The organism is Pokkaliibacter sp. MBI-7 (assembly GCF_029846635.1).
Taxonomy (GTDB): Bacteria; Pseudomonadota; Gammaproteobacteria; order Pseudomonadales; family Balneatricaceae; genus Pokkaliibacter.
In genome coordinates this window covers 3,745,001-3,975,686 of record NZ_JARVTG010000001.1, presented here as the reverse complement: position 1 = coordinate 3,975,686, position 230,686 = coordinate 3,745,001, and the positions used below count along the sequence as shown (strand labels likewise).

182 protein-coding genes, 1 tRNA gene, 2 rRNA genes, 1 CRISPR repeat array and 2 riboswitches (2 of these 188 cut by a window edge) are annotated in these 230,686 nt (G+C 52.7%); of the genes, 103 read left to right on the top strand and 82 right to left on the bottom strand.

Annotated features, from left to right (window positions below):
• On the bottom strand, nt 1–190 hold the 5' portion of the coding sequence (locus QCD60_RS17505; RefSeq protein WP_279787513.1) for a hypothetical protein. 221 nt of this gene lie to the left of the window's left edge; only the first 190 of its 411 coding nucleotides appear in the window; its start codon is at nt 188–190; its stop codon lies off the left edge, out of view.
• A 358-nt stretch (nt 191–548) separates the two neighbouring features.
• Entirely contained in the window at nt 549–761 is a 213-nt protein-coding gene (locus QCD60_RS17500; protein WP_279787511.1) for a polymorphic toxin type 44 domain-containing protein, read from the bottom strand.
• A gap of 268 nt (nt 762–1,029) precedes the next feature.
• Between QCD60_RS17500 and cas1f the strand changes: the two genes are divergently transcribed.
• From cas1f to cas6f, 6 genes are all read left to right on the top strand, one after another.
• Nucleotides 1,030–2,022, top strand: a complete 993-nt coding sequence (gene cas1f, locus QCD60_RS17495) for a type I-F CRISPR-associated endonuclease Cas1f (RefSeq protein ID WP_279787509.1) — start codon at nt 1,030–1,032, stop codon at nt 2,020–2,022.
• Nucleotides 2,019–5,318: a type I-F CRISPR-associated helicase Cas3f gene (gene cas3f / locus QCD60_RS17490; RefSeq protein WP_279787506.1), complete on the top strand. Its 3,300-nt coding sequence runs from the start codon at nt 2,019–2,021 to the stop codon at nt 5,316–5,318. The genes cas1f and cas3f overlap by 4 nt, the downstream gene beginning before the upstream one ends.
• A gap of 183 nt (nt 5,319–5,501) precedes the next feature.
• Nucleotides 5,502–6,866, top strand: a complete 1,365-nt coding sequence (gene csy1, locus QCD60_RS17485) for a type I-F CRISPR-associated protein Csy1 (RefSeq protein ID WP_279787504.1) — start codon at nt 5,502–5,504, stop codon at nt 6,864–6,866.
• Nucleotides 6,867–7,829 carry a type I-F CRISPR-associated protein Csy2 gene (csy2, locus tag QCD60_RS17480; RefSeq protein ID WP_279787502.1) on the top strand — a complete coding sequence of 321 codons (963 nt, stop codon included), beginning with the start codon at nt 6,867–6,869 and terminating at the stop codon, nt 7,827–7,829.
• Between the two features lie 2 nt (nt 7,830–7,831).
• The gene (gene csy3 / locus QCD60_RS17475) at nt 7,832–8,857 is read left to right on the top strand and encodes a type I-F CRISPR-associated protein Csy3 (RefSeq protein ID WP_279787500.1); all 1,026 of its coding nucleotides are present in this window, start codon (nt 7,832–7,834) and stop codon (nt 8,855–8,857) included.
• Between the two features lie 3 nt (nt 8,858–8,860).
• The gene (gene cas6f, locus QCD60_RS17470) at nt 8,861–9,424 is read left to right on the top strand and encodes a type I-F CRISPR-associated endoribonuclease Cas6/Csy4 (RefSeq protein WP_279787498.1); all 564 of its coding nucleotides are present in this window, start codon (nt 8,861–8,863) and stop codon (nt 9,422–9,424) included.
• 130 nt (nt 9,425–9,554) lie between these two features.
• Nucleotides 9,555–11,023: a CRISPR direct-repeat array (repeat unit 28 nt; unit sequence GTTCACTGCCGAATAGGCAGCTCAGAAA).
• 100 nt (nt 11,024–11,123) lie between these two features.
• Here the strand turns inward: cas6f and QCD60_RS17465 are convergent.
• From QCD60_RS17465 to QCD60_RS17455, 3 genes are all read right to left on the bottom strand, one after another.
• Nucleotides 11,124–12,350 carry an MFS transporter gene (locus QCD60_RS17465; RefSeq protein WP_279787496.1) on the bottom strand — a complete coding sequence of 409 codons (1,227 nt, stop codon included), beginning with the start codon at nt 12,348–12,350 and terminating at the stop codon, nt 11,124–11,126.
• A gap of 11 nt (nt 12,351–12,361) precedes the next feature.
• A complete protein-coding gene (locus tag QCD60_RS17460) occupies nt 12,362–13,282 on the bottom strand; it encodes a transporter (RefSeq protein ID WP_279787494.1) in 921 nt (306 codons plus the stop codon).
• A 124-nt stretch (nt 13,283–13,406) separates the two neighbouring features.
• On the bottom strand, nt 13,407–14,396 hold the full coding sequence (locus tag QCD60_RS17455; RefSeq protein ID WP_279787492.1) for a helix-turn-helix domain-containing protein: 990 nt from the start codon (nt 14,394–14,396) through the stop codon (nt 13,407–13,409).
• Nucleotides 14,397–14,632: 236 nt separating this feature from the next.
• Between QCD60_RS17455 and QCD60_RS17450 the strand changes: the two genes are divergently transcribed.
• Nucleotides 14,633–15,484 (top strand): molybdenum cofactor biosynthesis F family protein, encoded by an 852-nt coding sequence (locus QCD60_RS17450; protein WP_279787490.1) that lies wholly within the window; start codon nt 14,633–14,635, stop codon nt 15,482–15,484.
• 63 nt (nt 15,485–15,547) lie between these two features.
• Here the strand turns inward: QCD60_RS17450 and QCD60_RS17445 are convergent, their stop codons facing one another.
• From QCD60_RS17445 to QCD60_RS17365, 17 genes are all read right to left on the bottom strand, one after another.
• Nucleotides 15,548–16,603, bottom strand: coding sequence for a GTP-binding protein (locus tag QCD60_RS17445; RefSeq protein WP_279787488.1), 1,056 nt, complete (start codon nt 16,601–16,603; stop codon nt 15,548–15,550).
• Entirely contained in the window at nt 16,600–18,321 is a 1,722-nt protein-coding gene (locus QCD60_RS17440; protein ID WP_279787486.1) for an amidohydrolase, read from the bottom strand. The genes QCD60_RS17445 and QCD60_RS17440 overlap by 4 nt, the downstream gene beginning before the upstream one ends.
• Before the next feature lie 130 nt (nt 18,322–18,451).
• Entirely contained in the window at nt 18,452–19,690 is a 1,239-nt protein-coding gene (locus tag QCD60_RS17435; protein ID WP_279787484.1) for a leucine-rich repeat-containing protein kinase family protein, read from the bottom strand.
• 29 nt (nt 19,691–19,719) lie between these two features.
• A complete protein-coding gene (locus tag QCD60_RS17430; protein WP_104156589.1) occupies nt 19,720–20,214 on the bottom strand; it encodes a TIGR00645 family protein in 495 nt (164 codons plus the stop codon).
• Nucleotides 20,215–20,467: 253 nt separating this feature from the next.
• Complete coding sequence (locus tag QCD60_RS17425; RefSeq protein WP_279787481.1) at nt 20,468–22,387, bottom strand: sodium:proton antiporter; 1,920 nt, start codon at nt 22,385–22,387, stop codon at nt 20,468–20,470.
• A gap of 99 nt (nt 22,388–22,486) precedes the next feature.
• On the bottom strand, nt 22,487–23,095 hold the full coding sequence (locus QCD60_RS17420) for a CDP-alcohol phosphatidyltransferase family protein (protein ID WP_279787479.1): 609 nt from the start codon (nt 23,093–23,095) through the stop codon (nt 22,487–22,489).
• Nucleotides 23,088–23,768, bottom strand: coding sequence for an ATP-binding cassette domain-containing protein (locus QCD60_RS17415; RefSeq protein WP_279787477.1), 681 nt, complete (start codon nt 23,766–23,768; stop codon nt 23,088–23,090). Before QCD60_RS17415 ends, QCD60_RS17420 begins: the two co-directional genes overlap by 8 nt.
• Nucleotides 23,765–25,546 (bottom strand): ABC transporter permease subunit, encoded by a 1,782-nt coding sequence (locus tag QCD60_RS17410; protein ID WP_279787475.1) that lies wholly within the window; start codon nt 25,544–25,546, stop codon nt 23,765–23,767. The genes QCD60_RS17415 and QCD60_RS17410 overlap by 4 nt, the downstream gene beginning before the upstream one ends.
• Complete coding sequence (locus QCD60_RS17405) at nt 25,522–26,727, bottom strand: ABC transporter substrate-binding protein (RefSeq protein WP_279787474.1); 1,206 nt, start codon at nt 26,725–26,727, stop codon at nt 25,522–25,524. The genes QCD60_RS17410 and QCD60_RS17405 overlap by 25 nt, the downstream gene beginning before the upstream one ends.
• Complete coding sequence (locus QCD60_RS17400; RefSeq protein ID WP_279787471.1) at nt 26,724–28,871, bottom strand: bifunctional TVP38/TMEM64 family protein/FAD-dependent oxidoreductase; 2,148 nt, start codon at nt 28,869–28,871, stop codon at nt 26,724–26,726. Before QCD60_RS17400 ends, QCD60_RS17405 begins: the two co-directional genes overlap by 4 nt.
• A 131-nt stretch (nt 28,872–29,002) precedes the next feature.
• Entirely contained in the window at nt 29,003–29,482 is a 480-nt protein-coding gene (locus QCD60_RS17395; protein WP_279787469.1) for a DoxX family protein, read from the bottom strand.
• 75 nt (nt 29,483–29,557) lie between these two features.
• Entirely contained in the window at nt 29,558–30,343 is a 786-nt protein-coding gene (locus tag QCD60_RS17390) for a DNA-binding domain-containing protein (protein WP_279787468.1), read from the bottom strand.
• Nucleotides 30,333–31,199 (bottom strand): DUF692 domain-containing protein, encoded by an 867-nt coding sequence (locus QCD60_RS17385; RefSeq protein ID WP_279787466.1) that lies wholly within the window; start codon nt 31,197–31,199, stop codon nt 30,333–30,335. The genes QCD60_RS17390 and QCD60_RS17385 overlap by 11 nt, the downstream gene beginning before the upstream one ends.
• An 11-nt stretch (nt 31,200–31,210) precedes the next feature.
• On the bottom strand, nt 31,211–31,450 hold the full coding sequence (locus QCD60_RS17380) for a DUF2282 domain-containing protein (protein WP_279787464.1): 240 nt from the start codon (nt 31,448–31,450) through the stop codon (nt 31,211–31,213).
• 142 nt (nt 31,451–31,592) lie between these two features.
• Nucleotides 31,593–31,841, bottom strand: a complete 249-nt coding sequence (locus QCD60_RS17375; RefSeq protein WP_104156599.1) for a DUF2282 domain-containing protein — start codon at nt 31,839–31,841, stop codon at nt 31,593–31,595.
• A gap of 364 nt (nt 31,842–32,205) precedes the next feature.
• Nucleotides 32,206–32,403: a zf-HC2 domain-containing protein gene (locus QCD60_RS17370; RefSeq protein WP_279787461.1), complete on the bottom strand. Its 198-nt coding sequence runs from the start codon at nt 32,401–32,403 to the stop codon at nt 32,206–32,208.
• A complete protein-coding gene (locus QCD60_RS17365) occupies nt 32,400–33,023 on the bottom strand; it encodes a sigma-70 family RNA polymerase sigma factor (RefSeq protein WP_279787458.1) in 624 nt (207 codons plus the stop codon). Before QCD60_RS17365 ends, QCD60_RS17370 begins: the two co-directional genes overlap by 4 nt.
• A gap of 330 nt (nt 33,024–33,353) precedes the next feature.
• On the opposite strand from QCD60_RS17365, the gene putP reads away from it, so the two are divergent.
• Both putP and QCD60_RS17355 read left to right on the top strand, forming a co-directional pair.
• Nucleotides 33,354–34,850, top strand: coding sequence for a sodium/proline symporter PutP (putP, locus tag QCD60_RS17360; protein ID WP_279787456.1), 1,497 nt, complete (start codon nt 33,354–33,356; stop codon nt 34,848–34,850).
• Between the two features lie 479 nt (nt 34,851–35,329).
• On the top strand, nt 35,330–36,646 hold the full coding sequence (locus QCD60_RS17355) for an NAD(P)/FAD-dependent oxidoreductase (RefSeq protein ID WP_279787454.1): 1,317 nt from the start codon (nt 35,330–35,332) through the stop codon (nt 36,644–36,646).
• 232 nt (nt 36,647–36,878) lie between these two features.
• Here the strand turns inward: QCD60_RS17355 and QCD60_RS17350 are convergent, their stop codons facing one another.
• The 6 genes from QCD60_RS17350 to QCD60_RS17325 form a co-directional block, all read right to left on the bottom strand.
• Nucleotides 36,879–38,381 carry a CoA-acylating methylmalonate-semialdehyde dehydrogenase gene (locus tag QCD60_RS17350; protein ID WP_279787452.1) on the bottom strand — a complete coding sequence of 501 codons (1,503 nt, stop codon included), beginning with the start codon at nt 38,379–38,381 and terminating at the stop codon, nt 36,879–36,881.
• Between the two features lie 167 nt (nt 38,382–38,548).
• Nucleotides 38,549–39,439: a myo-inosose-2 dehydratase gene (gene iolE / locus QCD60_RS17345; RefSeq protein WP_104156604.1), complete on the bottom strand. Its 891-nt coding sequence runs from the start codon at nt 39,437–39,439 to the stop codon at nt 38,549–38,551.
• 144 nt (nt 39,440–39,583) lie between these two features.
• Nucleotides 39,584–41,434 carry a 3D-(3,5/4)-trihydroxycyclohexane-1,2-dione acylhydrolase (decyclizing) gene (iolD, locus tag QCD60_RS17340; protein WP_279787448.1) on the bottom strand — a complete coding sequence of 617 codons (1,851 nt, stop codon included), beginning with the start codon at nt 41,432–41,434 and terminating at the stop codon, nt 39,584–39,586.
• Nucleotides 41,435–41,455: 21 nt separating this feature from the next.
• Nucleotides 41,456–43,414 (bottom strand): 5-dehydro-2-deoxygluconokinase, encoded by a 1,959-nt coding sequence (gene iolC, locus QCD60_RS17335; RefSeq protein WP_279787446.1) that lies wholly within the window; start codon nt 43,412–43,414, stop codon nt 41,456–41,458.
• A 13-nt stretch (nt 43,415–43,427) separates the two neighbouring features.
• Nucleotides 43,428–44,573: a Gfo/Idh/MocA family oxidoreductase gene (locus QCD60_RS17330; protein WP_279787444.1), complete on the bottom strand. Its 1,146-nt coding sequence runs from the start codon at nt 44,571–44,573 to the stop codon at nt 43,428–43,430.
• 4 nt (nt 44,574–44,577) lie between these two features.
• Nucleotides 44,578–44,745, bottom strand: a complete 168-nt coding sequence (locus QCD60_RS17325; protein ID WP_279787442.1) for a hypothetical protein — start codon at nt 44,743–44,745, stop codon at nt 44,578–44,580.
• Between the two features lie 1,021 nt (nt 44,746–45,766).
• On the opposite strand from QCD60_RS17325, the gene QCD60_RS17320 reads away from it, so the two are divergent.
• From QCD60_RS17320 to QCD60_RS17310, 3 genes are all read left to right on the top strand, one after another.
• Nucleotides 45,767–46,654, top strand: a complete 888-nt coding sequence (locus QCD60_RS17320; protein WP_279787440.1) for a MurR/RpiR family transcriptional regulator — start codon at nt 45,767–45,769, stop codon at nt 46,652–46,654.
• A gap of 192 nt (nt 46,655–46,846) precedes the next feature.
• The gene (iolG, locus tag QCD60_RS17315; RefSeq protein WP_104156608.1) at nt 46,847–47,833 is read left to right on the top strand and encodes an inositol 2-dehydrogenase; all 987 of its coding nucleotides are present in this window, start codon (nt 46,847–46,849) and stop codon (nt 47,831–47,833) included.
• A gap of 480 nt (nt 47,834–48,313) precedes the next feature.
• Nucleotides 48,314–50,302, top strand: coding sequence for a methyl-accepting chemotaxis protein (locus QCD60_RS17310; RefSeq protein WP_279787438.1), 1,989 nt, complete (start codon nt 48,314–48,316; stop codon nt 50,300–50,302).
• 91 nt (nt 50,303–50,393) lie between these two features.
• Here QCD60_RS17310 and QCD60_RS17305 read toward each other — a convergent pair whose 3' ends face one another.
• From QCD60_RS17305 to QCD60_RS17295, 3 genes are all read right to left on the bottom strand, one after another.
• Nucleotides 50,394–51,506 carry a GlxA family transcriptional regulator gene (locus tag QCD60_RS17305; RefSeq protein WP_279787436.1) on the bottom strand — a complete coding sequence of 371 codons (1,113 nt, stop codon included), beginning with the start codon at nt 51,504–51,506 and terminating at the stop codon, nt 50,394–50,396.
• 292 nt (nt 51,507–51,798) lie between these two features.
• Complete coding sequence (gene purU / locus QCD60_RS17300; protein WP_279787435.1) at nt 51,799–52,665, bottom strand: formyltetrahydrofolate deformylase; 867 nt, start codon at nt 52,663–52,665, stop codon at nt 51,799–51,801.
• Between the two features lie 100 nt (nt 52,666–52,765).
• The gene (locus QCD60_RS17295) at nt 52,766–54,145 is read right to left on the bottom strand and encodes an L-serine ammonia-lyase (protein WP_279787432.1); all 1,380 of its coding nucleotides are present in this window, start codon (nt 54,143–54,145) and stop codon (nt 52,766–52,768) included.
• A 323-nt stretch (nt 54,146–54,468) separates the two neighbouring features.
• Between QCD60_RS17295 and fdhA the strand changes: the two genes are divergently transcribed.
• The 6 genes from fdhA (at nt 54,469) to QCD60_RS17265 (ending at nt 62,453) form a co-directional block, all read left to right on the top strand.
• A complete protein-coding gene (gene fdhA / locus QCD60_RS17290; RefSeq protein WP_104156613.1) occupies nt 54,469–55,665 on the top strand; it encodes a formaldehyde dehydrogenase, glutathione-independent in 1,197 nt (398 codons plus the stop codon).
• Between the two features lie 287 nt (nt 55,666–55,952).
• Nucleotides 55,953–56,630, top strand: coding sequence for a hypothetical protein (locus tag QCD60_RS17285; protein WP_279787429.1), 678 nt, complete (start codon nt 55,953–55,955; stop codon nt 56,628–56,630).
• Nucleotides 56,631–56,679: 49 nt separating this feature from the next.
• On the top strand, nt 56,680–57,468 hold the full coding sequence (locus QCD60_RS17280; protein WP_279787427.1) for a fumarylacetoacetate hydrolase family protein: 789 nt from the start codon (nt 56,680–56,682) through the stop codon (nt 57,466–57,468).
• A gap of 134 nt (nt 57,469–57,602) precedes the next feature.
• The gene (locus QCD60_RS17275; RefSeq protein WP_279787424.1) at nt 57,603–59,852 is read left to right on the top strand and encodes a sodium:proton antiporter; all 2,250 of its coding nucleotides are present in this window, start codon (nt 57,603–57,605) and stop codon (nt 59,850–59,852) included.
• A 146-nt stretch (nt 59,853–59,998) separates the two neighbouring features.
• The gene (locus QCD60_RS17270) at nt 59,999–61,282 is read left to right on the top strand and encodes an FAD-binding oxidoreductase (RefSeq protein WP_279787422.1); all 1,284 of its coding nucleotides are present in this window, start codon (nt 59,999–60,001) and stop codon (nt 61,280–61,282) included.
• Between the two features lie 253 nt (nt 61,283–61,535).
• A complete protein-coding gene (locus QCD60_RS17265) occupies nt 61,536–62,453 on the top strand; it encodes a LuxR C-terminal-related transcriptional regulator (protein WP_279787420.1) in 918 nt (305 codons plus the stop codon).
• Between the two features lie 227 nt (nt 62,454–62,680).
• Here QCD60_RS17265 and QCD60_RS17260 read toward each other — a convergent pair whose 3' ends face one another.
• The 3 genes from QCD60_RS17260 to guaB all read right to left on the bottom strand — a co-directional run bounded on the left by QCD60_RS17260 (nt 62,681) and on the right by guaB (nt 70,043).
• A complete protein-coding gene (locus QCD60_RS17260; protein WP_279787418.1) occupies nt 62,681–66,535 on the bottom strand; it encodes a hypothetical protein in 3,855 nt (1,284 codons plus the stop codon).
• Between the two features lie 275 nt (nt 66,536–66,810).
• Complete coding sequence (guaA, locus tag QCD60_RS17255; RefSeq protein ID WP_279787416.1) at nt 66,811–68,391, bottom strand: glutamine-hydrolyzing GMP synthase; 1,581 nt, start codon at nt 68,389–68,391, stop codon at nt 66,811–66,813.
• A gap of 179 nt (nt 68,392–68,570) precedes the next feature.
• The gene (guaB, locus tag QCD60_RS17250) at nt 68,571–70,043 is read right to left on the bottom strand and encodes an IMP dehydrogenase (RefSeq protein WP_279787414.1); all 1,473 of its coding nucleotides are present in this window, start codon (nt 70,041–70,043) and stop codon (nt 68,571–68,573) included.
• Between the two features lie 216 nt (nt 70,044–70,259).
• On the opposite strand from guaB, the gene xseA reads away from it, so the two are divergent.
• From xseA to QCD60_RS17225, 5 genes are all read left to right on the top strand, one after another.
• Entirely contained in the window at nt 70,260–71,663 is a 1,404-nt protein-coding gene (gene xseA / locus QCD60_RS17245; RefSeq protein ID WP_279787936.1) for an exodeoxyribonuclease VII large subunit, read from the top strand.
• 382 nt (nt 71,664–72,045) lie between these two features.
• Nucleotides 72,046–72,354 (top strand): helix-turn-helix transcriptional regulator, encoded by a 309-nt coding sequence (locus tag QCD60_RS17240; protein ID WP_104156622.1) that lies wholly within the window; start codon nt 72,046–72,048, stop codon nt 72,352–72,354.
• A 109-nt stretch (nt 72,355–72,463) separates the two neighbouring features.
• Complete coding sequence (locus QCD60_RS17235; protein ID WP_279787411.1) at nt 72,464–73,522, top strand: alkene reductase; 1,059 nt, start codon at nt 72,464–72,466, stop codon at nt 73,520–73,522.
• Between the two features lie 566 nt (nt 73,523–74,088).
• Complete coding sequence (locus QCD60_RS17230; RefSeq protein WP_279787409.1) at nt 74,089–75,525, top strand: ATP-binding protein; 1,437 nt, start codon at nt 74,089–74,091, stop codon at nt 75,523–75,525.
• A 46-nt stretch (nt 75,526–75,571) separates the two neighbouring features.
• Complete coding sequence (locus QCD60_RS17225) at nt 75,572–76,261, top strand: response regulator (protein WP_104156625.1); 690 nt, start codon at nt 75,572–75,574, stop codon at nt 76,259–76,261.
• 75 nt (nt 76,262–76,336) lie between these two features.
• On the opposite strand, the gene QCD60_RS17220 is transcribed toward QCD60_RS17225, so the two are convergent.
• On the bottom strand, nt 76,337–77,101 hold the full coding sequence (locus tag QCD60_RS17220; protein ID WP_279787407.1) for a DeoR/GlpR family DNA-binding transcription regulator: 765 nt from the start codon (nt 77,099–77,101) through the stop codon (nt 76,337–76,339).
• A gap of 183 nt (nt 77,102–77,284) precedes the next feature.
• Between QCD60_RS17220 and QCD60_RS17215 the strand changes: the two genes are divergently transcribed.
• The 8 genes from QCD60_RS17215 to QCD60_RS17180 all read left to right on the top strand — a co-directional run bounded on the left by QCD60_RS17215 (nt 77,285) and on the right by QCD60_RS17180 (nt 89,964).
• On the top strand, nt 77,285–78,268 hold the full coding sequence (locus QCD60_RS17215; RefSeq protein ID WP_279787405.1) for an ABC transporter substrate-binding protein: 984 nt from the start codon (nt 77,285–77,287) through the stop codon (nt 78,266–78,268).
• Nucleotides 78,268–80,046: an iron ABC transporter permease gene (locus tag QCD60_RS17210; RefSeq protein ID WP_279787403.1), complete on the top strand. Its 1,779-nt coding sequence runs from the start codon at nt 78,268–78,270 to the stop codon at nt 80,044–80,046. The genes QCD60_RS17215 and QCD60_RS17210 overlap by 1 nt, the downstream gene beginning before the upstream one ends.
• The gene (locus QCD60_RS17205; protein ID WP_279787400.1) at nt 80,034–81,140 is read left to right on the top strand and encodes an ABC transporter ATP-binding protein; all 1,107 of its coding nucleotides are present in this window, start codon (nt 80,034–80,036) and stop codon (nt 81,138–81,140) included. Before QCD60_RS17210 ends, QCD60_RS17205 begins: the two co-directional genes overlap by 13 nt.
• A gap of 13 nt (nt 81,141–81,153) precedes the next feature.
• Nucleotides 81,154–82,206 (top strand): MBL fold metallo-hydrolase, encoded by a 1,053-nt coding sequence (locus tag QCD60_RS17200; RefSeq protein ID WP_279787398.1) that lies wholly within the window; start codon nt 81,154–81,156, stop codon nt 82,204–82,206.
• 87 nt (nt 82,207–82,293) lie between these two features.
• Complete coding sequence (locus tag QCD60_RS17195) at nt 82,294–82,866, top strand: histidine phosphatase family protein (RefSeq protein ID WP_279787396.1); 573 nt, start codon at nt 82,294–82,296, stop codon at nt 82,864–82,866.
• Between the two features lie 67 nt (nt 82,867–82,933).
• Nucleotides 82,934–83,431 (top strand): HAD family acid phosphatase, encoded by a 498-nt coding sequence (locus tag QCD60_RS17190; RefSeq protein WP_347950210.1) that lies wholly within the window; start codon nt 82,934–82,936, stop codon nt 83,429–83,431.
• Between the two features lie 485 nt (nt 83,432–83,916).
• Nucleotides 83,917–88,743, top strand: a complete 4,827-nt coding sequence (locus QCD60_RS17185; protein ID WP_279787392.1) for a response regulator — start codon at nt 83,917–83,919, stop codon at nt 88,741–88,743.
• A 120-nt stretch (nt 88,744–88,863) separates the two neighbouring features.
• Nucleotides 88,864–89,964, top strand: coding sequence for a two-component system response regulator (locus QCD60_RS17180; RefSeq protein ID WP_279787390.1), 1,101 nt, complete (start codon nt 88,864–88,866; stop codon nt 89,962–89,964).
• Nucleotides 89,965–90,157: 193 nt separating this feature from the next.
• Here QCD60_RS17180 and QCD60_RS17175 read toward each other — a convergent pair whose 3' ends face one another.
• On the bottom strand, nt 90,158–90,586 hold the full coding sequence (locus QCD60_RS17175; RefSeq protein WP_279787388.1) for a hypothetical protein: 429 nt from the start codon (nt 90,584–90,586) through the stop codon (nt 90,158–90,160).
• A gap of 144 nt (nt 90,587–90,730) precedes the next feature.
• On the opposite strand from QCD60_RS17175, the gene QCD60_RS17170 reads away from it, so the two are divergent.
• Nucleotides 90,731–91,168, top strand: coding sequence for a GNAT family N-acetyltransferase (locus tag QCD60_RS17170; protein WP_279787386.1), 438 nt, complete (start codon nt 90,731–90,733; stop codon nt 91,166–91,168).
• Between the two features lie 213 nt (nt 91,169–91,381).
• Here the strand turns inward: QCD60_RS17170 and QCD60_RS17165 are convergent, their stop codons facing one another.
• The 3 genes from QCD60_RS17165 to QCD60_RS17155 are packed head-to-tail and all read right to left on the bottom strand — an operon-like array spanning nt 91,382 to nt 92,519.
• Nucleotides 91,382–91,693 (bottom strand): NGG1p interacting factor NIF3, encoded by a 312-nt coding sequence (locus QCD60_RS17165; RefSeq protein ID WP_279787384.1) that lies wholly within the window; start codon nt 91,691–91,693, stop codon nt 91,382–91,384.
• A gap of 29 nt (nt 91,694–91,722) precedes the next feature.
• A complete protein-coding gene (locus tag QCD60_RS17160; protein WP_279787382.1) occupies nt 91,723–91,860 on the bottom strand; it encodes a hypothetical protein in 138 nt (45 codons plus the stop codon).
• Entirely contained in the window at nt 91,857–92,519 is a 663-nt protein-coding gene (locus tag QCD60_RS17155) for a gamma-glutamylcyclotransferase (RefSeq protein WP_279787380.1), read from the bottom strand. Before QCD60_RS17155 ends, QCD60_RS17160 begins: the two co-directional genes overlap by 4 nt.
• A gap of 384 nt (nt 92,520–92,903) precedes the next feature.
• On the opposite strand from QCD60_RS17155, the gene QCD60_RS17150 reads away from it, so the two are divergent.
• On the top strand, nt 92,904–93,212 hold the full coding sequence (locus QCD60_RS17150) for a hypothetical protein (RefSeq protein WP_279787378.1): 309 nt from the start codon (nt 92,904–92,906) through the stop codon (nt 93,210–93,212).
• 4 nt (nt 93,213–93,216) lie between these two features.
• Here the strand turns inward: QCD60_RS17150 and QCD60_RS17145 are convergent, their stop codons facing one another.
• Entirely contained in the window at nt 93,217–93,693 is a 477-nt protein-coding gene (locus QCD60_RS17145) for a hypothetical protein (protein ID WP_279787376.1), read from the bottom strand.
• A gap of 181 nt (nt 93,694–93,874) precedes the next feature.
• On the opposite strand from QCD60_RS17145, the gene QCD60_RS17140 reads away from it, so the two are divergent.
• Nucleotides 93,875–94,381, top strand: a complete 507-nt coding sequence (locus QCD60_RS17140) for a M48 family metallopeptidase (RefSeq protein ID WP_279787374.1) — start codon at nt 93,875–93,877, stop codon at nt 94,379–94,381.
• A gap of 7 nt (nt 94,382–94,388) precedes the next feature.
• Here the strand turns inward: QCD60_RS17140 and QCD60_RS17135 are convergent, their stop codons facing one another.
• The 5 genes from QCD60_RS17135 to QCD60_RS17115 all read right to left on the bottom strand — a co-directional run bounded on the left by QCD60_RS17135 (nt 94,389) and on the right by QCD60_RS17115 (nt 98,623).
• Complete coding sequence (locus tag QCD60_RS17135; protein WP_279787372.1) at nt 94,389–94,787, bottom strand: hypothetical protein; 399 nt, start codon at nt 94,785–94,787, stop codon at nt 94,389–94,391.
• Between the two features lie 35 nt (nt 94,788–94,822).
• Entirely contained in the window at nt 94,823–95,746 is a 924-nt protein-coding gene (locus QCD60_RS17130; protein ID WP_279787370.1) for a DMT family transporter, read from the bottom strand.
• A 276-nt stretch (nt 95,747–96,022) separates the two neighbouring features.
• The gene (gene djlA, locus QCD60_RS17125; RefSeq protein ID WP_104156641.1) at nt 96,023–96,889 is read right to left on the bottom strand and encodes a co-chaperone DjlA; all 867 of its coding nucleotides are present in this window, start codon (nt 96,887–96,889) and stop codon (nt 96,023–96,025) included.
• Nucleotides 96,882–97,571, bottom strand: a complete 690-nt coding sequence (murU, locus tag QCD60_RS17120) for an N-acetylmuramate alpha-1-phosphate uridylyltransferase MurU (protein WP_279787368.1) — start codon at nt 97,569–97,571, stop codon at nt 96,882–96,884. The genes djlA and murU overlap by 8 nt, the downstream gene beginning before the upstream one ends.
• Nucleotides 97,568–98,623, bottom strand: coding sequence for a phosphotransferase (locus QCD60_RS17115; RefSeq protein WP_279787366.1), 1,056 nt, complete (start codon nt 98,621–98,623; stop codon nt 97,568–97,570). The genes murU and QCD60_RS17115 overlap by 4 nt, the downstream gene beginning before the upstream one ends.
• Before the next feature lie 307 nt (nt 98,624–98,930).
• Here QCD60_RS17115 and lptD point away from each other — a divergent pair, with 307 nt between their 5' ends.
• The 8 genes from lptD to QCD60_RS17075 all read left to right on the top strand — a co-directional run bounded on the left by lptD (nt 98,931) and on the right by QCD60_RS17075 (nt 107,857).
• Nucleotides 98,931–101,792, top strand: coding sequence for an LPS-assembly protein LptD (gene lptD, locus QCD60_RS17110; RefSeq protein WP_279787364.1), 2,862 nt, complete (start codon nt 98,931–98,933; stop codon nt 101,790–101,792).
• Nucleotides 101,773–103,107 carry a peptidylprolyl isomerase gene (locus tag QCD60_RS17105; protein ID WP_279787361.1) on the top strand — a complete coding sequence of 445 codons (1,335 nt, stop codon included), beginning with the start codon at nt 101,773–101,775 and terminating at the stop codon, nt 103,105–103,107. Before lptD ends, QCD60_RS17105 begins: the two co-directional genes overlap by 20 nt.
• 13 nt (nt 103,108–103,120) lie before the next feature.
• Nucleotides 103,121–104,119: a 4-hydroxythreonine-4-phosphate dehydrogenase PdxA gene (gene pdxA, locus QCD60_RS17100; protein WP_347950229.1), complete on the top strand. Its 999-nt coding sequence runs from the start codon at nt 103,121–103,123 to the stop codon at nt 104,117–104,119.
• Nucleotides 104,116–104,985: a 16S rRNA (adenine(1518)-N(6)/adenine(1519)-N(6))-dimethyltransferase RsmA gene (rsmA, locus tag QCD60_RS17095; protein WP_104156647.1), complete on the top strand. Its 870-nt coding sequence runs from the start codon at nt 104,116–104,118 to the stop codon at nt 104,983–104,985. The genes pdxA and rsmA overlap by 4 nt, the downstream gene beginning before the upstream one ends.
• Nucleotides 104,982–105,362: a Co2+/Mg2+ efflux protein ApaG gene (gene apaG / locus QCD60_RS17090; RefSeq protein ID WP_279787358.1), complete on the top strand. Its 381-nt coding sequence runs from the start codon at nt 104,982–104,984 to the stop codon at nt 105,360–105,362. The genes rsmA and apaG overlap by 4 nt, the downstream gene beginning before the upstream one ends.
• Nucleotides 105,363–105,540: 178 nt before the next feature.
• A complete protein-coding gene (locus QCD60_RS17085) occupies nt 105,541–106,362 on the top strand; it encodes a symmetrical bis(5'-nucleosyl)-tetraphosphatase (RefSeq protein ID WP_279787356.1) in 822 nt (273 codons plus the stop codon).
• 77 nt (nt 106,363–106,439) lie between these two features.
• The gene (gene glpE / locus QCD60_RS17080; RefSeq protein WP_279787354.1) at nt 106,440–106,763 is read left to right on the top strand and encodes a thiosulfate sulfurtransferase GlpE; all 324 of its coding nucleotides are present in this window, start codon (nt 106,440–106,442) and stop codon (nt 106,761–106,763) included.
• Nucleotides 106,763–107,857: a hypothetical protein gene (locus tag QCD60_RS17075; protein WP_279787352.1), complete on the top strand. Its 1,095-nt coding sequence runs from the start codon at nt 106,763–106,765 to the stop codon at nt 107,855–107,857. Before glpE ends, QCD60_RS17075 begins: the two co-directional genes overlap by 1 nt.
• A 13-nt stretch (nt 107,858–107,870) precedes the next feature.
• Here QCD60_RS17075 and folK read toward each other — a convergent pair whose 3' ends face one another.
• Together folK and folB are read right to left on the bottom strand one after the other, a co-directional pair.
• Nucleotides 107,871–108,476 carry a 2-amino-4-hydroxy-6-hydroxymethyldihydropteridine diphosphokinase gene (gene folK / locus QCD60_RS17070; RefSeq protein WP_279787350.1) on the bottom strand — a complete coding sequence of 202 codons (606 nt, stop codon included), beginning with the start codon at nt 108,474–108,476 and terminating at the stop codon, nt 107,871–107,873.
• Complete coding sequence (gene folB, locus QCD60_RS17065; protein WP_279787349.1) at nt 108,467–108,823, bottom strand: dihydroneopterin aldolase; 357 nt, start codon at nt 108,821–108,823, stop codon at nt 108,467–108,469. The genes folK and folB overlap by 10 nt, the downstream gene beginning before the upstream one ends.
• A 176-nt stretch (nt 108,824–108,999) precedes the next feature.
• On the opposite strand from folB, the gene plsY reads away from it, so the two are divergent.
• Nucleotides 109,000–109,575: a glycerol-3-phosphate 1-O-acyltransferase PlsY gene (gene plsY, locus QCD60_RS17060; protein ID WP_279787347.1), complete on the top strand. Its 576-nt coding sequence runs from the start codon at nt 109,000–109,002 to the stop codon at nt 109,573–109,575.
• 4 nt (nt 109,576–109,579) lie between these two features.
• On the opposite strand, the gene tsaD is transcribed toward plsY, so the two are convergent.
• Nucleotides 109,580–110,614, bottom strand: coding sequence for a tRNA (adenosine(37)-N6)-threonylcarbamoyltransferase complex transferase subunit TsaD (gene tsaD / locus QCD60_RS17055; RefSeq protein ID WP_279787345.1), 1,035 nt, complete (start codon nt 110,612–110,614; stop codon nt 109,580–109,582).
• A gap of 329 nt (nt 110,615–110,943) precedes the next feature.
• On the opposite strand from tsaD, the gene rpsU reads away from it, so the two are divergent.
• The 7 genes from rpsU to QCD60_RS17020 all read left to right on the top strand — a co-directional run bounded on the left by rpsU (nt 110,944) and on the right by QCD60_RS17020 (nt 117,799).
• On the top strand, nt 110,944–111,159 hold the full coding sequence (gene rpsU, locus QCD60_RS17050) for a 30S ribosomal protein S21 (RefSeq protein ID WP_104156654.1): 216 nt from the start codon (nt 110,944–110,946) through the stop codon (nt 111,157–111,159).
• Between the two features lie 175 nt (nt 111,160–111,334).
• Nucleotides 111,335–111,787, top strand: a complete 453-nt coding sequence (locus tag QCD60_RS17045; protein WP_279787342.1) for a GatB/YqeY domain-containing protein — start codon at nt 111,335–111,337, stop codon at nt 111,785–111,787.
• A 231-nt stretch (nt 111,788–112,018) separates the two neighbouring features.
• A complete protein-coding gene (gene dnaG, locus QCD60_RS17040; RefSeq protein WP_279787340.1) occupies nt 112,019–114,040 on the top strand; it encodes a DNA primase in 2,022 nt (673 codons plus the stop codon).
• Nucleotides 114,041–114,239: 199 nt separating this feature from the next.
• Nucleotides 114,240–116,099, top strand: a complete 1,860-nt coding sequence (rpoD, locus tag QCD60_RS17035; RefSeq protein WP_104156657.1) for an RNA polymerase sigma factor RpoD — start codon at nt 114,240–114,242, stop codon at nt 116,097–116,099.
• A 140-nt stretch (nt 116,100–116,239) separates the two neighbouring features.
• A tRNA-Ile gene (locus QCD60_RS17030) sits at nt 116,240–116,315 on the top strand.
• 317 nt (nt 116,316–116,632) lie between these two features.
• Nucleotides 116,633–117,346 carry a hypothetical protein gene (locus QCD60_RS17025; RefSeq protein ID WP_279787337.1) on the top strand — a complete coding sequence of 238 codons (714 nt, stop codon included), beginning with the start codon at nt 116,633–116,635 and terminating at the stop codon, nt 117,344–117,346.
• 6 nt (nt 117,347–117,352) lie between these two features.
• Complete coding sequence (locus tag QCD60_RS17020) at nt 117,353–117,799, top strand: hypothetical protein (protein WP_279787335.1); 447 nt, start codon at nt 117,353–117,355, stop codon at nt 117,797–117,799.
• A gap of 246 nt (nt 117,800–118,045) precedes the next feature.
• Here QCD60_RS17020 and motB read toward each other — a convergent pair whose 3' ends face one another.
• The 7 genes from motB to glyA form a co-directional block, all read right to left on the bottom strand.
• Nucleotides 118,046–119,113: a flagellar motor protein MotB gene (gene motB / locus QCD60_RS17015; protein ID WP_279787333.1), complete on the bottom strand. Its 1,068-nt coding sequence runs from the start codon at nt 119,111–119,113 to the stop codon at nt 118,046–118,048.
• A 12-nt stretch (nt 119,114–119,125) separates the two neighbouring features.
• Entirely contained in the window at nt 119,126–119,986 is an 861-nt protein-coding gene (gene motA / locus QCD60_RS17010) for a flagellar motor stator protein MotA (protein ID WP_104156660.1), read from the bottom strand.
• A gap of 364 nt (nt 119,987–120,350) precedes the next feature.
• On the bottom strand, nt 120,351–121,031 hold the full coding sequence (gene soxG / locus QCD60_RS17005; RefSeq protein ID WP_279787330.1) for a sarcosine oxidase subunit gamma family protein: 681 nt from the start codon (nt 121,029–121,031) through the stop codon (nt 120,351–120,353).
• On the bottom strand, nt 121,024–124,083 hold the full coding sequence (locus QCD60_RS17000; RefSeq protein ID WP_279787327.1) for a sarcosine oxidase subunit alpha: 3,060 nt from the start codon (nt 124,081–124,083) through the stop codon (nt 121,024–121,026). The genes soxG and QCD60_RS17000 overlap by 8 nt, the downstream gene beginning before the upstream one ends.
• Nucleotides 124,080–124,385, bottom strand: coding sequence for a sarcosine oxidase subunit delta (locus QCD60_RS16995; protein ID WP_104156662.1), 306 nt, complete (start codon nt 124,383–124,385; stop codon nt 124,080–124,082). The genes QCD60_RS17000 and QCD60_RS16995 overlap by 4 nt, the downstream gene beginning before the upstream one ends.
• A gap of 17 nt (nt 124,386–124,402) precedes the next feature.
• Complete coding sequence (locus QCD60_RS16990; RefSeq protein ID WP_279787324.1) at nt 124,403–125,653, bottom strand: sarcosine oxidase subunit beta family protein; 1,251 nt, start codon at nt 125,651–125,653, stop codon at nt 124,403–124,405.
• A gap of 207 nt (nt 125,654–125,860) precedes the next feature.
• Nucleotides 125,861–127,117, bottom strand: coding sequence for a serine hydroxymethyltransferase (glyA, locus tag QCD60_RS16985; RefSeq protein ID WP_110186675.1), 1,257 nt, complete (start codon nt 127,115–127,117; stop codon nt 125,861–125,863).
• A 400-nt stretch (nt 127,118–127,517) separates the two neighbouring features.
• Nucleotides 127,518–127,703, top strand: a riboswitch (FMN riboswitch).
• A gap of 183 nt (nt 127,704–127,886) precedes the next feature.
• Here glyA and ribB point away from each other — a divergent pair.
• Together ribB and QCD60_RS16975 are read left to right on the top strand one after the other, a co-directional pair.
• Entirely contained in the window at nt 127,887–128,561 is a 675-nt protein-coding gene (ribB, locus tag QCD60_RS16980) for a 3,4-dihydroxy-2-butanone-4-phosphate synthase (protein WP_104156665.1), read from the top strand.
• 293 nt (nt 128,562–128,854) lie between these two features.
• The gene (locus QCD60_RS16975; protein WP_279787320.1) at nt 128,855–129,781 is read left to right on the top strand and encodes a metallophosphoesterase; all 927 of its coding nucleotides are present in this window, start codon (nt 128,855–128,857) and stop codon (nt 129,779–129,781) included.
• Nucleotides 129,782–129,872: 91 nt separating this feature from the next.
• Here QCD60_RS16975 and QCD60_RS16970 read toward each other — a convergent pair whose 3' ends face one another.
• Complete coding sequence (locus QCD60_RS16970) at nt 129,873–131,417, bottom strand: aldehyde dehydrogenase family protein (RefSeq protein WP_279787318.1); 1,545 nt, start codon at nt 131,415–131,417, stop codon at nt 129,873–129,875.
• A 208-nt stretch (nt 131,418–131,625) separates the two neighbouring features.
• Here QCD60_RS16970 and QCD60_RS16965 point away from each other — a divergent pair, with 208 nt between their 5' ends.
• Complete coding sequence (locus QCD60_RS16965; protein WP_104156668.1) at nt 131,626–132,459, top strand: LysR family transcriptional regulator; 834 nt, start codon at nt 131,626–131,628, stop codon at nt 132,457–132,459.
• 36 nt (nt 132,460–132,495) lie between these two features.
• Here QCD60_RS16965 and QCD60_RS16960 read toward each other — a convergent pair whose 3' ends face one another.
• Nucleotides 132,496–133,728 (bottom strand): EAL domain-containing protein, encoded by a 1,233-nt coding sequence (locus QCD60_RS16960; protein WP_279787316.1) that lies wholly within the window; start codon nt 133,726–133,728, stop codon nt 132,496–132,498.
• 469 nt (nt 133,729–134,197) lie between these two features.
• Between QCD60_RS16960 and QCD60_RS16955 the strand changes: the two genes are divergently transcribed.
• Nucleotides 134,198–134,758, top strand: a complete 561-nt coding sequence (locus tag QCD60_RS16955; RefSeq protein ID WP_279787314.1) for an SIS domain-containing protein — start codon at nt 134,198–134,200, stop codon at nt 134,756–134,758.
• A 237-nt stretch (nt 134,759–134,995) separates the two neighbouring features.
• Here the strand turns inward: QCD60_RS16955 and QCD60_RS16950 are convergent, their stop codons facing one another.
• The 4 genes from QCD60_RS16950 to thiB form a co-directional block, all read right to left on the bottom strand.
• Complete coding sequence (locus QCD60_RS16950; RefSeq protein WP_279787312.1) at nt 134,996–135,397, bottom strand: hypothetical protein; 402 nt, start codon at nt 135,395–135,397, stop codon at nt 134,996–134,998.
• 137 nt (nt 135,398–135,534) lie between these two features.
• On the bottom strand, nt 135,535–136,122 hold the full coding sequence (locus tag QCD60_RS16945) for an ATP-binding cassette domain-containing protein (protein ID WP_279787310.1): 588 nt from the start codon (nt 136,120–136,122) through the stop codon (nt 135,535–135,537).
• 118 nt (nt 136,123–136,240) lie between these two features.
• Entirely contained in the window at nt 136,241–137,872 is a 1,632-nt protein-coding gene (gene thiP, locus QCD60_RS16940) for a thiamine/thiamine pyrophosphate ABC transporter permease (protein ID WP_279787307.1), read from the bottom strand.
• Nucleotides 137,873–137,894: 22 nt separating this feature from the next.
• Nucleotides 137,895–138,896: a thiamine ABC transporter substrate binding subunit gene (thiB, locus tag QCD60_RS16935; protein ID WP_279787305.1), complete on the bottom strand. Its 1,002-nt coding sequence runs from the start codon at nt 138,894–138,896 to the stop codon at nt 137,895–137,897.
• Between the two features lie 47 nt (nt 138,897–138,943).
• Nucleotides 138,944–139,058: riboswitch (TPP riboswitch) on the bottom strand.
• A gap of 130 nt (nt 139,059–139,188) precedes the next feature.
• Here thiB and QCD60_RS16930 point away from each other — a divergent pair.
• The 29 genes from QCD60_RS16930 to QCD60_RS16790 all read left to right on the top strand — a co-directional run bounded on the left by QCD60_RS16930 (nt 139,189) and on the right by QCD60_RS16790 (nt 179,647).
• Nucleotides 139,189–140,319, top strand: coding sequence for a PilT/PilU family type 4a pilus ATPase (locus tag QCD60_RS16930; RefSeq protein WP_279787304.1), 1,131 nt, complete (start codon nt 139,189–139,191; stop codon nt 140,317–140,319).
• A gap of 774 nt (nt 140,320–141,093) precedes the next feature.
• Nucleotides 141,094–141,600 carry a transcription/translation regulatory transformer protein RfaH gene (gene rfaH / locus QCD60_RS16925; protein ID WP_279787302.1) on the top strand — a complete coding sequence of 169 codons (507 nt, stop codon included), beginning with the start codon at nt 141,094–141,096 and terminating at the stop codon, nt 141,598–141,600.
• A gap of 150 nt (nt 141,601–141,750) precedes the next feature.
• Nucleotides 141,751–142,815: a UDP-N-acetylglucosamine--undecaprenyl-phosphate N-acetylglucosaminephosphotransferase gene (wecA, locus tag QCD60_RS16920; RefSeq protein ID WP_279787300.1), complete on the top strand. Its 1,065-nt coding sequence runs from the start codon at nt 141,751–141,753 to the stop codon at nt 142,813–142,815.
• A gap of 78 nt (nt 142,816–142,893) precedes the next feature.
• Complete coding sequence (locus tag QCD60_RS16915) at nt 142,894–143,325, top strand: hypothetical protein (protein ID WP_279787298.1); 432 nt, start codon at nt 142,894–142,896, stop codon at nt 143,323–143,325.
• A 23-nt stretch (nt 143,326–143,348) separates the two neighbouring features.
• Complete coding sequence (locus QCD60_RS16910) at nt 143,349–144,998, top strand: polysaccharide export protein (protein WP_279787296.1); 1,650 nt, start codon at nt 143,349–143,351, stop codon at nt 144,996–144,998.
• 64 nt (nt 144,999–145,062) lie between these two features.
• Nucleotides 145,063–146,130: a glycosyltransferase family 2 protein gene (locus tag QCD60_RS16905; RefSeq protein WP_279787294.1), complete on the top strand. Its 1,068-nt coding sequence runs from the start codon at nt 145,063–145,065 to the stop codon at nt 146,128–146,130.
• Nucleotides 146,127–147,278, top strand: coding sequence for a glycosyltransferase (locus tag QCD60_RS16900; protein WP_279787292.1), 1,152 nt, complete (start codon nt 146,127–146,129; stop codon nt 147,276–147,278). Before QCD60_RS16905 ends, QCD60_RS16900 begins: the two co-directional genes overlap by 4 nt.
• On the top strand, nt 147,262–148,338 hold the full coding sequence (locus QCD60_RS16895; protein WP_279787290.1) for a glycosyltransferase family 4 protein: 1,077 nt from the start codon (nt 147,262–147,264) through the stop codon (nt 148,336–148,338). The genes QCD60_RS16900 and QCD60_RS16895 overlap by 17 nt, the downstream gene beginning before the upstream one ends.
• Entirely contained in the window at nt 148,335–149,123 is a 789-nt protein-coding gene (locus tag QCD60_RS16890; protein WP_279787288.1) for an ABC transporter permease, read from the top strand. The genes QCD60_RS16895 and QCD60_RS16890 overlap by 4 nt, the downstream gene beginning before the upstream one ends.
• A complete protein-coding gene (locus QCD60_RS16885) occupies nt 149,120–149,770 on the top strand; it encodes an ABC transporter ATP-binding protein (RefSeq protein WP_279787285.1) in 651 nt (216 codons plus the stop codon). The genes QCD60_RS16890 and QCD60_RS16885 overlap by 4 nt, the downstream gene beginning before the upstream one ends.
• A 57-nt stretch (nt 149,771–149,827) precedes the next feature.
• Nucleotides 149,828–151,306, top strand: coding sequence for a hypothetical protein (locus QCD60_RS16880; protein WP_279787283.1), 1,479 nt, complete (start codon nt 149,828–149,830; stop codon nt 151,304–151,306).
• Nucleotides 151,307–151,365: 59 nt separating this feature from the next.
• On the top strand, nt 151,366–152,286 hold the full coding sequence (rfbA, locus tag QCD60_RS16875) for a glucose-1-phosphate thymidylyltransferase RfbA (protein ID WP_279787281.1): 921 nt from the start codon (nt 151,366–151,368) through the stop codon (nt 152,284–152,286).
• Nucleotides 152,287–152,340: 54 nt separating this feature from the next.
• Nucleotides 152,341–152,889 carry a dTDP-4-dehydrorhamnose 3,5-epimerase gene (rfbC, locus tag QCD60_RS16870; protein ID WP_279787279.1) on the top strand — a complete coding sequence of 183 codons (549 nt, stop codon included), beginning with the start codon at nt 152,341–152,343 and terminating at the stop codon, nt 152,887–152,889.
• Between the two features lie 20 nt (nt 152,890–152,909).
• Nucleotides 152,910–153,800 carry a dTDP-4-dehydrorhamnose reductase gene (gene rfbD / locus QCD60_RS16865; protein ID WP_279787277.1) on the top strand — a complete coding sequence of 297 codons (891 nt, stop codon included), beginning with the start codon at nt 152,910–152,912 and terminating at the stop codon, nt 153,798–153,800.
• A gap of 41 nt (nt 153,801–153,841) precedes the next feature.
• Nucleotides 153,842–154,921, top strand: a complete 1,080-nt coding sequence (gene rfbB, locus QCD60_RS16860; RefSeq protein ID WP_279787275.1) for a dTDP-glucose 4,6-dehydratase — start codon at nt 153,842–153,844, stop codon at nt 154,919–154,921.
• A gap of 72 nt (nt 154,922–154,993) precedes the next feature.
• Nucleotides 154,994–159,304 (top strand): glycosyltransferase, encoded by a 4,311-nt coding sequence (locus tag QCD60_RS16855; RefSeq protein WP_279787273.1) that lies wholly within the window; start codon nt 154,994–154,996, stop codon nt 159,302–159,304.
• Entirely contained in the window at nt 159,288–160,820 is a 1,533-nt protein-coding gene (locus tag QCD60_RS16850; RefSeq protein ID WP_279787271.1) for a sulfotransferase, read from the top strand. The genes QCD60_RS16855 and QCD60_RS16850 overlap by 17 nt, the downstream gene beginning before the upstream one ends.
• Before the next feature lie 81 nt (nt 160,821–160,901).
• Nucleotides 160,902–162,158 carry a hypothetical protein gene (locus tag QCD60_RS16845; protein WP_279787269.1) on the top strand — a complete coding sequence of 419 codons (1,257 nt, stop codon included), beginning with the start codon at nt 160,902–160,904 and terminating at the stop codon, nt 162,156–162,158.
• A gap of 20 nt (nt 162,159–162,178) precedes the next feature.
• Nucleotides 162,179–163,291 (top strand): DegT/DnrJ/EryC1/StrS family aminotransferase, encoded by a 1,113-nt coding sequence (locus QCD60_RS16840; RefSeq protein ID WP_279787267.1) that lies wholly within the window; start codon nt 162,179–162,181, stop codon nt 163,289–163,291.
• Nucleotides 163,291–163,863, top strand: coding sequence for an acyltransferase (locus QCD60_RS16835; protein WP_279787265.1), 573 nt, complete (start codon nt 163,291–163,293; stop codon nt 163,861–163,863). Before QCD60_RS16840 ends, QCD60_RS16835 begins: the two co-directional genes overlap by 1 nt.
• 282 nt (nt 163,864–164,145) lie before the next feature.
• Nucleotides 164,146–164,826, top strand: a complete 681-nt coding sequence (locus tag QCD60_RS16830) for a class I SAM-dependent methyltransferase (RefSeq protein WP_279787263.1) — start codon at nt 164,146–164,148, stop codon at nt 164,824–164,826.
• A 233-nt stretch (nt 164,827–165,059) separates the two neighbouring features.
• Nucleotides 165,060–166,106, top strand: a complete 1,047-nt coding sequence (locus tag QCD60_RS16825) for a hypothetical protein (protein ID WP_279787261.1) — start codon at nt 165,060–165,062, stop codon at nt 166,104–166,106.
• A gap of 24 nt (nt 166,107–166,130) precedes the next feature.
• Nucleotides 166,131–168,071 (top strand): rhamnan synthesis F family protein, encoded by a 1,941-nt coding sequence (locus tag QCD60_RS16820; protein WP_279787259.1) that lies wholly within the window; start codon nt 166,131–166,133, stop codon nt 168,069–168,071.
• Between the two features lie 25 nt (nt 168,072–168,096).
• Nucleotides 168,097–169,038 carry a hypothetical protein gene (locus tag QCD60_RS16815; protein WP_279787258.1) on the top strand — a complete coding sequence of 314 codons (942 nt, stop codon included), beginning with the start codon at nt 168,097–168,099 and terminating at the stop codon, nt 169,036–169,038.
• Complete coding sequence (locus QCD60_RS16810) at nt 169,035–170,579, top strand: glycosyltransferase (RefSeq protein WP_279787256.1); 1,545 nt, start codon at nt 169,035–169,037, stop codon at nt 170,577–170,579. The genes QCD60_RS16815 and QCD60_RS16810 overlap by 4 nt, the downstream gene beginning before the upstream one ends.
• 370 nt (nt 170,580–170,949) lie before the next feature.
• Nucleotides 170,950–173,148, top strand: a complete 2,199-nt coding sequence (locus QCD60_RS16805; RefSeq protein ID WP_279787254.1) for a type I secretion system permease/ATPase — start codon at nt 170,950–170,952, stop codon at nt 173,146–173,148.
• Nucleotides 173,141–174,502, top strand: a complete 1,362-nt coding sequence (locus tag QCD60_RS16800; protein WP_279787253.1) for an HlyD family type I secretion periplasmic adaptor subunit — start codon at nt 173,141–173,143, stop codon at nt 174,500–174,502. Before QCD60_RS16805 ends, QCD60_RS16800 begins: the two co-directional genes overlap by 8 nt.
• Nucleotides 174,503–175,348: 846 nt before the next feature.
• Nucleotides 175,349–176,887 (top strand): calcium-binding protein, encoded by a 1,539-nt coding sequence (locus QCD60_RS16795; protein ID WP_279787251.1) that lies wholly within the window; start codon nt 175,349–175,351, stop codon nt 176,885–176,887.
• Nucleotides 176,888–177,274: 387 nt separating this feature from the next.
• Nucleotides 177,275–179,647 (top strand): M10 family metallopeptidase, encoded by a 2,373-nt coding sequence (locus tag QCD60_RS16790; RefSeq protein ID WP_279787249.1) that lies wholly within the window; start codon nt 177,275–177,277, stop codon nt 179,645–179,647.
• Between the two features lie 81 nt (nt 179,648–179,728).
• Here the strand turns inward: QCD60_RS16790 and QCD60_RS16785 are convergent, their stop codons facing one another.
• Both QCD60_RS16785 and QCD60_RS16780 read right to left on the bottom strand, forming a co-directional pair.
• Nucleotides 179,729–181,741: a rhamnan synthesis F family protein gene (locus QCD60_RS16785; RefSeq protein WP_279787246.1), complete on the bottom strand. Its 2,013-nt coding sequence runs from the start codon at nt 181,739–181,741 to the stop codon at nt 179,729–179,731.
• A 70-nt stretch (nt 181,742–181,811) separates the two neighbouring features.
• Nucleotides 181,812–182,852: a hypothetical protein gene (locus QCD60_RS16780; protein ID WP_279787244.1), complete on the bottom strand. Its 1,041-nt coding sequence runs from the start codon at nt 182,850–182,852 to the stop codon at nt 181,812–181,814.
• Nucleotides 182,853–183,188: 336 nt separating this feature from the next.
• Here QCD60_RS16780 and QCD60_RS16775 point away from each other — a divergent pair, with 336 nt between their 5' ends.
• From QCD60_RS16775 to QCD60_RS16750, 6 genes are all read left to right on the top strand, one after another.
• Entirely contained in the window at nt 183,189–184,322 is a 1,134-nt protein-coding gene (locus QCD60_RS16775) for a glycosyltransferase family 4 protein (protein ID WP_279787242.1), read from the top strand.
• A gap of 83 nt (nt 184,323–184,405) precedes the next feature.
• The gene (pgi, locus tag QCD60_RS16770; RefSeq protein WP_279787240.1) at nt 184,406–186,061 is read left to right on the top strand and encodes a glucose-6-phosphate isomerase; all 1,656 of its coding nucleotides are present in this window, start codon (nt 184,406–184,408) and stop codon (nt 186,059–186,061) included.
• Between the two features lie 160 nt (nt 186,062–186,221).
• Nucleotides 186,222–186,443: a hypothetical protein gene (locus QCD60_RS16765; protein ID WP_279787239.1), complete on the top strand. Its 222-nt coding sequence runs from the start codon at nt 186,222–186,224 to the stop codon at nt 186,441–186,443.
• 18 nt (nt 186,444–186,461) lie between these two features.
• Nucleotides 186,462–187,160 carry a YjbF family lipoprotein gene (locus QCD60_RS16760; protein ID WP_279787237.1) on the top strand — a complete coding sequence of 233 codons (699 nt, stop codon included), beginning with the start codon at nt 186,462–186,464 and terminating at the stop codon, nt 187,158–187,160.
• A gap of 44 nt (nt 187,161–187,204) precedes the next feature.
• Nucleotides 187,205–187,927 (top strand): capsule biosynthesis GfcC family protein, encoded by a 723-nt coding sequence (locus QCD60_RS16755; RefSeq protein ID WP_279787235.1) that lies wholly within the window; start codon nt 187,205–187,207, stop codon nt 187,925–187,927.
• Nucleotides 187,924–190,029: a YjbH domain-containing protein gene (locus QCD60_RS16750; RefSeq protein WP_347950228.1), complete on the top strand. Its 2,106-nt coding sequence runs from the start codon at nt 187,924–187,926 to the stop codon at nt 190,027–190,029. Before QCD60_RS16755 ends, QCD60_RS16750 begins: the two co-directional genes overlap by 4 nt.
• Before the next feature lie 80 nt (nt 190,030–190,109).
• Here QCD60_RS16750 and cysQ read toward each other — a convergent pair whose 3' ends face one another.
• The 3 genes from cysQ to cysD form a co-directional block, all read right to left on the bottom strand.
• Nucleotides 190,110–190,916 (bottom strand): 3'(2'),5'-bisphosphate nucleotidase CysQ, encoded by an 807-nt coding sequence (gene cysQ / locus QCD60_RS16745; RefSeq protein WP_279787231.1) that lies wholly within the window; start codon nt 190,914–190,916, stop codon nt 190,110–190,112.
• Nucleotides 190,917–190,981: 65 nt separating this feature from the next.
• Nucleotides 190,982–192,889, bottom strand: a complete 1,908-nt coding sequence (cysN, locus tag QCD60_RS16740) for a sulfate adenylyltransferase subunit CysN (protein ID WP_279787229.1) — start codon at nt 192,887–192,889, stop codon at nt 190,982–190,984.
• Nucleotides 192,889–193,788 carry a sulfate adenylyltransferase subunit CysD gene (cysD, locus tag QCD60_RS16735; RefSeq protein WP_279787934.1) on the bottom strand — a complete coding sequence of 300 codons (900 nt, stop codon included), beginning with the start codon at nt 193,786–193,788 and terminating at the stop codon, nt 192,889–192,891. Before cysD ends, cysN begins: the two co-directional genes overlap by 1 nt.
• Before the next feature lie 981 nt (nt 193,789–194,769).
• On the opposite strand from cysD, the gene QCD60_RS16730 reads away from it, so the two are divergent.
• The 3 genes from QCD60_RS16730 (at nt 194,770) to QCD60_RS16720 (ending at nt 198,570) form a co-directional block, all read left to right on the top strand.
• Nucleotides 194,770–196,500, top strand: coding sequence for an SLC13 family permease (locus QCD60_RS16730; protein WP_279787227.1), 1,731 nt, complete (start codon nt 194,770–194,772; stop codon nt 196,498–196,500).
• 21 nt (nt 196,501–196,521) lie between these two features.
• Nucleotides 196,522–197,496 (top strand): NAD-dependent epimerase/dehydratase family protein, encoded by a 975-nt coding sequence (locus tag QCD60_RS16725; RefSeq protein WP_279787225.1) that lies wholly within the window; start codon nt 196,522–196,524, stop codon nt 197,494–197,496.
• A 66-nt stretch (nt 197,497–197,562) separates the two neighbouring features.
• Complete coding sequence (locus QCD60_RS16720) at nt 197,563–198,570, top strand: glycosyltransferase family 4 protein (RefSeq protein ID WP_279787223.1); 1,008 nt, start codon at nt 197,563–197,565, stop codon at nt 198,568–198,570.
• Between the two features lie 24 nt (nt 198,571–198,594).
• On the opposite strand, the gene QCD60_RS16715 is transcribed toward QCD60_RS16720, so the two are convergent.
• The 5 genes from QCD60_RS16715 to QCD60_RS16695 all read right to left on the bottom strand — a co-directional run bounded on the left by QCD60_RS16715 (nt 198,595) and on the right by QCD60_RS16695 (nt 205,806).
• Nucleotides 198,595–199,737, bottom strand: coding sequence for a glycosyltransferase (locus tag QCD60_RS16715; RefSeq protein ID WP_279787221.1), 1,143 nt, complete (start codon nt 199,735–199,737; stop codon nt 198,595–198,597).
• Between the two features lie 45 nt (nt 199,738–199,782).
• Nucleotides 199,783–201,762, bottom strand: coding sequence for an FkbM family methyltransferase (locus tag QCD60_RS16710; protein ID WP_279787219.1), 1,980 nt, complete (start codon nt 201,760–201,762; stop codon nt 199,783–199,785).
• Entirely contained in the window at nt 201,759–202,982 is a 1,224-nt protein-coding gene (locus QCD60_RS16705; RefSeq protein WP_279787217.1) for an ABC transporter ATP-binding protein, read from the bottom strand. Before QCD60_RS16705 ends, QCD60_RS16710 begins: the two co-directional genes overlap by 4 nt.
• Nucleotides 202,982–203,755 (bottom strand): ABC transporter permease, encoded by a 774-nt coding sequence (locus tag QCD60_RS16700; protein ID WP_279787933.1) that lies wholly within the window; start codon nt 203,753–203,755, stop codon nt 202,982–202,984. The genes QCD60_RS16705 and QCD60_RS16700 overlap by 1 nt, the downstream gene beginning before the upstream one ends.
• A 143-nt stretch (nt 203,756–203,898) precedes the next feature.
• A complete protein-coding gene (locus QCD60_RS16695; RefSeq protein WP_279787215.1) occupies nt 203,899–205,806 on the bottom strand; it encodes a nucleoside-diphosphate sugar epimerase/dehydratase in 1,908 nt (635 codons plus the stop codon).
• 379 nt (nt 205,807–206,185) lie between these two features.
• On the opposite strand from QCD60_RS16695, the gene galE reads away from it, so the two are divergent.
• Nucleotides 206,186–207,214: a UDP-glucose 4-epimerase GalE gene (galE, locus tag QCD60_RS16690; protein ID WP_279787213.1), complete on the top strand. Its 1,029-nt coding sequence runs from the start codon at nt 206,186–206,188 to the stop codon at nt 207,212–207,214.
• 95 nt (nt 207,215–207,309) lie between these two features.
• Here the strand turns inward: galE and QCD60_RS16685 are convergent, their stop codons facing one another.
• Nucleotides 207,310–208,257: a D-2-hydroxyacid dehydrogenase family protein gene (locus QCD60_RS16685; RefSeq protein ID WP_279787211.1), complete on the bottom strand. Its 948-nt coding sequence runs from the start codon at nt 208,255–208,257 to the stop codon at nt 207,310–207,312.
• Between the two features lie 135 nt (nt 208,258–208,392).
• Complete coding sequence (locus QCD60_RS16680) at nt 208,393–209,730, bottom strand: glutamine synthetase family protein (protein WP_104156722.1); 1,338 nt, start codon at nt 209,728–209,730, stop codon at nt 208,393–208,395.
• Between the two features lie 377 nt (nt 209,731–210,107).
• On the opposite strand from QCD60_RS16680, the gene QCD60_RS16675 reads away from it, so the two are divergent.
• Entirely contained in the window at nt 210,108–211,409 is a 1,302-nt protein-coding gene (locus tag QCD60_RS16675; RefSeq protein ID WP_279787209.1) for an FAD-binding oxidoreductase, read from the top strand.
• A 142-nt stretch (nt 211,410–211,551) separates the two neighbouring features.
• On the opposite strand, the gene QCD60_RS16670 is transcribed toward QCD60_RS16675, so the two are convergent.
• Together QCD60_RS16670 and QCD60_RS16665 are read right to left on the bottom strand one after the other, a co-directional pair.
• Nucleotides 211,552–212,277, bottom strand: a complete 726-nt coding sequence (locus QCD60_RS16670; protein WP_110188862.1) for an amino acid ABC transporter ATP-binding protein — start codon at nt 212,275–212,277, stop codon at nt 211,552–211,554.
• 39 nt (nt 212,278–212,316) lie between these two features.
• The gene (locus QCD60_RS16665) at nt 212,317–213,267 is read right to left on the bottom strand and encodes an amino acid ABC transporter permease (protein ID WP_279787208.1); all 951 of its coding nucleotides are present in this window, start codon (nt 213,265–213,267) and stop codon (nt 212,317–212,319) included.
• A 467-nt stretch (nt 213,268–213,734) separates the two neighbouring features.
• On the opposite strand from QCD60_RS16665, the gene QCD60_RS16660 reads away from it, so the two are divergent.
• From QCD60_RS16660 to QCD60_RS16650, 3 genes are all read left to right on the top strand, one after another.
• The gene (locus tag QCD60_RS16660; RefSeq protein ID WP_279787206.1) at nt 213,735–214,562 is read left to right on the top strand and encodes an MBL fold metallo-hydrolase; all 828 of its coding nucleotides are present in this window, start codon (nt 213,735–213,737) and stop codon (nt 214,560–214,562) included.
• Nucleotides 214,553–216,772 carry an adenylate/guanylate cyclase domain-containing protein gene (locus tag QCD60_RS16655; RefSeq protein ID WP_279787204.1) on the top strand — a complete coding sequence of 740 codons (2,220 nt, stop codon included), beginning with the start codon at nt 214,553–214,555 and terminating at the stop codon, nt 216,770–216,772. The genes QCD60_RS16660 and QCD60_RS16655 overlap by 10 nt, the downstream gene beginning before the upstream one ends.
• A 152-nt stretch (nt 216,773–216,924) precedes the next feature.
• The gene (locus QCD60_RS16650; RefSeq protein WP_279787202.1) at nt 216,925–218,562 is read left to right on the top strand and encodes an HD family phosphohydrolase; all 1,638 of its coding nucleotides are present in this window, start codon (nt 216,925–216,927) and stop codon (nt 218,560–218,562) included.
• Nucleotides 218,563–218,676: 114 nt separating this feature from the next.
• Here QCD60_RS16650 and QCD60_RS16645 read toward each other — a convergent pair whose 3' ends face one another.
• On the bottom strand, nt 218,677–219,048 hold the full coding sequence (locus QCD60_RS16645) for a hypothetical protein (protein ID WP_279787200.1): 372 nt from the start codon (nt 219,046–219,048) through the stop codon (nt 218,677–218,679).
• Nucleotides 219,049–219,199: 151 nt separating this feature from the next.
• Between QCD60_RS16645 and QCD60_RS16640 the strand changes: the two genes are divergently transcribed.
• The 3 genes from QCD60_RS16640 to QCD60_RS16630 all read left to right on the top strand — a co-directional run bounded on the left by QCD60_RS16640 (nt 219,200) and on the right by QCD60_RS16630 (nt 221,437).
• Nucleotides 219,200–219,790, top strand: a complete 591-nt coding sequence (locus tag QCD60_RS16640) for a sigma-70 family RNA polymerase sigma factor (RefSeq protein ID WP_279787198.1) — start codon at nt 219,200–219,202, stop codon at nt 219,788–219,790.
• Complete coding sequence (locus QCD60_RS16635; RefSeq protein ID WP_279787196.1) at nt 219,775–220,497, top strand: hypothetical protein; 723 nt, start codon at nt 219,775–219,777, stop codon at nt 220,495–220,497. Before QCD60_RS16640 ends, QCD60_RS16635 begins: the two co-directional genes overlap by 16 nt.
• Before the next feature lie 172 nt (nt 220,498–220,669).
• Complete coding sequence (locus QCD60_RS16630; protein WP_279787194.1) at nt 220,670–221,437, top strand: FAD-binding oxidoreductase; 768 nt, start codon at nt 220,670–220,672, stop codon at nt 221,435–221,437.
• Between the two features lie 10 nt (nt 221,438–221,447).
• On the opposite strand, the gene QCD60_RS16625 is transcribed toward QCD60_RS16630, so the two are convergent.
• The 3 genes from QCD60_RS16625 to QCD60_RS16615 form a co-directional block, all read right to left on the bottom strand.
• On the bottom strand, nt 221,448–222,353 hold the full coding sequence (locus QCD60_RS16625) for a GlxA family transcriptional regulator (protein ID WP_243410032.1): 906 nt from the start codon (nt 222,351–222,353) through the stop codon (nt 221,448–221,450).
• 238 nt (nt 222,354–222,591) lie between these two features.
• Nucleotides 222,592–224,043 (bottom strand): HAMP domain-containing sensor histidine kinase, encoded by a 1,452-nt coding sequence (locus QCD60_RS16620; RefSeq protein WP_279787191.1) that lies wholly within the window; start codon nt 224,041–224,043, stop codon nt 222,592–222,594.
• A gap of 72 nt (nt 224,044–224,115) precedes the next feature.
• Entirely contained in the window at nt 224,116–224,838 is a 723-nt protein-coding gene (locus tag QCD60_RS16615; protein ID WP_104155351.1) for a response regulator, read from the bottom strand.
• 210 nt (nt 224,839–225,048) lie between these two features.
• Between QCD60_RS16615 and QCD60_RS16610 the strand changes: the two genes are divergently transcribed.
• The 3 genes from QCD60_RS16610 (at nt 225,049) to QCD60_RS16600 (ending at nt 228,536) form a co-directional block, all read left to right on the top strand.
• Nucleotides 225,049–225,453 (top strand): hypothetical protein, encoded by a 405-nt coding sequence (locus QCD60_RS16610; RefSeq protein ID WP_279787188.1) that lies wholly within the window; start codon nt 225,049–225,051, stop codon nt 225,451–225,453.
• 149 nt (nt 225,454–225,602) lie between these two features.
• Nucleotides 225,603–227,390: an SLC13 family permease gene (locus QCD60_RS16605; protein WP_279787186.1), complete on the top strand. Its 1,788-nt coding sequence runs from the start codon at nt 225,603–225,605 to the stop codon at nt 227,388–227,390.
• 93 nt (nt 227,391–227,483) lie between these two features.
• On the top strand, nt 227,484–228,536 hold the full coding sequence (locus QCD60_RS16600; RefSeq protein WP_279787184.1) for a type I asparaginase: 1,053 nt from the start codon (nt 227,484–227,486) through the stop codon (nt 228,534–228,536).
• 49 nt (nt 228,537–228,585) lie between these two features.
• On the opposite strand, the gene QCD60_RS16595 is transcribed toward QCD60_RS16600, so the two are convergent.
• The 3 genes from QCD60_RS16595 to QCD60_RS16585 form a co-directional block, all read right to left on the bottom strand.
• Complete coding sequence (locus tag QCD60_RS16595) at nt 228,586–229,374, bottom strand: lipopolysaccharide kinase InaA family protein (protein ID WP_279787182.1); 789 nt, start codon at nt 229,372–229,374, stop codon at nt 228,586–228,588.
• Between the two features lie 168 nt (nt 229,375–229,542).
• Nucleotides 229,543–229,658 (bottom strand): 5S ribosomal RNA (rrf, locus tag QCD60_RS16590).
• Between the two features lie 178 nt (nt 229,659–229,836).
• Nucleotides 229,837–230,686, bottom strand: a 23S ribosomal RNA gene (locus QCD60_RS16585); it runs 2,028 nt beyond the window's last position.

Below are 230,686 nucleotides of genomic sequence, written 5' to 3'. Positions count from 1 at the left end.
GTACTTCGCCCGGAGCGATATTCACTAGCGAGGCTTTATCCTCACCTGCCATAAACTCCACCACTGACAGAGGCTCAACCCCTTTGGGGGCGATAAACTCCACTTCAACATAACTCGCCGGGCCGGGCGGCCCAAGATACCACCACACTGCGGCTAAGGCGGCAATCACTATCCCTATAACGTATTTCATCACTCTTCCCTGACAACGACTTGAGTGGACTATTCAAAATGCTGTTTACCAGAACGCCTGCGGTCGGCCCGGCAGGAAACCTGCGATACAGGCTAGTCCCCAACTGAATGGCAATACGGTCATTGCCATCATCAAAATCGCGTAAGGTGCCTGTCAGTGGCGCTTTTCTTTAAGGCAGTCTGCGCCGGAGAGTATCACTGCCTATTTGTTCCAGCCCTGCCCCATCTAACAGGCTGTTGAAAAACGTTATCGAGGCAGCCGAGACAAGGAAAAAACAGGCGAAAAAGCGGAGTTTAGTGGACTAAATGAGCATTTTGAGCCTGTTTTTGACGCGGTATTCGGCAACGCAGATAGATTTTCAACAGCCTGCTAAAAGGGCAGAAGCGCTAAAACCGGCTGCTGTGCCAATAAAGCCATCATGTATGTTTGACCAAACATCGTAGAAATATCTGCGTTCTTTCCACCCGTGAAACGCCTGACTGACGGGATCACGCGGGTGGAAGCAGCGACTGATCACCGGCTTGTGATCCCAGCAGCTATCCTGCGCTACCATTTTGGTCCAGATCATCATGGTGGCTTCCCACGCGGTGACGCCCTTGGCTTTGTCTTTACTCCACGCCAGCAGCCGCAGCCATAGCACTCACTTCAGGCCCAATACCTCACTGGCTGCGCCGCCATCGCACGGATTGCCCGCTAACGCTGAACCACTTCAACACCCTACTCTTGAGCCAGCTACTGATCTGCGTCGTGACTCACTCATTTCGGTATTTACAAACGTTGCCCTTATGCGCCCACTGGGCTATAGATTTCAGCTCATCCAGCAGACGGCAGCTCGTATCATGGAAGACTTCAGCCCCTCCGACCTCAAGACCATCCTGCACTCCAAACGCGCCAACCTGTATTACCTGCAACACTGCCGGGTGCTTGTGAACGGTGGCCGGGTGGAGTACGTCACCGATGAGGGGAAACGTCAGCTGTACTGGAATATCCCCATTGCTAATACCACCACCGTGCTGCTCGGCACGGGCACCTCCGTCACTCAGGCGGCCATGCGTGAACTGGCCAAAGCAGGTGTGATGGTTGGCTTCTGCGGGGGCGGTGGTACGCCGCTGTTCAGCGCCAATGAGATGGATATCGAAGTGGCGTGGTTCTCCCCGCAGAGCGAATACCGCCCGACTGAATACCTGCAACACTGGGTGCGGTTCTGGTTCTCTGATGAATTACGCCTGCAAGCGGCTAAGGCTTTTCAGCTCGCCCGCCTTGAGCGTATCCGCCAGCAATGGCTGCATGACAAAGCCCTCAAGGACGCCGGCTTTTCTCCTGATCAACAACAGCTTGAGGCCGCGCTGGAGAAATCCGCCCACGCCATTGCGGCGGCACCAGACCATACCTTTTTGCTCACTGAAGAAGCCCGCCTGAGCAAGCGCCTGTTCAGGCTGGCCGCCACGACTACACAATACGGTGATTTTGTGCGCGCCAAACGCGGTGGAGGCACCGACCCGGCCAACCGTTTTCTCGATCACGGTAATTATCTGGCCTATGGTCTGGGTGCCACCGCCTGCTGGGTACTGGGCCTGCCGCACGGGCTGGCCGTGTTACATGGCAAAACCCGCCGTGGCGGGCTGGTGTTTGATGTCGCCGATCTGGTCAAAGACGCCATCATCCTGCCGCTGGCGTTTATCTGCGCCATGAACGGTGACGAGGAGCAAACCTTCCGCCAGCAGTGCATTGAAGGGCTGACCCGCAGTGAAGCCCTCGACTTTATGATTGACACCCTTAAGGCCACCGCTGAACAGCTCGGCCAGCAGGCACAGGCGGAGCCGCAGGGATGAACATTCTGCTGATCTCCCAGTGCGACAAACGCGCCCTCACCCAAACCCGCCGCATTCTTGATCAGTTTGCTGAACGCCGTGGTGATCGCACCTGGCAAACCGCCATCACTCAGGCGGGGCTTGCGACCTTGCGCAAACTGCTGCGTCAATCTGCCCGCCGCAATACCGCCGTGGCGTGCCACTGGATACGCGGGCGTGATCACAGCGAATTGCTTTGGGTGGTGGGCAACTCAAGCCGGTTTAATGAGCAAGGTGCAGTGCCCACCAATACCACGGAGCGAGATATTCTCGATAGTCAGCGCGAAAACTCCTGGCACACTCTGGAGGATATCAGCCTGTTGAGCAGTATAGCGGCGCTATTCCATGACTTTGGCAAAGCTAACCTCTTATTCCAGAACAAGCTACGCGGGAAGGGAAAACTACAGGAGCCTCTTCGTCATGAATGGGTGTCTTTGTGTATGTTTTGTGCCTTCGTCGGTAATAATGATGATCACGAATGGCTAACAAAATTAGGCCAGGTGTCTGAAATCGCTGAACAGCTTAATCAAGAGGTGTTAGACAAAATCCAGCAAGGGGCTGGACAATTTATTGGCTCATCGCCTTTTCAGAAGTTGCCACCTCTGGCGCAAACCATTGGATGGTTAATTCTGACTCATCATAGGATGCCAAAAACGCTGGAAGACAAACCTCAGTCACTCAAGCATATAGACCACTATCTCCATCGCTTACTAGCGGCTTATTGGAACTCACCGCAATACAGTCAAAAAGAGTGGTCAGAAAAAGAACTCCTCCATGTGTGGCAATGCCCTAAAGGTACGCCCTTCCTCAGCCGAACGTGGCAGCTCAAAGCATCGCTAATCGCCAAGCGTGCGTTAGGCAGAGCAAACCTACAGACCACGACATGGCTGCAAGACCGTTTTAGTCTTCATCTCTCACGGTTGGCCTTAATGCTGGCTGATCATACTTACTCTTCTCAGGCTGCCGCTAAGCAATATTGGGATAAATCCTATTCGGTCTATGCCAATACCCGTGACGAAGCGCTGAACCAACGGCTTGATGAGCATTTGGTTGGGGTTTACCGCAGCGCTCATCAATTTGTGCGACTCTTGCCTGCATTGCGTCAATCATTGGCTGCCATTACACGTCATCCACTTCTAAAAAAACGTACGCCGCGCCGAGATTTTGTATGGCAAAACACAGCCTATGACCTTGCTTGTGGCGTACGCACGCAAGCAACTGAGAATGGATTTTTTGGCATCAATATGGCGTCAACCGGCAAAGGGAAAACGCTCGCCAATGCTCGCATTATGTATGGTTTATCCGATGAAAAGCTGGGGTGCCGCTTCACCGTTGCCTTGGGCCTTCGGACGTTGACCTTACAGACAGGCAGTGCCTTCCGGGAACAATTACAACTGGAGCATGATGACTTAGCAGTATTGGTAGGGTCGCAAGCCGTCAGCCAGCTATACCGTTTAAGACAAGAACAAAACGCTGAAGAGGAGGAAGCGAAAGCTGATCGTGTTAAAGGGTCAGAATCCGCTAACAACCTACTCGACCCGAGCCATTATGTGAGCTTTCAAGGAAGTACTGACAGTCCGCTGAACAAGTGGTTAGCACGCGATTCGCGGCTAAACCGGCTGGTCAATGCTCCGGTACTCGTCAGCACGATTGATCATCTTGTTCCCGCCACTGAAAGCGAGCGAGGCGGTAAGCAAATCGCCCCCATGCTTCGGCTGCTCACGTCAGATCTTATATTGGATGAGCCTGACGATTTCGACATGGCTGATCTGCCAGCGCTTTGTCGTCTGGTGAACTGGGCTGGAATGCTCGGCAGTAAAGTGCTGCTCTCTTCAGCCACTCTACCGCCCAGTTTAGTAGAAGCGCTATTCCGTGCTTATTATCATGGACGCATTATCTATGAACAAAGCTGCGGCCAACCTGGTAAATCAACTAACATTTGCTGCGCCTGGTTTGATGAGCACGGTGCCTCTCATGGCGCGCATGCCGATATAGAATTTTTTACCCAACAGCATCAGCAATTCGTCTCGCAGCGAGTACAAAGCCTGTCACAGATTCGACCCAAACGTATTGCTGACTATATCGTTATTGATCCTCCTGGCACCTCTGTTCATGACGTACTCGATGCGCTGACTGAACAGATTTATACGCATATTCACGCCTTGCACGATGCTCACGCAGAATGCACGCCCGCTGAACAAAGTTCTGCTTCAGGCAGTGTCAGTCTCGGAATCGTAAGGGTCGCTAATATTCGACCTTTAGTCTCACTGGCTCAGCGCCTGCTGGCAAAACCAGCCAAGCCTGGTTATCAGATCCATTACTGTATTTATCACAGCCAGTTGACGTTAATTCAGCGCAGTCACATTGAATCGGTGCTGGATCAGGTCTTTGACCGGCGCAACTATTTATCCCTGTGGGAATGCCCTAGCATTCAAGAAGCTATTGCCAAACACCCAACGGATAAGCATGTCTTTGTTGTGCTCGCCAGTCCTGTTTGCGAGGTTGGCAGAGATTGGTCAGCTCATTGGGCCATCAGTGAGCCATCCTCCGTCCGAGCATTAATACAGCTGGCAGGACGAGTGCTCCGTCATCAGGATCAGGAGCAATACCCTTCCGCTCCCAACATATTGCTGTTTAACAAAAACATTAATGCCCTGCTTGGCCGTTCTCCGGCGTACTCTCGCCCCGGCTTCGAATCTAATGACGTGCGATTACAGCATCAGGATCTTCGGGAAGTGTTGCCACTTGAGCAAATTACCCCCTTAACGGCAAACCCACGCATTCAGGAGCGTGTAGCGCTGCATCCGCAGACATCACTGACCGATCTTGAGCATGCACAACTACGCTCTCGTCTGCTGGCGGATACTCAAACACTGACACAAGAGCTGATACACCCTGTGGCCGCCCGTTGGTGGGCACAACACGCCGACTGGACCTACGAGCTGCAACGGCGCACCCCTTTCAGAAAGAGCGCGCCTCAGACCGACTATTATCATTGGCTAGAGGATGAAGATAGCGAACCACGCTTTTATCGCTGGCATTTAGGGGTGACAGGAGAAGCACAATACATGTTTGAGATCACTCCTGTTCCGATCTGTGCAACAGGTAATCATCTGTGGGCGCATGCCGACTATGCAATGCTCCTACGGGAACTGGCAGATCATCTGGAGAAGTCAGTCGATGAAGTAAGTCGCACCTTTGGCACGATCACACTGCGAGATATGGCAACGCCGTGGTCTTACAACTCAGTACTAGGAGGCTACAGGCCTCTGGAGTAGAGACCTGTAGCTAAAGAGCTGCCTATTCGGCAGAAAATTCTTGCAGTGCTAACACTCAAAACCCTGTGGCTTGTTGCCTTTCTGAACACCGGAGTTGTCGAGATGCCTGCAACCGAAGAAAGCCACACCACCCCGATAAATATTTCCGTCAATATTTCCATTTAACAATGCAGGAGGCAGGAGTTGGAAAACCTATCAACACAAGCGCTTAGCCAGCAAATTGCTGACTATATTCATAGCCGCGCTAACGACCGGCTGGAAAAGTACGATAAAGAAACCGCTAGTCTGCTCAAGGCTAGCGCTCCTGAATCCCAAGCACTCTTTCAGCAAGAGCGTCTCTCACAGCGCAAGGAAGTGGAAGAGAAGTTTATTCCCCACCTTTGGTTAACCGATGCGGCACAACGCGCAGGTCAATTGCAGCTAGTTACCCATGCACTGAAATACATTCATTCCGATGCCAAGGGCACGAGCATTTATGCAACCATGTCTTTGCAAGCAAATGCCGGTTATATCAGTAGCAACGTTCTGTCTGATTATTCCATTGACGTCGTGGGTAATGCAGCCGCATTGGATGTCGGAAAGCTTCTGCAACTACCGAGCTACAATGCGCCAACCACCGCTGACAACCCTTTGCTGATCGACTTTATCCGCCAGGATGACTGCTCTCCGCTTCTGCCTTTTGCCCAGACTGACGCCCAGGCGCAGGAGTGGTTAGCCCTGTTTAAACAAGCCATTACCGCGACAGCACCTAGCTCCCACAAACTGGCCAAACAGGTCTATTGGCCTGTCGAAGACGGCTACCACTTACTTTCACCACTCTTTGCCACATCGTTAGCTCAGGCAATGTTTACCCGAATACAGGATGCACGCTTTAGTGACCATAGTAAGACGTTGCGCGATATGCGGCGAAAGTCACTGTATGCTGAAGGCGAAATTGTCGACTACCCCGACTTGGCTATTCAAAATTTTGGGGGGACAAAACCGCAGAATATTAGCCAGCTCAACTCCAGCCGTGGTGGCAAAGCCTATCTGTTAAATTCCGCACCTCCTCATTGGCAACCCCAGGAAAAACTGCCTTACCACCTCGATTCAGTGTTCGAGGGGCCTTTTAGTCGCTTGGTGTACCAGCGTATTGAGTCACTCCGTTATTTTCTGGAGCACAACGTTAAGAAACCATCGAACCGATACTTACGTTTGGAGCGTGCGCGTCGTGTTGAGGAAATTGTCGATGAGCTGGTCAGCTTCAGCGCTCGCTATAACACCGGTCAATTTGCACCTGACTGGAGCCGTCATCCTGACTGCAAGCTCCCACTGCATCAGCAACTGTGGTTAAACCCACAACGCTATAGCCTGGACGAAACCTTCGCTTACCAACACGACCGCAAGGAATGGCAAAAAAAAGTAGCCGCTGACTTTTCTCGTTTCCTCAATAAAAGATTGGAAGCAGGAAACAAACTACATCTAAAACAGCCTGACTATGCCCAATGGCTGGTACTGACGGCGCAAGAGTTAAGACTGATAAATCAAGAAATTGAGGAGGCGCTATAAATGGACTCGCTACTTATACTGCGCCGGATAAAGGTTGAAAATGCCAATGCCATTGCCGGGTTAACATGGGGATTTCCCGCGCTTAGTCATTTTTTAGGCTTTACTCATGCGCTTCAGCGCCGCTGGCAACGTGACGATGCTTTAGCGCCAGCACTCAGCCAGTGCGCAATAATTTGCCACCAACATCAGGTGCATAGCCACCAAGCCAGCTCAGTGGCTGATCATGTATTTGCTCTTACACGTAACCCACTGACCAAAGAAGAAAAAACAGCGCCGTTCAACGAAGAGGGACGGATGCACATGGAAGTAACATTAGTCATCGGTATGCAGGATCTACCGCCCATAAGTGACGATGAGCTGTCGACTCTTCGCACACAGCTTAGCCATTGGGCCAGCTGCCAGCGTCTGGCGGGTGGGAATATTCTTTCGATAGGACAGGTCGATCTCATTAGCGACGTCGATCATCTTCGTCAGCCAAGTGCACTAAAGAAACTACTTCGCAGCTTTTTGCCCGGATACTTACTCGTCAACCGCGCCGATATCTTAGCTGACCATCAAACCCAGACGGGCAAAACACCGCTAGATGCCTGGATGGACTTCAGTTCATTGGCCTCACGCGCTGTACAGGATAGCGATACCCCTACAAAAGCTACATGGCCAAAAAGTCGCCCGCCTTATGGTGGTTGGCTCAGACCAATCAACGTGGGTTATCAGGCCATCTCTGGCCTTTATGCTCCCGGAACAGTGAATAAAAGTCGCGACACCACCACACCGGTCTGTTTCGTTGAATCTGTTTATTCACTGGGTGAATGGCTAAGCCCACATCGAATTACCTCACTAGAGTCCATCTTCTGGCGTTATCAGTTTGATGCGCAACAAGGACTGTATTACTGCGCTAACGATTATCAGGCTCCATCCTCATCTGAACCCACCATCACTGCACTGGCACAATTAGGAGAATAACCATGGCTGCAATCAAGACTGCAAACGTGCTCGCCTTCGAGCGCAAACTGTCCCCGTCGGATGCATTGATGTTTTCAGGAAACTGGTCGGAACAATCAAGCGGCCTTCCTTGGCAACCGATTAACGTGACTGAAAAAGCCGTACGAGGCGTAATGTCCAACAGGCAGAAAAAGGCCATTATGGACGATCCGGCCAAACTCGATCAGGAGACGCAAAAAGCCAACCTGCAACGTGTCGACATTGCAGCCCTTCCTTTTGAGCATGACACGCTAAAAGTAGAGTTTACCCTGCGCGTTCTGGGCAATTTATCCACTCCTTCTGCCTGCGACAGCCAAGTCTATCAACAAGCCTTACAGCAGACTGTCCAAGGCTATATTGATGAGCATCAGTTCTCTGAACTGGCTCTACGTTATGCCAGCAATATCGCCAATGGCCGATTCCTTTGGCGTAACCGCTTAGGCGCAGAATCGGTGGTGGTGAGAGTTACAGCGCAGGAGCAAGATGCCCATCAATCATGGAGCTTTGACGCTTTTGCTTTTGACTTGCGTCGCTTTGACCAAGCCACAGAAGACGTCGCCGCACTGGCAAAAGTCATCCAGCAAGGGCTATTGGGAGTGCAGTACGTTCTACTTAAGGTAGAAGCTTTTGCCAAATTAGGCTCAGGACAAGAAGTATTCCCCTCTCAAGAATTGGTACTTGATAGCACTGGCAACAGCAAGGGTAAGAAAAGCAAGTTACTTTACAACATTGGTGAGCAGCAGATTGCGGCTATGCACTCTCAAAAAATTGGTAATGCATTGCGCACTATTGATGACTGGTATGAATCCGCGGCAGAAAACGGCCCTATATCCGTCGAACCTTTCGGCTCGGTAACTAACCGCGGCCGCGCTTATCGCCAAAATAAAATGGACTTTTACAGCCTCTTTGATAAGTGGGTCACGAAAGGTGAAGCGCCCGATACTAACCAGCAACATTACGCCATGGCAATTTTGATCAGAGGCGGTGTATTTGGTGAAAAGTCGGAGTAAACCATGACCCACTACCTTGATATCCGCTTGCGGCCTGACCCGGACTTTACCGCCTCGCAACTGATGAGCGCCCTTTACAGCAAACTTCATCGGGCACTGGCGGCAGGTGAGCACCAGCATATCGGCGTAAGCTTCCCGCGCCTTGAGCAGCAACGCGAAGCGCTCGGCAGTTTACTGCGCTTGCATGGCAAAGCAGCCGACCTTGACCAGCTGATGGGGCAACCCTGGTTAACCGGCATGCTGGACCATGTTGAGCGCAGCGACATTAACCCTGTACCCGCCGGAGTAAGCTACCGGGCATTGCGTCGTGTACAGGCCAAAAGTAACCCTGAGCGCCTGCGGCGTCGTTATATGCGCCGCCACGGCGTCACAGAAACCGAGGCAGCCCGGCATCTGCCGGATAGCGCCGCGAAAACGCTTGAGTTGCCCTTTATCCAGATGCGAAGCAACAGCAGTGGCCAGCACTTTCGGCTATTTCTCGCGCTGGGTGAACCGCAGCCCCAACCGACAGAGGGTAGCTTTAACAGCTACGGGTTAAGCCAGAGCGCCACCCTGCCCTGGTTCTGACCCTTTTTATAGGGCCATTATTTAGCCCTATAAAAATCAATGGTTTACGGCGCCTCCTCAAAAAAGGGGTGAGCGCCGTATTTCGGTGATTGCTCTTTAATAATCAGACAGTTAGGATTCAGACGCTCTAGTTCACTGCCGAATAGGCAGCTCAGAAAGCCCGGGCGCCACCCCTCGCCCGGGCGCATCAGTTCACTGCCGAATAGGCAGCTCAGAAACGCAGCAGTACTCCCGGTGACAGTGCCACTCAGTTCACTGCCGAATAGGCAGCTCAGAAATTAGCAATCTGGATTTTTTCGCCTGTGCTGGAGTTCACTGCCGAATAGGCAGCTCAGAAAATGGTTGACCGGGTTCATGGTCGCGCCGAGGGGTTCACTGCCGAATAGGCAGCTCAGAAAAATAATAGTTCTGCTGTAACCGATAGCGGTAAGTTCACTGCCGAATAGGCAGCTCAGAAAGTTTCTGTCATGATGTCAAAACCGCATTTCTGGTTCACTGCCGAATAGGCAGCTCAGAAATGAGGAAATTCTTTATGTTTATGGCTGGGCTTGTTCACTGCCGAATAGGCAGCTCAGAAATGACTGGGAAATTGCTACTCCCTTTGGTAATTGTTCACTGCCGAATAGGCAGCTCAGAAAATTGAAAGACAGCGAGCTAATACACGAGATATGTTCACTGCCGAATAGGCAGCTCAGAAAGTCAGGGTGCGCTTACTGGTGTCACTTACCACGTTCACTGCCGAATAGGCAGCTCAGAAAGTCCTGAAAGCACTGTGCAGTGTCATAAGCGCGTTCACTGCCGAATAGGCAGCTCAGAAAGTTATCACTGGTCAGGCGGGTGTTGACGTTGCGTTCACTGCCGAATAGGCAGCTCAGAAAAGCGGGCTTGCAGCCAACTAGAAACTCGCGATGTTCACTGCCGAATAGGCAGCTCAGAAATGCGCATGGCTCATGCCCTTGTGATCGAATGCGTTCACTGCCGAATAGGCAGCTCAGAAAAGTCTGGCACGTCAACTAGTACGACTACTGTTGTTCACTGCCGAATAGGCAGCTCAGAAAAGATCGGAAACTAAATTCAAATAACTAACCCAGTTCACTGCCGAATAGGCAGCTCAGAAATTAGCGAAGGCTATAACAAAATTGAGTCATACGTTCACTGCCGAATAGGCAGCTCAGAAAAAGAAACGTTAAGAAATATGTAGGTAATCCGAGTTCACTGCCGAATAGGCAGCTCAGAAATCCAATCAGAGAAGATACATCAACATCATCATGTTCACTGCCGAATAGGCAGCTCAGAAAAGCTGGCTCAGGCTGACGTGTACGAACAAAACGTTCACTGCCGAATAGGCAGCTCAGAAAAGCGCAGATAACGAACTGCGCAGGCTGGTCAGGTTCACTGCCGAATAGGCAGCTCAGAAAGAGCGCGCCAGATTTCTCCTTGCGCCCCTAGTGTTCACTGCCGAATAGGCAGCTCAGAAAGCGCCTAAATGGGGGCATGCCCCCATCCCCCCGTTCACTGCCGAATAGGCAGCTCAGAAAAAATTGCTAAGCCCATCGTTGGCTGCGCTTATTGTTCACTGCCGAACAGGCAGCTCAGCAACACTGGCTATCACCCGGAGCCGATAACGTCTGTGTAAAAAAGCCCCGGTTATCCGGGGCAAGTGGGCAAAGGGGAAATAAACGCTAAAGCCGTCGGCTGTTCAGGAGTGAGATGCGCTCCCTGCCGGTTGTGGGGTGGCTGGCATCAGCCACTGTGCCAGCAGCCAGAGCACGGCCCCCAGCAGGCTGGCAGCGGCCATGGTGGTTATTGCGGCGGGCAATGTGCCGGTAATACTGACCACAGCCCCCACCAGCAGCGGGCTGACAAACTGACCAAGGTAGAGGCTGGCGGTGAAGCCACCGAGACCACGACCGCGGGTGCGTGCTGTCAGGGCATTCATCACCGGTGCCATGGCATTGGGCACCAGCAGACCGGCCCCCGCACCGTGAATAAACACTGCCAGCAATACCGCCTGATAGCTTTGTGCATGTGCCAGCAGCCATAGCCCCAGTGCCAGCAACGCAAGCAGCAGCGCATTGCAGCCATACACCCCCAGACGACGCCGGCACAGTGGCCACAGTAATGAGCCGGCCAGTGTTGCCAGCAGCCCCAGCCCTGCCGATGCACCGATCAGAGTGCTGGAGGTGACGCCCATGGCGACCAGCAACGCCGGGGTCTGTACCGGCACAATAAAGTTCAGCACCATACCAACCAGTACCAGCAGATAGCCGATCAGCACAGGCACACAGGCCACCTTCCCCGCTCCCGTGTGCGGGTCAGGCTGGGTATTCCCACTGTGCTGCGGCTCCCACAGCACTTTCAGCATCACCGGCACCAGCAGCACCGGCAGCAGATAGAGCAGGAACGGCGTACGCCATGAATGCTCCCCCAGCGCCCCGCCGATCACAAAGAAGATGGCACCGACCAGCCCGATACTGACCACCTGCAGGTTGATGTAACGCAGTCGCTCCTCGCCGTGCCAGTAGTCGGCGATCAGAGTGGCACAGCAGGTCATCACGGCGGCTTCGGCGCAGCCAAATAGCAGCCTGACAATAACGATGCTCTGCAAGTCATGCAGCAGGGCTGGAACGGCACCCAGCAGGGCATAGATCAGGGTGGCCAGCATCAGCAGGTTTTTACGCCCGAGACGATCAGCCAGCCAGCCGGCCAGTGGCGCAAACAGGGCGATGGCCAGTGCCGGCCCGGTAATCGCAACGGGCACCAGCATATCGGCATGAGGTTCAAGCGGGCCAAACTCTGCACCCAGTTTGGGCAGGATGGGCGCCACCATAACGGCGCCCATGATGGTCAGGCTGCTGCCCAGCATCAGCACGATGCCTTCGCGGCTGCCTCTGGCTTTGCGGCTGTGGAGGTGAGTATCAGTCATCACAGCGCTCCTCAGAAACTCTGCGCAACGCGCAGGGCCAGGGTGTAGCCTTCGGCGCGATTTCGCACATCAAACTCCTTATAGGCATGCAGCCACACAGCAGGCATACCCGGTTTGAAATAGCTCGCCGCCGGGCCCAGCGCCAGTGCTCTGGCGCGGTTGCCTTCGGTCAGGCCGGGGGCATCGTCATCGCTGATCTGCTGGTAGTAATAGCCACCGAGGCCCAGCGTCCAGTTATCCACATGCTGGCCCAGTGCAAACTCATGGCGGTACTCGATGCCGCTGCGGTAGTCGGTATCGTGATTGCGGGTATTGATATCCAGCTCAAAACTGGAAGAGGCTTCCAGCCCCCGCTCGCTGATGTAGGTGGCGTTGAGGACAGGCGAGAAGGTCCAGTGATTCAGCCCCGGAGACACAAAGCGGTTCTTGTCGTAGTCACCGGTGGGGGCCTGGATCTGGAACTGGGCATTGATACCGATGTTGGGGGCAGGTGTCCATTGCAGAATCAGCGGCAATACCTGCAGATCAGCCTGACGGAACACCTCGGCACCGGTGGCAAAGGTGCCGACCGGGGTAGGCACACGGATCGAGCCATTCATACGGAAAAACGGCAGCACCGCACCGAAGCCATACCGGGCACCGAACAGCTCATGGTTTGTCATGCGCATGTAAGCCACGCTGGTGGACTGCACATCGAGGGAGAAGTCGCCGGGCTGATCGTGACCCTGGTTGTCCTTACGGACGGTAGTGGAGTAATAGGCGACGCGGCTGCCAAAGGTGCCTATGTCACTGGCGGGGGGCATAAAGCCTGCGCCAAAGTCGTATACACCGGCTGCCGTTGTCGGTGAGCCGCTTTCGGTGGCATAACTGCCAATACTGATAAAAAGCGCTATGGTGCCGCCAACAGCACGAATATGGCGCGGATAATTCATGATGTGCTCCCAACTTTGTGAATGCTGTCTGTGTTGTTATTGCTCAGACACAGTACAAAGGGAGCCTTTACCCGGGTTATCCAATTTCAGCACAACCGGCTGACAGGGGGTGATCGCTGCGGCCTCAGTGGCGGTCAGACTGACGGCGACGACGCAGGGTCTCCGATGGCTTTTCGCCAAACAGCTGCCGGTAGTCGGTGGCAAAGCGGCTGAGATGCCAGAACCCCCAGCACGCCGCAACATCCTGCACCGTTGTGGTGGCACCGGCCTGCAGCAGGGCACGATGCGCCTCATTAAGTCGCAGCGTACGCAGATAGGCGACCGGATTAATGCCCAGGGTTTCGTGAAAGCAGTACTGCAGCTTGCGGCGGCTGGCACCAACCCTGTTGCAGAGGTCGACAATAGAGGGGGGATCATCCCGGCGGGAAAGTACGTAGTCGCAGGCCCGGTCAACGATCCGCTTGCGCGCATTGGGACTGATGGCCATCGCCTCGTCGTTATCCAGCAGATCAAGCAGCTGCATCAGTATCGTATCGCGCACCCCGGTGCGGATGGGATCGTGGCTGAGCAGTGCCAGCCCCTGCTGCAGCTGGACATCCATCAGGCTGGTGATAAGCATCGCCAGCTCACGCTGTACTTCGGCCGGAAAGTCATAGCACTGCGTTATCTGGCGCAGACTGATTGAGCGTTGTTGCTGCTCCAGCACCTGCTCCAGCTGATCCTGATCCATGGCCACACAAAGCAGGTCAACTCCCGCCGGCACGCGCAGCTCAGGCAGCCGCGCCCCGTGGGCCACCAGCATGCCCTGCATGTCGATGGCATGTCCGGCGCAATAGAGGCTGGGCTCACGGTACGCCAGAGGCAGGCTGAAGGTGATGGCGCCGTCCCAGGCTGCACCATTTTTGATCATTCCCTGATTGGCCCGGTCGCGTATCAGCTGCATTCCATCCAGCCGCAGCTCGGTAATACTGCCGGCAAACCGCCCCAGGGTAAGCTGGTTGTAGCGCACGTCCCAGCCGTTCAGCCCACCGGCATGCTCCTCGATATCCCCCGTCTGCAGGTGATGCAGACCCGCCGCCTGACAGGTATAGGGTTCGGTAACGTCAGTGAGCATATTGGTAACCTTTCTGGCAACAAAAGCGCATGTCGACAGTGCGCTGCAAGGGCCATTCCGCTCTCAGCGACGAGACTGCAACTGTGCCGATTTCGGATAGTGGCTCTGCACGCCCTGCTCATCGGCAGGCAGGCTTTCCCGCTCGCAGGTTCAGCGGCTCAACCCTTCGGTTGATAGGCAGGGTGCGTGCAGATGTTCATGCTGGGGAAACCATTCATCCATCAGGAGCAACCTGTATGAGCGCGACATCCCAACCACGGCAAGAGACGGCATCCAACGACTGGATCACCGTGGGCGCACTGGCCGAAGGCTTCGCCGCAGAGGCTTTTATTCTGCCCAGACTGGCAGCGCTGGCAGGCCGGGAAATCACCCTGCATTTTGCTGACGGCACGGTCATTCCTCACCGCTTCGAGCAGCAGCAACTGCACTGGCATATAGCCAGTACCGACACCGCAGGCGCCGCTGAGTACCGGGCGACGTCACTGCGTCAGGATATGGTGCTGGTGGACTTCATCAAGCAGGAGGAAGGCCGTGACTACTCCGTCAGTCTGGTGCTGGACTTTTCTACTGCGTCCTTTACTGCCGTGATTGGCCAGTTGCCAGAGGAACGTGCAACTGCAGTGGGGTTGTATCAGCGGGCACTGGCAGGCAAGCCTCTGACCGGTGTCGAGGTGCAGTTTCTGCATGGCAGTCTTGATCGGCCATGGACGCCGGGAGCCTGTCCGCATGGGCCCACAGCGGAGCTGGTCGGTATTCGCAACCGCTATCGCTACAGCCCGACCGAAGTGTACGAACACATCTATCTGAATGAACAGTTCTACACCTGGCAATGCCTGCAGGGTGTGGAACAGGGTCTGTGTGATACCGATCGCTGCTATTACTACAAGATAGCGGCTGACCTGTACCTGTTCGTCTGGTGCGAGAAAATCGTCCCGACACTCGGGCTGGTGATGATTGATCTGCAGCAACACCGTAGCGACGGCAAGATCTTTGGCTACGCCGGTGGCAGCTTTGATCAGCTCTCCAACTTCCCGGTGGCCTCTTACTGCGATCTGCTCAACACCACGGTGTACGCCGCAACGGAGTGACGCTGCAGCATCGCAAGCGGTTGCAGCCAGCCATCGCCAGCACGGCGATGGCTCACCACCGCCTCAGCGCAGTGGTGAAGACATTGCCGTTGAAGATGACGCCGCCGGTGCAGGCTGAAAGCGCGGTACAGCGACCCCGACATAGCGCTCAAACGTCCGCGCTATCTCGCTGAAGCTTATCCCATCGACGATCAGCACCAGACGCGAGCAGTGCGCCGCATCTGGCCATTCCGGCAGCTGGGTGAAGGGATGCAGCAGCTGTTGCACACCATGAATCACCGTGGGCTGGTGTGGGTGTTCGGCCAGCTGCACCAGCCCTTTTACCCGCAACAGCTGCTCCCCCCGCATCGCCACCAGTCGCTCCAGCCAGTCAGCCAGCCCCTGCTGCGGCAACGGCTGAGTCCACTGCAGACAGTAGGTTTGTAGCCGGCTGCTGTGATGAGAAGGCATCGCCTCTTCACCCTGCCCCGCCTGCGTCGCCCAGTGTGCGGCAGCAAACAGCGCCTGATCGGATGTGGTCTGCAGCAAAGGCGCGCCCGCGCCCTCGCCAAGAACGGTGATGGCAGCCAGCGGGTTGAGCTGCCGCAGTGTGTCCTGCAGCTGTTGCACCATTGCGGGCGCAGCCAGCTGCTCCTTGCTGATCAGCAGTTGCTGGGCCAGTGCCACCTGACGCCGCGCTTCCTCGTGGCGGCTCAGGGTGGCGGCACCGTTGACGGCATCCACCAGCGTCACTATCTGACTGAGCTGAAAGCGGCTGCGCACATCAGCATCTGCCAGAAAGGTCTGCAGCACCGGTGTCGGGTCAGCCAGCCCGGTGGTTTCGATGATCACCCGCGCGAACGGCGCAATCTGCCCATCCTCCCGGCGCCGGGCCAGATCCTGCAGGGTGTCGAGCAGATCGCCGCGTACGGTGCAGCACAGGCAGCCGCTTTGCAGCAGGCGCAGATGCTCACTGACCTGTTCCACCAGCAGATGATCGACCGCAACCGCACCGAACTCATTGATGATGACCGCGCTGTCGGCCAGCTCAGGCAGCTGTAGCAGGCTGTTGAGCAACGTAGTCTTACCGCTGCCCAGGAAGCCGGTCAGCAGCGTTACCGGAATCAGGGGCGCTGTCATACTTCAGCCTCAAACACGACCTGGCCCGCAAAGTACGTCGTCAATACACGGGTGTGTACCAGCTCATTGACCGGCGTAGTAAAGAGGTTGCGATCAAGCACGATCAGATCAGCGGACTTGCCGACCTCCAGCGAACCGGTTTCCTGTGCCAGCCCCATGGCTTCGGCAGGCCCCAGCGTGTAGGCACGCAGGGCGGTCGCCAGATCCAGCCGCTCTTCTTCCGCAAGCGCACCAGGGAACTGCCCCGTCGGGTCTTGCCGGGTGATCATGCCCTGCAGCCCGATCCACGGGCTCGGGTCAGGCAGTACCGGCCAGTCAGAGCCGGCGGCCAGCAGCACGCCTGCCTCCGCCATCGTGCGGTGCGGATAGGAACGGTTAACCTGCTCTTCCGCCAGCACCGTCTTCAGCTGCTCAACGATCACCCCCGGGAACCACAGCATCGGTGACAGATCAGCCACCACCCCCAGCTCCCGGAAGCGTGGAATGTCATCGGCATGCACGTACCCGGCATGGGCAATCTGATGGCGGTGCTGGCCGCCATTGAAACTGCGCACGACGTCAATGGCATCCAGGGTGGCACGCACCGAGCCATCGCCGGTGCAGTGAATCTTCAGGCTGATCCCTGCCTGCTCGCAGTCCGCAATCACCCTCGCCAACTGCGGCACGGTCATAAAGTTACTGCCACGAAAGCAGCAGCCATAGGTGTCGGTGGGCAGATAGGGGTCGAGCATGGCGGCAGTGTGCGTGGTTGGCACCCCGTCCATAAACAGCTTGCCAAAATCCGGCCGGAAGTAGCGGCTGCGGTAGCTGTCGCGCAGGGCAAACAGCTCAGCGCCCCACTGATCACTGGCAAACGGCCCCTGCACCACCGGCATCGACGCCACCACCCAGGCACTGAGCTGCTCGCGCTCGGCCACGGTCTTCAGGGTATCCAGCACCATGCGGGTACTCAGTGGCTCCTGCAGACAGGTGATGCCATAGGCGTTAAGCCGCTGCAGCGCATGCCGTGCAGCCGCGATGTTAGCCTCGGGTTCCGCCATAATGGCTGCGTTAACCACCGACTCCACCAGTGCCGATGCCGCCTCCAGCAGCAGGCCAGTGGCCTCACCGCTGTCGGCATGCCGGACAATGGTGCCGTTGACCGGGTCAGGCGTATCCGCGTCAATACCGCAGGCCTGCAGTGCAGCGGCATTGAGCCAGCGGTTGTGGTGGGAATCATCACGCAGCATGACCGGCCGGCCCGCTGCCGCTTCATCCAGACGTAAACGTGCCTCGTAGGTCAGCTCACCCAGCAATGTGCTGCCCCAGATACCACCGATGATCCAGCGCTCCGCCGGACGTTGCCGGGCCGCCTCACGTACCCGTTCAATGATCTGATCAAGACGGCAGTAAGGCGGGAAATTAACCTCATACAACTCAGCCCGCCCGGCAAAAACAAAATGGTTATGCACATCCGCCATGCCGGGCATCACCATCCGTCCCAGGGCATCAATACGTTCCGCGGAGACGTCGGCAGCGGCCTCCACTTCTGCCCGGCTGCCTACCGCCACAATCCGTCCGTCACAGACCGCCAGCGCCTCGGCCCAGGGTTGAGCGCTGTTCATGGTGCAGATCACCGCATTGAACAGTACAAAAGAGTGGCTCTTGTCAGTCATGGTTCCCCCTGTCAGAGCAACCTGCCCGGCACGGCTGGCCAGCAGGCGAAATAAGGTCTGCATCCGCCATGCGGATCGCTTGCTGGCAGGGTAGAACCGGGGAATGAGGGATCGTTAGCCGGAATTGGCAAGATTGGCTGACTGACAGGAAACATGGGAGGCACGGCGACCTCCCGGCGGGAACATAACGTGTCTAGAGCAGTCGCCGTGCCAGTTGCTGATAACACGCTGAATTTCGATCCTGCTCCACACACAGGCCGAGCATATCTTCGATAAAGCAGTGCAACGCCCGTTGCTCCATGCGCTCAATACCCTGACGCTGATAGTCCGCCAGATGCTGATAGTGCGACGCTGCGCCGAAGTCACCGAACAGCAGATGGCCTGCAGGGTTGACCAGCACATTGTGGGCGTACAGATCACCGTGGCTGATGCCACGCTGGCGCAGGTGTGCCACCACGCTTTCCATCTGTTCGACAAACCCGCTGATGGTCGCGATGTCGAAGGACTGACCCGCCGTGAAGACATCACGGGTACAGCTGGCAAGGCTCGGTGGCTGGCCAAGATTGCGGTAGTCGGCAGGGATCAGCTCCATCACCAGCGCTTCCTGCAGTTCACCCGTTACCCGTGCCAGCGGTGTGACCATATTCGGATGCTGGCCGATAGACAGGCAGGCTTCCAGCTCATCCAGCGGGTAACCATCACTGGTAACGTCGCCCTTGAATACCTTGATCGCCATCTGCTCGCTGCAGCCATGGGGATTATGGCGCCATGAGGCACGGCGGATCACCCCTGAGGCGCCCTGCCCCAGCACTTCGTGATGATACAGATCGTCTGCGGCCACCTGCGGAAATACGTCGTGCGGCTGGCGCTCGGCACAGAACGGGTTGCCGGCAAACGCCAGCCAGCTCAGCTGTGGCAGATCCAGCAGCACATCGGGAAACGCTGGCAGCCGGTTGGCCGAAATGCGCAGCAACTGCAGGTTATGACACTGGCTGAGGCTGGCTGGCAGCGCGGTCAGGCAGTTACCGGCCAGCATCAGCTTCTGCAGCCGCGGGAGCTGGCCGAGCCGTTCTGGCAGTGCCGCAATCAGGTTATCAGTCAGAATCAGCCAGCGGGTCTGCTCCGGCAGGGCCGCGGCAGGCACCTCGCTGATACGATTGCTTTTAAAGCCGATCATCTCCAGCTGAGAGCACTGACCGAGGCATTCAGGCAGACGCTCGAAGCGATTGCTGGAGCAGAAGATCACCCTGAGCTTATGCAGACGATGCAGATCGTCCGGCAGCTCGCTCAGGGCGTTATTACTCAGATCAAGGATTTCCAGACTGTCAGCCAGCGAAAAAATCTCCGCCGGGAAGTGCGTCAGCCCTTCTGCCAGTTGCAGCCGGGTCACGCCGTGAAGCGCACCGGCCTGTAATTGCGCCAGGGTATGCATGGGCAAATCCTTGTTATGCAGCAGATCAATCAGTGGCTGTCGCGGGTCAGTTTATCCAGATAACCCATGGCAAAGGCGGAAGCAACAAAGGTCATGTGGATAATGACGTACCACTTGAGATGCTCAGTATCGTAGGTACTGGCATTCATAAAGATTTTCAGCAGATGAATGGAGGAAATAGCGACGATGGACGCAGCCACCTTAGACTTGAGGGTGGAGGAATCCAGCTTGCCCAGCCAGCCCAGCTTCTCCTCGCCTTCGGGAATATCCAGACGCGAGACGAAGTTTTCATAGCCGCTGAACATCACCATCACCAGCAGGCCACCAACCAGTGACAGGTCGACCAGTGACAGCACCAGCAGCACCAGATCAGTCTCGGATGTATCGAGTATATGCGGCAGGACGTGAAAGATTTCCTGAAAGAACTTAATCGTCAGTGCCAGCAACGCCAGACTCAGGCCCATATAAATCGGGGCCAACAGCCAGCGTGCGGCATACATGGTGCGTTCCAGATACTTTTCCATTGGGTTTCACTCTACCAAACCAGTTATCGATACTGCTTGTTGATCAACTGAACTCAGAGCCTGTTGCTGATCCGCAGCGCTGAAAAGACCTGCGCCCGCCGGATCACGAACATGCTCTCAGGCTATCCAGCCTGCCTGCCATCTTGGCGGCCGCCTATGATAGCGGCTGCCCTGTGACCGGCAAGCTACGATTGGCTTCAACTGTTATCTGCCGTTTGTGCCCGGCATGGACGCTCCGAAAACATTCATGAACTCAGGAAGTTGCCGGGCTGGAGCTGAGCACCTCATCACCACTGCGCTCGGCTTTCTCAGCACTGGCCTGACTTTTCTCCTGCGCCTTGATCTGCACCTTCTCTTTTTCCTTTTCCACATCCATATCGAACGACAACAGCAACCAGCCTGATTTGGGCTGAGGGCTGGCTTCATTGCTGAATATCTGCACCTCGCCCTTCGGCGTAATGGCAAACAGCGGGCAGCGATCACTGCCGTGCTGGGCCTTCCAGGCATCAAAGGTAAAGTCATCCGACAGACGGGTGGTGCGCAGGCGGGCGCCCTGACGAATCAGGCTGGCAAACTTGCTGTAGGTCAGCCCTTCACTGCCACCCGTGGCCCCGAGATAACGGCCCTGATACTCCTCGGAAATCAGCTGTCTGGCCGAGGTCTGGGTATCCTTGCTGGTTTGCAGAGCAAAAATATTGCGGCGCCCGAATTCAGGGCGATAGCGCAGACTGGCCAGCACGTTCACTTCCCGCTGTGGGGACAGGGCGAGCATACGACCATACCCGACCAGATCGAGATAGGTATCGGCATGGCGTGATAGTGGATTGCCATGGAAGGTACGCAGCCCGGCCATGCGCGCCTCGCGGATATTTTCCCAGCTGGGGTCCACCATCAGTACCGGCACCTGATTCTGCTCCAGCAGCTTGGCCAGCTCCCGGGCGACGGTATTGGCCCCGATAAAGATAAAGCCGCGGGGTTCAGGCTCGGCCACCCCCAGGCGCTTGGCCAGTGGCCGGGCAGTGGCGCTCTGGAACAGCACGGTACCGATGATGACAGCGAAGGACAGCGCAGACAGCACCTGCGCATCGGCCACACCGTTCTGTTCCAGCCGCAGGGCAAACAGGGCTGACACCGCTGCGGCGACGATCCCCCGCGGGCCAATCCAGGCAATCATGGCCTTGTCTTTCCAGCTCAGCTCCGAACCCCAGCTGCACAGCCAGACGGACACCGGCCGGACGATAAAGTGAATCACCAGCAGCAGCGCAATCGCTGGCGCGCCCAGCATCCACAGATCATGCAGATCCATGCGCGCGGCCAGCAGAATAAACAGCCCGGAGATCAGCATCACCGTGAGGTTTTCCTTGAAGGACAGGATGCCCTCGATTTCCACCCCTTTCATATTGGCCAGCAGCATGCCCATAACGGTCACTGTCAGCAGACCGGACTCATGGGCCAGATGATTGGCGAAGGTAAAAGAGCCCAGCACCAGTGCCAGCGTTGCCAGCGCCTGCAGGTAGTCAGGCAGCCAGTGGCGACGCAGGGCCTGACCAAGGGCATAGCCTGTTACCAGCCCGGTCAGCCCACCGACGCCCACCACCTCGGCAAACAGCAGCGCGGTGTGCCCCAGCGGGCCCCCTTCCGCACTGCGGGAAATAATCCACTCGAAGACCAGTACCGCCAGCAGCGCACCGATAGGGTCAATGATGATACCTTCCCAGCGCAGGATATTACCGATGCGGGCGTTGACGCGGATGGTGCGCAGCATCGGTACAATTACCGTCGGCCCGGTCACCACTACCAGCGCACCGAACAGCCACGCCATATCCCAGTTGAGACCGGTCAGCCAGCGTGAGGCAAGGGCAATCATTGCCCAGGTCACCAGAGCTCCGAGCGTGACGAGCTTGCGCACGACTTTGCCGACGTCTTTGATTTGTGCCAGATGCAGGGTCAGGCTGCCTTCAAACAGAATGATGGCGACCGACAGTGACACCAGCGGGAACAGCAGCTCCTTGAACAGATAATCAGGCTGAATCCAGCCCAGCCCCGGGCCAAGCAGCACACCAGAGAGCAGCAAAAACAGGATCGCTGGCAGCTTTACCCGCCACGCCAGCCACTGGCATCCCAGCCCCACCACGGCAATCAGCGCCAGTGCGCCAGCCACACTCATCGGCATATCCGAAATCCTATGTCTTTTGAGTCGAGGGTCATCATTCCACGGCAAACCGCCCTTGCCAAGCCAGCATGCTGCTTTGCAGCAGATGGTGAGCAGGCGCTATGGCTGCCGCAGTGTCCGGTAACCACCAACAATACGAGTTGCCGTGGTAATGGCGCAGAGCCCGGCAAAGCCATAGGCCAGTGGCACAAAAGCACCGGGGAACAGGCAGAGCAGCACAAAGAACAGGATAGTTTCTGTACCCTCGGTCAAGCCGCCCAGATAGTACAGCGACTTATGCACGGCCTGTGGCTGCACCAGCGAACGCCGGGCTGCCACCGCCGCAAAGGCCAGAAAGCTGCTGCCGGTGCCGACAAAAGCAAAAATCAGCGTCGCCGCTGCCGTCGCATTGGCAGGCTCCGCCAGAGCGAAGGCCCAGATCACGCCCGAGTAAATCAGAAAGTCGAGACAGATATCGAGATAGCCCCCGGCATCCGATGGCTGGGTCTGGCGCGCTACGGCCCCATCGAGGCCGTCAAGAAAGCGGTTGATCAACAGTAAGACCAGCGCCAGCTCAAAGTGCCCCAGGGTGATAGCCGCCATCGCCATCAGACCGAAAACGAAACCCAGCACCGTCAGCTGATCAGCACTGATTTCTTCCCGCCGGGCATGGTACGCCAGCACCTTCAGCGACGGCTGTACCCAGCGGCTGGTGTAACGATCAAGCATGATAAGGCGCTCCTTCTGTTGGGGAGACCATGGGCCAGTGCAGCACCGTCGCACCGGCAGGAATATCCTGCGGATCATGGGTCACCAGCAGGGTGGGCAGACCGCTGTCGCGGAGGTGGCCATAGACAAACTGGCGCATCTGCTCGCGCAGTGCCTGATCCAGCCGGTTGAAAGGTTCATCCAGCAACAAGGCCAGCGGCTCAGCCAGCAGGGTGCGCATCAGGCTCACTCGTGCCCGTTGCCCTCCAGAAAGCGTCAGCGGGTCACGCCCTGCCATGTCGGCCAGCTCCGCCTGCTGCAGTGCCTGCCCGACTCGCCGGTGCCGCTCACTCTGTGCATAGTGCCGCGGCACTGCCAGCAAAAGGTTGTCGTGCACATTGAGGTGAGGGAACAGCAGGTCATCCTGTTGCAGCAGGCCGATACGCCGCCGCTCAGGAGGGAGATGATGTACCTCGGCACCGCCCAGCCGCAGTATCCCCCTCGCACTGAACGACCGGTTCAGGGTGCCGGTGATCCAGGCCAGCAGCGTGGATTTACCGCAGCCGCTGGGGCCCATCAGGGCAAGTAACTCCCCTCCCCCGATCTGCAGCGACAGCTCAAGGCACAGCAGGTGCTCTGCCACACTGAGGGTGACGCCCTGCAGCTGGAGTCCGCTGGTCAACGCTGAGGTCACGGTTCGCTTCTCCCTTTTACTACGTCTGGCTGCATCCCCTGTAATCCGGCGTAACGCCACTTCGGCCAGTACAGCGCCAGCGCAAATCCCAGCAGTGGCAGACTGAGCTGGGCAAAAGCATAGACGCCGATGACCCGCATGTCCCAGCTGCTGGCCAGACTGACCGCCTCCGTTGTCAGCGTCGGGAAGCGCCCGCCACCGATATACAGGGTCAGCAGATACTGACCATTACTGACGGCAAAACCCACCGCCAGCGCGGTCACCAGTGCGGGGCTGAGGATCGGCCATTTCACCCGCCACAACGCCTGCCAGTAATTCATGCCCAGAAGACGGGCCTGTTGCTGATAGCGCGGGTCAAGGCCACGATAACTGTCCGCCAGACTCAGATACATGTAAGGCAAGACCACCAGCAGATGCGCCCAGAGGAGTGCCAGCGCGTTACCATCCCAGCCCAGTCGCAACAGCAGCCACTGCAAGCCAAAGGCATAGACCAGTTGCGGCAACAGCAGCGGCAACCATAGCCAGAGCCCCAGATGCAGCGGGCGCTGCTGATGAGCACTCCACTCCAGCCACAGCACACACAGTAACAGACCACACAACGCACTGCTCAGCCCCAGCAGCAGACTGTTGCCCAGTAGCTCCGAACCCGCCTGCCACAGGCTGAACCAGTGCTGTGTCGTCCAGCTTTGCGGCCAGAGTGCGGGATACGGCCAGCGCCAGCTGAACGACCAGCACAGCAACAGCAATACCGCCAGCACCGTGCTCACCATCAGCAGCCCGATCAGCAGTGAGGCCATGCCACGGCCCAGAGCATGCCACCGGGCTGGCCATTGCCAGCGCCAGCCACTGCGGGTCAGCCTCAGCAACAGCCAGCGCCCACTCTGCTCAAGGCCCAGCCATACCAGCAGGCTTAACAGCATCATCGCCAACAGCAATAACGCTGCCGCACTGGCAGGCAGCCACTGCTGCACATCCGCATCCGCCAGCCAGCGCCAGATAAGCACGGCCAGTGTAGGCGGATTGCCCGGACCGATGATGGCCGCCATATCCACATTGCTCAGGCCATAGGCCAGCACCGCCAGAAGCGGTAAGCGTAATGCCGGATAGAGTGCGGGCCAGACCAGCAACAGCAATGCCTGGCCGGGGGGATAGCCCAGCGTCGCCGCCAGCTGGCTGCGTTTCTCCGCATCGGTGCGGGCCAGCGCACTGAGGGTCATCAGCAGCAGGAAGGGGGTTTCTTTCAATACCAGCGCCAGTATCAGGCTCATTCCTGAACTTCCCTGCACGCACGACCAGTCAGGTGGCAATCCGTTACTGCGACCACCCACCAGCAGGCGCAGCAGCCAGCCCGAAGGCGCCAGCAACGCCATCAGCCCGAAAGCCATGGCGGCATGAGGGATGGCCAGAATGGGTGCCAGCCAGCGCTGCAACCAGTGCAACTGACGCGGGCTGCGCAGCACCATCAGGATCAGCAGGGTCAGGGACAGACTGAGCAAGGTCGCCGCCCAGCCAGTCGTCAGGCTGAGCAGTATGGCGTGTGGCAGGGCGGGCAGTTGCAGGAGTGGCTGCCAGAGAGAAAGAGGGGGGGATGAGGCTGCTGAGCTAATAGCAGAGGAACTAATAAAGGGCTGCCAGCTGCCCAGCGACAGCAGAACAGTACCCGTCAGCCCCAGTAACAGGGGTACGCCGAGCAGCAAGACGGCCAGGCTGTGCAGCCCGGCAGACTGCCAGTACTGGCGCCATTGTCGCCGCGTCAATGGCCGTAACGCCGTTGCCACTCCTGCTCCAGCGCAGGCACCCAGCTGGCATGAGGTTCAGCCAGCACATGGCCCATTTCCTCTGCGGTCAGCGTCGCAGACCCATGCTGGATGGCCTGAAAACGCGCCTGATCTTCCGCCGACAACAGCTTCAGATCCAGCACCGTCGGATCGCCCCAGAAACTAGGGTCTTCCTTACGCGCCTGCGCTTCGGGCGACAGCAGGAAGTTGGCCACTACCTGTGCAGCTGCCTTATGGTTACTGTTGAACGGGATCGCCAGGAAGTGCGTGTTTGCCAGCGTGCCCTTGTCGTGCACATAAGTGCGCACACTGCCTGGCAACTGCCCCGCCAGAATGGCGGCACTGGCCTCGTTAGGGTTAAAGCTGATGGACAGCAACAGCTCACCACTGTCGAGCATATGGTTCATCACTTCTGCAGAAGCGGGGAAATCTTTGCCCTGATGCCAGAGATAGGGGTGCAGCTGATCCAGATAGTCCCACAGCGGCGCCGTTACTTCGGAAAAATCGGCCTCATCATAAGGCTGCAGCAGACGCATGGGGCGCTTCATGGTCTCCAGCAGAGCCTGCTTGAGAAAGGTGGTGCCCAGAAACGCCGGTGGCAGCGGGTAACTAACCCGCCCCGGATGCTCTCTGGCAAAGGCCAGCAGGGCTTCCATCGAATGAGGAGGCTGCTCAACCCGGGCACTGTCATAGAGGAACACCAGCTGCGCCATGCCCCAGGGCGACTCCATGCCTTCTACCGGGATGGCAAAGTCGTGGCTGACGCTGGGCTTGCTGCGATCCACCCACTCATAGTTGGGCAAACTGGTGCTGAAAGGGCCGAACAGCAGGCCATTCTGCTTGAGGGTGCGGAAGTTCTCACCGTTGACCCACAGCAGATCAACACTGCCCTGTTTCTCCCGCCCGGCGGCCTTTTCTGCCAGAATGCGGCCGACCACCGCGGAAGTGTCCGCCACCTTGACCAGTTTCAGGTTGATGCCGTAACGGCTTTTCACTTCCGCTGCCGCCCAGCCAATGTAGTCATTGACGCGAGGGCTGCCGCCCCAGGCATTGAAGTACACTGTTTCACCGCGGGCATGCTTAAGCAGGGTGTTCCAGTCTTCGGCCTGAACGCTGATAGCAGCGCACAGGGTGACCAGCATCACCAGCAGACTCAGGCAGCGACGCCACATCCCTCTCATTGACCTCTCCTCCATGCGTGATAGCGCTCCAGCCACTGCAAGATCCACTGCGGTGTATGCTGACGCTTCCACACCCCGGCGACGTATTTGTTGGCCTCAGCCAGAGTAGGATAGATGTGAATGGTGCTGAGCACCTTGTTCAGGCCGATATTGTGCTTCATGGCCAGCACAAACTCGGCCATCAGCTCCGCGGCCTGATCACCTACGATGGTGACACCGAGAATGCGATCCTTGCCTGTCGCGGTCAGCACCTTGATCCAGCCATTACGACGCCCCTCAATGATGGCCCGGTCCAGCTCTCCCAGATCAAAGCGGCTGACCTCAAAGGCCACGCCCTGCTGCCGCGCCTGCTGCTCGGTCAGCCCCACCCGGGCAATCTGCGGATCGGTAAAGACCGCCATGGGCAGGTGCCGGTAGTCAACGCGATAACGTTTGACCAGACCAAACAGGGCGTTGACGCTGGCGTACCAAGCCTGATGGGCAGCCGCGTGTGTGTACTGATAAGGGCCTGCCACATCACCACAGGCCAAAATATGACTGAAGCGGGTACGCAGGAAGTCATCCACCTGCAAGGTGCCATCCGCGTTGCGCTCGATCCCCAGCGCCTCCAGTCCCATCCCTTCGGTATTGGCCTGCCGCCCGGAAGCCACCAGCACCCGATCAAACTCCAGCGACACAGTATCTTCACTGGTTCCGTGCTGACGCAGCCAGGCACGGCGGGTGCCCTGTTCCTCACTGAAATGGGTGATCTCCGCTGCCAGATGCAGGCTGATGCCAAGGTCACGGCAGCGGCTCTGCAGGGCGACCGCCACTTCTTCATCTTCACGGGGTAACAGGCGCCCGGCGCGTTCAACGATCATCACTTCACTGCCAAAGCAGGCCATGGCCTGCCCCAGCTCGCACCCCACCGCACCGCCACCGAGAATCAGCAGGCGCTGAGGCAGTTCTCGCAGTTGCCAGAACGTCTCCGACGTCAGCGGAGCCATCTCCGTCAGCCCCGGAATCGGCGGCAGCGCCGGACGCGCACCCGTGGCAATCACAATATTGCGGCTGGTCAGCTGTCGGTCTCCGACCTGCAGCTGCCAGGGCGACAACAGTCTTGCCTCACCGGCAATGCAGTCCACACCAAGGGCGGTGTAGCGCTCCACCCCATCATGAGGTGCCACCTGCTGAATGGTTTGCTGCACCCGCTCCATCACCTCGGCGAAGTCAAACTCCACCTGCGCGGAACGCAGGCCCAGGTTCCTGGCCTCTGTGGTCGCGGCCACATAATGCGCTGCGCGCAGCAGTGCTTTTGATGGCACGCAGCCGGTATGCAGGCAATCGCCCCCCATCCCGGCTTTTTCCACCAGCGCCACCCGGGCTCTGACCGCCGCAGCGATATAGCTGGTCACCAGACCCGCCGCACCGGCACCAATCACGACCAGGTTGTAATCATAATGAGCAGGTTTGGGCCACTGCCGCCGGTGGCGATAATCACGCAGCCAGGACAGTGACCAGCGCGTCAGCAGTGGCAGCAACCCCACTACCGCCAGCCCACTCAGCAACGGCAGCGACAGCACATCTGCCGGTGTATTCAGCTCGGTCAGGCGGGCGCCGGTATAGACGTAAGCCACCGTGCCCAGCAACATGCCAATCTGACTCACCCAGGCAAAGGTCCAGACCCGCATGGAGGTCAGGCCCATCAGCAGGTTGATCAGGAAGAAGGGAAAGACCGGCACCATGCGCAGGCCAAAGAGATAGAAAACACCATCGCGCTGGATGCCTTTATTGATGACCGCCATCTGCCGCTCGCAATGATGGCTGATCCAGTCACGCGCCAGATAGCGTGCCACCAGCATGGCCAGCACCGCACCGACAGTACTGGCGAACGACACCAGTACCGTGCCCCACAGCAGACCAAACATGGTCCCGGCAAACAGCGTCAGCAGTGTCGCACCGGGCACCGACAGCGCCGTCGCCAGTACATAGCCGAGGAAGAAAATAATACTGCTGCGCAGCGGATACTGACTGATCAGCGCCGACCAGGAGTCACGTTTCTGCCGCAGGAACTCCAGATCCAGATAAGACGACAGATCAAAATGCCAGGCCAGCACCAGCAACACCATGACGAGAAGTACTAAACCAGCACGTCCCAGCTTCATTGATTCCCCTTAATCACTGTCTCACTCACAAAACACACCTTGGCAGGCCACCGAAAGTGCCAATTGTGGCGGCAATACCTGACTGCCGCCAGCCCGATAAGTTCATAAGTGAGACCGCAACAGGGAAATATTTATCCCCGATGAGGGAAATTGTCCTGATACCGGCGGGAAATAATACGCAGCAGAACCGCATCCAGTGCCAGCCGGCCCGGTCCGCTAACGGCCAGCACTGCCAGCATCAGCCCCCAATGGGTATGTGAAGCCAGCAGCGCTGCATCTTCGCGAACGGCCGGATAGGAAATGACTGCCACAATGTTGAGGATAAACAATCCACAGGCACTGAAGCGCCCTGCCAGCCCCAGCACCAGTAATGCCGACAAGCCCAGTTCACCCGCCGTGCCCATGACCGCGGCCAGCGCCGGTGGCAGCAGGGGGACGTGGTACTCCTCGGTAAACAGAAACAGCGTGGTACTCCAGTCATCAATCTTGGTCAGACCGGATTTGAAGAACACGTTGGCGACATAGAGGCGCACAATCAGCCAGACTACGTCACGCAGCGGCGGTGAGTGACGCTCCAGCCAGCGACTGAGGCTCAGTAACAGATCGGACATGGTGTATTCCTGTTGTTTTTGTCGGCCGGGTGAGGCGTTGCACCTGCTGTTTACTTCCCGGAAGCGGTGAATACGTTAGTCAGCAAGGCTGATATCCACCAGCATCCGCTGCTGTAGCAGCCAGCCCAGCGTGGCCTGCACATCCACCTCTGTATCGCCGTCCGTCAGGCCGTCCAGCGACTCCACCGCCTGCTGTAAGGAGGCCCCCTGCTGCAGCGTCAGCAGCAACTGGTATTCCCCCCGGCTCAAGGGACGAATCTGCACCTGACCATAAGGGCGCCACAGTGCAACACACTGCCCACCCTGGCCCAGATCCACCTGTACCACTTCTGAGTCAGGCTGATGGCGCTGCCAGATGGTGTACAACGGATAGTCCGAGCGCACTAGCTGCAGAGCGGGCGACAGCACAAAGCGCAGCTGCGCAAACGCATCGGGCGCCACCGCTGCCAGTTTGGCCATATCAAAATCGGCGCTGTCGGCGGCGTAGTAACACTCGTGCCATGCCCACTCCAGCTCAGCGACATCGCCCAGATAGGGCAGTCCGTCCGCCTCAGGCATCGCACGCAGCATCGCCGCCATTTCACCACCGTAGAGATGCAAATTACCGCTCAGGGAGGGCAGCGTCTGGACATAACGATGAATCAGTGCCTGAAAGAAGTCGTCACCGACAATCTGTGCCACCATCCGGTAGACCGAACTCAGCATGGACTTCAGCACTACCCGGCGGTTGTTGCGATAGACATCCATACCGCGCTCGCTGCTGCAGCCCGGCCCTGACTGTAAGCACTCCTGCACAGCGGTCGAGGTGCCAGTGACAGCATTAAGCATCTGCTGCTGAATCTGCGCCAGTTCAGAGGACATCACCATGCTCCTTCTGCTCTCGATTCTTAGGCAGGAAAGCAGCCGTCTGCTGCAGAATCTGCTGCGCTTTGTCGGCCTCCTGCAGCAACACGGTGAGTGGCGGAATATCGATGTCCCACTCCAGCAGGGTAGGCAGCGCACCAAAACGCTGCAGAGCCTCCACGTACAGCAGCCACACTTCGGCGCAGACCGGCTGGCTGTGACTGTCCACCAGACAATCCTCCAGCGTGGAAAAGCCCGCCAGATGAATCTCTGCCACCTGCCCGACCGGCAACGTCTGCATGAAATGCCGGGCATCAATCCCGAGATTGACCTGATTGACGTAGATATTGTTGACATCGAGCAGAATCTTGCAGCCTGTACGCTCGACCAGCGCGGCAAGAAATTCGGCCTCGCTCATCGCCGTCTGCCGGAAGCGCACATAGCTGGACAGGTTTTCCACGGCAATGGCACGCCCCAGTGCCTGCTGTACCTGATCCACGTTACGCACCACCAGATCCAGTGCCTCGGCGGTGTAGGGGAAAGGCAACAGATCATTGATGACCTGCCCGCCACTGCGATTCCAACTTAGATGTTCGGAGACGGCAGCAGGCTGCACGGTCGCCACCAGTTGCTGCAGTTCGCGCAGATGAGCAGCATCCAGCCCGTCGGCTGATGCCAGCCCCATACCCACGCCATGCAGGCTGATGGGATAACGTTCACGAATACGCATCAGGGTATGGAGCGCAGCCCCACCACCGAAATAGTTCTCACTGTGGGCTTCCAGCCAGGGGACGGCCGGTGCCTGATCAGCGAGAAAATCCCGGTAATGGGTGCCGCGTAACCCGACGCCAACCGCAATCGGTAATTGCGTCATAACAACCTCAGTTATTTGAGCATGCCACCCATGCTTTCACAGGTGCCTTTGGCGACCAGTTTGAAATCCATCGGGTCTTTGTCTTTGGTGGAGTGACCGGCACAGGCGTGCTGAGCAGTAGCGCAGTCGTTCTTGCCAGCCATCGCCACACCGAAGCATTTATCCTGCTCGGCAGCACTCACTGTAGCAGCAGCGCTCATCGCCAGCAGACCTGCAACCGCACTCATAGCCAACAGATTAGAAGCTTTCATCACGTTGATCTCCATGCTGTCCGTCGTCTGAACAGACAGCTTAGTCGTTGAATCAGAATAGTTGTTTTATTGCGTACTGCTTACTGAGGAAGAGAACATCACCTGACCGGCGGGCAGATGACATCGCTCACTTTGACCGGAATTACTTATTCAGCATGCCACCCATGTTTTCACAGGTGCCCTTGGCAACATATTTCCAGTCGCCTGGATCCTTGTCCTTGGTGGCCTGACCGGCACAGGCGTGGCCATTGGAGGCACAGTCATTCTGACCAGCCATCGCCACGCCGTAACATTTTTCCTTGTCAGCCGCAGCCATAGCGGACTGCCCCATTACACCCATGGTCAGCAAACCTGATACGGCAGCGATGGCCAGTAGTTTGGAATTATTCATTGTCTGCACCTCTGATGTAGTGAAATAGAAATCTGAAGTATTGGAATAAAAGACTGCTAGTCCCGACGCCGTCAGCGTGGAGCCAGGCGAATTGCTTTGGCTGTAGGTTTAGTCGCCACCCCGCGGGCTTTCTTACACAAAAATTTTAATTTTTTTCCAAAAAAATTCGGCAGAAAGAAAAATTCAATAAAAACAAAGAGTAAAAGGATGGCGAAAGAGATAACAGGGCATGGGACACCCTGAAAAGCATGACAGGTGACAGGTGACAGGTGACAGGTGACAGGTGACAGGTGACAGGTGACAGGTGACAGGTGACAGGTGACAGGTGACAGACAATGATCAGCTCAGGGAGTCCGACGGCAAATCATTTGCCGTCGTCATTGTTATCCGCCGCCTTGCTGAAATGGCGGGCCATGGTCCGCAGCACCTTCATATGCTGGGAGAAGTTCCGACAGCCGCGGCAAATCATGGTATGCACAGACAGTGCAGCCTTTTCCGACGTGGTCAGCTTGCGCTCCTGCCCTTCCGACATCAGACGGGTTGCCTCTTTGCAGTTCATCATTTGCTGCTACCTCCGACAAACCAGTGATTTTCCAGACACTCCCTCAACCTGACCCGGGCACGATAGAGCGACACATTGAGGCTGTTCTGATTGATCTCTTCACTCTGGCAGATTTCTTCCGTCTCCAGCTCCAGAAACTCACGCATCATGAACAGTCTGGCAAGACGCTCCGGCAGGGCATTCAGACACATATCAAAGGTCTGCCAGAACTGGCTGTTTTCCATATCCTCATCGGGATCCTGCCACTTGCTGGGGCGAACATCCTTGTGCCAGTGGCCATTGTCACGAAACAGAATATCAATCACTTCGTCGTCACTCTGCTCATCGGCTTTGGGTAATGGCACCAAACGCATACGAGCACGCAGAATATCGGTGATCTTGTTCTTTAATATCGCGAAAACCCAGGTTTTCAACGCAGCCCGCCGGCCGAACGCTGCGGCATTCTTCAAAGCGCCGACAAAGGCTTCCTGCACCGCATCCTCAGCCAGCTGCTCGTCACGCAACTGCATTCTGGCAAACTTCAGCATCTGCCCGCGCAGATCATCAAGGAAGGCGTTGTCCGCCAGCAGAGCCTGAGAGCGCTCCGCCATTCCCGCTGTCACATCCATGGCTCTGTCCATTCACACCCCACTCGTCTCAATGGTTATTGCTGAACTGCGCCTCACTGATCACGACAGCTATCCTAACGCGCAAACTGAGCACAGCATATTTCCGCGCAGCACTCAGCAGATCTGCTACACATTAATAGTCAGCCCGTTAGAGCACAGACCGGTCTGGCAGTTCCCTGATTCCATGGATGTCTGCACAACTGAGTAAATCAGCTGACTTCCGCGGTAAATCTGCAGGGAATACAAAAGTCTGCATATATACTTCAGCAGCATGTGCCCTTCTGGCACCCTTTTGACCTGCAACTGATTCTGCTACCACTCTGGACTGGGGACTATTGACGGATGATCGACGGAAACCTGGCAACAGCGCTGGCTTTTGTCACCTATCTCGCCATCATGCTGTTCATTGGCTTTTGGGCCTACAGCCGTACCACTAACCTGTCGGACTACGCACTGGGAGGCCGCCGACTTGGCCCCTTCCCGATTGCCCTGTCTGCTGGCGCCTCCGACATGAGCGGCTGGCTAATGCTGGGCCTGCCCGGATACGCACTGGTAGCAGGGTACGAGGCAGAATGGATCGTTATCGGTCTGGTCGCCGGTACCTGGCTGAACTGGCGGTTTGTGGCCCGCCGCCTGCGGGTCTATTCCTCCCTCACCGATGATTCGCTCACCCTGCCCTCCTACTTTGCCAATCGCTTTCGCGATCATTCGCAGATTATTCGCATCGTTTCGGCGCTGTTTATCCTGTTTTTCTTTATTTTCTATATCAGCGCCGGTCTCGTGGCGCAGGGCAAACTGTTTGAAGCCGTGTTCAGCATGGATTACGACTACGCCGTGGTGCTGGGTGCGGTATTTATCGTTTGCTACGTCTTCTTCGGCGGCTTTATTGCTGTGTCCTGGACCGATGTGGTGCAGGCCCTGCTGATCATTTTCGCCCTCGCCTGCGTTTCACTCTATGGTCTCGGTGAGGCCGGTGGCTGGTTTGCCGTGCGCTCGGCCATGGCCGAAAAATCGCCGGCGCTGCTGGATATGTGGACCGACAACAGCGGCCAGCCACTGAGCTGGATCAGCATTGTCTCGCTACTGGCGTGGGGTCTGGGCTATTTCGGTCAGCCGCATATTCTCGCCCGCTTCAAGGCCATTCGCGACGACCAGCAAATCGGTCTGGCGCGGTTTATCGCCGTATCCTGGAGCTTTGCTGTGCTGGCCTGCGCACTGCTGACGGGCTGGGTCGCCCAGCACTATCTGCATCGTGATCTGGCCGATGAGGAAACCGTCTATATCGCCCTAACCCATATGCTGTTCCACCCGGCCATTGCCGGTGTGCTGCTGACCGCCGTGCTGGCCGCCATCATGTCCACCGCCGATTCGCAGCTGCTGATCTGTTCATCCATCCTCGCAGAGGACTTCTATCGCAGCCTGTATCGCAAGCATGCCAGCGCCAGAGAACTGGTAACCGCTGGCCGGATTGGCGTACTGGGGGTTGCGGCACTGGCAGTCTGGCTATCACTGAACTCACAGGACAACGTACTGGAGCTGGTGGCCTACGCCTGGGCAGGCTTTGGTGCGGCGTTCGGGCCAGTGATCCTGCTATCGCTGTACTGGCGTCGTATGACCCGCAACGGTGCGCTGGCCGGGATCATCGTTGGTGGTATCACGGTCGTGATCTGGAAGCATCTGCAGGGCGGGCTGTTCGATCTGTACGAGATTATCCCCGGCTTCCTGCTGGCGCTGATCGCCGTGGTGCTGGTCAGTCTGGTATCCACACCGCCGCGACCACGCAGCGTCGCATCAGACAAACTGATCGCTCCAGACAAACCAAAGACAACGCCTGAATAATGCGTTGCTTTACTACATTGGCACATCGCAAAGGGTATTTTCAGAATCGGCCGAAGAACACTGCCAGACGCCCATTCAGCGCCGCTTGTAATGTTTGACTGCTGAGCATGGTCTGTTGGCCAGGGAAGAGACAGACCGCATCATAGGTGGGGATGCTGGAAGACAGAAAAGAAAAAAGGCGCTTCCATCCAGAAGCGCCTTTCGTCATTTACTGCATCAGACTCGAACGACACCATTGTATTAAACATTACGCAATAATCAACACTGAAACAGCTTAAAAATCACTTTTGTGAGTAAAATAACCACAAAGTCTAATAAGAGCACCATTCAGCTGAAAGGGTTATAGCCACTTCAGCACGGGTACACCTTGAACGCCGATCGGGAGTAAGACGCATGCGCCTCTGATAGCTCGGCCAGTACCCCGGAGCCTCACGGCTCTCTGCCCCCGGGCCGGATTTATTACCTTTGGAGAATGACGTATGTCACACACTGTCCCCCATATCGTGGTTATTGGCGGAGGTGCAGGCGGTCTGGAGCTGGTTACCCGCCTTGGTCATCAATTCGGCAAACGAGGCAAAGCCCGAGTGACGCTGGTTGACCGCAGCCCTACACATATCTGGAAGCCGCTGCTGCATGAAGTCGCCACGGGCTCGCTGGACTCCGGCATCGACGAAGTCAGTTATCGCGGCCACGCCCGAGCCCATCATTTCCACTTTCAGCTGGGTACCCTGACCGGTATCGACCGCACTGAGCGTCAGCTGACCCTGGCACCGATCAATGATGACAGCGGAACCCAGGTCGTCCCCGGCCGCACCTTGCAGTACGACTATCTGGTGCTGGCACTGGGCAGCCAGAGCAATGATTTCGGTACGCCGGGCGTCGCCCAGCACTGTAACTTTCTCGACAGCCGTGAACAGGCGGAGCGCTTCCGCCAGAAGCTGCTGAACCAGTTTCTGCGCCTGTCAGTGCAGAATCGTGATCAGGCCGATCACCCGGCGCGGCTCACCATTGCCATCGTCGGTGCCGGTGCAACAGGCGTTGAACTCTCCGCCGAACTGCACAACGCCGCACGGATGATCGGCAGTTTTGGTTTTGAAGGCATGGATAAAGGCCAGCTCGATGTCCACCTGATCGAGGCCGGCCCCCGCATTCTGCCCGCCCTGTCGGAGCGCATCAGTGCTTCAGCCCATCTGGAACTGACCAAGATTGGCGTCAAGGTACGAACAGGCACCCGCATTGTCGAAGCCACTGAGCAGGGTCTGCATACGGCCGAAGGGGAAACCATATCGGCAGATCTGATGGTCTGGGCGGCAGGCATCAAAGCGCCGGCCTTTCTGGCGCAACTGGATGGGCTGGAAACCAATAGGATCAATCAGGTCATGGTTCACCCCAGCCTGCAGAGCCTGACGGATGAGCGCATCTTTGCCATTGGCGACTGTGCAGGTTGCCCTATCGATGACAACCGCTGGGTACCACCCCGGGCTCAGGCAGCTCATCAGATGGCCAGCCATCTGATCAAAAACCTCAAGCGTCTGTTCAATCAGCAACCTATGCAGCCGTTTGTCTACAAGGACCACGGCTCACTGGTATCCCTCAGCCGCTTCTCTACCGTTGGCAGCCTGATGGGCAATCTGACCTCGGGCAGCTTCTTTATCGAAGGCCATCTGGCACGCATGTTCTACGTCTCGCTCTATCGCATGCACCAGCTGGCTTTACACGGCCCGCTAGCCACACTGCTCATGGCCTTTGTGGAGCATATCAACAAGGTGCTACGCCCACGCCTGAAGCTGCATTAAACCTGTTGTGTCTGTCTGACTGAGCAAAAAAAACCGCACTCCGGAGAGTGCGGTTGCTTAATTACTGAGTCTTACAAGCACAAGGGCACAAACGATCCAACAAGACCAGTCAGATGAACAGCAGCACCGCTGTCAGGGGAGCCTGACTGGCCTGGAAATCATCTGACGAATCCGCACACCAGATGACTTCAGGGAACCCACCGGGAACACGTTCCAGGAACGTGAGATCCCATTACTTCATCGTGGGCATTACGAACTCCGCACCAGCGCGGATGCCAGTTGGCCAGCGGCTGGTAACGGTTTTCATCCGGGTGTAGAAGCGCACACCGTCCGGACCGTGCATATGCAGAGGGCCAAACAGCGAACGTTTCCAGCCACCAAAGGAATGGAAAGCCATAGGTACAGGGATAGGCACGTTCACGCCGACCATACCCACCTGGATATGCTGGGCAAACTGACGGGCGGAATCACCGTCACGGGTGAAAATCGCGGTGCCGTTGCCATACTCGTGGGCGTTGATGAGCGCGACAGCCTCATCGAAGGTTTTCACCCGCACCATGGCCAGCACCGGGCCGAAAATCTCTTCCTTGTAGATGGTCATGTCAGGAGTGACATGGTCAAACAGGCAGCCACCGATAAAGTAGCCGTCTTCACAACCTTCCACCTGCAGACCACGACCATCGATCACCAGTCTGGCGCCTTCTTCCACACCTTTGTTGACATAGCCAGTGACCTTGGCCAGATGCTCCCTGGAAACCAGCGGGCCCATTTCAGGCTCGGGTGAAGACATGCCATCGCCGACACGCAGGGCTTCGATACGTGGTACCAGCTCTTCCAGAATCCGTTCAGCAGTGCCTTCACCGACAGGTACTGCAACCGAGATCGCCATGCAGCGCTCGCCTGCCGAACCGTAAGCGGCCCCCATCAGTGCATCCGCCACCTGCTTCATGTCAGCATCGGGCATGACCACCATATGGTTCTTGGCACCACCCAGTGCCTGCACACGCTTGCCGTGTGCCGAGGCGGTGGAATAGATGTACTGAGCAATGGGTGTTGAGCCTACAAAGCTGACAGCTTCGATATCAGGGTGAGTCAGCAGCACATCAACCGCTTCCTTGTCACCGTTGACGACGTTGAAGACGCCATCGGGCAGGCCCGCTTCTTTCAGCAGCTCAGCCAGACGCATCCCCATGCTAGGGTCTTTTTCCGAAGGCTTGAGGATAAAGCAGTTACCGCACGCCAGTGCCACCGGGAACATCCACATGGGCACCATGGCTGGGAAATTGAACGGCGTAATACCGGCCACCACACCCAGTGGCTGCATCATTGACCAGGAGTCAACATTAGAGCCGACGTTGACCGAGTGTTCACCTTTCTGCAGGTGAGGAATGCCACAGGCAAACTCGACCACTTCCAGACCACGGATCAGCTCACCCTTGGCATCGGAAAAGACTTTGCCATGCTCAACAGTAATGATTTCCGCCAGCTCATCGAAGTGTTGCTCGATCAGTTCCTTGAATTTGAACAGCACTCGTGAGCGACGCAGTGGGGGTGTTGCCGCCCAGGCGGGGAATGCCTCTCTGGCAACAGCGACCACATGGGCCACTTCTTCGGCAGACGACAATACGACCTGCTTGCTCACCCGACCGGTCGCCGGGTTATGAACCGCTGCAGTTCGACCACTGTGGCTGGCTGTTTCAGCACCCGCTACGAAATTTCCAAGAATCTGAGTCATTACTTTCACCTCATAATGTCCGCTGACGAGATGCCTCCCGATCAGCTGGCGCGAGCAGTCACTGCTGACCTTCACGTCAGTCAGTGACGCCTTTTACCGATGAATTAGTCGCTGCGTCGTGCCTGCCATCAGACAGCCAAGCCACACAGCGGATCATAAACAGGCGGTTACAGACCGGCCTTGGCCACACACTCCGCCAGGTGCTCGTAACCCATTTTGGCGTAGGTCAGAGGATGGGCAACGGCAGGATCCTGCTCGGCCTCAACCACAATCCAGCCGCTGTAATCAATCGCCTTCAACGCATGCATCACGGCCTGATAATCGAGGAAACCATCACCGGGTACGGTGTAGACGCCGTCCAGTACCGCCCGCAGGAAAGGCTGATCGGTATTCTTGGCGTGAGCCATGATCTGCGGACGAATGTCTTTGCAGTGCACATGACTGACACGAGGGCCGTACTTCTTGATCAGGCTCAGGGGGCTGCCGCCTGCCCAGGTGATGTGACCGGTATCGACCAGCAGACCAACGGAATCACCGGTGTGCTGCATCAGCAGATCCACTTCATCTTCGGTTTCCACCACGGTGCCCATGTGATGGTGATAGGCCAGCTTGACGCCCTGCGACAGCAGATAGTCACCGACCTGAGTCATCCGCTTGCCAAACTCTTCCCACTGATCAGCACGCAGCACGGGGCGCTTGGACAGGGGGGTATCGATTTCACCGTGGATGCAACCACTGACTTCGGCATAGACCATGACCTTGGAACCACAGCCTTTGAGCAGCTTCAGGTGATCCTGCAGAGCGGCAATTTCTTCCTCAGCAGTACGCTCCAGCAGACGGGAGCTGTACCAGCCAGACACCAGCTGACGGTCAAACTGCGCCAGAATCGGCTTCAGCACTTCAGGATCGCGAGGAAACTTGTTACCCAGCTCAACCCCGGCATAACCCGCCAGACGCGACTCTTCCAGACACACTTCCAGAGGAGTATCAGCGCCCAGTGAGGGCATATCATCGTTGCTCCAGGTGAGCGGGTTGATACCGATCTGTACCTTGCTCATAGCCTTCTACTCTTAAGTTGCAATGTGGACACTGTCCGACAGCCTGATGTGCAGGTGCCGGTATCTCTGTTGTTATCAGAACGTACTGGCTGAACGCGTTCACGATGCTGCAGCGGCTGGCCACGGCAGCTCGTGAACAGATTGTCAGTAGGGCTGTTTGGTTTTTTGCGTCTTGTAGCCTGTAAAAGCAGTTCGCACCTGCTCACGCACCGACACCTCTGGAACGGCTACATCCCACCAGTGGCCACCCTCTTCGGTGGAAGGCTGGGGATCCGTATCGATAGCAATGACATAGGTGATCGGGCTGGCTTTGGCACGGGCCATGGCCTGCTCCAGCTCAGCGATAGTGGTGACCTGCTCACTGGCAGCCCCCATCGCTCTGGCGTGAGCGGCAAAATCCGTCTTCGGTGCGCCACCTTCAACGGTCAGGCAGTCTTCCAGCAGGTTATTGAAAGGTGCGCCACCGCATACCTGTTGCAGACGGTTGATACAGGCATAACCGCGGTTATCCAGCACCACGATAATGAGCTTGTAACCCAGCATCACCGACGTGGCGATTTCGGAGTTGAGCATCAGATAGGAGCCATCGCCCACCATCACCACGACTTCACGCTCAGGCGTCGCCATCTTGGCACCCAACGCACCGGCAATTTCGTAGCCCATGCAGGAGAAGCCGTATTCCAGGTGATAGCCCTGACTGTCATGGGGACGCCACAGTTTGTGCAGCTCGCCAGGCAGGCCACCGGCCGCACAGACAACGGTGCTGGCAGGCTCAAGATTGCGCCAGACGGCACCGATCACATTGGCATCGGTCGGCAGATAATGGCTGGTAGGAGCGGCAAGGATGGCATCCGACACACGAATCCAGTCAGCGATCCAGCCTGCCACGCTGTCCTGCCAGGCCCCCTCACTCTGCCAGTCACCCAGCTTCTGACTGATGACAGGCAGTGTGGTTTTGGCATCAGCCACCAGCGGCAGTGATTCATGCTTATAGGCATCAAAGGCAGCAACGTTGAGACCGATAATGCAGACATCGGGGTTGCCAAATACGGTACGTGAGCCGGTGGTGAAGTCCTGCAGGCGTGTGCCGATGGCCAGCACAACGTCTGCTTCCTGTGCGGCATGGTTGGCCGCGGAGGTGCCGGTCACGCCAATGGAGCCGAGCAGCTGCGGGTGATCCCAGGGCAGCACGCCCTTGCCTGCCTGGCTTTCCGCCACGGGAATATGGTGCTTCTCGACGAAAGCACGCAGGGTATCGACGGCACCGGCGTAATGCACGCCACCACCGGCAATGATCATGGGTTTGCGCGCACTGCGCAGCACCGCCAGCGCTTCGCTGAGCTGATCCACATCCGCCTGAGGGCGACGCAGGCGATGTACCCGTTTGCGGAAGAAGCTCTCTGGATAATCATAGGCTTCTGCCTGAATGTCCTGTGGCAGCGCGATGGTGGCCGGGCCACAGTCCACCGGATCAGTCAGTACCCGCATGGCCGCTGGCAGGCTGGTGATCAGCTGCTCAGGGCGATGAATGCGGTCAAAGTAACGGGACACCGGTCGGAAACAGTCATTCACGGTGACACCCGGGTTGGCACTGTCTTCCACCTGCTGCAGCACCGGGTCGGGAGTGCGGGTGGAGAACGTATCACCGGGCAGCAACAGCAATGGCAGGCGATTGACGTGTGCTACACCGGCAGCGGTGAGCATATTCATCGCACCGGGGCCAATGGAGGTGGTACAGGCCAGAATCTGCGTACGGCGATTCTGCTTGGCGAAAGCGGTAGCCGCCAGCGCCATGCCCTGCTCGTTGTGAGCGCGATAAGTAGGGAACTCGTTGCGTACAGCATGGAGCGCCTCGCCAATACCGGCCACGTTGCCGTGACCGAAGATGGCAAACATACCGGCGAACAGCGGGATTTCCTTGCCATCCACTTCGTGATACTGCGCTTGCAGGAACTTCACCAGCGCCTGCGCCATGGTCAAACGAATAGTGCTCATTGTCTTACTCCAAAATGCAGGTCAGGCGACAGACTGGGCAGTGACCGGCGCCTTGCGCTCGCGCCAGTAACGAATCATGCGTACGTAGTTGCCAGCGATCACATCCACCAGCTGCTGGTCATTCAGCTCACCTGCCAGCCACTGCCGCGAAGGCTTGCCGAAGATGGTGCGGCCCACTGCGAAGCCCTTGCACACCTCGATACCTGCCGCCTGATTGAAGCCATCACGCAGCTCTTCTTCCGGTGCATCCAGCCCCAGCAACACCACTCCACGACAGTGCGGCGCACGCTGGTTGATGACACTTTCAATGTGCTGCCAGGCCGCACGGCTGGGCGAGGGCAACTTCCACCAGTCGGGGTAGATGCCGATGTTGTAGAAACGGGTCAGCGCACGGGCCAGCGTCTGGTCATCGACGGTTGAGCCCGCAGGCGGAATCACTTCCAGCAGGAACTCATGGCCTGAGTTGACGCAGGCTTCGTACATGTCTGCGACCTTGCGCTCCTGATCCAGACGCAGGTCAATGCTGTCATCGGGATGGTAGAACACCAGACACTTGACCACATGTTCACGCGGCCAGCTGGTCAGTTGCTGACCGATGTTGTTGCCATACTCAAAACGCAGTGGCCGTGAACCGGGTAACTCGACCGGACGACCGATCCACCAGCCACGCCCGGTCAGCTCATTCAGGGTCGCCTGTCCGTAGGTGGTGTCGGCCAGAATACCGGCGTTACCATTCAGCCCCATTTCTGCAGCCCCTTTGAAAGCGCCCTGCAGAATCAGTTGCTTCAGCTCTTCAATGCGCTCTTCTGATGCACCCACATCGCGGGCCATATTGGCCAGCTGGATACGGTGATCAAAGGCCAGCACACACAGCTCAGGCCATTCCACATCGCGGGTGGTGACCCGATGCAGATAGCTCAGGTGGGTGTCCTTGTCAGGACGCGGGATCTGCTCGGCATTGGCAATGTAGTAGTCCAGCTCTTCCGCTGTAGGCATGGCGGGAGCACAGCCGTGGCGAGATACCACCAGCGCACCGCAGGCATTACCGTAGCGGCAGCACTGCTCGTAGGATTCACCGCGAATCCAGCCACGCAGGAAGCCGCTCATGAAGGCATCGCCAGCGCCCAGTACATTCAGTACATCCACCCGCACACCCTTGACGGTGATACCCTCGTCCAGGTCATCCGGGATGCTGCCGGTGAAGACCGAGCAGCCCAGCGGGCCACGCTTGCATACCAGCACGGCGTCCGACACCCGGCGTACATTGCGCAGCGCTTCGAGGGTGTCGGTGCTGCCACCGGCAATATGAAACTCTTCTTCAGTGCCGACGATCAGATCGAACAGCGGCACGATGCTCTGCAAGTGGGCAGTGACCGACTCACTGGAAATAAAGCGGGTTTCACCATCACCGCGCGTGGTCAGACCCCACAGCACCGGGCGGTAGTCGATATCCAGCACCGTTCTGACGCCACCGGCACGGGCATACTCAATCGCCTGACGGCTGACCCGATTGACCTGTTCGGTGGAGAAATGGGTTCCGGTAATCACCAGCGCCCTGGCAGACTGAATAAAGTCAGCATCGAAATCCTCGGTGCTGATGGCCATGTCGGCACAATTCTCACGGTAAAAAATCAGCGGGAAGGTTTCCTGATCCTTGATCCCCAGGATCACCAGTGCGGTCAGCCGCTCGGGATCTGTCACCACATGGGAGACATCCACACCAGCACGGCTGAGGGTCTCGCGGACACTGCGGCCCATATGCTCGTTACCGACACGGGTCAGCATGGCGGACTTCAGCCCCTGCCGCGCAGTACCAAAGGCGATGTTGCCCGAGGAGCCGCCGAGGTATTTGGCCATGGAGGTTTCATCCTCCAGCCGGGCACCGACCTGCTGACCATAGAAATCCACGGCAGCGCGGCCAAGAACGATCAGATCAAGGGCGCGGGACTGAACGTCGCTATGAGGTGATTTGTCAGGCATGGCAATGCTCCACTCAGAATTCGTTGATGTTCACCCAGCGCCCTTGCGCGTGGGACAGTTCGACAGCGTCCAGTACCCGGTTGACCTCATAGGCAGCGCGAAAATCCGGCCACATGGGACGATCTGCCAGGATGCCATCCACCAGATCACGCACTTCAACGATCTTCATGTCGTTGTAGCCCAGGCCATGGCCGCCGGCGACGCAGAAGTTGACGTAATCAGGATGCTGGGGGCCAACCAGAATGGTACGGAAGCCCTGCCGGTGACTGGCATCACCACTGGTATAAAGCTGCAGTTCGGACAGACGCTCCTGATCAAACAGGATGGTGCCCTTGGTGCCCGTGACTTCAAAAGTCAGGCCGTTCTTGCGGCCACAGGCGATACGGCTGGACTCCAGCGTGCCGATGGCACCGCCGGTAAAGCGCACCATGCAATGCACCTGATCATCGTTTTCCACTTCGCCGTATTCACCCGGGCGACCGGCAATAGGACGGTGACGATGCACGATCTGCAGATCACCCATCACCTCAGTGATGTCACCCACCAGATACTGGGCCACGTTGATAATGTGCGAGCCCATGTCACCCAGCGTGCCGGAACCGGAAAACTCACGCTTCAGCCGCCAGCTGTAAGGGACAGTGGGATCGGCCAGATAATCTTCGTTATGGGTGCCGCGGAAGTGCACTACCTCGCCGATTTCACCCTGACTAATGATTTCCCTGGCCAGCTGCAAGGTAGGGTTCTTGATGTAATTGAACCCCACCAGCGTCTTGACGCCGGCCTGCTCGGCCGCTTCCGTCATGATCCTGGCGTCTGCCGCGGTCAGTGCCAGCGGCTTTTCACTGTAGACGTGCTTGCCTGCGGCAATCGCGGCCAGCGCCATCTCTTTGTGCAGAAAGTTGGGAGAGCAAATATCCACGACATCAATCGACGGGTCATTGACCAGTGTACGCCAGTCCCCCGTGGAGCGCCGGAAACCCAGTTCGGTGGCCTTTCTGGCAGCCAGCTCGGCATCCACTTCGGCGACCATCTCCAGCACAATTTCACCCGCCAGAGGAAACACCGCCGGTGCCGCATGGAAGGCAATACTATGAGCCTTACCCATATAGCCGGTACCGATCAGACCAATACGCAGTTGCTTTGAATGATTGCTGCTCATGTGCTCACCCATGAAAGGTTGGGAAACGACAGAACAACGGACAGCCTTCAACCCGCTGCTGATCAGCCTGTGCAGAATCCAGCATGGTATTGATTGCAGCGATGAAGTTGGGGCCGGAGTCGGCGCCCGCGACAGCGGCGGTATAAATGACCGCCTGCATGCTCAGGGACATGGAAGCCTACCTCTTGTTATTGTTCTGTTAGTACTTGCCTGCCAGCGGCTTTCCCCTCTCTCAGAGCTGGCCCTCATCAGCCTGCTGCAGGCGCAGCACACTTCATGTCGGATCAGACCCATCACAGTCGAGGTTGAAAAAGCGCCTTGCTGTAAGCGAATGACTGCAGAATAGAATAAATATTCCATTCCTGCAACAAGCCAGAAAATAAATTTCAATTATTAAAAGAGAGAAAATGTACTCAAGACAGTTATAACGCCTGTTATTTACCGTGTTTTAAGCCATCAGAAAGCACAAAATGCCTTCTCGATAGGCTTGACAGGATTCTGCTTTTGCAGAACAGTGATCAACAAAACGGAATATTTATTCCAAAATTTTAACAAGAAAAATAAAATAGCTCAGACTTCATTCATCCCGGTCAGGATGAGCTCTCCGGATCTGACTGACGCAGCCGCAATCACTACTCACTAATCCAGTAGCGGCAACGTTTCAGCAGCAGACGGAACATGAAAAGTACCGATGCCCGTTCCCTGCCCCACTCATCTATGAGGCTGGATACCAGACAGGACGTGCACTGCAGGGGATTTGTCTGATTCGATGTAAGGGTTAAGATGCGATCTTCTCCGTAACACGCTCACCTTTGAGAGCAGCAATACCAGGCAAGATCGCAACAAGGCCAGCACGGGTAAGTTTGGCGAAGACCATTACCCCGTGACAGCCTCCTCACCGCATGAGGGCCTGGAACGTATTCACGATCTCGCGAGCGAGAGCCAGACAAAGCGAAAAGTACAGAGAAGCGGAGTTTACTTAGCGTAAATGAGCATTCCGAAGAGCTTTTCAACGCCGCCTGGGCGATGCGCAGCAGATCGTGAACACGTTCTGACAACGGAACGACGCAATTCCGCGCAAGGAGACATAGCGCCACCAGGGTGTGCTGTTTGTCACCCGCCAGGCAAATCTGGTGACAGCAGCGAAGAATAAACGGGCAGCCCGATCTGCCCACCATAACAAGTAGGCAGCGATGGATACTCCTCCCTCAAACAATCAGGCTCCCGCCACTCTTCAGGAGTTGCAGGAGTGTATTACTCAGCGCCATGAGCAGCTGAGCAAACGCTTGCAGCAAGTAGCACGCTTTGTGCTGGAACATCCCAATACCGTGGCACTCGACACCGTGGCCGTGATCGCTGATCAGGCCGGAGTTCATCCTTCCACGCTGGTGCGTTTCGCTTCGGCATTCGGCTACAGCGGTTTCAGTGAAATGCAGAGCCTGTTCCGCCAGAAACTGGTGGAACATACCACCAGCTATGGTGAACGGGTGCGTCTGCTGAAGCAGAGCGACAGCACCAGCGTGGTCAACAGCAACACCATCCTGCAGGAGTTCGTGCAGGGCAACAGCCTGTCGATGGAACATCTGCCTGACATGATCAGCGCCCGGCAACTGGATGAAGCGGTCGAGCTGCTGGCCAGTGCTCAGGCTGTCCACGTGGTCGGTCTGCGCCGCTCCTTCGCGGTCGCCAGTTATCTGGTGTATGCCCTGCGCCATATCGACCGCCGGGTACACATGATCGATGGCAACGGCGGCATGCTGGAAGAACAGGCCAGTGTGCTGGGCGAAGGAGACGTGCTGGTAGCCATCAGTTACAGCCCCTATGCCGCTGAAACCAGCAGCGTGGTGCATCGTGCCCACGAACGTAAGGTGCCGATCATTGCCATCACCGACTCCAAGCTGAGCCCGCTGGTGCCGCTGGCCAAAGTCTATTTCGACATCAAGGAAGCCGATGTACGCGGCTTCCGCTCGCTGACCTCCACGCTGTGTCTGGCACAGACACTGGCCATCAGTCTGGCCTACAAACTGGAGCAACAGGAAGGCAGATCCTCCGGGCGTTTCGATACCCCCGCGCCGACCTGACAGGGTTACACCTAACGTTACAGCGAACAACAGGGAGCGCTGTGCTCTGCCTGGCGACAGCCTCCCTGACAAGAATCCCAGACCGGCCACTACCGGTCTGGCCCAACAAGAACAATAACGAAGCCCAGCCCGCTGACGCTTCACTGATTCGCATCACTTTGACCCGGCCTCGCCGGAATTACGGAGAACAACATGCTTGAGTTCGTCTTATTTGGCGCCGGTCGCATCGGCTCCATTCATGGCCGCAATGTCGCTGCACATCCACAGGCACGCATCCGCTACGTGGTTGACGTCAACCAGCAGTTTGCCGCCCAGCTGGCAGCTGAGCTCGGTGCCACCGTCACCTCGGTTGAAGAAGCACTGGCAGACCCGGCCGTCAATGCCGTCATCATCGCCAGCTCAACCGACACCCATGCTGATCTGATCGAAGCGTCGGCCAAAGCAGGCAAAGCCATTTTCTGTGAGAAGCCTGTCGATCTGGATCTGGAACGTGCCCGCAGCTGCGAGACTATCGTCAACGCCGCCGGCGTACCCTGCTCACTGGGCTTCAACCGTCGCTACGACCCCAGTTTCCGCGCTCTGCAGCAGGCCATGAGCAATGGCAAGATTGGCAATCTGGAACAGGTCATCATCACCAGCCGTGACCCCAGCCCCCCCCCCGTCAGCTACATCAAAGTTTCCGGTGGTCTGTTCCGTGACATGATGATTCACGATCTGGACATCGCCCGCTGGCTGCTGGGCGAGGAGCCCGTTGAAGTGTTCGCCACTGCCAGCAATCTGGTCGACCCCGCCATTGGCGCGGCAGGCGATGTGGACTCCGCCATGGTGACACTGAAGACCGCCAGCGGCCGTATGTGCCAGATCAGCAACAGCCGCCGCGCCGTTTATGGTTACGACCAGCGTATCGAAGTGTTCGGCAGCCAGGGCATGCTGCAGGCCGGTAACCACACTCCTACCACCGTTACCTTCGCCGGTGAGCCAGGCGTGGTCAGCGACAAGCCACTGCACTTCTTCCTGGAGCGCTACGCCGATGCCTACCGTAATGAGCTGCAGGACTTCGTCGATGCCATAGTGTCGGGCAGCACCCCGCTGACCGGCATCCGTGACGGTATCCGTGCACTGGAACTGGCAGAGGCCTGCATTGCCTCTCTGGAAACAGGCAAAGCGGTAAAACTGTAACGCTGCAAGGGTGGTCTGTGATTGACAGGCCACCCACGCTGCACAGGCATGGCAGCAAACCGGCCCCCCCCCCCGGAGCCATGTGGTGCGGAACTGTCATCTTTGCGCGTCACTCAGACGCACAGCACTGCGTATTTGTTAGCTAGACTCTTTACTGGTCAGGATGGCCTTTCGCACCGGGGTGGCAAACGCCATCACGCAGATCAGCAGCAGGAAGGCATGAATGAAAGCAGGAACTGCAAAGGCCCCGTGGACCATTCAGCGTTGTTGGCCCCCTGTAGAACTCATCTCACCGCCTGTGAGACTGCCCTACCCGGACGGAACCCAAAAACGGTGCGGGCAACGCGAATACTGAAGACCGGAGTTGCTCTGAACTCCAGCAAGAACCTCGATATTGATAATAAAAACTAGCTGCTGGCTAACCCACGCATCACCCAGACATGCCTGGAGACCCCGCAGCGCAGAAATGAGGATCGCATCATGCCTCTGAGCATCCTGCAACGTGTCATCGGTGGGTTTACCCTGCTTGTTCTTTTGCTACTCACCATCGTCGCCACCAGCTATAAAGGCATTCACGGCGTCAGCAGCAAGCTGGATATGGTGACCGGTGAAACCCTGCCCCTGAACCAGGCCGCCAGTGATATGAATGCGACGCTGCTGCGTGCCAACCAGGATTTGCTTGGACTGCTGATCAATCGCAACAGCGATGAGGTCAACGCGGGCAAAAGCAGCTTTGATGGCAATATTCAGACGCTGCAGACCCAGCTGGGACAGATTCCTCCTCTGCTTGGCAGCAACACAGACAGTTCGCTGACGGACTTGCTGGCGCAGATCAGCGCTTCCACCGCAGGCTATGTCCAGCTCGCCAGCCAGCTGACCGAGCTGCACCTGCAAAAACTAAGTGTCGACCAGCAGATCAAGGCCCAGCAGGAAGATGTCATGACCAAGGGTGATCAGCTGGTGGAGTTCCTCAACAAGTTCATTGCTGATAACCCCACTGGCAATGCCCAGAATCAGGCCGCGGGCCTGTTGCGCGAAGTCAGCAAGGTGGTCAGTGGCTACAAGGCCTTCCAGATCAATCAGGACGTCAAACGTCTGACCCGGGCGGTAAAATATCAGGACCGCACGATCAAGCAGCGCCTTGATCAGCTCGCGACCGTCGACAGCGACAAGGCCAAGTCTGCCGCCATCATGGCCAACCCCATCATTACCAGCGCCGGTGATGCCAATGGCCTGTTCCAGCTGTTCGTCAAACAGGTCGATCTGGCCAGCCAGATTGATAGCCAGACCACTGCCGCATCAACAGCCATCAAGGCCACCCTGGACACCATCGGCCAGTTCAGCAGCGCTACCCTGGCTACGCTGGATCAGGCCAAGCAGCAGGCGCATCAGACCATCACCACCAGTGAAAGCATTCTGCTGGGCATCGCACTGTTTGCCATTGCCGTCGCCCTGCTGATCGGCCTGTGGGTCGCCTTCAGCATCAAGCGCCCTCTGGCACGCTTCCGTGACGCCCTGATCAAGATGACCAAGGGCGATCTGCGGGTACAGTTCAACAGCACCAGTAAGGATGAGTTTGCCGAGCTTGGCCGCTATCTGAATGAACTCAATCAGACCCTGAGCCGCACCCTGAGCGAGCTGGCTAATTCAGCCGAGACCCTGGCGCAATCTTCCGAGAGCAACGCCCAGATCAGCAACAGCACCACTCAGGCTGTGAATGAGCAGAAAGTACAGCTGACCTCGACCGCGTCAGCCATGACGGAAATGGAAGCGTCGGTACAGGAGGTAGCCCATCGTGCACAGGACACTCTGGAGGCGGTAACCAGCAGTGACCAGCTACGGCAGGAAATGCGCAGCAGTATTGAAGAGACCGTCAGTAACATTCGTGGTCAGGCCGAGCAGATTCAGCATGCCTACGAGGTCACCAGCCGCCTTGACGGCTACAGCCAGAAGATCGACAGCATCATTGACGCCATCCGCAATATTGCTGAGCAGACCAACCTGCTGGCACTGAACGCGGCCATCGAAGCAGCGCGAGCGGGTGAACAGGGCCGTGGCTTTGCCGTCGTCGCCGATGAGGTGCGTTCTCTGGCGACCCGCACCCAAAGTTCGACGGGTGAAATTCAGCAGATGATTGAGCAGATGCAGGCGATGACCAGGGAAGTGGTCACTGTAATGCAGACCAGCCAGAGCAAAACGGAGCAATGTGTCGGCGCGGCTGGGCATGCTGAGCAGGCGCTGGAAGATATGGACCGGGCGATTCAGGTCATCCGTGAAATGAACATCCAGATTGCCAGCGCCACTGAGCAGCAGAGCTCAACCGCCCAGGAAATCAGCCGCAGCATCAACCATATCAACGAATACACCGAGCACACTGCCAGTGGTGCTGAACAGACTGCCAGCAGTGGCCAGGTCCTGATGCAAATGGCCAGACAGCAGAAGCAGCTGCTGGGGTATTTCCACTTCTGACTTCAGGCAGAGAAAACGCCAATAAAAAAGCCGGAGTGACTGATCATCACTCCGGCTTTTGGTTTGAACCTGCAGTGCGCTTTCCTGCTGATTAATTCACCGCAACAGAACCATAGGTGGGCTCTGCCTGCGCTTCAGACAATGCCAGCATGGCGTTGGCAGCAAACTCGCGATGTTCCAGACCAATGCCATTGAGCTTGCCGGTCAGCGCCTGTGACTGATGACGCTGCACCACATGACGGGCATCACGAGGTGGCACGCCAAAGAATTCCCGATAGGATTTGCTGAAATGCGGTGTGGAGACAAATCCACAGGCAGCCGCCACTTCAATGATTGACATGGAGGTCTGCTTCAGCAGCTGATGGGCGCGATTGAGGCGGAGTTTCAGATAGTAACGTGAGGGGGAGCAGTCCAGGTATTTTTGGAACAGACGTTCTAACTGACGACGCGATACCCCCACATAACTGGCCAGTTCATCCAGCCCGATGGGCTCTTCCAGATTGGCTTCCATCAGCATCACGATCTCGACCAGTTTGGGCTGTGCCGTACCGAGCATATGGCGCAGAGGAATACGCTGCTGATCTTCAGTGCTGCGAATACGTTCGTACATGAACATCTCGGAGATCGCCCCCGCCAACGCATGACCATGCTGGCGCTGAATCAGGCTCAGCATCATATCCATGGGTGCCACACCACCGGTACAGGTCAGACGGTCGCGGTCATGGGTAAATACACGGTTGGTCGTGTTGATCTTGGGGAAGGCCTCTTTCAGGGTAGAAATGGTTTCCCAGTGAATACTGCACTCGTAATTGTCCAGTACACCTGCTGCACCCAGTACGTAACTTCCAGTACAGATGGCGCCCAGGGTAATCCCCTTGCGTGCCTGTGACTGCAGCCATTGCAGATGCTGACGGGTATAGCTGCGAGTAATGTTGACGCCGCCACAGACGATGATGGTGTCATGGGAAGGATGGTCCTGAATGCTGGCGTCGGGGTTGACCTGAATACCGTCACTGGCGGAAACGGCTTTACCATCCAGACTGAGGGTGTGCCAGCGATACAACTCCTTGCCGGAAAGCTGGTTAGCCATGCGCAGCGGCTCAATGGCCGATGCCAGAGAAATCATGGTGAAATGGTCCAGCAGCAGGAAGCCCAGTGCACGGGTAGTGGGCTGATTGCCACGGTTATAGGGTGTTGCGGTCATCTTAAATGGTCTCCCCAATCACGATCTTGCAGGAACCATTGCGCCGGGAGTCGGTACCCGTCCATGTGTTCCCTCTGTGTCAGGTGCACTGCACCTGTGGCCGTGTTGTTGTTATTTTCAGCATGTGCCGTGGTTTCCCGGACGGCAGCGATTTAGGGGCTGAGGTGAAAGGCGGCTGCGTTGAACACCACCCGAACAACCAATTTAACCTTGTTTACTTCGAATGCAATCCTGCAGTGCAGCAGCGATTACCTCACCGTAACCGCCTGCTTCACTGCAGGGCAAGCTCTGCCTAGCTGGGGAATACCACAGTACGGTTCCCGTGCAGGAATACACGCTTCTCAATGTGGTAACTCACCGCTCTGGCCAGCGTAATACATTCGATATCCTGCCCCTTGGCTACCAGATCTTCCGGATAGTGGGCATGGTCCACCGCCTGCACCCCCTGCGTGATAATCGGCCCTTCATCGAGGGCGTTATTCACATAGTGGGCCGTTGCACCTACCAGCTTGACGCCTTTTTCATAGGCCTGATGGTAGGGGCGCGCGCCCTTGAATCCGGGAAGCAGAGAGTGATGGATGTTGATAGCCCAGCCGTCCAGTCGTTCACACATAGCCGGAGAAAGTACTTGCATATAGCGGGCCAACACCACCAGTTCCGCCCCCGCCTGCTGAATACAGTCCCACACCTGATTCTCCTGCTTCAGCTTGGTCTCAGGGGTGATGGGGAAATGGTAGTAAGGAATGCCGTGCCAGTCGGCCAGTCCGCGCAGGTCGGGGTGATTGGAAATGATGGCCGTAATCTCGATCGGCAGGTGGCCAGTGCGGTAACGGTACAGCAGATCATTCAGACAGTGATCGTATTTGGACACCATGATCACCACCTTGGTGCGATGATGAACCGGAGTCAGGCTCCACTCCATGGCAAAGGGTTCAGCCTGCTCGGCAAACCCTTCGCGAAATACCTGCTCGTCAAACTGGCTGTCACTGCTGCGAAACACTGCACGAATGAAGAAACGACTGGCCAGACGGTCATCAAAGGAGTTCAGTTCGGTAATGTAGTTACCGGTGCGACGCAGATAGGCGGTCAGCGCATCGACCGTACCCAGGCGACTTTCGCAGTGGGCGGTCAGGATCCAGGTGTTGCTTTCTGGCTGCATAGCCGTTTCCTCTTGCTGCATGCCGACGTTAAACGCCGGCTTTTATCATTATTCTGTTGAGGCATTCAGCCTCGGTGCACGACGCACCGGACAGCACTCATCAGCATTCGATGGCGTTGACCGCCAGCCCTCCCTTGGAGGTCTCCTTGTACTTGTCCTGCATATCCTTACCGGTTTCGCGCATGGTCCGAATCACCTTGTCGAGAGAAATAAAGTGACTGCCATCACCGCGCAGCGCCAGCTGGGTAGCATTGATCGCCTTCATCGCAGCTATGGCGTTGCGTTCGATACAAGGCACCTGTACCAGCCCGCCCACCGGATCACAGGTCAGGCCCAGGTTGTGCTCAAGGCCGATCTCAGCAGCGTTCTCTACCTGCTCAGGCGTGCCTCCCATCACTTCGGTCAGACCGGCTGCAGCCATGGCGCATGCTGAGCCGACCTCACCCTGACAGCCCACTTCGGCACCTGAGATAGACGCATTGATCTTACAGAGAATGCCGACTGCCGCTGCCGCCAGCATGAAGTCAATCACATCCTCATCCTGGGCGCTGGGCTTGAAGCTCATGTAGTAATGCAGCACCGCCGGGATGATGCCGGCTGCCCCGTTGGTGGGTGCGGTCACCATGCGACCACCGGCCGCGTTCTCCTCGTTGACCGCCAGAGCGTAGAGGTTGACCCAGTCCATAGCATTCAGCGTACTGCTGATGATGTTGCCGCCACTGGCAGCACGTAATGAAGCATGCAGCTTGGCAGCACGACGTTTGACATTAAGACCGCCGGGCAGAATACCCTGCTGGTGCAGACCACGATCGACACAGGCCTTCATCGCATGCCAGATGGAAATCAGGCCACTGCGGATTTCTGCCTCACTGCGCCAGACCTTCTCGTTCTCCATCATCAGACGGCTGACACGCAGGCCGTGCAGCTCACACAGGCGCAGCAACTCGGCGCCGGTGGTAAAAGGATAAGGCAGCGCCTTGTCGTCCGTTGCCCCTGCACCAGAGGCAACCTGGGCTTCATCTACCACAAAACCGCCACCGATAGAGTAATAGGTGTTGGCATAGAGCGTCTGATCACCCGCACCGTACGCCACAATGCTCATACCATTGGGATGATAGGGCAGCGGCTCGTCGATAAAGATCAGATCACGTGCATAGTCAAAAGCGACAGGCCACTGACCCGCCAGAGCCAGCTCACGACGCTCGATGATGGTGCGCATGCTGGGCTCGATGGAATCAGGATTGATGGTATCGGGGCGTTCGCCCATCAGCCCCATCAGCACTGCACGGTCAGTGGCATGGCCACGGCCGGTGGAACTGAGTGAGCCATACAAGTGGATTTCCAGCCGCTGCACATCCTGCACCAGCCCTTGCTGACGCACGGCGTCGGCAAAGTCAGCCGCCGCCCGCATGGGGCCAACGGTATGGGAGCTGGAAGGACCGATGCCGATTTTGAACAGATCAAAGACGCTGATAGACATGATTCACCTCTATTCTGCCGCCGACCAGAACCGGCCAACTCGGCAACGTTTTTACGAGCGGCAATACGCCATTATCTGTGCCTCCCTGCAGCAGCTCATGTCAGTAGACGACATGGGGTTAGCTTAAACCGCGCGATGTATCGTGCTCGCTCATGAATGTCTTTCTCGGATATGTCGAGGCCCCATTCAGACAACTGCTGACGTTTTGAACTGCCTAGACTGGCCAGCGGAAGACTGCAGTGTGCGACCCGGCCCTAGGGAATACACACGGAAGCATCTCTTCATGCATCACACCGCCAGCTAAAACAACAAGGAGCTAAGGCATGTGTTCAAATCACGCTAACCGTGGGGTCGTCTATCAGGGCCCTGGAAAAGTAGAAGTCAGCAGCATCGAGTTCCCCACCCTGTCGCTGGGCAAACGTCTGTGCAACCACGGCGTCATTCTCAAAGTCATCACCACCAATATCTGCGGTAGCGACCAGCACATGGTGCGCGGACGCACGACCGCCCCTGCCGGTCTGGTACTCGGCCATGAAATTACCGGGCAGATTATTGAATGCGGCAGTGATGTGGAGTTTCTCAAGGTCGGCGACGTGGTCTCTGTGCCCTTCAACATTGCCTGCGGCCGCTGCCGTAACTGTAAGGAAGGCAAAACTGGCATCTGCCTGAATGTGAACCCGGCCCGTCCCGGTGCGGCTTATGGTTACGTCGACATGGGCGGCTGGGTCGGTGGTCAGGCGGAATTCGTCATGGTGCCCTATGCCGATTTCAACCTGCTGAAATTCCCCGACAAGGATCAGGCACTGGAAAAAATCCGTGATCTGACGCTGCTCTCCGACATTCTGCCTACCGGCTTCCACGGCTGCGTCACCGCAGGTGTTGGCCCCGGTTCAACCGTTTACATCGCCGGTGCGGGCCCGGTAGGTCTGGCCGCCGCTGCCTCGGCACAACTGCTGGGCGCTGCCTGCGTCATCGTCGGTGACATGAATGCCCAGCGTCTGGAGCAGGCACGCAGCTTTGGTTGCGAAACCATCGACCTGACCGAAGAAGGTGACATGGCCGACAAGCTGGAAGCCATTCTGGGCGAGCGCGAAGTCGATGCCTTTGTCGACTGCGTAGGTTTTGAAGCCCATGCCTGCGGCTGTAACCACCAGAAGGAAGCCCCCGCGACCGTGCTCAACTCTGCCATGCAGATGACCCGTGCCGGTGGCCAGATTGGTATTCCCGGGCTGTACGTTACCGAAGATCCGGGTGCGATTGATGAGGCAGCCAAACAGGGTGCACTGAGCATGCGCTTTGGTCTGGGCTGGGCCAAGTCCCACTCTTTCCACACCGGCCAGTGCCCGGTTATGAAGTATCACCGCCCACTAATGCAGGCCATTCTGTTCAACAAGATCAAAATTGCCGATGCCGTGAATGTGAAAGTCATCACCCTTGATGAGGCGCCCGACGGCTATGCTGACTTCGATGGCGGCGCGGCGAAGAAATTCGTGATTGACCCGCACGGCATGGTTGCCTGATCGTAAACCGTTAAACGCACTAACGGCTCCACCCGGGGCAATGGCCAATGAGCAGCGCCATTGCCCCACTTTATCCGTAGGCTCAGACAATTCCCGCGCCTGAGACAACAAGGGTCAACCCCTGTCTGTTACCGTCGCTGTAATACCTGTCACCATGCGCTGCCGCATATAGAAATCGGTCTCACCTTTGGTTAGGCTTGCAACAAATCTGCAATCCACCCGTCATTCCCTGCCGATACACTTCCACTGATCGGATAAGGACCGTCGAATAAAGGCCACATGACACTATGCTGGAACCCATTTCGGAAGCGCTGTACTTCACCCGCAGAAATTTCACCAGTATCAACAAGGTGATGCTGCCCTATCTGGCGCTGTTGATGCTGGCCGACTTCGTCGTGGCAATGGTCAATCCCAGCTCGCCATTGCTGCACAAGCTGCAGGCCATTTTTGCCTTTGTGATCTACCCCTACTTCATGGCCAAGCTGATCCGCTATCTGCATTTCGCTATCCGCACCGGCCGCAATGGCAGTATGCCTGACGAACTGAACGTGCCCTTTCCGCTTTGGAGCACCCTGTTTCTGGGCTATCTGGTGCACGGTCTGGCCACCGCGGCGGGGCTGCTGGCGTTTATCCTGCCCGGTATCCTGATCTTCCTGCGGATGTCCTTTATTGACTTCAACATCGTCTGTCGTCGCAAGAATCTGACCAGCAGCATCGCCTCAAGCTGGCATCAGACCTCTGACAACAAGATAGATATTTTTGTTGGACTGCTGGCGATCACTATTCCGGTGGCGCTGGTGTCGATCATCCTGCTGCAAACCCTGACCAGCGCCGGATGGGACCTGCCCGCCCTGCTGCTGAGCAATGTGATTTCCGTCTACACCACCATCTTCACGACGGTGTTCCTGTTCCGCCACTTCACGCTGGCGGAAGAAGAAATGGACAACACCAATATTCAGGTGTGATACCTCCCCGACCGCCCCTGCCGGGGCGGCGACCTCACTGGATACGACTATGACTAGTGCTCCAACTCTGCCTTCCGATGTGCTCGACACCCTGGCCCAGCAACTGCTGCAAGCACGCAAAGATCAACAGTGGCTGACCTCAACCACGCTGCCCGGCCTGACCGAAGCCGACGCCTATGGGATCCAGCAGCGCGTGTCTGCCCAGCTGTGGGAACAACAAGGGCAACGCACCGGCGCCTGGAAAAGCGGCACCGGCAGTATCGATGTCACCCCTACTGTCGCCCCCATCTGGCCTGCCCGTGTGTTCCCGACCGGCGCTACGCTATCCATGGCGGACTATCAGCTGATCGGCGCTGAAGCAGAGATCGCCTATCGTCTGGGTACCGACCTGCCGCTGCGCGACGGTGATTACACTGAGGAAGAACTGCGGGCAGCCATCGATGCGGCACACGTTGTGATCGAAACCATCGACAGCCGCCTGCAGGACTGGCAGTCTCCTGCTCCGTTCTGGGGGCTGGCGGACAATGCCGTCAACGGTGCCTTTGTCATCGGCACCGAAGTCAGCGACTGGCAGGCACTGAATCTGCCTGCACAGACAGTCGAAGTGTGGATCAACGACGAACTCAAGATCAGCAAGACCGGCAGCCATGCGCTGGGTGAACCCTGGCTGCTGATGCCCTGGACACTGAACCACCTGATCCGCCGTCAGCAGGGGCTGCGCAAAGGCGATATCATCACCACCGGCAGCTGGATGGGTTCACTGCAGGTCAAGGCTGGCGACTCGGTGCGCGTCAATTTCCCCGGTATCGGTGAAGCCACCATGCAGATCAGTGCCTGATCAGGCGTTTTATCAGCCTGAGAATTTCTGCTCCTGACATACCCTGCCGGACCTGACAGCGCTCAGCCGGCAGGCGATAATAGCGCCCGCTCCTGTTCCTCCTTTCCTGTTCGTTTCGCTAGTCGGCTCTGCACATGTTCCTACTCACCGAGTTGCTCGTCTTGTTGGGATGCCTGCTGGCCATGGTGGCCGCCTCCCAGGTTGTCGCTGCCCGTCTGGCAGTCCCTGAATCCACCCTGCTGTGCATACTCGGTATTCTGGTCGGCACCAGCTATGTCGCCGTCAATACCGTGGCACCGGGCTTTGCCCACTTCTTTGTCGAACCGCTGGTTAATCCCAACCTGCCTGCTGATGCCTACCTGTGGATATTCCTGCCGCCACTGCTGTTTCAGGTCGCTCTGACCGTTGATGTGCGCAGCATGATGCAGGACGCCGCCCCCATTCTGCTGCTGGCCGTGGTGGCGGTGATTGTCGCAACCGGCCTGATCGGGCTGGCACTGGGCGGGCTGTCACCCTACGGCTGGCCGGTGTGCCTGCTGATAGGAGCCATCGTGGCAACAACAGACCCGTCGGCCGTTGTGGGTATCTTTCGCGAAGTGGGGGCACCGGGGCGGCTGATCCGGCTGGTCGAAGGGGAAAGCCTGCTGAACGATGCCGCCGCCATCGCTCTGGTCACCGTGCTGATGGCCATGATCAGCGACCCCAGCGTGCCACTCTCATGGGAATCCGGGCTCAGCAGCCTGAGCGTTTCCTTCGGAGGTGGCGTGCTGCTGGGGTTGATTGTCGGTCGTATCACTGCCTTTATCCTGCCGCTACTGGGCGAAATTGCGCTGGCGGAAACCGCCTTTACCCTGGCCATTCCTTATCCGGTATTTCTGTTTGGTAACGAAGTGCTGGGCGTCTCCGGCGTAGTAGCCGTCGTCGTCACAGCGCTGGTGATCAACGGCCTGTCGCACGCCCGGCTGTCACGCCATAACTGGAACCATCTGCAGCTGGTGTGGGCGCAGATCGCCAGTATCGCCGGCGCCATCGTCTTCCTGCTGGCCTCGGTGCGGGTGCCGCAGATGCTGAGCGGCATGAACTGGGCCGATGTCGGCTATCTGCTGGTGGCGGTGCTGGCTGCCCTGCTGGCACGACTGGCCGTGCTGTATCTGTTCCTGCCGCTGCTCAGTGCCCTGCGCCTCAGCGAGCCCATCAGCCATACCTACAAACTGGCCATCACCTGGGGTGGTTTGCGTGGCGCCGTCACCCTGGTACTGGCCATGGGCATGGCGGAAAACAGCAGTCTGCCGGAGAACAGCCGTCACTTTATCGCCATCATGGCCACCAGCTTTGTGCTGTTCAGTCTGCTGGTCAACGGCTCCAGCCTGCGCACGGTGATCCGCAAACTGGGGCTGGACAAACTCAGCCCGCAGGAACAGGCGCTGCAACAGCAGGCCATTGAGCTGTCGACGCTGGATGTGGAAGCGACCGTCAAGCGCATCGCCAGCACCTTCCATATCGACCCGCACATCGCCACCGAGGTCAACCAGCGCTATCGCGCCCATCTGGCGTCCAGCGCGCTGGATCTCGATGCGGCACTGCCTGACCGCGAACGTCTGGCGATTGGGCTGGTCACCCTGGCTGCCCGTGAGCATGAGCTGATTCGTGACTACGGCAGCGGCATTATCGGCGTCGCCAATCTGGATGCCATGCTGCGCAATACCGGCAAAATGATCGATGAAGCCCGCACTAACGGCCGCATCGGCTATAACCGCGCTGCCCGCCGCATTCTCAAGCCGACCCTCAGCTACCGTCTGGCGGTATGGCTGTATCGCTATGGCCGCTGGAAAAGACCACTGGCCTCGGCACTGGCGGATCACTATGAGCTGATGATCTGTCGCCGGGTGGTGCTGGAGCGCCTGCGCTATTACAACGCCAGCAGGCTTAACCCCCTGCTGGGCGAGCGTATGGCCGGCATTCTCGACGGCGTGCTGGCCGCCCGTATTGAACTGGTGGATCAGGATTTACGCCAGACCCGAACCCAGTTTGGTCAGTTCACCGACTTGCTGGAACGCCGCCTGCTGTGGCTGTTTGCGCTGCGCAAAGGCCGCGCAGCACTGGAGGAAATGGTGGCCGAGCAGGTGATTTCACGCGAGGTCTATAACTGGGTGCAGAAGGCACTGGACAGTGCCTGGCGTGATGGTGTTGAACGCCCGGACCTGCATGCCCATACCTTCCAGCCCAAACCTGCTGCCAGTGCACCGCCCACCAGCGATGAAGAAAGCAGCCCGGCGCCTGTGGCCAAAAGCGATGCGCCGTCACTCACCTCGGTAGCGGCAGAAGCAGAACTGGCCAAACTGACCGTCAGCCAGCCCCATAGCACCGGTGAAGGCGAAGCCTGAGCGACAATATGTGATCACAATATTCCCTGATAGGTATAGGCATCCACGGAAAGTACAGGTATCGTACAACGGTTCGTAGCCAGAATGATGCGCTCATTCTGGCGCCCTGCTCGCCCCGGTAAGGGCATTTCAGACCGAGGTTCAGTATGTCAATCCCAACCCACACCACGTCCTACTATGCGGCGTCAGCCAATGACACCCGCCTGCGCCCCAGCCTGCAGGGCGAAGCCAGTGCCGATGTCTGTGTGATTGGAGCTGGCTTTACCGGCCTGTCCACCGCCCTGCATCTGGCCGAACGCGGCTACAAGGTCATCATGCTGGAAGGCAGCCGCATCGGCTTTGGCGCCTCAGGCCGCAACGGTGGGCAGATCGTTCACAGCTACAGCCGCGACATCGATTTCATTGAACGCAATTATGGCCAGGAAGTTGGCCGCCAAATGGGCAAGATGGCCTTTGAAGGCGGCGAGATCATCAAGTCGCTGGTGGCCAGATACCAGATAAATTGTGATCTCAAACCCGGTGGTATTTTCGCAGCCTGCAATGCCAAACAGTTTCGCGAACTGGAAGACAAGAAAGCACTGTGGGAAGCCCATGGCCACAAGGCACTGGAACTGCTGTCAGCCAGTGATACCCGTAACTATATCGGCACCGAGCGCTATGCCGGCGCCTTGCTGGATCACTCCGGCGGCCACTTTCACCCGCTGAATCTGGCGCTGGGTGAAGCCGCCGCCTTTGAGTCGCTGGGTGGAGTGATCTATGAAGATGCCAAAGTCATCAATATTGTTCAGGGCTCACGCGCCAAAGTGATGACCGCGCAGGGTTCCGTCACTGCCGACTTTGTAGTAGTCGCCGGCAATGCCTATATGCAGGGCCTGCTGCCGGAGCTGGAACAGAAAGCTATGCCCTGTGGCACGCAAGTCATCGCGACAGCGCCGCTGAGTGAAGCGCAGCAACGTCAGCTGCTGCCTCATGATCACTGCGTGGAAGACTGCAACTACCTGCTCGACTACTTCCGTCTGTCCGGTGATGGTCGTCTGATCTACGGCGGTGGCGTCACCTACGGCGCCCGCGATCCCGGCCGTATCGAGTCGCTGATCGTGCCCAAGATGCTGACCACCTTCCCGCAGCTGAAAGGCGTCAGGGTTGACTACGCCTGGACCGGCAACTTCCTCCTGACGCTGATGCGCCTGCCACAGTTTGGTCGCATCAACGGCAATATTTATTACGCTCAGGGTTACAGCGGCCACGGTCTGACCTGTACCCATCTGGCAGGTCGGGTGCTGTCGGATGCGATAGCCGGGCAGGCCGAACGCTTCGACGTGTTTGCTGGTCTGCCGCAGTATCCTTTCCCCGGCGGCCGTGCGTTCCGTATTCCCTTCACAGCCATGGGCGCGTGGTACTACTCACTGCGCGACAAACTGGGTATCTGATTTCCCCTTCCACCGCTGCAGGCTTCGGCCTCAGCGGTGGCTTTGCAGCCTCGCGTACCATCCACAGCCCCATCCTCCCCTTCTTTAACGCACGGCATCCATCTCTTTTACTCCGCAATCACAAGAGGTGCTGTCTGCAAAATGTGGTAGTAAATCTATTTGACATCACTTAATTGTGATCACAAAATTAAGCCATTTATTCAGGCTCAAGACCAGTACATGGCTCGCCGACTGCGGGAAAGGTTGATAAAACATGACATTGAGACGCGCCCAGGCCAGTACTTCATTCCCTTGTCAGCATGAACTGGCACGACTGATTGATCACATTCATCTGCGCACCTTTCCCCAGATACTGGAAGAGTTCCTGCAAACGCTGTGCGACTTCGACACCATCCTGATGGTGACCTACAAGGCCGCATACAAACCCATCATTCTTCACCCCATCGACCCCGTCCAACACAGCCCAACCCTGCGCACCTATCTGGAACAGGCCTACGTACTTGACCCGCTGTTTAACGCTATCCGGCAGCAGCTGCCCTCAGGAGTCTGCCGCTTGAAGGACCTCTCCCCGGATTCTTTTGAAGCCACCGAGTACTACCAGAGCTGCTACAAAAACTTCGACCTGATCGATGAGATCAATCTGGTCATCCAGCTGGATACTCAGATTACCTGCGCACTGTCACTCGGGCGCAAATCCACCCGCGGCAGTATCAGCCGCCGTGAACTGAAACAGCTGCAGCAGGTATTTCCGGTAGTGGAGGCACTGGTGCGCCAGTTCTGGCAGGCACAGGCCAAGGAATTTATCCGCTATGAGCGGGCCGAAGGCTCGATGAAACAGGCTCTGAGCAGTTTCGGACAGGGCCTGCTGACCCGCCGCGAGCAGGAAATCACCGGACTGCTTCTGCAGGGGCACTCCACCAAAGCCATTGCGGAGCGCCTGTATATCAGCCCCGGCACGGTGAAGGTGCATCGAAAGAATATTCATACCCGACTGGGTACCTCGACCCAGTCGGAGATCTTTACGCTGTTTCTGGATCATCTGAAAGGTATGGAAGGCGGTTTGCCGCTGGGCATGGATCATTCACTGCTTGCAGCGAACGTAATAGCGATGGGAATACTCTCGAAATCACCAAGCGTATTGGAGAGTACTGTGCAGATAAGGCAGGGCTGAAGGTAGGGAGCAGGGTTTGCAAGAAAGAAGCCCCGCGTTATGCGGAGCATCTTGTATTTAAAACAGACATGACGCCCTTGGCAGCTAGCTACCTGTAGCCCAACGCTTAAGGACCATAATAAACATTGGGCGAACCGTCATAATGCTACGCTTGCAGCTCCAATTGCGGCCATTTATCACACCGAATTTCTATTCCATAGAATAGTCGACGTGCTCGCTACGAGATCTCACTCAAAACGCTGTTCCCGCTCCTCATCTCTTTGTCTGTCACGCATCCGTTCGCGTTCGATTTCCATGGTCAGTCGATTGGACACTGCCCCAGCGGCATTGGCTATCGACTCCCGTTTATGCTGCGTCAGTGCGGCAATGGCATCAGCCCTCGGCTGCATGGCATCTGCACGATTCCCAGACCACGAAAATGGTGTGACACGACCCGCGTATGCGTGAAGGACTAGCTCTGGCTCTGGGCTAGCTTCAAGGAACTCAACAGCAGATGGCGTTATGGAATAGCCCTCCTTGTTTGCATCGTCTTTCTCCCAAAGCCTGATACCTGACGCGACTAAACCCCAGACATCCGGCTCGTTCCGTTGCTGACACCACTCAACCAGATCGGCCACATCGATCTTGGAAAGCGGGCAGCGCTGCATCCCCCTGTAACGAATGAAAAAAGTGCGTCGATGCTGCTGGTCCTTTGTCCCCTGGAAAACATGACTCAGAAATGCCTTAGGCATCAATCCTGCTGTCGTCTCAATCGCTTTCTCGAACGAATGAATGTGGCCGTAGCGTTCGTCCACGACAGAGAATATGGTATCCAGCCACTCTGTCTTTTCGGCATCGTTGCGGTCGAAACTAAGAGCTGCCTTGATGACGGTTTCCATGTTGTGCCCTCTAGTACCAACAGCGTCGCCTTGATCATCACCTAACATAGATTTGATTGCCGCTTTCAAACCCAGCTTTCTTAGTTCAGGTCCTAAAGTGTCGTCCGCAGGGTTCTTCCCGTGCAGTTTCATTGCGAGTGCTTCGAGCAGTGTGTAGTCACCGTCCGGCTTGACCAGTAGCTTCTGTGCAAGCTCCAACAAACGTTCGGACGGAAGGTTCGCGTAGTTATCCCGCCAAAGGATAGCCCCGAACATGCAAGTCGTCCGTGTGTCTTTATTGTCGAGCAGGGCCATACACCGATCCAGATCGTTCTCTGTGAAGCCATCCCATGGATGCAGGCCCACAAGGACTTTCTGAAGTTCTGAGTGTTCTGCACATTCATCCAAGAATTCTCTCGAAAGCGGATGGTCATGGGCGGCAACCTCTTCGATGAAGCCACCAATCACCGCAAAGTTTTGGTTTGAACCAGATGACCGAGCGAGTTGTTCCAGCAAACCTTGCCAACCGTCACGATAATTATGGACCCCCTTAGCAAGGCCGATCCCGAACGCTTTGCGATATGGCATCCAGTCGTTTGAAAACAGGTCAGGACTCAACTCATCGAGTTGATAGCCCGACGCCGCAAAACTCTCACCTAAATCCGTTGCCTTTGCAGCTAGTCGACCTTCAGCCGCGCGGTATTTGTTATCGCTGCTGTCATCGAAGTCGTCATCAAGCACCCAAGGATCATGCCCTTTGCCAAGCACATATGTTTGGATCTTCGCAATCAGGTCGCGAGGCTTTAGGTCTCTATCCAGATCGGCGAGGTCTTGGGGGAGCGGTTCAGGTTCACCTTTTTGCCTTGTGTGATCGAAATAGATGATCGAGCGAACGGCCTTCCAGCCTTCGCCCCATGGCCGGTGATCGTTGATCACCCGTGCTGCTTCGACCAGTTTGTCCCGCATTGCTACTTGGTGCCACAGACCGCGAAACTCATTCGCCAGAACCAATCGTGCACGGCTCTTGATGTCCTCGTCGTCTGAATTTGCCAGCCGCACCGCCAAATTCATGAAAGCAGTGCACCACTCAACGAGTTGGTCATGGTTCGGACGGTAGCCGTAGTCCCTAGGCCGCGCCCCGAAATCGTTGAGTCCAAAGCCTGTCCACGGCGGACCATCCAATGCGGTTGAAAGTAACTTGATCCCCAAAGAGCGCCGACCATGATCTTCAGAGCCTAAGCATTCTTCTACAATGGCAAGACGTTGTTGCATCGAAGCATGAGTGCCGGAAAGGTAGGGCTGAAAGAACCCCGAAATCATGCCCCTTACGGCATCATAGTTGTTGCTTTCATCTTCATAGTCCGCGACGCGGATCAGAAGTGACATACAGCGCTTAAAATCGTGCGGTTCGTATGCCAATGACTGAAGCAGACTGAGGATCGTGGTCCTACGCAGGTTATGCCTCGGTTCCATCCCCTGAAATTCTGGAGCCATAAGCACCGCTTCAATCCGATCCAGTAGTACATCCGGTGCGACGGGTCCAATATAGCCCAGTATCCTCAACCCATTCTCATCGAGATCCAGAATATGCCCCAACAGGCCATCAGGTTGCAGCCATGCCTCCACAATATTTTTGGCCACAGGATGGTCATGCATCAGGCCAAGCCTATGAGCGAATGACATCAGAAGCCGGCTGTTACCAGCCGCTTCAAACGTCGATCTCAGAATATCTTGAGGGATGCTCTCCAGTGCCGAGCGCGTTAATCGGTTAGCAACAGCATGAGGCAGAATTGCTCTCCAATGCGCTCTCTGCTGTACGACATGTCGGCCTGCCAGCTTCGTCACGGCTCGGAACAGTTGGGTTTTCGCATGCCCTGAAATCGAACCTAAAACTCCCAGCTCACTCTGACCAACCTCTGGATCAGAGACCGAGAACGAATACACGAGCGACAAAGTTTCTGCTTGTTCGCGAAGATTGCCATCCTCCTCCTTCCTTTGCTGGAAGAGACGATTGAACAACGCAGCATCCGTTAGTTCGGCCAAGCTCTCACCTTGTCCGACCTGCTCTGCGATGGCTAAGGCTACTCTAGAATTACCATCGGCAAACTCGGCGACACGCCGTGCATTTCCCTGACCAATTTCGGGAAATCGGCGCATCAAAAGCTCTTCGGCGACTTCCGGCCCGTTCGCCTCAATATGGATAACTTCAGTGGTTTGCGGTTTGTCATCTTTAATATCGTATTCAACGGTGATAAGACGGACGTTACCACTTGCCGCCGATACCTTGCTTGCTAATACCGAATGTAGATCGGATGGGCAGTTGTCGAGGATCATTACCGCAGGACGCCCCACGGCAATCAGACGATCAAGCATGGCCGACGCAGAAGGATCAGGGTCTTGTCCAGTATCTACATAGACTGCAATGGTTCTATCGAGAGGATCAGAACCTACATTCTCGTCAAAGAGAGCTTGAACAATTCTTGTTTTACCTACTCCAGAAAGGCCTGTGATGCGTATTGCTTTATTCGATGTACGAATAAGTTGACGCATCGGCTCTATAGCCTCCTCAATGGAGAGCTTCTGCCCCCGTTCCGTTGGAACATCGATCGTAACGCCGGCGGCTAAAATGAGTGTATCTTCCGATCCTCTAGGTGGATTACTCCAAGCTCCATAAGGCTGCCAGCCCGAATATCCTTGACCAAGCTGATTTTTGACCCAAAGCAAAACCGAAGGATGCTGCCGTACCCACTGGGCTAGTTTTGATCTGTCGAAAAAATCGAGATGAATGTTGTCTTTATTCGGGTCGTTATCAACAGCTGCACGCATCGCTGCTAAACGATCACTTTTCATAGGTGGTGAACAGTCATCTTCAAGGCTAACAATAATGTACCCGCCACCGATCTCTGCTTGGTGAGAAATGGTTGGATTGAGAGAACCGTCTTTCAGCATCTCGCTTGAGATCGCTGATCTCGGCATTGAACCTTTCTTTGATTGAAGGATTGTATTAGGACGATATAGGAAACTTGGCTTAAGCTCAGAAGCATCCAACTGCACATGAATATCAATTCCACCATCTGGGGCCTTCATAGAGCCAGACCAACTGACACCTGCAGGGCTATAACCAAGAGCAGCTACCTCGGCCTCGGCAAGCCGCGCTATCAGCTCCTCAAGCTGAATATCGGAAAGTCGAAGTAAATCATCCTTATCTATATCGAAAATTGCCATCGTATAACCCCAATGCAAGACTTTCAGATTCGACGAACTATCCAATAGTTAGGCGTACTTTTGCAGCATATAAATAGTCATAGTTCGACTATCGAGAAATGAATCTGACGCAGCATGAATGACTGAAAATAAGTAAATTCGGTGAGTTAACAAGCCATCTACCTTAGACCAAATCAATCACTATAAGCGCCCCTGAAAGCATCTCTGATAAAAGAAAACAAAAAACCCGCCAAGGCGGGTTTTTTGTACATCAACCAACACTAATCAGCGGAAACTTATTCCCACTCAATCGTCGCGGGCGGCTTGCTCGATACGTCATAAGTGACGCGAGAAACCTGCGCGATTTCATTGATGATACGGCTGGAGACGGTTTCCAGCAGCTCATAGGGCAGGTGCGCCCAGCGTGCGGTCATAAAGTCGATAGTTTCTACCGCGCGCAGCGCGATAACGTACTCATAACGACGACCATCACCTACCACACCCACCGACTTCACCGGCAGGAACACAGCAAATGCCTGGCTGGTCTTGTGGTAGAAGCCTGAGCGATGCAGCTCTTCGATAAAGATGGCATCGGCTTCGCGCAGGATGTCGGCGTACTCTTTCTTCACTTCGCCAAGGATACGCACGCCCAGACCCGGGCCGGGGAACGGGTGGCGATAGACCATGTCATAGGGCAGGCCCAGTTCCAGACCGATGCGGCGCACTTCGTCTTTGAACAGTTCACGCAGTGGCTCGACCAGCTCGAACTTCATGTCTTCAGGCAAACCACCCACGTTGTGGTGAGATTTGATGACATGAGCCTTGCCCGTCTTGGCAGCGGCAGATTCGATCACGTCAGGATAGATGGTGCCCTGAGCCAGGAATTTAACGTCCTGCAGCTTGGCAGCTTCATCGTCAAACACGTGAATAAAGGTATTACCAATGATTTTGCGTTTCTTCTCAGGATCCGCTTCGCCCTGCAGCAGGCCCAGGAACTGCTCTTCTGCATTGACGCGGATAACACGTACGCCCATGTTGTCGGCGAACATTTTCATGACCTGATCGCCTTCGCCTTTGCGCAGCAGACCATGGTCAACGAATACGCAGGTCAGCTGCTCACCAATGGCACGGTGCAGCAGTGCAGCAACAACAGAGGAGTCAACACCGCCTGACAGGCCCAGTAGCACCTTCTGATCACCAACCTTGGCGCGAACCTGGGCAATGGCGTCATCAATGATGTTGGCTGCGTTCCACAGCGCTTCGCAGCCGCAGATGTCTTTGATAAAGCGGCTCAGAATGCGGCCACCCTGTTTGGTGTGGGTCACTTCAGGGTGGAACTGCACGCCGTAGAAGTTCTTGGAGGGGTGGCACATGGCAGCAATAGGTGCACTTTCAGTCGCGGCGACCGTATGGAAACCTTCAGGCAGCTCAACCACTTTGTCACCGTGGCTCATCCACACGTCCAGCATCAGCGAGCCGTTGTTGGCGATATGGTCTTCGATACCGTCCAGCAGGCGACTTCCGCCTTCAACGATACGTACCTGAGCATAGCCGAACTCACGCTTGTCAGAGCTGGCAACCTTGCCGCCCAGCTGCTCGGCCATGGTCTGCATACCGTAGCAGATGCCCAGCAGGGGGATGCCCATGTCGAATACACCAGCAGGAGCACGGGGCGAACCCAGCTCAGTCACAGACTCGGGGCCACCGGCAAGGATGATACCTTTGGGGTTGAAGGCACGAATCTCTTCTTCGGTCATGTCGAAAGGATGAATTTCGCAGTACACACCGATCTCACGAACACGACGCGCGATCAGCTGAGTGTACTGGGAGCCGAAATCGAGAATCAGCATCCGTTGGGCATGAATGTCGACTGCCATAACTTATCTCCACAACTGCCCGATGAGGGCTAGCTGAAAAAGAAAAATGGGGCTGGAAACAGCCCCACCTTTACACTGTCAGAATTTACGACTGAGCAGGCAAACCACTCAGTCCTGAATACGACCCAAGTCACCTGAACCGGGGTGGCACTTATATGCCTTCCCCCAGCACGGAGGTGTTATGAACCCATACGGTAGTTGGGTGCTTCCTTGGTGATAGTCACATCGTGTACGTGGCTTTCGTTGATACCGGCATTGGTGATGCGCACAAACTGTGGCTTGGTACGCATTTCTTCAATGTTGGCACATCCGGTGTAGCCCATGGAGGAGCGCAGACCACCCATCAGCTGGTGAACCACTGCGGCCAGCGGGCCCTTGCAGGGAACGCGACCTTCGATACCTTCCGGTACCAGCTTTTCAACACCGGCTTTGGCGTCCTGGAAGTAGCGGTCAGAAGAGCCCTGAGACTGAGACATGGCGCCCAGTGAGCCCATGCCACGGTAAGACTTGAAGGTACGGCCCTGGAACAGTTCCACTTCACCGGGCGCTTCGTCGGTACCGGCCAGCAGACCGCCGACCATGACCACGCTGGCACCAGCAACGATGGCTTTGGCCAGATCACCAGAGAAACGGATACCGCCGTCAGCAATGACGGGGATACCTTTTTCCTGCATGGCTTCTACTACGTTGGCCACCGCACTGATCTGCGGAACGCCTACGCCAGCGATAATACGGGTAGTACAGATAGAGCCTGGGCCGATACCGACCTTGACGCCGTCAGCACCTGCTTCAGCCAGCGCCAGTGCCGCTTCAGCAGTAGCGATGTTGCCGCCGATAACCTGTACCTGAGGGAAGTTTTCCTTGACCCAGCGAACGCGGTCAATAACGCCTTTGGAGTGGCCGTGCGCAGTATCCACCACGATCACATCCACACCAGCCTCAACCAGTGCCGCCACGCGGTCACCTGTATCAGCGCCGGTGCCTACCGCAGCACCTACGCGCAGGCGGCCATCAGCATCTTTACTGGCGTTGGGGAAGGCTTCAGCTTTGTGCATGTCTTTCACGGTACGCATACCGCGCAGACGGAATTCATTGTCAACGACCAGCACTTTCTCGATGCGGTGCTTGCGCAGCAAGCCGATGACCACATCGTGTGCTTCACCTTCTTTTACGGTTACCAGACGCTCTTTGGGAGTCATGATCTTGGTAACAGGCGTATCCAGATTGTCTTCAAAGCGCACGTCACGGCTGGTCACGATACCAACCAGTTCGCCCTTGTCGACCACTGGGAAGCCAGAGAAGCTGTAGCGACGCACCATGGCCAGTACTTCACGTACGGTGGTTTCAGGGCTACAGGTAACGGGATCTTTCACCACACCGCTCTCGAACTTCTTCACTTTGCGGACTTCTTCCGCCTGCAGTTCGATGGTGAGGTTCTTGTGGATGATACCGATGCCGCCTTCCTGAGCCAGAGCAATGGCCAGACGCGCTTCGGTAACGGTATCCATGGCAGCGGACACCAGTGGGATGTTCAGGGTGATTTCACGGGTAAGCCGTGTCTTGAGGGTGACATCCTTGGGAAGGACATCTGAGTAACCGGGCACCAATAGAACATCGTCAAAGGTGAGTGCTTCTTGAGCGATACGCAACATAGTCCGCCTGCCTGTATATCGAGGAGAGGGATTAAAAGAAGCGCCACATTATATCCCGATTTTCCCGGACGGCACAATCAACATCTGATCAGTTGCTACCCAGAAGACGGCATCCATGTGGGCGGTGAATGTGCCTTCTTGTGTGGTACGACAGCGCTGACTTCAAGTAGTGGCAATGAGCTGGTATGGTCGCCGGGTTGATCTCTCACGGAACCCATCATGTCCACCAGCACCAGTGTCATTCTCACCGTTAGCCAGCTGACCCATCAGGCCCGACTGATTCTGGAGCAGGGCTTCCCTATGGTGGTGGTTGTCACCGGTGAGATTTCCAATTTCAGCAGCCCCGGCTCCGGCCACTGGTACTTCACCCTCAAGGATCATCAGGCGCAGATTCGCTGTGCCATGTTCCGCAATCGCAATCAGCTTTCTCGCTACCGTCCGCGCAACGGTGAACAGGTCAATTTGTATTGCCGCATCAGCCTGTATGAACCTCGGGGTGACTTTCAGGTGATCGGCGAGCGGATAGAGCCTGCAGGACTTGGCAGTCTGCAACAGGCATTTGAACAGTTGCAGCAGCGACTGGGGGCCGAGGGGCTGTTCGCGCAGCAGCATAAACAGCCCATACCAACCCAGCCACAGCAGATCGGTGTGATTACTTCACCGACGGGAGCAGCAGTCAGAGATATCCTGACCGTGCTCAAACGGCGTTGCCCGGCCATTCCGGTTGAGCTGTTCCCGGTCGCGGTACAGGGCAATGAGGCCGCCGGGCAGATTGTTCGCGCTATTCAGCTGGCCAACCAGCTGAATCAGTGTGATGTGCTGATCGTCGGTCGTGGTGGTGGTTCGCTGGAAGACCTGTGGCCGTTCAACGAAGAAATTGTCGCCCGCGCCATCTTCGCCAGCCGCATCCCGATAATTTCTGCTGTCGGGCATGAGACCGATGTAACTATCAGCGATTTTGTTGCCGATCTGCGCGCCCCTACGCCGTCAGCGGCGGCGGAACTGGTCGCCCCCGATCAGCAGGTGTGGGAGCAAAGGTTGACGCAGCTGCAGCGGCGCCTGCGGGATGGCTGGAGCCGACAGCTGCGCTCCCGCCAGCATCTGCTGCAACAGACTCAGCGCCGGCTGCGTGACCCGCGCCAGTATCTGAACACACAAAAGCAACGACTGGACAACTACGAGCAACGCCTGCAGCGCTTGCAGCAGCGTCATCATGCCCAGCTGCGGCAGCGTTTGCAGCAACTGCAGCACCGTCTGGAGTTTCAGGCGCCGGCCAGACGCCTTGACCGCCAGCGTCAGCAGCTGCAGGGCTTGCAGCAGCGCTTGCAACGCAGCATCAGTGACCGCCTGTTACAGCAGCAACAGCGGGTTGATCAGTTGACCATGGCAGTCACTGACAGCGGCAATAAAAAGATCAGCACGACACAGGAGCAGCTGCGCACGGTGATGCAGCAGTTGCATCTGGTCAGCCCGCTTGCCACCCTCGAACGCGGTTACGCCATCCTGCAGGACGAGCGTGGCCAAGTGATTCGCCGCGCCAGCGAGGTCAGGGAAGGTGAGCAGCTGCTGGCTCGACTGGCGGAGGGGCAACTCCACCTGACCGTTGATAAAAATAAATAAAAACCATTCTCATTAGCATTGACATCACCTCCCTGCTTTGCCACTATGGCCCACAGGAAACGCGATGCAGCTGTATTACACCATGATGTTCATGGCGTGCTGGTCACTGGTCGTTTTCTCTCATCAAAGCTAATCACGGTTCTTAGCCCCGCCCCATCGCGGGGCTTCTTTTTTCCGGCGTTGTATATCCTCTCGCTTACCGACACCTCTGCACGCGCTGCGCTGGCAGACTGCCCGCTGTTCTGCAATGGCAGGTGCTGACGCCTCCCTCAACAAGAAACACTTAGACACAACTCGCGCCCTTTTAATTTCCAAAACTGACGATATTTATTTCGCAATATCGCGATATACAGAAATACTCAAACACTGGTGAGCATGCCCCATGAACTCAAGCCCTGATATCGACGCCATCGTCAAGGCACTGGCCCACCCGGTCAGACGCCAGATACTGGCGTGGCTTAAGGAGCCTGAACACTGGTTCGCCACCCAGGCCACTCCACTGGAGCTGGGTGTTTGCGCAGGAATGATCTTCCAGCAGACCGGTCTGTCTCAGTCGACGACATCAGCCCATCTGGCCGCCTTGCAGCGGGCAGATCTGGTCACGACCCAGAAGATTGGCCAATGGATCTACTTCCGGCGCAATGAACCAGTGATCCAGGCCTTTTTACAAACGTTCAGTGCCACTCTGTGAGTCGGGAACTGAACCATTGATGTGTTACTGAACGAGCGAGCACCGCAAGAGGTCCCCCTGCTTCGGTGAACTGATGCTCTTTGATGGCAAGAAACGAGGAAAGTACCCCATGTCCGTATTGTTTGAATCTCTGCAAGTCGGCGCCCTGCAACTCCCCAACCGTATTGTCATGGCACCGCTGACCCGTTGCCGTGCCGATGAAGGCCGGATTCCCAATGCACTGATGGCGGAGTACTACACTCAGCGTGCCAGTGCTGGCCTGATCCTGACCGAAGCCACCTCCGTCACGCCCATGGGCGTGGGTTATCCCAACACTCCGGGGATCTGGAACGAGGCACAGGTACAAGGCTGGCGCCAGGTAACCGAGGCAGTGCATGCCAAAGGTGGCCGTATCGTGCTGCAGCTGTGGCACGTTGGCCGCATTTCTGACCCCATCTATCTCGACGGCGAATTGCCGGTCGCCCCCAGTGCTGTGCAGCCTGCCGGTCATGTCAGCCTGGTGCGCCCGGAAAAAGCCTTCGTCACTCCGCGCCCGCTGGCGACCGAAGAGCTGCCCGGCATTGTCGAGGCCTATCGTCAGGGTGCCATCAATGCCAAAGCCGCAGGATTTGACGGTGTCGAAGTGCACTCCGCCAACGGCTACCTGCTGGAGCAGTTCCTCGCCACCGGTAGTAACCTGCGTGATGACCAGTATGGTGGCCCCGTAGAAAACCGTGCCCGCCTGCTGATGGAAGTCACTGATGCGGTTATCAGTGTCTGGGGAGCGGATCGCGTGGGTGTGCACCTGTCTCCGCGCGGCGATGCACACGACATCAGGCACAGTGATCGCGAAGCGGTGTACTCCTACGTCGCCCGTGAACTGGGCAAACGCAAGATTGCCTTTATCTGTGCCCGCGAAGCGGAAGGTGATGACAGTCTTGGCGCTAAGCTGAAAGACCTGTTTGGTGGCGTCTACATTGCCAATGAAAAATTCACCGCCGCCTCCGCTGAAGCGGCCATTGAGCGCGGTGTGACCGATGCAGTTGCCTTTGGCGTACCCTATATTGCCAACCCTGACCTGCCCGAGCGCTTTGCACAGGGAGCAGCGCTGAACACACCCGATACCAGCACGTTCTACGGTGCTGGTGCAGAGGGCTATACCAGCTACCCAACGCTGGGTGCCAACTGAGAAGCGGATCACGGTCCAGCCCGTTTCGCTGAGCCACAACACAAAAATAAATGAAAATTATTATCATTAGCATTGACAAACGGAGACCAGCTCCCTAGTATGCGTTTTCAGGGAACGCAATTACCCATGCCTCCACCCCTTCAGCAAGTTCGCTTGCTGCACATAGCCCGGCGGTCATAGGTTGTTTTCTCTCATCAAAGCTAATCACGGTTCTTAGCCCCGCTCTTGCGGGGCTTCTTTTTTCTGGTCCGCTACGTTTTCTGCCGCAGTGTGCGGACGGCGCCAGCAAGTTTCACATTCCTTTCCTCATCCCCTCATTTCATCCTGTATGATGCACGACAGCACATACTTGCCCGACCTTTACCCCAATATGGAACGATTTGCAGATTGGTCGGTCAGATACGCCACCGGAAGGTTCTTGACTGCACATTTGTCTGAGCTTCACGGCCTCCGTAAAGCGCTCAGGTAGCTGTACCGCACGCGGAACCTCAGCAAGTCACCGAGGGTGGCCGCGCAGCAAGTCTGGGCACAATGACCGACCGATCAATCCTTTTCAGCGACGCGCCATGATCAACAGTCTGAAACTCAAAGTATTTCTGGTCCTGCTGGCGACCATCGCCGCCGTCGTGATGACAGCCTTTGTCGTATTCCAGTGGAGTTTTCAGCGCGGCTTTATCGACTATCTGCATTCACAGGAGCAGAGCCGCATCCAGCAGGTCACTCAGGAAGCCTGCCTGCTCTATCAACAGAGCAATTCCTGGACGCCGGTGGTAGACAATGCCGCCCTGTGGCGCCGCGTGCGCTACGCGGGCAACGTCGATGCCGACATTATCGTCAAGGCACTGGACGACTATGAAAGCCGCACCAATGAGCCCCTGCCAGACTGGAGCAATGCCAGCCTCAATGACGGCGACACCCCCTTCGAAGCGCGTCTTTCACTCTATGACCCACAAAAAAACTGGCTGACCGGCAGCAGCAATAACGAGCGCCCGTCAGACTTTTATCCCATCAGTTGTGAACACAAGCTGACAGGTTTTATCGGCGTGGTCATGAAGCCGGAAATGCTGCATATGCGCGATCAGGCTTTTACCGAGGAACAAACTCAGAGTTTTGTCATCCTTGCGCTGGTGACCGTGTTTATTGCGACGCTGGTGGCCTGGCCTGTCGCCCAGCGTCTGACCCGGCCCCTCAAGGCTCTGAGTAATGCCAGCCATAAACTGGCGAACGGCGAATACTCCATCCGCCTGAACAACCGCTCCAAAGATGAGATTGGCCGTCTGGCCAAGGACTTCAACCGCATGGCGCAGACCCTGCAGGAAAACGAAGAAGGCCGGCGTCGATGGATGGCGGGGATCGCCCATGAGCTGCGGACACCGCTGGCCATCCTGCAAGGCGAGATTGAAGCCATTCAGGACGGCATCCGCCCTCTCAATCAGCAGAGTCTGGCATCACTTCACCATGAGACTCAGCAGCTCAAACGCCTAGTGGATGACCTGTACGAACTCGCGCTCAGTGACCGTGGCGTGGTCAGCTACCGCATGGAAGATATTGATCTGGTTGAGTGTCTGGAACAAAGTGTGGAATCGAGCCGGCACAGCTTCGAAGAGAAGCACCTCGATCTGAGCCTCGACGTGGGCACCATTACTCATATTCCACTGAAAGCTGATTACCGCCGTCTGAGCCAGCTGTTTACCAATCTGCTCAGTAACTCGACGCGCTATACCGACGCCCCCGGGCAATGTCGGGTCAGTGTGGCGGTCGCGGACGACTGGGCAGAGATTAACGTGATGGACAGCAGCCCCGGCGTAGAGCCGGAAAACCTGCCACGCATGTTTGAACGATTTTTCCGTGGTGAAGGTTCGCGTAACCGCGCCTACGGCGGCGCCGGCCTTGGGCTGAGTATCTGCCACAACATCGTGGAGGCTCATGGCGGCACAATTGAGTCACGCCCCTCACCCTTGGGGGGAGTATGGATACATGTGAAGCTCCCGCTGGATACCTGAATTACTGCATAAACGACTATTTACTTAACTTGATTGGAGTGACGGGATGCCAAACAAAATTCTGGTCGTCGAAGATGAACCCAAGCTGGCCCAGCTGCTGACTGACTATCTCAGCAGCTCAGGATATGACTGCCACCACATCGACAACGGTGATGAGGTGGAAGCCTGGGTCAAGGCCAACAGCCCCGACGTGATTCTGCTCGACATCATGCTCCCCGGCAAAGACGGTCTGAGCCTGTGCCGTGATATCCGCATGTTCAGCAGCGTGCCCATCATCATGGTGACAGCACGTGTGGAAGAGATTGACCGGCTTATCGGTCTGGAAATGGGTGCCGATGACTATATCTGCAAACCCTTCAGCCCACGCGAAGTGGTAGCCCGCGTTAAAGCTATCCTGCGTCGCCAGTCGCTGCTGGCCGAACCCAACAGCAGCGAAGCCCAGGAGTCCATCCTGACGCTGGACCCGCACAGCATGCGCGCGACCCATCAGGGCCGCCATGTCGAGCTTACACAGGTGGAATTTCAGCTGCTGTCGGTGCTGTACCAGTCACCCGGACGTATCTTTACCCGAGAGCAGATCATGCAGCGTATCTATGGCGATCACCGTATCGTCAGCGACCGTACCATCGACAGCCATATCAAGAAGCTGCGTCGCAAGATCGAGCAGCTGATCCCCAATACCCTGCTGATTCAGTCAGTCTACGGTGCCGGTTACCGGTTCGACCTGCCCGGTTAAGCCACACAACACGTCTGTCACGGCGGAGCTAAACAGCTCCGCCGAGCAGTCGCCCTCACTTTACACAGCCTTCTTTCAGTCTGTACCGGCGACCAGCCAGCGGTCGGCAGCAACCACCTGTTGCAGTACACCCGGTGCCGGCTGATCACAGATCACCAGATCAAAATCCGTGATATGCCCGACCTGACAGGTGGCCTCCTTCCCCAGCTTGGTACTGTCTACCGCCAGAATACGGATACGACAGCTCGCCAGCAGTGCCTCACGGGCCAGCACCTCATCATCGTTGTAGTCGTACAGCGCGCCATCAGCACCTATTCCGCCCACCGACACCACACCGACATCGGCCCGATAGCGCTGGAAGAACCGTAACGCTTCGCCGCCGATCACATCCTGATCACGCTTGCGTACCCGCCCACCGGCAATGGTCAGTTCACAATCGGGATGCAGGCACAAATAGCGCAGCGCGTGCAGATTATTGGTCAGCACATGCAGACCGCGATGTTCCATCAGCCCGCGGGCAACCTGCTCCACCGTGGTGCCCGTGCCAAGAAACACCACCTGATAGTCCTCCAGCTGAGCGGCCACCGCCTGACCAATACGTTGCTTGCCCTCAATGTTGAGAATTTCCCGCTGCTCAAAACTGATATTTTCGCGACTGGGAAAGGGGGCCACCTGCCCGTGACGACGCAACAGCAGCCCTTGTTCAGTCAGCCCGCGGATATCACTGCGCAGGGTCTGAATCGACACCCCGAACTGCTCCGCCAGCAGCTCTACACTGAGAGGGCCGGACTGGTTCACCTGATCGACGATGGCCCGTCGGCGCTGTTCCAGTGTCAACATCTGCTATCCCTCATCTCCTCAAGACTGTTTTTATATAAAACGAAAACAATTAACCAATCAAACGAAAGATAATATTCATAAAAATGTAAAAACCCTTCGCTAACCTCAGTAACGAAAGACGGCAATACCACCCTGCAACCATTGAACCGGCCCTTTGCGTGCCTGCTTCCGGGAGTGATAGACATGTCCATTCGTTACGTGACCGCCCTGACTCTGGCTCTGTGTGCCAGCACCAGCCTGTCGGCCCAGGCTCAGGACACCCTGGTGCTCTATACCAGCCAGCCCAACACTGATGCCCAGTCCACTGTCGATGCCTTCAAAAAGGCCAATCCTGATATCGACGTGGAATGGGTGCGCGATGGTACTACCAAACTGATGACAAAGCTGCGTGCGGAAATGGCTGCTGATGCCGCCAAGGCCGACGTGTTGCTGATCGCTGACAGCGTGTCGATGGAATCGCTGAAGCAGGATGGCCAGCTACAGCCTTATCTCAGCGCCGAGCGCAGCCACTATGATCCGGCCCTGTATGACAAGGAAGGCTACTACTACGGCACCAAGCTGATCACCACTGGTATCGCCTACAACACCAAGGCCGCCATGCAGCCCGCCTCATGGAGCGATCTGGCCAAGCCTGAAGCCAAGGGTCAGGTAGCCATGCCGAGCCCTCTGTATTCCGGTGCCGCACTGATTCATCTGGCAGCACTGACCAACGACAAGACCTTTGGCTGGGACTATTACAAGGCACTGAAAAACAACGACACCATGGCCCAGGGGGGTAATGGCGGCGTGCTCAAGGCGCTGGCCTCCGGCACCAAGAGCTACGGCATGCTGGTGGACTACATGGCGATCCGTGAGAAGGCCAAGGGTGCTCCCATCGATTTCGTCTTCCCCAAAGAAGGGGTGAGCATGGTCACTGAGCCGGTCGCTATTCTGAAGCAGGCCAAGCATCTGGCCGCCGCGAAGAAGTTTGTCGACTTTGTGCTGTCACAACAGGGTCAACAACTGGTGCTGAGCCAGGGTTATATTCCTGCCCACAATGACATGCCCGTCCCCGAAGGCTTCCCCGCGCGTGCCAGTATCAAACTGCTGCCCTTCGATACCGCACTGGCGCTGAAGCAGGCTGAGCAGGATAAAACCGAGTTCGCTGATATCTTTGGCGCCCAGTAATGATGACAGATCGTTCTTCAGGCGCTCTCGCCGCTCCCGCGACCACCGGTCGCGGGAGCGGCCTGCTGCTCGGGTGGTATCGGCGCACCCCGTCGGCCCCCGCCAGCCAGCAAGCGCTGCTCTATACACTGTTGCTGATCATCCTGCTGCTCAGTGTATTGCCAAGCCTGCGTTTGCTATGGCAAGCCCTGCAAGGCTGGCAGCAGGGCCTGGATGCCCCCTTTATCAGAATGCTGCGCAGTGCGGCGACCTGGACAGCGCTGGAGCACAGCCTCTATACCAGCCTGCTGGGCACCGCACTGGCCCTGTTGCTCGGGGGGCTGTTCGCCCTGATTCTCACCCTGACCGATGTGCGTGGCCGCAGTCTGTGGGTTTTCCTGTTCATGCTGCCGATGATGATTCCGCCGCAGGTAACCGCGTTGAGCTGGCTGCAGTTATCCGGTCCGGCCAGCCCGTTATTAAACACCCTCGGCATTGCCCCGCCGCTGGGCAGCCCGCAACCGCTGTACTCCGCCGAGGGGGTTGCTTTGTTGCTGGGTATTCAGCACGCGCCGCTGGTGTTTCTGGCATTACGTACCCATTTGCTGGCCATTCCTCGTGAACTGATTGAAGCCGCCCGCCTCAGCGGCGCCCATCAGCGCCGGGTCCTGTGGGATATCCTGCTGCCCCTGTGTCGTGGCGGCCTGTGGACCGGCGCGGCCATCGCTTTTGTCTCCTGTCTGGGCAACTTCGGCATTCCTGCCATGCTCGGCATCCCGGCTTCTTACTACGTCCTGCCGACGCTGATCTATCAGAAGATGGCCAGCTTTGGCGCTGATATGCTCAGTGACGTCGCCAGCCTGTCGGTGCTGATCGGCGTGGTCGCGCTCACAGGCGTCGCCCTGCAAAATCGGATTCAGCGTCAGCAGGCGCTGCCACTGCTGGGCATGGCCGGACGGGCACTGGACTTCCAGCTGGGACGCTGGCGCCGGTGGATGGAGCTTGCGTTAGCGCTGACTCTGCTGCTGATTCTGCTGCTGCCACTGCTGGCCCTGATCACCAGCTCGCTGGTCCCCGCACTGGGTGTGCCGCTGAACTGGCACAGCCTGACTTTTGCTGCCTATCAGGAAATGCTCAGCCATCAGGGCGCAACGCTACGCGCGCTGGGTAACAGCCTGCTGCTATCAACCGTGGCGGCCCTGCTATTGATGCTGATCAGCCTGCCGCTGGCCTATCTGCTGGCACGCCGCCAAAGCCCACTCATGCACTGGCTGCATGCGGCAATTGATGTGCCCTATGCATTGCCGGGCGTGGTGCTGGCCATTGCCTGTATTCTGCTGTTCGCCCGCCCCCTGCCCTGGCTGAATATCAGCCTGTACGGCAGTCTTGGCATCATTCTGGTGGCTTATCTCGCCCGTTTTCTGGCCGTCAGCCTGAAACCCGTGCACAGCTCCATGCTGCAACTGGACCCTGCTCTGGAAGAAGCAGCACAACTGGCCGGGGCCGGATTGCTGCAGCGTCTGTTCAGTATTGTGTTGCCGCTGCTGGCGCCCTCTGCCTTTGCAGGCTGCCTGCTGGTATTTCTTACCGCCGTCAATGAACTGACCGTCTCCGCGCTGCTGTGGAGTGCAGGCAATGAAACCCTGGGCGTACTGATCTTCAATCTTGACGAAAGCGGAGATGCGGTGTTGGCATCAGCGGTGGCGGTGATGATCGTCGCTCTGGTTGCTGCCCTGATGACCGTACTCAACCTGCTTGGCCGTTATCTGCCACAAGGAGTGATTCCATGGCAACGCTGATCCCCTCTTCGGACTTACCGGCCCGGGGCCTGCACCTGCATGGCGTACACAAGGAGTTTGCCGGACAGACCGTGGTCGACAATCTCAATCTGGAGATCGAGGAAGGCAGCTTTGTTGCCCTGCTCGGCCCCAGCGGCTGTGGCAAGACCACGACACTGCGCATGATTGCCGGTTTCGACACCCTGAGCTCAGGCCGTATCAGTCTTGGCTCAACCGTGCTGGCCAGTGACCATCAGCAGCTGCCGCCGGAGCTGCGCAACATGAGCATGGTGTTTCAGTCCTATGCCCTGTGGCCTCACATGACGGTGGCTGACAACGTCGGCTATCCACTCAAGCTCAAGGGCTATAAAGGCAGCGACTATCAGCGTCGGGTACGCGACGCGCTTGCCACCGTGCAGATGGAGCCCTACGCCCAGCGGCGCCCGCAGGACCTCAGTGGCGGCCAGCGCCAGCGTGTTGCCCTGGCGCGCTGCCTGGCTTCAGAGCCCAGAGTCGTGCTGCTGGATGAGCCACTGGCCAACCTCGATCGCCATTTGCGCGCATCGATGGAAGACAGCTTTCGTGACTTTCATCGTCGTACCGGCGCCACTTTTATTTACGTCACCCATGATCAGGCCGAAGCCATGGCACTGGCCAACCGCATTGCCGTCATGCATAAAGGCCAGCTGGTGCAGTGGGACGCGCCGGAAGCGCTCTATCAGCGTCCGCAAAATGCCTGGGTAGCAGGCTTTATTGGTCAGGGCAGTGTAGTGCGTTTGCCACTGAGCAGCAGTGAACGCCTGCAGTCCTCTGCTCAGGTGCAGCAGGCACTGGCGGCCCTGCAGAACAAGCCCTCCGCGACAGAGGAAGTGCTGATTCGCCCCCAGCATGTGGAGCTTGATCCCGCTGGGGTGCCGGCTACCGTGACTCATTGCGTGTTCAAGGGTGAACGCTACCAGTTTGTCTTGCGGCTGCAGGACGGTCAGAGCCTTCAGGCTTACCACTGGCAGGGCCTGCCCACAGGGGCACAGATCGCGATCACGGTCCGGCAGGGCTGGCGTCTGCAGGAACAACCTGCAGGCAGCACTCGCCCTTCCCTGGCCAGTGTGGCCTGAGAGCAGCACAACGATGAGCATCCGAATTCAGATACTCAGCGGCTTTGATGCCAAGGCACCTGCCGCCATCCTGATCAGCACACCCAAGGTACGCCTGCTGCTGGATGCCGGTGGGCCGTTGCAGGCTGACCAGCCCTGTGACTGGTTTGCAGGCATTGAGGCTGACGCCCTGATCCTCAGCCACGATCATGTCGATCATATCGGCAGTGTCGGGCAGTTGCCGTCCATGCCGGTCTACGCCACCGCCCCTGTCGCAACCCAGCTGCCGGAAGGCTGTCTGCACCGGCTGTTACCCGCGCAGGGTGACATCGACATCGGCGGCATACGCCTGCGCTGCGGCCGGGCCGGACATTCGCTGGGCGGCGTGTGGCTGCATCTCGAACTGGCAGGCGGATTGTTCTACAGCGGCGATTTTTCGCTGGAGTCCCGGCTCTATCCTTTTGATTTGCCACCGCCTGCGGCGACGGCATTGCTCGACGCCTCCTATGGCCATTACCAGACCTCGCAGCAACACTGTCTGGAATCGCTGCAGCCTCTTCTCTCGGCACCCTGCCTGTTTCCGGTGCCGCCCAGCGGTCGGGCCATTGAAATGGCACTGTGGTTTGATGAGCTGGGTCTGACCAGCTGGTCGATGGACAACGCCTGCTATCAGGCACTGCTGACGCTGCTAGAACAACCCGCCGGACTGTTTGCTGCAGGAACCTATGTCCGCCTGCAGCAACTGGCACGGCAGTATCGCGGCTTCGATGATCAGGCCCGGCTGCTGTTAGCCGCCGATCCGGAAGGCCAGAGTGGTGAGGCCGGAAGGCTGATCGCCTCGCCCACCTGCGACCATCAGGTCATCTACACCGGCTATCTGCCACCCGCGGCGCAGGTAGCCGTAAAAGAGGGACGTGCCCGTTTTACTCGCTGGAATGTTCATCCACGGCAACAGGATGTGCTGTGGCTGGCCGAGCAGCTGCACGCCCACCGGGTGATGCCGCTGTTCAGCCCTCTTCAGCGCCCGCAGTGGCGGGAGCAGCTGGGCGAAAGACTGTGGCTGCAGCATGACTTTGTACTGGAATGACTCTCTACCGGAATGACTCTCTACCGGAATGAATTAGTACCAGATTGAGCGCTGGCTCAATGCGCTCAATCAATAAGGAATAGCGTGATGACCCTTTCTTTACCCGCCTTGCTGGCCAGACCCTTTGTATTTGTCCGCCATGGTGAAACCGCTCCCAACCGGCAGGGCATCATTGCCGGCAGCACAGACGTCCCGTTGAACGCTGAAGGTGAGCAACAGGCGCGCAGTGCCAGTGTGCTGGTCAGCCAGCAACACTGGTCAGTGGTGGCCGTCAGCCCAATGCAACGTGCCCGCCAGACCGCCAGCCTGTTGCTGCCCAGTGCCTCGCACCATGTGATCGATGATCTGCGTGAGCGTCACTGGGGGCAGCTGGAGGGGCAACCTCTGGCAGCCTTGCCTCCCTATGAGCAGACTCCACCGGGAGGAGAATCATGGCTGGCTTTCCAGCTGCGTGTGCTGATCAGCCTGAATCGGCTGCTGGAGCAGTATGAGTGTCCGCTGATTGTGGCTCATTCCGGGATTTTCCGGGTCATTCGGCAGGCAGTCAGTGGCACGCCTTATGGGGAACGTATTGGCAATGTCCAGCCGATGCTGATCCAGCCTGATGCTCAGGGAGGCTGGCAGCTCAGCCCTTTGAGCCACCCTACCCCCTCTCACTAAGAAGCTATTCACAACCTCCGCGCCGACTGGCGACTAACGCTCTTCCGTTTTAATCAGGAGACTCATTTTGAATGCATCGACGACTGTCTCAGCAGCCTCTTCACATGCAATGACACTGCGCGACTGTGTACTGGTGGATGTCGACGGCACTCTCGCCACATTCGACCCCGACGCCGTACGCCATTGGGTACTTGGAGAGGAGAAACACTGGGATCCGTTCTTTGAGTTTATGGCCGATGCACCTCCCGTCACGCCTATCGTGCGGCTGGTGAAGTTACTGCAGGTCAGTGGCCAGGCGATTGTCATCTGTACCGGGCGCCCTGAGTCACATCGTCAGGCCACCCTCGACTGGCTGGACCTTCATGGTATTCCCTACGATGCAGTCTATCTGCGGCCATTGCAGACCGACCACTGGTGCGATGAGGAAGTGAAAAGCCATCTGCTGGAACAGATCGGCAATGATGGTTTCCAGCCCTGGCTGGTCATTGATGATCGTGATGGCGTTGTAGCCAACTGGCGCAAGCTGGGCCTAACCTGCCTGCAGTGCGCACCGGGGAACTTCTGAGCACCGGCACAAAGACTAGGCCGCCAGCGTTTATTTAAACCACTCTAAAAGCGACAAGGTACAGACGATATGTGCCTTGTCTCTGTCCTGACAAAAATAATGCTGCTTAAGTGGCATTCCCTTGATCCATACTGCACTCGCAAAATCCTCTACTACACTTACTTCCTGACTTACTATTCTCCTGGTCAGGGGTTTTCCTCTGTCATTCTGATGGCGCGGAACCACTGAAAACGGGTCGACACTCAGGTCACTGTAGACTCGTAACTCACTGATTTTAAAAAGTGATCGCTATATACCGACAGAGAGTAGCGGGCTATAAGTCACAGATTGTTGCTCACGTTTGGGCAATGAGCCAGCACGCTGTCCACCGCATGCCTTACCTGCTCGGGGCTTAATAGCTCCCTGAGCAGAGCTGGCAGGGCCAGTTGAGCAGTCAATCGCGCTCCCAGCAGGGATTCGAGCAGTAAACGGATGAAAGAGACAGCATGAGCATACAACGCCTACTGGAAATCACGCTGGTACCCCTGGTGGTACTGCTGTTTGCCTCCATCATGATGATGCGCAACATCACTGATAATCAGCAGAGCATCGCTTCTTTCTCCAACCAGCGTGGTCAGACCCAGCGGGCCGGTGAAGATATTCGCAACCGCTCACAGGATCTCACCCGACTGGCACGCAGTTATATCAACAGCACAGAGCCCGCCATCAAGCAGCGTTATCAGCAGCTACTGGCAATCACCATTCAGGATCACAATGACAGCAGTCGCCGCAATCTGAGTGATCAGGAACAGCAACTACTGGCCACCGCCTGGGACCAACTGCTGAAACTGACCGAAATCGAGCAGCATGCCTTCAGCATTGCCGAAGGGCAGGTCAAGGGGCAGGGTAAGCAGGAAGCCATGGAGCTGGTGCTGGACGGTCCCTATCAGGCGGCCACGGATGCTATCAACGACGCCGTGGATGATCTCAACCACAGTCTGGCAGCCCGCATGCAGGATGACTTCCAGCATCTCACCAACGATACGCAGAACAAGAGTCAGGTGGTCCTTGCCACCCTGATTGGTCTGACGCTACTGCTGCTGTTTATCTATCTGGGCGCTATTCGCTTTATCAGCCGTCCGCTGGCGTTACTGCGTGATTCCATTCTGCGTATTGCTGATGGTCAGCTGCAGGAAGTGATTCCCTACCAGAAACGCAATAACGAAATGGGCGCCATGGCTAAAGGCATCGTGCGTCTGCAGCAGGTGTATCAGGCGATGGAGACCCAGCAATGGGTCAAACACCATGTCGCCAGCATCGGCTCAGCCATGCAGCAGGCTGATAACTTTACCCAGCTGGCTCAACGTCTGCTGACCGGCGTGGCGCCACTGCTCAATACCGGTCATGCTGCCTTTTACCTGCATGAAGAAGACGAACGTCGGTTGCGGCTGATGGGTGGCTACGGCATCAGCGAGCGTAAATCTCTGAACCAGTCCTTTGATATTGGCGAGGGACTGGTCGGCCAGTGCGCACTGGAAATGAATACCATCACCCTCACCCGACCACCACAGGATTACATACTGATCCGCTCGGGGACGGGAGAGGCCATTCCCACCGCGATACGGGTGATTCCGGTCAGCCTCAATAATCGCCTGCTTGGGGTGCTGGAGCTGGCCACTCATGAAGAATTCAGTGAACGCACCTCCGCGCTGCTGGATGCCCTGCTGCCCGTCATGGCGATGAGTCTTGAAATTCTTGAGCGTACCCAGAAAACCCGCCAGCTGCTGGAAGCCACTCAGGCGCAGGCACGGCAAATGGAAGAGCAGGCTCGCCATCTTGAGGAGCAGACCGTCGAGCTGGAAGCACAGCAGGAACAGCTGGCAGAAACCGAAGCCTGGTATCGCCGCCTGATCGAGTCATCACCCAGCGGCATGCTGGTAATCAACGACAACGGCAGTATCGAACTGGCCAACCCGCTGGCTGAGCATATCTTTGGTTACAGTGATGGTGAGCTGCTGGGTCGACCGGCTGAAGTCGTTGTTCCGGCGTTACTGGAAGAGCTGAGCGGTAAGGCTGGTTCCGGCAGCGGTAAAGCTATCAACAAATGGCGCCGCTTCTTTGCCGACCAGGACAGTGATGATCTGTCCGCCCATGACAGCCAGGGTCTGCACAAGCAGGGCCATCAGGTGGCTCTGGAGATTGCCCTCAATCGTCTGCCCAGTCTTGGCGGGCGTGGTCTGTGTGCCTGCGTATCCATTGTCGATATCAGTAGTCGAAAGGCCATGGAAGAGCATATTCAGCACGTCAATCGTATGTCTGACAAGGCACTGGAGCTGACCAATGCTGGCTACTGGCACATCCCCCTGAATGGCCGCAACGACTTCAATTCCTCTCCGCGCAATGATGACCTCTGCGGTATCAGCAACAACAGCGATGACCTGTGCCATCGGCTGGAGCAGGACTGGCTGGCCAATATCGCCGCGGTTGATGACGCCATCGCCGCCCAGGTACGCCAGGCGCTGGAGGATGCCCGCGAAGACCGGGCCACTGGCATGGATATCACCTACCCCTATCGCCGCCCCAGTGATGGTCGACAGGTATGGCTGCATTCGGTTGGCTTTATCAGCCGTGATGCCCGGCAGAAGCCCTGTGATATCTACGGCGTCACGCAGGACGTGACTGAACAGTTCCAGGCCCGTCAGCAGCTCAATGAACAGCTGGCGTTCCAGCACGTCCTGTTCGATACGGTGCCCTACCCGGTGTTTTATCTGGATGCTAAAGGGCACTTCCTCGGTTTCAACCAGGCCTATGAGCGCCATTTCGCCGTGCAACGCGAGACATTGCTTGGCCATGCCATGGCCGAGCTGAGTTTTATTGATGAGGAAGAACGCGAGCGCTGTGCTGCAGAGTGCCACGAGCTGATCTGTAGCGCTGGCCATGTCCAGCGTGAAATCACGGTGCGCTTCAGTGACGGACAGCCGCACCAGACGCTCTATCTGGCATCCGGCTTTACCCTGCAGGATGGCAGCCCCGGCGGTCTGGTCGGCACCTATGTGGATATCTCCGAGCAGAAGGAGGCTCAGCGTCTTATCGCGGAAGCCAAGGAAGAAGCCGATGCAGCGAGCAAAGCCAAGGGCGACTTCCTGGCCAATATGAGCCATGAAATCCGTACGCCAATGAATGCCATCATCGGCATGTCACACCTTGCGCTGAAAACCGAGCTAAGCCCCCGTCAGCGTGACTACCTGAAAAAGATCCAGCAGTCCGGTCAGCATCTGCTCGGCATCATCAATGACATCCTCGACTTCTCCAAGATCGAGGCAGGCAAACTGTATGTCGAGCGCACCAGTCTCGATCTCTATAACGTACTCGACAACGTGGCCAATCTGATCAGTGAAAAAGCCGAGGCCAAAGGTCTGGAGCTGATCTTTGACATTGCGCAGGACGTGCCCAATGCCCTGATTGGTGACCCGCTGCGCCTGGGCCAGATTCTGATCAACTATGCCAACAACGCGGTGAAGTTCACCGAAGAAGGCGAGATTCAGATCGTGGTGCAATGTCTGGAAGATACCGAGCAGGACGTGCTGCTGCGGTTTGCTGTGCAGGACACCGGCATTGGCATCAAGGAGGAGCAGATGCAGCGTCTGTTCCAGAGCTTCCAGCAGGCCGACACCTCAACCACCCGCCGGTACGGTGGCACCGGACTGGGGCTGGCGATCTGCAAGCGGCTGGCCGAACTGATGGGGGGTGATGTGGGTGTCGACAGCCTCTTCGGTCAGGGCTCAACCTTCTGGTTCACCGCCCGGCTGGGCAAGGACAGCAGCCGCCAGCATCTGGCTATCCCTGATGTCCGTGGTCGGCGGGTGCTGGTGGTGGATGACAACGACAATGCCAGAGCCGTGCTCAACGACATGCTGGAAAACCTGCAGTTCCGCGTCGATGCCGTCGCTTCTGGCCGCGAAGCCCTCAATGCCGTCCGCGATGCCGCACAGGCCGGTCAGCCTTACGATCTGATCTTCCTCGACTGGCAGATGCCGGACATGGACGGCAGTGAAACGGCCCGCCATATCCAGACACTGGAGCTGCGTAACAAACCACATCTGGTGATGGTCACCGGCTATGGCCGGGAGGAAATTCTCAAGCGTGCTGAGCAGGTCGGTATCGGCGATGTACTGATCAAGCCACTCAACCCCTCCATGCTGTTTGACACCATCATCCGGCTGTTCGGTGTGGATCGTGCGGACATTGCTCACGAACGACAGGAGCTCAGCCACAGCATGCCTGATCTTGGCCGTCTGAAAGGCAAGCGCATTCTGCTGGTAGAAGACAACGAGCTGAATCAGGAAGTGGCGTATGAGCTACTCAGTGAAATCGGTCTGCTGGTAGAGATTGCGGCCGACGGCAAGATCGCCCTCGACAAGGTACAGCAGCGGCCTTACGACCTGGTGCTGATGGACATGCAAATGCCGGTAATGGATGGCCTTGAATCAACCCGGGCTATCCGTGCCCTGCCCGCCTTCGCCAAACTCCCCATTGTGGCCATGACGGCCAACGCCATGCAGCGGGATCGCGAACAATGCCTGGAAGCAGGTATGAACGATCATCTGGCCAAACCTATTGAACCGGAGTTGTTATGGCACACCCTGCTGCAATGGATTCCAGCTACGGTTAGCGATATTGCCAGCCAGCCCGGCGGCGCACCCACACTTGCTCATCCCCAAGGCAGTGAGGTGCCAAAACTCCCGGAAATCAGCGGGCTGGATACCAAGCTCGGTATGCGAAGAGTCATGGGTAAAGCAGAGCTTTATCTGAAAATGCTGAACAAGTATCTGGACAGCCAGTCTCTGTCGATCAGCCAGCTACGGGAAGCTCTGGTGTTACAGCAAAGAGAAACGGCGCAGCGCATTGCCCATACCTTGAAGAGTACCAGTGGCAACATTGGCGCTACTGAGTTGGAAAGTGTGGCTGCCGAACTGGAGATGCTGCTGGGCGAACAGTTGATCAACACTGACCATACTGCGCTGGCACGTGCAGAGACACTCCATAGCCAGCTCATCAGCGAGCTGAAGCGCAGCCTTCGTCACGATGAGACGCCTGAACAGAGCCAGCACTCCTCCACTGAACAACGTGAAGCGCTTGAGCATCTGCAGAGGCTGCTGGCTGACAATGACGCAGAGGCATCGGACTATCTGGAGCGCTATAACGATCAACTGCGTGCGGCGCTGGGCACAGGCTTTCGCGACGTTCAGAACGCCGTACTGACCTTTGACTTCGAAACCGCACTTGCCACGCTGCAACAGCGAGCCCAGACCAATGACTTCAGCAATAAATAAATGCACCGCGCTGTGTACGAGCCAACCCTATGAACACAGCCGTGCCGAACAGATATCAATGGCTTCCCGCCAGGCATCTTGCCCTGCGGCCGAAGCCGAATGCGGAAAATGGAGTACCCCATGACGGGAAGTCTAACCGGTGAACGCGACACTATTCTGGTAGTGGACGACACCCCGGACAATCTCACCCTGATGGCAGCGTTGCTGAAGGATACCTATAAAGTGAAGGTCGCCAACAATGGCGAGCGTGGTTTACGTATTGCCACGGCAGCCCCCCACCCTGATCTGATCCTGCTGGACATCATGATGCCGGACATGGATGGCTATGAAGTCTGCCGTCAGCTCAAGGCCAACCCAGAAACAGCGGATATCCCGGTCATATTTCTGACAGCCAAAGCGGAAATGGAAGACGAACAGCGTGGTCTGGAGCTCGGTGCCGTTGACTACATTATCAAGCCCATCAGTCCGCCCATTGTGCTGGCGAGGGTAAAAACCCATCTGACCCTCAAAGCCAGTGCCGACTTCCTGCGCGATCAAAATGCCTTTCTGGAGCGTGAGGTCAACCGCAGAACCGAAGAGGTGCATGCCATACAGGACGTAACCATCATGGCCCTGGCCTCGCTGGCAGAAACCCGTGATAACGAGACAGGCAACCATATCCGCCGCACCCAGCATTATGTCAAAGCCCTGGCTGAATACCTGAAAGACAATCCGCGCTTTTCAGCCGCACTGACAAGCAAGAACATCGATTTATTATTCAAGTCCGCACCACTGCATGACATCGGCAAGGTGGGTATTCCAGACCCTATTTTGCTCAAGCCCGGCCGCTATGAGCCAAATGAGTTTGAAATCATGAAGGCGCACCCTGAAAAAGGGCGTGATGTAATTATCAATGCGGAGCAGACATTAGGTCGGGAAGTGCCCTTTTTGACCTTTGCCAAGGAGATTGCCTATTCCCATCATGAGAAATGGGATGGTTCAGGCTACCCTCAACAGCTCAAAGGCGATGACATTCCTGTGGCTGCGCGGCTGATGGCGCTGGCCGATGTGTATGACGCGCTGATCAACAAACGCATTTATAAACCTGCCATGCCGCACGAACAGGCCCGGGACATTATCGTCGAAGGCCGTGGCAAGCATTTTGATCCCGATGTCGTTGATGCCTTTCTGACAATCCAGCAACAATTTATCGAGATATCGAAACGGTTCTCAGATCAGTAAGGCTTTTATCTTGCTATTCAGGCTAAGTGTGAGGAGGCGCAGCAGGCTCTGGTGCTACTAAGGGCTTCCGCGAGCAAGTAAGGATTTTCGCGAGCCAGCTGTCCTCACTCAATCTGCATGCATGAATGAATGGCTGACCGGCAAGAAGAACCAGCGGATTTTCTTGCCAGTGTTGCTGCCAGAGAACCGCCGTTTACTCTTCTGTTTCTGGTGCCGCCGCCTCTCCGCTTTCTGTTGTCGCGTCAGCAATCCGCTCTCCCTGCAGGTGCGCCAGGCGATTTTCCAGCGCCTCCAGCTGCTCCTCAAGCTTGTCTTGCAACGCTTCATCATCTCTCTCGACTGCCCATTCGAGACGCTTCTCGACCTGAGCAATCTGTTCTTCAAGACGCATAACCTCCCAACGCATGGCTGTCTTCTCTCCCAACCAATGAGTCACCAGGATTTCCCCCAGCCTGAATTCAGAGTGGGGATTGACAGAATATAGACCGATCCGGACACAGGTGCGCGCCTGTGTCTTTTGATGAAAATTGCCACTTTCTAAATATTGCTTTCCATAGCTGAAGGCAACCGTTTTTTTGCAGCTACATGCCCTCTGTGGCAGGCAAACAGGAGAAGAAGGCATCTTTAGCTCACAAACCACTACCTTGAGCCGCCAGACTGCGCATACGCCGCCATCACCAACTACACTTGTGAAGGCTTACTCAGTGCAACTTGAATCGTTACCTTTCCATTTTGAACCTGTGACCATCAGGAGCCTCAGAAATCCATGCATATCCGCCAAGCTATTCCTGACGATGCCGCAGCACTGGCACGCCTCTGTATTCACCTGGGCTCACCTGCAGATAACGAACTGCTCACCTCGAGAATGATTCGCCTCTGTGCGATGGCCGATCATCGAATCTGGGTAGCCTGTACCCCTACCGGGCACCTTTGTGGCTGGCTGCATATCGCTATCGTGTTTTCGCTGGATTGTGGCAGGCAGGCATTGATTCAGGGCCTGGGCATCGAGGCGCCCTATCAGGGGCAGGGTACAGGACGCAAACTGCTGCAGCATGCAGAAAGCTGGATCATTCAGCAGCATTGCACAGTGCTGCTGGGTTCAGCTGACGCCCATCAGGATGGTCGGCAGCTGTTCTTTCAAGCGGAAGGATTTCAGTGTCAGAACAATCAATATATCTATCGCAAGTCGCTACTCCGGCATTAACAGGCTGTTAAAAAACGTTATCGAGGCAGTCGAGACAAGGAAATACCCCGAGGGCACAAGAAACAGGCGAAAAAGCGGAGATTAGTGGACTAAATGAGCATTTGACTCGCTCCGCTCGCCCCTTTGGGGCCGTGCTAAAGCACGTTCAGCCTGTGGCTGTGAGCCTGTTTTTGACGCGGTACCCGGCAACGCAGATAGATTTTCAACGACCTGTTAAAACGACGACAGCGGCCAGACCTCATAGGCCACTTCATCGTAGGGGTGAGCCTGCTTTAATGCAGCAACGGCATCAGCAATCACTGCATCCGCTGCAACCAGCTCAACCCGCCACTCTTCCACCTGCTGCAGACGCCCTTCATCACCAATAAAGGGCTGACTGCCCGCCAGAGGACGAAACTGCCCTACCCCCTTGAGTTGAAAACAGCAGGCTTCATAGTTGCCAATACGACCCGCCCCTGTGGCGAAAACAGCGTCTTTGACTTGCTGCAGATGACTTTCAGGGACAAAAAACACCAGCTTGTACATGACTTGACCTTTCCCCTTACCGACTTTCATCAGCTTCCCGCCAGATGACTCATTTGCAGCATCAGCAATAGAAACAGCACAACCATGACAAGCACCAGCCAGCGCAATGTCATGCAGGTGGCACAGGGCTTCTTTCGGGCATTGCTGCCATTCCGTTTCGTTGTCATAGCGACTCCTTCATCACGTCAGGCACCTGTACCAGCTCGCCGCAGTCCGTACGAGCAAAATCAGCACAAGACAGTGTCTGAGCCTGTTGCAGAATACTCTGCAGATGACGACTGGGCAGCCCCCGTGCCTCCAGTTCAGACAGGGTAGCGGCAAGATAATCCAGACTGCGCCCACTCTTCCCCACTGCACGAGCAACAGCCAATGCGGCCTTGTCAGGCGTGAGCACTCCCGCATACTGATGGTGGGTTTTATCCACAACAAAACACAGGGCATGTTGCCGGCCCTGATCGGTATGCACCCACAGATAGCGAGGCTGATACACAGCCGTTGTCAGCTCACGCTCCGCCAGATAACTCAGCACCTGCCATTGTGTGGCTTCATCCACTCGATAAACCCGCCCACGGCAGCAACCGCCCTGATCAAGTCCGAATACCAACCCAGGCTGATCGGGAGTGCCACGATTCACATGGGACCACACGCACAACGAGCGATGGTAGCCATAAAGCAGCGCCTCATGGGCCTCAATAAAAGGGAAATCTGGCCGCCAGATCAGCGAGCCGTAGCCAAATACCCACAGGCTACCGGACGGTGGCTGCGCAATGCGAGCTTCCTGGCAGCGGTGGGTGCTGGAATGTGACATCGCCGTTGAGAACGTCATAACCTGTCAGTGCTGTAAAAGTGAATTGGTAGTGAGAATGGCAGCAATTTATCTGCCAATACGCTCGTATATCAGCACTAAATCATTCCTCTATGCCAGGCTCGCCGACATTGATCCCCGGCGTTACTCTGCTACCTTAACAAGGTGGCTGCCCGTATCCGCAAAGATGCGCCTTGTATGCACTTGTTCACGACCCGTTGCGTCGGCTCTGTGTTGAATCGACCGTAGAAACGATCGATGAGGCCCGCAAGTTCGTGACCACCTCTGAGATCAGGCACATTCAGGTGATTCCGGATTGTCGGCCACCATGCCAAAGGGAGTGCTCACAATGCAGTCTGTTCAAAAAAGCCGTCTGCGTGACTCATCACAAGGAAACCGTGCCTAGTGTCCAGCCCAGTCAAGATACTGCTCACCCGCGCCCTTCCTCTACTGCTAGGCCTGTTGTTGCTGGCGACCAGCGTGGCTCACCGGATCATTGCCTTGCATCAGGCTCCCAGTCCGCTACTGCTCAGTATTGAGATGATACTGTGGCTGGCCATGGCCACTTTTGCACTGATGCTCCTGCTGGCTAGTGTCTATCAGGCCATGAAGGGCAAGGGGCGATCCGCCCGACGCAATCTGCTGATCCTGCTTGGCTGTCTCATTCTCAGCAGCTCCGCATGGGCCATCTGCCCGCCAGCGACCCTGTTCTGACAGATCACTGGGCCGACAGGCCACCTATCTCATCAGGGCATTTGACGTGCCGGGGAAAGGCATCAGCACTTTTGTACAGCGCCACATTGACCCCATCGATCAGCCACTGCCCTTGCTCGTGCAGGTACTCCAGACTGAAAGTCATAGGTTCATCGTTGATATCGTAGCCGTTGACCAGCAGGCAATGCCTGGTAGTCCCTGCCGCGCTCTCATGATGTTCCACTTCATGTTTCATATAGGTAGGAAACCAAAGCTGGTCACGGGCATCCTGATGAGCCCCTGCCACATCGACGATACGATGGCTGAAGTACTGTGGATAGTCCTTGTCCGCCTGCTCCGCCTGGACTACTGCGACATACTGTCGGTAACGCTGGTAGAGAGACTCGCTGGCATCAGACCTGGTTGCTTTCGGCACCGTTGCACTGCAACCCACCAGCGTGACCAGTAGCCCTCCTGCAATTGCTGAGGTCAGTACCCGCATCCTTTGCACTCCTTTTCCCGTAGTAATGCTTTTCCGTAGTGATAGTCATTGCCCTTTTCGTCTTTCATCCTGAACCGGTGATCCCGATGACGACGTGTAGGGCAACGAAAGCTGTCCTGTTATCATGGAGCCCTTCGACCAGCACAACAACCCAACCTGTTCAATTAACAGCACCCGCCACATGACTACACTACGCTACCTGAACGGCTATCCTGACCACCTGCTGCAACAAGTCCGCACGCTGATCGACCGTCAGCAGTTAGGTAGCTGGCTGAATCAACGTTATCCCGATGGCCACGATGTCATCAGTGACCGCGCCCTATACGACTACACTCAGGAGCTGAAGAATCGCTATCTGCGCACCGCTCCCCCCATCAGCAAAGTCTGTTACGACAGCAAGATAAATGTGCTGCAGCATGCTCTGGGATTACATACCAGCATTTCCCGCATCCAGGGTGGCAAACTGAAGAACAAGAAGGAAATTCGGATTGCAGCGCTGTTTCGCAAAGCCCCGATGGCGTTCTTGCGCGTGATCGTAGTGCATGAGCTGGCTCATCTGCGTGAGCGTGATCACAACAAGGCGTTTTACCAGCTTTGTCTGCACATGGAACCTCACTATCACCAGCTTGAGTTCGACATGCGCCTTTATCTGACCCAACAGGAGCTACTGACAGGGTCAGCCGTGTAACCCAGCGTTATTGCAAGTCTGGAGGCAGCACCTGTTGTCTGGCAGCAGATGAGGCCAGCAAAGTGGAGGAATAACGCTCAGCAACCAGCTCTTTCCCCTGTGACAGTAACTCCGGATGAGCCTCCAGTAGCTGTTGCCAGGTTATATAACGCCCATTGTGCTGTCTCTCTTCCACCAGCCGTAACATCGCATCAGTCAAAGTAGCATGATACAGATCTGGCACTCCCAGATGGGTGGCATAGCGGCGAATCCCTTCCGCCAACCGGCTGAAAGCCAGCTCGTAATCAGCCTCCAGCTGCAGCAGAAGCCATGCCAGTCGCACATGATTGCGATGCTTGAACTGCTCTGCTGGCAACGCCAGCCCCTCAAAAGCCTGCAGGAATAGCTGATCTTCATCACTGATCATGTAAGGCTCCTCATCAGGTCAACGCCAATAGGGGGTTATATTTTGCTCTTGCCACGCAACAGGCTAGCCACCTGCCGCCAGCGGTTCACAATCAGGGCAAGAAAAATCAGTGAACATCCCAGTAACTGATTACGGCTCATGGTTTCGCCATACCAGAGGGCTGCCATCACTGCCGTCCATACAGGCTCCATCATCATGACCAGAGCAGCTCGGGAAGCCGTGGTCTGGCCCTGAGCATAAATCTGTAAAAAAAAGCGCAGGCTGGTGGCGATCAAAACACTGGCGAAAAACCATCCCCACATCGTAACTGTCGTGCTCTGTGGCCAGCTTTCGGTTATCAGGGACAGAATCATGTTGACCGCACCAACCACTGCCAGCTGGATTGCAACCAGCTGCATGACCGGCAAACTCGCTGCATAGCGAGTATTGAGATTAAACAGGATGGCGAATAACAGGGCAGACAGCAGAAACCAGATATGCGCCAACTCAAGATCGAAGCCTCTGTCCCACGCCAGACAGACCACACCGATCAGAGCAATCAGCAATGCCAGCCAGACACTCAATGGCGAGCGTTGTCGATACATGAACCAGCCCACCACCGGTACCAGCAACACGCCAAAACAGGCCAGAAATGCCCCAACGCCAATCTGCGTTGCATGACTGAGGCCGAACACCCAGCACACCATCGCTAACGACATCAAGCCGCCAGTCACCAGTGCACGCAGCCAGTTGCGTGCACTGGTGCGTTGCATGTAGCGCCACCCGACGATCACCAGTATCAGGCTGGCCAACAGGAATCGCAGACCAATAAAGAGGAGTGGTGGCCAGCTGGCAACAGCCTCCTTGGAGAAGATCCATCCCAGGCCAGCCAGAAAGGTGACACCAAATAAAATACCATCAGCCCGAGCCGCCTGGGCGGGATCCGGTTGAGGAGTCAAAGCAACTTGGGAGGAAGACATAGTCTGGCCTGAGGTCGTACACATGGGGCTGGCGTTAACGCCAAACAGAGAAGGTGTTACAACTAACAGCAACGTAACAGGGTGGCTATTTTCAGTTCAATCCCCCTGTCTGGCAAGGGCTACCGGCAGCACCAGTGAGTCGCGTCACAGAGGCAAACAAGTAATGCACAGACTCTTTGAGTCAGGAGAGACTGCCGCAGTCAGTACAAAAACCATTGCGGCTTTTGCGCCACGATACTGCGGCCTCAAAGGCGTCTGCCAAATAGATACTCGGGGCTATTTTAGTCCACGTGCCTCTTTGACACGCTCATAGGCGGCCTGAATTTCCTGGGTTTTTTCCTTGGCCAGCTGAATCATTTCATCCGGCAAGCCTTTGGATACCAGCTTATCGGGGTGATGCTGGCTCATTAGCCGACGATAGGCCTGCTTCAGCTCCTGATCGCTTGCTTCAGCGGTCACACCGAGCACACCGTAAGCTTCCTGCAGGCCTGCAGCGGCAGAGCGTTGCTGCCCCCATTGCTGGAATTGCTCCTGATAGCCCTGCTGTTGCTGTCCACGCTGGCGATGCCACTGAAAAAAAGCCTGCTCAGCCTGCATCCTGCGGATCAACGACTGAAACTCATCGACGCCGATACGTAACTGGCTGCAGACCTTATCCAGGACTTCCACTTCTCCCTGAGTGATCTGTCCGTCGATCATCGCCGTTTGCAGCTGGATTTCCAGAAAGATCTGGCGCAGGGAAAAACTACGCGACATGCTGAATACCAGCGGCTCCAGCACTGCATGCAGGTCAGTTTGCGGCTCTTTTCCCTGATTAAAAAAGCGGATTGCCTCCTGTCGCTGAGCATCATTGAGACGCATGCGATCCATGACCGATTTGGCGAAAGCGATCTCGGTTTCCGTCACACGACCATCGGCCTTGGCCAGACGTCCCATGACGGTAAAGGTGGCGACAAAGAATGCGCGCTGCACCTCCAGATGGCTGCCCGGCCCACTGCTCTTGCGCAGTTGTTTATCAAGCCAGTAACCCACTGCAGCACCAAACAGTGCTCCCACGGGGCCACCCCAGGGCAGACCAATCAGTCCGCCTACAATCAGACCTGTACGATGACGGCTCAACTTTTCCAACCAGACATCACTCACCGGTGGTATTCCTTACCCTCGCTTCTAGAGCTGCCAGCCGCTCAGGAGTACCCACATCGGTCCAGTCCCCCTGATAAAGCTCACCACTGATGCGGTTTTCCAACATGGCCAGTCGCAACAGCGGCGCCAACTGAAAACGCTCAGACTCACCAAAACAATAGGTGAACAGTACAGGATGCAAAACACTTACGCCGGCAAAGGTACAGGTCTCACCCAATTCCTTGTCGGCGTAGATACGCCCTTCGAACAGGGCAAAATCCCCCTCCGGGTTATGCTCGGGGTTCGGCACCAGTACCAGATGTGCCATGTCATCGTCCTGCAAAGCATCCTTCAACCTGGCGAAGTCGCAATCAATCCAGACATCGCCGTTGATGACAATAAAGGGCTCTTCACCCAGCAGAGGCAATGCTTTATAAATACCGCCGCCGGTTTCCAGCGGCTCATCTTCAGCGGAGTAGCTGATGCTGACACCAAACTGACTACCATCCCCCAGGGCCTGCACCAACTGCTCCCCCAACCAGGAATGGTTAATCACGATATCTGTAATCCCTGCAGCGGCCAGTCGTTCAAGATGGTGAACGATGAGAGGCTTGCCCGCTATCGGCAATAACGGCTTGGGCAACTGCTCGGTCAGCGGACGCATCCGCTCTCCCTTTCCTGCCGCCAATATCATTGCTTTCATGTCGTTAAGTCCTTCTGGGCTTCCACACTGATCAAACTACACTCTCGCAGAGCAGGCACTACCTGATCAAGTAGCAGATGGGTAAAGGGCTCAAATTCGGCATAACGCTGCGCCTGCTCCAGAACGTAACCTAATGTCCTTGGAATATCCTGCAAGTAAGCTGATTTGCCGTCACGCAAATGCAGTCGGGCAAAGATGCCGATAGCCTTGAGATGACGCTGCATCCCTGTCAGATCCAGCCAGCGCTGCCATACCGTCAGACTGACCTCCTGCAAAACAGACGGCTGCTGTTGCCGCAGCAGGCCGTAGGCGTATTCACTCCAGCACATCACCTGTGAGGCTGGCCAGCGCAGATAACAGTCCCGTATCAGCGACACCACATCGTAGCTGACCGGGCCACGTACTGCTCCCTGAAAGTCGATCACTCCCAGATGTCCCTCTGGCAGACACATCAGGTTACGCGAGTGGAAGTCGCGGTGAATACATACCTGGGGCTGCTCCAGCATTGCTTGAACCAGATGCTGGCAGAGCTCCCTCCAGACGTATTGTGTTTGCGAGGTCTCAGGCAATTGCAGCAAACCGCGATAAAACCACTCAGCAAAGATTTCCAGCTCACGCTCCAGCATTGCCCTATCGTAACAAGGCAGAGGATAGTCCTGGCAATCGTCAATCTGTTGCAAACTGGGTAGAAGTGCCAATGCTTGCTGATACCAGCCATCCACTGTGGCGGCAGTCAGCCGGTCTCGCAGCATGACATCGCCAAAATCCTCTACCAGCAAAAAGCCCTGCTCGAAGTTGGTTGCCAGGATCTCAGGCAAACACATTCCCTTTTCCCGCCAGTGACAGGCCAACGCCACAAATGCCGGGTTGTTTTCCTGTGCGGGGGGGGCGTCTACCGCAATGATTGCCGTTCCGTCTTCCCTTATCACCCGGTAATACTTTCGAAAACTGGCATCACCCGACACCAGCTGCCACTGCCAGGATGCAGGCCACGCCTGATTACCACTCTGCGTTTCCGCAACCCATGACTGTAATTGATCAAGCCGGGCCACCCTGCCACTCCTCTGGTTTGCATAAAAGGGATGCATTATTATGCCTGCTTTTGAGACTCTGTCGTCACCCCACTGCATGCGCTAACGGGCATCGCCCGCGTGCGTCATCGGGTATGGACTGCCTGCTGTCTGCTCCGGCTTGACCGGACATGGCACCAGCGAAGGCGATAGCGCTGACCTTGCAGTATCTGTTGTTACATAACTGACAGCGAACTGCGTTGGACAGGTGATGAAGTGCGATTGCCACGGCCCTGCTCCAATAAACTGACTCAGCCCTGTCCGACACTTTTGACTGAATGGAACCGGCATGACAGCCAGACATCACTTTGTGAAAACTCCCCTGGTCCTCGCCATCGGTGCCGTGATTGTACTGATGAGGCAAGGGCAGGCCTATGCTGCCACTCCAGCGGCAGCGGATTCGACCGAGGCAGGCTGGAACTGCAGCCAGACAACCAATGGTCGCTGGGACTGCAACCCGTCAGCCCAGGTTGACAGCCCCCCCTCCCTTGAGCCAGCAGTGCCCGCGAAGGTTACTGAAGCCGATGAAGAGGCTGTGCAGGCTCAGCTCGCCCCCCTAGACAGTCAGAACAGCCAGCCCTCTCAGCACACTGAGACGGACGCAGTACAAGAGCCTGCCAGAGAGGCGGCAGCCCCAATGGACACGTCAGAGTCAGCTGCTCCCGCAGAGACCGCGAAAGCTCCAGACTCGCCCTCCAGAGCAGCGGCAGGTACATCTAGCCCCGCTGCAACCTATGTTGCCAGTCAGGCAAAAACCAGCGAGACAGTAACAGACAGCCCTTCCTCGTTGCAGGACGCCGGATTGGCTGGCAGTCAGTCCGCAGCAGTCGCTCAAGGCTGGCCGATTGAGAACAAACCTGCCGCTGGCAGTGCGATTCCTACCCCCTACTCTTATCTGGACTGGTATCAGAATCCTAAAGGGGTGGATCCGGCCAATCATTGTGAGGGTTTCTATCAGGAACCCAGCTTCACTGCGGACGACCTCAAACAGCCTCAAGAGCATCAGCAGGTTTATGTACTCGCCAATCGCAGTAGTACCCGTCTTGGCGATGAGAGCGAACTTTATGGCCCCGTTTACGTGCGCCAGGGAGCACAACGGGTCGCTGCAGACTATGCCAAATACGATCAGGCCAACGGCGAAGTCCATCTGCAGGGTAACTTGCGCTACCGCCAGCCGGGCATGCTGGTGGTCGGCCAGAGCGGGGATGTGAACCTCAGCACTTCCGCCAGTACCATGCATGATGTTCAGTTTGTACAGTACGATCGCCATCTGCGCGGCGTTGCCGCATCGTTGAGCAATAACGAGAAAGAACAGCGGACTGAATTGAGCAGTGCCTATTTCACCCGGTGTGAACCTGGCAATGACAGCTGGACCCTGCACGGCAGCAGTATTGTCCTGCACAAGGATGAAGGTTATGGCGAAGCCTACAATGCCACCTTACGGGTCGCAGATGTTCCCATCCTTTACCTGCCCTGGTTCTCATTTCCGATCTCGGATAAACGCAAAAGCGGCTTCCTCTATCCTGACTTCAGCGTCAGCTCCAAGGATGGCATTGAGATCGCTACTCCCTACTACCTGAACCTGGCACCGAATTACGATGCCACCATCACCCCACGCCTGATAGAGAAGCGCGGGCTGTTAACCGAAGCTGAATTCCGTTACCTGAATGACTGGTCATCCAACGTATTCAGTGCCGCTTACATGCCTCATGACCAGATTGCCGACAAAACCCGCTGGCTGCTGGGAGTTGACCATACCGGTAACCCAGCACCTCGCTGGTACACCCGGGCTTATGCCACCAAGGTAGGCGATATCGACTACGAAAAAGACCTGTCCGTCGATTTGTCGGTGGAAAAAGACACTCACCTGGACCAGGTGGGTGAAGTTCGCTACTACGGCGATAACTGGAATGCCGGGGCACGGGTCAAGCACTACCAGACGCTGGACGACACCATTGCCAATCCTTACCAGGAATCCCCACACTTCGATGTGTTCGGCAGCGTTCCCAACCCGGTACAGAACCTGGGACTGGGCTACAGCTTCCAGACCACCAATTTCACCCGCAAACAGGACAACCTCAGCGGCATCGACAAGGCCACCGGCCTGCGTACTGTGGCTCAGGCCAACGCCAGCTACAATCTGGTGCGCCCCTGGGGCTTTGTTCGTGGCAGTACCCGCCTGAACCAGCGTTTCTATTCACTGGACAATATGCCTTCTGGGTATGCCGACAGCGATCAGTTCACTATTCCCACCGCAACACTGGATACTGGTCTGGTTATGGAGCGTCAGTATGACTTCCGTGATGAGAGCTTCACTCAGACCCTGGAACCGCGCCTGTTCTACACCTATACCCCTTATCAGGATCAGTCCAAGCTACCGCTGTTTGATACGGATGAGCTGACCTTTAACTACGATCAGCTTTGGCGTGACTACCGGTTCACCGGCCAGGATCGTATCGGTGACATGAACCAGGTATCAGCAGGTTTGACCTCACGTTTCTATGAAGATGATGGCAGCCAGCGTGCGATGCTCGGTGTGGGCCAGACTTTCTACTTCCAGGATCGCAAGGTACGGCTTGAGGAAGATGATGAGACGCTCACCTCATCAACCTCACCGATTGCTGGTCGTGGCGAGTTCCAGATCAACCAGCGCCTGTCACTGCTGACAGACGCAGTGTGGAGCCCGCAACAAAGCGTACTGAGCGACAGTGGCGTGACACTCCGCTATCAGAGCGACATTGATCACATCATCAACCTGCGCCTGCGCAAATTTTACGAAGATGACCCGGAAAGCAGCAGTTTTGATCGGGATGACTTCCAGTATCAGACCGATATGTCAGTCATCTGGCCAATCAGTGCCCAGTACTCGCTGCTCGCACGCTGGAACCGGGACATAGAAGAAAGCCGTACACTGGAAACCATGCTGGGCGTGGAATATGAAAACTGCTGCTGGCGTGTGCGCGCCTTGCAGCGCAACTGGTACGATGGCGACGCAGAGGATGATGAGCGTCGTAAAAGCGGTGTATTCCTGCAGTTCACCCTTAAAGGACTGGCCGGCTTCAATACTGGCTTTGGTGACAGCGGTAGTAATACCTCTTCCATTCTCGAAGAAATCACAGGATTCGAAGAACGTGAAAGCAACAACAAGTAAGCGCAGCGCGCTGCGTCATTTCCGTCATCTGTTTTTGCTCGGAGCCGTTATCACTCCTGTCTGCTGGGCCGCCTCGGCAGCCAAGCCAGCTCAACCTGCAACCGCCGTTGACCGGCAACTGGATGGCGTCGCGGCCATCGTTGATGATGATGTCGTGCTGAATAGCGAACTGGATCGCCGTATTCGCATGGTGCAGCAGCGTTTCAAAGATAAACAGTTGCCCCCCTATGACCAGCTACGTCATCAGGTCCTGGAGCAACTGGCCATGGAGCGCCTGCAGTTGTCGCTGGCCAAACAGCGCGGCATCCGCATCAGTGATAACGAGCTGAATGCGGCCCTGACCAAAACAGCCGCGGCTAATAACATGGATTTGCTGCAGTTCAAGAACGCGCTGGAAGCAGAAGGTACCTCTTTTGATGGTTTCCGCGAAGAAGTGCGCAATACCATCACTATCCAGAAGCTGCAGCAGCAGGCCGTCAACAGCCGCATTCACATTTCTGACTCAGAAGTGAAGCAACTGATGCAGAACCCCAACTCTGCCTTCGGCTCACTGAAGTTTCACTTGCATCACATCCTGATCCCGGTGCCAGAGAACCCTTCTCCCAAGCAGATCGACGACGCCCAGGCCAAAGCCAGGCAGGTATATGAGGACGCCAGAAAAGGCGCCGACTTCGACCAGCTCGCACTGGCTTATTCCAGTAGCCAGACGGCATTGGAAGGGGGTGATATGGGCTGGAAGTCCACTGCTGAGCTTCCGAGTATTTTCACCGATGTTGTTCCCACCATGGGGGTAGGCGATGTTGCCGGACCGATCCGTAGCGCCAGCGGCTTCCATATCGTCAAGCTGGTCGATCGTCAGGGCGCTCCTAACACCGTGATCGAGCAGACTCACGCCCGTCACATTCTGCTCACCCCGTCAGCCATTCGCGACGAAGCCCAGACCAAGGCACTGGCCGATCGCCTGCGTCAGCGCATCAGCAATGGAGAAGACTTTGCCAAGCTGGCCAGGGAGTATACCGACGATCTGGGCTCGAAGGTGTCTGGTGGCGATCTCAACTGGGTCAACCCTGGCCAGACCGTACCCGCCTTTGAGCAGGCCATGAACCAGCTGCAGCCTGGCGAAGTCAGCCAGCCCATTCATACTGAGTTCGGCTGGCATATCATCCAGGTACTGGAACGCCGCAAGGAGGACATGAGCAAAAACATGTTGGAAGCTGAAGCTCGCAACATCCTGCGTAAACGTCGCTATGAGGAAGAACTGCAGAACTGGCTACGTGAGATTCAGGCAGAGGCCTACATTGACTACAAGTACTGAGTTCCAGAACGGCATGACAGCCCCGCTGAAGGCCCCTATGGTGATCACTGCCGGCGAACCTGCCGGCATTGGTCCTGATCTGGTCCTGATGCTGGCACAGCAGCCACGCCAGCATCCCTGGCTGGTGATTGCCGACCCCGAGTTATTGCGGCAACGAGCGATTCAACTGCATCTGCCCATTGAAATAGTACAGTGGCAGGTCGGCGATACCGTGCCACAGGCTGCCGGGGTACTTGGGGTCATAGCCGAACCTCTCACCTCACCATGTCGCACCGGTGAGTTAAGCACGGCCAATGCCTCCTATGTGCTGCGCACACTTGAGCGCGCCACTCAGGGCTGCCTGCAGGGTTGTTACAGCGCCATGATCACGGCCCCTGTTCACAAGGGTGTGATCAATGATGCGGGCATTGTTTTCAGTGGACACACTGAATTCCTGCAGGAGCTGTGCAAGGTTCCCAAAGTGGTGATGATGCTGGCTACACAGGGCTTGAAAGTGGCGCTGGCGACGACACATTTACCGCTACGTGCGGTAGCCGATGCCATCACGGCACCATTGCTGGAGGAAGTGATAGGCATTCTGGATCAGGACCTGCGTACCTGGTTTGGCCTGGTATCGCCACGTATTCTGGTGTGCGGACTCAACCCTCATGCAGGAGAGGGCGGACATCTGGGGCGAGAAGAGATCGACGTGATCGAACCATGTCTTGAGCGGCTGCGCCAGCAGGGTCTACAACTGATCGGACCGCTGCCTGCGGACACGCTGTTCACAGAAAAGCACCTGCAACAGGCTGACGCTGTGCTGGCGATGTATCACGATCAGGGCTTACCCGTGCTTAAATACAAAGGCTTTGGCCAGGCCGTCAATATCACTCTGGGCCTGCCCATTATTCGAACCTCCGTAGATCACGGCACGGCGCTGGATCTGGCAGGAACAGGACGCGCCGATGCCGGTAGTCTGGCGACGGCACTGCAATACGCTGCCCACATGGCAGCTATCAAAGAGCATTTATGACATCGAAACACTCTGGGACGCACAAGAGCCCCGGCTTTCAGGCCCGCAAGCGCTTCGGCCAAAACTTTCTGCATGACGCCGGCATCATCGGCCGTATCATTCGTGCTATCAACCCTCAGCCCGGCCAGCGTATTGTCGAAATCGGCCCGGGCATGGGCGCACTGACTCAGGACCTGATTGCGGCTGCCGGGCAGCTGGATGTGGTCGAGCTTGACCGCGATCTGATCCCGATTCTGCGAACCAACCTGTTTCGCCATCTGGACACGCTGAGAGTACACGAGGCAGATGCGCTGAAATTCGATTTTTCCAGTCTGCTGCACGAACCTGCTGAACAACTGCGGGTTGTTGGCAACCTTCCCTACAACATATCGACTCCGCTGATTTTCCATCTGCTGTCGTATCAGAGTCGCATCAAGGACATGCACTTCATGCTGCAAAAGGAAGTGGTGGAGCGGATGGCAGCAGGGCCAGGCGACAACAATTACGGTCGTCTGAGTATCATGACCCAGTATTACTGCCAGGTTATGCCCTTGTTCCTGGTTGGGCCCGGTGCTTTCAACCCGCCCCCCAAGGTCGACTCAGCTATTGTACGTCTGGCGCCTTACACAGAACTGCCACACCCAGCACAATCTCTACCGGCTCTGGATCTGGTGGTGCGCACGGCCTTCAGCCAGCGACGCAAGACCCTGCGCAATACGCTCAAACCCCTGCTGGAGGCATCGCATATTGAATCTCTGGGAATTAACCCGGGAGATCGCCCCGAACATTTGAGCCTGCAGGATTACGTGCGCCTCAGTGACCTGTATTTTCAGCTCCACCCTACGCCAGTCACTCATACCACTGACGGATCAGGAGCAGCAGAATGAGTACAGAGATGCCCCCCATCATGGTAGATATGGAAACGCAGTACCTGAGCGACCAGTCGGTGCCCGAAGAAAACCGCTTCGTCTTCAGCTATACCATCACCATCCACAATACGGGTCTACAAGCTGCACAACTGCTGAACCGCCACTGGATTATCACTGATGGCAACCAGCAGATTCAGGAAGTCAAAGGCAAGGGGGTGGTCGGGGAACAACCTCTGATCGCCCCCGGCAGCAGCTATCAGTACAGCAGCGGCTGCGTGCTGGCGACAGCTGTTGGCAGCATGCGTGGTTATTACGAAATGAAAGGCGAAGATGGCCAGCTGTTCCAGGCCCCTATCCCAGCCTTTACTCTGGCCAAGCCCATGGCGTTGCATTAAACCCACAGCAACTTTAAGCCCATAGCACCTTTGGCAAGGCAACATTCTTGCATTGAGCAGAGCGTAGCCTTGCATTAACCTGCCACGGGAAGATCGCAAGCAACATAGCTGCGACCTCACAAGATGCTAAGACAACCTCAATGGTGATTGATTAACTCTTTATCTCTGCAGGAGTTGCATGGCCACCTACGTTATTGGTGACATCCAGGGTTGCTATCAGGAACTGATGGCGCTGCTTGACCTTATTCAGTTTTCCGCTTCGGACCGGCTGTGGCTGACCGGGGATCTGGTCAATCGCGGTCCAGGTTCGCTGGCAACATTGAGGGCGATCAAGCAACTCGACAGTCAGGTGATTACGGTACTTGGCAATCATGACCTGCATCTGCTGGCGGTCGCCTATGGCCATGGCACCTGCAAGCGCGGTGATACGATTGATGACATTCTTGCTGCACCGGACTGCGATGAACTCCTAGACTGGCTGCGTTTTCGGCCACTGCTGCACCTGGAAGAGCGCAAGGTACTGGTTCATGCTGGCCTGCCACCGATCTGGTCCGCTGATGATGCTCTGGGCTTTGCACGCGAAGTGGAAGCCGTACTGCGCAGCGACGACTACCTGCGCTACTTCGCCAACATGTACGGCAATCAGCCCGATTGCTGGCGTGAGCATCTGAGCGGCCCCGCCCGCTGGCGCATCATTACCAACTATCTGACCCGTATGCGCTTTGTCGGCCCGCGTGGCGAACTGGAACTCAAGAGCAAAAGCGAGCTGAATGCAGCGCCAGCAGGCTATCGTGCCTGGTTCTACTACCCCAATCCGGAATGGGCAGGATACCGCATATACTTTGGCCACTGGGCTGCACTGGTAGGTCATACCGGCATGCATGATGTATTCGCCCTCGACACGGGGTGCGTCTGGGGTAATTCCCTTACCGCCCTGCGCCTCGAAGACCAACGCCTGTTCAGTGTACCGAGTCGCCAACCCAGAACTATCGAAAACTAACCAACCTTAGCTTCATCCGCTTTCCGTGACACCGTCAGTGGCACAAAGGTCGTAGCAGATTTTGCAGGAGCCCCCACATGAACTTCACTCGTATTTCCCCAAGCCAGGCTAAGGACATGATTGGCAACGGAGCACAGGTTGCGGATATTCGTGATCCGGTATCCTACAGCAATGGCCATATTCCCGGTGCTTCGGCATTGAGCAATGAAAACCTGCAACACTTTCTGGAAAGCGCCGACCCGGATCATCCCCTGATCGTCGTGTGCTATCACGGACACAGCAGCCAGGGCGCCGCCAGTTTTCTGGCCAATCACGGTTTTGAACAGGTTTACAGCATGGATGGCGGCTTTGAAGAATGGCGCACACTGTTTCCTGCCGACATTGCCACAGGTAACAGCTGATGCAGATCTATCTGGTCGGTGGGGCCGTACGGGACACGCTGCTTGGTCGCCCCGTACTGGAGCGGGACTGGGTCGTGGTCGGTGCAACCGCGGAGCAGATGCTGTCATTGGGCTATACCCAGGTAGGTAAGGATTTCCCCGTGTTTCTGCACCCTCACAGCCATGAGGAGTACGCCCTTGCTCGCACCGAACGCAAGTCAGGACGCGGCTATACCGGCTTTGTCTGCCACGCCAGCCCTGATGTCAGTCTGGAAGAAGATCTCGCCCGTCGTGATCTGACCATCAATGCCATGGCCATGGATGACCAGGGTCATATTGTCGATCCTTATGGTGGTCAGTCTGATCTGCAGCTTCGTCAGCTCCGTCATGTCTCCCCTGCGTTCAGCGAAGATCCGCTGCGTATCTTACGAGTTGCCCGCTTTGCTGCCCGCTATGCCGAACTGGGCTTTCAGGTAGCGCCTGCAACCAATGAGTTGATGCGCAGTATCAGTGCCTCCGGCGAGCTGGAAAGCCTGGTGCCAGAGCGCATCTGGAAAGAAATGAGCCGAGCCTTGATGGAGCCGAAACCAGAATGCTTTTTCCAGGTTCTGGCAACAGCCAATGCTCTCAGCAGTATTCTGCCGGGACTCAGCGACTGGCCCGACACGGGCGATGATCTATTGCAGCACGCAGTTACTGCGCAACTGCCGCTGGCTTGTCGCTATGCCTTGCTGAGCCTGTTGAGCGAACAGCCTGAACGCTGGGCTGAACATCTGAAAGTCCCTAATGAGGAGCGACAGCTGGCACAGTTGCTGCTGCGTCAAGGCTCTGCCTGCTTACAGGCGAACAGTGCAGAAGACTGGCTGACGGTTCTGGAGGGATGTGATGCGCTGCGACGGCCGGAGCGTTTTGCTCAGTTTCTGGCATGCCTGCCAACACTCGCCGTATTCCGCGGGCAGCCTGTGCAGGCCGCTGACGCTATTCAGAATTGGCAAATGCGCCTGGCGCATATCAAAACAGTAGATGTTGCCCCACTGCTTGCACTGGGACTAAAAGGCAAAGATCTGGCTCTGCGCATTCGCAGTGAGCGACTGGCTATCTTGCAAAGCCACTAGTGACATGGGTAGGTCAGTCGTTACTTGTAAGCGGCTGCCAAAGCTCCCCAGGTAACTCAGCAGGCAAAATCATGGCAGCGGCTTCAGGCCAGATAACGCTGCCTTGCTGGGAAATGACCCGCCCTTGCCACTGATAGTCTACGGTCCAGATACGCTGTGCGGTATCACTGAACTGCCGCCAACAGGTCTGATAGTCATCAGCACCACCCGGATGTAACATCGCCCCCGCCACCTCGGCCATGGGCAGGAGCATATGAGCGTAGCTCAACAAATCCTTGCGCGGCAGGCTGAGCGTCGCAAAGCGACCATGCCAGTCAGCATAGGTGAGGATATCGATGTCCAGGGTACGCGAACTGAACTTCACAGCATCACTGGGTCGACCATGGCGCAACTCAATCTCGCGCAGTCTGGCTGCCAGAGCATCCAGCGGCAGCTCAGTGGTGAAGCCGACCACCATGTTGAAAAACGCAGGGCCGTTGAAGCCTACAGCCGGGCTTTCATAGACTGAGGACAGCAGCAAATCACCAAAATGCTGCCGCAACTCATCCAGACCTTGAGCAAGGTGAAATTCACGCTGCTGGTTGGAGCCCAAACTGACAAATACGCTGATCAACGCCACTCACCCCGCTCAATTTCCACTCCAACTTCAGCGGCGCTGATCACTGCTCCAGGCTTCGCTACCCGAACGCGTATCCACGGCAAGCGAAACTCACGCATGAGCAAATGGGCCACTTCTTCTGCCAGCGTTTCCACTAACTGAAACTCACTACCGCCAACAAACTCGTGCAGGCGATCAGCCACCTCCTTGTAGCTTGGCGTGCAGTTGATATCGTCACCGCTGGCTGCAGGGCGAATGTCCGTTCCCAGATCCAGATCCAGTAACAGCCACTGTCTGATCTCCCGCTCCCAGTCGAACACACCGATCAGGGTTTCGATCGCCAGGCCACGAATAAATACTTTGTCCATGCCCATCCTCAGATGACGTTTGTGCGACTGGCACGTATGCTAGGCCCTGAACTGGCTCCCACACGAGCCTTGCTGTAGCCAGATGGCCACAATTCGCCGCCACGAGTTCAGCGTCGTGGCAACCGCAAGGGGCAGATAGAGCACCCTGAAGATAACAACTGGCCGAGGAAACCACCTTGCCCGAACTCCAGGTCTTAGCCGCCTTGCTTATTCTGGCCTATCTGCTTGGCTCGATGAACTCAGCGATTTTGATCTGTCGTTGCTTTAACCTGCCAGACCCACGCCAACATGGTTCCGGCAATCCCGGCACAACCAATGTTTTACGCCTGGGTGGCAAGCTACCTGCCCTGCTGACCCTTTGTGGCGATGTCAGCAAGGGCGCCATCCCCACGATAACCGCCGGCTACTTGCATTTTTCACCATGGGGCCTGAGTTTAGTGGCCCTGGCTGCCGTAGTGGGTCATTTGTTCCCAGTTTTTTTTGGCCTTACCGGTGGGAAAGGCGTAGCGACAGCCTTCGGCAGCATATTGGCAATCAGCCTGCCTCTGGCTGTCAGTTTGTTACTTTGCTGGCTGGCAGGGGCACGACTACTGCAACGCTCCTCTGGTGGAGCACTTTGTGCGGCCTTAGCAGCGCCGGCGCTAGGCTACTGGCTGGCACCAGCCTATCTGCCGTTGATGCTGGCTTTATGCACCATTTTGATGCTCCGTCATGGCGACAACTGGCGCAGCTGGCATCTGCCACCCAAATAGCAGCTCAGCCAGCAGAGGGCGGCGTCAACTCACTCAGTGGCCAGCGTGGACGAACCTGCACCTGCAAATCCTGTCGCTCTCCTGCCAGCAGTCGCTGGCAGCCCGCGTAGGCGATCATAGCGCCATTATCGGTGCAAAACCTTGGCCGGGCATAAAACACTTCGCCCTGCATGGGGCGTAAAGCAGCTTCCAGTCGTTCACGCAGCGCCTTGTTAGCACTGACACCACCAGCAATGACCAGACGTTTCAAACGTGCTTCCTGTAAAGCGCGCTTACATTTGATGACCAATGTATCCACCACAGCATCCTGAAATGCCCAGCAGATATCAGCCTGGGTTTGCTGCTCCAGCATTCCCTGCTGCTGATGATCAGTGACCGTATTTAGCACCGACGTTTTCAGTCCGCTAAAGCTAAAATCAAGACCTGGCCGGTTGGTCATGGGCCGGGGAAAAGTGAAGCGACCAGCCACACCCTGCTCTGCCAATGCAGCGACACGAGGTCCGCCAGGATAGCCTAGCCCCAACATCTTGGCAGTCTTATCGAATGCCTCACCGGCAGCATCATCCAGAGACTCACCCATCAAACGGTAACGGCCAATACCATCGACCCTCACCAGTTGGGTATGTCCACCAGACACCAGCAACGCCAGAAAAGGAAAAGTGGGAGGATTATCTTCCAGCATCGGCGCCAGCAGGTGTCCCTCCATGTGATGCACACCGATAGCAGGGACACCCCAGGCCATTGCCAGACTGCGGGCAGTGGATGCACCGACAAGCAGGGCACCGATTAAGCCTGGGCCGGCGGTATAGGCCACACCATCAATCTGACCGCGAGGCAAACGTGCCTGAGCAAATACCTCACTGACCAGCGGTAATAACTTGCGTACGTGATCTCGCGAAGCCAGTTCCGGAACCACACCGCCAAACTCGGCATGCATTTCCACCTGAGAAAATAACGCATCGCCCAACAAGCCATGCTTTGAATCAAAAATCGCCACCCCTGTTTCATCACAGGAGGTTTCGATACCTAGTACACGCATGAGTTGGCCCAAAAAACCGTGAATAGATAAAAGGAGGCGTGTAAACCACATCAATGACGGCTTGAGCGCGCCTCGCATATGGCAACGGAGCAAGTCCAGGAAGGGGTTCACGCCGAATAACAGGGCGCTATCATACCAGCACCGTATGGGGAGCCAAAGGCGCTTGTCACGAGATTAACACGTTCACTTGCAGCAATTAGCGTAGTAGGCAAGCAAGTTTAACAACAAGAGCAACAGGCAAGAGTTTACAGTTAGCGCTGAGGCATCTAGAATAACCGCGCCCGTTTCTGGGCGTTATTTTTTTAAACCAACCATACGAAGGAAGTTAAATGCCTAGCGTAAAAGTTAAAGATAACGAGCCGTTTGACGTAGCCCTGCGTCGTTTCAAGCGTTCCTGCGAAAAAGCAGGTGTTCTGGCTGAAGTTCGTCGCCGCGAATGCTACGAAAAGCCCACTACTATCCGTAAGCGTGAAGCTGCCGCTGCTGTTAAGCGTCACCTGAAAAAGCTGTCTCGTGAACAGCGTCGCATGCAGCGTCTGTACTAAGTTACAGCTGCAAGCAAGCCTGTCCCGCTGCTGGTGACAGATGCCTAGCGAAGCAAGGCGAAAGCCAAGCATACCGCAGCGACTGAATGTCGTTGGCAACATAGATACTTCAGTCGTTCCGGCCAACTGCCGAACGGCCTGATGACAGAATTCACCCCAATGTGTGGATATGAGCATGTCAGATACCGGATTGAAACACAGCATCACTGAAGCAATGAAAGCAGCGATGCGTGCACGTGACCAGAAACGCCTGGGCACCATCCGTCTGATGCTGGCTGACATTAAACGCATTGAAGTTGACGAACGAATCGAACTTGATGACGCCCGCATTCTTGCCGTGCTGGACAAAATGCAGAAGCAGCGTCGCGATTCCATTGAGCAATTTGCTCAAGCCGGTCGCCAGGACCTAGTCGACATTGAGACCGCCGAAATGGAGGTGATCCAAACTTTTCTTCCAGCACCTTTCACCGACGAAGAACTGGAAATACTTATCGAGCAAGCTATTACCGAGTCCGGCGCTGCATCCGCCAAAGACATGGGCAAAGTGATGGGCCTGCTGAAACAGCGTGCCCAGGGCCGTGCCGATATGACAGCTATCAATAAAAAGGTGAAAGCACGCTTGGGCTAAAAGGTCCCGGAGCGTATACCACAGCGCCACAATGAATCTTATCAGTTGATAATTTTTTACTTATCAACCGCTATCTGCAGCCAGCAATATTGTATGTAACGCTGGCTGCTGCTAGTTTCTTTGATGCTTAGCCATCTGAGATTAAGCCTTTTATAGCCTGGCAAGTACATTTGCAAAGCTGACCTGAGGCTCAGTTGTCTCGCCCACTACCGAGCAGTACCGCCTACTACCATGGCAGGAAAAATCCCTCAACGTTTTATCGATGACTTGTTATCGCGCACCGATATTGTCGATGTCATTGACGAGCGTGTGCCGCTGAAAAAGACAGGCAAGAATTACTCAGCCTGCTGCCCATTCCATCAGGAAAAGTCTCCATCATTTTCTGTCAGCCCTGACAAACAGTTCTACTACTGCTTTGGCTGCGGTGCTTCTGGCAATGTGCTTGGTTTTATCATGGAATATGACCGCGTCGAGTTTCGTGGCGCAGTCGAGACATTGGCGCAGCGGGCGGGGCTTGACATTCCAACGGAAGCCCAAGAGAACGACAGCAAGGAAGACAAGCTGGCCCCCATTCTGGCCATACTGGACGAGGTCGCCGAGTGGTATAGCCTGCAGCTGAAAGAGCACCTGCAACGCGATAAAGCGATCAGTTATCTGCGTAAACGCGGCCTCACCGGGCAAACAGCCAAAGCATTTGGTATCGGCTTTGCTCCCCCTGGCTGGGATAACGTACTGTCACGTTTTGGCACCACAGCAGCCCGACGTCAGGCACTGATTGACGCGGGACTACTGATCGACAAACCCGAGGAAGGCAGGTGTTATGACCGTTTCCGCGACCGCATCATGTTCCCCATACGCAATAGCAAGGGCAAGATCATCGGCTTTGGCGGTCGGGTATTGACCAATGAAAAACCTAAATACCTGAACTCACCGGAGACTCCCGTTTTCCATAAGAATCAGGAACTTTATGGCCTCTACGAAGCACGCAAGTACTGCAAACGGCTGGAGCGCTTCGTTATTGTCGAAGGCTACATGGATGTAGTGATGCTAGGTCAACATGGTTTGCACGAGGCCGTTGCAACACTGGGTACCGCTACCAGCGATACTCATCTGCGCACTCTCTTCCGCCGCGTGGAAGAAGTCGTTTTCTGCTTCGATGGTGATGAGGCGGGGCGCAAGGCTGCCGAGCGCGCGCTCATGACCGTACTGCCACTCATGGAAGATGGCCGGCAAGCCCGCTTCCTTTTTCTTCCTGATGGTGAAGATCCAGACAGCCTGATCCAACAGGAAGGTCTTGAGGCATTCCAACGCCGTCTGAATCGGGCACAAAGCTTCTCTGATTTCCTTTTTGACCACCTCCAGGGTGGAGAAGTACCAGACACTGCTGAAGCCAAAGCAATGCTGAGCAAGCGTGCACTACCACTGATTGCCCAGATTAAAGAAGGCATCCTCAAGCAGCTGCTGATGGACAATCTGGCCCATATTACCGGCATGGACAGCCAACGCTTGCAGCATTGGCTGGAGCACGACCAGCCTGCTCCCGTCAAAGATATCAACGCTTATCAGGAGCCTGCCTGGGACGAGACCCATCCAGCGGAATACGCTGACTATGCGCAAACAGGCATACCTGCAGCAGATGACAATGAGTTTGGCTATCCACCCTATTACACCGAAGATGAGGAGACCTTCTCCTCTCCAATGCCATTTACTGGCAAAAAGGAATGGAAGAAAAAAGGCAGCAAAAAGCAACAAGGGGAATGGAAAAAATCAGCTGCGAAACACGAGAAAGAGGAACCCATCGGCAAGGTCGTGCGCATGACCCCTTGCCGAGCAGCGGTGCTGACTCTCATTCGCAGTCCAGAAGCCCTGGCCGATCTTGATATCGACCTCAACTATCTGCACTCCTTTGCAGATAGCGAAATTCACTTCCTGCTGGAACTGATCACCTATTTGCGACATCAACCAGAAGCAGGATTTGCCGATCTTGCAGCACATTTTGACTTTGCCAATAACCCAAGTTGCCGATTCCTCAATCAGCTGTCAGAAATCAGCTATCAGGCTGATGCCGATGACGGACAACGCTACTTGCGCAGCAATCTCATAAGATTACAAATTGATGCAATTCAGCAGCAATATGAGTCATTGCAGGAAAAACTTCTCAAGCAGATCCGCTTTACTGAAGAAGAGAAACAACAGTACCGGGATTTGCAGCCAAAACGGTTGGAGCTGCAACAACTTCTCAAGGGCCAATAATCAAATAACCCTTGAAAAAACGGCGACTTGGCACAATTAAGCTACAATACTTGCCTGGCCCCACTATGGAGTCAGCAAAAGTTCACCTCTTGTGATACAGGCTGGAACTGGGAGCCGCACCCTTCTGGCACAAAAAACCGTCTATAGGTTATAATATGCGGCTTTGTTCCTCACTCGCGTCACGTTCTATAGGGTATCTATGGCCGGAAGTTCACAACAGTCCCGTCTGAAAGAGCTCATTGCCAAAGGCAAGGAGCAGGGCTACCTCACATACGCTGAAGTCAATGACCACCTACCGGAGGATATTTCTGATCCGGATCAGGTGGAAGATATCATCCGAATGATTAATGACATGGGTATTGCGGTGGTAGAAGAAGCCCCCGATGCCGATTCATTGATGATGAGCGATAACGAAGCTGACGACGCTGCTGCTGAAGAAGCAGTCGCTGTACTCGCAGCAGTTGAAGGGGAAGTGGGACGCACCACTGACCCGGTTCGTATGTACATGCGCGAGATGGGTACAGTCGAACTGCTGACGCGTGAAGGCGAGATCGTTATCGCCAAGCGTATTGAGGAAGGTATCCGTGAGGTAATGTCAGCCCTCGTCTACTATCCCGGCTCTGTAGCCGAGGTGCTGGCCAACTATGAACAGGCACAGGAAGAAGGCGGTCGCCTCAGTGATCTGTTCAGCGGCTACATTGATGCGGACGACAGCGAGTACTCTCTGGTTGAAGTTGAAGACGTTGACCTAGAAATGGAAGACGAAGAAGGCGACGACAGCGATGACGAAGAGGAAGAAGAAGGCGGAGAGGGAAATGGTGACGACACCAAGGATGAGGGCGAGAAAGGTCCTGATCCTGAAGAAGCCAAGCTGCGCTTCGGCGAAATCATCGAACAGTTTGAACTGACCACTGTTACCCTGGTACAACTTGGCCGCGGAGCAGCCGACAGCCAGGCAGCTTTGCAGCGTCTTGGCGAGCTGTTTGCGCCTATAAAGCTGGTCCCACGTATTTTCGACAAACTGGTCAATCGCGTACGTCTTGCTGTGGATCGAATCCGCGAGCAAGAACGCAACATCATGACCATCTGTACCCGTAAGGCTCGTATGCCCCGTAAGGACTTCATCAAGATGTTCCCGGGCAACGAAATCAATCCTGAGTGGATTGAAGGCCTGATTGCGGCAGAAAAGCCTTACTCCAAAGGCATGACCCTCAATAAAGAAGACCTGCTACGTTGTCAGCGCAAGCTGCGTCAGATACAGGAAGAGGTCGGCCTGGAGCTGGCTGAGATTAAAGAGGTCAACCGTCGTATCTCCATCGGTGAAGCTCGTGCTCGCCGTGCCAAGAAAGAAATGGTCGAGGCCAACCTGCGTCTGGTTATTTCCATTGCCAAGAAATATACCAACCGTGGTCTGCAGTTCCTTGACCTGATTCAGGAAGGCAACATCGGCTTGATGAAAGCTGTAGACAAGTTTGAGTATCGTCGCGGTTACAAATTCTCCACCTATGCTACCTGGTGGATTCGTCAGGCCATCACCCGCTCGATTGCCGACCAGGCACGCACGATCCGTATCCCAGTACACATGATTGAGACCATCAACAAGCTCAATCGTATTTCTCGTCAGATGCTTCAGGAAATGGGCCGCGAACCCACCCCAGAGGAGCTTGGCGAGCGCATGGATATGCCGGAAGACAAGATTCGCAAAGTACTGAAGATCGCCAAAGAGCCGATCTCCATGGAAACACCTATCGGTGATGATGAAGACTCGTCACTGGGCGACTTCATTGAAGACACCAACCTGTCTTCTCCCATGGACTCGGCAACATCTGAAGGTCTGCGAGAGGCAACCCGTGAGGTACTGGCAAGCTTGACCGCCAGAGAAGCGAAGGTGCTGCGCATGCGCTTCGGTATCGACATGAACACTGACCACACTCTTGAAGAAGTAGGTAAGCAGTTCGATGTTACCCGTGAGCGTATTCGTCAGATCGAAGCCAAAGCACTGCGTAAACTTCGCCACCCGACTCGCTCAGAACACCTGCGTTCGTTCCTCGACGAGTAATCACTAAGCTCGAAATGCACAAAAACCCACCTTGGTGGGTTTTTGTGCATTTAGCCTGCTTATATCGTAAAAAAATCAACAGTTTAGTATTAAAGAGTGTTGGCACTGCTGCACTGCGTCGGTATAATCGCTGCCGTTTCGGGCCTATAGCTCAGCGGTTAGAGCAGGGGACTCATAATCCCTTGGTCGTAGGTTCAAATCCTACTGGGCCCACCATATTCCTGTTTATAGCTGTCTCTATCAGTCTATGCCCCCCCTCGAAAGCCCGCCACATGCGGGCTTTGTTGTTTAACCACCTGACTCTACTTTCACTGCCTGTAAACCATTTGTGTATGCCTGCTTGTGGAAATCAGGATCACACGCCCCCCCTGAGCCCAGCCGCATTTCATGCCTGCTCTCTGGAACTATTGTTTTATCCAAACATCCCAGAGTTTGATCCACATCCTCACCTTTTCAGGCTATCAGGCGCTATAATCCGCGCATCCCCACTGACATGCCAGGCACCATAAGTGTTACGGCATGATGAAGGTGTTATGAACACGCCCCCAGTTGTTGCTCGTATGACTCTCCCCGGTCTGCAACCACTCCATTCTTCCAGCTTTTTGATCAATGCTCCGTCATTACTTCGCACTCGCACCCTCAGTGCCTTGCACCGTGAGATTGCGTCATTGCGCCGCCGTGCGGCAGAAGCGCGCCTGTGTGGTCAGCTGAATGAAGCGATCCATTTATTGCGTCAGGCTCAGCCTTTAATTCGCCAGTCCAGCATGGCCTACGGACCTGCAGTTCATGCAGAGTTAGCGCTGGCAATGCAGCAGGCAGGAGATCTGGCCGGTGCACGATTGCAGCTGGAAGAAAGCCTGGCTATTGCCGATGAGCTTTGCCGCGGTAAACATCTCAGTAACAGTCAGGACGTGCAGGATTTCCTGCAGGAACACTTTCTGACCTGCCTGTATACGCATTTGAGCGCCGTCTGCAGGGAGCAAGGTGATATCTCTGGGACAGAGGAGGCAGAACAACTGCAACTAATGCATGAACAGCGGTACAAATCAGGTTTGCAACGCTGGCAGGCAATAAGGCAGCGAGCAATGCAGGCACCTGCACCAGCTCGGACTATCACCCCGGAAGAACAGGATCCGCTTTGGCAGGGGGAGGAGGAAGATTTCTGGGAGCGCTGGCAGCGCCAGTTTCTGATCGTGCTTACCGCTATCATGCTGGCAGTAGTGGCATTGCATTTTGGGCTTGCCTGAACAGTGATGAACACAAGCTTGCATCTCGGCAGCCAAGCGCCTCATGTCACGCTCTATATCCCTCACTGCCCGCTATTGCCGCCAGACATTGATCCGCAACACCCAAACGTTCCAGCACTGATCAACGCCAACAGCAACCACTGGCGTAAGATCCTCACCATTTATGCCAAGCTCGCCAGCCCATCAGCTGACTGGCGAAGCTATCGCGATCAGCAACTGCTTCAGCACGAAGCGTTGCTGTGCCAGAGCACTTCGCTAGCTCAGCACGGGGGATGGCATTGGGTGGCTGGCAGGGCTAATTGGGAGGGGCTGGGGATGACGCACTCACAGTGCCAGGAGATAGTAACGGGTCAGGTGTGGCGCAAGGGTTCGCTTCTGTTGACCCCCTACCCTGATTACCGGCAATTTCCGAATCGACTCATCGATCAGCTTCGTCCGTTGCTGCACACCTGAAGTACGCGTCAACTCAAAGTGGTAATAAAAAAACCTCCATCACCTTACAGCGATGGAGGGAGGATATGACACACCGGCAAAGGGTGAGGGCTACGGCGTGCGGTTTTCCCTTAAGACCGGAAACGCTCCAGTCAACCTAGCCCGTATTTTCGCCAAATCACGCCCAGCAGAGTGTCGTTAAACGACCTGAATATTACTCGTGGCGCACTCATTGAATGCAGTGGCCATAGTTTTACATGCCCACTATCAGGGCGTAGCCGTGGGAGCAGCATTCCCCGCGCCTTCTGCTGGTGCATTAGGCGTAGCACCGGGCGAGGACCCCGCAGGAGAAGTGGCAGAAGCACCAGCAGGCGCCTTCGGTTCGGCCTGAATCGACTCGGGATTAATGGTGTCTTTGTCACCCTTGCTGATATTGCCACCGTTTTCCTCACCCTGACGGATAGCCTCTTCCGCCTTCTTGTTCAGAACGATGATATCAATCCGGCGGTTCCGGGGATTGTAGGGATCCTGTGGGTCGTACAAGGCGGAGGCAGCATAGCCGACGATACGGGCGATCTGATCTTCCGGGTAGCCACCCTCTACCAGAGCCCGGCGAGCAGCGTTGGCACGCTCTGTAGATAACTCCCAGTTACTGAACTCAGCAGTATCGTAATAGGACTTGGCATCCGTATGGCCACTGATGCTGATCTTGTTGGGCAGGCGCTTAATGACATCTCCCAGATCCAGCAGCATGTCCTCAAAATGCGGATCCAGCTTGTCGCTGCCCACATTAAACATGGGCTTTTCCTTGGAGTCCTGAATCTGGATGCGCAGCCCGTCCTGGGTAATTTCAAAGTGAATCTGATCCTGAAAGCGCTTGAGCTCGGGGGTATTCTCCACCCTCGCCTGCAGCTCTCTGAGCATCTGTGCCAGATTATCCTGATCCTGCTGATCCTGAGTGCTGCTACTTTTTGCATTGGCAGCATCACCATTGTTGATGCTATCTGCCGCAGGCGGAGGTTCGGCCTGCTTAGTCATCTGCTGTACACCTTCCTGTGTTACAGATTCAGGATTAAGCGTCTTTTGCGGAGCAGGAGTGGGTGAACCACCCAGATCGATAACATAGGGACTCGCATCAGAGAAGCCGATCGGATCCTGAAAATAACTGGAAATAGCTTTCAGCTGCTCATCGGTAGCACCACCCAGCAACCACAGCACCAGAAAGAAGGCCATCATGGCCGTCATAAAGTCGGCAAAGGCTATTTTCCAGGCACCACCGTGATGACCACCAGCGAATTTTTTGACGCGCTTGACGATGATAGGTTTGTTATCCACGTCGCGCTCTCATTAACTCTTGCCGATATTACGGATGGACTCTTCCAGCTCCTTGAAGGAGGGACGATGGCCAGGCATCAGCACTTTGCGACCAAACTCCACCGACATGGCAGGCGGCAGCCCGGATACCGAACCGATGAGGCAGGCTTTGACTGACTCATACAGATTGAGCTCTTCCTTGGCATCATGCTCCAGTACGTTTGCCAGCGGACCAAAGAAGCCATAGGCGGCCAGAATACCGAGGAAGGTACCCACCAACGCTGCGGCGACGTGATGGCCCAACGCCTCTTTGTCACCATCACCCAGCATCCCCATGGTCACCACGATCCCCAATACTGCCGCCACGATACCGAATCCCGGCAACCCTTCTGCAACCTTGTTAACAGCATGAGCAGGATGCTCCAGCTCTTCTTTCAGACTGTTCAGCTCCATGTCAAACAACCCTTCCAGTTCATGGGGAGCCATGCTGCCCAGTGACATGATACGTAAATAGTCACAGATATAGGTCATCAGCCGCTCATCTTTGAGGAGCGCAGGATACTTGCTGAACACCGGGCTGGTAGAAGGATCATCAATATCACCTTCTATCGACAGCAAGCCGTCACGCCGAATCTTGTTGAGAATCTCATACATCATGCACAGCACGGAGGTGTAGTACTCATAAGTAAACCGCTCCTTGAACATGGTGGGCGATTTTTTGAGCACGATGGTGAAGATACGAATCGGGTTCGCCTGCAGGAAGGCCCCCAGACAGGCACCACCGATAATCAGCACCTCCAGGGGCTGGAACAGCGCCATGATCTGACCGCCCGCCATGACGAAACCGCCAATGACGCAGGCAAAAATGACAATCATTCCAACGATTTTGAACATGGTGGGGTTATCGCACGATGAGAATTAGAGACGGATTTCAGCACAGTAAGCCAACACCACTGTAGCTGACACGAATAGAAACTGTAAAAGAGAAAAGTATTACAACACAGGCAACAAAGATTGAGGAAATGAGGGAATTTTTCAACTGGCAGCTACGGAGAATAAAGCGGCGCCATCAGAGTACTGACCCAGTTGCTGGCACCTCTGCGGGTGGCCAAAGCAGTGCAGTACAAAAGAAAATGCCCGATATGGTCACATTGCGAGGAAGATCCATATCGGGCAAAAAAGTGTAGCAAACACACAGGGACCAACTGACCGCCGTCAGTCGTCCCGATACATCAGCCCAGACAACGTCTGGCTGACATTACGCCTTGATCACCAAGCCGTATTCTGCGCTGGCGTCCTGCAGCCACAACCACATGTAGTCACTGAAGCTGCGACGTACCACCATCTCGTAGCTGTCTTCACCGGTGCGTTGCAGTAGTACCTGCGTTTTAGCGAAGACGGTAGTTACACATTTCCCCACTGGAAATGAACCAGGATGCACGTCATAGGGTGTGGATTTCTGCAGCACTTTACGTGCATCAGGACCAGACAGCTCCAGCACGGTTTGACCACCGCTGACATTCACCAGTGACAAGTGACCATCAATGGCATTGCGCAGGGCCAGCTCGATATCAAACTCACTGCCCCCTTCCACCAGAATCAACCACTCATCAGGGCCCATCCACTGGATGCTGGTCGCGCCTTTGGCGCTACAACTGAGCGGTGCCAAAGGTAACTCTACGCCCAGTACCTTCTTGACGCCTTTTAGCAAGGATGCATTGGCGCTGCTACCACGCAGTACCAGATGACCCAGCAATTTCTTCTCACGCAGCACCACACCACCACGCTGGTGAACATTCAGCGCCAGATGATCCAGACCGACGTGATACAATGGCGACTCGGCCTGTACTCCGGCACCAGCACGCTGCTGGAGAACCGCCACCTTGCTGACGGCGGCCGAGCTTTCTTCAACTACTTGGGCTTTAGCCACTTCAGACATTTTGACGTTCTCCTTTCGGATCCAGGAATACGGAAGAGCAGATTTCAGCTTCGATCACACGACCATCACGCAGAGGTGCATACACTTTGTCTCCCATGCGTGACAGACCACCTTTGATCAGTGCCATGGCAACACCGTGGCCCAGATTGGGGCTGTAGTAGCTGGAAGTGACATGGCCCAGCATGGGTACCGGCACCGGATGCTTGGGATTGTCGACCAGTTGCGCGCCTTCCGGCAGCACGACCGAGCTATCGCTGCACTTCAAACCCACCAGCTGCTTACGGTTATCACGCACGCAGTCTTCACGCTGCATACCACGCTGACCCAGGAAGCTGAAAGGCTTGTTCTTGCCCACTGCCCAGCCCATGTTCAAGTCGAACGGGTTGACCGAACCATCCGTGTCCTGACCAACAATGATGAAACCTTTCTCGGCACGCAGTACGTGCATGGTCTCTGTACCATAGGGGGTCAGGTTGTACTTGGCACCGTGCTCGAACAGCTTCTCCCAGACGTGCAGGCCATAGTTAGCCTGAACGTTGATCTCGTAGGACAACTCACCGGTGAAGCTGATACGGAATACCCGTGCCGGTACACCAGCGACGGTACCTGCACGCCAGTCCATGAACTTGAAGGTGTCTTTGTCCAGATCGATATCACTGGTCAGTTCCGCCAGCAGCTTACGACTGTTGGGACCGGAAATGGTCAGTGTTGACCAGTGATCAGTCACGGAGGTGAAGTACACCTCCAGCTCTGGCCATTCAGTCTGGTGCCACAGTTCCAGCCACTCCATGACACCTGCCGCACCACCGGTGGTGGTGGTCATCAGGAAGTGATTATCACCCAGGCAGGAGGTCACACCGTCATCAAAGACCATACCGTCTTCGTGGCACATCAGACCATAGCGGCACTTGCCCACATCCAGCTTGGCCCAGGCGTTGGTATAGATGCGGTTGAGGAACTCACGTGCACCCGGCCCCTGAATGTCGATCTTGCCGAGGGTTGATGCATCCAGAATACCCACACTGTCACGGACCGCCTTACTCTCACGGTTCACTGCATCATGCAGCGACTCGCCCGCTTTGGGGTAGTACCAGGGGCGTTTCCACTGACCCACATCTTCAAACTCTGCGCCCTGCTCTACATGCCATTTGTGCATGGCAGTGAAACGTTTGACGTCAAACAGGTGACCTGCATCACGCCCGGCCACTGCACCGAACGTCACGGGCGTGTAGTTGGGGCGGAAGATCGTGGTGCCGGTTTCGGCAATCGTCTTACCCATCGTCATGGCGGCAATCGCCATACCGTTAATGTTACCGAGCTTACCCTGATCGGTACCGAAGCCCATGGCAGTGTAGCGCTTGACGTGCTCGATGGACTCGAAACCTTCACGAGTAGCCAGTGCAATGCCGCCCGCGGTGACGTCGTTCTGCAAATCGACAAACTGCTTGGGCGCACGGGATACAGGCTTCACATGCGGTACATAAAACAGCGCCATGGCAGGGCTTTTCACCGGCTCAAAGGTGGATGGCAGTTCTACTTCAGGCTGGTTCAGCTTAAGAGCAGCCACGGCCTGCTGAGCAGCGTTGACACCATCTTCAAGCACCTTGCCCAGACCATAAACACCATGTACTGCACCAGCACACAGACGCTGCTCCTTGGCGGCACCCGGTACAAAACCGATGATCTCGTCATTCCAGACCGGACGACTGCCGGTATGGCAGGACAGATGCACCACCGGACTCCAGCCGCCTGAGCTGGCGATAGTATCGCAGGTAAGCACTTCCTTACCGCTGGTCACCTTGCTACCTGTTGCATCGATACTGCAGCAGACGGCACCGTGCACACGCTTGCCACCTTCCACATCGATAACCGCAGAACCAGGAATCAGACGAATCCCCAGCTTACGTGCTTCTTCTACCAGAGCGCCTGTTGGATTGGCTCGGGTATCGACAATAGCCACCACGTCACGACCCGCCAGTTTCCAGTCCAGCGCGGTCTGATAGGCGTCATCGTTGGTGGTCATCAATACCAGCTTGTTACCGGGCACCACACCATAACGGCGGATGTAGGTGGAGACAGCACTGGCCAGCATGTTGCCGGGAACATCATTGTTGGCATACACCAGAGGACGCTCATGAGCGCCCGTGGCCAGGATGACCCACTCGGCACGCACCTTGTGCATACGCTGGCGAGACATATTCAGGGGGGCGCGGTCGGTCAGGTGATCGGTACGGCGCTCATGAATGGTCAGGAAGTTGTGATCGTGATAGCCATTGACAGTGGCACGGCTAAGCAACAGCACGTCTTCATAACGCTGCAATTCAGTAACGATGCCTTTGACCCACTCCGCGGCCGGCAGGCCACCGATGGTATCAGCAGAATGCAGCAGACTGCCGCCGAACTCCTGCTGCTCATCCGCAATGATGACTCGTGCACCAGCACGCGCGGCGGTCAGGGCAGCCATCAGGCCTGCCGGACCTGCGCCCACGACCAGCACGTCGCAGTGGTGATTCATCTTGTCATAGGTGTCAGGATCCCACTCTGCAGGAGCACGACCCAGACCCGCCGCCTTACGGATGTACTTTTCGTAAGTCATCCACATGGACTCAGGGTACATGAAGGTCTTGTAGTAGAAGCCCGGGGGCATCATCTTGCCGCCGGCCTTACCGATATAGCTCATCAGATCCGTATCGGCGTTGGGCCAGCCGTTAACGCTGTTGCTCACCAGCCCGTCAAACAGTTCCTGCTGGGTCGCACGCACGTTGGGGATCTGTGTCGCTTCGGTAGCGCCCAGCTGCATGATGGCATTAGGCTCTTCAGCACCGGCCGCGAAGATGCCGCGTGGGCGGCTGTATTTGAAGCTGCGACCGATGATATCGACACCGTTGGCCAGCAATGCTGACGCCAGGGTGTCGCCTTCAAAACCTTCGTAGGTCTTGCCGTTGTAACTGAACTTCAGTGGCTTGTTGCGATTGATGCGACCGCCACGGGTCAGACGGTTGCTTTGCGCCACTTTTCTGGACGCAGATTTTTTGCTGGATACAGTGCTCATGACTGACCTCCTGCCAGACTTTCCGCAGTGACGCTGGGCTGTTCACCCATTTTGTAGGTCTCGTATATACGGTAGGTGACGGTATCACGGGTCATGTTGAAGAACTTGCGGCAGCCTGCCACGTGGTACCACATTTCATGGTGGACACCGCGTGGGTTCTTGCGGAAGAACATGTAATCACCCCACTGCTGGTCAGTGCAGCCCATGGGGTCGAGGGGACGGCTGATATGGGCCTCACCCTTGGCTTTGAATTCGTCCTGATCCCGGTTTTCACCACAGTAAGGACAATAGATATGCAGCATGATTTCTCTCCTGTGGATCAGTGGGCTACGCCAGCAGCGCCGTGCTCGTCGATCAGTGCACCGGAATAGAACCGGTCCATGCTGAACGGTTTGGCCAGCGGGTGCGCTTCACGTTTGGCCAGGGTGGCAGCGAAGACGTTGCCTGAACCGGGTGTAGCCTTGAAGCCACCGGTTCCCCATCCACAGTTGAAGAACAGACCTTTTACAGGGGTCGCAGAAATAATAGGGCAGGCATCCGGGCAGGTATCGACGATACCACCCCACTGACGGTTCATGCGCACACGGCTGAACACAGGGAACATTTCAACAATGGCTGACAGCGTATGCTCAATGGTGTTGTAAGAGCCACGCTGACCATAGCCGTTATAGCCGTCGATACCGGCGCCGATCACCAGGTCCCCCTTGTCAGACTGGCTGACGTAACCGTGTACATGGTTAGACATCACGACGCAGTCAAGAATCGGTTTGATCGGCTCTGATACCAGCGCCTGCAAGGGATGCGATTCCAGTGGCAGACGGAAACCCGCCTGCTGAGCCATCACCCCGGAGTTACCTGCAGTTACGCAGCCCACTACCGGTGCAGCGATAAAGCCGCGAGTGGTTTCAACACCCTCAATCACGCCATTGCTCTGGCGGAAACCGATCACCTCGGTTTGCTGAATCAGATCAACACCCAGCGCATCGGCACCACGGGCGAAGCCCCAGGCGACCGCATCGTGACGGGCAACCCCGCCGCGACGCTGCACGGTGGCGCCCATCACTGGATAACGGGCATTCTTGCCGCAGTTCAGTGCCGGAATCTCACGCGCCACCTGATCCTTGTCCAGCATCTCATTAGGGATACCGTTCAGCAGGTTGGCATGTACCAGCCGTTCACCTTCACGCAGGTCATGCAGGGTATGGCAGAGGTGATACACACCCCGGGAGGAGAACATCACGTTGTAGTTGAGGTCCTGTGACAGCCCTTCCCACAACTTCATGGAGTGCTCGTATAGGTGAGCAGCTTCGTCCCACAGATAGTTGGAACGTACGATGGTGGTGTTACGTGCCGTGTTGCCACCGCCCAGCCAGCCTTTTTCAATCACTGCGACGTTGGTGATGCCGTGCTCTTTCGCCAGGTAATAAGCCGTGGCCAGACCATGACCGCCACCACCAACGATGATCACATCATATTCTTTCTTCGGCGTCGGATTGCGCCACATCCGCTGCCAGTTTTCATGGTGACTGAGGGCATGTTTGGCCAGCCCGAACCCGGAAAAACGCTGCATTGACCAGCACTCCTTGAAACGCTAACTGTCTTGCCAGGCTCCCGACCCGACAGGACCACGAAATTACCAGCAAGAGCATCAGCTCTGCCTTCGATAGACAAGCGCAAAACCCTGTTTTCAGCTGCCGGATCCAGTACCAGCAGGTTCAGTAACCAGCGTTACTGAACCTGTTCTACTGGCATCTCGGCAGCAGCGGAGAGTAACGCCTTATCTGCGATAGACGGGGTAATCTGCACAGATCCCCGCTACCTTTTCGCGTACCTGAGCTTCCACATCGGCATTGCCCAGGTTATCCAGCACATCGCAGATCCAGCCTGCCAGGGCTGCACATTGCACCGTACCCAAACCACGGCTGGTAACCGCAGGCGTACCGATACGCAGGCCTGAAGTCACAAAGGGGCTTTGCGGATCGTTGGGTACAGCGTTCTTGTTCACAGTGATATGCGAACGGCCCAGCGCCGCATCCGCATCCTTACCGGTAATGCCCTGCTTGATCAGACTGAGCAGGAACAGGTGGTCGTCAGTACCACCGGACACCACGTCGTATCCACGCTGGATAAAGACTTCAGCCATGGCACGGGCGTTGTCCAGAACACGCTGCTGATACTCTTTGAACTCAGGCTCCAGCGCCTCTTTGAAAGCGACGGCCTTGGCCGCGATTACATGCATCAGCGGGCCACCCTGGCCACCGGGGAACACCGCGGAGTTCAGTTTCTTTTCCAGCTCTTCATTACGACGCGCCAGAATCAGGCCGCCACGTGGGCCACGCAGTGTCTTGTGCGTAGTGGTCGTTACAACATCAGCATAAGGCATGGGGTTGGGGTACAAACCAGCTGCTACCAGACCAGCCACGTGAGCCATATCCACGAAGAAATAGGCACCGACCTTGTCGGCGATGTCACGGAAACGCGCCCAGTCCACCACGCGGGAATAAGCAGAGAAGCCAGCCAGAATCATCTTCGGCTTGTGCTCAAGCGCCAGACGCTCGACTTCGTCGTAGTCGATTTCGCCGGTTTCAGGATTCAGTCCGTACTGCACAGCGTTGTACAGCTTGCCGGAGAAGCTGACCTTGGCGCCGTGAGTCAGGTGGCCACCATGGGCAAGGCTCATCCCCAGAACGGTATCACCCGCGTTCAGCAGCGCCATATATACAGCCGCGTTAGCCTGAGAGCCGGAGTGAGGCTGGACGTTAGCATAGTCAGCGCCAAACAGCTGGCAGGCACGCTCAATCGCCAGACTTTCCACCACGTCAACATACTCGCAGCCACCGTAGTAGCGCTTGCCTGGATAGCCTTCCGCATACTTGTTGGTCAGCTGCGAACCCTGAGCTTCCATAACGTAAGGGCTGGTGTAGTTTTCAGAGGCAATCAGCTCAAGGTGATCTTCCTGACGCTGTACTTCTGCCTGCATGGCTTGCCAAAGCGCGACATCGTATCCTGCAAGTTTATTTTCATAGCTAAACATGGCGTTCTCTCTAGGCGGGCAATCACCCGCAGTCAGCCGCACTTCCCGTGATCTTATGCACTTTGGCAAACCCAGATGACACAAGGGCTGTAGCGGTAATTAGGCTTTTGTTTGGCTTCACCGCAGCGCGCGTTCTACGGTAAGTGTTGAAGTGATCATATCGGGGCAGCCCTGGGGGAAGATGTTTATAAGCGTCGCAACAGGGTGCTTTTGCGACATTTTTCTTTAACATCAAACACGGCGCGGCCTGCAGCCTGGTGTCGCAGCGAAACCCGCTGCCGCTCTCGCCTGAATCTGCCACCTCACTCAGGGATTAGACTGTTGTCAAAGACCTGCTGGTCGGTGGTTCACAAGCCCGGTTGAATTGACTAGGATGGTCCGGCATTGCTCAAGCAATGCATCTTATTCTCAGGGCGGGGTGCAATTCCCCACCGGCGGTATGTTGTCCCATCTGCAATAAGGCAGATAGCAACGAGCCCGCGAGCGCTCAGTCTGCCTTACCTCTGTGGAGGTCGTCAGACGGAGGTCAGCAGATCTGGTGAGAGGCCAGAGCCGACGGTAATAGTCCGGATGGAAGAGGATAAGGGCCAGCCATACGATCTGCTGAACGCAGGTTGCTTATGCACGTCCTGCATCAGGCTGATGTCAGCGCGTGCCTGTACGCCAGCACGATCATGGATCAGTGCAGACGAACAGCGCATGTCACTGATAACGCCTAATGCGTCCGTTTCCTTTAGCCCTGATTCTGGTAGCCAATGGAGCTATTACCATGAATCAGTCTGATATCACCGCTGCAACATCCTTACTGGCCGAATTCGGCTCTCCTATTGAGCGCGTTGAACAGGCCATTGCTGCGCTTCAGCAAGGGCAAGGCGTGCTCGTCGTCGATGATGAAGATCGTGAAAACGAAGGCGATCTGATTTATTCAGCCGAACACCTGACCCCTCAGCAAATGGCACTGATGATCCGTGAGTGCAGCGGCATCGTCTGCCTGTGTCTGAGCGATGAGCGCATCCGCCAGCTTAACCTTCCCCCCATGGTGGAAGACAACAACAGCAAGAACCAGACCGCCTTCACCGTCAGTATCGAAGCACGCGAGGGTGTCACCACCGGTGTGTCTGCCGCTGATCGTGTCACCACGGTCAAGACGGCCATTGCCGCCCATGCCCGTCCGGAACATCTGGCTCGTCCTGGCCATGTGTTCCCGCTACGAGCGCAACCCGGCGGCGTACTGACCCGTCGTGGCCATACCGAAGGCACTATTGATCTGATGAAACTGGCTGGTCTGCAACCGGCGGGCGTCCTGTGCGAAGTCGCCAATGAGGATGGCAGTATGGCCCGCCTGCCGGAAATTATCCGCTTTGGCAAAAAGCATGGCATGCCTGTGCTGACCATTGAGGATATCGTTCAGTATCGCCTTGCCTGCCTGGAGCAGGTTTCCTGATCCGCTCTGCCTTAACGCGATAAACGCTGTCTGGAGTAGCTGCATTGCTCCAGACAGTGCATCGGCCATCCGTCGTTGCAGATTGCGTCTTATTAGCACTGGCTGTCTTATTGCAAAACGGCTACCTTCCTATCAAGAGAACACAAGATTCACGTTGCAGGAATAGCAACCGCTGCGCTGACCCCATACTCAGGATGATCGACTGGTGCTTGGCCCGTTTACCTTAAGGATGGTGGGCCGGATTCGAATCCTGATGGCAGACGTCAGCACACAAGGAGTGGAGCTTCTGAACCATGATTTTTTACGACCTGATAGGGGATATCCACGGCCATGCTCATGCCCTGAAGGCGCTGTTGAAGTGCCTTGGCTATACCCGCAATCGCGGTGTGTGGCAGCAGCCCGGCCGGCAGGTCATCTTCCTCGGTGACCTTATTGATCGCGGCCCGCAGCAACGCGAAGTGCTGCGGATTGTGCGCAGCATGATTGATGAGGGCCACGCCCTCGCGGTCATGGGTAATCACGAGTTCAATGCGCTGGCATATGCCACCCCCGACCCTGATCATCCCGGTGAGCACCTGCGCCGCCATACGGTGAAGAACCGTCATCAGCATCATGCCTTTCTGAGTCAGCTACGCGAAGGTTCCGCGGCTTACAAGGATGCCATCAACTGGTTCTGGCAATTGCCGCTCTATCTCGACCTGCAAGGCCTGCGCGTGATTCATGCTTGCTGGCATCCGGAGCATATTAATGTCATGGAGCAGCTGACCCGCGGCAGTGCGCGCCTTACCCCGGAGCTCTTGATTCAGGCCAGCCGCAGCGACAGCCCGGTGTATGAAGCAGTAGAAACGCTGCTCAAGGGGTTGGAGATGGACTTGCCTGAAGGCTCACAGTATCTCGACAAGGACGGCAACCCTCGTACCCAGTTACGAGTACGCTGGTGGGATCAGCAGGCACTGACCTACCGCCAGCTGGCACTGATTAGCGATCACAAGCGCCACTTGATTCCCAATGACCCGGTCGCACCTGACTTTCTGCCAGGCTATGACCAATGCAAGCCGGTATTTTTCGGCCATTACTGGATGACGGGGCGGCCCGTGCCCCTGAATGACCACATTGCCTGCCTCGACTACAGCGTGGCCGCACGACATGGTGGCAAGCTGTGCGCTTATCGCTGGGAAGGGGAAAAGTATCTCAAGGAACGCAACTTTATCTGGGTGTGATCAGACATGACCCCACGCCAAATGCAAAGGGCGCCACGGTGAATAACCGGGCGCCCTTTGTTATTACAGCAACGACTGTTGCTTATCGCACTTACTCGAACACGATGCCCTGAGCCAGCGGCAGCTCACCACCATAATTGATGGTATTGGTGGTACGGCGCATGTAGTTTTTCCACGCATCCGAGCCTGACTCACGGCCACCACCGGTTTCTTTCTCACCACCGAACGCACCACCGATCTCCGCACCGGAGGTACCGATATTGACGTTAGCAATACCACAGTCAGAACCTGCCGCTGACATGAACAGCTCAGCTTCACGCATGCTTTCGGTAAAGATGGCGGATGACAAGCCTTGTGGCACTTCGTTGTTGATGGCGATGGCTTCTTCTACTGAAGAGTAGGTCAGCACATACAGAATGGGCGCGAAGGTTTCTTCGTGGACGACAGGCGCATCATGAGCGATACGAACAATGGCCGGGCGTACATAGAAACCGCCAGCGGGTACGTTCTGCTCAATACGCTCGCCACCGTAGATCACTTCCCCGCCCTGTGCCCTGACCGCCGCCAGTGCATGCTGCATACGGTTGAAGCTGCCTTCGTCGATCAACGGCCCAATCAGGGTGCCCTGCACCGAAGGATCGCCAATACGCAGGCTAGGGTAGGACTTCAGCAAACGTGCCACCAAGTCTTCCACAATGCTGTCATGAGCAATCAGACGACGCAGTGTAGTGCAGCGCTGACCAGCCGTACCTACTGCCGAGAACACGATGGCACGCTGAGCCAGGTCCAGGTCAGCCGTGGGGCTGACGATCATGGCATTATTGCCTCCCAGCTCCAGCAGAGAGCGGCCCAGACGGGCTCCGACGGTTTGCGCCACGCTGCGGCCCATAGCGGTTGAGCCGGTCGCCGATACCAGTGGGAAACGCTTGTCTTCACAGATGGCCTGACCCAGATCACGACCACCAATGATCACCTGCGACAGTGCTTTGGGCATTTCTGGCATGGTTGCCAGCGCTTTGTCGACGATCATCTGACAGGCAAGCGCGCACAGCGGCGTCTTTTCAGAGGGCTTCCACACAATGGGGTCGCCGCAGACAAATGCCAGCATGGCATTCCAGCTCCACACCGCCATGGGGAAGTTGAAGGCGCTGATGACCGCTACCGGGCCCAACGGCTGCCACTGCTCCATCATCCGATGGCCAGGGCGCTCTGAGACAATGCTCAGACCATGCAGCTGACGCGACAAACCAACGGCAAAATCACACACATCAATCCATTCCTGAACTTCACCCAGTGCTTCCTGAGTGATCTTGCCAGACTCAAGCGTGATCACCGCCGCCAGCGCATCTTTGTATTCGCGCGCCAGATTACCAATGCGGCGAACCAGTTCACCACGTTTGGGCGCAGGAATGGTACGCAGCACACGGAATGCCTCATTGGCATCAGCCACGACCAGCTCCAGCTGTTCAGTACTGGCATTACGCAGCTGAGCCACAGTCTCGCCATTGATGGGAGAGGCAACGCTGAACACTTCCCCCTCCCCCTGGGCATGACCATTTGCACTCGCAACGCTGGCGAATACACCATTGGACTTCAGTGCGTCCATTCCCAGTGTGGAAAGAAAAGACAGATTCATTGGGCTCCCCCTGGCTGCCGCAGCAGGCTGTTAGCAACATATCAACGTGGACTGGTGAGCATCAAAGGAATAAATAGTCACCAGTACTTATGGCTGACAAGCATAGGAACAGCAGAGCAATAGGTAAAATAGCGATTTTCTGAATGGGCTAAAGGTGTAGACTATAGCCAACCCCGCCTGCGACATATCGATCAACGGAAGCCCTGTCATGGATCTCCGCGCCCTGCGTTATTTTCAAGCCGTCTATGAAGAACTGAGTCTGAGCGCCGCAGCCAAACGCTGCTTTGTCGCCCAGCCGTCCATCTCTGCCGCCGTCCAGCAGCTGGAAAGCGAGCTCGATACCGCCTTGTTCATCCGCAACAGCAAGGGGGTCACTCCCACCCCGGCAGGAGAAAAACTCTATCCGCTGGCCTGCAAGGTGCTGGACGAAGTGGTCGATATCAAGCGCCAGTTCAAGGAGCCCTCTGCTCCCCTGCCCTTGCGTATCGGCCTGATGCCCTTCCTGTCCGGACCACGTCTGGGTTTTCTGCTAAAAGAGCTGGCCAGTCAGGTACCCGAGCTGGAGGTCACTCTCGTGACAGAAGATCAGCCGGCGGATGCCCGTATTATTGCCAGCAATCAGGTGGGCCCCAATGAGGTATTCCATAAGCTGTGGAATGACCACTATGTGCTGGCCCTGCCTGCCGAGCATCCGCTGACACGCCTCACCAAACTGAACCTTGAACACCTGGAGGGAGTCCCCTTTATCAGCCGCAGCTTTTGCGACGTGCTGGATGCATGGCACTTTGCTCTGGAAAAACGCGATGTACAGCTGCTGGTCAAAGCGCGGGTCCATACTGAGGAATACGCACTGGATCTGGTGGCGGCGGGTATGGGCGTGTCCCTTGTCCCTGTCAGTTCGGTTGAAGGCAGAACCCAGATTGCCACCCGGGAAGTCAGCGGGATTGATATGGCCAGAGTGGTGGGATTGGCCTACGCCAAGGACAGATCACTGCCAGAAGCCCTGATGCATGCGATTGAGCAGGTCAAAAAGCAGTTTTAGCTGCACAGCTCAGTGGACCGTCAATAAGGTGAAGGCTTATATGCCGTAAGCGATATCAGGCAGCGTGCAGGACTGATCCAGAACAGCAGCATGCAGATCACAGCACAGCACCAGCAAGCGACCCGACTCCGCATTGAAAGCACAGGATAACGTCAGGCACATGCTGCCATCCGACACCGACAGATAAGGATCAGAGACCTGCACCTGTCCCGGCTGCGCAATGGCTGACTTGAAGTAATGACGTCGGCTCCAGCTGGCACCCAAGGCGTCCTGCATCGGGCGAAAACGTCCGTCATCCATGGATTGCCGGGCCGCCATATTATGGCTGAGCTGGTAACCGTCCTGATCAAGCAAATAGCAACGCTGCACACCCGGAAGGCGCAGAATAGCCTCGCTGGCACTATGCATAGGTGTTCCAGCACGACTCAGTGACACCAGCTCCGTAAACTGACTGGTATAGCGCTCTAATTGCTGGCGTTGCAGACGCTGATTACGCTGACTGCGTCGTGCACAGATGGCCAGCTGGGCATTGAGCTTGCGGCGCCCCTCTGCCAGCCCCACGCGGGGATCAGCTGCGGGGTAAGCCAGACCGAAGCCCTGTACCATATCGGCACCGGAATCAAACACCAGATGCAAGTCATCCAGGGTTTCAACGCCCTCCATCACGGCCAGCGCGCCGGAACCATGAATCAGCTGAATGAGCTTGCCCAGTACATGCCGTGTACGCGTCTGCTCTCTGGCCTGAACCAGCAAGGAACGGTCCAGTTTGACGATATCAGGCTGTAGTCGCCAGATGCGGTCAAAGTTGGAGTGGCCGGCACCAAAGTCATCAATAGCAACCAGCGCCCCCCGGGTCCGATACTCCCTGACCTGTTCTTCGAGTAACAGCGGATCGTTGCTGGCGTGCTCGATGATCTCCATTACCATACGCTGCGGCGCCAGACCCAGCTGACTCAGGGTGTTCCAGAATAGCTGTTGATCGGGATAGGCCAGCGCGGAAGGTGGACAGACATTGATAAACAACCACTGCTCGGGGAGCAGCAATTCAGCATAGTTACGCAGATGCAGGGCCTGGCAGTGCTGGTCAAGTAATGCTTCTTCATCGCGAGCACGGGCCATGGCGAACAGCTCGAGCGGCGAACAGGGTAAATTGCCATCCTGAGTGCGAATCAGTGCTTCCAGACCAACACAACGGCGATGAGCCAGCGAATAGATAGGCTGAAAGTGACTGCGCAGCTCAAAGTTGTGATATTGCCAAGTGTTATTCATTGCGTGTTTGCCAATTCGGGTGAGCCCCGGCTAATCAATATGTGGTAACTGCACACTAAGCCAACACCAGATCCCCCAGGCACGGAGGAGCCTGCCATTTGTTGGCCTGTCCAGATATAACCATCTGCCACCCTTTATCCACGATTCTGCATGCAATCCCAAGGCCATGAAAGGCTTGCCGTCCTCCGAGCATTCCTGCTGGACAGGCAGCCATATCCGCAACCTGCAGGCTTACTGACTCCCAGTCAGCCATGTACCTTTCAATACAGAAACAACCGATCGTCAGTAGGTAATATCTGCATCAGATTGGCGCACGCCTCCAGGCGAATGACCAAAATACGACAGACAACACATAACGCACAACAGCCCCCGTCTGGCTGTGACACCAGATGCTTTTTGCTAAACTACCGGGCCTTGCTGGTCGACAGGCTGGCGAACAGAAAGCCACTTTGCAGAAGCGGACCACGACATGTCATTTCTCAATACTTTACAGCGCCACATGGATGCAGTAAGCACTCTGGGTGATCTTGAGCCTGAACTGAACGCCATGGCCGACCGCGTTTATCAATGCGTCACCCAGAATGGCAAAGTGCTGTTTATGGGCAATGGTGGCAGTGCTGCCGACTGTCAGCATCTGGCAGCCGAATTCGTGGTGCGTTACAAAGCTGAACGCCGGCCACTGGCTTCTCTGGCATTGACAGTGGACACCTCCATTCTGACTGCCCATTCCAATGACTACGATTTCTCCAGTGTCTTTACCCGGCAGATTCAGGCACTTGCCCGCCCGGAAGATGTGATCATCGGTCTGTCAACATCTGGCAACAGTGCCAACGTCATCGATGGCATTCAGGCTGCGAAGGAGATGGGGTGCTATACCTACGCGTGGACGGGAGTCAGTGGTGGAAAACTGCTGGATATAGCCGACAGCACGTTACGCATGCCATCAACAGAAACGGCACGTATTCAGGAAGCTCATATGATTATTGGTCACTGGCTGTGCGAAGAAATGGATCGTCGTCTGGCTGACTGAGCCCCCCTTCGAGGAGGCACCTAACAGGTCGTTGAAAGGCTATCTGCGTTGCCGAATACCGCGTCAAAAACAGGCTCACAGCCGAAGGCTGAACGTGCTTTAGCACGGTCCCGAAGGGGCGAGCAAAGCGAGTCAAATGCTCATTGAGTTCACTAAACTCCGCTTTTTCGCCTGTTTCTTGTGCCCTCGGGGTATTTCCTTGTCTCGGCGGCCGCGATAACGTTTTTCAACAGCCTGCTAACGTTTATCTTGACTGGAGTGATGGGAAACCGGAAGTGCTGGGGATTTTCGTTCGGCACTTCCACACAGGCGCCGCACTACCATAATCCCTCCCACTGCCAGTGAGACGCCCAGCACATTGGCTGCCATATCGTAGTAGCTGAAAGCGCGATGAGGTAACAGCACCCCCTGCATGAACTCCGCGACTACACCTACCAGCACCATCAGCAGCCATAACCGCAGTGCGGCCCAGCGCAGCACCAGCGGTATCACCAGTGTCAGCAGGAAGAACGCCGAAGCATGGGCGTATTTGTCACCGTCAGCGATAGAGAAATGCCAGGGTCTGGGGCGAAAGTATGCGTAGGTGACGGCCAGCGACAACAGCAGAAAAACAACACGGATTAGCCAGGTTTTAAACATCGAATACCCTCAGCTGGGGAGCGATCCAAGAACGCGACTCACGCTCTTGCTCGCGAGGGCCAATCAATCGACTGCCGTTGACGTCACCCTGAGTATGGTTGCGGCGATTCTACTGCCAAACTTCCTGAATCTTTATTTCAGGATGCTACCAGCATGCCCTTTTCCAGACGCAGACGCTTATCCGCCAATGCGTCCAGGTCCTCACTGTCATGACTGACCAGCAGGACCGCGACACCCGCCGCACACTGCCGCTTTACGCCTGCCCACATTTGCTCTCGGGTATGAACATCCAGTCCGGTGAAAGGCTCATCCAGCAGCAGCAGAGGCTTCTGCCGTAACCAGGCTCTGGCCAGTGCTACACGCTGGCGCTGGCCACCCGAAAGCGCCCCCGGCAGGCGGTCCGCCATCCCTGCCAGACCAACATCATCCAACACCTGCTCAATATGCTGGCGTTGCACGCTATTCAACTTCAAGCCCGGATGCAGCCCCATACCGATATTGGCCCACAATGGCAGATGCTCGAACAGATTATGTTCCTGAAACACCGTAGTGACAGGCCTCTGCCAGGGGAGCAACGAATTCCAGCAGATCAACGAGCCGTCCGTCAGCCAGCCAATCTCTCCCGAGCTGGCAGAGAGAAATCCGGCGATCAGATTAAGCAACGTCGACTTGCCTGCACCGCTTGGCCCCTGCACCGCCAGACACTGACCAGCTATGAGGTTCATATCAAAGCAGTAATCTTGCTCAGGGTAGTCAAACGCAAGCTGCCGTAGCACCAACACTATTCACTGTCCTCAAACCGAGTGTCGCGCCTGCCAGGCAGCAGGCCGATGATCAACGTAATCACGGCGATGACCTTCCTCGCTCACTTCTATAGCCTCGCCGCCCAAGCCATTCCAGGAGCAAAAATATCATCAACATAGTGAGCAGCATCAGCAAAGCGCACCCTGCTGCCTCCCTCAACCGATAGCTACCCAGCAGCTGGTACAACAACAAAGGCAATGTAGGCTGCGACGGGCTGCCAAATAAAGCGACGACGGAGAAATCACCAAGGGAGTATGTCATTCCATACGCAAGGGCCAGCGCCATTGCAGGTTTGAGCCGTGGCCACAGCAACCAGCGCCATCGATACCAGCCCCGAACGTCCAGTGTATCTGCAAGCCGCCGGCTCGGCTCATCCAGACTGTTCAGAGGGCCACGCAGAACCTGCATCAAAAACGGCAGGCACATCAGGGTATTGGCAAACACCACCAGACTGTAGCCTTGCTCGGTCAGGGATACCCAGGGGCGAAGCAATACAAACCAGCCCGTACCCAGCACCATTGCAGGAATTAGCAACGTCAGGTGGCCACTGACCTCTGTCAACGCACTTATACGCTGATCTCCCCGACGGGCATAGCCCCCCGCAGCACTGAGCAGAAGCGTTGCGACTATCGTTGCCAACCCTCCCGCAACCAATGCCAGCTTGATACTCAACCACCAGGCAGCCCACAGTTCATGTCGCCCCAGCATCAACCAGATGCCTCCCAATCCGTTGAGCACCACGGCCAGCAATGGCGGTAGCAACAGTAGCCACAACATCCCAATCCAGCCGCTATCGACATAGCGGCTGCTGCCCAGACTGTCGGCACGAGGCCAATGTCGATAAAGCGTATAGGGAGTTAATGACGGCATCCCGCCCAGACGTCCCGAAACAACCCACAGCAAGGCGCAGATGAGCAGTTGCAGTATGGCCAGCAAGGCTGCACGACCAATATCCATATCGAAACGCAGCGCCTGATAGATAGCGACTTCAAGCGTAGTAGCACGAGGCCCGCCGCCTAACGTCATCACGATGACAAAGCTGGTAAAACACAGAGTGAAAACCAGCGCCAGTAATCGTGGCAATGCTCGTCGCACGACAGGCCACTCCAGCATCAGCCACACGCCTCGACTACTGAGGCCAAGCTGGGCAGCCAGACGCCAGTGCTGTGAAGGAATACGCTCCAGCTCCTGTAACAACAATCGCGCGCACAAAGGAAGATTGTAGAAAATATGCGCCAGCAGGATGCCACCCAGACCATAAAGATAGTTAGGAGGCTGCCAGCCCAGCCCAGAGAGTAGCTGCGGTAGCCATCCCTGACGCCCATGCACCGCGACCAGACCAAACACCACCACAATAGGGGGCAGCACCAGTGTCAGTTCCATTATCCTCAGCAGCAGCTTGCGCCCCGGCCAGGCAGGACGACGCAGCAAAGCTCGGGCCAGAGGTATTGCAAGCAACACAACCAACAAGGACGACAAGGTTGCCTGCCACAGACTGAAACGCACTATGCGCTGCAGATAGGCATCCTGCCACAGTGATGCCCATGGTAGCGCCGGTGACATCCATACCAGCGCCAGCATCGCCGACACAACGATCAGGATCAGCACTAGCGCCGCCACCATACCGGGCAGTGTGACCCAGCGCGGATGAGAAAATGGGGGATTGCTCACGTAGTGGTTGTCTTCAGCATCCTTAACGACTGGTTGCTTCCAGCCATTCGTCAACCCACGCTTTTTTGTCGCTGGCCACTTCGTCAGGGGTAAACAGCAAAGTCTTACCTGGGACGATCAGCTTGCCATAGGCATCGGGCAGCGCCTTGCCAATGTCCACGGCTGGATACATTACATTCCCCAGCGGCAGCTCCTGCTGGAATGCGGGTGTCAGCATAAAGGCCATGAACTGCTTTGCGAGATCAGCATGCTTGCTGGTCTTCAGGCGTGCGGCAACCTCAACCTGAAGATAGTGGCCTTCGCTGAAGTCAGCGGCCTGATATCGATCCGTCTTGTCCACAGCCATGTGATAAGCAGGCGAGGTACTATAGGACAACACCATGGGCGCTTCACCGTTCATGAACAGATTGAAGTAGGCATCACTCCACCCTTTGGTGACAGCCAGCGTTTTCTTGCTTAGCTTGGCCCAGGCCTCCGGGGCTTTATCGCCATAGACCTTCTTCACCCACATCAGCAAACCCAGACCAGGGGTACTGGTCCGTGGATCCTCAATAATGATCTTCAGATCATCTGGTGCGTCCACCAACGCCTGCAGGCTGGTGGGTGGATGAGGCAGTTTCTGGGTGTCGTAGACAAAAGCAAAGTAGCCCCAGTCAAAGGGCACAAAGATACCGTCATCCCACTTGACCGGTAACTTAAGTACAGAAAGATCAGTCTCGCTGGGGGCGAAAAGACCGGTTTTTGCAGCATCGGCCATGAGATTCATGTCCAGCCCCAGCACGACGTCTGCGGGAGTGGCTTCCCCCTCAAGACGCAGACGCTGCAGCATGCTGCCACCATCCTCCAACGCAACGAAGTTCAGTGTGCAACTGCATTGCTGTTCAAAGGCCGTCTTGACCTTGGGGCCAGGCCCCCAATCAGCGGTGAAGGAATCATAGGTGTAGACTGTCAGGGTCTCCCCTGCGGCAAACACCGGCAGACAGTTTGCCATTGCCATGCACAGTAAGACAGCTTTGATAGACATACGGGTATTCATGCCACATCTCCCAAAAATAAAAGAAGTGGCGCAGTAGCGGACTTGGACTCAAATCCCTGCGCCAGTATCATCTGGATCAGGTTCGACGGGTTAGTGACAGAAGATCACCTCTCAGCACCTGCATGCAGGTTGGCACCCCGTTGAGCCGAGGCGGCATAATACCTCAATCATATCGGTGGCGACAGGCAAGCACGCTGGTGATGGTTGAATGTATATTCGCACGACGAGATATGACCTGAAGGTCTGCGGCACTCAGAATCAATAAGGAAAAGGCTCCGCTATGGAACTTGTCGATTTACTACGCAAAATGGTCGATGACGACGGCTCAGACCTTTACCTGTCTCCAGGCGCGCCTCCAAGCGTCAAATTCAATGGTGTCCTCACTGCGATGGCCGATGCCGTCAGCCCTGATGAGGTTAAACAGCTACTTTTTGCGGTGATGTCTCAACCTCAAATTGACGAGTTCCAGTTGCAGCAGGAACTGAACTTTGCTTTGTCAGTCCCCGGAGTCGGCCGCTTCAGGGTCAACCTTTTTATTCAGCGTGGTCAGATTGGCGCGGTGATACGTAACATCAAGACCGTGATTCCTCAGTTTGACGAACTGGGTCTTCCACCTGTACTCCGCGAAGTCATCTTGGACAAACAAGGCCTGGTGCTGTTTGTCGGCTCCACTGGCTCCGGCAAATCAACCTCTCTGGCAGCACTTATCGATCACCGCAACAGTAATCACGCCGGTCATATCATCTCCATTGAGGATCCGATCGAATACCTGCACCGCCACAAGAAATCGATCATCAACCAGCGCGAAGTAGGCATGGATACCCATAGTTATGCCGAGGCGTTGAAGAATACACTGCGACAAGCGCCAGACCTCATCTTGATCGGCGAGATTCGTGACCGTGACACGATGGAATATGCGCTGGCCTTTGCCGAAACGGGTCACCTTACACTGTCGACGTTGCATGCCAATAACGCCAACCAGGCACTGGACCGCATTCTCAACTTCTTCCCTGAAGACCGCCACCGCCAGATTCAGCACGACCTTTCATTGAATATTCGCGCCTTCGTGTCACAGCGTCTGCTACCAACTGTTGATGGTAAACGCTGTGCAGCCTTCGAGATCCTGTTGCGAACCTCCAGTGTCAGCGAGCTGGTCAAGCGAGGAGAGATTGGTGAGCTGAAAGACATTATGGCCAAGTCCAACCACATCGGCATGATGACCTTCGACCAGTCCATCTTCAATCTGTTTAAGGAAGGCAAGATTACGGAAGAGACTGCCATGCGTAATGCTGATTCGCCAAACAACATGCGTCTGATGATCAAGTTTCTTAAAGACGGCCAGGGTATGGCGGATCGAAAAATGCCGGAGTTTAATTCAGGCGGCAAACCACCGGCATTTGAAGTGGAGTGATGATTTCTGCTCTTACGCTGCACGTGATGGAGCAAAGGCTCCAACATTTCGCCTTATCCTAGTGCAAACATGAACAAACCCTTTTTAGTCTGAGGTTTATCAGTTAGAGAGATATGGAATACAACATGACGAACAAGCTAATCATTTGCATCCATCCCTTACTGCCTGACCTATCCTCACTGTGGCAGCAATAAAAAGTCTCAGGCAACTCTTCAGAAAAAGCTCAGACACCGAAGAATGAAAGGGCAGCTGATCAGTTTCCTTTGATGATCATCTGATCAGTGTCAGCCCGTTAAGAACGTGACCATTTCTCATCAAGTAGTGCCATCAACGCACCCTACAGAAAACAAAATTTAGTCGATTTGTATCGCACAGCAGATACAGATTAATCATTTACAGCTCACCAGACACTCTACACAGCAAGTTGGCAAACAGCTTGCTAAGTACCTAGGTATAGCAAGCACTCACAGAGCAAGGCCAACAGGCATCAAGCGAGCACAAAAGACACAGACCTAAGCGCACTTTTTCAGCGCAGATTAGTGCACCATATCGAGACATAGAAAAACTCAAAGTGTAAAGATTTTGAAAAAAATTTGATTGGCCCCTGCCGTTTGAAAAGTTAAGCTCTCCGGGGTAACAACAATCACAGCTGGTGACGAGAGCATGACACTTCGTTACAATGCGCTCAGTCGGTACTGGGATAGTGTTATGGCCGTTGGCACATAAGCAAAGTTTCGGTTGTTCAGTAAGAACAACATCAGAGAATGGAAGCGTATGGAAGTTGCAGCGACCCGATGGTACCTCATCCAATGCAAGCCTCGAGAGAGCTTCAGAGCAGAACTCCACCTGCGTAATCAGGGCTATGAGTGCTTTCACCCGACCATAAAAGTCGAAAAAGCGCGAAAAAACGGCCCTCAATGGGTGACAGAGCCTCTGTTTCCTCACTATCTGTTCATCTCACTGAATGGTATCGAGGACAACTGGTATCCGATTCGTTCAACTCGCGGCGTATCCAAAATGGTGACCTTCAATGGCACCCCTCTTCCTGTGCCAGACCAAATAGTCAGCGACCTACGCTCATGCATGGCCAGCGGACAGAAACTGTCCACGCCAATATCGTTTGTAGAGGGCGAGAGGATCCGTATTGTTGACGGCTGCTTTAAAGAACTGGAAGCCCTATTTACTGCACGAAGTGGCGAAGAGCGGGTTATCGTCCTGCTCAACATTTTGAATAGACCACAGCATATCTGCTTACCGATACAGGCTATAACGCACCTGTAACAAATGCAGTGCTGAATACATACACCCCAAGACCTCTTGGTCATGGGGTTCATTTTGTACGTTTTTTGGAAAGCAACGCAAAATCCAAGGGCGGTAGCGTACCTAAATGGTAGTTGTCTGCAACTCATAGGATATGGAGCGGCTAGCAACATGGAATACTTTCTCAGCATAACGGTTACGACACTGGCAACGGCCTTTGTTGCCCTTCTGATGCTTCGCCCCTTGTCCACGCGCCTAGGCTTTGTTGACATTCCCAATGCCAGAACGGTCCATCACGGACATGTCCCCAACATCGGCGGACTGTCGGTGTATCTTGGAATGCTGGCCCCTGTTCTTTTCATGGACGTCGACTGGCAGTATCAGGGGTTATACATTCTTGGCGTTTCCATAATGGTCCTGACAGGTGCACTGGATGATTTAAAAGAGCTCTCGGCCAAATCCAGATTACTTGTCCAGGCAGCGGTCAGTCTGCTAATGCTGGTACTGGCTCAATACCCAGTGTCTTATCTAGGAGAGTTCCCGATATTAGGGGCCTTTAATGTAGGTGGACTGGGCTACGTCATTGGTGTCTTTGCCATTATTGGCAGCATCAATGCCTTCAACATGATCGACGGCATCGACGGTCTGGCAGGCTCGGTAGCGTTGATTGCACTTGCACAAATCTGTCTTCTACTTTTTATACGCGGGAACACTGATCTTTGCTTATTGGCACTGATCGTAATTGTCGCTCTGATACCTTACCTGATCCTTAACCTGGGCTTATGGCCCTTCGAGAGAAAGGTTTTCATGGGTGATGCCGGTGTTATGTTTGTAGGTTTCACCATCGCATGGCTGTTAATAAATGCGACTCAGTCACCCTCACGCTATATAAGCCCAATCTCAGCATTCTGGGTCATTTCTCTGCCTTTTATGGATATCCTTGAGGTTATTCGCACACGGCTAAAGCAAGGAAAATCCCCATTTCAGGCTGACCGCCAACATATCCACCATCTTTTCCTGAATGCAGGACTTCCTGCCAAGCGAGCATTAGTAGCTGTCTTGATTTTAGCTACATCTACCTCGGGCTTAGGTTTGGTACTAGAGCTAACAGGAGCGAAAGAATGGATAATGGTTTTGCTGTTTATCATCCTAAATGCAGCCTATTTCCATGTTAAACCGCACCTTTGGAAGCTTTTCAAACGCTGGGCTGTTCACCCGCATCCAAATGATCATTAACAGCACCTGCAAGACACTTCACAGCGGCAACTGTTACTACAACAGCTCCCCTTCATACCGAACACCAAGCAGTGAAATATGAGCAAACTATTAAAAATTTCATGGGCAGCACCTTTCAGCGTGCTGCTGATAGTGGCCGGATGCAGCAACACCCCTCCGACTCTGGTCGCCTCTAGAGCCTTAATTGATCACACTCAACGAACTGATTTACAACTCGTCACTGACAACGTCTCAAGCAATCTTGAAGTCGCTAGTGTTGGCCAACCTATCGCCATAGATAACGACACCTATGTCGTCTCTAAAAAGTACTCATCAGCCAGTGGCCTGAATTGCTTCATGCTTGATGCCAGCACCCCCACTGCCAGCTCACCACAACTCAGCGTATGCCGTGAGCCATGGGGACTAAAGTGGTTCAAAACCAAAGACGTTGTAGCCAGCATGGGCAGTGGCAACACATCTGTGGATAGTGATGCCAACCTGAGCGGCTTCAGTAGCAGCTCACTTCAATAAGAGTCAGGACACAGGAATCCCCAATGAGCCGCTTTTCATCTCTACGTTGCGCTCTGCTTTCAGTAGGACTGTTGTTCTCGACAACAATGCAAATCAGCTTTGCTGCAGACACCACTGTACCCAACCTGTCTCAGCCAGTAGCAAGCGCAACCGCCACATCCTCAGTACTCCCATCAGCAGAGAAAGGCCTCCCCCCTCCTTTTGGCGCTAACTTGTTTCTGGGTGGATCTGACGCAGAACGCAACGATGGTCTCAATGAGAGCTACCTCATCGCCCCCGGTGACAAGATCGCCGTGCAGGCATGGGGAGCCATTACACTGAGTGAAACGGTAACCGTTGACTCACAAGGTAATGTATTCATTCCCGAAGTCGGCCCCATCACAGTAGGAAATACACCTGCAAGCAAGCTGAATGCATTAGTAACCTCCAAAATTGAGGCGGTATACCCTAACAACGTCAACGTTTACGTCAACCTGCTCACTGCAACCCCCGTTAGCGTATTTGTTACTGGGCCTGTACTACGCCCGGGTCAGTATGCGGGTATGGCCTCCGACAGTCTGCTTTACTTTCTGATCCGCGCAGGCGGCATAGATTCTGAGCGCGGTAGCTATCGTCACATAGTCATTCTTCGGAACAACAACCCTGTACTGGATGTCGACCTGTACGAGTTCTTGCGCCAGGGCTTCCTTCCTAACTTTAGCTTTAAAGATCAGGACGTTATTCTGGTAAAACCTCAGGGTTCAACAGTGACAGTCGAAGGTGGCGTACGAAACCCATTCCGCTTTGAGTTCGCTACCGCTACTGCACTCGGTAGCGAACTCACCAAATACGCCCGACCTCTGGCCAAGATCAGTCATGTTGGTGTTGAAGGGTCTCGAAGCTCTGTCCCCTTCTCTGTTTACCTTGCTTACCCACGCTTTAATAGTTTTGACCTCGAAGATGGCGACACCGTCACTTTCAATGCAGACCTGAAACCACAGGTCATCGATATACTGATCCAGGGCAGCTATCTAGGCCCATCCACTTACACAGTCAAGAAAGACACTCATCTTCAGGATTTGCTTGATCACGTAGCCATAGATCCGGCGCTTGCCGATGTGCAATCGATCTACATAGAACGAGCAAGTGTAGCTACTAAGCAAAAAGAAATGATCGATCAAGCGCTGCAGCGCCTGGAGCGCAGCGTTTATACAGCACCCGCCTCTTCTGAAGGCGAAGCCAGAATCCGTACAGAAGAGGCAGGACTGGTAAGTGATTTTGTAAAACGTGCACAGCAAATCATTCCCAAAGGCACAGTTGTTGTGTCGCAAAATGGGAGTGTTGCCAATATCTTGCTTGAACAGGGAGATAGAGTAGTCATTCCGCAGAAAAGTGACCTGGTACAAGTTGGCGGGGAAGTACTGATGCCTCAGGCAGTAGTATTCAATCCCAAGGCCAAATTGGAAGACTATATTGCCTGGGCTGGAGGATACACTGAACGTGCAGATATTGAGCGCATCGCCATTGTGCATGCTAATGGCCTGGTAGATTTCAACCAGAAATCCACCCTTCGTCCTGGTGATCAGTTGCTGGTACTGCCAAAGGTAGATGCCAAAAATATGCAAGCGGTGAAAGACATCACGCAGATCATTTATCAAATTGCCGTAGCAGCGAAAATCGCTCTGAACTTCTAACCAAAATTAACCCAGAGGAGATCTATGTATTCCCCTCTGGGTTAACTAATCTACGGCAAGTCGCATGAGCCTAATGCCAGAGAGAACTCTCCCAGATACAGAGTTAGTCCCCTATTCTGTGGCACTCTGCACCTACAATGGCGCTCGCTTCATCGAACAGCAGCTACAAAGCATCGCTGATCAACATTTAAAACCTGATGAAGTCGTTATCTGTGATGATGGATCAACCGACCATACGCTAAAGCTGATTGATAAGTTTTCGCAAGACAACCCGTATCTAAACATACGACTGTTCAGAAATAGCGAAAATCTGGGATATATAGCTAACTTTGAACAAGCAATAAAGCTATGCCGCAATGAGTATATTTTTCTTAGTGACCAGGATGACATCTGGGTTCCCGAAAAAGCGGCTGTCCAACTTAGCTATATGCTAGCACCGAACACTCTTTTAAGTTTTAGTAATGCCGCCAGAATATCTGATAGATCAAAACCGCTAAGTCCCGACTTATGGAGCTGTGTCAATTTTAACGTTGTACGTCAACACCAACTATGTAATGGCCATTCTCTGGAGGTGTTGTCGAGGCATAACGTTGTAACAGGTGCCACTGTTGCATTCAGAAGAGACTTTTCACTAGCCAGTATGCCATTCCCCAAGTGCTATCCGCATGACGCCTGGTTAGCATTGAATGCAGCATTGCAGAATGGCTTGGTGTGTATAGACCGGCAACTGATTCAGTATCGGCAACATGACATGAATACCTTAGGAGCTCACTACATATCACCTTTACAGAAAGTCTGGCGAGCATTGTGGAAACCGCGAGATAAATTTCCGAAAGACTTCTACCAGCGCCTGGAAATATTCTCTCAGCTTATTGAAGACAAGCGTTTTCCAGTCGACTTTCGTGAAAAATTAAATGTGGTATTGCGCTTTCAGACATTTCGCTTGGCCGTTATAGAGCAAAGAATCCCCCCCTACGAGGGCCTAAAAGAAGTTCTCAAATGGTCACGACATGGCCTCTATTTCAGCCATGGAGCAGGATGGCGCTCAATCTTGACGGATGTCCTGCAGCTGATTCGCAGCATGCCGTACAGAGTCATCGCTAGATGCAATAGCGGCAAGAAAGAAAAATGAAAATTGCTCACGTGGTAAATAGACTTGACGGTAATGGAGTTACCAAAGCAGTAATAAATCTATGCGAGACGCTAAGTGACCGCGGCATAACATCAGATATTATCGTACTGGAAAAGACCGAATACCCATTACGTATAGACATACAGCTTCATTCACTAGGCAGTTCGGGGCTAATGAAGCGCCAGAACCCGATAGTGAAATATGTTAGAAAACTAGCAAAATACACGGTAGGCAGCCTTGCCTACTACTCATTAAAAGCAGAAAAGAAAAGTGCACAGCTCGACCACCTTATTAAAAAAGAAGGCTACACGCACATATTGCTACATTGTCATTACTCAAAAATACTTTTTTCTAAAGTCAAAGAAGCAAAGTGCTTTCCAGTTATTCACAATAAAAAAAGCAAGCATTTGAAAGCCACCTGGTGGCTACCAAGCTGGATCAACCGACACGTAATGAGCAGAGCACTCGTTGATCGGTCAACGATTGCAGTGTCAAAAGCGGTAAGGAATGACTTAAGTAAGTATCTGCATGTAGAAAAACATCAGCTCAGCGTCCTACCAAATGTGATTAATAGTGCTGCAATTACATCTCTCGCAAAACTGGATCGTCCGCTACCCGCAAAGCTTATAGAGAAACAATATCTGCTAGCCGTTGGTCGGCTAGCCCCACAAAAACGTTTTGATCGGCTACTCAAAGCTTACTCGATGAGCAGTTGCGAATTACCACTGGTTATAGCCGGTGATGGTATCCAGTTAAAACTACTGCAGAGACTAGCAAGAAGATTACGAATTAATCATCGGGTAATTTTTTTGGGTCATGTAGAAAACCCTTACCAACTGATGAAGCATGCACGTTTGCTCATTCTTTCATCAGACTATGAAGGTTTACCAACCGTATTAATTGAAGCATTACTTTTGCATACACCTGTACTTGCTACTGCATGCAGCGGGGCTAGAGAAGCAGTGGCAAATTGCAAGCTGGCAAAACTAGTACCAATCAGAAAGCTCAGCGTACTTGCCGAGTCGATAAACCAGTACTCATTACATCCTCCAACATGCGATGAGTGTAATTGCATGCTAGATCATTATAAACCCGAACGAATCATCAAGGAATTTCTCAATCTGGTGGACTATGAATCAAATCATTAAAGTTATTCATGCCATACCAGAACTGAAAGTAGGAGGTGTAGAACGTGTGGCAATGCACCTCTTACAAAGCCCACTACAAGGGGTGGAATATCATCTTCTAGTTATTGAACAAGCCGATACAGACCTGGTAGAACAATTACCACCACATGCTCTCCCTCGCTTGCACATTCTTAATGGAAAAAAACATCAACCCAATACATACTTCAGGGCAATGCATAAAATTAAAGAAATAGCCCCTGACTGGCTTATGGCATCGCTTTGGCGCGCACAGCCTCTAATATGGATGAGTCGCAAGGAAAACTATAAAACAGTTACGTGTTTCCACAACACGCGCTTCTCCCACTTTCTGGATAAGACAGCAACAATCTTCAGCCTGAAGAATGCAAACTATTGCTTTACCGACTCACAAGCAACAGCTGAGTTTATCAGGCAATTTAGCAATATACGCATTGAGCACCTCCATCATATTATCCAGCAGCCACAGCTAACTGGCGTTCGAAAGCAAAAACGCCTAGTTTATATAGGCAGACTAGCAACACAAAAAGGTCTTGAGCAAGGCATCCAATTAATAGTCGCTCTAAAACGTCTAAAACAACTCTGGCATTTAGACTGCTATGGGCCAGATGAGGGAGCATTAAGAAAGCTTCAGTTCATGGCGAAACAATATGGTGTGGAAGAGCAAATACATTTTTTTGGATCACGCAACCCTTCCGAAATAAGCACTATTCTTGCTGGCTATGACTATCTGCTACAGCCCTCTCCCAACGAAGGTATGGCCATGGTGGTAATGGAGGCAATGCAGCAGGGAACAATTCCAGTAGTGCGGCCAAGTGGGGAGATACCACAGTACACACAAGATGATCATGATGCCATTTGGTTCGATGCTATAAATGATCGACTAGCAAAAAGAATAATTACCCTTGCAGATGATGATCATTTAAGAGAGAAAATGCGTTTGCGCATGAAGGAAAAAGCATCGAATTGGAAAGATGTCTGCGAGGAACTGTGTACAATAATATCTACATTACATACGCCATCTTTAATAAGCAAAAATATATGACACACTTAAAGCAGCGAAACCCTGCAATAATTGTACGAGATGTAATATTTGCCATATTCATCAGAGAGCTAAAAGGACGCTTTGGTGTCTTTCGTCTAGGCATAGGCTGGGCTATCATTGATCCATTAGCATTCATTATTATGATGAGTGTATTCAGAAGCATAATGGGAGCGCATAGCATACAAGGAATTCCTTTCCCAGTTTTTTTTATGTTAGGTTACATACCTTTCAATTTTTTTTCAAAAGTACAAAGTCAAGTTAGTGGAGCAATAAAAGCTAGCCAAGGCCTATTCGGATACAGACAAGTAAAACCGATAGATGCGATCCTAGCAAGAGCACTTTTGGAAAGCTTAGTTTTATTTTTTGTTTTAATAATACTATTTATTTCTTTCTCGTGGATAGGAATAGACGTACAAATACATGATCCGCTACTACTTATCTCTAGCATTATTTTTCTTATTATTTTTGGATTAGGCTTGGGTATGTGTTTCTGTATACTTCAAAGTAGGATTCCTGAATCCGAGAAATTTCTCGACATAGCTATGCGCCCGCTGTTATTTGTCTCAGGAGTTTTCTTTTCTCTAGATGAGATACCACAACAATATCGACATTATGTCGACTGGAACCCTATCCTTCATGGTACCGAGATGGCAAGAGCCGCCTGCTATAATAGTTTTACCAGCGCAGGGGGTAGCATTTACTACCTAGGCTTTTGGTCAACACTGATATTTTTCCTCGGCCTTTCTCTATATCGACTAGAATGGAAGAGAATAGTCGCATCATGATAGAGCTAATTAATGTCACAAAGTACTATCCTACAAGCCTAGGTAGGAAATATGTTATTAAAGACATTACTACAACAATACCTGGTCGAAGAAATATAGGAATACTCGGTAGAAACGGTGCGGGTAAATCAACATTACTACGGCTACTAGGAGGAATAGATTTCCCTGACAAAGGAGAAATAGTCACAGATCAGCGTATCTCCTGGCCTCTTGCTCTCTCTGCAGGCCTCCACCCAATGATGACAGGTAGGGAAGGAACTCGCTTTGTAGCTCGAGTACATGGAGCTCAAAATATAAAAGAGATAGAAAGCTTCGCACAGGATTTTTCTGAACTTGGTTACAATTATGACCTTCCTGTAAGAATGTATTCCTCTGGCATGAAAAGCCGCTTAGCGTTCGCTATATCCATGGCGTTTGATTTTGACACCTATCTTCTGGACGAAATTACATCTGTAGGCGACCCACGATTTCAGAAAAAAGCAAGGGTGGCATTAAATCAAAAACGGGAAACTGCAAATGTTATCATGGTTTCTCATGCCCCAGGACTGCTAAAAGAGTTCTGTGACTGTGGCATTGTTTTGGATGATGGCAAGATGACATTTTACGAAAGTATTGATAGAGCCATCACCATTTACAATGCACTCTAGAGTGTACTTTCATAAACACGATTTCACCATTACAGGCTAATTCAACGACTAATATTTATGAGCCAAATTTCAAATCAAAGTACAACGGAGACAGGACAACGGCCTGCAGGTGGTACAGCAGAGTCGCAACAGGTGAACAAACCCCCAACACAGCAACCTGCAAGCCCAGCCCAGCAACAACAGGCGAACAAACCTCTGGCACAGCAACCGTCGAGCCCAGCTCAGCAACAACAGGCGAACAAGCCTCCGGCACAGCAGCCCTCGAACCCAGCTCAGCAACAACAGGCGAACAAGCCTCCGGCACAGCAGCCCTCGAACCCAGCTCAGCAACAACAGGCGAACAAGCCTCCGGCACAGCAGCCTGCAAATAAAGCACAAGCTCCGAATACGGAGCCTCCTATTATATTTCCAAGTAATCACGCTAGACCGGAACAACAGGATAAAAAGACGTGGTGGAAACGCCCCTTTTTATTATTAGTGGTTCTACCAATACTTTTGATAGCAACCTACCTTCTCGTTATCGAGTCAGATAGATATGTAAGCTATGCCAGTGTGATCGTTAAGCAATCGGATGAGCTTAGTACAGCTACAGGCGAGCTATCATTACTTGGAAGCGCATTAGGAAAGTCAGGGAACAGCGACCTTCTCTTAGTTCAGGAATACGTGTTGTCCAGAGATATGATGAAGTATCTCGAGAGCGAACTTCATCTTAGAAACCACTATGAAAACAGCGGTGCTGATCCTTTAAGTAAAGCATGGACGTTCTTCAACAAGGAAGATATGTATCAATACTACAAAAATCATGTATCAGCAGATATTGATACTGTATCAGGTGTTCTAAACGTTCAGGTGCAGGCTTTCACTCCTGAATACTCTCAGGAAGTCGTACAGGCAATAATTAAACGTAGCGAATGGTTCATTAACCAAATAAGCCAAAACTTAGCGAGAGAACAGGTAAGTTTTGTTGAAGGAGAACTTAAGCGCTCACAAGACTTACTTAGAGGTAGTCAAAAAGACGTAATAGATTTCCAGCAAAAGTTTGGATTATTTAGCCCAGAGCAAGATGGTGCCGCCATGCAGGGAAATGTGAACCAGCTTGAGGCACAGCTGGTCCAGGCTGAAGCAGATCTTAAAGCGCAATTGTCATACATGAGTAGCAGTGCACCTGATGCAATAAAAAGCAAGAGCAAAATCGCGGCACTTAATAAACAACTGGCATTGGAGCGGGCAAAACTGGCCAGCTCAGAAAAGAAAAACACATTAAGTGATATGAATGCTCAGTATCAAGATCTGAAAATTAGCGCAGACTTTGCTCTGGATGCCTATAAGAGTGCTTTGATCTCTCTTGAGAAAGCCCGTATTGATGCCTACCGCAAACTAAAAAACCTTGTGGTGATAGACAGCCCTAGCCTCCCGGAGAGTGCAGAGCTACCGAACAGAATGTATAACTTACTTACAGCAGCCGTTGTAATTCTTCTATTGTACGGTATTGGTGTCATCATACTTGCTACGATTCGAGAGCACAGAGACATGTAAGCTCCCACAAACAGCCCTGCTTATAGTGTATATACAGAGATTTTAAAAAGGGAAAAGAAATGATAGAACTAACTGCAGAAATGATTAGCAATACCGCTCAGAATAGAAAGGGAATAATTCTAGCTGGTGGATCAGGCACTAGGCTATATCCTTTAACCAAGGTAATTAGCAAACAGCTCATGCCCATTTATGACAAGCCGATGATTTATTATCCGCTGTCAATTTTAATGCTGGCTGGCATAAGAGATATTCTTCTCATTTCTACTCCCGAAGAATTACCACGCTTTGAATCACTGTTAGGAAATGGCAGCCAGTGGGGCATTAGAATCAGCTATGTAGTACAGCCGTCACCTGATGGTCTTGCACAGGCGTTTATTCTGGGTGAAGAGTTTATAGGTAAAGATCCTTGCTGTTTGGTATTAGGTGACAACATTTATTACGGCCATGATCTTGTGAACTCTCTGCGACGTGCAAGTGAGCAGCCCGAGGGAGCAACTGTTTTTGGCTACCATGTTAATGATCCTGAACGCTATGGAGTGGTTGAGTTTGATCAACATGGTCAGGCTATCTCTATTGAGGAAAAGCCTGCCAAACCAAAGTCAAATTACGCAGTGACAGGCCTCTACTTTTACGACAATGATGTTATCGAGATTGCCAAAGCCGTTAAACCGTCTCCCCGTGGCGAGCTGGAAATAACCGACATAAACAATGCTTATCTGGCAGCAGGCAAACTGCGTGTAGAAGTAATGGGACGCGGTTCTGCTTGGTTGGATACGGGTACTCATGACTCACTTTTAGAAGCATCTGACTTCATTGCAGCGATTGAGCGGCGTCAGGGGCTGAAGGTGTGTTGTCCAGAGGAAATTGCCTACCGCCTGGGCTATATAAACGCAGCCGAGCTTGAAGAGCAGGCCAAGCCATTACTTAAAAATGGCTATGGACAATATCTGATGAAAATACTTTCTGAGAAGGTGTTCTAATTTTGCCTGGAGCGGCCTCCGCTCCAACTCTTCACACTTTAGGCGAGACACCCGATGAAGTTTATTGATACAGCAATTCCTGACGTAAAAATTATTGAACCGACGGTATTTGGTGATGAGCGTGGTTTCTTTATGGAAACATTTCGCCAAAGTCTGTTTGAGGAAAACTGTAGCCCACGCCCATTTGTACAAGATAATCACTCAAAGTCACGACAAGGCACTCTAAGAGGATTGCATTACCAAATTAATAATCCTCAAGGCAAGCTGGTTCGCGTTGTCAGTGGAGAAGTATTTGACGTTGCTGTAGATCTGCGCCGTAGCTCAGCAACATTTGGCAAGTGGGTTGGCGTACTACTGTCAGCAGAAAACAAACGTCAGCTTTGGGTACCTGAAGGTTTCGCTCACGGCTTCTACGTAACCAGCGACTCGGCAGAGTTTGTGTACAAATGCACAGATTACTACGCACCTGAATATGACCGTTCACTGCGTTGGAATGATCCAGCACTCAATATCCAATGGCCACTCGTCGATAATAACCAACCACAGCTATCAGCCAAAGATGAAAACGCAGCCCTCCTTAGTGAAGCTGATACATTTGCTTAATTTCAGGGAGGTGAGCAAGAATGATCAAAGCGCTGATAATTGGGAAAAATGGCCAGCTCGCCTGGGAGCTAATGAAAACGCAGCCTCAACATGTAGAGGTTGTTGCCTATAGCTCCGCGGAACTGGATATTCGGGATCAGCATAGTGTCGAAACAACTATTAGCCTGCAAAGTCCAGATGTTGTTATTAATGCAGCGGCTTACACCGCAGTAGACAAAGCGGAAACTGATGCAGAGCAAGCATTCGCGGTCAATGAATCTGGCGCAGCATATGTAGCAGCGGCATGTGCAACTCACAACATTCCGTTGATTCACATCTCAACAGACTTTGTCTTTGATGGCACCCAAACGACACCATACACAAAATCTGACAAGACCAACCCACTCGGGGTATATGGAGCATCCAAGTTAGCGGGTGAAAAAGCAGTTATCGCTCATCATCCTCTCAATAGCACCATTATTCGCACAGCATGGGTCTACTCCTCACATGGTAATAACTTTGTTAAAACCATGCTTAGACTGATGCGGGAAAAATCTCAGTTGGGAGTCGTCGCTGATCAGGTAGGCACACCAACGTGGGCCAGAGGATTAGCTCGTTTCATCTGGACCATTGTTGATGGTGAAAAGCGAGCTCAAGATGAACACCCGTTACTGCTTAACTGGACAGATGCTGGTGTTGCCTCCTGGTATGACTTTGCTGAGGCAATTCAGGAGCTAGCGTTGGCCAAGGGCCTACTGACTCGTGAGATTCCCATTAAGCCGATACCAGCATCGTCCTATCCGACACCAGCCAAACGGCCAACATTTAGTGTCCTGGATAAAAGCGAGTCTCATCAAATCGCAAATCTGGAATTCCCCATACACTGGCGCAAACAACTAAGCCAGATGCTTGATGAACTCATCGTTGAATAAAAAATCATTCGTTTAAAACACAGTTAAAAATGCAGGTTGTCATGAATAGAAAGCTACTGGTAACTGGCGGTGCAGGTTTTATTGGCGCTAATTTTGTTCACTACTGGATTAAGCAGCATCCAAGTGATGATGTCATTGTTCTCGATGCACTAACATATGCTGGTAATTTAGCCAATTTAGACCCTGTAAAAGACCATGCAGGATTTGAATTTGTACATGGCGACATTTGTGATACCACACTAATTGAAACACTGCTTAGAGATAAGCAAGTCAACACCATTGTACATTTTGCTGCTGAAAGCCATGTAGATCGATCCATTACAGGCCCAGATGCATTTATCGAAACCAATATACTCGGCACTTACAGCCTGCTTAAAGCAGCCAGAAAGGTATGGATAACTGAACCCAAAGCGGCAGCTAAAGCGCCTTTAGCACATAGATTCCATCATGTATCAACGGATGAAGTATACGGCACGCTGGGTGCCAACGATCCGGCCTTCCACGAAAACACCCCCTACGCTCCCAACTCCCCCTACTCAGCAAGTAAGGCGGCATCAGATCATCTTGTAAGAGCCTATCATCATACCTATGGGCTCGAAGTGACAACAAGCAACTGCTCCAACAACTATGGCCCCTATCATTTCCCTGAAAAACTGATTCCATTAATCATCACCAATATTCTGGCCAATAAGGCCCTTCCTGTATATGGCGATGGTTGCCAGATCAGAGACTGGTTATACGTGGAAGATCATGCTAGAGGCATAGAACTGGTATTAGAGAAGGGGTGTATTGGTGAAAACTACAATATCGGTGGCCATAATGAGTGGAAAAACATTGATATCGTAAAACTGGTATGCGAAAGAATGAATCAGCTATTTAAGCAAGACCCATCATTCGCGATTAAATATCCAACTGCGCTGGAAGCAATCGATGGCAATGCAGAAAACCTGATAACCTACGTTCAGGACCGAGCAGGGCATGACCGCAGATATGCGATTGATGCCAGAAAAAGTAACAAGGAGCTTGGCTACTCACCTGTCGAATCTTTTGAAAGCGGCATTACAAAAACAATAAATTGGTATTTAGAAAACTCGACTTGGTGGAAATCTTTAACTATTTAGTATAGACAGCACTCAAAGGACTCAGATCGTTAACTGGTATCAAGAGCATGATATCAAAGGACCAAACAAGCGATGTATAAACAAGAAATTTCAAAAAGACCAGATACTCAAGTAACACTGTCGAGCGAAAGTACAGACTCAAGAGAAGCAATACCAATTAACGATCTGAAAGCTGAGTTTAACGAACCCAATACATTTGAATATGATTTTTATACGCAATGGTACAATGATTTAAGAGAATTCTCCAAGGAAGAGGCACAAAACCATTGGACTAACTGGGGGCAGAGTGAGAACAGAGTAGCTAACTTTATATCATTAGCTAACACCCTAGACATTTCCACAGATGAGTTCAATGGCTTTGACTATAATTTCTATTTATCTTACTACTCAGACCTAAAAAAGGAAGAGCTCAACAATATTTACAGCGCTTATATACACTATAAGAAATTCGGAAAAAATGAAATGCGCGTAAAAAATTTACGCGAGCTTTTTATAAAAACACACAGAAATCCAATCGACCACTTCGACAAAGATATTTATCTTCACCTTAATAGAGACCTAATAGACGCCGGACTAAACTCTGAGCTAGACGCATTCATTCACTATAAAAATTTTGGACAATCAGAATATCGGCTAGCCAGCCTCGGCGACTACACCCGCTCATTCTCAGCAGATTTCAACGCCAACGTAGTACACTCCTTCAATTCTGATTTCTACAGATACTTATATGATGACATCAACGAAGAAGGCTTAAATTCAGACATTGAATTAAAGATCCACTTTGCACAGTTCGGCTGGAAAGAGCGACGCTACGCATCTATTAAGCATCTTCAAAATGTTCTTGGAATCAATAAGAAGCTAGTTCCAGCACTCCAAGATATAAAATCTATTATTGAAATAAATGCGGGCATTGATCTACACATAAGCGGGAAAGATATAATCTCAGTACTTGAAGGAAACTCTTCAAAACCAATATACTTCTTCTCAGAAAAAAGCAAAAACTCAAAATACTACATACTGCTATCAAAGGAATACCTAAAGAAAAACAGTAAAGAAAAGGCTAGGAGATTACTAAGCTGCTCACTATATTTTAGAAATAATGTACGAGCACTAGAATACTATGCAAATACCTATATAGATGAAAGTGACTACAACTCTGCATTAAAGTATTACTCAAAGACAACAGAACTTGATAGTTCCAACCCTTGGCCACTCTTTAACAAAGCAAAAACACTGAAAAAAATAGGATACATAGATAGCGCATTTGACGAGTTTATAAAATGCGCAGAAAAGTACAAAAACTTCAGCCCTATTAGGGAAACGTTTTTTGAATTTTCGGATGCTTACTGGCTCAGTAAACAGGCTCGTCTTGCTCTTTTGGCGATAGAACACAGCCAGGATCAACTTATACAGGAGGCAACTTCCTTATTAGAAAAAATTCGAAAAGCTTATGAAACTCTATTCAAAAAGAAAGCAGACTATTTATTTTCCAGTAGATACCTCATTGAAACATCAGCGTTTCAACCAGAAGTGGTGTTTAACTCAAAACAGAAGAATGCTTCTCATTACTACCAGATGGCTGAGGAAGCTCTGTTAAATGGAGACAAAAAGTCAGCTAGAAAACTGCTCATGTCTTCACTTACCTTTCATACTACACCGAAGGCCTTAGAAGCACTTGGCAATACCTATCTGGAAGAAGGTGATAATAACTCTGCATGTGAATACTATCGAGAAGCTCTCAAAACAGATACTAATAGCAAGTGGTTACATTACAATCTTGCCGAAGCGGAACTTAAGAACAATCAGACAGAAAAAGCGCTGAATACGATAGCGGCCGGGATACAGAAATTTCCTGAATTCACCTTTCTACAGGATCAGCTAGATAGGTTTGTAAACGAATACTGGCTATCAAAACAACCTGAATTAAATCTTGCTGCTCAGCAAAACAACCGATCAGAGCTGATAAAAATATCTAATGAAGTGGCAACTAAAGTATATAATATTTATCTAAATAGCTATGGCTGCCAAGAACCACCCAAATCACTAAAACCAATAGATGCAAAAAAGGTTTTAATTGTTGGCGACTTTCACATTCCACAGTGTATTAGATACAGAATCGATCAGAAAGTAGAGCAACTTTCATCACAAGGCATTCAAACCAGCACGATAGATTGGACAAAAATTAAAGATAAGCACAATGTATTATCAACACACGATTTGGTTATATTCTATAGAGTTCCCTGCCTTCCTGATGTATTAAAAGCTATGGCAGCAGTTAATGCTGTAGGAAAGCTCTCAGTTTATGAGATTGATGACCTTATATTCAGCGAAGACTACCCCCCTTCTATTGAATCCTATGGAGGCTATGTTGATGTTGAGACCTACTTTAATCTCACAAAAGGAATGGCACTCTTCAACTCAGCATCGAAACTATGTCGATATGGCATAGCGTCTACAAATAGCTTAGCCAAAGAGCTAGAAAAAAATGTCTTTGGTGAAAAAGTAATTCTTCACCGTAACGGTTTAGACAAGCTCAACTCATCATCTAGTGCAAAAATTGCTACGAAGAAATTTGTAGATATATTTTATGGCAGCGGTACACAAGCACATAACAGCGACTTTAGTGACCTTGTTTTACCAGCTCTCACAAAACTCTTAGAGAAACATAGACATGCACGCCTAATAATAGTTGGCTACCTAGCTCTTCCAAAGACATTTATAGAAAGTTTTCAGCATCAAATAAAAATACTGCCCCCTGTTAATAGTATTAAAGCATATTGGTCACTCCTTAAAGAGTCTGATATTAATTTAGCGGTCCTTCACTCAGACATAGTAAGTGGTGCCAAAAGTGAATTGAAATGGTTTGAAGCAGCATGCTTTGCTATTCCATCAGTTCTAAGTGCAACGGATAACTATCTTGATGTTATTAAAGATGGTGAGGATGCATTACTTGCCCGAAATCCCGATGAATGGTTTAGCGCCTTAAACAGCCTGATCACCGACAAATCAAAAAGATTAGCAATTGGTACAAAGGCGCAAGCCAGAGTAATAAAAGAATATTCTATCGAGTCATTAGGAAAATCTCTCGCGGCACAATTACAGTCAATTGGAAGCCAACCTATAAACGAAAAAAATACTGTTGCCAAGAAAAAAATAGCCCTTGTAAATGTATTCTTCCCTCCTCAGTCGATTGGAGGCGCAACTCGTGTAGTGGCAGATAACTTTGATGAGTTGATAGGAAAATATTCAGATCAGTTTGATATTTGCGTTTTCACTAGCGACTCAGAGCATAAAGCACCCTATCAACTTAGCTGCTATAACCATAAAAATATGCGGGTTTACCGGTCTAGCATACTTTTCAGGGAGAATATGGATTGGCACGCCAAAGATCCCGTAATGTATGACATTTTTCAGCAGTTTCTAGAAATTGAAAAACCAGACTTGGTTCATTTTCACTGTATTCAACGACTTACTGGATCAATTGTTGAAGCTACGTTAGATCTAAAAGTCCCATATATTGTTACAGTACACGATGCGTGGTGGATATCAGACTTCCAGTTCCTCGTGGACCACAAAGGAAAAGTATATCCTGATGGGCACCCGGATACATACGAAAAAACAGCTACACTATCTAATGTCTCTGTTAGTGAATCGATAGAGCGAAAAGAATATCTTAAACATCTTCTGGATTCTGCATACTTCTCGCTAACCGTATCTGAAAGTTTTGCACAACTCTATATCAAGAATGGAATCACCAAAATACAGACCAATAAAAATGGGATCTCTTGCTTGGAATGGAAACCCAAAAAGACCGGACAAAGTGAAAAAGTTATATGTGCGCACATTGGTGGAATGGCTGAGCATAAAGGGTACTTTCTTCTGAAAGAAGTAGTTACAAAAGTACAGCCTGAGAATATAGAGATGCTAATTGTGGACCACTCTAAAGACTCGGACTACTTATATACAGAGTTTTGGACACCTGAGCCAAATAAGGAAGATGACAATAATGTAGTAGAAAAAGAGGGTGTAAAGGTGACATTTATTGGTAGAACTAAGCAGTCAGAAATCGCTACCTTATACTCTCAGATTGATGTTCTTTTTGCTGTATCACTCTGGCCGGAGAGCTATGGGCTGGTGACACGAGAAGCAAACGCAGCTGGATGCTGGGTTGTTGCAAGTAATCTTGGTGGCATAGGAGAAGATATTATACCCAATCAGACTGGCTACATTATTAATCCAGACAAGGCCAGTCTTTCAGAGACAATAAAAAAAATCGATTCTAACTATAAACAATACAAGGAAAATATTATCTCCAAAAACATCAGATCCGTATCAGAACAAGTAGCCCAATTGGTAGACGAGTTTTATGATAAAGCCTTATAAGTCAAACTTCAGCGCAGCAAGAGAGTTTGCAGAGCTCGGAATAAGAGAGAGAAAATTAGGAAGAAGAGAGTCGGCTTCAGGCCCTGGTAGTTCAGTTGCCAATACAGATGAGATTCAAAAGCTAATCTTCGATACAGTTAATAAATATAACGTTTCTTCCGTCTTGGATCTAGGGTGTGGAGACTGGGCATGGATGTCAATCCTTATCAGGAATATCAGAAAAGAGAGGGTATTAAGATATATTGGATGGGATGCAAGCACGAAGCTTATAGATGAGCTTCGTGAAAGTCACGGTAATAATGAGACAACATTTGAATGTAAAGATATAACCTTAGAACCCTACCCTAAAGTGGATCTAATTATTTGCCGTGATGTACTTTTTCACTTATCCCCAGAAAATATTTCTATTGTACTAAATAAGGTAAAAGCCTCACGTGCAAACCTATTCATTAGCACCAGTTATGACAGCAATAATACTGTCAACAACATTAAAAATAACAATAATATTGAAAACTGGTTTTTTCATACCGTAAATATCGACCTCCCTCCTTACGGCATGGACAAATTTAAGATACATAGCATTAAAGAATTAAGAAATAGCCATAAAAACATCAATCGGTATGTCACTTTATATAATATAGAGAGCGAAAAAAGAATGATCGAAAACCTATTTTTAAGTGTCGGAGCGATGAAGGCAGGTACTACCTGGTTATATGAGAAACTAAAAGACAATCCAGACATTCACTTTTCAGAAGAGAAAGAGATTCATTTCTTTGCAAATAAAGTAGGCATAGAGAACCAGCTATCACATAAGAATAGAATAGAAAAGCTAAAATTAGTACTGAACAAATACAATAAGGGAAATCTAAAATACATTGCAGAAAACGCAAATGAAATTGCATGGTATGCAGAATATGCTCGTCCAACTGAAATAAGTAAAGAGTGGTATGAGAACCTCTTCCGTTTTAATAGTGGAGAAAAATATTTCGCTGACTTCTCTAACCTTTACTGTCAAATGGATCATAAGGGATGGGAACTAGTCAGGCAAACGGCAAATAATATTAAAGTAGTATATACATTGAGAGACCCCTTATCACGGCTTTGGTCACACTACAAATTTCACATGAAATGGGTTAACAGAGAGGATGAAGCACTTGATGCAGGTTTCGCTCATTTCAAAGAATTACTGGCTAAGCCATGGTTTTGGATTAATGCAGAGTATAGTAAGAATATTGTTCGTTTACGAGAAAACCTTGATGAGTCAGAGTTACTTATTCTCTATTTCGAGGATTTCAGGGCTGACCCTTTCACCGAACTAGCCAAGGTTGAAGACTTTTTGGAAGTATCCAGAACTTCATTGGATCAGGAAAACATTGGCCAGAAAGTAAATAAAACAAAAGATTTCGGAATCCCAGCGGAATGGATGGAGTATATGATTGAGAAGCTTCGCCCCCTGGAAATTGAGATGAAAGAGAATAAAATATGGCATGATAACTGGACAAGCGTAAATAGGTAATGAATATGTGCCTCCCGTACTTTAAACTAATTTGATGCAACTTACATTGCATAACGAGGTGGTAAATCTGTGCTTTTGAACATGATCAAAGATGTAGATAAACTATTAAAAGATAGTAGAGGATTGAATTCCAGCACAATTCCTCCTGAGAAATCTGCTGATATACATCAAGTTGCACGACTCTTTAAAATAAAACTATCAAACAGAATAACTTTTATTTTGTCACACATTCCTTTTAAGGATAACTCATCACATAAGGATGTATTACTTTCTCTGATGAAATCCCTCTTGATTTCATCCGAAGAAATTGAAATTCAAATTATAATTACAGGAAAATATTTAGATATACATAATTTCCAACAAGCATCTTTCTCCTATTCCAATAGAATTTTTATTGATAGCATTAATAACTATCTTTCTCCATCAGAGGCAATTCGAGTAAGGATTGATCTAGCAATCATAGATGATCCTCAAAGCCCACTAAAGTCGTCCTATGAAAGCACATTGAGACTAATTCAATCATTTATGCCAGAGCACGTAATTCTTTCACGTGACAATTTACAAACCTTATATCTTGACTCAATACTTTCTGAATCATTTAATTTAATCGACCTCCCATTTAATAAAGAGAACGGACTTAGCAGATTTTCCAAATCTATTATTACACATTTAGACCTCAATAATACTCATAGCAAAAAAATATATAAATTCACGCCATCAATTCAATTAAACGAATTAGAAAAGAGTTACTTTCTAAAGGAGACTAAAGACAGTATTTTAAAAAACAAAAGCAAAATTAATTTGATCAGCATCATAGGAGCAGACAGAACTTCTCGATCCTTGCGTAATTACACCTCTGAAATATTGGATTTATTTCTGCTATCGATTTTCAAAGATAAACGTGTTGTATGGAACATTTATGGTGAGAGTAGTAAAGACAACTTCCTTGGAATAACTAATACCCTCGACTCTCTTATTAAATCTAATAGAGTAGTGATAAAGGGAACTGTAGATAATGTCCATGAGGTACTGGAGGATTCAGACATTTACATTCAACCTCCTGGCGTCACCGGTGGCGGAAAAGTAGCAGGCATAAATGCAGTAATAATGAAAATCCCTGTGGTTCTTTTTAACCACTCAGATTGTCAATCTTTAATAGGCAATCCACCTTATGAACCTTCTATTGAAAGCGGACTTATCTATTTCAAAAAATTAATGAGCGACCACGAGTACAAGGTAGCAACGACAAGTCAAAACCTAGCCACACTTAATAAAATTCTTATCCCACAAAAAGATCCTAAATTAATAGTCTTTTTAAAAGATAACTCAGAGCTTTAACTACTTAAATGAGCAATAGAATGTCGAATTCAAAGATCTTTGTGACTCAACCCTTTCTCCCTTCCCTAGAAGAATTCACTCCCTATCTAGAGGAGATTTGGAATAATAAAATTCTTACGAATGGTGGCCCTATGCATCAGCAGCTGGAAGCCGCACTATGTGAGTATCTTGGCGTCCCTGAAATAGCTCTATTCAATAATGGCACTATTGCTTTACTAACCGCACTACAAGCATTGAGGATAGCTGGGGAGGTGATTACAACTCCTTATTCTTTTGTAGCGACTGCACACTCCTTACTCTGGAATGGGATTAAACCTGTTTTTGTTGATATTGACCCTTTAACTCTAAACCTTGACCCTAAAAAAATAGAAGCGGCTATTACACCACAAACCACCGCAATTATGCCAGTTCACTGTTATGGCAACCCTTGTGATGTGAAGGCTATAGAAGAAATTGCTACTAACTACAACCTTAAAGTTATTTATGATGCTGCCCACGCATTTGGTGTTAACGACTCCACTGGCAGTATTCTCCGCCATGGCGACTTAAGTGCACTTAGTTTCCATGCCACTAAAGTTTTTAACACTTTTGAAGGCGGCGCAATCGTATGCCCCGACACAAAGACCAAGCAGAGAATAAATAATTTAAAGAACTTTGGTATAGTAGATGAAGTAACTGTCGTCGCCCCTGGTATAAATGGAAAAATGAGTGAAATAAATGCTGCTTTCGGATTATTACAACTTAATCATATCGAATCAGCATTAACAAGAAGAAAGGAAATTGATAAGTTTTATAGAACTGAGCTAGATAAAGTTGATGGAATCTCAGTTGTACCTCAATCTGGCCAAGCAAAAGCTAACTACTCCTACTTCCCAATATTGGTCGAGCCTTCATATAAGCTATCAAGGGACGGACTCTATGATTTTCTAAAAGAAAATGGCATATATAGTCGGCGCTACTTTTACCCACTAATCAGTGAGTTTCCAATGTATAGAGGAATGCAGTCAGCCAGCCCTGCTAATCTTCCAATAGCAACCTCTATCGCTAAAAAGGTTCTTTGTCTTCCTATTTATCCTAGTCTTAGTGATGTGGATCTCATTAGAATTGTCGACTGGATTAGGAAACCTCATTAATGGCCATACTAACACTGCCGGAATTACTCGATATGAATTTCGCCAATATTGGTGAAAATGTTTTCATTTCAAATAAAGCCTCATTCTATAATTGTCAAAAAATATCAATCGGAAATAATGTAAGAATAGATGACTTCTGTGTTATTTCAGCAGGCCAAGGGGGAGTACACATTGGAAACAACATTCATCTAGCTGTCTACTCCTCGATCATAGGTGCTGAGGCGGTAGTTATCAGTGATTTTGCAAATATTTCTAGTAGGGTTTCAATTTACAGCAGTAGTGATGACTATTCGGGCACTACCATGACAAACCCTATGATTCCTGATGAGTTCAAAAGTGTCACTCATGCCCCAGTACATATCGGAAGGCACGTTATTATTGGATCGGGCTCAATAATTCTACCAAACGTTACTTTAGAAGAAGGGGTAGCTATAGGATCACTGTCTTTAGTTAATAAAGACTGTGAACGCTTCGGTGTCTATGCTGGTATTCCTATCAAGAAAATTAAGGAGCGGAAGATGGATTTTCTAGATCTTGAAAAGAAATATCTGAGTTCTATAGGAAATATATAGAAAAATATTTAGTGATACTTAACATTAGCCTCAACTCTTGACACTTACCTCCGTGCTTGACTGCAGCCACTAGCCCCAAGCCTTAATAATAGGACCAATAGCTCAGCGCCAATTTAGTTTGGCGCACCTTTGCCATTTAGCTCAAACTATACTTTTCAGAGACTTTATACTCCGTACTGATTGATGCTCCGACTTCCACATTAAGTATGTGTGGTTAGTTGTTGTTTTGTGATCCAAATTTATTTGGAGCATACATTGTCATTAAAAATAAGGTTCAAGCTAATGAACAAAATGAAAGGTATTAACTCATATCATAAAGAACTAACAGAAGGCGACGTTAGCAACAAAGCTCACCGGGCATTTGTGGGCGGAATGTGGGAGGAAATTGGTAAGTTACAGTTTGAATTCATGCGCCATGTAGGATTGAAACCTGAACACAAATTACTTGATATTGGCTGTGGATGCTTAAGAGGTGGTTTGCACTTTATCAACTATCTTGAAAAGAGAAATTATTTTGGCCTCGACATTAATAGCTCTCTTATAAATGCAGGTAAAGTGGAAATGCTTGAGGCGGGCCTTTCATTCAAGAATTCAAACCTTCTTGTGGATGATTCTTTTTCAATAGAAAAGTTTAATCAGAAATTTGACTTCATGATATCGGTATCACTTTTCACACACCTACCGTTGGATATAATTCAAATTTGTTTAAGTAAAGCGAGAGAAAACCTAAAGCCTGCTGGTCAGTATTACTCTACCTTCTTTCAAGCGCCGAATTCAGCGCACGCTGAGAATATCAGGCAAGAGCCAGGTGGAATTGTGACGAAATACAACTCTGATCCATTTCACTATTCTGTTGATGAGATAGCTAGTGCTGCAGAATCTGCTGGCCTTAATTTCACGATGTATGGAGATTGGCAACATCCCAGGAATCAGAAAATGGCCAGATTTAGCCTTAAAAACTAGATACTGACACATGATGGTGATCTTTCGTCATACTTCACTGGATGGCTATTTAATGGAATACAAACAGCATCAATAGTGACATTCATATCTTTGCTATATGACTCCTATTGAGTTACCTCCTTTTCTTCGATACTTGCAATGAAAATTGTTATTCTATTTTTTGGCTGTATTTATCGAGCACACTTAGTGAAATAATCCATTAATAGCATTCTTTCAGTCTTTGAGGTTCAAAGATGGTAGCAAAAAACACCATTGCGTTGCGTAGTCTCGGAAAGTCTTTCGTTGGCCCTATTTTAGTTTCTTATGTTGCTGCGATTGCCAGAAAAACGTCTGAGCACCCATTCAAATTATTTGCGTTGGCTCGCGAAGGATATTTTCTTCAGCAGGCGCTAAAAGTGGCCAATATAGATAGCACCTATCTTCTTGCATCACGTACATTTCTTTTCAGGATATGCATCCATTTGCCTGACTCCTGGCAGTGGTCGCTTGCTGGGCAATATGTAGGAACCGTTGGGTCTTTTCTGCAAGATCGATTTGGTTTCACTCAACAGACACTTTCGCTGATTTTCGATAAAACACTACTTAAAGAGAGTGTTGATCTGTCAAGCAGTTCAGACCTGCAGGCGATGGAAGCGTTTCTGGAAGACAATCTTGAGCTACTTCGTGAGCAAACTCGCCCAAGCCGCGAAGCCTATCTTGCCTATCTGCAGCACGTTGGCTTTATGGATTCGCAGTTCACACCAATGCTGCTGGATCTTGGCTATTCTGGGACTATTCAGAAGCTCCTCACCTTGCTGACTGCACAACATACGGAAGGCTTCTATGTTATCGCCACCAAACCTGGTACGAGCATCGTCGCGGGCAAGGAGGTGACCATGCATGGGTGCTTCAAGGAGGGGGTGAAGCTGGGTGATGGTTATCTTATGCTGGATCGCTCGATGTTTGTCGAATGCTTACTCACTTCTCCTAATGGGCAGTTTGTTGACATCGACCAGCTGGGTGGCACAAAAGAAATGCCCTTTACCTTCTATTACGGCAGAGAAACCAACGCTCAGCGTTACTTCATCGATCTGGAGCACGTGATGCAAGGCGCCCTGTCACACGTTGCCCACTGCCATCGTCATTGCATAACCTACAGCGTCGAAGAGGTAGAGCAGTTGTTTAAACCTTATGTGACGCGACGCAATATGTTGCCCAGGGAAAGTTGGCACTTGTTCATGGCAGATGACAGCATTTCAGGAAACAGTTTTATTAATCCCTTGCAGTTTTTCTGCCTTTAAGCGTTCTGGATGACATCCTCACTTATGAAAATACCTTTCAAAAAACAACTTAAACAGGTTATCAAGGGGAACAAAGATCCTCAACGTTCTTACCGAGCAGGTATTCTATCGAGTGCATTGCAAAGCGGCTTGTTTGATCCAGCCTGGTATAAAGAGACCTACAAACTTGAGAGCAACGATCTGGAGGAGCTATTTTTTGACTACTTTCGGAAATCCAGTTTTGCCAATATTAACCCCTCTCCTGGGTTCGATACCGAGATTTATCACAAGCTTCATCTCGATGTTTATCACTTGGGTTTATGCCCTCTCGCCCACTACCTTGAACACGGGCAACGCGAAGGGCGGATGGCTACACCAGCTACCAATAAGTGGAGCCCTTCCAGCGAGCTGAAAGCCTCTACACTCCTTACAGAAAGCGCTAAAGAGCAGAAGGTTGCTGTACATCTGCACATCTTTTACGAGGACTTCATAGAGCGCTTTTATCATACGCTGGTGCAATTTCCTGTTGAGTTCGACCTGCTGCTGACTCTCTCTAAACCGGAATATACAGCGCCGGCAAAAGCGCGCTTTGGCAAGCTCAAAAATATCAAACAGATTGAGGCGGTCGTAGTGCCCAACAGAGGGCGTAATTTCGGCCCGCTGCTGGTGGAATACGGTAGCAAGTTGCAGGAATATGATCTGTTCTGTCACTTACACTCCAAGAAGTCCTTGTACTCTGGTAAAGAGCAAACCCAGTGGTCTGACTATCAGAACGAGTTCATCCTGAAAGACTCTTCAGTCACCACCCGCCTGCTCAATATGTTCAGCGACCATCCTGAACTTGGTCTGTACTACCCTACTTCGTTCTGGATGATGCCGAGCTGGGTCAATCACTGGACGTGTAACAAAAGTTTTGCCCAGCCCTTTCTTGATGAATGGCAGGCACAGTTGCGGAGCGATTTCCTGCCGTATCCTGTAGGCGGCATGTTCTGGGCAAGGCCCAAGGCGTTGCAGCAACTTTTAAGCCGGAACTTCAGCTATGAAGACTTCCCTGAAGAGCCTCTTCCGAATGATGGCTCCATGTTGCATGCTATCGAACGACTACTAGGCGTTCTTACCGAGCACAATGGCTTTGAACAGTTTTTCTACTATCCACCTACCGGGCAGTTCACTCAGGACTCCAGCTATATCTACATGAACTACAATCAGTCACTGGAATCCGTCAGCAGTGCAATTCATGCACATCATGCGGTTTCCTTTGATGTGTTCGATACCTTGGTGCGGCGTGAATTTTCTGAGCCAGACTACGCAAAGTTACTGCTAGGAAAATCACTGGCAGAGCAAGGTGTCATTACTGATGCACAAGCCTTTGTCAGGCTGCGCAACGAAACCGAATTCGAACTTCGTAAAGAGTCCAGTTTTCAGGGTGATATCAGCATTGAGACCATTTATCGGCGTATCGCCAGCTCACTAAGCGTACCCGAATCGAAAGCGGATGAATGGATGTGGCAGGAGTTCTCCTACGATCTGGCTATGATTCAGCCCAAGAATGAGATGGTTGAGCTGTTTAATCAGCTGTCACAAAGTGAGAAAAACCTATTTATTATTTCTGACACCTACTATACGCCTCACCAAATTGAGAAGATGCTGCGAAAAGTCGGCGTTCATGGCCGTTATCAATTGCTAGTTTCGAGTGAAGAGCAGAAACGTAAAGATAACGGCACTATGTGGCGGTATATGAAGGAGCAAGTAATGGAGAAAAAAATCTCCTCGCTGATTCATATCGGTGACAACGTTCGTGCAGATGCACAAATACCCGGCGACCTCGGTTTTAGTACATTCCATATTCTTCACCCCAACGACAAATGGATTGCCTGCGGTTTCCCTGATGTATTTAAGAACACGGAGAAGTTAGATGAGCTTCATATTCTCAAATGGGGCAGTCTGATTAGTAGCAATGGCAACTACCCATTAATCGGTGGATAAGTAACTTATTAATTGAGTTTTAATCGTGAAATTTGACACTCTTTATCTGCATGTAGGCTGGTCTAAAACTGGCACATCCGCAATTCAATCCGCATTGCAGAACAACAGAAACTTGCTTTCAGAAAAAGGCATCCTGTATCCCCAATCTATACAGTGGGCAGATCACTCCCATCACCCTTTTGCTCTTGCATTTCAAAGCAGCGGCCCCTATGGAAGTAATCTAACAACTATAGACGCAATTAGAAAACTAGACCAAGAGATAATTGAGTCAAATCTCCCCAACACTCTTTTATCATCAGAACTATCCCCCTTTTACTTCTCTGACTCAGACTTTAAACGCTTTGTGCAGGATCGCTTTACCAAAGTAAAAGTGATATTTACTGTAAGAAGGCAGTCTGAGCTTATTATTTCACTTTACAATCAACTTATAAAAGACCCACAAGTTAGGTATCAAGACAGCTTATTCAGCCTTACATTGAGGAATTTAACATGGCTTAACTTTCATCAGAATGTGATGAGGTGGTCTAACGCCGTGGGAAAAGGTAACGTAATTGTAGTTCCTTACAGTTCCAACATTGTTACTGATTTTATCGGTAACTTCGGTATTAGCATTGATTCATCGTTTATTTCAGGTGAAAAAATAATTAATGAGTCACTTCCAACAAGATGCTTAGCATTAGTAAAAAACAGATGCAGAGTGCATAGTAAAGATGCTGATAAATATAAAGCAACCAGAGATGGAGTCGTTCAACTATCGAAAAATATCCCACTTGAAAAAGACACTCACATAATATTCTCAGCATCAGAACAAAACTCACTTGACAGAAATTATTACAATGCCAACTTAGCTGTGGCTAGAGAGTTCACTTCAAGCGAGATACTATTCCCTGAAAAACAATATTCTCCTATAAAAGTTATTCCACCTGGGATCAGACTAGAAGAATTTAAAAGTGCTGCAGACTTATGACCATACCCAAAAAAATATTTCAATTCTGCCATAGTAGCGCCAACCTGCTTCCTATTTTCTTCGATGCCATACATCGCACAAGAACATCAAACTCTGATTATGAATATAGACTGATTGATGATCAGTTCATGAGAGAGTTTATAGGAGAGCATTATGGCTCTGAAGTACAGCAGCTGTATTCAGATAATAGGATTCCTGCTTCTCGATGCGATTTAGCAAGACTCATGCTTGTATATGAGTTTGGAGGATTTTATGTCGACTTATCAATGGAGTTAAGAAAAAGCCTTAACACTCTCTGTCGCAATGAACTCGTTCTACTACAAAGAGACGATTTTTCTAATTATATTGGGAAAGAGCACGCAGCACATTTTACAAACTCGATTATTGGTGCACCTGCCAAATCTCCATTTATTAAAAAGTGTATTGACGACGTCATTGGAAATTTCAGACAACGCAAATTTAACCATGATGTAATAAATGCATCCGGCCCTGGCGTTATAAATAAAAATCTCGCATACTTCAGAAGTAACTCAGCAAACTTCTCAGTCCATGCTATTTCCTTCAGGAAGGCTGTCGGCTCACTATTCGAGTACAGACGTAATCCAAAATTTAGCAATACATGGCTTGATCAGCAAAAAAAGGGCATATTTCCCACTCCCTTAGGTAAGAACAACCAATCTACTAGTTATATTTTTCATTTAGGCTGGCCCTGTACCTATGGCCTTGAGCTCCAAGATGTATTTTTGAATAACGTAGAGCAACTGGGAAAAATAGATTGCATATATCCAACGACCGGCAGACCAAACAATAGCCGAGCACATCATCAACTGATGAACAACCTTTCCTCTGAGCATACTATCTCCAATTTGGTATCAGAGTGTGCAGGGTATAAAACTGCAGTCATTTCCTCGGAAAGCCTGGCGTCAAGACTTGAATACGATGAGCAGCTAAAAATTTTGAAATCTTTAGAGCTCAAGCTTAAGAAAGTTGAGTTAGTGATATTTATTCAAGAAGTACCCAGTCTAGTACAGACATTATATAAACAGTGTGTCATTTCTGATTTTTACAAACTATGCGCTCCAAACTACAAAAAATCAGTTTGGGATTTTTATAATGAAATTGTCACCACAGATAAAAAGAGAATTTTACAATACGCTTCTTTTATATCTAAGCTAATAGAAGTTTTTGGAAAAGACTCGGTTAAGATAGTTCCGCTTAAAGCAGGCATATCAAACAATGCTGTCACGACGTTTCTTTCCTTAGCTGGCATTGACACTCCATTGAATAACAAGGAGACCCTCTCTCGACATGCAATAAACCTTTCCCCTAGAAACATTGAAGAGGTCCTTCTATATAACAGAGAGCACTCTGAAAAGATCAACCCAGACCAGAAAGTATCTTTTGTTAGCAATCTAATAAAAAGTCCAATTAGTGGCTCGCCAATTACGAGCGATGTTATACTCACTGAGTATCAGAAAGAAGTGATAAATAGCCACTTTAAAGAAGAGTATGCGTTATTACAAACATTGATAAATGAATAGTTACTTGTTTATCAATTGATGCCTTAAAAATCTGATTTTTTGAATCTCGTTTTTTGGTATCTTCTTTTAAGTTTTGGTCTAGCGCTTTGCTAGACCTGCTCTCTGCTCTCTGCTCTCTGCTCTCTGCTCTCTGCTCTCTGCTCTCTGCTCTCTGCTCTCTGCTCTCTGCTCTCTGCTCTCTGCTCTCTGCTCTCTGCTCTCTGCTCTCTGCTCTCTGCTCTCTGCTCTCTGCTCTCTGCTCTCAAAAATTCAGCCAACCCTTGTTCTATCTGTAACTTGCTAGTCACCTGTTACCAGCAACAACATTTCAATTTACAAAAAAATATCAAACTGTAAAATTTGGAAAATTTTATGTAAGCACTCCTTTACGATGCAACAAGTGAACAGTTCCGTGCTCGACAGTGGCCTCGCTTGTCTGGTCCTACTCGCGCGCTATCACCAACTTCCCGTAGATCCTACCCAACTGAAGCATCAGTTTGCGCGGAATGATCGGCCGTTTGGCAGCAGTGACATTATTCAGGCCGCACGCTCACTGGGCCTGCGAGCCAAAGTCAGTACTGCCCGCCTTGAACAACTCACTCTGCTAAACCTTCCAGCTATTGCAGCCATAAAAGACGGCAGTTTTGTTGTGCTTGCCAGTGTGGCAGAGGGCAAAGTGTTGCTGCAGTCACCCGCCAGCACCTCTCCTGAAACACTATCTACCGAGGATTTTCTTACACGCTGGTCTGGTCAAATCATTCAGCTTACGCGAAGAGCAGAGGTGAACAGTACCGGGGGGGCTTTCGGTTTGAGCTGGTTCGCCCAGGCACTGCTTAAATACAAAAAGCACCTGGCGGATGTATTTATTGCCTCCTTTTTCATTCAGATTTTTGCTCTGATAACCCCCCTTTTTTTTCAGGTTGTCATCGATAAGGTATTGGTCCACAAAGGCTTAAGCACCCTGGATGTGCTGGCTGTTGGACTGATCATCGTGTCCGTCTTTGATGTCATTCTGAACGCCCTGCGTAACTATATTTTCACGCATACGACTAACCGTGTAGATGTTTCCCTCGGCGCAAAACTTTTCAATCATCTTATTCGGCTTCCTGTTGCCTATTACCTCTCACGCCAGGTAGGCAATACTGTCGCTCGTGTAAAGGAACTGGAGTCGATCCGCAACTTCATTACCGGTACAGCACTCACACTGGTCATCGATCTGTTCTTTACCCTGGTTTTCTTTGCCGTGATGTTCTACTACAGCCCTGTGCTGGCGCTGGTCGTTGTTGGCTCTATTCCCTTCTATGTTGTTCTCTCCCTGTTGATTACTCCCATACTGCGCAGCCGGCTTGATGAGAAGTTCAAGCGTGGAGCAGAGAATCAGGCCTTCCTTACGGAGTCCGTCACCAACATCGAGGCGGTCAAAAGCATGGCGCTGGAGCCACAGGTGCAGCGCCGCTGGGAGGAAAATCTGGCAGGGTATGTCGCCGCCTCTTTTAAAGCTTCCAACCTTGGAAACGTTGCCAGTCAGTTTGCGCAACTGATCAACAAGATCACCACCGTCCTTATTCTCTGGGTCGGCGCGTCACTGGTGATGAGTAATGAACTGAGTATTGGCCAGCTCATTGCCTTCAACATGATTGCAGGCAGGGTCAGCAGCCCGATCCTGAAACTGGTACAGCTGTGGCAGGATTTCCAGCAGGCACGCATCTCGGTTAACCGACTGGGCGACATCCTTAATACGCCCACCGAACAAAGCTACAACCCCAACCGATCAACCCCTCCCAAGATCAAAGGCCTGGTATCCTTCGAGCGGGTCAGCTTTCGCTACCAGCCCAATATTCCGCCCGTACTTAACGACGTCAGCTTTACTGCACAGCCCGGAGAGATTATCGGCATCGTCGGCCGCTCAGGTTCTGGGAAAAGCACTATTACCCGGCTTATACAAAAGCTTTATCTGCCGGAAAGCGGTAGCGTCAAGGTTGATGGCCGGGACCTTTCTCAGCTGGATCCCTCCTGGTTGCGTCGTCAGGTAGGCGTCGTTCTGCAGGAGAGTCGTCTGTTCAATCTGAGCATACGGGACAATATCGCCATCGCTGATCCGTCAATGCCGATGGAACGAGTAATAGCTGCTGCTCGCCTAGCCGGTGCTGATGAATTTATCAGCCAGTTTCCGGATGGTTATGACACCAAAGTCAGCGAGCAGGGTTCAACTCTCTCTGGCGGCCAGCGTCAGCGCATTGCCATTGCCAGAGCTCTGATCAGCAATCCTCCTGTTCTGATATTTGATGAGGCAACCAGTGCGCTGGACTATGAGAGCGAGCGCATTATCCAAGAGAATATGCAGCGCATCTGTCATGGTCGTACGGTTTTTATCATTGCCCACCGGCTCAGTACCGTACGTCATGCCAACCGTATTCTGGTGATCGATCAGGGTAGAATCATTGAGCAGGGAGACCATCAGACTCTACTGGATCAACAGGGCTACTATGCCCGACTGCACAGCTATCAGACTCATCAACCCACCATTCGTCAGGTCACCCCTTCCGCTCCTGCCTCCAAAGCAGAAGACAAGGAGGACCGTCATGGCTAATAACGCCGTCACTCAACCCTTGCGCCAGCAGGACATCTACAGCTTTCTGCCTGCCGCCATTGAACTTGAGCAAACTCCGCCGGTACCACTGGCGCGTACGTTCCTCTGGACTATTCTGGCACTCTTTATCATCACGATTGTGTGGGCTTGCGTGGGCCAGGTCGACATCATCGCTTCTGCTCAAGGTAAAGTGATCCCCAGCGCTCGTGTGAAACAGATTCAGGCACTGGAAAGCGCCAAGGTCAGCAGTATTCTGGTCGCTGATGGCAGCCGGATACATCAGGGTGATGTGCTGATCCAGCTCGAAGATACCGCAGCAGCCAGCGACGCGGCCCGATACGCTGCACAGTTGCAGAATGCCGAGGCACAGCTTTGGCGGCTCACTGCCTATACGCATTGGCTTGAGCAGGGGCGCACTGCTCCTGTAACGACATTTTTATTACCAGCCTCCCCTGCTAACGCTGATCAGCGACAGCAATACCTGCAGCTGCAACAGCAAGCTGACGAACTACTGGCCAATATCAGCAAGGGTGAGCAGGAGCGGTTGCGGCTGCAGGCACAGCAACGGGTCGCAGAAGCAGAAATGCTCAAGAATCAGCGCTTGCAGGGTGTTATCGGCGAGCGTGTAACTGCCCTGAAAACACTGCAAAACAAACAACTGGGCTCCAGGGCTCAATATCTGGAACTGATGCAGGACCTGATCGAGGTGGAAGAGAATGTGCGTGTACAGCAGGCCACGCGAGACCAGTTGTCAGCAGCCATTAGCGCCAATCAGGCCACCAGTGACGCACTGCTCCATGAGAGTTACAAGACGGCCCTCAATGATCTGCAACAACAGGTCACGCAACGCGATTCTTTGCTTCAGGAAAAACGTAAAGCCGAACAGCGCCTCAGCCAGTTCACCCTCACCTCTCCTATCGATGGCTCAGTTCAGGATCTAGCTATTCACACCATTGGTGGTGTCGTCACCCCTGCTCAGGTGCTGATGCAAATCGTCCCCGATGATGGGCCTATTGAAGTTGAAGCCTGGGTAGAGAACCAGGACATCGGCTTTGTCCACTCAGGCCAGCATGTCGAGTTGAAGGTTAACGCGTTCAATTTCACCAAATATGGCGTTTTAACCGGCAAAGTCGCTGCGCTTTCTGAAGATGCCACACAGGACAGACAAGACAGGCAGCGTTACAGAGCACTTATCACGCTCGATAGCGACACTATGGATATTGATGATAAACAGGTACGCCTGTCGCCGGGTATGGCTGTGAGTGCAGAAATAGAAACTGGAAAGCGACGAGTAATTGAGTTTTTCCTTTCTCCATTGCTACGTTATAAAAATGAAAGCCTAAAGGAACGCTAGGAAAGCATTAGGCAATTTACACACCACTAGGAAATAAAAATGCTCAACAACACAATTTACTCCATAGATACCAGCAGTTCAGAGGGAGTAATAAAGGATTTACTTGGAGATAGTACTTCAAAGTGGGGCTCAGTATTAGGGCAAGGAGCCGATTTAATTATCAACAGACCCTATGCAACAGCTTACACTGGCTATTATGCTACGGGAACAGAAACAAGCACTCATAGCGACGTCAATATATCAGCTGCAAACGCATTTGAATCTGCTGCAGAGGCGTGGGCTGCAGTAGCTGATGTTACATTTACTCTCTCAAGCAACCGTTTCTCGTTATCTGATATCAACCTTGCTGGCAGCTCCTATGCAACACAGCGCCCCACTGGAAATGATGACCACACAGATGATGTATTTTGGAGCCTGTATAATAACACCCGTGTAGATATATGGGCGAACAATAATCTCTCTTCAGGAATCGCATATAATAAGGGAGATGAAGGGTACTTTTATCTAACTAAACTATTAGGTATTGCACTCGGTCTAGATGACATAGGTAATCAATATGACAGCACGCTAACTGTGATGTCTAATAATCATAACCATAATGTAATTGTTGACAACGTATCAACATTTACGTACCACTATGTCACTCCATCTACACCAATGATTTACGACATAGCTGCAATCCAATATTTGTATGGAGCCAATACGCGATATCACACGGGAGACGATACCTATACTTTTGATCCCAACACGCCTTTTGTGAAGACGATTTGGGATGCAGGTGGTAACGACACAATTTCCATTAGCAATTTCACAACTGACTCAACTATTAACCTAAATCAGGGAGAGTTGAGCTCTATTGGATATGACATACCTACGCACAATGGAGTCAAAGACTCCCTACTCTATGATGGTACCGATAATCTCGGTATCGCCTTCAATGTAGATATCGAAAATGCCATCGGTGGCAGTGGCAACGACCGCCTGATCGGTAATGCCTTGCGCAATGTCCTCACCGGCAACGCAGGGGACGATACCCTGCTCGGCAATGAGGGCAACGATGTACTGATCGGTGGTTTAGGCAATGACCGCCTGGTTGGCGGCGTGGGCGACGATACCCTGCAGGGTGATGAAGGGAACGACTCCCTGTACGGCGAAGCGGGTAATGACCGCCTGGTCGGTGGTTTGGGTAATGACTTGCTTAATGGCGGAGACGGCAACGATACCCTCTTTGGTCAGGAAGGGAACGATACTCTGGTGGGTGGTCAGGGTAACGATCTGCTCAACGGCGGCGAGGGTGACGACACCCTGCGTGGAGAAGACGGCAATGACACCCTGGTGGGCGGCAATGGCAATGATCTTCTGATTGGCGGTGCAGGCAATGACCAGCTGCAGGGCATGGATGGCAATGACTTCCTCTATGGTCAGGACGGCAATGATCGCCTGATCGGTGGAGCGGGTAATGACGTACTCAACGGTGAAAACGGAGAGGATGCACTTTATGGTCAGGAAGGCAACGATCGCCTGATTGGCGGAGACAGCAACGACTTCCTCAACGGCGGTGAAGGTGATGACAACCTGTATGGCGACAAGGGTGCGGACCGCCTGATTGGTGGGCTGGGCAACGATCTGCTCAATGGCGGTGACGGTGACGACAACCTCTACGGTCAGGAAGGCGCTGATACACTGGTCGGCGGCGCGGGTAACGATCTGCTTAATGGCGGTGACGGCAACGATACCCTCTATGGTCAGGAAGGGGCTGACACGCTGGTCGGCGGTGCGGGTAATGACCGCCTGATCGGTGGTGCCGGCAACGACACCCTGTATGGTGAAACGGGGAATGATCAGCTGGTCGGTCAGGACGGTAATGACCGCCTGATCGGCGGTGACGGTAACGATGTACTGAATGGGGGTGATGGCATCGATCAGCTGTTCGGTCAGAATGGTGATGACCGCCTGATAGGCGGCGCAGGCAATGATCATCTGGTGGGTGGCGAAGGTAACGATACCTACGTCTTCGGTCGTGGTGATGGACAGGATACGATCAATAACTTCGACGCCTCTGACGCCACAGACACGCTGCTGTTCGGTAATGATATTGCCAGCGATCAGTTGTGGTTCACTCGCCAGGGCGACAATCTGCTGGTCTCGATCATCGGCACCTCAGACAGCTCTACCCTGCAGAACTGGTATCAGGACAGTCAGGCTCAGATCGATCAGTTCCAGACAGCCTCTGGTGACATCCTGCTGTCTTCTCAGATCGACAATCTGGTCAATGCCATGGCGGCCTTCAATCCGCCTGCCACCGGGGAAATGACACTGAACAATGCTGACTATGCAGGCTTGGACACCGTGATCGCGGCAAGCTGGAACAGCGCTGCTGCGTAACAGTGCCTAGATAAATAAACGGCACCTCGGTGCCGTTTATTTATAAAAACATATATTTGAGAGATTGATGTGGATGCCGTGAAAGCCCAGAGAAACTACAAAGCTCATCGGCACCTCTGATAGTTAAGACTTCTGAACAGGTATAAGGGCAGTCAGGCACAGTTGGCTCAATTCAATGTAGCCACGTGATGTACTGTAATCCTCCCAAATCGATAACCAGAGTAACACCATGGCAGCGTTTAAGCCGCCGCCACAGGAGAACTGGCCCGACGTAACACTGGCTACGCCGGTTTAGAAACGGTATGCCGTGAGCGGGATCAATACCACTGCCTAACTCACTCTTTAAGTGTTTTGCTGTAGTACCGTAAATATGTTCGAGAGGGAACTATGACCACTGCTAATAATTCAACTGGAACCAACACCTACTCCTCTGTCGATGGGAGTAATACAGCCAGTTATATCAATGCACTTTTAGAAAACGAATTCACTTACAAATGGGGAGGGGCTCAGGGCACGGGTGCCACTATTACCTATAGCATCCCAGGTGCCAATGCTTCTTGGCCCGACTACCCGCTGGGTGATGAGCCTACCTTCATGACCCCCGTAAATAGTGAAGTGGCCAATGCCTTTACTGCCGCACTGACAACCTGGTCCAACGTTGCCAATATCACCTTTACCAAGGTGAATGAGAGTCCGACTACTGTCGGCGATATACGTGTAGCGTATTACGACCTTATGGACAGTGACTCTCTTGCCTGGGCGTACTTCCCCAACTACCCGAGCTGGAGTGGAGATGTATGGTTGAATCCTGCCCAGGATATCTGGAGCGGTACCGACCTGACATCCGGACATCTTGGCTCGTTGACCCTTATCCATGAAATTGGCCATGCTCTGGGCCTTAATCATCCCGAAGGCGAAGGCAATACAGCTGGGTATGACCTCAGTACTACTGTGATGTCTTACAACGAACATCCCAATGGCTGGGTTTATGACAACTCTGGAAGCTATGGTTATGTTCAGCCTTCGACTCCCATGATCTACGACATCGCAGCCATTCAGTATCTGTATGGTGCCAACATGTCTTACCACGCAGGTAATGATGTCTATACCTTTGATCCCAGCACCCCTTTTATTGAAACTATTTGGGATGCGGGTGGCAACGATACTATTTCTATCAGCAACTTCAGTGATGGTTCTGTCATTGATTTGCACCAGGGCACTCTTAGCTCTATCTATTATCAGGTCGAATCCAACGCAGGCTACCTTGATGATGACCTGTATGATGGCAGTAATAATCTGGGTATCGCCTTCAATGTAGATATCGAAAATGCCATCGGTGGCAGCGGCAACGACCGCCTGATCGGTAATGCCTTGCGCAATGTCCTCACCGGCAACGCAGGGGACGATACCCTGCTCGGCAATGAGGGCAACGATGTACTGATCGGTGGTTTAGGCAATGACCGCCTGGTTGGCGGCGTGGGCGACGATACCCTGCAGGGTGATGAAGGGAACGACTCCCTGTACGGCGAAGCGGGTAATGACCGCCTGGTCGGTGGTTTGGGTAATGACTTGCTTAATGGCGGAGACGGCAACGATACCCTCTTTGGTCAGGAAGGGAACGATACTCTGGTGGGTGGTCAGGGTAACGATCTGCTCAACGGCGGCGAGGGTGACGACACCCTGCGTGGAGAAGACGGCAATGACACCCTGGTGGGCGGCAATGGCAATGATCTTCTGATTGGCGGTGCAGGCAATGACCAGCTGCAGGGCATGGATGGCAATGACTTCCTCTATGGTCAGGACGGCAATGATCGCCTGATCGGTGGAGCGGGTAATGACGTACTCAACGGTGAAAACGGAGAGGATGCACTTTATGGTCAGGAAGGCAACGATCGCCTGATTGGCGGAGACAGCAACGACTTCCTCAACGGCGGTGAAGGTGATGACAACCTGTATGGCGACAAGGGTGCGGACCGCCTGATTGGTGGGCTGGGCAACGATCTGCTCAATGGCGGTGACGGTGACGACAACCTCTACGGTCAGGAAGGCGCTGATACACTGGTCGGCGGCGCGGGTAACGATCTGCTTAATGGCGGTGACGGCAACGATACCCTCTATGGTCAGGAAGGGGCTGACACGCTGGTCGGCGGTGCGGGTAATGACCGCCTGATCGGTGGTGCCGGCAACGACACCCTGTATGGTGAAACGGGGAATGATCAGCTGGTCGGTCAGGACGGTAATGACCGCCTGATCGGCGGTGACGGTAACGATGTACTGAATGGGGGTGATGGCATCGATCAGCTGTTCGGTCAGAATGGTGATGACCGCCTGATAGGCGGCGCAGGCAATGATCATCTGGTGGGTGGCGAAGGTAACGATACCTACGTCTTCGGTCGTGGTGATGGACAGGATACGATCAATAACTTCGACGCCTCTGACGCCACAGACACGCTGCTGTTCGGTAATGATATTGCCAGCGATCAGTTGTGGTTCACTCGCCAGGGCGACAATCTGCTGGTCTCGATCATCGGCACCTCAGACAGCTCTACCCTGCAGAACTGGTATCAGGACAGTCAGGCTCAGATCGATCAGTTCCAGACAGCCTCTGGTGACATCCTGCTGTCTTCTCAGATCGACAATCTGGTCAATGCCATGGCGGCCTTCAATCCGCCTGCCACCGGGGAAATGACACTGAACAATGCTGACTATGCAGGCTTGGACACCGTGATCTCAGCAAACTGGAACAGCGCTGCTGCGTAACATCACTGCCAGATAATCAACGGCACCTCGGTGCCGTTGATTAATCTATAAACTGGATGAATACGCTATTAACTAACCACTTTAATGCTTAAGTAAAGGATAACGCCCGTTTGCACATATCAGTCGCCCCCACTTTTTAATTTCCAGCTCATTCATTTCGCCATGAGTGAACCCGCCTGGCAGACCCATTGCCTTCCATTTATCCATCGGATTAAGAATGTGCAGGCTCTGAAAGCCGAAGTCTCCCGGAATTTGAGCATCCGCAACGACGTTATCACCGATATGAGCGACCTTGATGCCTTTATCAATGGTTTTTTCTGCCAGCTCACGCCATAAACTACCGTTATCCTTCCTCAACCCATTTTCGCTGGAAACCCACATTTGATCTGGGTGCCGGGCACCGATGTGATACAGCAACCGCTCTATCTGAGAGCTGGAATAATAGGTATCAGACACCAGAAACACTTTTTTTCCGCTTTCAATCAATGAGTTGAACAGCGTCACCACCTCCTCTTTCGGCAGGCACTCCTCCAGATCCATTTCAAACTCTAGTTCAGACATGGCTACTGCATCGGCTGGTAAATTCAAGGTCTTAGCCAGACGTTGATAAACCTCGATCAACCCAACGTCGCCAGCGAACTGACGTGACTGCCGGCACTCGAACTCGGCTTGATTACGCTCTGCCACGAACTGCTGGGCACTCGGTACAACGCCTGCGGCAAACAACTGCTGGCCTACCTTGAGCTTTGCATAATCTGGCTGGTAATAGCGACGCTGTAGTAACGTATCAAACAGATCAAAACTGGCTATATCTACATTGTGCAGCTGATTGGCATATTCACTGAGAGGCTGATGATACTGTGTATAGATGTAGCCTTTATCGAGAGTGAACTGCCCTGTCGGTGGATGATAGAAAAATGGCTTGTAGCCATTATGTTTCACGAGCAGAGGTAGAAGACGTTCCAGCGCATGCAGCTCGGAACCATCATTGGCCAGCGGCTCTTCTGGAAAATCGCTGTATGACCATGTCTGATCAAACAGCTGCTGCAGAGCAGCTGGGCGTGCCCAAAACATTCCTCCAACAGGATAGGCCAGGAAATCCTCCTCCAGAGCGATATTCCACTTTTCCAGATAGCTTCTGGCTGCCTGTTTGTTCATTGTCCAATGATTTACCCAGCTTGGCATTAGCCAGTAAGAGGTAGGAAAGTACATTCCCAAATCTGCGTTATGAGCAAACAACTGCAAAATACCACGTATAACGCCAGCATCACCTAACAAATATTCATTCAGATAGTCTGACCATTGCGTCTGCTCACGGCCTGAATAAAGAGACTTTTTGGAGTGCAGATGACCTACCAGATCATAGCCTTTAAGCTTTTCACTAAACTCCACCAGTAATGGACCAAAGTTTCTTCCGCGATTGGGTGAAACTACACAATGAATATCTCCCGCCTCTGGACATTTTCCAAATGCTGACTTTACCTCTCCTGACCAAGAAGCATCTGCAACACTGACATAAATATCAGCCTTTATTGGTAAACTACTTAACAGACTGGCAAAGCGCTCAATAAAGTCTTTGTAATAAATATGCAGACAAAGGGCTATGCGCATATTTTTATAGCTATTATCAGCCAGATCGATGGGAAGCACATGTGAAGGTTGCCAGAGCTGTTTGACACCTTGGATCTCCCTGCCTTCTTGCTGACCGGCGTACAGATAATGTTCTAGCGCACCGATACCAGAAAAGTACACATCCAGGTTACGCCGCATATAGTCTTCAGTATCGAATTTCGCGGAAGCAGAAATATTGGAATACCGAGACTTTCTGCAAAAATCTGTGAATGCGGAAGATACATCACCAAACTGATGGAGGCTTCTACTGTTATACCATTCAAAGTCAAATAAGCGGTCCCGTGTCGCTTGCTCTAACAATGCTGCATCTCCGGCATCAGACCTGACCTGTATTGCTTTAAACTGCTGCTGTAGCTTTTTTTTGCGCCATTGCTGTTTAACCTTGACCAGAAACCGCAATGCCTGAGGGTTACGCTTACGCAGGTAATCTTTGAGCTTTTTTTCCAATACTTTCCGTGACACCAGAAAAACCCTTTCTTTTGTGAAACAGCCATTAAATAGGGCAATATATTTTCACTTCAATTATTTTCATTCATGCGAAGATTGTCAGCGGATTGATCACACCAAGTCCGGCATTATCATCATCAATATCAAATAATCTTTTCAATTCTGCAGGCAGGTTACTAAAGCTTTTAATCATTGCAGCATACATATTTTCCACATCCTGCCCAGTCACTACCGCCTCAGATCGCAACATGTCCTCTGCATAGCTCATGGCTCCTGCCATGATCACTTCGACCTCATGAAAATGACGCTGTACATGCGTTAATCCACCGTAGGTCATCTGTATTTTCCCTGATGAATCAACTGACATATTTTTCAGCTGGCCATTGGGAGAGGTCAATACAGCCTCAAGGAACAGCGAGCGGTCCAACGGTATGTAACCCTGCCCTAGAGCAACTCCTTCTTTTAGCGCGCCGAGCATTCTAGCCCGGCATTGACCGACCTCGACCTCACCGGCACGAGTCGCTATCCAGTAAAAGCCTCGTGTATCAGCACCATGCAACAGCGTTATCAGCTTTTGAATAGTACCGCTATAACCCAAGTCGACCAGCGCTGAGTCAGGTGATGACAGCAGAGGTGCGGAATAGCGCAAGTAGGCATCTCGGGTAGGCTGAGCACAAGCAGCAAGTTGAGAAACATGCTCTTTGAATACACGTATTACTTTTTCTTTATCATCAGGCAAGACAACTTCCATTGCCTTTTGCGCAGGACTGAAGATGCTGTCTACCTCTGAATTCATCAGCCCCAGCCGCTTCTCACACAGCTGTTTTAGATTACCGCTAAATGCTCCCTGCAGGGCCAGTTCCCAGCATTCAGGGCGATCTAGCATGGCCCGATATAGGAAGGTACGTGAAGCCAGCAGATAGTGGGTCTGGACATCCGGAACCAACCCCTGATACCGCAGCCGCTCATACCCTTGCTGCAAAAAATACCCCTCACGCGCAAGAAAAAGCAGGTTGTCAACACCATACTGACTCACCTGCTCCCCCAGCCAACGGAAATAATGCGCCAATACAGGACCAATAAAACAGACACCAAAATCTTGCAGCTGCTGCTTCGACAAACTCACCTTGTATTCCTTAGTCGCTAAACATAACTTCGATGAGAGAAAAACCTCATCGACAAATGAGACAACTTCCCATTTAGATAACATTTGGGAGCAAAAAACTACGTGCTTGCTACTTTTCCTGCAAAGTGGTTTATGATGGCTCCCTGCCTCACATAACTGAACCGCCCGGGTTGATCTTCGACACCGGAGTGCTCAGAGTCTCACTTGAGACAAGCCATGCATCTAACACAGAATCTCCATCCGTGCTGCTGGAAAGGATACCAACAATAAAGATGACCGCTTGCATAACTTCTGTGTTACCAGACCAGCTTAAGGATTAGCGTGAATCGTTGCCTAATGATTGCCAATACGTCTTGGTACTTATTCAACTTCCATCAAGGTCTGATCCTGGATTTACAGGAGGCAGGCTGGGAGGTTGAGACGGTAGCACCTGAAGATGATTACACCGTCAAGCTGCAAGCAATCAGCCAGCGGCATCATACCTTGCATATGCATCGGCGGGGTGGCAACCCGCTTAAAGATCTTATCGCTTGCAGGGAGTTATTCTGCTTGTTTCGTCAGCGCCAGCCACAGGCTGTGCTCAACTTCACACCCAAACCCAATGTTTATGGCACCCTTGCAGCTCACTGGCTGGATATTCCCGCAATCAATAACATCACCGGTTTAGGAACGCTTTTTGCTGAGCCAACAATGATGAATCGGGTGGCACAATTTCTATTCAGGATATCGCAGCCCAAAGCTCATCACGTGCTGTTCCAAAATCAGGATGATCGCACTCTATTCATTGATCGTGGCTATGTAGCCGCCGACAAGACATCTCGAATACCGGGTAGCGGTATTGATCTGAACCGCTTCATTCCAACAGAAGCGCCAAACGATGGCATCGTCAGATTTATTCTGGTTGCACGTATGTTGCGGATGAAGGGTGTTGAGGAGTTTGTCGAAGCGGCCAGGCAACTTAAGGCCGAACGATCGGATGTTGAATTTCTGCTGCTAGGCCATGTGGACGCCGGCAGCGCCAACAGTATCAGTGAGTCACAGATCAAAGCCTGGCACAAAGAAGGCGTCATTAACTATCTGGGCGGTGTGAGTAATGTGGCACCGAAAATTGCTCAGGCAGACTGCGTTGTTTTACCCTCTTACTACCGCGAGGGAGTACCGCGCTCGCTCCTTGAAGCGGCGGCTATGGCTAAGCCTATCATTACGACTGATACCGTTGGCTGCCGGGATGCGGTTGATCACGGTTTGACAGGGCTCATATGTCAGCCACGCAATGCTCAGTCACTCAAAGATGCACTGACAGAAATTGCTAATATGTCTCACATTGAGCGAATAGCGCTTGGACAAGCAGGGCGTATTAAAATGCAGAAGTCCTTTGACGTGAACCGTGTGATCAAGGCGTATATCAACCTGCTTGCCCCCTTGAAAGAATCACCTGTGCTGGACACTCTCGTCACTGACACCAAGTAGCGCAACAAAGCCTTCAAACCTACCGTCTATATTGTCCGTGTAAGTTGAAATGAAGATCAGAGCTGGAATTAATGGTAAGTAACATGGAAAGAACTCAGTTTGCAGATATGCAGGACTCCCCCTCCTGGAGCGCCTTGCTTGAACATGCAGATCAATTGGCATCCTCACACATCTATTCGCTGTTCGAGCAAGACCAGGCGCGTTTCGAGAAGTTCCATGTATCCAGCTCTCCTATATTGTTTGACTACAGCAAGCAACTGTTGACGGAACAAACAGTCGATCTGCTTTTCAGGCTTGCCGAAGAAAAGAAACTGCCTGAGCGCATTGCTGCGCTGTTCTCAGGCGAGCATGTGAACAGCTCTGAAGATCGCCCTGCGATGCACTGGGCACTTCGATCACCAGCAACAGATCGTACTCTGTACAACGGCAACGATATTTCACAGCCAGTGGCCGCAGAGCTCGATAAGATCGACAGCTTTGCCGAAATCATTCGCAGTGGTCAGTGGCGTGGATTTAGTGGTTATGCCATTACTGATGTAGTCAACATCGGGGTTGGAGGTTCAGACCTTGGTCCTATGATGAGCTGCATGGCACTTGAAGACTGTATAGACGTGGAACCAACGCCACTGCGAATCCATTTTGTATCGTCAATGGACGGCACTCAGCTTTCACCTCTGCTAGATAAACTTAACCCCCATACCACCCTGTTCATCCTTTCATCTAAATCCTTTACCACCATTGATACGCTGTCGAATGCTGCTACCGCACTCAACTGGCTCACTCAGGCATGCCCCGAGAAAGAGAAAGTACTTTCCAGTCACTTTATTGGCATTTCTGCACAACAGGACAAGATGTCAGCCTGGGGGATTCCAGAGTCCAATCAGCTGTACTTCTGGGATTGGGTGGGGGGACGCTACTCCATGTGGTCAAGCATTGGCTTCCCTATCGCACTTAAACTGGGCATACGAGCCTTTAAACAGCTCCTTGCCGGTGCCCACTTTATGGACAAGCAGTTTCAGAACACGCCCTGGCAACAGAATTTGCCTGTGTTGCTGGGCCTGATTGGTGTCTGGAATAGTAATTTCCAGAAGATCAATACACATGCCATTCTGCCCTACGATGGCCGGTTAAAGTACCTGCCGACCTACTTAAGTCAGTTAGAAATGGAATCCAACGGCAAGTCTGTAACACGTTCAGGGCAGTCTGTTGCGTTCAAAACCTGCCCTATTCTTTGGGGTGAGGTGGGCCCGAATGCTCAACATGCGTTTTATCAGCTTCTACACCAGGGCACCGAGCGTGTGAGCTGTGATTTTATTGCGCCCGCGATGCGCTATCACGAGCACACCAATCCCTCACTGACTCAGCAACATGAGCTGGCTCTGGCCAACTGCTTTGCTCAGTCACGCCTCCTGGCACTGGGAGAACGCGTCTTACCCGAAAGCAGCAGCCTGCCCAGTTACAAGCGCTACCCAGGCAACCAACCCAGTTCAACCATTATTCTTGATGAACTGACCCCCTTTAGTCTTGGCGCACTTATTGCGTTGTATGAGCACAAGGTTTTTGTTCAGTCAGTAATTTGGGATATCAACCCCTTCGATCAGTGGGGTGTTGAACTGGGTAAAAAACTTGCTTCTGACACACTGGAACTACTTCAAGGTAATCGAAGCCTGGAAGGGTATGATCCCAGCACCTCGGGTCTTGTTACGCACATCGTCAATGCCTGGAAACAAAACTCCTAGAGTGTGCAAAAAAACACTTTGTAGTAAAGTAACAAAATTTGTGGTTCATGCTGCATACGCGGCCTGACCCTACCGGCTCTGCAGGAGGCCTCCTGTACGAGAATGGCCAATCGTGAACAGCGGTTTGCCATTATTCATTACGTAATGAAAGGACACAGCAATGAAAAAGGTTATTTGTGTAGTTGCGCTGGCTATGGGTGTTTCATCCATGGCATTCGCTGAATCAGCCAAGGGCCCTGCTACTGGTGCAGGTCTGTCTAGCGGTGCGATTGCAGCAGGCGTAGTTGTTGGTGGCGTGCTGATCGGTGCAGCCGTTGGCGGCGGCGGCGATGGCGCCTCTGGTACTTCCGGTACCTCTGGCTCAACCGGCACTACCAACTAAGTTGTAAAGTGGTCAGCCATGCTGACCACTCTTTTGCCTGGTCAGGAACCTCTCATGCGTCTGCACAAACTCCTCACTGCTATGTCTACAGCTGCGTTTCTTAGTGGCTGTTCCCTCTCTCCGGTGTTCAATGCAGGCGTCGACAGCCTGAAGTACAGCTTTTCAGATAAATCACTGCACCTCTCTCCGGAACAAATAGAAAAACTGCCGAGACCCTCCATCGGTGGTCGGCTATCTGAGGACACAGCAGAAGCGCTGCTGTATGGCTATGCAGAAAAAGATGGTCATTACTGGTACAGCAGCAGCCATGAGTATTTAGTAACTAATCATGCGCGTCTGATGCGTACCAGCGGCCTGCAATACAATCTTCTGTATTCGTCTCTTATCAATGACGCACTGCAAAACCCCGAATTGCTATCGGGCAAAACTTTTTCTCAGTCGTGGACAATCGATGTCGAACCCGGCCACTGGTACGGCATTCAGGTTAACAGCACACTGACTCCGATAGGCCTGCAGGATATCGAGGGGTATTCCTCCCCCCTCTTTCAGGTTGATGAGCACATTAGTATCCCTGCTATGAACTGGGAAGGTACCAATCAATTCTGGTTTGATCCGCACTCACACAGTGTGGTCATGACAAAGCAATTTATTCATCCTGACTACCCCCCTATTGCTACCCGAGTCATCAAACCCTTCAAAGACGAGGTCGGACAGTGAGGCTAATTCTATCTTCTGCACTGATGCTGGCCTCCGCATCAGTGATGGCCGATATATCGGTCACCTATACTGGTAATGTGGAACAAGCTGGCCCGGTATCCTTTGCCACTGGGAGCAGATTATTCGAGCTAGCTCATTCCATTCCGACTGATTCTGCATGGGTCCCAGGTGCAGCCTTGTTTCTTACGCAGAACTACAGCAAGGAACAAAGCAGAAAATCTGCGATGCTTGAAGAGCTAAAGAGCATTTATAACTCCACAGCAGCCAATAAAGATGCAGATAAACCTTTATCGGAGTGGTTACTGGCGTTGCGGAGCTGGATTCAGACTCAGCCAATCACTGGCCGTCAACTGACAACCACACTTGATCCCTATCAGCTCGAAATTGAAAAAACGGCAAACCTCAAGATAGGCTCCGATGCCCGCCTGAACTATCCCAACCGTCCTGACTATATTTCTGTAATTGGCCTGAATGGCACAACTGATAGTGCGGCGCCCTTTCGTAAACTGCCGTATCTGCCGGGGAAAGATATTCAGAGCTATCTCAATGAGGACGATATCGCGCCCTGGGCCAATAAGAACGAGGTATATGTCATAGCTCCTTCTGGTCGGATTGAAAAAGTCGGCATCGCAGCCTGGAACTTCCAAAAAGTGCGGCTAATCCCTGGCAGCTGGGTCTACATTCCTATTGAAGATGACGCATTGGCTGCTGCTCCCCATTTCAACGAAGGTTTTGTCCAGTGGCTCACAACAAGAACACTCCCATGAAAAGGCAAACAAGTCATTTCTCGCTGTCGTTACTCGCGTGTGCCTGTTCCGCTGTAATAACACAGTCGGCCATGGCTTACGAAGAAACAGGACCCGTAACCCAGGGAGACTTTGGTGGCGCAGGAGTACTGCAGACTCCCACGGCGAGAATGGCACCTGTGGGACAGTTTAACTTTCACTACAGTCACACCTCGCCTTACTCACGCTTCAACCTTTTCTTTCAGCCACTGAGCTGGCTGGAAGGCGGCTTCAGGTACATGTCTATCTCTAACGTACCGTACGGACCCGCATCTTTAAGCGGCACTCAATCCTACAAAGATAAAGCGATTGATATCAAGGCACGCTTATGGGATGAGGGACGCTATATTCCTGCGGTAGCCGTAGGCGGCAGAGACATCAGTGGTACCGGCCTGTTCAGTGGAGAGTATGTGGTTGCCAGCAAACGCTGGAGCAATCTTGATTTCTCCCTGGGCTTGGGATGGGGATACGTTGGAGCAAGAGGCTCGCTTGGCAACCCACTGTCACTACTGAGTGCTCGCTTCGATGAGCGCGGGGCTGCCAAAAGTGGCGGTGGGAAGTTCAACTTCAGTAACTACTTCAGCGGAGACACATCTTTATTCGGTGGCGTGTCCTACTACATACCGAACTCGCCTTTTATTATCAAAGCCGAGTACGATGGCAATAATTATCAGCATGAGCCACGTGATAACAACCAGGATCAGTCGTCTCCGATTAACGTTGGTGTCGTGTATCAATTCAACAACAATATTGATCTGCAACTGGCTTGGGAACGGGGCAATACCGCCATGCTGGGCTTTACCTATAAAGCCAATATGGCAGCGCCCTTTAACCAGACACGAACCGACCCAGCACCAGAGCCCTTACGCTCACCAGAGGCAACTTCTGACTGGCAACATGTAGCTACGGAACTGCATAACAATGCAGGCTACGAGGTCAGCGCAATTCATGCTACTGACCATCAGGTCACCATGACTGGAGAGCAGACCAGTTACCGTGAATCCAGTAAAGCGAAGATGCGCGCCGCACGCATTCTGGCAAACAACACCAGTGCCGAAACTGACAGCATCACTATCATCGATACCAAAAATGGCCTTCCTCTTACGAAGTCTACGATTACCAGGCAAAGCCTTGAGTCGGCAGATGACGGAGATATCACCACCGACGAGCTCAAGTCACAAATGACCTTGAGGAATCCGGGCAACTCCGCGGGTAACGAAGTCTACGCAGCTAAACCTGACCAGTTCCGCTATTACTTCTGGCCAGGGCTCACACAGAACATCGGTGGCCCGGATGCATTCTACCTTTATCAGGTTACGGCCAATGCCACTGCAACCTATACGTTCACACCCGGTCTGGATTTAGCCTCTACAGTGAGCGTGGGGATAGTCGATAACTTCGACAAGTTCAAATACGATGCACCTAGTAATCTGCCCAGGGTCAGGACCTACATCAGGGAGTATCTGACCAACTCCAACTATGGCATCCAGAATCTGCAACTCACCTACCGTAGACAGCTGTCAGATAACTGGTACGGCCAGGCCTATGCTGGTCTGCTGGAGACCATGTATGGCGGTGTGGGTGGTGAGGTACTTTATCGCCCAATCGGGCAACCCTGGGCACTGGGTCTCGACTTGAACTATGTCAAACAGCGTGACTTTGACAGAGGCTTCGGCTTCCGTGACTACACCACTACTACGGGCCACCTCACTGGCTATTACAACTTTGCAGATCAGGACTTGCTGGCCAAGATCAGTATTGGACAATATCTGGCTAAAGATAAAGGTGTAACCTTTGATGTTTCTCGCTATTTTGATAACGGTGTATCAGCTGGCTTCTGGGCAACGTTCACCAATGTCAGTAGCGAAGACTTTGGTGAGGGTAGTTTCGATAAGGGTATATATTTAACCATTCCTTTCGATGCTTTCTTCACTCGTTCTACAGTGAAGTATGCACCTATCGTATGGCAACCGCTGACACGAGATGGCGGCCAGCGTCTGCAAAGAACATCGCAACTGTATGACATTACCCGTATGCGTGACCAGGACCTCTATCTGGACGGTTTTAATAACGCATACCAATAATTTACGCCACAATGCAAAATGCCCTCTACGTGAGGGCATTTTGCATATCTAGCTAAATTCAAGCAGTCCTCAGGAAATAATTACTCCACTCCTGCAAAAAACTCCAGCCAGTTGGTCGTACCTGCACCTATGACCAGAAAATACGGGTTTAAAACCTTATCAGTATTACCGTAACCAAGAGCCTCACCATTCAAAGTAATAACCTGCCCACCCGCCGCTTCCACTACACACTGGGCTGCTGCAGTATCCCACAAAGAAGTAGGGCCAAGGCGAGGATAAATATCTGCAAGACCTTCAGCCACCAGGCAAAGCTTCAGCGAACTGCCCATTGCGACCATCTGATGCTTAGGTAATTTCTGCAGGAATCCTTCCATTGCATCACTGCCGTGTGAGCGACTTCCTACTACACGACATAGCTCACCCTGCGTAAAGCTACTCACAGACAGAGGGACAGTTCCGGTAACATCAACTTTACTGGCTCCCAACCCGCGCGCGGCTGAATAGAGAACGTCAGTGGCTGGGGCATACACGACCCCCAAAACCGAGACACCTGACTCGATAAGCGCAATATTGACGGTAAACTCGCCGTTTCTCTTGATAAACTCTTTAGTCCCATCAAGTGGATCTACCAACCAGTACTGACTGAACTTGTCCGCTCCAGCAAAGGAGGAAACATCCTCTTCTGAGAGTATGGGAGTCGCTGGGGATAACTTTGCTAACTCGCTCACAATTAAACTGTGCGCTCTAGCATCCGCTTCAGTCAAAGGTGATTTATCTTCTTTATTGACGACAGAAAAGTCCCTTGAATAGACTTCCATGATCAGACAGCCCGCTTCGCGAGCAATCCTTTCAACCGCTGCCAGCACTTCCTTATTCACTTCCTGCATAGCACTACTGTGTCCTTTGTCGGAAAGATAAATGCAGGCACAACCTGGCTGTGCCTGCTCAACGATCAGTCAGCCAAGATATTTTTAGACTTCAGAGCATTTACAATAAGGTCCACAGCAGCATCTATCGACAGTGCTGTAGTATCGACCCGAACTTCCGCATTTTCTGGACGCTCATAAACAGAGTCAATACCAGTGAAATTCTTCAACTCTCCACGACGTGCTTTTTTGTATAACCCTTTAGGATCGCGATCCTCTGCAACGCTAAGCGGCGTATCGATGAACACTTCGATAAACTCACCCGCCTCAACCAGTTCACGAGCCATCTGTCGCTCAGATCTGAACGGAGAAATAAACGCAGTAATAACAATTAGACCTGCATCGACCATCAGCTTTGCGACTTCTGATACACGACGTATATTCTCGACACGATCAGTATCGGTAAAACCAAGATCTTTATTCAGACCATGTCTGACGTTGTCACCATCAAGCAAATAAGTATGCCGCCCCATCGCATGCAGACGCTTTTCCAATGCATTCGCTATGGTCGACTTTCCAGCTCCTGACAAACCAGTAAACCACAAAATGCTGGCTTTCTGTCCTTTGGCTAGTGCACGTGCACTCTTGTCAACATCAACATGCTGCATGTGGATGTTTTGGCTGCGACGCAGTGAGAAATGTAGTAGTCCAGCCCCTACTGTGTTGTTGGTCATTCTATCTATAAGAATGAACCCACCTGTATCTCTGTTGTCCTTATAGGGGTCATAGGCAATAGGACGATCAAGGCTTAAATTGCAAATACCAATGGCATTCAGCTCCAGCTTCTTCGCTGCCACATGCTCCATGGTATTAACGTTAACTTGGTACTTGACCTCCGTTACTGTCGCAGATACTGACTTGCTCCCAATTTTCAATATATAGGGGCGGCCTGGCAGCATGGGCTCTTCATGCATCCAGATTAATGTTGACTCAAATTGATCTGCAGTTGCGGCAGGAGCCTCAACGCCAGAGATAACATCGCCTCTTGAAATATCGATCTCATCCTGCAGCGTCAAAGTAATAGACTGACCAGCAATGGCTTTCTCCAGATCACCATCGAAGGTAACAATGCGGGCAATACTACTTTCCTTTCCGGACGGCTGCACTCGGACTTTATCGCCAGGTTTGATAACACCACTGGCAATAGTTCCGGCAAATCCACGGAAATCGAGGTTGGGACGATTGACCCACTGTACAGGCATACGGAATGGCTCCCGCTGCATACGGGTGTCATCAACCTCTATTGTCTCCAGATACCCCATCAGCGTCGTACCATGATACCAAGGCATATTGCTGCTGAGATTGATGATATTATCCCCCTTAAATGCAGACATTGGGATAAAGGTAATATTTTCCAGGCCAATTCGCTTAGCAAACTCGCTGTAATCCTCGACAATTGATCTGAAAATAGACTCATTATAGTCAGCTAGGTCCATTTTATTGATGGCAACTACAACATGTCGAATGCCAATTAACGACATCAGATAGCTATGGCGTCGAGTTTGCGTGAGCACCCCTTTCCGCGCATCGACCATTAATATAGCCGCGTCTGCCGTGGAAGCGCCGGTGACCATATTGCGTGTATATTGCTCATGTCCTGGTGTATCAGCGACAATAAACTTACGCCGATCCGTCGAAAAAAAGCGATAAGCAACATCGATTGTGATCCCTTGTTCACGCTCAGCAGCCAAACCATCAACTAGCAGCGCAAAATCAATCTGGTCACCCTGAGTTCCCCATTTTTTTGAGTCGGCCTCAATTGCACTTAGCTGATCCTCAAAAAGCATTTTCGACTCATAGAGCAGTCGGCCTATAAGAGTGCTCTTACCATCATCGACACTGCCACAGGTAATAAAGCGCAACAGACTCTTTTTCTCATGAGATTTAAGGTATTGATCAATATCAGTAGCAATCAGGTCAGATACGTGTGCCATTAGAAATACCCCTCCTGCTTCTTCTTCTCCATGGAAGCGGCAGAATCGTGATCGATCACACGACCTTGGCGCTCTGACGTTTTAGTAAGCAGCATTTCCTGAATTATTGAAGGAAGCGTATCAGCTTCAGATTCAACAGCACCTGTCAGCGGATAGCACCCAAGAGTACGGAATCGCACCTTTTTCATCATAGGCACCTCACCAGCCTTTAAGGGCATTCTGTCGTCATCCACCATGATCAGAGCACCATCTCTTTCCACAACAGGACGAACAGCAGAATAATAAAGAGGAACAATAGGAATATTTTCAAGATAAATATATTGCCAGATATCTAACTCCGTCCAGTTGGACAAAGGAAAGACTCTTATTGACTCACCTTTATGCTTTCTTGCGTTATATAGCTTCCACAACTCAGGTCTCTGACTTTTAGGATCCCAGCGATGCTGAGCAGAACGGAATGAAAAAATACGTTCTTTGGCACGAGACTTTTCTTCATCCCTGCGAGCGCCACCGAAGGCAGCATCAAAACCATATTTATCCAGTGCTTGCTTCAACCCTTCAGTTTTCATGATGTCAGTGTGAATTGCTGACCCATGCGTGAAAGGGTTAATATTTTTTTCCACCCCCTCCGGGTTAATATGTACAAGAAGATCCATTCCGGTGTCTTCAGCCATCTTATCCCGGAATGCATACATATCCTGAAACTTCCAGCGAGTATCAACATGTAGCAATGGAAAAGGAGGTATGGATGGATAAAAAGCTTTCCTGGCCAAATGAAGCATTACTGCGCTATCTTTGCCAATAGAATAAAGCATTACAGGATTTTCAGCTTCAGCAACCACCTCCCTCAATATATGGATGCTTTCTGCCTCCAGCCGTTGCAAATGTGTTAAAGACATATTATTCCTCTCCAGGTCGTAATATTCAGGTAGAGGACGATTACTCGTCCCTGAGATACCCCAATCAGCAGCTCCATTTTCTACCTTTACACTCAAAAATGAGTTATCAAAAGATGGCTGATGAACAGTTACTCGCTGCGGATTTTTAGAAAGCCATTGGCTTACATTATGTACACGACGTAAGTCAACACCAAAAAAAATTATGGTTATATGCCCTGAGTAAGCAGTCAGCATGCTCTCAAAGAGGCTTATAAAAATGTTATCAGTGAGCGCTTTAACGCCTGAAAAATAGCAACTCACCTTTCCTTCAGAGTTTCTTATCAGGATGGAAACAGAACTACCGTTGAATACAGGAGTGGCAATACACTCCAGAACCAAGGAAGAGCGCTCATAGGCGGCCTTATGTATAGCTGGCAGAATGTGCTTAGACCAATATGACATTCCTTTCTGGCGAGCAGCTTGATCTAGCACTCGCTCCTCAATTCCCCAGCGACTGCAATAACGGGCAAAGGTACGCTCTGAAAGCTTCACACCTAAACGACTTTCTATCACCGAATAAATTTCACCCAGTGCCCACAGGCGTTTTCCATTTTGATCCGTGGCTAAACTGTATAAAAAATCTTCCACCGCTTGTTCGTGCGCAGCACTTAACAGCCGGCCTTGACCTTGCACTCTTCCGCGCTTCTTGACATCAACGGCAGGCCAACCTCCCGCCAGATAGGCTTTGAATGCTGAGATGATTGTAGGGTTGCTGAGTCCGGTTTTTTGCGCAGCCTCAGCTAAAGTAGCACCGCGCAAGCGTAACTCAACAGCAAGTCTACGCCTCTCACTCAGCCCGCTCGGCGATAAATCTTTAACATCTTTTTGCATCGCCTTCCCCTGTAAACTGGCACTCTTCTGTCACCGCTGCGCACAAAATTGCAGAAAGACAGCACCAGTTTATATAATATATGCCGACGATAAAAGCCAAGGAGAAGAGCTATGGCTGGCTGGCTGGTTCTTGCGAGTGTTGGAGTACTACTAACGCTGTTAATTCACGGTCGAACCCCCCCAGCGGTACTTTTTGCCACGTGGGCGGGAGCATTTCTGCTTACAGGATTGGTTGATGAAAAAACGATGTTAATGAACTACACCAACCCAGCTCTCATCACCCTTCTAGTCCTGTTACTAATTTCCGTGGCACTTGAACGCTCCGCAATCCTGGATCTTCTTTCCGAGAAGTTATGTCGAGGCAGAACAAGCATCGCAATACTCAAACTTTCAAGCATGACTGCCTTCTTTTCTGCTTTCCTAAACAATACTGCAGTAGTGGGTTCTCTGCTAAACGTTATCTGCAAGCAGAAGCATATAGCCCCTTCAAAACTTCTCATCCCTCTGTCATATGCATCCATAATAGGAGGAGTCACTACGCTGGTAGGTACGTCAACAAATCTGATAGTAAACTCCTTTGTTATCAACTCAGGATTACCAGCTATCAACATGTTTGACTTTGCATTTGTTGGTCTGCCGATAGCTCTGATTTGTATTCTGGCATTAGTCATATTTGGGAGATTTCTCCCAAAAAATATAAGTACCGATCAAGAGTCAGGACAAAAATATTTTCTTGAGGCAATTTTGACAAGTAACTCACCTCTGATTGGGCAATCCATAGAGGAAAACAGATTAAGAACACTGGAAGGCCTGTTCTTACTGGAGATAGTTCGCGACGGCAGACTGATTACCCCTGTAACTCCTGATGAGATTCTGCTAGAGAATGACACGCTTGTATTTACTGGGGAAATAGAGAAGTTTCATATTCTCCAGAAATTTCCTGGCCTGCAGGTTTTTGGCAACCACGCAAATGAACTGCTAAAGTCGAACCTGGCAGAAGTGATTATAAGCAATGACTCGGAGCTGTCAGGAAAAACACTTCAAGAAGTGGATTTTAGAACAATGTTTAGTGCTGGCGTAGTTGGTATTAGAAGGGGCGAAAGAAGATTAACAGGCCAGCTTGGAAGAATTCCATTAAAAGTGGGCGATAGTCTGTTACTAGCAATTAGCTCGGACTTCATACAGCACAGAAATATAGATAGAAACTTCCATCTACTAGGCAATATTCCTGTAAGGCCAAAGCTGTCACTAGCTCAAAGCATAGTATCGTTTGGAGGATTTGCATTAGCGATCCTACTTTCTGCAATGAATATCATTCCATTATTAAATAGCCTCCTAGTGTTACTTGCTATTCTTTTACTATCAAAAATAGTAACACTGAGCGAGTTGCGACGCCGCTTCCCCTTTGAACTGATGATTATCATCGGCTCAGCTCTTACACTGGCCCAAGCCATGCAGTCATCTGGTGCAGCGGATCTTATCGCAAATTTAATAACGACAGTTTTTGATGGACATGGCCAGTACGGAGCACTTATAGGTATCATGCTGATGACAGTTATGCTGACCGAAATCATTACAAATAACGCCGCAGCAGCACTGGCATTTCCTATCGCCTTATCTGCAGCAAATGCACTTGGCGTTGACCCAAAACCTTTTATTATGGCTGTCGCATATGGTGCCAGTGCCTGCTTCATGATTCCCTTTGGCTATCAGACCCATTTAATGGTTTACTCCCCTGGTCACTATAAAACAACAGACTTTATAAAAATTGGCGTAATAATTAGTGCTCTCTATATTTCGACAGCGATAATACTAATACCGACATTCTTCCCGTTTCAATAATATAGTGGAAACCCTAAAGAAATGAAGAATATTCTAGTTACAGGGGCAAATGGTTTTTTAGGGAAAGACTTGTGTGAAGTATTATCAGGTGAAAAACTCAGTCATCAATACCAGGTAACAGCCATAACAAGGAGCCCTAGCCCCATATCCACGCCTTCAGGAGTAAAATTCTGCTCAATAGCAGATCTGAAAGGCAAAGCAGAATGGCATGAGCTACTGAAAGACATAAATACCATCGTACATACGGCAGCAGCAGTTCACATTCCGAAGAGCAAAGAAAAGGAACTAGGTAACTCATTCACTTCGGTAAATGTAGATGCAACGAATGATCTAGCACAACGTGCAGCAGCGGCAGGAGTTAAAAGATTCATTTTTATAAGCAGCATCAAGGTCAATGGCGAACAGACCGAATTTTCTATCCCATTTAACCATCTGGATACACCATCCCCTCAAGGTCTTTACGCAGAATCAAAATATCTGGCAGAACAGAAACTAAAGCATATCTGCGAAAAGTCAGGAATGGAGTTTGTGATACTGCGTCCACCACTTATTTATGGAAAAAATGTCAAAGCCAATTTTTTGCAGCTAATCAAAGCTGTTAACTCCAAGCTCCCTCTTCCCTTTGGCAGAACGGAAAACAAGCGCAGCCTTATCGCAAAGGAAAACTTTATCGACCTTATCGAGACTTGCATATGGCACCCAAGAGCAGCAGGCCAGACATTTCTAGCATCAGATGATCATGACATATCAACAACAGATTTAATAAAGCTATTGTCTTTAGGCTTGAATTCATCGCCGGTACTGTTCAGCCCTAATAAAAAGTTTTTAAAAGCCTCACTAACATTTTTTGGTAAGAAAGACTTATACAGTCGTGTATATGACAACCTGCAGGTAGATATCAGTCATACTAAGCGTACTCTTGACTGGGCCCCACCTTTCTCATGTGCCGACATGTTGAAGTACACGGCACAGTATTGGCGAAATCAAAATAAATAAGTCAGCATATTGAGCTACTCGGAAAAATATTGAGCAATCCCCCTTAAGCTCCAAGCGAACCTTCCTATGACATTAGCATTAACAGCCTCTAGCATAGTTTTTTTATACTCTGTACCCCTTTTTTTTTCACTGGCACTAACATATGTAATAAAAAATAGACTTGCTAATGCCCAGCAACTAGATATCCCTAACAGTCGTAGCTCACACAGTATTCCAACGCCTAGAGGCGGCGGTCTATCTTTCGTTATTATTTATTTGATAGGGTTAGCTATATTTTTTGGCTTGGAAACCATATCGACTAGCACATATATTGGGCTTTCCATACCACTCATAATGGTTGGAGGTATCGGCTACATTGATGACAAAGGTCATGTACCTGCAAAGTGGCGCCTTCTTATTCACTTTCTTTCAGCAAGTATCACAGTATACGTCCTTACGCCTCTTACAATGCCGGACACTACGCCATATTATTATGTCATCTTGCTTATTCTTTGTGCGATTTATCTGGCATGGCTTATTAACTTGTTCAATTTTATGGACGGTATTGATGGCATCGCAGCAGCTGAAGCACTGACCGTCATACTTGCAATGATAATTATCCATATTTCAATATCAAGCTACGATACCGTTGCAATCTTGATCTTTTTAGCAGGAGCAGTGTCTGGCTTTCTGTTTTTCAATATATCGCCTGCAAAGATTTTTATGGGTGATATTGGAAGCGGCTCTCTTGGAATAATGCTTGGAGGCTTGACCTTATACTCACTTCTCAGCTCTTCAAAACTATTTATAGCCTGGAATATTATGATGGCAGCATTTATCACTGATGCAACGTTGACACTATTAAAACGACTTATAAATCGTGAAAGAATATTTGAAGCTCATAATAGCCACATGTACCAGAGAGCCTCACGTTATTTTAATAGCCATATGCGAGTAACGCTTTCTGTCTGTATTATAAACTTACTCTGGCTTCTTCCTGTTGCACTTCTTTTTACCTTGAACCAGATTTCAGCCCCCATTGCTATACTAGTGGCATATGCACCTTTAATAGTAAGTTTTATATACTGGAGGTAATAGCCAGCAAAATATCTTATCAGGTCAGAGAGTCACAGAAGAGTAATTGAGTAGTTTGCCATACAACTCAAGATAAGACTTAGCCATGCTCTTACCTGTAAAATGATTCAGGTATCTATTTCTTGCATTCTCACCAAGAAGATATACTTTTTCAGGATCATAGTAAAAATCACGGATAGCCTTCACAAGCTCAGACGGAACATTTGGATCAACAACGGTTCCTGTAACACCATTTAAATTTACAAAACTTGTTCCGGTTTCTATTTCGCAAGATATCATTGGCTTTGAAAACATAGAGGCTTCTAGTAGCGTAACCCCAAATGCTTCTGAGCGGATATGTGACGGAAAGACTACGCATCTCGATAGGGCATATAAGGCTACTTTTTCAGCATCACTGACATAACCCACAAAAATGACGTTATTTAGCCCCAAGTCCTCTACTTTTCTCTTTAACTCATGTTCTTCTGGCCCCTTCCCTGCAATAACTACCTTTATTTCAGGTAACTGTCGCAGTGCCTCCAATAATAAATGAAGCCCCTTATAATAACGTAAGACGCCAACAAACAGGAAAAAGTCTCTCCCTAGCTTTTCCTCCAAAGAAACCAAAATATCATCCTCCAAGCTAGGGTAGCTATCCTCACTGATACCCAATGGAATAATTTCGAGTTTATCCTGGCATGCCGACAGGACGTCACTACTTTTAGCATAATTCGGAGAGGTTGCGATAACCGCATCTGCCTTACCTAAAAACCATTTCATCAGTGGTTTGTAAAGCTGTAGAAGGCCTTTTTGCTTTACTATATCTGAGTGATATGTAACTACGTATGGCTTCTTTACTCTTCCGAGTAGATGCAACATATCAGCAAATGGCCATGGAAAATGGTAGTTTATAATATCGGCCCACTCCACCTGCTCTTTAAATAGAGCCATACATTGAAGTGAGACACTACAGGATGCTATTTCGAAGTGAAGCGGAGCACGAATTGTTAAAATCCCATCCTGAGAAAACTTATCAGGCATAGGATTTTTACTAAGATAAAAGACCCTACACTCTACACTATGCTCAATTTCAAGAGAATGAGCATTAATACATATCTGTCTTATTACTTCCTCTAAACCACCCTGAGTATCTGGAAAATAGGTTCTATAAACATGCAAAACTTTCATTTAAGATAATCTCACTTTTTAAAGCCGAATAGTCCAAATCATATATTAGCTTTCAAACTTTCCCTGTTTTTGTAAGACCATCTCACTCACCTCTTTAAGCAGTTTTTGTGCGCATTCGTCCCAGGAAAACTCCTGGACTCGTTGATAGGCCAGAGTTGCAAGCTGTTGTCGATATTCCTGATCACTACTTAATTGCACTATATTCTCGACCCATTCATCAGGTAAATCAGGGTCTGCAAACATTGCAGCACCTTCTAATAACTCCGTCATTGCAGGCTTACGGCTGCATATTGATGGCACATGAAGCTGTGCAGCCTCCATAGGGGGAAGACCAAACCCTTCATAGAGGCTAGGAAATACCAGCGCTATTGCTTTACTCACAACAGCTCCGACCTGGCCATCATCCAGCCTCCCCAACAGTATTACCTTACTACTCACCCCTAACTTTTCTACGAGAATATTAGTTTTCTTGCTATCACCAATGATGGCCAAAGATATGTCTGCTAATCTTTGATCCCTTAATGCCTTCAGAACAACTTCCAAATTTTTGTGATGATCGCACGAACCTATATAAACTAAATATTTTTTATTTATTTTAATATCGTCACGCAACGGATCTACCGGCAATAAGGTAACTCCGTTATAAATTATTCGAATTTTTTCCAAAGGTATATCAAGATACTTATTGATATCTCTGGCACTGGTATCACTAATGGTGACAACAAGATCAGCTTGCTGAGCAATCCTTTTATATCTGCCTCTCCACTCCTCACAGACCCTTGGAAAGAGTTCAGGCAGGATCATGGGGATCACATCATGAATCATGACAACAGATGAACTTGGCAAGATGTTTGGGCACCAATGTACTGATGAATAGAAATGAACTGCTGCTGTTGGAGCTTCTGATTCTTGAACAAGCCTTCGGGCCTCCAGCTTACTCAGCAACTCTCTGGAGACACGCCCAATGCCTCTCATATCCTCTAACGGTCCTCTGGCAAAGCGTAGTCTGAAAGACTCATAGCCAATATCAACAAAGGACTCTTTTCCATAGAGCGAGTTATTAAATAGAAACCTTCTTTTCAAAAAGTCCCACAACCAAGGAGATTTTTGCACCGCAGACTTAACAACAGAAAGCAGACGGGGGTGCCTTTTTAATGCAGAGAGAACAACTGGAATAAGGCGTACTGGATTATATTCTCGCAGAGGCTGAGTCAGGCGCCATGACAAACTATGCTCAATAGACTCAATCTGATTTTTTAAATCAAGCACCATAGCTGACTGTATGCGATAGCTATTAACCTCCGCATTCAATCTTTCGTTTTCTTTATTTAAATAGTGACATTCTGACAAAACATAGCCATCAAATACATTAGGAGGATACTCAAAATGTTTAAGCAGACCTTTTCTTTCAGTGGCAACATAGAATCTATTAAGCCCATCCTTATATGCCAGCAGGTAGCCATAGTTAATGAGATCAGTTTCCCAAGAACTATAATTTTCAACAGTAGTGGTAGGTATAGTTGCTTCTACAATGACAACCCATGGACGATAGAGTTTCCAGTTTCCTCCCGCTATTACCTTCCTTTCGAACCCTTCAACATCAATTTTCAAAAAGTGAATGGTTCTATTACCTACGTGCTCGGCGCATATATCCTTAAGACTAGTAATATTGAGATCATAATTTTCGACTTCATAACCATTATTGACGTAGCTCGCTGCAAGGTGTTCATCGAATGTTGAAAGACCAGTATTTTTGACTTTGTAAAATTTTCCCCTTGAGCTATCTTCACCTACACCAATAAATAAGTTTATATCTCTAGGGCGATCTTGCTTTAACTCCTTTATAAAATCATCATTAGCGTCTACATTGACACCACACCAGCCATTATCATAAAAAAGTTTAGTAACAGAATGAGTGTCAGGTTGTGCTGCGCCTAAATCAATATAGAACCCATTCTCTACTTCCTGAAAACATCGCCATAATAGTACATCTTCCAAATTCTGGGCATGCGATATAAATGTCATAGCGATTCAAACTCAATATGGGTTTCTAACCGTGTAGGTCCATCAAAGTGAGGATATAAACCATTCACAACTGTAAACAACAGCGCCAGATCCCTCCACTCATAGTTCTTTGCAATATGAGTGTCATCACCTGAAAGAGCGGTCTGTAAAGAAAAATTCCCCACACCTATATTTGCAACTACTGATATTTTCAAATTTATCCGGCTACCAGCAGCCACATTGCATAGCGCCTGTTGAGTGTGGTGTGTATTAGTACCAAAGACCACCTGACCCAACCTGTCTTTTATAGAGAAACCGAAAACCAACCTTGGAATATATTCATAGGTATCTATAGTAACCGCGATAAACACTTTCTCGCCTGAGTTAATAACTTCGGCAGCTTTTCCATTTGCATCAAGAAGCCTTACCTCGGTTACACTTGCACCTCCGGTACCTGATACTGTCTGAATACGACCTCCATCCAAGGTAATCTGTTTGACCTGTTGTTTTTGGCGATCAGCTAACATTGCATTGTAATAATCCATTACTGCCTCAGGCTGCCCATCCATTAATACTCCTCCATTCGCAAGAAGTATTGCTCTATTACAAATCGACTGAATAGCAACTTTGTCATGAGAAACGATTAATAGCGTTGTCCCTTCTTGGCTGAATCGACGAATTTTTTCGAAACTCTTATGCTGAAAATATGCATCACCAACAGATAGCGCTTCATCCACAATCAATACATCAGGCCTTATCGCTGTTGCTACGCTGAAAGCGAGCCTCATCTGCATACCACTGGAATACACTCTCACAGGGAGATCCATGTATTCCCCTATTTCTGCAAATGCCTCTATTTCTGGCAATAACTCTTCAACTTCCTGCTTGCTATATCCAAGTAGCTGACCTGACATGTAACAATTCTGACGCCCCGTAAAGTCAGGATGAAATCCCATCCCCAGTTCAAGCAATGCAGCAACTCTACCCTTTATCTCCACACGCCCCTCTGTTGGCTGGGTCGTCCCTGTAATCAACTTTAATAGCGTACTCTTGCCTGCCCCATTTATCCCTATCACACCAACAGCATCGCCTGGCTGTATATCAAAGCTCACATCTCTGATTACCCAGTGCAATTCATGTTTATTACTTTTTCTTAAACTCAACCACTCGCTCAGTCTGGACCAGCGATTTGCGTATACTTTGTATGCTTTTCCCAGACTGGATATCTTTATCAGGCCCATTACAGTTCATCTACCATATCCGCGGAGTGCTTTTTAAATATTCTTGCAGCCAATGCACAAACCAATATTGTCAGTACTATCACATATACTAAAGACTCTAACCTGGGAGCAGTATGTTCAATCAGAATAATATGGTATGCAGCAATCAGATCCGCCATAGGGTTTAATCCCATCACTGGTTTGACCCACTCTGGCAGTATAGACTCGGGATAGACTATAGGTGTAGCCCAAAACCAGAGCTGAAGAAATATTCCGAAAAATTGTCCAACATCACGAAAAAAAACATTCAACACACCAAGAACAACACCCAATCCAAGGGAAAAAAATATCTGTATAACTAATACAGGAAACAACCACAGATAGCCCACACCTGGAAAGTTTCCCGTCGCAACAAGAAATAGAGTAAACAATGTAAAAATTATTCCAAAGTTCAATAACGAAATCATTATTGAGGTAATTGGCAAACAAAGCTTTGGAAAATTAACCTTCTTTATAAGATTACCATTGTTAATAAAAACATCTTGAATCCTATTAACTGTTTCCGAAAAGAGCCCCCAAGTCAAAACACCAGCACATAAATAAATACTGTAGCCAAACTCATTTTCTATACCAGCCAACTTATTTTTCATTACATGAGAGAATATTACTGTATACACAACTATCATGGATAACGGATTGAGTACTGTCCACGCCATACCCAGTATTGAGTTGCGATAACGAGCCTGAAACTCTCTCTTGACAGAGCCAATTATAAATTCTCTGTATTTCCACACAGTAAGTAACAAATTAGAACCTCACAAAAATCCTAGTTCCATTCTCTGAAAATCAGGAAATAAAATGCATACATCCACGACATCGCAGCTATATTTGAATTAACTTTATTTTAGTTCTTTGCAGAAGCCACTGAGCTTCCAGTCTATTTCAACTCCAGGCTTTGTTTATCAAAGCTTTCTACTTCTTGTACTCTGCTAAAGCCTGATACCAACTCCCCCAGCAACTGGCAAAGTATGTTATTCAGATCGCTATCTTCCTGGTCAGTCAAAAGCAGGTTCTCGAAGACGGATAAAGACTCGGCAAGTTTTGCATATTCAACACACTCCTCCATGGCCTTCATAATCTTCGGATGAGATGTTCTTTCTGAATCGCTGCCTATCAGCAGTTCTTCATATAGCTTCTCGCCCTTCCTTAAGCCTGTATACCTTATCGCTATATCGCCCTTAGGGTTGTCTACGCTTTTTGCTGTATATCCCATAAGCACGATGATTTTTTCTGCCAGGTGTCTTATTTTGACCGGCTCGCCCATATCCAGTACAAATACTTCACCACCCTTTGCCATGGATCCTGCCTGTATCACCAGACTAGATGCCTCTTCAATTGTCATGAAATACCGCGTGATGTCTGGATGGGTAACCGTTACGGGTCCACCTTGCTCTACCTGTGCCCGGAAGCGCGGCACAACAGAACCGGACGAGCCCAAGACATTACCAAAGCGGACCATACAGAATCTTGTTTGTGTCCCTTCCATTACCAATGACTGCAGAATTTGCTCTGCGACGCGTTTAGTTGCTCCCATTACATTAGTCGGCCTGACTGCCTTATCTGTAGAGATCAGTACAAACCGCTCTACACCAACCTTACTTGCAAGATGGGCCAGTGTGGCGGTACCCAGAATGTTATTCCTTATACCCTGCTGGATATTTTCCTCAATAATAGGCACGTGTTTATAGGCTGCAGCATGATATACCGTCTGGATCTTATGATTTACCAGTGTCTTTTCGACCAGCAAACCATCACAAACAGAGCCCAGCACGAGGATGACTTCAACTCCATATATCTGGCGGGAATCCCTTATTTCTTCGAGCTCCAACGCGATCTGGTAAAGCGCATACTCGCTTTGCTCCAGAATAATAAGTCTGCTTGGAATATGAGCTATTACTTGCCGGGCAATTTCAGCACCAATACTTCCACCACCACCAGTAATCAGTACCGATTTGCCAACGATTGATCTCTCAAGAAGCTCTGGTATAGCAGGAACAGGTTCTCTTCCCAAGAGATCTTCAAGCTGAATTTCCCTCAGCTGCTCAATAGCTACTTTGTGCTCAACAATTTCTGCCATGCTCGGCACGGTCTGTATCTGAACGGAATAACGGAGCAGTCTCTCAACAATGCTACGCTGAGCGTCACGACTATGAGCAGGTATCGCCAGCAGCACTTGCCGGATGCCATATCGTGCAAGCAGTGCCTCTATATCCTTAGGCCTGTGGACAGGGCGACCTCGCACTATCTCTCCCCACAGTCTTGGATCATCATCGACAAATCCAACCGGAAAATAGTCTCCACCATTATCCAGTGCCGCCGCCAGCTGCACGCCTGCTCCACCAGCTCCGTATATGAGCACAGGCTTCTTGTCCACAAAATGGCGGACCAGCCACTGATAGTACTGACGCACCAGTAGTCGCGTTCCGCCAACATAGACCAAGGCAACCAGGGCAAAGTTGACGGGTATGGATCTGGGAAAAGGACTTACATTCAGGGCATATGCAAGACAGGCAAGGACAACCGCCAATACGGCGACCCCCTTTATTATCGCCAGAATGGCATGAGCCCCCATAAACCGAATCACTGCTCGGTATAGGCCAATCCTGGCAAATACGAAAACACCCAGAATGGGTAGCACTGCAAACAGCCACCAGGCAGGTTGTAAAAACTCTACTGGCCACCAGGTGGAGAGCCTTAGCATATACGCCGACAGCAGTGCACCAGGCAGAGCGATCAGGTCCGCTACGACCATGACGGCTTTCTTTTGAGAACGACTCAGTGCCACGACCCTTTGATGAGTCGCTGAATGCGGTAGTCTTTTGTATTTCATTAATTAACCGGTAGCCAAGTCATTCCAGATATGTGCCCTTTCAACTTTTGCCATAGGATACATATGGACACATATATACACTTTGAATTTTACACAGATTTATTATTCGCGAGACATCCACTTACACTTTTATTTTAGATGTTGTGATGACAAGAATACGACCGCGTTAACCATACCTTTTTGTGCCCCGATGAGCCTCAAGTGCTATGTATATATTTCTTTCAAATAGTTCACTTCTCTGCATATTTTTCAGGTGTCATGCAGAAGGTTTAAGACCCCCCCCCCATCTTATTTCTGCTATCTTCTTTGCGAGAAATCACGGCAGGGAATCATCATGTCTGAACAAGGAAGCATACTCGTTACCGGTGGAGCGGGTTATATCGGTAGCCATACTATCCACCAGCTGTTGGTTGGCGGATATCACGTTGTAGCCCTCGATAATCTGGTAAATGGCTCCGTGACCGCCTTACAGAGAGTAGAGCAGCTGACCGGCAGATCCGTTCCCTTCTATCAGGCAGATATCAATGATGCTGATGCCCTGAAGTCGATTTTCCACGCCCACCAGATTCAGGCAGTTATTCACTTCGCCGGGCTCAAGGCGGTAGGCGAATCGGTGCAAAAACCTCTCTGGTATTACCAGAACAACGTCAGTGGCACCCTGACATTATGCGAGGTGATGGCTCAGGCTGGTTGCAAAACACTGGTCTTCAGTTCTTCAGCGACGGTCTATGGCGATCCAGCCTGCCTGCCTATAAGTGAGGGTTTTCCCACCTCAGCAACCAATCCTTACGGTCGGTCAAAGCTGATTCAGGAAGAAATGCTGCGCGATCTCCCTGTGGCTGATCAGGGTTGGAAAATAGCTCTTCTGCGTTACTTTAATCCCGTGGGTGCTCACCCAAGTGGCCTCATAGGTGAACATCCCAATGGCACTCCCAATAACCTGATGCCCTATGTCAGTCAGGTTGCGGTGGGAACAAGGGAGGCATTGCAGGTCTTTGGCAGTGACTACCCCACCCATGATGGCACCGGCGTGCGGGACTACATCCATGTCATGGATCTTGCCGATGGCCACCTCAAAGCACTGGAGAAGTTAGATCAGACGGACTCAGGCGTATTAACCTACAACCTCGGCACCGGCCAGGGCTATTCCGTGCTGGATATGGTGAAGGCTTTCGAAAAAGCATGTGGCAAGCCCGTTCCCTATGTACAGGTCGCAAGACGGGCTGGCGATGTTGCCGCCTGTTACGCAGATCCGGCGAAGGCTGAACGTGAATTAGGCTGGAAGGCAAAGCGGGGGATTGATGAGATGTGTGCCGACACCTGGCGCTGGCAGTCAAGCAACCCTCGGGGGTATGAAAGCTAGTTCTACGCCTGCTTCAGCCGCGCCTATATGAGTGCTGGTGGTGCCATATAGATTTGCACCACCAGAGCCCGTCTTTGGCTTGCGCAACAAGTCAGTTAGCCATTGAGTACTTTGGTAGGCGCCCCCTGACAAAATGCAACAATGGCATCAACCATCCCCTGATAAAACAGGGTATAGGTTTCCCTGGTAACGAAGCCTACGTGAGAGGTCAACACCGTATTGCTCAGCTTGAGCAAGGGGTGATCCGGTGCAATGGGCTCCTGATCAAATACGTCCAGCCCCGCTGCCGCGATCTTGCCGTTACTCAGAGCGGTAATGAGAGCATTCTCCTCTACGAGCTGCCCGCGTGATGTATTGATCAGAATCCCATGAGCTGGCATCAATGCCAGATCATCCGCCTGCAGCAAATGGTGCGTGGACTCACTCAGCTTCATATGCAACGTAACGATATCGGACTGCTGCAACAGACGTTGCTTATCGGCATACTCCACTCCCGCTGCCGCAGCGCGCTCTGCTGTCAGATTTGGGCTCCAGGCCAGCACCTTCATGCCGAATACCTGAGCCACCCTGGCAACCTGCTGACCGAGATTGCCGAGCCCTACAATCCCCAGTGTTTTCCCTTTGAGATCGCCACCCACAGTAGTTTGCCACTGCCCCTGCCGAATTCGCTGATCTTCCAGGGGGATATGACGTACAGCCGCCAGAATCAGTGCCCAGGTATGTTCAGCTGCAGCAGCCCCATTGTTAGGCGTCCCACTGACGACGATTCCCAGCTCTCTGGCCGCATCCATATCGATGGCTGCGTTACGCATCCCCGATGTAATCAGCAACTTCAGTTTGGGTAACTGCTGTAGTTGTGCCCTGTCGAACAGGGTACGCTCACGCATGGCGCAGATAATATCCGCATCCGAGATAGCCGCCTGCAGTGCCTCGCCTGTCAGCAACTCGCGACAGACCCTCACTTCAGCCAGCTTATGCACCTCACTCCAGTCGGCCATACTCAGAGCGACACCCTGATAATCGTCCAGTATCGTTATTTTCATCGTCACACTCCCGGATCAGAACAGCGGCTATACGACCATGCAGGCAATAAAAACAAAATCGCCCTGATAAGAATGAGTAGCAATACTACTCCTCCCCATCAAGGCGAGAAAGACAGCGCAAGTCGCTATTAATGACTACACGTTGAGCAACAGGTATTCGCGCTCCCAGGAGCTGATTACCTGCCAGAAGGTCAGGTATTCCGCATGTTTAACGGCTCTGTACGCCTCAACAAAACGATCACCCAGCACATCACGCAATACTTCACAGCCACCGAACAAGCGCAGCGCCTCATTCAGGGTTTGCGGCAGATCATCGGCACTAGCCTGTAAGTGTGCATCACTGGGCTGACTGGGCATCTGCCCTTCAATCAACCCAAGATAGCCACAGGCCAGCGTGGCCGCCATCGCCAGATAGGGATTGGCATCCGCACCCGGCAGGCGGTTTTCTACCCGTCGAGCTTCAGGTGATGACATTGGCACGCGGAAGGCAGCAGTACGGTTGTCGTATCCCCAGTTCACGTTGACTGGCGCGCCACTATTTGGCCCGAGGCGGCGATAAGAGTTGACGTTCGGCGCAAGCATCGCCATTACCGCAGGCGTGTATTTTTGCAGCCCGGCGATATAAGCGTGGAAGTGTGCTGATGGCTGGCCATCCTTCTGACTGAAGATATTTTCTCCCGTCGCTGCGTCCACCACGCTCTGGTGGATATGCATGGCGCTCCCTGGTTGCCCTTGCATGGGTTTCGCCATAAAAGTGGCATACATACTGTGACGCAGAGCGGTTTCACGCATGGTCCGCTTAAACCGGAAGGCCTGATCGGCCAGCGTCAGCGCATTGCCATGCAGCAGGTTGATTTCCAGCTGAGCGGCCCCTGCTTCGTGGATCAGGGTATCAATTTCCAGCCCCTGCTTTTCGCAGTAGTTGTATACATCCTCGACCAGTGGCTCGAACTCGTTTACCGCATCGATACTGTAAGACTGGCGCCCAGACTCAGGACGCCCCGAACGACCGACAGGCGGCTCAAGGGGATAATCCGAATCAGTGTTGGGTTTCACCAGGAAAAACTCCAGCTCTGGTGCGACAACAGGCTTCCAGCCACGCTCTTCATACAGCTTCAGCACGCGCTGCAGGACATAGCGGGGAGCAATATCCACCATCCGGCCATCATGATGATAGGCATCGTGAATCACCTGTGCCGTCGGTTCCGTTGCCCAGGGCACCAGACAAAGCGTGCTTAAATCGGGCCGCAGAATGATATCCCCATCGGTTTTGATGGTGTCATCGTAATACTCATCGGGAAAATCACCGGCTACCGTCTGCAGAAAAATACCCTCAGGCAGGCGCATACCATTTTCCTGAGAGTATTTTTCTGCAGGCACAATTTTGCCGCGAGCAACCCCCGAGACATCGGGAACGATAGCCTCTACTTCTATGATTTTGTTCTCTTTAAACCAATCTTGTATGGAAACCATAAACTGCTCCTAGGCAGGTTGATAGGAACCGACCCGACATATTTTGTGATACGTTTTTGATCAAGGAGAAACTTTCCAGAAAAGCCCTGAACAAAGGCCGGTGCGATTTGACGCGGAATATATCTGTTTTCCCGTTTGCGTCGCAGTACTAAGCTAGACATAATGTGATCACTTTTCAAGGGAGGATTCTGCATATAAAGCGGAAAACTCCAACGCAGTAACACATCCACTACCGACCCACCGCGCTGCCAGATCAGCGCATCGGTGACAGCAGTACGTTTCAGTGCCACTTTTGGCAAGACGACGGATTTTAGCGACTCCACGCACACTAGAACCGTTAACTCTACACTCCCATCTGGCCGACCGAGGGGTTACCCATGCCGCCAATGTCAATGCTTCAGGACTATCCACGCTCTTTCTACAGCCACACTGCACAACGAGAAGGCCTTCCCCCTTTCCCGCCGTTGCAGGGCAGCCAGGAGATTGATGTCTGCATTGTCGGTGGCGGTATTACCGGCCTTGCGGCAGCGCTGGAGCTACGCCGTCTGGGTTATCAGGTCATGCTGCTGGAGGGGGAACGTCTCGGCTGGGGCGCTTCTGGGCGCAGTGGCGGTCAGGTACTGACCAGCTATGCCTGTGAAATGGGACCGATTGAAGCACAGCTGGGCTTCGACGATGCCAAAAAGCTGTGGGACATGTCGGTGGAAGCCGTACAACTGGTTCGCGACCATATCAACGAGTTCAAGATCGATTGTGACTGGTTCGATGGCGCCGCCGTGGCAGGCCTCAAGCCCCGGCATATGGATGGACTGAAACACTGGTTTGATGACATCAGCGAGCGGTATCAGTATCCCCATCTCCAGCTGCTCAACCAGAGTGATCTGTCACAACTGATCAACAGTGACCAGTACATTGGTGCCATCACCGATAGCTTTAGTGGGCACTTACATCCACTGAACTACACGCTGGGACTGGCCAAAGCCGTTTATGACAGTGGCGTTATCATTCACGAACAGAGCCGTGTAACCTCCCTGCAGCGGGGGGCCAGCCCCGTGGTGCATACTGCCACTGGCAGCGTGAAATGCCGCCATCTGATTCTGGGAGGCAATGCCTATCTGGGGCAGCTAGTGCCTGAACTGGCCTCCAAAGTGATGCCTGTCGGCACCTATATCGTGTCTACGGAAGTGCTTGGTGAGGAGCGACTGCGTCGTTTGCTGCCTGGCTACTACGCTATCTCGGATGCCAATTTCGTCCTCGACTACTATCGCCCGACCGGCGACCATCGTCTACTGTTCGGTGGCCGCGTCAGTTACTCCGGCGTCCAGCCCCCTGATCTCAGCAGTGGTCTGCGCCGTCGCATGCTGAAAGTCTTCCCGTCACTGCACGATGTCAAAATCGAATTTGCCTGGGGAGGCATGGTGGATATCACCGTCAACCGTGCCCCTCACTTCGGTCGACTAGGAAATGACCCGATTTACTTTGCACAGGGCTTCTCTGGGCACGGTATGGCACTGACGAATCTTGCCGGCAAAATCATGGCAGAAGCCATTCACGGCGAGAGCCAGCGTCTGGATATCTTCGGCAGGCTCAAGCACCAGAGCTTCCCCGGAGGGCGCTGGTTACGCACACCTTCGCTGGTGCTGGCGATGATGTACTACCGCTTGCGTGATTTGCTGTAATCCGCCAGCAGGAAGGGAAAGGAATCATGCCTGGCTATCTGCCAGGCATGATTTTTTCTGGGCTGGATATTACTGGACCGTTGTTACTGGCCTGTTCTACTGATCTGTTGTTACCGAGTCATTGCGCAGGCCAATAGCATCATCACAACACCTGCGACAGGAAACGCTGCAGGCGCGGGTGAGTGGGGTTATGGAAGAACTTGTCCGGGGTATCTTCCACCAGCAGTTCGCCGTCTTCCATGAACAGCACCCGGTCAGCCACTTCACGGGCAAAGCCCATTTCGTGGGTCACCACCACCATGGTCATGCCTTCTTTGGCCAGACTCTTCATAACATCCAGCACTTCACCGACCATTTCCGGGTCCAGCGCCGAGGTGGGCTCATCAAACAGCATGATTTTCGGCTTCATGCACAGTGCCCGGGCAATAGCCACACGCTGCTGCTGACCGCCCGACAGCTGGCTGGGGTAGTTGTTCATGCGCTCGGCCAGACCGACTTTCTTCATCAGCGCCTTAGCATGTTCTTCCACCTCACTTTTAGCCCGTTTGGAGACTTTCAGCGGCGCCATCATCACGTTGTGCAGGGCGCTCTTGTGCGGGAACAGGTTAAAGCTCTGGAACACCATACCCACATGCTCACGCAGCTTGTTGATATTGGTATTTTTGCCGTACATATCGACCTGATCGATGACGATACTACCACTGGAGATGGTTTCCAGCTGGTTCAGGGTCCGCAGGAAGGTGGACTTGCCGGAGCCCGACGGCCCGATAATCACCACCACTTCGCCCTTCTTGATGGAAGCCGAGACCTTTTTCAGGGCATGGCAGCCATTGGGGTAAATCTTGTCGACATCTTTGGCGATGATGATGTCTTCGGCGTTCTGTAAATGCATCGTATCGTCCTCGCCTTAATCGCTGGCTGCCAGTTTCTTTTCCAGACGCTGGATCATCCATGACAACGCGCCGGTCATCACCAGATACAGCAGCGCCACGGTGAACCACACCTCAAACGGAGCAAAAGTGGCGGAGACCACTTCACGACCGGCTTTGGTCAGGTCGGTGATGGAGATAACCGACACCAGCGAGGAGTCCTTGATCAGGTTGATAAACTGACCGGCCATGGGTGGCAGGGTACGTTTGAAGGCCTGCGGCAGGATGACGTTGACCATCGCCTGCACATAGGTCATGCCCAGCGAGCGGGCCGCTTCCATCTGTCCGGGTGGAATCGACTGGATACCGGAGCGGACGATTTCCGCCACATACGCTGCGGTGAACACCGCCAGCGATGCCACACCGGCGGTAAAGCGGTCCAGTGACAGCACGGTGCCGATAAAGAAGTAGAAAATAAAGATCTGCACCAGCAGCGGCGTGCCGCGGATGATCTCGATATAGGTGATACACAGCTGGCGGATAGCCAGATTGCGGGAGATACGGCCAAGGCCGATAAACAGACCGATGATCACCGCAAACACCAGCGATGCCAGCGAGATCTCCAGAGTGGTGATCATGCCTTCGGTGATAGGGCCGATGCGCCAGTTGCTGATGGTGGCCACCTGGTCACCTTCAAAAATCAGATCACCATCGTTCACCGAAATCGCACTGAACTTCTTCACCACTACCGGCTCGCCACCGGCATCGGGCACCAGTGTGAGGGTCTTGTCGTCAGTACTGACTTTGGCGGTACCGTCAAAGGGCGCACGAACCGATTGCGGCTCGGTATTGATCAGGTAGGGAACGACACGCTGCCAGTTCCAGTTGTAGTTGATGTGTTTACTGGAGGCGTAGACCACAGCACAGAAGGCTACCACTATCACCAGATACACGCCTTGCCAAAGCATTTGGTTAGGCTGTTTTTGCATTCAAAGGTCCTCAAAGGTCATACCTGCCCCTGCTCCGGGCAACATATGCAATCTTGTTGTTGTGTACCGCTCTGCGCTGAGCCAGCTATGTATCGGCAGCTCAGACATACAGGCAGAGACCCGCACGGCAGACAACATGGAAGTCGACCCAGCACTCCCGCTGGCGCTTTCCCCCTTGCCCGCAGGCTTGCTACATGAGTTGCGATGGAACGCCCTACGGCAAACCAGACAAATTATCAGTAACAGCCGCAGGGCAATAAAAGGGGGTCAGTGTCGGGAAAGCGACCTGGAATTCACTCCTTCCCAAGCGGGCGCGGATTTTACTGTCATTTCTTGTGTCGATGCAAAAATGCGATCGCCATTAGCAGAACCACTTTGGCAATACGTACGGATTGCCAGCGGGTGGGTCATGGACTACGTTTTCCACAGGTATTTTTTGCGGATCACGCCACGCTGTAGGTATCACTATGCACATTCAGTTTTACGGTGTGAGAGGCTCCATCCCTGCCCCCGGTCAGCAATCCGTTCGCTACGGCGGTAATACCGCCTGCGTGCTCGTTCGCAACGATGCAGGCGAGCAGCTCATTCTCGATGCAGGCACGGGTATCAGGCAGCTCGGTACTGAGCTGCTGACGGACCCTCGCCCCATTACCCTGCTGCTGTCTCACAATCACTGGGACCATATTCAGGGCTTCCCGTTCTTCCGCCCGGCCTACCAGCGTGATCGTGAAATTCATATTTTTCCCGGACTAACCACGCCCCATGAGCCGTACGCCATTCTTAACCAGCTCAAGGGCAGTGTATTTCCGGTGCCGGCGACAGCCCTGGCGGCACGCATTCAGATAGAGAACACCCCCACCAGCCACGCCTGGATTTTGCAGGGCTTCCACATCCAGCGCTGTCCACTCAATCATCCCGGCGGGGGCAGCGCCTATCTGATTGAAGCGGACGGACAGCGCTTTGCCTACGTCACTGACAACGAACTCAATCCGCCGAACACCCCCGTAACGTCGTTCGAGAAATGGTGCGAATTTGTGCACGGTGTCGACCTGCTGCTGCACGATGCCCAATATGTGCCCAGAGACATGCCGATGAAACACGGCTGGGGCCATTCGCTGGTATCCGAAGCCGTTGCTCTGGCTCAGGCAGCAGCGGTGAAACACCTTGTGCTGTTCAGCTACGACCCGGAGCGCAGTGACGACGAACTGGACGCGATTGCCGCCGGCCTTGCCACCCAGGCCCTGCCCTTCCCTGTCAGCTTTGCCAGAGAAGGTATGTGCCTGTCATGCGCCTGAGCAGCTACTGGCGCAAACACTACCGTCAGATCATCGGTGGCTGTCTGCTGATGCTGCTTATCGCTGCTCTGCAGGTAGCGTATGTTTCCTCCTCGACCGACAGCATTGCCGTACTGAAACGGATAGACGGCATCCTCTATGACTTCCGGCTGAAGTCGACACTCCGCTGGCGCCCTCACTCCAGCCTGCCCATTGTCATTGTCGACATCGATGAGCGTAGCCTGCGTGAACAGGGGCGCTGGCCATGGAGCCGCGACAAGGTAGCGCAGATGCTGGCCAATCTGGCTCAGGCAGGAACCGCCGTGGTGGCCTTCGACATTCTGTTTGCCGAACCGCAGAACAATCCTGTGCAGCTGGTCATGGCACACGTACAGGATCCTCAGATCAGGCAACAGCTGGCCCCTCTGGCTGGACAGCTGGATGCTGATCAGGCGCTGGCCCGTCACTTGCAAGATACGGATACCGTGCTCGGTATCCTGTTTCAGGATGACAGCAACGTGATTCGTGGTGAATTGCCGTCAGCGGTGCTGACAACAGACAACAGCAGTAAACCGCTGGCCGTTGCCAGCTTTCCAGGCTATCTGGCTAATATCGAGGTGCTACAGCAGCGCGCAGCAGGTACAGGTTTCATCAACAGTACTCCGGACGACGACGGTTTCATCCGTTCGGCCGCGCTGCTGATGGCCCATCAAGGCATTCTCTACCCCTCATTAGCTCTGGAGGCCGCGCGGCTCTACACCCTGTCGGATAGTTTCAACGTGGACACGGCGGAGATTGGAGACTATCGCTCCATCATTGGTGTCGATGTGGGCGGCAAGCGAGTACCGACCGATACCTTTGGCAGGGTGCTGATCCCTTATCGGGGTGCTGCCTACAGCTACCCTTATGTTTCAGCAACGGATGCAGTGAGCGGGCACTTACCAGCGGGCGTATTCAGTAATGCCATTGTATTTGTCGGCACGTCTGCCGTTGGTAACGCTGACCTGCGCGCCACGCCCGTCGGTGTGCTCTACCCCGGAGTGGAGGTCCATGCCAACGTCTTTGAAGGGCTGCTCAACCCGGAGCTGTTACCTGTCCATCCCGATTGGGCAGATGGCGCCCTGCTGGTGCTGATGTTGCTGGTTGGCAGTGTACTGAATGCGCTATTACCTCTGCTGGGGCCACTGGCCATGGCCATCAATGGCACTCTGCTGGTGACTGCCGTGGTGCTGATCAATGGCTACCTGTGGGTAGTATGGCGCCTGGATGTGCCGCTGACGCTGAGCCTGTTACTGATCACCGCGCTCACCGTCTTTCACATGGCATCCGGATTCTTTGGTGAGGCCCGCCAGCGGCGTCGCATCAAGTCGATTTTTGATCAGTATGTCCCGCCAGCCCATATCGAGCGCATGCTGAATCACCCGGAAGGGCTGGGAATGGACGGCGAACGCCGTGAGATGACCGTGCTGTTTTCCGATATTCGTGGCTTTACCAGTATTTCCGAAAAACTGGGGGCCAGTGAGCTGAAGTCCGTACTGAACCGGTTCTTCTCCCCCATAACCAAGGCCATCTTTGAACATCAGGGCACTATCGACAAATACGTCGGCGACATGGTGATGGCGTTCTGGAATGCTCCTCTGGAAGACCCGGCGCATGCCGAACATGCGGTAGAAACGGCTTTTGCCATGCTGAAGATTACCGATGAACTGCAACGGGTATTTGAGCTTGAAAGGCTGCCAGCCATTGATATCGGCATTGGTATCAATACCGGCGATATGAACGTCGGCGATATGGGCTCCAGTTACCGACGGGCCTATACGGTGATCGGCGATGCGGTCAATCTGGGCTCACGCCTTGAAGGGCTGACCAAATTTTATGGGGTCCGTTTGCTGGTCAGTGAGTTCACTCAGGCGCAATGTCCTGACTGGGCCTTTATGCCAGTCGACAGGGTGAAGGTCAAAGGTAAACAGCTACCTGTCTCGATATATGAACCGCTGGGCAGACTTGCACACCTCACCGAGGCACAGCGCTACGAATTGTCGCGTTTTAACCAGGCACTGACGCACTACTTCGCCCAGCAGTGGAACGCAGCTGAAAGCTTATTGCTAGAATTACAGCATCAGACTGAGCATCAATCGCTGCACCTGCTTTATCTGGAAAGAGTGAGAGCCCTGAGACAGGCGCCACCCGGTGATGACTGGGATGGCAGCTACGCCCATACCAGCAAATGACAGCGATCTGAAACGTCTTGCTGGCAGGGTGGCGGGAGCCATCACTGCAGTTTCATAGTCAGTCGTTAAGGTGTACGGCAGCCAATCAACGTCACGGGAGTCTGCAGCAGTTGCAGGTCAGCTCCTGGCATCATTCAGCAGGTTCAGACACCATGAGTCAGGCTCGCACCACACATCAAGACGCACTCCGCCATATGGTGGATATTGGCATCCGTTTGTCGTCGGAACGGGACACCACCAAGTTATTGGAAGATATTCTGCAAGCCGCACGAGATCTGACCAATGCCGATGGCGGGACCATTTACTCCATCACCGATAACAATCAGCTCAGATTCGAAACACTGATCAACGACTCCCTGAACCTCTATCTGGGCGGCGTCTCTGGAGACCCCATCCCCTTTCCCAATATTCCGATCTACCACGATGACGGCAATCCCAACACCAATGCACTGGTTGCTGTGGCAGCCGCCACCGGGGAGATCATCAATATCGAGGATGCGTACAATTGCAGTGAGTATGACCTCAGTGCCGCTCGCAGCATGGACCAGAAGAACGGTTATCACACCCTGTCGGTGCTGACGTTCCCGATGAAGAACCATGAAGGATTGCTCAATGGTGTACTGCAGCTGATCAACGCCCAGGAGGGCGACAAGGTGGTTCCCTTCAAACCACCCGCTATCGAGCTGGTACAGACCCTGACATCAATGGCATCGGTGGCGCTCAACAATCGTCATCTGATCGACAGCATGGAGTCCCTGTTCCAGTCCCTGACGCGGCTGATCGCCAAGGCCATTGACGAGAAATCCCCCTATACCGGCGGCCATTGTCGGCGTGTCCCCGAACTGACCATGATTTTTGCCGAGGCGGTGCATAACACCGAACAGGGGCCTCTGTCGACGTTTCGCATGACCGATGCCGACCGCTACGAGCTGTCCATTGCGGGCTGGCTGCACGACTGCGGCAAGATTGCCACACCCGAATACGTGATGGACAAAGCCACCAAATTACAGACGTTATACGACCGCATCAGTCTGGTGGACGCCAAGCTGGAAATTGCCAAGCGCGATCTGGAAATCAGGTTCCTCAAACAGATCTACCAGGCTGAACGCAGTGGTGATGACGAGTTATGTCAGCGGCTGCAAAGTGAGCTGGAACAGCAGCTGATCAGTATCGAAGAAGATCGTTGTTTCCTGCACAAGGTCAATATTGGCAGCGAGTTCATGGCCCCTGAAGATCAGCAACGGGTGCGCCATATCGGCAAGGATATGCAGGTAGCGATCGGCGGCGAGGTGCAGAATCTGTTGAGTGATGATGAGATGTACAACCTTAGTATTGCCAAAGGCACGCTGACAGCCGAGGAGCGCAGGATCGTTAACCGGCACATGGATATCACTCTGGAAATGCTGGAGGCACTGCCCTTCCCCAAACATCTTCGCCGTGTGCCCGAGTATGCAGGTGGTCATCACGAGAAAATGGACGGTACCGGCTATCCGCGCGGACTGACCCGCGAACAGATGTCAGTACCTGCACGCATCATGGCTATCGCTGACATTTTTGAAGCCCTGAGCGCATCAGACCGCCCCTACAAGAACGCCAAAAAGATCAGCGAATGTCTGTACATCATGGGCAAGCTGAAGCTCAGCAATCACATTGACCCCGATCTGTTTGACATCTTTATCGATCACAAGGTCTATCTGAGCTTTGCTGAGCGGTTTCTGAAGGCAGAGCAGATCGACGATATTGATTACAGCAAGATCCCGGGCTATATCCCCCCGGAATCTCGCCAGTAATCAAAGCACTGCTCACCAGCCATGGCGATGACTCTACCTTCATAGCCATTAACATCACGCAGAATGGCAGGGTCAGGGATGACCGAATTTATCTGCGTTTTGCCATTCAGATCATCAGGGCTTGGCTACATGCCAGACGCCTTTCACACCGTCTCCCGTGGTGTCTCCGGGCTGGCTGTCCTTCACCCAGGTATACAGAGGCTGACCTTTGTAGGCCCACTGCATACCGCCGTCCTCACGTTTCACCACGCTGTAGTCACCCGCCGCCATGGAACCCTCTGCGGCCTGTAGCGGAGGCCATGCCTTAGCGCACTGCTCATAACACTGACTGACGCCGGCGCTGTCCTTGTCAAAGGTGTACAACGTCATCCCCTGACCATCGGTAAGCACCTTGCCCAGTTTACTGTCTCCAACCATGGCCGGATCCGCGATGGCAGAGGAGGCGACAAGGGTCAATACTAATGCGATAACGGTCTGCTTGTTCATGGGTAACTCCTGTGTCTGATCGGAATGAATCAACAGGAATACGTTTACCTAATGCGTTTGGATGCATCTGAAAACGATGTATAGACGTAATACTTAACATGCATGTGCCACTCACTCCCCATCAGCCAGGGAACAGACACTCACGGTGACAATGGAACGCCCTCCCCTTTCAACAGCCTTTCCGGCTGCTGATGCCACGGCTCAGGTTGAGCGCTGGCTGCAAAAGATTGCCAGAGGCGATAAAGAGGCGCTGGCGGCACTGTATCAGGCTTACTTTCGTCGTCTGGCTGCCATGCTCTATCCCCTGCTTGGTCATGCCAGCACCGTAGAGGATGTAATTCAGGAGGGGTTCATCAAGCTCTGGCACAAAGCCCATACCTGGCAGCCCCAACGTGGCAATGGTGAAGCGTGGATGATTGCCTTGTTCCGCCACCTGGCGCTGGATCAGCTACGCTCCGGCAAACGGCGCACGACGGTGTCACTACAGCCAGCGCAGGAAGACATGGCAATGGAAGATGAGGTGATAGTTGATGTGCCAGCGCCCGACTTTCCTCATGAGCGCGAGCGCATCTGGCACTGCCTCAATCAGCTGGAGGCGCAGAGCCGGGCCGCCATTCTATTGAGCTATACCCAGGGATACAGCCACGAAGAACTTAGCCAGCATTTTGCCACCCCTTTAGGCACACTGAAGTCCTGGGTCAGGCGAGGAATGGAGAAATTACGCCAATGCCTATGCCACTGAGATATCTGCAATCCGACCTGCAAGCACGATTAGCGGAGCGTTACGCGCTGGGCCTGCAGACGCTGAAGGTCCGCCTGCGCTGTCAGCAACTGCTGACAGAACTGCCGGGTATGGAGGCTCTGGTCATACAGTGGGAGCAACGGCTACAGCCACTTCTGACGACTACAGTGACGGACGATCAGCTGGCACAGCTCCATCAACAGCATGTCTGGCAGCGTATTACCCAGCAGCTGCCTGATCAGCCTGATCTCATCAGGATGGTTGCCTCATTGATGCGGGGCTGGCAACACACCTTCAACCGCCTGGCGCTGGCAGCATGCCTGCTGTTGACGCTCTGGCTATCTCAGTTTGCCATTGCGCCTCAATCCACCATCCCGGCTCTTCCCCATTACATGGCGGTGTTACACGATGCCAGAGAATCCCCCACACTGGTGGTTACCTCGGCACGGCTTGCGCCAGGCCATGCTGTAGTCAAATTATTCCCACAGCAGGCATTACCAGCAGGCTCAACGCTGGGCCTGTGGGCAGAGGATCCAAAAGGTCAAAGAGTGTTGCTTGGTCATCTCGACAGTAGCCATCTGCAGTGGACGCTGAGCAAGCCTCAATGGCTGGCGATTGCCTCGGCTGAGCGTTTGCTATTGGTTGATTCAACCGCGCCGCACAGCGTTCTGTGGCAGGGTGAATGCCAGCAGCTGCGAGTCTGGTAGACAGAAAGCCAAAACAGGGGTTGAAGCGGGCATCGCATTGCAGCATGAAAAGCATGACGCCATCTTTGGCGACGGTAAGCCCAGTCAGAGACAAGCAAGGTCGACAGAACGGACCTGATCAGCAAACCCTCAGGCTAAAAAACAATAACGATCCCAGTACAGGGAGTCTGCTATGTCCAGCCCTATCACCATCAATCTGGTTGCACGAGAAACGTTGTCTGAACGCACCCTCAAACTGGTTTTCCAGCGCGCCGACAATGAGCCCATAGTGTATGAACCCGGCCAGTTTTTTTCACTGCACATTCCGACCGCAACAGGACAGGTGACACGCAGCTATAGCGTGGCCACCCTCACCGATAACATCCACGCCAATATGGAGCTGGAAATTGCTGCAACCTGTCTGGATAAGGGTCAGGCCAGCGACTACTTTGTGCATGCGCCACTGGGTGCGGAACTGACCATGACCGGCCCCTTCGGAGCTCTGACCTTGCCCGAGCTGCTACCTTCACGCCTGATTTTGATCGGCACCGGCACGGGCGTAGCGCCCTATCGTTCCATGCTTCCGCTACTGTCACGACGAATGAAAGCTCAGCCTGATACACAGGTCATACTACTGATGGGCGTCCGGCAACCGGAGGAGTTGTTGTACGGTGACGACTTTATCCACTTTGCTAAACGGCAGCAGAATTTCCAGCTGTTAGCCTGCTATAGTCGTCTGCCTGTCGACGCACAGCTGCATGACTTCGAAAGGCAGGGACGCCTGCTGCAGCATCTGAACGAGCTTGAGCCGACTGCGGAACAGGATCTTGTCTATGTCTGCGGCCATCCCGCAATGGTCGATGATGTGTGGACCTATATGAAGCAGCGGCACTTCTCGGTCCGGCAGGTGAAAAGAGAGAAATATTTGCTCAGTGCTGCCGCCCCATCCGCAGGCGGCTGACCCCGAAAGATCACGAAGGCAGTTCGACCGAAAAGCCCATGCCACCCGGACGAGTGCGGTTATTGCGCTCTTCTCTGGGAGTGATGTTGAAGTGATTACGGTACGTCGTACTGAAATGAGAGGCCGAGGAGAACCCACAGGCCAGACCTACCTGCACGACCGACTTGTCACTTTGTTGCAACATCTGCCGAGCACGTTCCAGCCGCAATTCCAGATAAAACTTGGAGGGAACAGTATCGAGATGCTTTTTGAACAAGCGCTCCAGGTGGCGGCGTGATACACCAACATGCATCGCCAGATCATCCGGGCTCAGCGGCTCCTCGATATTCGCTTCCATCAGGGTAACAGCCTCAATCAGCTTGGGCTGGGCCACACCGATTCTCGACTTCAGCGGTACTCGCTGCGGTTCTTCATTGGTCCGGATACGTTCACAGACAAACTGTTCGGATATAGAGGCAGCCAGGTCCATGCCATATTGATGTCCGATGATATAGAGCATCATGTCCATCGCCGCCGAGCCACCGGAACAGGTAAAGCGGTTGCGGTCTATTTCATACAGGTTGGTGGTCAAACGAGTATTGGGAAAGGCTTCGCGCAGATGATTGAGATCCCACCAGTGAATAGTGGCCCGACACCCATCCAATAGCCCCGCTCGTGCCAGCAGATAGCTCCCCGTACCCACACCACCAATGGCGGGCAGGCGCTTACCCTGTGTCCGTAGCCAGCTCAGTACCGATTCATGACCGGTCTTGGCAATGGGACTGGCACCACACACCAGCAACATGTCGAGACTGGGGATTTCATTCAGGGAGAAATCGACCTGCACCGTACTCCCAACACTTGCCGTAACGGCCAGACCGTCCGCGCTCAGAGTCAGGTATTCATAAAGAGGTTGTCCGCTGATCCAGTTAGCCATGCGTAACGGCTCAACGGCTGAGGAGTAACTCAGAAGAGAAAAATTCGGAAGTAACAGAAAACCAAACCGCATCGGCCGTTGCCGCTGCAATTGACGGGTCAGTAGCGTATCCACGTACACCGCTCAGATCAGCTTATTTTCGGGTAAGTGTAACCTACCTCAGCGGAAAATGTCTGTCAGCGACCATGCCGCCCATACAAAACTGAGCGGCGCATCATCATAAGACTACATCGCTGAACTACTCTGACCGCGCATCAGCAAGGGTCGGAAAGCTGGCCACGACTGCCAGGCCACTGGGCTGTGCATTTCGAGCTACAACGCTGCCACCATGAAAGCGGATGACCCGCTCAACAATTGACAAGCCGATGCCATAGCCACTGCCAGTCTGCCTTGCCTGATCGGTACGGTAGAAGGGCTTAAACAGATGCTCCAGCGCTTCCGGCTCTACTCCGGGCCCCTGATCAGCAATGCTGAACTCCCATCCCTTACCAACACGCTGCAAAGCAATGCTGATAACCGAGTCATCCGGGCTGTACTTGAGCGCATTACGAATCAGGTTATCCATTACCCGGCCCAACCAGCGGCGCTGACCGATCACTTCAATCTGATCACGCAGCACAGTATCGATACGTATGCCACGCTCCTCTGCTTCAAGTTGAGCCTGCTCCACTCTTTCCAGCCACAGCTCCGCCACATCCACCAGCTCCGATGCATCGGCCGGTTGATTGGCCCTGACCAGTGTCAGGACTTCGTCGATCAGCTCATTGATCGCATTGCCTTCATACTCAATGCGATCCAGCTCGCGCTCGACTACACCCGCTGCACGATGTCTGGCCAGTTCGAGTGCAATCTGTAGTCGTGCCAGTGGCGTGCGCAACTCATGCGAAATATCGCGCAACAGCTGCTGCTGATCCTCCAGCAGTAATTGCAGACGCTGGGCCATGGTATTGAAATCTTTCGCCAACTCACCCAGTTCATCCCTTCTGGAGGAAACCTTCTCAGCCACGCGTGACTGCAGATTACCTTCAGCCAGTTCTCGGGTTGCCCGACTCAGCGCCTTCAGCGGACGGGTGATATAGCCGGTCAAGATGGCACAGCAGAAAGCCGCCAGAGCGACAGCGATCGCAAGATAAAGGGGCAGGCGATTACGTTGCGCTATGTCGAAACGCTTGACCTGATCGATAGCCAGCCAGTACGGCTTGCCATCATCCATGGCGCTCAGCTCGATATGCTGCCAGGCACGAAAATGCATGGGAGGGCCACCTGATGGCTCACCATTAGGCACAAAGCTTCTACCCACCATATCTGGCGGAGGGCCCGGAGCGCGGTCACTGGGAGTACCATTGGCCGGAGGCACCATCTGCTCAGACGGAGGCATTGGCCACCCCTCTTCATCCCGATGCCTGCTGGGCGGAGGAGGGATAGGGATAGGGATATTGGTCAAAGGCTGCATCGCAGGAGAGAGCAGGACCATTCCTTCAGCATTCCATGCATCAGTCAGTACCCGCTCACCATCACGGCGATAGCGGGAGACCAGGTCGTCTCCCATATGCTGCCACTGTTCGACGTTGATTTCAGACTCGAACTGCTGGCGTCGTACTTCATCCGCTATAAAGAATGTGGCAACGCTGACCAGTATCATGGTCAGCAGCACAGCCAGAAGCACTTTCCAATAAAGACGTATTCCCATTCTATACACGCTCAGTATCAGGGCCGCTTACGATGGGAATATCAGGCGCGGTGATTGATCAGACTGATGCACTCAGCCATTGCGCATCTGTGCAGATGGCATACTCAATAAATACCCTTGACCACGTACAGTAGCAATGCGTGGTAACCCATCACCCTCTCCCAGCTTCTTGCGCAGATTGCTGACATGCATATCCAGACTACGATCAAAAGGCTGAAGGCGTTTGTGCAGGACCGTACGACTTAAGGTTTCACGACTGAGCAATTCATCGGGATGGCTGACCAGCTCAAACAGCAAACTGTATTCGGTACTGGTCAACGATAGTTCGCGGCTGTCGGCCTTGACCTGACGGGACTTGGGGTTGATCTGCAACAGGCCGATCGTTTTAACACCCGTCAATGAGGTCGTGGTTTCAACCGCTGTTTGACGCTCAAGATCAACTCGACGCAACAGGGCACGAATCCGTGCCAATAATTCACGTGGACTGCAAGGCTTAGGCAGATAGTCATCCGCACCCATTTCAAGACCCACGATACGGTCAACTTCGTCACCACGCGCAGTCAGCATGATCACCGGGGTAGACTTGTCCTGGCGCAGTTCACGCAACAGGTCAAAACCATTCTTCTTGGGCAGCATGATATCGAGGATGACCAGATCAACCTCGTTACTCCGCGCCAACACCAAACCTTCTTCTCCATCCCTGGCCCGTAACAGGGTAAAACCTTCCAACTCCAGCAACTCGGTCAGCAGGCCTGCCAACCCTTCATCATCCTCAACAAGTAATAGTGTAGCCATACGGACTCCTCTCTAATTGCGCTCATTCTGACATAACCAAATGGGCTAGCCAGCCCATGCAACAAGTTTTACCCCTCCTTTACACAGGTATGACCCCGGTTTACGCCGCCCTCCATAGACTGTGCTGCATAACATTTAACTGAGGAGCTTACCCACATGAAACCATCTCTCAGCTTTCTGCTAAGCACCGCAACCGCTGGATTGTTGAGCATGTCTCTTGTACATGCCGAGCCAATGCCCATCACTCAGAACTGTGGTGCTGTCCCTGTCATGCCCCCCATGCAACTTCCTGTGCCAATGGCTGGACATGATGTGGGTACGCCTCCACCTCGCGCTCATGACGATAACGACTTCATGCACATGACTCGCGATCTGGACCTGACCGAAGAGCAACTGGCCAAGATCAAAACGATCCAGGCATCTCATCAAGCGGAACGCGAAAATCTGCACCAGCAGGAACATGATATTGATCACAAAGTCATGGATGAGGTGTTCGCCATGCTTACTCCAGAGCAACAGGCCTTGGTAAAAGCCAGAAAGGAATTGCACAAAGCTGAGTTGACCTTACGTATCCAGCAGCTGCAGAGCGAACTGAAAAAGCTGGGCAGCAACTAGAACTCATATAAACCCCATGGGTGACTCTTACATAGTCACCCATCATTTATGCTGATCAGACATATAAATCTGATTAAATATTCTTGGACAGAATAACGCATCAACTCTAGGCTAACCCCGTTTCCTCTTATGCCCTGAGCTTCGATGTCATGGACTACCATCAGTTAGTTGTCGCCTTTGTTCTTATATGGATGCTTTGGGCTTTCGTCACCGAACGTCATGGGCCTGATATGGTTGCTGGCATCGGTGTCTCTGTATTGATGGTTGTGGGCATACTTAGCCCAAACGAAACATTGGCGGTATTCAGCAACTCAGCCCCAGTTACCATCGCCTGCATGTTCGTGCTCAGTGCTGCACTTGAGCGAACAGGTTGTGTTGCCTGGCTGGCAGAGATTCTCAGTCGAGTCTGTGGGCAGAGTTTACGTTCAACACTGTTTGGCTTAATGCTGCTAGTAATTATTCTGTCGGCATTTATCAACAACACTCCTGTGGTTGCCATCTTTACGCCAGTCGCAATGGCATTGGCTCGCAGCCGAAACTTGCCTCCCTCCAAGCTGCTAATCCCTCTGTCCTATGCCTCAATAATGGGTGGAACACTCACCATGATTGGCACATCGACCAATATTCTGGTCGATGGGGTGGTCCGCAGCCTTGGATTACCTTCATTTCATATTTTTGATATCAGCATGATGGGGCTGATCAGCGCGTCGGTAGGCCTCCTATTCATTCTAGGTATCGGGCCACTGCTGTTACCCGTTCGTGAAACGCTGTCACAACGTCTGCAGCCGGGTCAGGATCGGGTATTCATGTCTGAAGTTCTCATCCCCCACAACTCCAACGTTGTCGGACAGAACCTTTCTGAAGCAGGCCTGAATGGCAACAGCGGCATTCAGGTGCTCAAGGTTTTCCGTGATGAAGAGGAGTTAAGCCAACCTCTCCACACCACAGTTCTGCGTGCCGGGGACCGCTTGATAATGCACTCCTCAGTACAGGACATGCTGGAGCTGAGAGCAGATGGTCGATTGGCCTTTGCACGCTCGAGCCCGGACAGGTTTGAAACCATCTCCACGCATGATGCGACATTAAGAGAGGTTATTGTTGGCCGTCACTCACGCTATACCGACCGTCAGATGTCGGATCTCAATCTCGCTGCACGCTATGGTATTCACGTCCTGGCGGTACATCGCAAGGACGAAAACATTCAGGAAAACCTGGACACATTGCAGCTGGAGTTTGGAGACGTCCTGCTGGTTGAAGGCACGGCTTCTCAGGTCAAAAAATTCGCCGAAAACGGCAATCTGATCGTCCTTAACACCGTACAGGATAAATCCTACCGCAAAGACAAAGCCGGCATCGCTATCGGCGCTATTTTGCTGGTGATGATTCTGGCGGGAGTAGGTGTGATGCCTATTGAAGGCCTGGCGATGATCGCGGCCATCGGCGTCATCCTGACGGGCTGCCTGAACGTGGACGAAGCCTACAAAGCCGTTGAATGGCGCATATTGATGATGATCTTCGGTATGTTAGCCATCAGCAAAGCCATGGACAAAACTGGCTTGGTCAATGATCTCGTTGCCACTCTCACTCCGTACGCCTCTTTGGCTGGGCCTGTCGTTTTGCTGTCTGGCATTTATCTGCTTACTTCAATATTGACAGAAATGCTGAGCAACAATGCCGTAGCGGTACTGGTTGCGCCGATTGCCATAGGTATGGCCCAACAACTAGGGCTGGATCCCAAGCCGTTTGCCATCGCCGTAATGTTTGCCGCCAGTGCCAGTTTTGCCACTCCCATCGGTTATCAGACCAACACTTTTGTATACAGTGCAGGAGGCTATCGCTTCGCAGACTTCCTGCGTATTGGTCTGCCCATGAATATCCTTCTATGGATAGTCGCATCAATTGCCATTCCACTTATCTGGCCACTAACAACGTCATAAGCTCAGCTATTGCGCCATCTCGGCATAAATAGGAGCATATCCTTTCATCCGACATCTACGATGCCCTTTAAATAAAGGGCATCTTTATTTGGCATGTCATTGCACGACAAAAAGAAAAGAGAAAATGCTGTTATGAGCAAACGAGTCTATGTTGCCTACACAGGCGGTACTTTGGGGATGCAGGCAAGTGAAAACGGATTTGTGCCTGCTCGCAACTTCCTGGAACCCTTCTTTACGTCACTTGGAAGCGCAATAACCAGTCAGTTCTCTTTCACATTCAACGAATACGCTGAGCTGATTGATAGTAGCAATGCGACACCACAAGACTGGTTGGATATTGCTAGAGACATCAAGGCTCACTATCAGGACCATGATGCATTTTTGATACTCCATGGCACAGACACTATGGCGTACACAGCGTCGGCTCTGTCCTTCTGGCTTCAAGGCCTTGATAAGCCCGTCGTCATTACCGGCTCACAGATCCCTTTCTGCCTGGAGCGCAGCGACGCAGTTAGCAACGTCACCAATGCATTGGCATGGCTGAAGATGGAGGCATTATCAGAAGTCGGGCTTTGCTTCCATGACCGCTTATTGAGAGGTAATGCAAGTAGCAAAGTGAAAGCGACACAGCTCGATGCGTTTGATTCACTCAATCAACCATGGTTGGGGAAAATGGCTATCAAGCCCAAACTTAACTATGCAAACCTGCTCCCCAAACCTATTTCAGGCAGCGACTGGCAGCTCCCTAAACAAGCCGAAAACAATATTGCTGTACTGAGGATATTTCCAGGCATGACAGCAAACTTGCTGAAATGCGCCTTTGACAGTGGATATACCGGTGTCATTCTACAGAGCTATGGTACGGGGAATGCCCCTGATAAAGACTTGGAGTTATTACAAACGATAGAAGGCTATACAGCAGAAGGAAAAATAATCGTTAACCTCTCGCAGTGCCCTTATGGCGAAGTAGACAGCGCATACGCTACCGGTTCACGACTAGCACAAGCAGGCGTTATTAGTGGAAACACTATGACGGTAGAAGCCGCTTTCACCAAACTTCACGTACTCCTTCAACAGTCTGCTGATCGAGGCGACGTTATAAAGCTTTTTCAACAAAACCTTTGCGGCGAGCTATCACCGCTGTAATAAGCAAAATAGATGTCCACAAACCCGGCATAGTTTCATATGCCGGGTTTTATTCAGCCTGCTTTCTCAAAAATTTCAAAGTAGCGTACGTCTGCTTAACATCATGCCCGCCAACTCCTTTAAGTAAGCGTGCCGCTTGGAATATCCACCCCATGCGACCAGCGAGATGACAGGTTGCTAGCCACACATCCCTTGGTGCATTCCTTTGATAAGTCCGCCAGACGTCCATGACGAGCGTACTATCCTCTGGCAAATAGCGATACAATCCATGAATAAGCAAGAATAAATCGCGGACCATACAGTCCAGAGGACTTATCTTCGCTGCCAAATCTTCCTCAAAGTCGATAAAAACGATATTGAAACCATTCCAAAGAATATCACGCAGGGCAGGCCGTCCATGCCATCGGCCACTATGGTGCAACTTAGCCAAGGCATAAGCGGCTTGTTGTAAAACTTCCTGCTGTTCAGAAGCAGAATATTTATGCTGTTTCCCCTGAAGTATATGGTGAAGAGCAATCCCCGCATCTTCAATTGCAAACCAGTCATCACCAGACGCCAGCACCGCCGGCACGGCAACCCCTTTCGATCTTAGAGCTTGCAGGCGACGTATCTCATCTTTCAGTGCAGCGACACCGCCTTCGCTTACTGTGGAGGTAAACAGGGGATTTGATGTGATAGAGGCTACCATGTCCCCAAGCTTATGCCAGACGCTCTGAATATGTTGCTCAGACTGCTTAACCCAGACCTTACGTCCCTTCCACTCAACAGCAAAGACTCGTTTTTTTCTGGTCTGTTTTTGCTGCTCGATATAAGAAGACAACTCCTTGTCGTTTTGCATCGGCATCACCTGTGTCTTGGAAAAGGATTCATCGAGGGCTGAAAGAACGTAGCCCCTGTTGATCAACATAAGAGAGGAGTATGGCTATGTGCAATGATACTGACACACAGAATATTTCCAAAAGCAAAACCCCTGACCGTTGCCGATCAGGGGTTGCTGTATTTCAATGCCTGGCGATGACCTACTCTCACATGGGGAAACCCCACACTACCATCGGCGCTGACGCGTTTCACTTCTGAGTTCGGGATGGAATCAGGTGGTTCCACGTCGCTATGGTCGCCAGGCAATTCTGGCTGAGTCTCTCGGACTTACTTCCTCTGCTCGCTCACTCTACGTGTGCTCACAGCCGCCGGTTTACTCAAATAAGGGTGGCTCTAATTTGATTATTCGCTTCTTCATGCGCTTGCGACGATCACAAAATCTCTTCGTCTATCCAGTGCTTAACCAAGTCTCTTAGCTTATATGGCCAAGCCGCACGGGCAATTAGTATGGGTTAGCTCAATGCCTCACAGCACTTACACACCCCACCTATCAACCTTGTGGTCTTCAAGGGCCCTTCAGAGGATTCAAGATCCAGGGAGATCTCATCTTGAGGGGGGCTTCCCGCTTAGATGCTTTCAGCGGTTATCCCGTCCGAACATAGCTACCGGGCAATGCGATTGGCATCACAACCCGAACACCAGCGGTTCGTCCATTCCGGTCCTCTCGTACTAGGAACAGCTCCTCTCAAATCTCCAACGTCCACGGCAGATAGGGACCGAACTGTCTCACGACGTTCTAAACCCAGCTCGCGTACCACTTTAAATGGCGAACAGCCATACCCTTGGGACCGGCTTCAGCCCCAGGATGTGATGAGCCGACATCGAGGTGCCAAACACCGCCGTCGATGTGAACTCTTGGGCGGTATCAGCCTGTTATCCCCGGAGTACCTTTTATCCGTTGAGCGATGGCCCTTCCATTCAGAACCACCGGATCACTAGCACCTACTTTCGTACCTGCTCGACCTGTCCGTCTCGCAGTTAAGCACCCTTCTACGCTTGCACTCATTGGCTGATTTCCGACCAGCCTGAGGGTACCTTCGCGCTCCTCCGTTACTCTTTGGGAGGAGACCGCCCCAGTCAAACTGCCCACCACACACTGTCCTCGACCCGGATCACGGGCCTGAGTTAGAACCTCAATGGTGTCAGGGTGGTATTTCAAGGTTGGCTCCACAGAAACTGGCGTCTCTGCTTCTAAGCCTCCCACCTATCCTACACAAACAACATCAAAGTCCAGTGTGAAGCTACAGTAAAGGTTCACGGGGTCTTTCCGT

Bases quoted from the DNA above. Each gene is read 5' to 3' on its own strand.
- rfbB (WP_279787275.1), top strand. From the start codon at position 153,842: ATGAATAGAAAGCTACTGGTAACTGGCGGTGCAGGTTTTATTGGCGCT.
- QCD60_RS16880 (WP_279787283.1), top strand. From the start codon at position 149,828: ATGAGCCAAATTTCAAATCAAAGTACAACGGAGACAGGACAACGGCCT.
- QCD60_RS16990 (WP_279787324.1), bottom strand. From the start codon at position 125,653: ATGCAGCGTTTTTCCGGGTTCGGGCTGGCCAAACATGCCCTCAGTCAC.
- QCD60_RS17395 (WP_279787469.1), bottom strand. From the start codon at position 29,482: ATGTCCGATCTGTTACTGAGCCTCAGTCGCTGGCTGGAGCGTCACTCA.
- QCD60_RS17200 (WP_279787398.1), top strand. From the start codon at position 81,154: ATGAGCATCCGAATTCAGATACTCAGCGGCTTTGATGCCAAGGCACCT.
- rpoD (WP_104156657.1), top strand. From the start codon at position 114,240: ATGGCCGGAAGTTCACAACAGTCCCGTCTGAAAGAGCTCATTGCCAAA.
- cysQ (WP_279787231.1), bottom strand. From the start codon at position 190,916: ATGCAGGAAGTGAATAAGGAAGTGCTGGCAGCGGTTGAAAGGATTGCT.
- QCD60_RS16755 (WP_279787235.1), top strand. From the start codon at position 187,205: ATGGCCGATATATCGGTCACCTATACTGGTAATGTGGAACAAGCTGGC.
- QCD60_RS17180 (WP_279787390.1), top strand. From the start codon at position 88,864: ATGACGGGAAGTCTAACCGGTGAACGCGACACTATTCTGGTAGTGGAC.
- QCD60_RS16955 (WP_279787314.1), top strand. From the start codon at position 134,198: ATGTCATTTCTCAATACTTTACAGCGCCACATGGATGCAGTAAGCACT.
- rfbC (WP_279787279.1), top strand. From the start codon at position 152,341: ATGAAGTTTATTGATACAGCAATTCCTGACGTAAAAATTATTGAACCG.
- QCD60_RS17365 (WP_279787458.1), bottom strand. From the start codon at position 33,023: ATGGACAGAGCCATGGATGTGACAGCGGGAATGGCGGAGCGCTCTCAG.
- folB (WP_279787349.1), bottom strand. From the start codon at position 108,823: ATGGACAAAGTATTTATTCGTGGCCTGGCGATCGAAACCCTGATCGGT.
- cysD (WP_279787934.1), bottom strand. From the start codon at position 193,788: ATGTCTTTAACACATTTGCAACGGCTGGAGGCAGAAAGCATCCATATA.
- QCD60_RS17025 (WP_279787337.1), top strand. From the start codon at position 116,633: ATGAACACGCCCCCAGTTGTTGCTCGTATGACTCTCCCCGGTCTGCAA.
- QCD60_RS16890 (WP_279787288.1), top strand. From the start codon at position 148,335: ATGACACACTTAAAGCAGCGAAACCCTGCAATAATTGTACGAGATGTA.
- QCD60_RS17000 (WP_279787327.1), bottom strand. From the start codon at position 124,083: ATGAGCACTGTATCCAGCAAAAAATCTGCGTCCAGAAAAGTGGCGCAA.
- QCD60_RS16710 (WP_279787219.1), bottom strand. From the start codon at position 201,762: ATGACATTTATATCGCATGCCCAGAATTTGGAAGATGTACTATTATGG.
- QCD60_RS17325 (WP_279787442.1), bottom strand. From the start codon at position 44,745: ATGTCCCTGAGCATGCAGGCGGTCATTTATACCGCCGCTGTCGCGGGC.
- QCD60_RS17210 (WP_279787403.1), top strand. From the start codon at position 78,268: ATGATGACAGATCGTTCTTCAGGCGCTCTCGCCGCTCCCGCGACCACC.
- QCD60_RS16845 (WP_279787269.1), top strand. From the start codon at position 160,902: ATGATCAAAGATGTAGATAAACTATTAAAAGATAGTAGAGGATTGAAT.
- cysN (WP_279787229.1), bottom strand. From the start codon at position 192,889: ATGGCACACGTATCTGACCTGATTGCTACTGATATTGATCAATACCTT.
- csy3 (WP_279787500.1), top strand. From the start codon at position 7,832: ATGGCTGCAATCAAGACTGCAAACGTGCTCGCCTTCGAGCGCAAACTG.
- QCD60_RS17400 (WP_279787471.1), bottom strand. From the start codon at position 28,871: ATGAAGCTGGGACGTGCTGGTTTAGTACTTCTCGTCATGGTGTTGCTG.
- QCD60_RS17215 (WP_279787405.1), top strand. From the start codon at position 77,285: ATGTCCATTCGTTACGTGACCGCCCTGACTCTGGCTCTGTGTGCCAGC.
- QCD60_RS16805 (WP_279787254.1), top strand. From the start codon at position 170,950: ATGCAACAAGTGAACAGTTCCGTGCTCGACAGTGGCCTCGCTTGTCTG.
- galE (WP_279787213.1), top strand. From the start codon at position 206,186: ATGTCTGAACAAGGAAGCATACTCGTTACCGGTGGAGCGGGTTATATC.
- apaG (WP_279787358.1), top strand. From the start codon at position 104,982: ATGAGTACAGAGATGCCCCCCATCATGGTAGATATGGAAACGCAGTAC.
- QCD60_RS17455 (WP_279787492.1), bottom strand. From the start codon at position 14,396: ATGCTCACTGACGTTACCGAACCCTATACCTGTCAGGCGGCGGGTCTG.
- QCD60_RS16965 (WP_104156668.1), top strand. From the start codon at position 131,626: ATGGATCTCCGCGCCCTGCGTTATTTTCAAGCCGTCTATGAAGAACTG.
- QCD60_RS17220 (WP_279787407.1), bottom strand. From the start codon at position 77,101: ATGTTGACACTGGAACAGCGCCGACGGGCCATCGTCGATCAGGTGAAC.
- QCD60_RS16635 (WP_279787196.1), top strand. From the start codon at position 219,775: ATGCCTATGCCACTGAGATATCTGCAATCCGACCTGCAAGCACGATTA.
- QCD60_RS16730 (WP_279787227.1), top strand. From the start codon at position 194,770: ATGGCTGGCTGGCTGGTTCTTGCGAGTGTTGGAGTACTACTAACGCTG.
- QCD60_RS17145 (WP_279787376.1), bottom strand. From the start codon at position 93,693: ATGCGGGTACTGACCTCAGCAATTGCAGGAGGGCTACTGGTCACGCTG.
- QCD60_RS17355 (WP_279787454.1), top strand. From the start codon at position 35,330: ATGTCACACACTGTCCCCCATATCGTGGTTATTGGCGGAGGTGCAGGC.
- QCD60_RS17435 (WP_279787484.1), bottom strand. From the start codon at position 19,690: ATGCATACCCTGGCGCAATTACAGGCCGGTGCGCTTCACGGCGTGACC.
- QCD60_RS16595 (WP_279787182.1), bottom strand. From the start codon at position 229,374: ATGCAAAACGACAAGGAGTTGTCTTCTTATATCGAGCAGCAAAAACAG.
- QCD60_RS16685 (WP_279787211.1), bottom strand. From the start codon at position 208,257: ATGAAAATAACGATACTGGACGATTATCAGGGTGTCGCTCTGAGTATG.
- QCD60_RS17390 (WP_279787468.1), bottom strand. From the start codon at position 30,343: ATGTCCTCTGAACTGGCGCAGATTCAGCAGCAGATGCTTAATGCTGTC.
- QCD60_RS17135 (WP_279787372.1), bottom strand. From the start codon at position 94,787: ATGATCAGTGATGAAGATCAGCTATTCCTGCAGGCTTTTGAGGGGCTG.
- QCD60_RS16645 (WP_279787200.1), bottom strand. From the start codon at position 219,048: ATGAACAAGCAGACCGTTATCGCATTAGTATTGACCCTTGTCGCCTCC.
- tsaD (WP_279787345.1), bottom strand. From the start codon at position 110,614: ATGCGTGTACTAGGTATCGAAACCTCCTGTGATGAAACAGGGGTGGCG.
- QCD60_RS17195 (WP_279787396.1), top strand. From the start codon at position 82,294: ATGACCCTTTCTTTACCCGCCTTGCTGGCCAGACCCTTTGTATTTGTC.
- QCD60_RS16900 (WP_279787292.1), top strand. From the start codon at position 146,127: ATGAAAATTGCTCACGTGGTAAATAGACTTGACGGTAATGGAGTTACC.
- soxG (WP_279787330.1), bottom strand. From the start codon at position 121,031: ATGTCTGAAGTGGCTAAAGCCCAAGTAGTTGAAGAAAGCTCGGCCGCC.
- cas6f (WP_279787498.1), top strand. From the start codon at position 8,861: ATGACCCACTACCTTGATATCCGCTTGCGGCCTGACCCGGACTTTACC.
- QCD60_RS17140 (WP_279787374.1), top strand. From the start codon at position 93,875: ATGACTACACTACGCTACCTGAACGGCTATCCTGACCACCTGCTGCAA.
- QCD60_RS17230 (WP_279787409.1), top strand. From the start codon at position 74,089: ATGATCAACAGTCTGAAACTCAAAGTATTTCTGGTCCTGCTGGCGACC.
- QCD60_RS17320 (WP_279787440.1), top strand. From the start codon at position 45,767: ATGGATACTCCTCCCTCAAACAATCAGGCTCCCGCCACTCTTCAGGAG.
- QCD60_RS17170 (WP_279787386.1), top strand. From the start codon at position 90,731: ATGCATATCCGCCAAGCTATTCCTGACGATGCCGCAGCACTGGCACGC.
- QCD60_RS17450 (WP_279787490.1), top strand. From the start codon at position 14,633: ATGAGCGCGACATCCCAACCACGGCAAGAGACGGCATCCAACGACTGG.
- fdhA (WP_104156613.1), top strand. From the start codon at position 54,469: ATGTGTTCAAATCACGCTAACCGTGGGGTCGTCTATCAGGGCCCTGGA.
- QCD60_RS16850 (WP_279787271.1), top strand. From the start codon at position 159,288: ATGATAAAGCCTTATAAGTCAAACTTCAGCGCAGCAAGAGAGTTTGCA.
- QCD60_RS16760 (WP_279787237.1), top strand. From the start codon at position 186,462: ATGCTGACCACTCTTTTGCCTGGTCAGGAACCTCTCATGCGTCTGCAC.
- QCD60_RS16665 (WP_279787208.1), bottom strand. From the start codon at position 213,267: ATGCAAAAACAGCCTAACCAAATGCTTTGGCAAGGCGTGTATCTGGTG.
- QCD60_RS16855 (WP_279787273.1), top strand. From the start codon at position 154,994: ATGTATAAACAAGAAATTTCAAAAAGACCAGATACTCAAGTAACACTG.
- QCD60_RS16650 (WP_279787202.1), top strand. From the start codon at position 216,925: ATGAGTCAGGCTCGCACCACACATCAAGACGCACTCCGCCATATGGTG.
- QCD60_RS16675 (WP_279787209.1), top strand. From the start codon at position 210,108: ATGCCGCCAATGTCAATGCTTCAGGACTATCCACGCTCTTTCTACAGC.
- QCD60_RS17175 (WP_279787388.1), bottom strand. From the start codon at position 90,586: ATGCCTTCTTCTCCTGTTTGCCTGCCACAGAGGGCATGTAGCTGCAAA.
- QCD60_RS17155 (WP_279787380.1), bottom strand. From the start codon at position 92,519: ATGACGTTCTCAACGGCGATGTCACATTCCAGCACCCACCGCTGCCAG.
- QCD60_RS16950 (WP_279787312.1), bottom strand. From the start codon at position 135,397: ATGTTTAAAACCTGGCTAATCCGTGTTGTTTTTCTGCTGTTGTCGCTG.
- QCD60_RS16910 (WP_279787296.1), top strand. From the start codon at position 143,349: ATGAGCCGCTTTTCATCTCTACGTTGCGCTCTGCTTTCAGTAGGACTG.
- QCD60_RS16810 (WP_279787256.1), top strand. From the start codon at position 169,035: ATGACCATACCCAAAAAAATATTTCAATTCTGCCATAGTAGCGCCAAC.
- QCD60_RS17295 (WP_279787432.1), bottom strand. From the start codon at position 54,145: ATGTCTATCAGCGTCTTTGATCTGTTCAAAATCGGCATCGGTCCTTCC.
- QCD60_RS17185 (WP_279787392.1), top strand. From the start codon at position 83,917: ATGAGCATACAACGCCTACTGGAAATCACGCTGGTACCCCTGGTGGTA.
- QCD60_RS16830 (WP_279787263.1), top strand. From the start codon at position 164,146: ATGAACAAAATGAAAGGTATTAACTCATATCATAAAGAACTAACAGAA.
- QCD60_RS16655 (WP_279787204.1), top strand. From the start codon at position 214,553: ATGCGCCTGAGCAGCTACTGGCGCAAACACTACCGTCAGATCATCGGT.
- QCD60_RS17305 (WP_279787436.1), bottom strand. From the start codon at position 51,506: ATGACCGCAACACCCTATAACCGTGGCAATCAGCCCACTACCCGTGCA.
- QCD60_RS17465 (WP_279787496.1), bottom strand. From the start codon at position 12,350: ATGACTGATACTCACCTCCACAGCCGCAAAGCCAGAGGCAGCCGCGAA.
- QCD60_RS16600 (WP_279787184.1), top strand. From the start codon at position 227,484: ATGTCATTGCACGACAAAAAGAAAAGAGAAAATGCTGTTATGAGCAAA.
- QCD60_RS17310 (WP_279787438.1), top strand. From the start codon at position 48,314: ATGCCTCTGAGCATCCTGCAACGTGTCATCGGTGGGTTTACCCTGCTT.
- glpE (WP_279787354.1), top strand. From the start codon at position 106,440: ATGAACTTCACTCGTATTTCCCCAAGCCAGGCTAAGGACATGATTGGC.
- QCD60_RS17440 (WP_279787486.1), bottom strand. From the start codon at position 18,321: ATGCAGACCTTATTTCGCCTGCTGGCCAGCCGTGCCGGGCAGGTTGCT.
- QCD60_RS17165 (WP_279787384.1), bottom strand. From the start codon at position 91,693: ATGTACAAGCTGGTGTTTTTTGTCCCTGAAAGTCATCTGCAGCAAGTC.
- QCD60_RS17225 (WP_104156625.1), top strand. From the start codon at position 75,572: ATGCCAAACAAAATTCTGGTCGTCGAAGATGAACCCAAGCTGGCCCAG.
- QCD60_RS16970 (WP_279787318.1), bottom strand. From the start codon at position 131,417: ATGAATCTGTCTTTTCTTTCCACACTGGGAATGGACGCACTGAAGTCC.
- ribB (WP_104156665.1), top strand. From the start codon at position 127,887: ATGAATCAGTCTGATATCACCGCTGCAACATCCTTACTGGCCGAATTC.
- QCD60_RS16915 (WP_279787298.1), top strand. From the start codon at position 142,894: ATGAGCAAACTATTAAAAATTTCATGGGCAGCACCTTTCAGCGTGCTG.
- QCD60_RS17045 (WP_279787342.1), top strand. From the start codon at position 111,335: ATGTCAGATACCGGATTGAAACACAGCATCACTGAAGCAATGAAAGCA.
- iolD (WP_279787448.1), bottom strand. From the start codon at position 41,434: ATGAGCACTATTCGTTTGACCATGGCGCAGGCGCTGGTGAAGTTCCTG.
- murU (WP_279787368.1), bottom strand. From the start codon at position 97,571: ATGAAAGCAATGATATTGGCGGCAGGAAAGGGAGAGCGGATGCGTCCG.
- QCD60_RS17160 (WP_279787382.1), bottom strand. From the start codon at position 91,860: ATGACAACGAAACGGAATGGCAGCAATGCCCGAAAGAAGCCCTGTGCC.
- QCD60_RS16775 (WP_279787242.1), top strand. From the start codon at position 183,189: ATGATTGCCAATACGTCTTGGTACTTATTCAACTTCCATCAAGGTCTG.
- rfbD (WP_279787277.1), top strand. From the start codon at position 152,910: ATGATCAAAGCGCTGATAATTGGGAAAAATGGCCAGCTCGCCTGGGAG.
- putP (WP_279787456.1), top strand. From the start codon at position 33,354: ATGATCGACGGAAACCTGGCAACAGCGCTGGCTTTTGTCACCTATCTC.
- QCD60_RS16960 (WP_279787316.1), bottom strand. From the start codon at position 133,728: ATGAATAACACTTGGCAATATCACAACTTTGAGCTGCGCAGTCACTTT.
- QCD60_RS17380 (WP_279787464.1), bottom strand. From the start codon at position 31,450: ATGAAAGCTTCTAATCTGTTGGCTATGAGTGCGGTTGCAGGTCTGCTG.
- QCD60_RS17240 (WP_104156622.1), top strand. From the start codon at position 72,046: ATGAACTCAAGCCCTGATATCGACGCCATCGTCAAGGCACTGGCCCAC.
- QCD60_RS17205 (WP_279787400.1), top strand. From the start codon at position 80,034: ATGGCAACGCTGATCCCCTCTTCGGACTTACCGGCCCGGGGCCTGCAC.
- dnaG (WP_279787340.1), top strand. From the start codon at position 112,019: ATGGCAGGAAAAATCCCTCAACGTTTTATCGATGACTTGTTATCGCGC.
- QCD60_RS17020 (WP_279787335.1), top strand. From the start codon at position 117,353: ATGAACACAAGCTTGCATCTCGGCAGCCAAGCGCCTCATGTCACGCTC.
- iolE (WP_104156604.1), bottom strand. From the start codon at position 39,439: ATGAGCAAGGTACAGATCGGTATCAACCCGCTCACCTGGAGCAACGAT.
- QCD60_RS17265 (WP_279787420.1), top strand. From the start codon at position 61,536: ATGACATTGAGACGCGCCCAGGCCAGTACTTCATTCCCTTGTCAGCAT.
- QCD60_RS16975 (WP_279787320.1), top strand. From the start codon at position 128,855: ATGATTTTTTACGACCTGATAGGGGATATCCACGGCCATGCTCATGCC.
- QCD60_RS16750 (WP_347950228.1), top strand. From the start codon at position 187,924: ATGAAAAGGCAAACAAGTCATTTCTCGCTGTCGTTACTCGCGTGTGCC.
- QCD60_RS16625 (WP_243410032.1), bottom strand. From the start codon at position 222,353: ATGGCTAACTGGATCAGCGGACAACCTCTTTATGAATACCTGACTCTG.
- guaA (WP_279787416.1), bottom strand. From the start codon at position 68,391: ATGGCAGTCGACATTCATGCCCAACGGATGCTGATTCTCGATTTCGGC.
- QCD60_RS16615 (WP_104155351.1), bottom strand. From the start codon at position 224,838: ATGGCTACACTATTACTTGTTGAGGATGATGAAGGGTTGGCAGGCCTG.
- QCD60_RS16715 (WP_279787221.1), bottom strand. From the start codon at position 199,737: ATGAAAGTTTTGCATGTTTATAGAACCTATTTTCCAGATACTCAGGGT.
- iolC (WP_279787446.1), bottom strand. From the start codon at position 43,414: ATGCCTGACAAATCACCTCATAGCGACGTTCAGTCCCGCGCCCTTGAT.
- rfaH (WP_279787302.1), top strand. From the start codon at position 141,094: ATGGAAGTTGCAGCGACCCGATGGTACCTCATCCAATGCAAGCCTCGA.
- QCD60_RS17260 (WP_279787418.1), bottom strand. From the start codon at position 66,535: ATGGCAATTTTCGATATAGATAAGGATGATTTACTTCGACTTTCCGAT.
- iolG (WP_104156608.1), top strand. From the start codon at position 46,847: ATGCTTGAGTTCGTCTTATTTGGCGCCGGTCGCATCGGCTCCATTCAT.
- QCD60_RS17405 (WP_279787474.1), bottom strand. From the start codon at position 26,727: ATGAGAGGGATGTGGCGTCGCTGCCTGAGTCTGCTGGTGATGCTGGTC.
- purU (WP_279787435.1), bottom strand. From the start codon at position 52,665: ATGCAGCCAGAAAGCAACACCTGGATCCTGACCGCCCACTGCGAAAGT.
- QCD60_RS16660 (WP_279787206.1), top strand. From the start codon at position 213,735: ATGCACATTCAGTTTTACGGTGTGAGAGGCTCCATCCCTGCCCCCGGT.
- cas3f (WP_279787506.1), top strand. From the start codon at position 2,019: ATGAACATTCTGCTGATCTCCCAGTGCGACAAACGCGCCCTCACCCAA.
- QCD60_RS17235 (WP_279787411.1), top strand. From the start codon at position 72,464: ATGTCCGTATTGTTTGAATCTCTGCAAGTCGGCGCCCTGCAACTCCCC.
- pgi (WP_279787240.1), top strand. From the start codon at position 184,406: ATGGAAAGAACTCAGTTTGCAGATATGCAGGACTCCCCCTCCTGGAGC.
- QCD60_RS17280 (WP_279787427.1), top strand. From the start codon at position 56,680: ATGACTAGTGCTCCAACTCTGCCTTCCGATGTGCTCGACACCCTGGCC.
- QCD60_RS17420 (WP_279787479.1), bottom strand. From the start codon at position 23,095: ATGCTTGATCGTTACACCAGCCGCTGGGTACAGCCGTCGCTGAAGGTG.
- QCD60_RS16610 (WP_279787188.1), top strand. From the start codon at position 225,049: ATGTCTCTTGTACATGCCGAGCCAATGCCCATCACTCAGAACTGTGGT.
- rsmA (WP_104156647.1), top strand. From the start codon at position 104,116: ATGACATCGAAACACTCTGGGACGCACAAGAGCCCCGGCTTTCAGGCC.
- QCD60_RS17270 (WP_279787422.1), top strand. From the start codon at position 59,999: ATGTCAATCCCAACCCACACCACGTCCTACTATGCGGCGTCAGCCAAT.
- QCD60_RS16620 (WP_279787191.1), bottom strand. From the start codon at position 224,043: ATGGGAATACGTCTTTATTGGAAAGTGCTTCTGGCTGTGCTGCTGACC.
- QCD60_RS16895 (WP_279787290.1), top strand. From the start codon at position 147,262: ATGAATCAAATCATTAAAGTTATTCATGCCATACCAGAACTGAAAGTA.
- QCD60_RS17460 (WP_279787494.1), bottom strand. From the start codon at position 13,282: ATGAATTATCCGCGCCATATTCGTGCTGTTGGCGGCACCATAGCGCTT.
- QCD60_RS16930 (WP_279787304.1), top strand. From the start codon at position 139,189: ATGGAACTTGTCGATTTACTACGCAAAATGGTCGATGACGACGGCTCA.
- QCD60_RS16840 (WP_279787267.1), top strand. From the start codon at position 162,179: ATGTCGAATTCAAAGATCTTTGTGACTCAACCCTTTCTCCCTTCCCTA.
- rfbA (WP_279787281.1), top strand. From the start codon at position 151,366: ATGATAGAACTAACTGCAGAAATGATTAGCAATACCGCTCAGAATAGA.
- QCD60_RS16945 (WP_279787310.1), bottom strand. From the start codon at position 136,122: ATGAACCTCATAGCTGGTCAGTGTCTGGCGGTGCAGGGGCCAAGCGGT.
- QCD60_RS17350 (WP_279787452.1), bottom strand. From the start codon at position 38,381: ATGACTCAGATTCTTGGAAATTTCGTAGCGGGTGCTGAAACAGCCAGC.
- cas1f (WP_279787509.1), top strand. From the start codon at position 1,030: ATGGAAGACTTCAGCCCCTCCGACCTCAAGACCATCCTGCACTCCAAA.
- QCD60_RS16835 (WP_279787265.1), top strand. From the start codon at position 163,291: ATGGCCATACTAACACTGCCGGAATTACTCGATATGAATTTCGCCAAT.
- lptD (WP_279787364.1), top strand. From the start codon at position 98,931: ATGACAGCCAGACATCACTTTGTGAAAACTCCCCTGGTCCTCGCCATC.
- QCD60_RS16630 (WP_279787194.1), top strand. From the start codon at position 220,670: ATGTCCAGCCCTATCACCATCAATCTGGTTGCACGAGAAACGTTGTCT.
- QCD60_RS16905 (WP_279787294.1), top strand. From the start codon at position 145,063: ATGAGCCTAATGCCAGAGAGAACTCTCCCAGATACAGAGTTAGTCCCC.
- QCD60_RS17445 (WP_279787488.1), bottom strand. From the start codon at position 16,603: ATGACAGCGCCCCTGATTCCGGTAACGCTGCTGACCGGCTTCCTGGGC.
- QCD60_RS16800 (WP_279787253.1), top strand. From the start codon at position 173,141: ATGGCTAATAACGCCGTCACTCAACCCTTGCGCCAGCAGGACATCTAC.
- QCD60_RS17500 (WP_279787511.1), bottom strand. From the start codon at position 761: ATGATGATCTGGACCAAAATGGTAGCGCAGGATAGCTGCTGGGATCAC.
- QCD60_RS17425 (WP_279787481.1), bottom strand. From the start codon at position 22,387: ATGCCGATGAGTGTGGCTGGCGCACTGGCGCTGATTGCCGTGGTGGGG.
- QCD60_RS17275 (WP_279787424.1), top strand. From the start codon at position 57,603: ATGTTCCTACTCACCGAGTTGCTCGTCTTGTTGGGATGCCTGCTGGCC.
- thiB (WP_279787305.1), bottom strand. From the start codon at position 138,896: ATGTCTATCAAAGCTGTCTTACTGTGCATGGCAATGGCAAACTGTCTG.
- QCD60_RS16725 (WP_279787225.1), top strand. From the start codon at position 196,522: ATGAAGAATATTCTAGTTACAGGGGCAAATGGTTTTTTAGGGAAAGAC.
- QCD60_RS17385 (WP_279787466.1), bottom strand. From the start codon at position 31,199: ATGACGCAATTACCGATTGCGGTTGGCGTCGGGTTACGCGGCACCCAT.
- QCD60_RS17430 (WP_104156589.1), bottom strand. From the start codon at position 20,214: ATGGAAAAGTATCTGGAACGCACCATGTATGCCGCACGCTGGCTGTTG.
- guaB (WP_279787414.1), bottom strand. From the start codon at position 70,043: ATGTTGCGTATCGCTCAAGAAGCACTCACCTTTGACGATGTTCTATTG.
- QCD60_RS16790 (WP_279787249.1), top strand. From the start codon at position 177,275: ATGACCACTGCTAATAATTCAACTGGAACCAACACCTACTCCTCTGTC.
- QCD60_RS16995 (WP_104156662.1), bottom strand. From the start codon at position 124,385: ATGCTGCATATCTATTGTCCTTACTGTGGTGAAAACCGGGATCAGGAC.
- QCD60_RS16820 (WP_279787259.1), top strand. From the start codon at position 166,131: ATGAAAATACCTTTCAAAAAACAACTTAAACAGGTTATCAAGGGGAAC.
- QCD60_RS17375 (WP_104156599.1), bottom strand. From the start codon at position 31,841: ATGAATAATTCCAAACTACTGGCCATCGCTGCCGTATCAGGTTTGCTG.
- QCD60_RS17130 (WP_279787370.1), bottom strand. From the start codon at position 95,746: ATGTCTTCCTCCCAAGTTGCTTTGACTCCTCAACCGGATCCCGCCCAG.
- QCD60_RS17370 (WP_279787461.1), bottom strand. From the start codon at position 32,403: ATGATGAACTGCAAAGAGGCAACCCGTCTGATGTCGGAAGGGCAGGAG.
- csy2 (WP_279787502.1), top strand. From the start codon at position 6,867: ATGGACTCGCTACTTATACTGCGCCGGATAAAGGTTGAAAATGCCAAT.
- wecA (WP_279787300.1), top strand. From the start codon at position 141,751: ATGGAATACTTTCTCAGCATAACGGTTACGACACTGGCAACGGCCTTT.
- QCD60_RS16705 (WP_279787217.1), bottom strand. From the start codon at position 202,982: ATGGGCCTGATAAAGATATCCAGTCTGGGAAAAGCATACAAAGTATAC.
- QCD60_RS16825 (WP_279787261.1), top strand. From the start codon at position 165,060: ATGGTAGCAAAAAACACCATTGCGTTGCGTAGTCTCGGAAAGTCTTTC.
- rpsU (WP_104156654.1), top strand. From the start codon at position 110,944: ATGCCTAGCGTAAAAGTTAAAGATAACGAGCCGTTTGACGTAGCCCTG.
- QCD60_RS16680 (WP_104156722.1), bottom strand. From the start codon at position 209,730: ATGGTTTCCATACAAGATTGGTTTAAAGAGAACAAAATCATAGAAGTA.
- QCD60_RS17075 (WP_279787352.1), top strand. From the start codon at position 106,763: ATGCAGATCTATCTGGTCGGTGGGGCCGTACGGGACACGCTGCTTGGT.
- QCD60_RS16765 (WP_279787239.1), top strand. From the start codon at position 186,222: ATGAAAAAGGTTATTTGTGTAGTTGCGCTGGCTATGGGTGTTTCATCC.
- QCD60_RS16605 (WP_279787186.1), top strand. From the start codon at position 225,603: ATGGACTACCATCAGTTAGTTGTCGCCTTTGTTCTTATATGGATGCTT.
- QCD60_RS16640 (WP_279787198.1), top strand. From the start codon at position 219,200: ATGGAACGCCCTCCCCTTTCAACAGCCTTTCCGGCTGCTGATGCCACG.
- QCD60_RS17330 (WP_279787444.1), bottom strand. From the start codon at position 44,573: ATGAGCAGCAATCATTCAAAGCAACTGCGTATTGGTCTGATCGGTACC.
- QCD60_RS17285 (WP_279787429.1), top strand. From the start codon at position 55,953: ATGCTGGAACCCATTTCGGAAGCGCTGTACTTCACCCGCAGAAATTTC.
- QCD60_RS16885 (WP_279787285.1), top strand. From the start codon at position 149,120: ATGATAGAGCTAATTAATGTCACAAAGTACTATCCTACAAGCCTAGGT.
- QCD60_RS16720 (WP_279787223.1), top strand. From the start codon at position 197,563: ATGACATTAGCATTAACAGCCTCTAGCATAGTTTTTTTATACTCTGTA.
- glyA (WP_110186675.1), bottom strand. From the start codon at position 127,117: ATGTTTAGCTATGAAAATAAACTTGCAGGATACGATGTCGCGCTTTGG.
- motA (WP_104156660.1), bottom strand. From the start codon at position 119,986: ATGTTCAAAATCGTTGGAATGATTGTCATTTTTGCCTGCGTCATTGGC.
- pdxA (WP_347950229.1), top strand. From the start codon at position 103,121: ATGACAGCCCCGCTGAAGGCCCCTATGGTGATCACTGCCGGCGAACCT.
- QCD60_RS17085 (WP_279787356.1), top strand. From the start codon at position 105,541: ATGGCCACCTACGTTATTGGTGACATCCAGGGTTGCTATCAGGAACTG.